Annotated in this window: 220 protein-coding genes (1 of these 220 running past the window's edge); 143 read left to right on the forward strand and 77 right to left on the reverse strand. The window is 56.6% G+C overall.

Annotated features, from left to right (window positions below):
* Nucleotides 1–13: 13 nt before the first annotated feature.
* From apaG to W822_RS33345, 4 genes are all read left to right on the forward strand, one after another.
* Nucleotides 14–385 (forward strand): Co2+/Mg2+ efflux protein ApaG, encoded by a 372-nt coding sequence (gene apaG, locus W822_RS33330; protein ID WP_024004963.1) that lies wholly within the window; start codon nt 14–16, stop codon nt 383–385.
* A 66-nt stretch (nt 386–451) separates the two neighbouring features.
* Nucleotides 452–1,738, forward strand: coding sequence for a murein transglycosylase A (mltA, locus tag W822_RS33335; RefSeq protein ID WP_024004964.1), 1,287 nt, complete (start codon nt 452–454; stop codon nt 1,736–1,738).
* A complete protein-coding gene (locus W822_RS33340) occupies nt 1,735–2,904 on the forward strand; it encodes an FAD-dependent monooxygenase (RefSeq protein ID WP_024004965.1) in 1,170 nt (389 codons plus the stop codon). Before mltA ends, W822_RS33340 begins: the two co-directional genes overlap by 4 nt.
* Nucleotides 2,905–2,999: 95 nt before the next feature.
* Nucleotides 3,000–3,794: a DsbC family protein gene (locus W822_RS33345; RefSeq protein ID WP_024004966.1), complete on the forward strand. Its 795-nt coding sequence runs from the start codon at nt 3,000–3,002 to the stop codon at nt 3,792–3,794.
* A 119-nt stretch (nt 3,795–3,913) separates the two neighbouring features.
* Here W822_RS33345 and W822_RS33350 read toward each other — a convergent pair whose 3' ends face one another.
* The 6 genes from W822_RS33350 to W822_RS0123500 form a co-directional block, all read right to left on the reverse strand.
* On the reverse strand, nt 3,914–4,642 hold the full coding sequence (locus tag W822_RS33350; protein ID WP_024004967.1) for a pyrimidine 5'-nucleotidase: 729 nt from the start codon (nt 4,640–4,642) through the stop codon (nt 3,914–3,916).
* Between the two features lie 46 nt (nt 4,643–4,688).
* On the reverse strand, nt 4,689–5,591 hold the full coding sequence (gene argB, locus W822_RS33355; RefSeq protein ID WP_024004968.1) for an acetylglutamate kinase: 903 nt from the start codon (nt 5,589–5,591) through the stop codon (nt 4,689–4,691).
* 19 nt (nt 5,592–5,610) lie between these two features.
* Nucleotides 5,611–6,102, reverse strand: a complete 492-nt coding sequence (locus W822_RS33360; protein WP_024004969.1) for a peroxiredoxin family protein — start codon at nt 6,100–6,102, stop codon at nt 5,611–5,613.
* A gap of 9 nt (nt 6,103–6,111) precedes the next feature.
* Nucleotides 6,112–6,816, reverse strand: a complete 705-nt coding sequence (locus tag W822_RS33365) for a BON domain-containing protein (protein ID WP_024004970.1) — start codon at nt 6,814–6,816, stop codon at nt 6,112–6,114.
* The gene (locus W822_RS33370; protein ID WP_024004971.1) at nt 6,813–7,406 is read right to left on the reverse strand and encodes a phosphoheptose isomerase; all 594 of its coding nucleotides are present in this window, start codon (nt 7,404–7,406) and stop codon (nt 6,813–6,815) included. The genes W822_RS33365 and W822_RS33370 overlap by 4 nt, the downstream gene beginning before the upstream one ends.
* 123 nt (nt 7,407–7,529) lie before the next feature.
* Nucleotides 7,530–8,135, reverse strand: a complete 606-nt coding sequence (locus tag W822_RS0123500) for a YraN family protein (RefSeq protein WP_024004972.1) — start codon at nt 8,133–8,135, stop codon at nt 7,530–7,532.
* A gap of 12 nt (nt 8,136–8,147) precedes the next feature.
* On the opposite strand from W822_RS0123500, the gene rsmI reads away from it, so the two are divergent.
* Nucleotides 8,148–9,089 (forward strand): 16S rRNA (cytidine(1402)-2'-O)-methyltransferase, encoded by a 942-nt coding sequence (gene rsmI, locus W822_RS33375; RefSeq protein ID WP_024004973.1) that lies wholly within the window; start codon nt 8,148–8,150, stop codon nt 9,087–9,089.
* 170 nt (nt 9,090–9,259) lie between these two features.
* On the opposite strand, the gene W822_RS46680 is transcribed toward rsmI, so the two are convergent.
* The 10 genes from W822_RS46680 to W822_RS33420 all read right to left on the reverse strand — a co-directional run bounded on the left by W822_RS46680 (nt 9,260) and on the right by W822_RS33420 (nt 17,330).
* Nucleotides 9,260–10,501, reverse strand: a complete 1,242-nt coding sequence (locus tag W822_RS46680; protein ID WP_051401656.1) for a septal ring lytic transglycosylase RlpA family protein — start codon at nt 10,499–10,501, stop codon at nt 9,260–9,262.
* Between the two features lies 1 nt (nt 10,502).
* Entirely contained in the window at nt 10,503–11,369 is an 867-nt protein-coding gene (rapZ, locus tag W822_RS33380; RefSeq protein ID WP_024004975.1) for an RNase adapter RapZ, read from the reverse strand.
* A gap of 200 nt (nt 11,370–11,569) precedes the next feature.
* Complete coding sequence (gene hprK, locus W822_RS33385) at nt 11,570–12,505, reverse strand: HPr(Ser) kinase/phosphatase (RefSeq protein ID WP_024004976.1); 936 nt, start codon at nt 12,503–12,505, stop codon at nt 11,570–11,572.
* A 14-nt stretch (nt 12,506–12,519) separates the two neighbouring features.
* Complete coding sequence (locus tag W822_RS33390; protein WP_024004977.1) at nt 12,520–12,978, reverse strand: PTS sugar transporter subunit IIA; 459 nt, start codon at nt 12,976–12,978, stop codon at nt 12,520–12,522.
* 103 nt (nt 12,979–13,081) lie between these two features.
* Nucleotides 13,082–13,402 (reverse strand): ribosome hibernation-promoting factor, HPF/YfiA family, encoded by a 321-nt coding sequence (hpf, locus tag W822_RS33395; protein ID WP_024004978.1) that lies wholly within the window; start codon nt 13,400–13,402, stop codon nt 13,082–13,084.
* A 226-nt stretch (nt 13,403–13,628) separates the two neighbouring features.
* Nucleotides 13,629–14,420, reverse strand: coding sequence for an LPS export ABC transporter ATP-binding protein (lptB, locus tag W822_RS33400; protein ID WP_024004979.1), 792 nt, complete (start codon nt 14,418–14,420; stop codon nt 13,629–13,631).
* A gap of 3 nt (nt 14,421–14,423) precedes the next feature.
* Entirely contained in the window at nt 14,424–15,107 is a 684-nt protein-coding gene (lptA, locus tag W822_RS33405; RefSeq protein WP_024004980.1) for a lipopolysaccharide transport periplasmic protein LptA, read from the reverse strand.
* Nucleotides 15,104–15,730 (reverse strand): LPS export ABC transporter periplasmic protein LptC, encoded by a 627-nt coding sequence (lptC, locus tag W822_RS33410; protein ID WP_024004981.1) that lies wholly within the window; start codon nt 15,728–15,730, stop codon nt 15,104–15,106. The genes lptA and lptC overlap by 4 nt, the downstream gene beginning before the upstream one ends.
* 10 nt (nt 15,731–15,740) lie before the next feature.
* Nucleotides 15,741–16,337 carry a KdsC family phosphatase gene (locus W822_RS33415; RefSeq protein ID WP_024004982.1) on the reverse strand — a complete coding sequence of 199 codons (597 nt, stop codon included), beginning with the start codon at nt 16,335–16,337 and terminating at the stop codon, nt 15,741–15,743.
* A gap of 3 nt (nt 16,338–16,340) precedes the next feature.
* Nucleotides 16,341–17,330: a KpsF/GutQ family sugar-phosphate isomerase gene (locus tag W822_RS33420; protein WP_024004983.1), complete on the reverse strand. Its 990-nt coding sequence runs from the start codon at nt 17,328–17,330 to the stop codon at nt 16,341–16,343.
* Between the two features lie 367 nt (nt 17,331–17,697).
* On the opposite strand from W822_RS33420, the gene purT reads away from it, so the two are divergent.
* Nucleotides 17,698–18,927, forward strand: coding sequence for a formate-dependent phosphoribosylglycinamide formyltransferase (gene purT, locus W822_RS33425; protein ID WP_031242594.1), 1,230 nt, complete (start codon nt 17,698–17,700; stop codon nt 18,925–18,927).
* 89 nt (nt 18,928–19,016) lie between these two features.
* Nucleotides 19,017–19,556 carry an adenine phosphoribosyltransferase gene (locus W822_RS33430; RefSeq protein ID WP_024004985.1) on the forward strand — a complete coding sequence of 180 codons (540 nt, stop codon included), beginning with the start codon at nt 19,017–19,019 and terminating at the stop codon, nt 19,554–19,556.
* Nucleotides 19,557–19,606: 50 nt separating this feature from the next.
* Here W822_RS33430 and ilvA read toward each other — a convergent pair whose 3' ends face one another.
* On the reverse strand, nt 19,607–21,115 hold the full coding sequence (gene ilvA / locus W822_RS33435; RefSeq protein ID WP_024004986.1) for a threonine ammonia-lyase, biosynthetic: 1,509 nt from the start codon (nt 21,113–21,115) through the stop codon (nt 19,607–19,609).
* Nucleotides 21,116–21,266: 151 nt separating this feature from the next.
* Here ilvA and W822_RS33440 point away from each other — a divergent pair, with 151 nt between their 5' ends.
* Nucleotides 21,267–21,824, forward strand: coding sequence for a YqaA family protein (locus W822_RS33440; protein WP_253272256.1), 558 nt, complete (start codon nt 21,267–21,269; stop codon nt 21,822–21,824).
* Between the two features lie 40 nt (nt 21,825–21,864).
* Here the strand turns inward: W822_RS33440 and W822_RS33445 are convergent, their stop codons facing one another.
* The 3 genes from W822_RS33445 to pxpB form a co-directional block, all read right to left on the reverse strand.
* Entirely contained in the window at nt 21,865–22,620 is a 756-nt protein-coding gene (locus tag W822_RS33445; RefSeq protein WP_172642777.1) for a LamB/YcsF family protein, read from the reverse strand.
* A gap of 98 nt (nt 22,621–22,718) precedes the next feature.
* A complete protein-coding gene (locus W822_RS33450; RefSeq protein WP_051401658.1) occupies nt 22,719–23,765 on the reverse strand; it encodes a 5-oxoprolinase subunit C family protein in 1,047 nt (348 codons plus the stop codon).
* 9 nt (nt 23,766–23,774) lie between these two features.
* Nucleotides 23,775–24,533 (reverse strand): 5-oxoprolinase subunit PxpB, encoded by a 759-nt coding sequence (pxpB, locus tag W822_RS33455; RefSeq protein WP_024004990.1) that lies wholly within the window; start codon nt 24,531–24,533, stop codon nt 23,775–23,777.
* A 309-nt stretch (nt 24,534–24,842) separates the two neighbouring features.
* Between pxpB and W822_RS33460 the strand changes: the two genes are divergently transcribed.
* Nucleotides 24,843–25,589, forward strand: coding sequence for a GntR family transcriptional regulator (locus W822_RS33460; RefSeq protein ID WP_024004991.1), 747 nt, complete (start codon nt 24,843–24,845; stop codon nt 25,587–25,589).
* Nucleotides 25,590–25,605: 16 nt separating this feature from the next.
* Here W822_RS33460 and W822_RS33465 read toward each other — a convergent pair whose 3' ends face one another.
* Entirely contained in the window at nt 25,606–26,967 is a 1,362-nt protein-coding gene (locus W822_RS33465; protein WP_024004992.1) for an acetyl-CoA carboxylase biotin carboxylase subunit, read from the reverse strand.
* A 125-nt stretch (nt 26,968–27,092) separates the two neighbouring features.
* Here W822_RS33465 and W822_RS33470 point away from each other — a divergent pair, with 125 nt between their 5' ends.
* From W822_RS33470 to W822_RS33490, 5 genes are all read left to right on the forward strand, one after another.
* Entirely contained in the window at nt 27,093–27,305 is a 213-nt protein-coding gene (locus tag W822_RS33470) for a biotin/lipoyl-binding carrier protein (protein ID WP_024004993.1), read from the forward strand.
* 36 nt (nt 27,306–27,341) lie between these two features.
* Nucleotides 27,342–28,616 (forward strand): CaiB/BaiF CoA transferase family protein, encoded by a 1,275-nt coding sequence (locus tag W822_RS33475; RefSeq protein WP_024004994.1) that lies wholly within the window; start codon nt 27,342–27,344, stop codon nt 28,614–28,616.
* 49 nt (nt 28,617–28,665) lie between these two features.
* Nucleotides 28,666–30,237 carry an acyl-CoA carboxylase subunit beta gene (locus W822_RS33480; RefSeq protein ID WP_024004995.1) on the forward strand — a complete coding sequence of 524 codons (1,572 nt, stop codon included), beginning with the start codon at nt 28,666–28,668 and terminating at the stop codon, nt 30,235–30,237.
* Between the two features lie 100 nt (nt 30,238–30,337).
* Nucleotides 30,338–31,354 carry a tripartite tricarboxylate transporter substrate binding protein gene (locus W822_RS33485; RefSeq protein ID WP_172642778.1) on the forward strand — a complete coding sequence of 339 codons (1,017 nt, stop codon included), beginning with the start codon at nt 30,338–30,340 and terminating at the stop codon, nt 31,352–31,354.
* A gap of 184 nt (nt 31,355–31,538) precedes the next feature.
* Nucleotides 31,539–32,543, forward strand: coding sequence for a Bug family tripartite tricarboxylate transporter substrate binding protein (locus tag W822_RS33490; protein WP_024004997.1), 1,005 nt, complete (start codon nt 31,539–31,541; stop codon nt 32,541–32,543).
* Nucleotides 32,544–32,644: 101 nt separating this feature from the next.
* On the opposite strand, the gene W822_RS33495 is transcribed toward W822_RS33490, so the two are convergent.
* From W822_RS33495 to phoB, 7 genes are all read right to left on the reverse strand, one after another.
* On the reverse strand, nt 32,645–33,418 hold the full coding sequence (locus W822_RS33495) for a citryl-CoA lyase (RefSeq protein WP_024004998.1): 774 nt from the start codon (nt 33,416–33,418) through the stop codon (nt 32,645–32,647).
* 12 nt (nt 33,419–33,430) lie between these two features.
* Complete coding sequence (locus tag W822_RS33500; RefSeq protein ID WP_051401659.1) at nt 33,431–33,778, reverse strand: MaoC/PaaZ C-terminal domain-containing protein; 348 nt, start codon at nt 33,776–33,778, stop codon at nt 33,431–33,433.
* A 47-nt stretch (nt 33,779–33,825) separates the two neighbouring features.
* Nucleotides 33,826–34,275 (reverse strand): MaoC family dehydratase N-terminal domain-containing protein, encoded by a 450-nt coding sequence (locus tag W822_RS33505; protein ID WP_024005000.1) that lies wholly within the window; start codon nt 34,273–34,275, stop codon nt 33,826–33,828.
* Nucleotides 34,259–35,473: a CaiB/BaiF CoA transferase family protein gene (locus W822_RS33510; RefSeq protein ID WP_031242605.1), complete on the reverse strand. Its 1,215-nt coding sequence runs from the start codon at nt 35,471–35,473 to the stop codon at nt 34,259–34,261. The genes W822_RS33505 and W822_RS33510 overlap by 17 nt, the downstream gene beginning before the upstream one ends.
* A gap of 208 nt (nt 35,474–35,681) precedes the next feature.
* Nucleotides 35,682–36,593 carry a LysR substrate-binding domain-containing protein gene (locus W822_RS33515; protein WP_024005002.1) on the reverse strand — a complete coding sequence of 304 codons (912 nt, stop codon included), beginning with the start codon at nt 36,591–36,593 and terminating at the stop codon, nt 35,682–35,684.
* A 98-nt stretch (nt 36,594–36,691) separates the two neighbouring features.
* On the reverse strand, nt 36,692–38,044 hold the full coding sequence (phoR, locus tag W822_RS33520; RefSeq protein ID WP_031242606.1) for a phosphate regulon sensor histidine kinase PhoR: 1,353 nt from the start codon (nt 38,042–38,044) through the stop codon (nt 36,692–36,694).
* 129 nt (nt 38,045–38,173) lie between these two features.
* Nucleotides 38,174–38,869 carry a phosphate regulon transcriptional regulator PhoB gene (gene phoB / locus W822_RS33525; protein WP_024005004.1) on the reverse strand — a complete coding sequence of 232 codons (696 nt, stop codon included), beginning with the start codon at nt 38,867–38,869 and terminating at the stop codon, nt 38,174–38,176.
* Between the two features lie 119 nt (nt 38,870–38,988).
* On the opposite strand from phoB, the gene ubiE reads away from it, so the two are divergent.
* The 9 genes from ubiE to W822_RS33570 all read left to right on the forward strand — a co-directional run bounded on the left by ubiE (nt 38,989) and on the right by W822_RS33570 (nt 47,563).
* The gene (gene ubiE / locus W822_RS33530; RefSeq protein WP_024005005.1) at nt 38,989–39,756 is read left to right on the forward strand and encodes a bifunctional demethylmenaquinone methyltransferase/2-methoxy-6-polyprenyl-1,4-benzoquinol methylase UbiE; all 768 of its coding nucleotides are present in this window, start codon (nt 38,989–38,991) and stop codon (nt 39,754–39,756) included.
* A gap of 185 nt (nt 39,757–39,941) precedes the next feature.
* On the forward strand, nt 39,942–40,934 hold the full coding sequence (locus tag W822_RS33535) for a Tim44 domain-containing protein (RefSeq protein WP_024005006.1): 993 nt from the start codon (nt 39,942–39,944) through the stop codon (nt 40,932–40,934).
* Nucleotides 40,935–41,232: 298 nt separating this feature from the next.
* Nucleotides 41,233–42,006 (forward strand): ABC transporter ATP-binding protein, encoded by a 774-nt coding sequence (locus tag W822_RS33540; protein ID WP_024005007.1) that lies wholly within the window; start codon nt 41,233–41,235, stop codon nt 42,004–42,006.
* Between the two features lie 38 nt (nt 42,007–42,044).
* A complete protein-coding gene (locus tag W822_RS33545) occupies nt 42,045–43,043 on the forward strand; it encodes an ABC transporter substrate-binding protein (protein ID WP_024005008.1) in 999 nt (332 codons plus the stop codon).
* Nucleotides 43,040–43,813 carry an ABC transporter permease gene (locus tag W822_RS33550; RefSeq protein ID WP_024005009.1) on the forward strand — a complete coding sequence of 258 codons (774 nt, stop codon included), beginning with the start codon at nt 43,040–43,042 and terminating at the stop codon, nt 43,811–43,813. Before W822_RS33545 ends, W822_RS33550 begins: the two co-directional genes overlap by 4 nt.
* 55 nt (nt 43,814–43,868) lie before the next feature.
* A complete protein-coding gene (locus W822_RS33555; RefSeq protein WP_024005010.1) occupies nt 43,869–44,717 on the forward strand; it encodes a type 2 periplasmic-binding domain-containing protein in 849 nt (282 codons plus the stop codon).
* 154 nt (nt 44,718–44,871) lie between these two features.
* Nucleotides 44,872–45,501 (forward strand): ubiquinone biosynthesis accessory factor UbiJ, encoded by a 630-nt coding sequence (locus tag W822_RS33560; RefSeq protein WP_024005011.1) that lies wholly within the window; start codon nt 44,872–44,874, stop codon nt 45,499–45,501.
* Nucleotides 45,498–47,069 carry a ubiquinone biosynthesis regulatory protein kinase UbiB gene (ubiB, locus tag W822_RS33565; RefSeq protein ID WP_031242607.1) on the forward strand — a complete coding sequence of 524 codons (1,572 nt, stop codon included), beginning with the start codon at nt 45,498–45,500 and terminating at the stop codon, nt 47,067–47,069. The genes W822_RS33560 and ubiB overlap by 4 nt, the downstream gene beginning before the upstream one ends.
* Nucleotides 47,069–47,563 (forward strand): adenylyltransferase/cytidyltransferase family protein, encoded by a 495-nt coding sequence (locus W822_RS33570; RefSeq protein WP_024005013.1) that lies wholly within the window; start codon nt 47,069–47,071, stop codon nt 47,561–47,563. The genes ubiB and W822_RS33570 overlap by 1 nt, the downstream gene beginning before the upstream one ends.
* Nucleotides 47,564–47,658: 95 nt before the next feature.
* Here W822_RS33570 and W822_RS33575 read toward each other — a convergent pair whose 3' ends face one another.
* Entirely contained in the window at nt 47,659–48,336 is a 678-nt protein-coding gene (locus W822_RS33575) for a protein-L-isoaspartate O-methyltransferase family protein (protein ID WP_024005014.1), read from the reverse strand.
* Nucleotides 48,337–48,412: 76 nt separating this feature from the next.
* A complete protein-coding gene (gene thiD, locus W822_RS33580; RefSeq protein WP_024005015.1) occupies nt 48,413–49,225 on the reverse strand; it encodes a bifunctional hydroxymethylpyrimidine kinase/phosphomethylpyrimidine kinase in 813 nt (270 codons plus the stop codon).
* Nucleotides 49,226–49,351: 126 nt separating this feature from the next.
* Between thiD and ppk2 the strand changes: the two genes are divergently transcribed.
* Nucleotides 49,352–50,644 (forward strand): polyphosphate kinase 2, encoded by a 1,293-nt coding sequence (gene ppk2 / locus W822_RS33585; protein WP_024005016.1) that lies wholly within the window; start codon nt 49,352–49,354, stop codon nt 50,642–50,644.
* A gap of 109 nt (nt 50,645–50,753) precedes the next feature.
* Here the strand turns inward: ppk2 and W822_RS0123510 are convergent, their stop codons facing one another.
* Nucleotides 50,754–51,197 (reverse strand): MarR family winged helix-turn-helix transcriptional regulator, encoded by a 444-nt coding sequence (locus W822_RS0123510; RefSeq protein ID WP_031242613.1) that lies wholly within the window; start codon nt 51,195–51,197, stop codon nt 50,754–50,756.
* A gap of 253 nt (nt 51,198–51,450) precedes the next feature.
* On the opposite strand from W822_RS0123510, the gene W822_RS33590 reads away from it, so the two are divergent.
* Nucleotides 51,451–52,005: a VOC family protein gene (locus tag W822_RS33590; RefSeq protein WP_024005018.1), complete on the forward strand. Its 555-nt coding sequence runs from the start codon at nt 51,451–51,453 to the stop codon at nt 52,003–52,005.
* 22 nt (nt 52,006–52,027) lie between these two features.
* On the opposite strand, the gene W822_RS33595 is transcribed toward W822_RS33590, so the two are convergent.
* Both W822_RS33595 and W822_RS33600 read right to left on the reverse strand, forming a co-directional pair.
* Nucleotides 52,028–52,528: a C40 family peptidase gene (locus W822_RS33595; protein WP_024005019.1), complete on the reverse strand. Its 501-nt coding sequence runs from the start codon at nt 52,526–52,528 to the stop codon at nt 52,028–52,030.
* A 129-nt stretch (nt 52,529–52,657) separates the two neighbouring features.
* The gene (locus W822_RS33600; protein WP_024005020.1) at nt 52,658–53,767 is read right to left on the reverse strand and encodes an NADH:flavin oxidoreductase/NADH oxidase; all 1,110 of its coding nucleotides are present in this window, start codon (nt 53,765–53,767) and stop codon (nt 52,658–52,660) included.
* Between the two features lie 348 nt (nt 53,768–54,115).
* Here W822_RS33600 and W822_RS33605 point away from each other — a divergent pair, with 348 nt between their 5' ends.
* The 8 genes from W822_RS33605 (at nt 54,116) to W822_RS33640 (ending at nt 63,528) form a co-directional block, all read left to right on the forward strand.
* A complete protein-coding gene (locus W822_RS33605; RefSeq protein ID WP_034279546.1) occupies nt 54,116–54,985 on the forward strand; it encodes a MurR/RpiR family transcriptional regulator in 870 nt (289 codons plus the stop codon).
* Nucleotides 54,982–55,953: an isoaspartyl peptidase/L-asparaginase family protein gene (locus W822_RS33610; protein ID WP_024005022.1), complete on the forward strand. Its 972-nt coding sequence runs from the start codon at nt 54,982–54,984 to the stop codon at nt 55,951–55,953. The genes W822_RS33605 and W822_RS33610 overlap by 4 nt, the downstream gene beginning before the upstream one ends.
* Before the next feature lie 102 nt (nt 55,954–56,055).
* Entirely contained in the window at nt 56,056–57,912 is a 1,857-nt protein-coding gene (locus W822_RS33615; RefSeq protein ID WP_031242616.1) for a dipeptide ABC transporter ATP-binding protein, read from the forward strand.
* A 56-nt stretch (nt 57,913–57,968) separates the two neighbouring features.
* Entirely contained in the window at nt 57,969–59,522 is a 1,554-nt protein-coding gene (gene gsiB / locus W822_RS33620; protein WP_437177145.1) for a glutathione ABC transporter substrate-binding protein GsiB, read from the forward strand.
* Between the two features lie 79 nt (nt 59,523–59,601).
* A complete protein-coding gene (gsiC, locus tag W822_RS33625) occupies nt 59,602–60,522 on the forward strand; it encodes a glutathione ABC transporter permease GsiC (RefSeq protein ID WP_024005025.1) in 921 nt (306 codons plus the stop codon).
* 10 nt (nt 60,523–60,532) lie between these two features.
* Complete coding sequence (gsiD, locus tag W822_RS33630; RefSeq protein WP_024005026.1) at nt 60,533–61,435, forward strand: glutathione ABC transporter permease GsiD; 903 nt, start codon at nt 60,533–60,535, stop codon at nt 61,433–61,435.
* Nucleotides 61,436–61,536: 101 nt separating this feature from the next.
* Nucleotides 61,537–62,607: a DmpA family aminopeptidase gene (locus tag W822_RS33635; protein ID WP_024005027.1), complete on the forward strand. Its 1,071-nt coding sequence runs from the start codon at nt 61,537–61,539 to the stop codon at nt 62,605–62,607.
* 96 nt (nt 62,608–62,703) lie between these two features.
* Nucleotides 62,704–63,528: a M55 family metallopeptidase gene (locus W822_RS33640; RefSeq protein WP_024005028.1), complete on the forward strand. Its 825-nt coding sequence runs from the start codon at nt 62,704–62,706 to the stop codon at nt 63,526–63,528.
* Nucleotides 63,529–63,588: 60 nt separating this feature from the next.
* On the opposite strand, the gene W822_RS33645 is transcribed toward W822_RS33640, so the two are convergent.
* Together W822_RS33645 and W822_RS33650 are read right to left on the reverse strand one after the other, a co-directional pair.
* Nucleotides 63,589–64,233: a VOC family protein gene (locus W822_RS33645; protein ID WP_024005029.1), complete on the reverse strand. Its 645-nt coding sequence runs from the start codon at nt 64,231–64,233 to the stop codon at nt 63,589–63,591.
* A gap of 27 nt (nt 64,234–64,260) precedes the next feature.
* The gene (locus W822_RS33650) at nt 64,261–65,046 is read right to left on the reverse strand and encodes a cysteate racemase (RefSeq protein ID WP_081724334.1); all 786 of its coding nucleotides are present in this window, start codon (nt 65,044–65,046) and stop codon (nt 64,261–64,263) included.
* Between the two features lie 145 nt (nt 65,047–65,191).
* Here W822_RS33650 and gor point away from each other — a divergent pair, with 145 nt between their 5' ends.
* Entirely contained in the window at nt 65,192–66,538 is a 1,347-nt protein-coding gene (gor, locus tag W822_RS0123515) for a glutathione-disulfide reductase (RefSeq protein WP_031242621.1), read from the forward strand.
* Nucleotides 66,539–66,601: 63 nt separating this feature from the next.
* Here the strand turns inward: gor and W822_RS33655 are convergent, their stop codons facing one another.
* From W822_RS33655 to W822_RS33670, 4 genes are all read right to left on the reverse strand, one after another.
* Complete coding sequence (locus tag W822_RS33655) at nt 66,602–67,957, reverse strand: c-type cytochrome (protein ID WP_031242622.1); 1,356 nt, start codon at nt 67,955–67,957, stop codon at nt 66,602–66,604.
* A 10-nt stretch (nt 67,958–67,967) separates the two neighbouring features.
* Nucleotides 67,968–69,746 (reverse strand): GMC family oxidoreductase, encoded by a 1,779-nt coding sequence (locus W822_RS33660; protein WP_024005032.1) that lies wholly within the window; start codon nt 69,744–69,746, stop codon nt 67,968–67,970.
* Between the two features lie 2 nt (nt 69,747–69,748).
* Nucleotides 69,749–70,492 carry a gluconate 2-dehydrogenase subunit 3 family protein gene (locus W822_RS33665; protein ID WP_024005033.1) on the reverse strand — a complete coding sequence of 248 codons (744 nt, stop codon included), beginning with the start codon at nt 70,490–70,492 and terminating at the stop codon, nt 69,749–69,751.
* Between the two features lie 162 nt (nt 70,493–70,654).
* Nucleotides 70,655–71,560: a LysR family transcriptional regulator gene (locus tag W822_RS33670; RefSeq protein ID WP_024005034.1), complete on the reverse strand. Its 906-nt coding sequence runs from the start codon at nt 71,558–71,560 to the stop codon at nt 70,655–70,657.
* A 113-nt stretch (nt 71,561–71,673) separates the two neighbouring features.
* Between W822_RS33670 and W822_RS33675 the strand changes: the two genes are divergently transcribed.
* From W822_RS33675 to W822_RS33685, 3 genes are read left to right on the forward strand one after another with little or no spacing between them, the layout of a single operon-like run.
* Nucleotides 71,674–72,471: an SDR family NAD(P)-dependent oxidoreductase gene (locus W822_RS33675; protein WP_031242624.1), complete on the forward strand. Its 798-nt coding sequence runs from the start codon at nt 71,674–71,676 to the stop codon at nt 72,469–72,471.
* Entirely contained in the window at nt 72,455–73,402 is a 948-nt protein-coding gene (locus W822_RS33680; RefSeq protein WP_024005036.1) for an SMP-30/gluconolactonase/LRE family protein, read from the forward strand. The genes W822_RS33675 and W822_RS33680 overlap by 17 nt, the downstream gene beginning before the upstream one ends.
* An 18-nt stretch (nt 73,403–73,420) precedes the next feature.
* Nucleotides 73,421–74,401 carry a Bug family tripartite tricarboxylate transporter substrate binding protein gene (locus W822_RS33685; protein ID WP_031242626.1) on the forward strand — a complete coding sequence of 327 codons (981 nt, stop codon included), beginning with the start codon at nt 73,421–73,423 and terminating at the stop codon, nt 74,399–74,401.
* Nucleotides 74,402–74,410: 9 nt separating this feature from the next.
* On the opposite strand, the gene W822_RS33690 is transcribed toward W822_RS33685, so the two are convergent.
* Nucleotides 74,411–76,411 carry an ATP-binding protein gene (locus tag W822_RS33690; RefSeq protein WP_024005038.1) on the reverse strand — a complete coding sequence of 667 codons (2,001 nt, stop codon included), beginning with the start codon at nt 76,409–76,411 and terminating at the stop codon, nt 74,411–74,413.
* A 122-nt stretch (nt 76,412–76,533) separates the two neighbouring features.
* Entirely contained in the window at nt 76,534–77,781 is a 1,248-nt protein-coding gene (locus W822_RS33695; RefSeq protein ID WP_024005039.1) for an NAD(P)/FAD-dependent oxidoreductase, read from the reverse strand.
* Nucleotides 77,782–77,909: 128 nt separating this feature from the next.
* Between W822_RS33695 and W822_RS33700 the strand changes: the two genes are divergently transcribed.
* From W822_RS33700 to W822_RS33805, 22 genes are all read left to right on the forward strand, one after another.
* Nucleotides 77,910–78,899 (forward strand): threo-3-hydroxy-L-aspartate ammonia-lyase, encoded by a 990-nt coding sequence (locus W822_RS33700; protein WP_024005040.1) that lies wholly within the window; start codon nt 77,910–77,912, stop codon nt 78,897–78,899.
* 18 nt (nt 78,900–78,917) lie between these two features.
* Entirely contained in the window at nt 78,918–80,207 is a 1,290-nt protein-coding gene (locus W822_RS33705) for a YbfB/YjiJ family MFS transporter (protein WP_024005041.1), read from the forward strand.
* Between the two features lie 427 nt (nt 80,208–80,634).
* Nucleotides 80,635–81,477: a phosphonate ABC transporter ATP-binding protein gene (phnC, locus tag W822_RS33710; protein WP_024005042.1), complete on the forward strand. Its 843-nt coding sequence runs from the start codon at nt 80,635–80,637 to the stop codon at nt 81,475–81,477.
* A 23-nt stretch (nt 81,478–81,500) separates the two neighbouring features.
* A complete protein-coding gene (gene phnD, locus W822_RS33715) occupies nt 81,501–82,496 on the forward strand; it encodes a phosphonate ABC transporter substrate-binding protein (RefSeq protein ID WP_024005043.1) in 996 nt (331 codons plus the stop codon).
* 62 nt (nt 82,497–82,558) lie between these two features.
* Nucleotides 82,559–83,371 (forward strand): phosphonate ABC transporter, permease protein PhnE, encoded by an 813-nt coding sequence (gene phnE / locus W822_RS33720; protein WP_024005044.1) that lies wholly within the window; start codon nt 82,559–82,561, stop codon nt 83,369–83,371.
* Nucleotides 83,372–83,410: 39 nt separating this feature from the next.
* A complete protein-coding gene (gene phnF / locus W822_RS33725) occupies nt 83,411–84,124 on the forward strand; it encodes a phosphonate metabolism transcriptional regulator PhnF (protein ID WP_253272257.1) in 714 nt (237 codons plus the stop codon).
* Nucleotides 84,121–84,570, forward strand: a complete 450-nt coding sequence (phnG, locus tag W822_RS33730; RefSeq protein WP_024005046.1) for a phosphonate C-P lyase system protein PhnG — start codon at nt 84,121–84,123, stop codon at nt 84,568–84,570. The genes phnF and phnG overlap by 4 nt, the downstream gene beginning before the upstream one ends.
* Entirely contained in the window at nt 84,567–85,151 is a 585-nt protein-coding gene (gene phnH / locus W822_RS33735) for a phosphonate C-P lyase system protein PhnH (protein WP_024005047.1), read from the forward strand. Before phnG ends, phnH begins: the two co-directional genes overlap by 4 nt.
* Before the next feature lie 9 nt (nt 85,152–85,160).
* Complete coding sequence (locus W822_RS33740) at nt 85,161–86,330, forward strand: carbon-phosphorus lyase complex subunit (protein ID WP_024005048.1); 1,170 nt, start codon at nt 85,161–85,163, stop codon at nt 86,328–86,330.
* Nucleotides 86,327–87,181 carry an alpha-D-ribose 1-methylphosphonate 5-phosphate C-P-lyase PhnJ gene (locus tag W822_RS33745; protein WP_024005049.1) on the forward strand — a complete coding sequence of 285 codons (855 nt, stop codon included), beginning with the start codon at nt 86,327–86,329 and terminating at the stop codon, nt 87,179–87,181. The genes W822_RS33740 and W822_RS33745 overlap by 4 nt, the downstream gene beginning before the upstream one ends.
* A 38-nt stretch (nt 87,182–87,219) precedes the next feature.
* Nucleotides 87,220–88,008, forward strand: a complete 789-nt coding sequence (phnK, locus tag W822_RS33750) for a phosphonate C-P lyase system protein PhnK (RefSeq protein WP_034280172.1) — start codon at nt 87,220–87,222, stop codon at nt 88,006–88,008.
* A 34-nt stretch (nt 88,009–88,042) separates the two neighbouring features.
* Nucleotides 88,043–88,747, forward strand: coding sequence for a phosphonate C-P lyase system protein PhnL (gene phnL / locus W822_RS33755; RefSeq protein WP_024005051.1), 705 nt, complete (start codon nt 88,043–88,045; stop codon nt 88,745–88,747).
* Nucleotides 88,737–89,882, forward strand: a complete 1,146-nt coding sequence (locus W822_RS33760) for an alpha-D-ribose 1-methylphosphonate 5-triphosphate diphosphatase (protein ID WP_024005052.1) — start codon at nt 88,737–88,739, stop codon at nt 89,880–89,882. The genes phnL and W822_RS33760 overlap by 11 nt, the downstream gene beginning before the upstream one ends.
* Nucleotides 89,882–90,463 carry a phosphonate metabolism protein/1,5-bisphosphokinase (PRPP-forming) PhnN gene (phnN, locus tag W822_RS33765; RefSeq protein WP_024005053.1) on the forward strand — a complete coding sequence of 194 codons (582 nt, stop codon included), beginning with the start codon at nt 89,882–89,884 and terminating at the stop codon, nt 90,461–90,463. Before W822_RS33760 ends, phnN begins: the two co-directional genes overlap by 1 nt.
* The gene (gene phnP, locus W822_RS33770) at nt 90,460–91,218 is read left to right on the forward strand and encodes a phosphonate metabolism protein PhnP (protein WP_024005054.1); all 759 of its coding nucleotides are present in this window, start codon (nt 90,460–90,462) and stop codon (nt 91,216–91,218) included. Before phnN ends, phnP begins: the two co-directional genes overlap by 4 nt.
* 172 nt (nt 91,219–91,390) lie before the next feature.
* Complete coding sequence (locus W822_RS33775; protein ID WP_031242633.1) at nt 91,391–91,930, forward strand: iron transporter; 540 nt, start codon at nt 91,391–91,393, stop codon at nt 91,928–91,930.
* A 2-nt stretch (nt 91,931–91,932) separates the two neighbouring features.
* A complete protein-coding gene (locus W822_RS33780) occupies nt 91,933–92,286 on the forward strand; it encodes a cupredoxin domain-containing protein (protein WP_024005056.1) in 354 nt (117 codons plus the stop codon).
* Between the two features lie 30 nt (nt 92,287–92,316).
* The gene (locus W822_RS33785; RefSeq protein WP_024005057.1) at nt 92,317–93,159 is read left to right on the forward strand and encodes an FTR1 family iron permease; all 843 of its coding nucleotides are present in this window, start codon (nt 92,317–92,319) and stop codon (nt 93,157–93,159) included.
* On the forward strand, nt 93,156–94,523 hold the full coding sequence (locus tag W822_RS33790) for a 4Fe-4S binding protein (RefSeq protein WP_024005058.1): 1,368 nt from the start codon (nt 93,156–93,158) through the stop codon (nt 94,521–94,523). Before W822_RS33785 ends, W822_RS33790 begins: the two co-directional genes overlap by 4 nt.
* 155 nt (nt 94,524–94,678) lie before the next feature.
* Complete coding sequence (locus W822_RS33795; protein WP_024005059.1) at nt 94,679–95,989, forward strand: mechanosensitive ion channel family protein; 1,311 nt, start codon at nt 94,679–94,681, stop codon at nt 95,987–95,989.
* The gene (locus W822_RS33800; protein WP_024005060.1) at nt 95,940–96,719 is read left to right on the forward strand and encodes a 2-keto-4-pentenoate hydratase; all 780 of its coding nucleotides are present in this window, start codon (nt 95,940–95,942) and stop codon (nt 96,717–96,719) included. The genes W822_RS33795 and W822_RS33800 overlap by 50 nt, the downstream gene beginning before the upstream one ends.
* Nucleotides 96,720–96,996: 277 nt before the next feature.
* Complete coding sequence (locus W822_RS33805; RefSeq protein ID WP_172642779.1) at nt 96,997–98,037, forward strand: helix-turn-helix transcriptional regulator; 1,041 nt, start codon at nt 96,997–96,999, stop codon at nt 98,035–98,037.
* A gap of 46 nt (nt 98,038–98,083) precedes the next feature.
* Here W822_RS33805 and W822_RS33810 read toward each other — a convergent pair whose 3' ends face one another.
* A complete protein-coding gene (locus tag W822_RS33810) occupies nt 98,084–98,866 on the reverse strand; it encodes a transporter substrate-binding domain-containing protein (protein WP_024005062.1) in 783 nt (260 codons plus the stop codon).
* Between the two features lie 128 nt (nt 98,867–98,994).
* Between W822_RS33810 and W822_RS33815 the strand changes: the two genes are divergently transcribed.
* From W822_RS33815 to W822_RS33845, 7 genes are all read left to right on the forward strand, one after another.
* Complete coding sequence (locus tag W822_RS33815) at nt 98,995–99,492, forward strand: DNA-deoxyinosine glycosylase (protein ID WP_031242636.1); 498 nt, start codon at nt 98,995–98,997, stop codon at nt 99,490–99,492.
* Between the two features lie 329 nt (nt 99,493–99,821).
* A complete protein-coding gene (locus W822_RS33820; protein ID WP_024005064.1) occupies nt 99,822–100,859 on the forward strand; it encodes an ABC transporter substrate-binding protein in 1,038 nt (345 codons plus the stop codon).
* 4 nt (nt 100,860–100,863) lie between these two features.
* Complete coding sequence (locus W822_RS33825) at nt 100,864–101,673, forward strand: ABC transporter ATP-binding protein (RefSeq protein ID WP_024005065.1); 810 nt, start codon at nt 100,864–100,866, stop codon at nt 101,671–101,673.
* 1 nt (nt 101,674) lies between these two features.
* The gene (locus W822_RS33830; protein WP_024005066.1) at nt 101,675–102,469 is read left to right on the forward strand and encodes an ABC transporter permease; all 795 of its coding nucleotides are present in this window, start codon (nt 101,675–101,677) and stop codon (nt 102,467–102,469) included.
* A gap of 94 nt (nt 102,470–102,563) precedes the next feature.
* The gene (locus W822_RS33835; RefSeq protein WP_024005067.1) at nt 102,564–103,655 is read left to right on the forward strand and encodes a tartrate dehydrogenase; all 1,092 of its coding nucleotides are present in this window, start codon (nt 102,564–102,566) and stop codon (nt 103,653–103,655) included.
* An 18-nt stretch (nt 103,656–103,673) separates the two neighbouring features.
* Complete coding sequence (locus W822_RS33840) at nt 103,674–104,666, forward strand: asparaginase (RefSeq protein ID WP_031242639.1); 993 nt, start codon at nt 103,674–103,676, stop codon at nt 104,664–104,666.
* Nucleotides 104,667–104,708: 42 nt separating this feature from the next.
* A complete protein-coding gene (locus W822_RS33845; RefSeq protein ID WP_024005069.1) occupies nt 104,709–105,734 on the forward strand; it encodes an aldo/keto reductase in 1,026 nt (341 codons plus the stop codon).
* A 93-nt stretch (nt 105,735–105,827) separates the two neighbouring features.
* On the opposite strand, the gene W822_RS33850 is transcribed toward W822_RS33845, so the two are convergent.
* Nucleotides 105,828–106,247, reverse strand: a complete 420-nt coding sequence (locus W822_RS33850; protein ID WP_024005070.1) for a universal stress protein — start codon at nt 106,245–106,247, stop codon at nt 105,828–105,830.
* The gene (locus W822_RS33855) at nt 106,247–107,272 is read right to left on the reverse strand and encodes a TerC family protein (protein ID WP_024005071.1); all 1,026 of its coding nucleotides are present in this window, start codon (nt 107,270–107,272) and stop codon (nt 106,247–106,249) included. Before W822_RS33855 ends, W822_RS33850 begins: the two co-directional genes overlap by 1 nt.
* 107 nt (nt 107,273–107,379) lie before the next feature.
* Here W822_RS33855 and nhaR point away from each other — a divergent pair, with 107 nt between their 5' ends.
* Nucleotides 107,380–108,291, forward strand: coding sequence for a transcriptional activator NhaR (gene nhaR, locus W822_RS33860; RefSeq protein WP_024005072.1), 912 nt, complete (start codon nt 107,380–107,382; stop codon nt 108,289–108,291).
* A gap of 212 nt (nt 108,292–108,503) precedes the next feature.
* On the opposite strand, the gene W822_RS33865 is transcribed toward nhaR, so the two are convergent.
* Nucleotides 108,504–109,862: a GntP family permease gene (locus W822_RS33865; RefSeq protein WP_024005073.1), complete on the reverse strand. Its 1,359-nt coding sequence runs from the start codon at nt 109,860–109,862 to the stop codon at nt 108,504–108,506.
* Between the two features lie 320 nt (nt 109,863–110,182).
* Between W822_RS33865 and W822_RS33870 the strand changes: the two genes are divergently transcribed.
* Nucleotides 110,183–111,115 (forward strand): DMT family transporter, encoded by a 933-nt coding sequence (locus tag W822_RS33870; RefSeq protein WP_024005074.1) that lies wholly within the window; start codon nt 110,183–110,185, stop codon nt 111,113–111,115.
* Between the two features lie 8 nt (nt 111,116–111,123).
* Here the strand turns inward: W822_RS33870 and W822_RS45830 are convergent, their stop codons facing one another.
* From W822_RS45830 to tssG, 3 genes are all read right to left on the reverse strand, one after another.
* Complete coding sequence (locus W822_RS45830) at nt 111,124–112,071, reverse strand: LysR family transcriptional regulator (RefSeq protein WP_024005075.1); 948 nt, start codon at nt 112,069–112,071, stop codon at nt 111,124–111,126.
* Nucleotides 112,072–112,370: 299 nt separating this feature from the next.
* Entirely contained in the window at nt 112,371–113,870 is a 1,500-nt protein-coding gene (putP, locus tag W822_RS33875) for a sodium/proline symporter PutP (protein WP_031242645.1), read from the reverse strand.
* A 275-nt stretch (nt 113,871–114,145) separates the two neighbouring features.
* Entirely contained in the window at nt 114,146–115,198 is a 1,053-nt protein-coding gene (tssG, locus tag W822_RS33880) for a type VI secretion system baseplate subunit TssG (protein WP_024005078.1), read from the reverse strand.
* A gap of 249 nt (nt 115,199–115,447) precedes the next feature.
* Here tssG and tssH point away from each other — a divergent pair, with 249 nt between their 5' ends.
* The gene (gene tssH / locus W822_RS33885) at nt 115,448–118,072 is read left to right on the forward strand and encodes a type VI secretion system ATPase TssH (protein ID WP_024005079.1); all 2,625 of its coding nucleotides are present in this window, start codon (nt 115,448–115,450) and stop codon (nt 118,070–118,072) included.
* Nucleotides 118,073–118,138: 66 nt separating this feature from the next.
* On the opposite strand, the gene W822_RS33890 is transcribed toward tssH, so the two are convergent.
* Together W822_RS33890 and W822_RS45835 are read right to left on the reverse strand one after the other, a co-directional pair.
* Nucleotides 118,139–119,224 carry an FHA domain-containing protein gene (locus W822_RS33890; RefSeq protein WP_024005080.1) on the reverse strand — a complete coding sequence of 362 codons (1,086 nt, stop codon included), beginning with the start codon at nt 119,222–119,224 and terminating at the stop codon, nt 118,139–118,141.
* 55 nt (nt 119,225–119,279) lie between these two features.
* A complete protein-coding gene (locus tag W822_RS45835) occupies nt 119,280–119,777 on the reverse strand; it encodes a TssQ family T6SS-associated lipoprotein (RefSeq protein ID WP_155848101.1) in 498 nt (165 codons plus the stop codon).
* A gap of 500 nt (nt 119,778–120,277) precedes the next feature.
* Between W822_RS45835 and tssJ the strand changes: the two genes are divergently transcribed.
* The 7 genes from tssJ to dctP all read left to right on the forward strand — a co-directional run bounded on the left by tssJ (nt 120,278) and on the right by dctP (nt 131,932).
* Nucleotides 120,278–120,805, forward strand: a complete 528-nt coding sequence (tssJ, locus tag W822_RS33895; protein ID WP_024005082.1) for a type VI secretion system lipoprotein TssJ — start codon at nt 120,278–120,280, stop codon at nt 120,803–120,805.
* 15 nt (nt 120,806–120,820) lie between these two features.
* Entirely contained in the window at nt 120,821–122,164 is a 1,344-nt protein-coding gene (gene tssK, locus W822_RS33900; protein WP_024005083.1) for a type VI secretion system baseplate subunit TssK, read from the forward strand.
* A gap of 2 nt (nt 122,165–122,166) precedes the next feature.
* Complete coding sequence (locus W822_RS33905; protein ID WP_024005084.1) at nt 122,167–123,480, forward strand: DotU family type VI secretion system protein; 1,314 nt, start codon at nt 122,167–122,169, stop codon at nt 123,478–123,480.
* Nucleotides 123,477–127,088: a type VI secretion system membrane subunit TssM gene (gene tssM, locus W822_RS33910; RefSeq protein WP_024005085.1), complete on the forward strand. Its 3,612-nt coding sequence runs from the start codon at nt 123,477–123,479 to the stop codon at nt 127,086–127,088. Before W822_RS33905 ends, tssM begins: the two co-directional genes overlap by 4 nt.
* A gap of 3 nt (nt 127,089–127,091) precedes the next feature.
* Nucleotides 127,092–127,835, forward strand: a complete 744-nt coding sequence (gene tagF, locus W822_RS33915) for a type VI secretion system-associated protein TagF (RefSeq protein ID WP_031242650.1) — start codon at nt 127,092–127,094, stop codon at nt 127,833–127,835.
* Nucleotides 127,836–127,897: 62 nt separating this feature from the next.
* Nucleotides 127,898–130,738, forward strand: a complete 2,841-nt coding sequence (locus W822_RS45840; RefSeq protein WP_024005087.1) for a protein kinase family protein — start codon at nt 127,898–127,900, stop codon at nt 130,736–130,738.
* Between the two features lie 42 nt (nt 130,739–130,780).
* Nucleotides 130,781–131,932, forward strand: coding sequence for a TRAP transporter substrate-binding protein DctP (dctP, locus tag W822_RS33920; protein ID WP_024005088.1), 1,152 nt, complete (start codon nt 130,781–130,783; stop codon nt 131,930–131,932).
* A gap of 72 nt (nt 131,933–132,004) precedes the next feature.
* On the opposite strand, the gene putA is transcribed toward dctP, so the two are convergent.
* Nucleotides 132,005–135,829 (reverse strand): trifunctional transcriptional regulator/proline dehydrogenase/L-glutamate gamma-semialdehyde dehydrogenase, encoded by a 3,825-nt coding sequence (putA, locus tag W822_RS33925; protein WP_024005089.1) that lies wholly within the window; start codon nt 135,827–135,829, stop codon nt 132,005–132,007.
* A 224-nt stretch (nt 135,830–136,053) separates the two neighbouring features.
* Nucleotides 136,054–136,968 carry a 4-hydroxybenzoate octaprenyltransferase gene (ubiA, locus tag W822_RS33930; RefSeq protein ID WP_024005090.1) on the reverse strand — a complete coding sequence of 305 codons (915 nt, stop codon included), beginning with the start codon at nt 136,966–136,968 and terminating at the stop codon, nt 136,054–136,056.
* Between the two features lie 194 nt (nt 136,969–137,162).
* On the opposite strand from ubiA, the gene W822_RS33935 reads away from it, so the two are divergent.
* The 6 genes from W822_RS33935 (at nt 137,163) to W822_RS33960 (ending at nt 143,603) form a co-directional block, all read left to right on the forward strand.
* A complete protein-coding gene (locus tag W822_RS33935) occupies nt 137,163–137,678 on the forward strand; it encodes a GAF domain-containing protein (RefSeq protein ID WP_024005091.1) in 516 nt (171 codons plus the stop codon).
* Nucleotides 137,679–137,766: 88 nt separating this feature from the next.
* Complete coding sequence (locus W822_RS33940; protein WP_024005092.1) at nt 137,767–139,068, forward strand: putative Na+/H+ antiporter; 1,302 nt, start codon at nt 137,767–137,769, stop codon at nt 139,066–139,068.
* An 86-nt stretch (nt 139,069–139,154) separates the two neighbouring features.
* The gene (locus W822_RS33945) at nt 139,155–139,487 is read left to right on the forward strand and encodes an FmdB family zinc ribbon protein (protein ID WP_024005093.1); all 333 of its coding nucleotides are present in this window, start codon (nt 139,155–139,157) and stop codon (nt 139,485–139,487) included.
* An 88-nt stretch (nt 139,488–139,575) separates the two neighbouring features.
* Nucleotides 139,576–141,369 (forward strand): aspartate--tRNA ligase, encoded by a 1,794-nt coding sequence (gene aspS / locus W822_RS33950; protein ID WP_024005094.1) that lies wholly within the window; start codon nt 139,576–139,578, stop codon nt 141,367–141,369.
* A gap of 258 nt (nt 141,370–141,627) precedes the next feature.
* Nucleotides 141,628–142,425 (forward strand): 3-hydroxybutyrate dehydrogenase, encoded by a 798-nt coding sequence (locus W822_RS33955; protein WP_024005095.1) that lies wholly within the window; start codon nt 141,628–141,630, stop codon nt 142,423–142,425.
* Between the two features lie 8 nt (nt 142,426–142,433).
* Nucleotides 142,434–143,603, forward strand: a complete 1,170-nt coding sequence (locus W822_RS33960) for a DUF3734 domain-containing protein (RefSeq protein WP_034279557.1) — start codon at nt 142,434–142,436, stop codon at nt 143,601–143,603.
* Between the two features lie 126 nt (nt 143,604–143,729).
* On the opposite strand, the gene ypfJ is transcribed toward W822_RS33960, so the two are convergent.
* Both ypfJ and W822_RS46740 read right to left on the reverse strand, forming a co-directional pair.
* Entirely contained in the window at nt 143,730–144,605 is an 876-nt protein-coding gene (ypfJ, locus tag W822_RS33965; RefSeq protein WP_024005097.1) for a KPN_02809 family neutral zinc metallopeptidase, read from the reverse strand.
* Between the two features lie 219 nt (nt 144,606–144,824).
* Entirely contained in the window at nt 144,825–144,956 is a 132-nt protein-coding gene (locus W822_RS46740) for a hypothetical protein (protein WP_301280273.1), read from the reverse strand.
* Between W822_RS46740 and W822_RS33970 the strand changes: the two genes are divergently transcribed.
* The 16 genes from W822_RS33970 to galE all read left to right on the forward strand — a co-directional run bounded on the left by W822_RS33970 (nt 144,955) and on the right by galE (nt 159,211).
* Complete coding sequence (locus W822_RS33970) at nt 144,955–145,596, forward strand: site-2 protease family protein (protein WP_024005098.1); 642 nt, start codon at nt 144,955–144,957, stop codon at nt 145,594–145,596. The two genes, W822_RS46740 and W822_RS33970, sit on opposite strands and share 2 nt — an antisense overlap.
* Nucleotides 145,597–145,606: 10 nt before the next feature.
* Nucleotides 145,607–146,416, forward strand: coding sequence for an endonuclease/exonuclease/phosphatase family protein (locus W822_RS33975; protein WP_024005099.1), 810 nt, complete (start codon nt 145,607–145,609; stop codon nt 146,414–146,416).
* A gap of 27 nt (nt 146,417–146,443) precedes the next feature.
* Entirely contained in the window at nt 146,444–147,397 is a 954-nt protein-coding gene (waaC, locus tag W822_RS33980; RefSeq protein ID WP_024005100.1) for a lipopolysaccharide heptosyltransferase I, read from the forward strand.
* 40 nt (nt 147,398–147,437) lie between these two features.
* The gene (locus tag W822_RS33985) at nt 147,438–148,835 is read left to right on the forward strand and encodes a 3-deoxy-D-manno-octulosonic acid transferase (protein ID WP_024005101.1); all 1,398 of its coding nucleotides are present in this window, start codon (nt 147,438–147,440) and stop codon (nt 148,833–148,835) included.
* Between the two features lie 3 nt (nt 148,836–148,838).
* Nucleotides 148,839–149,699, forward strand: coding sequence for a biotin--[acetyl-CoA-carboxylase] ligase (locus tag W822_RS33990; protein ID WP_024005102.1), 861 nt, complete (start codon nt 148,839–148,841; stop codon nt 149,697–149,699).
* Nucleotides 149,700–149,703: 4 nt separating this feature from the next.
* Nucleotides 149,704–150,543 carry a type III pantothenate kinase gene (locus tag W822_RS0123550; protein WP_031242655.1) on the forward strand — a complete coding sequence of 280 codons (840 nt, stop codon included), beginning with the start codon at nt 149,704–149,706 and terminating at the stop codon, nt 150,541–150,543.
* 1 nt (nt 150,544) lies between these two features.
* A complete protein-coding gene (locus W822_RS46505) occupies nt 150,545–150,706 on the forward strand; it encodes a hypothetical protein (protein WP_024005104.1) in 162 nt (53 codons plus the stop codon).
* On the forward strand, nt 150,706–151,377 hold the full coding sequence (locus W822_RS33995) for an alpha/beta hydrolase (RefSeq protein WP_024005105.1): 672 nt from the start codon (nt 150,706–150,708) through the stop codon (nt 151,375–151,377). Before W822_RS46505 ends, W822_RS33995 begins: the two co-directional genes overlap by 1 nt.
* Nucleotides 151,378–151,458: 81 nt before the next feature.
* Nucleotides 151,459–152,766, forward strand: a complete 1,308-nt coding sequence (locus tag W822_RS34000; protein ID WP_031242659.1) for a D-alanyl-D-alanine carboxypeptidase family protein — start codon at nt 151,459–151,461, stop codon at nt 152,764–152,766.
* Between the two features lie 18 nt (nt 152,767–152,784).
* Nucleotides 152,785–153,651, forward strand: a complete 867-nt coding sequence (locus W822_RS34005; protein WP_024005107.1) for a D-amino acid aminotransferase — start codon at nt 152,785–152,787, stop codon at nt 153,649–153,651.
* Complete coding sequence (locus W822_RS34010) at nt 153,651–153,926, forward strand: DUF493 family protein (protein ID WP_024005108.1); 276 nt, start codon at nt 153,651–153,653, stop codon at nt 153,924–153,926. The genes W822_RS34005 and W822_RS34010 overlap by 1 nt, the downstream gene beginning before the upstream one ends.
* Complete coding sequence (gene lipB, locus W822_RS34015) at nt 153,926–154,552, forward strand: lipoyl(octanoyl) transferase LipB (protein ID WP_031242661.1); 627 nt, start codon at nt 153,926–153,928, stop codon at nt 154,550–154,552. Before W822_RS34010 ends, lipB begins: the two co-directional genes overlap by 1 nt.
* A gap of 267 nt (nt 154,553–154,819) precedes the next feature.
* The gene (gene lipA, locus W822_RS34020) at nt 154,820–155,800 is read left to right on the forward strand and encodes a lipoyl synthase (protein ID WP_024005110.1); all 981 of its coding nucleotides are present in this window, start codon (nt 154,820–154,822) and stop codon (nt 155,798–155,800) included.
* A 177-nt stretch (nt 155,801–155,977) separates the two neighbouring features.
* Nucleotides 155,978–157,051 (forward strand): selenide, water dikinase SelD, encoded by a 1,074-nt coding sequence (gene selD, locus W822_RS34025; protein WP_024005111.1) that lies wholly within the window; start codon nt 155,978–155,980, stop codon nt 157,049–157,051.
* Between the two features lie 113 nt (nt 157,052–157,164).
* Nucleotides 157,165–157,950 (forward strand): AAA family ATPase, encoded by a 786-nt coding sequence (locus W822_RS34030; RefSeq protein ID WP_253272259.1) that lies wholly within the window; start codon nt 157,165–157,167, stop codon nt 157,948–157,950.
* 196 nt (nt 157,951–158,146) lie between these two features.
* The gene (gene galE, locus W822_RS34035) at nt 158,147–159,211 is read left to right on the forward strand and encodes a UDP-glucose 4-epimerase GalE (protein WP_024005113.1); all 1,065 of its coding nucleotides are present in this window, start codon (nt 158,147–158,149) and stop codon (nt 159,209–159,211) included.
* A 70-nt stretch (nt 159,212–159,281) separates the two neighbouring features.
* On the opposite strand, the gene W822_RS34040 is transcribed toward galE, so the two are convergent.
* A complete protein-coding gene (locus tag W822_RS34040; RefSeq protein ID WP_024005114.1) occupies nt 159,282–160,391 on the reverse strand; it encodes a glycosyltransferase in 1,110 nt (369 codons plus the stop codon).
* Nucleotides 160,388–161,872, reverse strand: a complete 1,485-nt coding sequence (pgi, locus tag W822_RS34045) for a glucose-6-phosphate isomerase (RefSeq protein ID WP_081724379.1) — start codon at nt 161,870–161,872, stop codon at nt 160,388–160,390. Before pgi ends, W822_RS34040 begins: the two co-directional genes overlap by 4 nt.
* Nucleotides 161,873–162,190: 318 nt before the next feature.
* Between pgi and W822_RS46685 the strand changes: the two genes are divergently transcribed.
* The 3 genes from W822_RS46685 to W822_RS34060 all read left to right on the forward strand — a co-directional run bounded on the left by W822_RS46685 (nt 162,191) and on the right by W822_RS34060 (nt 166,878).
* Complete coding sequence (locus W822_RS46685; protein ID WP_051401663.1) at nt 162,191–163,465, forward strand: sugar transferase; 1,275 nt, start codon at nt 162,191–162,193, stop codon at nt 163,463–163,465.
* Between the two features lie 106 nt (nt 163,466–163,571).
* Nucleotides 163,572–165,647: a glycosyltransferase gene (locus tag W822_RS34055; RefSeq protein ID WP_024005117.1), complete on the forward strand. Its 2,076-nt coding sequence runs from the start codon at nt 163,572–163,574 to the stop codon at nt 165,645–165,647.
* A gap of 1 nt (nt 165,648) precedes the next feature.
* Nucleotides 165,649–166,878: a polysaccharide pyruvyl transferase family protein gene (locus tag W822_RS34060; protein WP_024005118.1), complete on the forward strand. Its 1,230-nt coding sequence runs from the start codon at nt 165,649–165,651 to the stop codon at nt 166,876–166,878.
* Between the two features lies 1 nt (nt 166,879).
* Here the strand turns inward: W822_RS34060 and W822_RS34065 are convergent, their stop codons facing one another.
* Nucleotides 166,880–167,710, reverse strand: a complete 831-nt coding sequence (locus tag W822_RS34065; protein WP_024005119.1) for a glycosyltransferase — start codon at nt 167,708–167,710, stop codon at nt 166,880–166,882.
* Between the two features lie 219 nt (nt 167,711–167,929).
* Here W822_RS34065 and W822_RS34070 point away from each other — a divergent pair, with 219 nt between their 5' ends.
* The 7 genes from W822_RS34070 to W822_RS45845 all read left to right on the forward strand — a co-directional run bounded on the left by W822_RS34070 (nt 167,930) and on the right by W822_RS45845 (nt 177,065).
* Nucleotides 167,930–168,877, forward strand: a complete 948-nt coding sequence (locus W822_RS34070) for a glycosyltransferase family 2 protein (protein ID WP_024005120.1) — start codon at nt 167,930–167,932, stop codon at nt 168,875–168,877.
* Nucleotides 168,874–169,284 carry a GtrA family protein gene (locus W822_RS34075; RefSeq protein WP_024005121.1) on the forward strand — a complete coding sequence of 137 codons (411 nt, stop codon included), beginning with the start codon at nt 168,874–168,876 and terminating at the stop codon, nt 169,282–169,284. Before W822_RS34070 ends, W822_RS34075 begins: the two co-directional genes overlap by 4 nt.
* Nucleotides 169,262–170,566: a hypothetical protein gene (locus tag W822_RS34080; RefSeq protein WP_024005122.1), complete on the forward strand. Its 1,305-nt coding sequence runs from the start codon at nt 169,262–169,264 to the stop codon at nt 170,564–170,566. Before W822_RS34075 ends, W822_RS34080 begins: the two co-directional genes overlap by 23 nt.
* Before the next feature lie 308 nt (nt 170,567–170,874).
* On the forward strand, nt 170,875–171,669 hold the full coding sequence (locus W822_RS34085; protein ID WP_034280186.1) for an ABC transporter permease: 795 nt from the start codon (nt 170,875–170,877) through the stop codon (nt 171,667–171,669).
* Nucleotides 171,670–171,672: 3 nt separating this feature from the next.
* Entirely contained in the window at nt 171,673–172,419 is a 747-nt protein-coding gene (locus tag W822_RS34090) for an ABC transporter ATP-binding protein (RefSeq protein ID WP_024005124.1), read from the forward strand.
* Nucleotides 172,420–172,450: 31 nt separating this feature from the next.
* Nucleotides 172,451–174,796, forward strand: coding sequence for a glycosyltransferase (locus W822_RS34100; protein ID WP_024005125.1), 2,346 nt, complete (start codon nt 172,451–172,453; stop codon nt 174,794–174,796).
* A gap of 283 nt (nt 174,797–175,079) precedes the next feature.
* Entirely contained in the window at nt 175,080–177,065 is a 1,986-nt protein-coding gene (locus tag W822_RS45845; RefSeq protein WP_024005126.1) for an acyltransferase family protein, read from the forward strand.
* A gap of 39 nt (nt 177,066–177,104) precedes the next feature.
* On the opposite strand, the gene W822_RS34105 is transcribed toward W822_RS45845, so the two are convergent.
* The 3 genes from W822_RS34105 to W822_RS34115 form a co-directional block, all read right to left on the reverse strand.
* Nucleotides 177,105–177,401, reverse strand: coding sequence for a virulence factor (locus tag W822_RS34105; protein ID WP_024005127.1), 297 nt, complete (start codon nt 177,399–177,401; stop codon nt 177,105–177,107).
* Nucleotides 177,401–177,601: a DUF5397 family protein gene (locus W822_RS34110; RefSeq protein ID WP_024005128.1), complete on the reverse strand. Its 201-nt coding sequence runs from the start codon at nt 177,599–177,601 to the stop codon at nt 177,401–177,403. Before W822_RS34110 ends, W822_RS34105 begins: the two co-directional genes overlap by 1 nt.
* A 99-nt stretch (nt 177,602–177,700) precedes the next feature.
* Entirely contained in the window at nt 177,701–178,576 is an 876-nt protein-coding gene (locus W822_RS34115; protein WP_024005129.1) for an acyl-CoA thioesterase, read from the reverse strand.
* A 233-nt stretch (nt 178,577–178,809) separates the two neighbouring features.
* Between W822_RS34115 and W822_RS34120 the strand changes: the two genes are divergently transcribed.
* Genes W822_RS34120 through W822_RS34130 form a run of 3 tightly spaced genes read left to right on the forward strand, consistent with a single transcriptional unit; the run spans nt 178,810 to nt 181,771 of the window.
* Nucleotides 178,810–180,075 carry an O-antigen ligase family protein gene (locus tag W822_RS34120; protein ID WP_172642780.1) on the forward strand — a complete coding sequence of 422 codons (1,266 nt, stop codon included), beginning with the start codon at nt 178,810–178,812 and terminating at the stop codon, nt 180,073–180,075.
* Between the two features lie 37 nt (nt 180,076–180,112).
* Nucleotides 180,113–181,039, forward strand: coding sequence for a glycosyltransferase family 9 protein (locus tag W822_RS34125; RefSeq protein WP_034279568.1), 927 nt, complete (start codon nt 180,113–180,115; stop codon nt 181,037–181,039).
* Nucleotides 181,040–181,078: 39 nt separating this feature from the next.
* Nucleotides 181,079–181,771: a YggS family pyridoxal phosphate-dependent enzyme gene (locus W822_RS34130; RefSeq protein ID WP_024005132.1), complete on the forward strand. Its 693-nt coding sequence runs from the start codon at nt 181,079–181,081 to the stop codon at nt 181,769–181,771.
* A 14-nt stretch (nt 181,772–181,785) separates the two neighbouring features.
* Here W822_RS34130 and W822_RS34135 read toward each other — a convergent pair whose 3' ends face one another.
* Nucleotides 181,786–182,466 carry a Crp/Fnr family transcriptional regulator gene (locus tag W822_RS34135; RefSeq protein WP_024005133.1) on the reverse strand — a complete coding sequence of 227 codons (681 nt, stop codon included), beginning with the start codon at nt 182,464–182,466 and terminating at the stop codon, nt 181,786–181,788.
* 170 nt (nt 182,467–182,636) lie between these two features.
* Here W822_RS34135 and W822_RS34140 point away from each other — a divergent pair, with 170 nt between their 5' ends.
* The 7 genes from W822_RS34140 (at nt 182,637) to W822_RS34170 (ending at nt 191,093) form a co-directional block, all read left to right on the forward strand.
* The gene (locus tag W822_RS34140) at nt 182,637–184,607 is read left to right on the forward strand and encodes an AMP-dependent synthetase/ligase (RefSeq protein WP_024005134.1); all 1,971 of its coding nucleotides are present in this window, start codon (nt 182,637–182,639) and stop codon (nt 184,605–184,607) included.
* Between the two features lie 2 nt (nt 184,608–184,609).
* Entirely contained in the window at nt 184,610–185,404 is a 795-nt protein-coding gene (locus W822_RS34145; protein WP_024005135.1) for an ABC transporter ATP-binding protein, read from the forward strand.
* 5 nt (nt 185,405–185,409) lie between these two features.
* Nucleotides 185,410–186,339, forward strand: a complete 930-nt coding sequence (locus tag W822_RS34150) for a branched-chain amino acid ABC transporter permease (protein WP_024005136.1) — start codon at nt 185,410–185,412, stop codon at nt 186,337–186,339.
* 17 nt (nt 186,340–186,356) lie between these two features.
* Nucleotides 186,357–187,421 carry a branched-chain amino acid ABC transporter permease gene (locus W822_RS34155; protein WP_024005137.1) on the forward strand — a complete coding sequence of 355 codons (1,065 nt, stop codon included), beginning with the start codon at nt 186,357–186,359 and terminating at the stop codon, nt 187,419–187,421.
* Between the two features lie 75 nt (nt 187,422–187,496).
* Nucleotides 187,497–188,828, forward strand: coding sequence for an ABC transporter substrate-binding protein (locus W822_RS34160; RefSeq protein ID WP_024005138.1), 1,332 nt, complete (start codon nt 187,497–187,499; stop codon nt 188,826–188,828).
* An 84-nt stretch (nt 188,829–188,912) separates the two neighbouring features.
* A complete protein-coding gene (locus W822_RS34165; protein ID WP_024005139.1) occupies nt 188,913–189,764 on the forward strand; it encodes an ABC transporter ATP-binding protein in 852 nt (283 codons plus the stop codon).
* A gap of 9 nt (nt 189,765–189,773) precedes the next feature.
* Nucleotides 189,774–191,093: a phenylacetate--CoA ligase family protein gene (locus W822_RS34170; protein ID WP_024005140.1), complete on the forward strand. Its 1,320-nt coding sequence runs from the start codon at nt 189,774–189,776 to the stop codon at nt 191,091–191,093.
* Nucleotides 191,094–191,240: 147 nt separating this feature from the next.
* On the opposite strand, the gene W822_RS34175 is transcribed toward W822_RS34170, so the two are convergent.
* Both W822_RS34175 and def read right to left on the reverse strand, forming a co-directional pair.
* Nucleotides 191,241–191,954, reverse strand: a complete 714-nt coding sequence (locus W822_RS34175; protein WP_051401664.1) for a lipoate--protein ligase family protein — start codon at nt 191,952–191,954, stop codon at nt 191,241–191,243.
* Between the two features lie 84 nt (nt 191,955–192,038).
* On the reverse strand, nt 192,039–192,551 hold the full coding sequence (gene def / locus W822_RS34180; RefSeq protein ID WP_024005142.1) for a peptide deformylase: 513 nt from the start codon (nt 192,549–192,551) through the stop codon (nt 192,039–192,041).
* Nucleotides 192,552–192,721: 170 nt separating this feature from the next.
* Between def and dprA the strand changes: the two genes are divergently transcribed.
* From dprA to W822_RS34200, 4 genes are read left to right on the forward strand one after another with little or no spacing between them, the layout of a single operon-like run.
* On the forward strand, nt 192,722–193,927 hold the full coding sequence (gene dprA / locus W822_RS34185) for a DNA-processing protein DprA (RefSeq protein ID WP_024005143.1): 1,206 nt from the start codon (nt 192,722–192,724) through the stop codon (nt 193,925–193,927).
* A gap of 48 nt (nt 193,928–193,975) precedes the next feature.
* Nucleotides 193,976–194,563, forward strand: a complete 588-nt coding sequence (locus W822_RS34190; RefSeq protein WP_024005144.1) for an NADPH-dependent FMN reductase — start codon at nt 193,976–193,978, stop codon at nt 194,561–194,563.
* Nucleotides 194,564–194,591: 28 nt separating this feature from the next.
* On the forward strand, nt 194,592–195,503 hold the full coding sequence (locus W822_RS34195; protein ID WP_024005145.1) for a hydroxymethylglutaryl-CoA lyase: 912 nt from the start codon (nt 194,592–194,594) through the stop codon (nt 195,501–195,503).
* Between the two features lie 6 nt (nt 195,504–195,509).
* Nucleotides 195,510–195,989, forward strand: a complete 480-nt coding sequence (locus W822_RS34200; protein WP_024005146.1) for a membrane protein — start codon at nt 195,510–195,512, stop codon at nt 195,987–195,989.
* A gap of 61 nt (nt 195,990–196,050) precedes the next feature.
* Here the strand turns inward: W822_RS34200 and W822_RS34205 are convergent, their stop codons facing one another.
* On the reverse strand, nt 196,051–197,025 hold the full coding sequence (locus W822_RS34205) for a cation diffusion facilitator family transporter (RefSeq protein WP_031242680.1): 975 nt from the start codon (nt 197,023–197,025) through the stop codon (nt 196,051–196,053).
* Nucleotides 197,026–197,102: 77 nt separating this feature from the next.
* On the opposite strand from W822_RS34205, the gene fmt reads away from it, so the two are divergent.
* Entirely contained in the window at nt 197,103–198,065 is a 963-nt protein-coding gene (gene fmt / locus W822_RS34210; RefSeq protein WP_024005148.1) for a methionyl-tRNA formyltransferase, read from the forward strand.
* 120 nt (nt 198,066–198,185) lie between these two features.
* Here the strand turns inward: fmt and W822_RS34215 are convergent, their stop codons facing one another.
* Both W822_RS34215 and rimO read right to left on the reverse strand, forming a co-directional pair.
* A complete protein-coding gene (locus W822_RS34215; protein ID WP_024005149.1) occupies nt 198,186–198,815 on the reverse strand; it encodes an HAD-IA family hydrolase in 630 nt (209 codons plus the stop codon).
* A gap of 16 nt (nt 198,816–198,831) precedes the next feature.
* The gene (rimO, locus tag W822_RS34220) at nt 198,832–200,166 is read right to left on the reverse strand and encodes a 30S ribosomal protein S12 methylthiotransferase RimO (RefSeq protein WP_024005150.1); all 1,335 of its coding nucleotides are present in this window, start codon (nt 200,164–200,166) and stop codon (nt 198,832–198,834) included.
* Nucleotides 200,167–200,538: 372 nt separating this feature from the next.
* Here rimO and rsmB point away from each other — a divergent pair, with 372 nt between their 5' ends.
* From rsmB to W822_RS34255, 7 genes are all read left to right on the forward strand, one after another.
* A complete protein-coding gene (gene rsmB, locus W822_RS34225) occupies nt 200,539–201,909 on the forward strand; it encodes a 16S rRNA (cytosine(967)-C(5))-methyltransferase RsmB (RefSeq protein WP_031242681.1) in 1,371 nt (456 codons plus the stop codon).
* Nucleotides 201,910–201,983: 74 nt separating this feature from the next.
* Nucleotides 201,984–202,628, forward strand: a complete 645-nt coding sequence (locus tag W822_RS34230; protein ID WP_024005152.1) for a DUF4390 domain-containing protein — start codon at nt 201,984–201,986, stop codon at nt 202,626–202,628.
* Nucleotides 202,628–204,907 carry a sensor histidine kinase gene (locus W822_RS34235; RefSeq protein WP_024005153.1) on the forward strand — a complete coding sequence of 760 codons (2,280 nt, stop codon included), beginning with the start codon at nt 202,628–202,630 and terminating at the stop codon, nt 204,905–204,907. Before W822_RS34230 ends, W822_RS34235 begins: the two co-directional genes overlap by 1 nt.
* Before the next feature lie 78 nt (nt 204,908–204,985).
* Nucleotides 204,986–205,711 (forward strand): response regulator, encoded by a 726-nt coding sequence (locus W822_RS34240; RefSeq protein ID WP_024005154.1) that lies wholly within the window; start codon nt 204,986–204,988, stop codon nt 205,709–205,711.
* Nucleotides 205,708–207,084, forward strand: coding sequence for a Trk system potassium transporter TrkA (gene trkA, locus W822_RS34245; RefSeq protein WP_024005155.1), 1,377 nt, complete (start codon nt 205,708–205,710; stop codon nt 207,082–207,084). The genes W822_RS34240 and trkA overlap by 4 nt, the downstream gene beginning before the upstream one ends.
* A 9-nt stretch (nt 207,085–207,093) precedes the next feature.
* The gene (locus tag W822_RS34250) at nt 207,094–208,563 is read left to right on the forward strand and encodes a TrkH family potassium uptake protein (protein WP_024005156.1); all 1,470 of its coding nucleotides are present in this window, start codon (nt 207,094–207,096) and stop codon (nt 208,561–208,563) included.
* Between the two features lie 93 nt (nt 208,564–208,656).
* The gene (locus W822_RS34255; protein ID WP_024005157.1) at nt 208,657–209,121 is read left to right on the forward strand and encodes a tRNA (cytidine(34)-2'-O)-methyltransferase; all 465 of its coding nucleotides are present in this window, start codon (nt 208,657–208,659) and stop codon (nt 209,119–209,121) included.
* Between the two features lie 18 nt (nt 209,122–209,139).
* On the opposite strand, the gene hutG is transcribed toward W822_RS34255, so the two are convergent.
* The 6 genes from hutG to W822_RS34285 all read right to left on the reverse strand — a co-directional run bounded on the left by hutG (nt 209,140) and on the right by W822_RS34285 (nt 213,905).
* Nucleotides 209,140–210,111, reverse strand: coding sequence for a formimidoylglutamase (hutG, locus tag W822_RS34260; RefSeq protein WP_024005158.1), 972 nt, complete (start codon nt 210,109–210,111; stop codon nt 209,140–209,142).
* A complete protein-coding gene (locus W822_RS34265) occupies nt 210,104–210,859 on the reverse strand; it encodes an amino acid ABC transporter ATP-binding protein (protein WP_031242684.1) in 756 nt (251 codons plus the stop codon). Before W822_RS34265 ends, hutG begins: the two co-directional genes overlap by 8 nt.
* Entirely contained in the window at nt 210,856–211,524 is a 669-nt protein-coding gene (locus W822_RS34270; RefSeq protein ID WP_024005160.1) for an amino acid ABC transporter permease, read from the reverse strand. The genes W822_RS34265 and W822_RS34270 overlap by 4 nt, the downstream gene beginning before the upstream one ends.
* Nucleotides 211,521–212,255, reverse strand: coding sequence for a transporter substrate-binding domain-containing protein (locus W822_RS34275; protein WP_024005161.1), 735 nt, complete (start codon nt 212,253–212,255; stop codon nt 211,521–211,523). The genes W822_RS34270 and W822_RS34275 overlap by 4 nt, the downstream gene beginning before the upstream one ends.
* A gap of 18 nt (nt 212,256–212,273) precedes the next feature.
* Nucleotides 212,274–213,029, reverse strand: coding sequence for an IclR family transcriptional regulator (locus W822_RS34280; protein ID WP_024005162.1), 756 nt, complete (start codon nt 213,027–213,029; stop codon nt 212,274–212,276).
* A 96-nt stretch (nt 213,030–213,125) separates the two neighbouring features.
* Complete coding sequence (locus tag W822_RS34285; protein ID WP_081724339.1) at nt 213,126–213,905, reverse strand: ComF family protein; 780 nt, start codon at nt 213,903–213,905, stop codon at nt 213,126–213,128.
* 81 nt (nt 213,906–213,986) lie between these two features.
* Here W822_RS34285 and W822_RS34290 point away from each other — a divergent pair, with 81 nt between their 5' ends.
* Nucleotides 213,987–214,904 carry a methyltransferase domain-containing protein gene (locus tag W822_RS34290; RefSeq protein WP_031242686.1) on the forward strand — a complete coding sequence of 306 codons (918 nt, stop codon included), beginning with the start codon at nt 213,987–213,989 and terminating at the stop codon, nt 214,902–214,904.
* Nucleotides 214,905–214,934: 30 nt separating this feature from the next.
* Here the strand turns inward: W822_RS34290 and W822_RS34295 are convergent, their stop codons facing one another.
* The 4 genes from W822_RS34295 to W822_RS34310 all read right to left on the reverse strand — a co-directional run bounded on the left by W822_RS34295 (nt 214,935) and on the right by W822_RS34310 (nt 217,317).
* Entirely contained in the window at nt 214,935–215,975 is a 1,041-nt protein-coding gene (locus W822_RS34295; RefSeq protein WP_031242687.1) for an NAD(P)H-dependent glycerol-3-phosphate dehydrogenase, read from the reverse strand.
* Nucleotides 215,976–215,981: 6 nt separating this feature from the next.
* A complete protein-coding gene (gene secB / locus W822_RS34300) occupies nt 215,982–216,518 on the reverse strand; it encodes a protein-export chaperone SecB (RefSeq protein WP_024005167.1) in 537 nt (178 codons plus the stop codon).
* Nucleotides 216,519–216,556: 38 nt separating this feature from the next.
* Entirely contained in the window at nt 216,557–216,817 is a 261-nt protein-coding gene (gene grxC / locus W822_RS34305) for a glutaredoxin 3 (protein ID WP_024005168.1), read from the reverse strand.
* Between the two features lie 83 nt (nt 216,818–216,900).
* Complete coding sequence (locus W822_RS34310) at nt 216,901–217,317, reverse strand: rhodanese-like domain-containing protein (RefSeq protein WP_031242688.1); 417 nt, start codon at nt 217,315–217,317, stop codon at nt 216,901–216,903.
* 181 nt (nt 217,318–217,498) lie between these two features.
* Between W822_RS34310 and gpmA the strand changes: the two genes are divergently transcribed.
* The 4 genes from gpmA (at nt 217,499) to W822_RS34330 (ending at nt 222,382) form a co-directional block, all read left to right on the forward strand.
* Nucleotides 217,499–218,251, forward strand: a complete 753-nt coding sequence (gene gpmA / locus W822_RS34315; protein WP_024005170.1) for a 2,3-diphosphoglycerate-dependent phosphoglycerate mutase — start codon at nt 217,499–217,501, stop codon at nt 218,249–218,251.
* Nucleotides 218,252–218,313: 62 nt separating this feature from the next.
* Complete coding sequence (locus W822_RS34320; RefSeq protein ID WP_024005171.1) at nt 218,314–219,939, forward strand: murein hydrolase activator EnvC family protein; 1,626 nt, start codon at nt 218,314–218,316, stop codon at nt 219,937–219,939.
* 29 nt (nt 219,940–219,968) lie between these two features.
* Nucleotides 219,969–221,630 (forward strand): S41 family peptidase, encoded by a 1,662-nt coding sequence (locus W822_RS34325; RefSeq protein WP_301280274.1) that lies wholly within the window; start codon nt 219,969–219,971, stop codon nt 221,628–221,630.
* Between the two features lie 2 nt (nt 221,631–221,632).
* Nucleotides 221,633–222,382, forward strand: coding sequence for a HesA/MoeB/ThiF family protein (locus tag W822_RS34330; protein ID WP_024005173.1), 750 nt, complete (start codon nt 221,633–221,635; stop codon nt 222,380–222,382).
* A 67-nt stretch (nt 222,383–222,449) separates the two neighbouring features.
* Here W822_RS34330 and W822_RS34335 read toward each other — a convergent pair whose 3' ends face one another.
* On the reverse strand, nt 222,450–224,219 hold the full coding sequence (locus W822_RS34335; RefSeq protein WP_024005174.1) for a M61 family metallopeptidase: 1,770 nt from the start codon (nt 224,217–224,219) through the stop codon (nt 222,450–222,452).
* 136 nt (nt 224,220–224,355) lie between these two features.
* On the opposite strand from W822_RS34335, the gene W822_RS34340 reads away from it, so the two are divergent.
* The 8 genes from W822_RS34340 to atpG form a co-directional block, all read left to right on the forward strand.
* A complete protein-coding gene (locus W822_RS34340) occupies nt 224,356–225,135 on the forward strand; it encodes an enoyl-CoA hydratase (protein WP_024005175.1) in 780 nt (259 codons plus the stop codon).
* Nucleotides 225,136–225,254: 119 nt separating this feature from the next.
* Complete coding sequence (locus tag W822_RS34345) at nt 225,255–225,839, forward strand: ATP synthase subunit I (RefSeq protein ID WP_253272260.1); 585 nt, start codon at nt 225,255–225,257, stop codon at nt 225,837–225,839.
* 65 nt (nt 225,840–225,904) lie between these two features.
* Nucleotides 225,905–226,792: a F0F1 ATP synthase subunit A gene (gene atpB, locus W822_RS34350; protein WP_024005177.1), complete on the forward strand. Its 888-nt coding sequence runs from the start codon at nt 225,905–225,907 to the stop codon at nt 226,790–226,792.
* A 134-nt stretch (nt 226,793–226,926) separates the two neighbouring features.
* Nucleotides 226,927–227,169 (forward strand): F0F1 ATP synthase subunit C, encoded by a 243-nt coding sequence (gene atpE, locus W822_RS34355; RefSeq protein WP_014749574.1) that lies wholly within the window; start codon nt 226,927–226,929, stop codon nt 227,167–227,169.
* 147 nt (nt 227,170–227,316) lie between these two features.
* The gene (locus tag W822_RS34360; RefSeq protein ID WP_024005178.1) at nt 227,317–227,787 is read left to right on the forward strand and encodes a F0F1 ATP synthase subunit B; all 471 of its coding nucleotides are present in this window, start codon (nt 227,317–227,319) and stop codon (nt 227,785–227,787) included.
* 12 nt (nt 227,788–227,799) lie between these two features.
* On the forward strand, nt 227,800–228,342 hold the full coding sequence (locus W822_RS34365; protein WP_024005179.1) for a F0F1 ATP synthase subunit delta: 543 nt from the start codon (nt 227,800–227,802) through the stop codon (nt 228,340–228,342).
* Nucleotides 228,343–228,376: 34 nt separating this feature from the next.
* Nucleotides 228,377–229,918 (forward strand): F0F1 ATP synthase subunit alpha, encoded by a 1,542-nt coding sequence (atpA, locus tag W822_RS34370; protein WP_024005180.1) that lies wholly within the window; start codon nt 228,377–228,379, stop codon nt 229,916–229,918.
* A gap of 67 nt (nt 229,919–229,985) precedes the next feature.
* Nucleotides 229,986–230,018 carry the start of a F0F1 ATP synthase subunit gamma gene (gene atpG, locus W822_RS34375; protein ID WP_024005181.1) on the forward strand. The gene runs 879 nt beyond the window's last position, so only the first 33 of its 912 coding nucleotides appear in the window; the start codon lies at nt 229,986–229,988; the stop codon falls past the right edge of the window.

Here is a 230,018-nt window from a genome sequence, read left to right on the forward strand (position 1 = left end):
GGATACGCCACGAATGGTAAATACAATGACGGTGGAAGTGACGCCGCGCTATCTTGAAGAACAGTCCGACCCATCGCGCTCGCAGTATGTCTTCGCCTATACGGTGCGCATTCGCAACACCGGCTCTGCCGCCGCGCAGGTCATCAGTCGCCACTGGGTGATTACCGATGGCGATGAAAACGTGCAGGAGGTGCGCGGTCTGGGTATTGTCGGCGAACAGCCCCTGATCGCAGCAGGAGATGTTTACGAATACACCAGCGGCTGCCCGCTGAATACGCCGCTGGGCACCATGAAGGGCAGCTATCATTGCGTGGGCGAAAACGGCGTGCCGTTTGAAGTGGATATTCCCGAATTCGTTTTGACGCTCCCCAGGACACTGCACTGATGTGACAGGGCTGGCCCAGGGCTTGTGCCGGCCATGCTTTTTCTTCCATTTTTTGGATACGGAAATATGAGAAATCCAGGAACCCAGAACCGGTTGCTGCCTGCGGCTTTCGCGGCGCTTGTTGTATTGCTGGCCGGTTGCGCCACACAGGAGTCGGGCACGTCCTCGTCGACCCCGGCTTTTTCCATGACCGATCCGCTGCAAGTGCCCGACCGGTCCGCTTTTGCGCCCACGTCGCCACGACCGCTGGCGGGCCAATATCATCAGGTGAACTGGTCCTCGCTGCCGGGCTGGCAGCAGGACGATGCGCGTCATTTGTGGCTGACTTTCTATAACAATTGTCGCGGCCTGATGCGTCCGGTCAGTGGTTCCAAAGCCATGCCGGCACGCGCAGCGCCGGCTGTCTGGCAACCGGTCTGTCAGGCGGCCGCCCAATCGGGTATTGACCCGCGCAGCGATGATGCGGCTACGGTGAAGGCTTTTCTGGAACAGTATCTGCAACCGTGGGAAGTCACGGAAAACGGCAAAAACACCAATACCGTCACGGGCTATTATGAGCCGGTCGTGCACGGCTCCCGCTCGCAGGGCGGGGACTATCAGTGGCCCATGTATGCCACGCCCGATGATCTGCTGTCCATTGATCTGGGCCAGCAGTATCCGGAACTGGCGGGCAAGCGCATACGCGGCAGGCTGGTGGGCAAAAATATCGTCCCGTACGATACCCGCGCCCAGATTGGGCAGCGTGATACCAAGCCGCCTGTTATTGTCTGGCTGAATGATCCCGTCGAGGCGTTCTTCCTGCAGGTGCAAGGATCGGGTCGGGTGCAACTGGACGACGGCAGCACGATTCGCCTGGCGTATGACAACCACAACGGCCGCCCTTATAGTTCGATCGGCAAATGGCTGGCCGACAAAGGCGAGTTGCCGCTGGCACAGGCCAATATGCAAAATATCAAGGCATGGGCCAGGGCGCATCCTGATCGCGTCGAGGAAATGCTCAATGCCAACCAGGCCATGGTTTTTTTCCGGGAAGAAGCGCTGTCGGATGACGCTGCCGGCCCCAAAGGTGCCTACGGTATTCCCCTGGTGGCCGAACGTGCAGTCGCCGTGGACCCCAATTACGTACCGCTGGGCAGTCCGCTGTTTCTGGCAACGACGCGCCCCCATTCAACTCAGCCCCTGCAGCGGGTGGTGTTTGCTCAGGATACAGGCGCTGCCATCAAGGGTGTGGCGCGCACGGACTTTTTCTGGGGTTCAGGCGATGCGGCCGGTGAACTGGCTGGCCGTATGAAACAGACCGGCCGGGTGTGGATTTTGTGGCCACGCGATGCCGGGGTACCGGAGGCGCGATGAAGTACGATGTGATTGTCTGCGGAGCCGGCATTGTCGGCATGGCCACGGCGCTGGCGCTGACAAGAGCCAGAATCAATGTGGCGCTGGTCGCGCCCAAAAGAGCGCCGCTTGCCATGCCGGCGGAACAGTATCATGCCCGCGTCTATGCCATTTCGCAGGCCAGCCAGGCGTTTCTTGCTTCGCTGGGCATCTGGGATGCCATGCCGCAAGAGCGCATTACCGCCGTCGATGCAATGCAGGTCAATGGCGATCGGGACGGGCAGGTTGTGCTGGATGCCTGGCAGGCGGCTCAGCCGCATTTGGCATGGATTGTGGAGTCGGGGGAAATCGAACGCGCGCTGTTCCAGGCGCTGGCGATTTACGGCGTGCCCTGGATCGATGACACCATGCGATCCTGGCAGGATGGACAGATTACCACCGGTCGTGGTCAGGTGATGCAGGCGTCGCTGTTTATCGGCGCCGATGGTGCCCGATCACCGCTGCGCACCGCTGCGGGCATGACGCACCAGAAACGGGAGTACGGCGACAAAGGTCTGGTGACGCACCTGACTTGCGAGAAGCCCCATCAGAACACCGCGTATCAATGGTTTTCGGATCATCATGTGCTGGCATTTTTGCCCATGCCCGACACGAGTGAAGGGCATCAGGTATCCCTGGTATGGTCGGTTGATGACGCCACCGCAGATCGCTATTTGCAGATGGATGAAGCGGCGCTTGCCCGGGCACTGCCCGAGGCGCTGAATCGGGTGGCTGCGGGCTGCCTCGGTAAGCTAACCGTGCGCAGTCCGCTGCATGGGTTTCCGCTGACGCTGGAAAAAGCCCAGTCGGTCGCCTCCGGTGTGGCCCTGGTGGGAGATGCCGCGCATCGGGTGCATCCGCTGGCCGGTCAGGGGCTCAATCTCGGGCTGGTGGATGTCAAGGTGCTGGCGCAGGTACTGGCCGGGAAGGAAGCATTTCGCCCTTATGGCGATCTGCGCGTGCTCGAACGCTATGCCCGCACCCGCGCGGCCGACGTGATGGCGATGCGGCTGGCGACCGATGGCCTGTACCGGCTGTTCGCGCATGATCTGCCCGCTCTGCCTCTGTTGCGCAATGCGGGCATGAAACTGGTGCAGCAACTGCCCTGGGTAAAACGACGCCTGATTGCAGGGGCGTCGGGGTTTTGATCAATCCGGTGACGGATCACGTCTTGCGCGCGATGCGCAAGGTCTTGCTGGCAGAAACGCCAGGTCATGGTTTTATGAAGTGAGGATGTAGAAGAATGAAATTTAAGCTTACCAACGTATGGCGTGCGCGTCATTGCCGCCAGATTGCGATGGCGGGTTTACTGATGGCGACGGCATCTGTTTTCGCCGTTCCCGCCGTGCAGGCACAGCCAGCATCAGCCGCCCCGGCGTCGACGTCCCAGAAAGCGGACACCGCAAAACTGGAACGCATTCGTACCGCCGTCGGCAAAGCGTTCGACGTGGATGTTACCAAGGTGCAGGCGACTGATTACGCCAATCTGTATGAAGTGCAGCTGGGTAACAATATCGTCTACACCAACGAAAACGCCGAGTTTGTACTGGCCGGCAATCTGGTAGATGCCAAGACCCGGCGTGATATCACGACCGAGCGCGTCGAGGAAATCTCCAAGGTTGATTTTTCCACGCTGCCGCTGGAGCAGGCCGTCAAGCTGGTCAAGGGTAACGGCGCGCGCAAAATGGCGGTGTTCGAGGATCCCAATTGCGGTTATTGCAAGAAGCTGCATCAGGAGCTCAAAGCGCTGGACAACGTAACCGTGTACACGTTCCTGTTTCCGATTCTGGCTCCCGATTCAGTGACCAAGGCCACCAATGTGTGGTGTGCCAAGGATCAGGCCACCGTCTGGACGGACTGGATGAACAAGGGTACGGTGCCTGCAGAAGCGACGTGCGAGACACCGATTGAAAAAAATCTGGAATTGGGTCGTAAACTTGCGGTGCAGGGTACCCCTGCCATCTTTTTTGAAAGCGGCAACCGTGTCAACGGGTATGTGCCTGCGGCTCGGTTGAATCAGGAGCTTGATCGCAAGTAAAGTCAGAGATCGGGGCAGGTCATGCAGGCGGGTTTCCAACGCGCAGATCATGCATGCAGACCGCCATCGGGGTTGTTTCTGAAGACGAGTCTGTAGTCTGCTCGATTAAAGGACCGTAATCAGCTCCCAAGCGCGAACGGGTGGGTCAGCAATTGCTGCACAGAATTGACGCGCAGGTCCACATAGGCCGGTCGCATGCGCTGCATGGAGCTGAAGGGCGTGCCCCGGTGGAAAATATGCACGGTTTTCATGTGCAATTGCTTGGCGGATTTCAGATTTTTCAGCGTGTCTTCGACCAGAATGGTACGGGTCGGCTCGCACTGGAGCTGTACCAGTAATTGCCGCATCAGGGCCAGGGAGGGTTTGGGACGAAACCGCCCCTGCAGGCACATCTCATTGATGGAACAAATCCCGGCGAAGCAGTGACGCACCTTCAGTCGTTCCAGAACAATCCGGGCGTAATGCATGGGCGCGTTCGTGACCACGTATTTAATGCCGGGGACGGCGTTGAGCATCTCAGACAGATTCTTTTCTATCCGGGTGCTGCCGGCGATATCAAAATCATGACTTAAATGCAGAAAATCCCTGGGGTTGACATTATGGTGCCGCACCATGCCGATCAGTGTCGCACCATAGCGTGCCCAGTATTTCTTGCGCAATATCGTTGCTTCGTCTTCGTCAATATCCAGCGATTGCATGACGGCGCGCGTCATGCTCTGGTTGATATGACCAAAAATGGCATGCGAGGCATCGTGCAGGGTGTTGTCCAGGTCAAACAGCCACACCCGCGGGGTGCGGGCATGGTGAACGAGAGGTTGCAGGGGTTTGATGAGCGGCGTGCAGATCATGCCGCTGTCCTGATGCCTGCAACGCGATGCCGCGTCGCAGGTTGGATCATGAAGTGATCATGGTGCCGACGCCCTTGTCGGTCAGAATTTCCAGTAACAGGCAGTGCGGCACGCGGCCATCGACAACATGAACCGAATTGACGCCATTGCGGGCGGCATCCAGGGCGGAAGAGATTTTCGGCAGCATGCCGCCGGAAATGGTGCCATCCTCAAACAGTTCGTCTATGGTCTTGGCCGACAGTTTGCGCAGCAATTGGCCGGATTTGTCCAGCACACCGGGCGTGTTAGTCATCATCAGCAGTTTTTCGGCCTGCAGCACTTCGGCCATTTTGCCGGCGACGACATCGGCATTGATATTGTAGACATCGCCTTCTTCTGCATCGTAGCCAATGGGCGAGATCACAGGAATGAACTGGTCATCCTGCAGGGCTTTGACCACAGAAGGATCAATGCTGGAAATATCGCCGACAAAACCGATATCCAGTGGAGAATCGGGTTGCTCCTTGTTGGGCATCAGCTTTTTGCGCGCCTGGATCAGGCCGCCGTCCTTGCCGGTCAGGCCTACGGCCTTGCCACCGGCTTCGTTGATCATCATGACGATGTCCTGCTGCACCTGACCACCCAGCACCCACTCCACGACTTCCATGGTGTCGGCGTCGGTGACGCGCATGCCCTGGATGAAATTGCCTTCCTTGCCCAGGCGCTTGAGTGCGCTGTCGATTTGCGGGCCGCCCCCGTGAATGACCACGGGATTTAAGCCGATCAGCTTGAGCAGCACGACATCCCGGGCAAAACTGCGTTGCAGATTCTCTTCGATCATGGCGTTGCCGCCGTATTTGATCACGACGGTCTTGCCGTGAAATTTCCGGATATAGGGCAGCGACTCGGAAATAATGTCGGCCTTGACCGCGGGTGGGACTGCATTGATATCCAGGGGGGTGTCAGACATGCTCGCTCGCGTTTACAGATTAGTTTTGTGCCAGGGTATTTTCCAGCGTCTTGATGAAATCTTGCTTATCGTAATTGCCAATGTAGCGTTTGACAATATTGCCCTGGCGATCCAGCAGGAACGATACGGGTGTAAATTTGATATCGTCAAAGGCTTTGGCAGCGCTGCCATCGCGATCCAGAACGACGGTAAAGGGCAGTTTTTTGTCTGCCGTGTAGTTTTTCACGAAATCCGGCGGATCATACGACATGGCGACGGCAACGGTTTCATAACCTTTGTCGTGATAGGTGTCATAGTACTTGATGGTGTCGGGCATTTGCGCGATACAGGTAACGCAACTGGTTGCCCAGAACTTGACCAGAACGACCTTGCCCTTGAGGTCGGTCGTCTGGAAAGTCTTGCCGTCGAGTGCCGTGAATTTGACATCAGGTGCCGCGCTGGACGAGGTCATCATGAAGCCGCCGACCACGGCGGCAACAGCAACGACAGCAGGAAGAACGAATTTTTTCATGATATGGGTTTATTCCAGGGGGAAGGTTTGCACACCGCCTGAAGAAGGGTTGGTTTCGGTGCCGGGAACCGTTGTCGGGGTACCGGTGGCCCGGCCTGACGGCGTCACGCTGCTGCCGGAAACAATGTCGAATACCTTGATAACCCGGCTGACGCCGCTGACACCCGCCGCAGCCGATGCCGCGCGCTGCCCTTCAAGATCGGTGACCTGACCCATCAGATACACAACCCCACGGGTAGTGATTACGTTGATGGTGCCTGATGGGACCTCTTTGGTGGCTAAAAGTTCCGCTTTGACGCGAGAAGTCAGCCAGGTTTCGTTGCTGCGTGTGCTGAATGAGGCGCGGGGGCCAACCGTCAGCTGATTGTCAACGCGTTTGACATCTGTGGCATTGCGGGCCATGGTTTCGGCTGACTGTTTGGCCGCTTCGGTGGGTACTTCGCCTGTAAGCAGCACACGCTGGTTATAGGAAGACACGATCACGCGACCGGCTTCGCCGATGCTTTCGTTAATGGTGTTCTGGGTGCGTCGTTCAATATTCTTGTCAACCAGCTGAATGCCGGCCGAGCGACGGTCAACCGCCACGATGGCAGTTCCGCCGGCCGCCGCGCCGACCACCAGCGGCACGCAGCCAGCCAGCAGGGAGCATGACAGGGAAACGGCCACCAATGCAGCAGCCGGGCGGGACAGGGAAAAGGAGCGCGATACACTCATTCGGAATCTCCAAGTAACATGGCGTCAATGCCATCGCACAGAATGTGAAGTGCCAGCGAGTGCACTTCCTGAATACGCATAGTGCGGTCATGAGGCACGCACAGATGCACATCCTGATCGGTCAGCAGGCTGTTTACATTGCCGCCTTTTTTGCCGGTCAGGGCGATTACATGCATTTCACGTTCGTGTGCCGCGCGAATGGCCTTGATGACGTTGGCCGAGTTGCCGCTGGTTGTAAAGGCCACCAGCACGTCGCCGGGCTGCCCAAGCGCCTGGACCTGTCGCTCGAAGATATTGTCAAAACCGTAGTCGTTGCCGACCGCCGTGAGGATAGAGGTGTCGGTGTTGAGCGAAATACCGGCGAAAGGGATACGATCGCGTTCGAAGCGGCCGACCAGTTCAGCGATAAAATGCTGGGCATCGGCCGCCGAGCCGCCGTTGCCGCAGGCCAGCACCTTACCGTTATTGCTGATCGTGTTGACCAGCATCTCGATGGCGGCGGCCAGCGGCGCAGCCAGGGCCTGGTGGCTCTGCGACACGACACGGGCCGAATCGTCGAAATGAAATGAAATGCGGGAAGAAATGTCCATAACGGTATTATCGCACGTGTAAAAAAAAACCGCATGGGGCAAAGCCGCAAGACGGATAGCTGAGAGGGGGTAAAAAGCGGGTTCGCAGAGTCTGCAAAACCGATTGTAACGGGTTTTGCACTGCTAGAAGGCGGCCTGCAGCCAGTTGAGCGTGTCGCCTTCGATGCACACGGCGTCAAAGCGACAGCGTGGTGTTTTGCCGCCAAAGGCCAGTGCAGTCAGGCGCGGCAGATGCCAGGCCGCCGTCGTGCGTACACGCTGCTGCTTGGCTGGAGTGATGCTGGCGGCGGCACCACCGTGCCGCGCCTTGCGGCGATGCCGGATTTCCACAATCACCATGACATCCATATCGGCACGAAATACGGCGTCCAGTTCACCGTACGGGCAACGCAGGTTGGTGGCCAGCAGAGTCAGGCCGCGCGCCTGCAGCCATTCAATCGCCCGTGCCTCGGCCTGCAGGCCGCGCACTTGTGAGGGTGAGAGCCGACGCGCAGGAGGGGATGCCTGCCGCCTGTGCGCAGATACACCGGATCGGCGCCGTCGCCGCGTTTGCAGCTTGCGCTGGGCGGCATTTGCCAGGGTAAAGGCCGTGGGCTCGTCCGCACGGCTCTCTGTAATGGTTGAGGTATGCGACATCGTCATGGTATGGCGGGTTTTTTCGAGGGGGATACGCGGATACGCGGGGCGCGCGGCGCGATCAGGGATAATGGCGATAAGGTATTTTTTCATACAGAGACGCACATGACGACAGAAAGTGGACAATTCGATGAGGGGCGATGGCAGCGGGTGTTGCACGAATTGGGCAGTCAGGATTGGCCTGCCGGCTGTCTTTATGTCGTGGCCACCCCGATCGGCAATCTGGCCGATTTATCCCCCCGCGCGCTGTTTGCATTACGCAAGGCAGATGTGATTGCGGCAGAGGATACGCGCTCGTCGCGGGTCTTGCTCAATGCCTGGGGCATTGATACCCCCATGATGTCCGCTCACCGCCACAACGAGGCGCAGGCAGCGGCAACCGTCTTGCGTCATCTTCAGGACGGGCAGCGGGTGGCGCTGATTTCGGATGCAGGCGCCCCGGCGGTCAGCGACCCGGGCGGACGCATTGTCAGTGAAATTCGCAAGGCGGGCCTGCCGGTTCGTGTCATTCCGGGCCCGTCGGCCGTGATTGCTGCCTTGATGGGCAGCGGCGCGACCAGCGATGAAAACCCGTCTTTTGTCTTTGCTGGTTTCGCACCGCCCAAGGCCGTGGCCAGACAGGGGTGGCTGAAAACCTGGTGCGCCTTGCCGGCAGCCGTGATTCTGTTTGAATCACCGCATCGGGTGCGCAGCACGGCAGTCGATATTGCTGCGGTTGCCGGTCATGACCGGCTGGTCACGGTGGCCCGTGAATTGACCAAGCGTTTCGAGCAGATTGTCACAGTGCCGGCAGGGGAGCTTGCGGACTGGTTTGCCGGCGACCATCAGCGAACCATGGGCGAATTTGTGCTGATCATCCACGAATCGGCAGCAAAAGAAGCCGGCACATTGAATCCCGATGCAGACCGGATCATAGCGGCCATGCTCATTTCGCATTCGGTCAAGGACACCGCCCGAATGCTGGCAGCTTTCAGCGGGCTGCCCCGCGACGTGCTGTACGCCCGGGCATTGCAACTGAAAGACGGGGACGCAAGCGAGGCCGATTGAATCGGGCCGAACGGGTATGGCGTCTTTTGGACGCCATTGTGTCGACTTTTCCATACCCGATTGCATCCAGCTTTTCCACCCCCATTCATTTCCACTCCAATTCAGGTGCAAGAAACAAAAAGGCCGTTCCCGAACTGGAAACGGCCTTTGTTTTGAGGCTTGCCGTGTGTTTACAGCATTTTTTTGGCTTTGGTCTGGGTTTCGCTATTGCGCTCGCCCGCTGCCGCTTCTTTGGAAATCGGCTCGATTTTGACCTTGTCGCTGCCACGGCTGACAATGCCCAGGCGCTTGGCGGCACCGTAAGACAGATCGATTACCCGGTTGCCGACAAACGGACCCCGGTCATTGATGCGCACCACAATGCTTTTGCCGGTTGAGACGCGGGTCACGCGCACATAGGATGAAATGGGCAGGCGCTTGTGAGCCGCTGTCATGGCATTCTGGTTGTAGACCTCGCCATTGGCCGTTTTACGGCCATGAAATCCCGGACCATACCAGGAGGCAATGCCTTCCTGGGAAAAGTCTGTCGTTTCATCAATACTCATGGGTTTGTAGCGGATGCCCTTGACCGTGTAGGACTTGCTGGTGCCTGAAAGTGCCTTGCGAGCCTTGGTCGCAATGTCTTCGCTTGCAGGATCCTTTTCGGTTGCATCGCGTTCAGCCAGGCTGAAGTCTTCCTGGGGCAATTGAAGCTTGTATTCGCTTTCGGGAATAATGCCGTTTTCGGTGATGCGCATGGCCAGTCCGTCGGCCAGTTGTGGTTTGCCATCAATGGCGGGTGTAGCGGGTTCTGCTGTAACCGGTGCTGTTGCGGTCTCGGCGCTCTTGACTTGTGCAGTGGTTTTTTCTGCAGTCGGTTTACCGGCCTGTTTGATCGCAGCAGTGCGACGGCTTGTGTCTTTCTGCTCCGATTTGGGGACTGATTTGGACAGCGCTTTGGCGTTGCTTTGATTACGATCGCCAGGGGCGGTTGAGGCAAGTTGTTTTACCGGCACAATCGTGACGGGGGTCTCGGCAGGGGCAGCCTTGGCAGATTTACTGCTGCCACGGCGAGCATCTGCAGAGGCTGTCTTAGCCGATTCAGTTCCGGCTGCTGTCGCAGGAGCTGGCTGGCTCGTACTGGCAGCTGATTTTTTTTCTGCGGGCGCGGGGTTGGCAGCCACGGCAGAATCATCGGCCGATTCCGGCACGATTCCGTTGGCGGTAATGCGCATTTTTTGCGCAGGTGCGGGTGCGGCCTGTTTTTTGGCCTTGGCGCCCGGTGCGGCCGCTTCCGAGGCGGGCACCATATGCACGGAAAAATCCTGATTATCGCGGATTTCGATGCCGGTAGCGTGGGCAGCCGGCACCAAAAAAAGGCCGGAAATAAGGGTTGCTGCGGTACTTCGTATTAAAGTTGTTCGTTTCGTCATGTCATAGTGTCAACTGGGCACGATGCCTAACGCGTAAAGGGTGATAGGAACTGAAGCGCTTCGCCAGTTCCTCGGCTACGTAAACCGATCGGTGCTGACCACCGGTGCAACCTATGGCAACGGTGAGATAACTACGCGTATCCTGCATATATAATGGAAGCCATTTTTCAATATATGCGGCTATATCGTTGATTAAGGCGGGCACGCTGTCAAATTGAGCCAGCCAGGCCGCCACGGGTTCATCACGGCCCGTAAGTGGGCGTAAGTTACTGTCGTAATGAGGATTAGGCAAGCATCTTACATCAAAAACGAGGTCCGCGTCATTAGGAACGCCTTTTTTGTAGGCGAAGGATTCGAAGGTCAAAAGTACCTCTGGTTCTTCATGATCGACCACATCTTTGACCCAGGCACGCAGCTGGCCGGGCGTCAGACCTGAGGTATCGATCACATGTTCCTGCTCCCGCAAGGGGGCCAGAAGATTGCGTTCGTGTGTAATGCAATCCTCCAGAGACGGCGTAATTCCTGACGTTTCGCGCATCCGGTTGCTCAAGGGATGCTTGCGGCGCGACTCGGAATAACGATGAATCAGGGTCTCGTCATCCGAATCCAGAAAGATAACCTGCAAGGGCAGACCCATGCTGCGCAGTGCCGTAATCACCCCCGGCAGACTGGCCAATTCGCCCGCCGTTCTGACATCGATTGCAACAGCTACTGTTTTGAGGCTGTTTTCCCTGGCGTTGGCAACCAGATCGTGCAAGAGGCTGACGGGCAGATTATCAATACAGGAGTAACCGAGGTCTTCGAGCTGGCGTAGCGCAACGGATTTTCCTGATCCTGAGATTCCGGTGATAAGGACAACGTGAAGCATAATAAGTTATCTATCCTGAACAAAACGGTACATAGGTCGGAAAGCGGCCAAAGGTTCGTTTGCCGTTGTGATGGCCGGGCGATCAGTGTCTCATCGTTCTATTTAACCATAGACTCGTGACAAAATTTAACAGAATCGGCTTGCAGGCGTCGATTGGGTCCGGTAAGGCTTTGTTTTCTGTCCGGCAGGGGGGGCGTTCGTCAGAGGTTGCTGTTTTCCATGATCGCGGCGGCCTGGCGTTCCATGAATTCGCCCAGAGTGTCGATACCACGTAATTTCAGAATGGTATTGCGTACCGCTGCTTCGACAAGCACCGCCAGATTGCGGCCGGCCGCGACCTGCAGCATCACACGGCGAATGGGAATGCCCAGCATGTCCTGGGTCTGATCCTGGATCGGCAGCCGCTCGAATTTCTCGCTATTGGCACGCACCAAGTGGACAATGAGCTTAAGGCGCATTTTGCGCCGCACCGAGGTTTCGCCAAAGATCGTACGGATATCCAGCAGGCCCAGGCCACGCACCTCAAGCATATTGCGCAACAAATCGGGGCACTGGCCTTCGATCAGGGTGGGTGAGGTGCGGGAAAAGTCCACGGCATCGTCTGCAACCAGGCCATGCCCGCGGGAAATAAGTTCGAGCGCCAGTTCGCTTTTGCCCAGACCCGACTCACCCGTGATGAGCACGCCCAGACCCAGCACGTCCATGAAAACGCCATGGACTGTTGTTTTGGGGGCAAATCGCTTGTTCAGGTAGATGCGCAGCACATCGATCAGGTGCGCCGCATCGACCGGGGTGGACAGCAGGGGGATTTTGCTGCGCGCGCAGAAGCTGACCAGGTCCGGTGGGGAATCCAGCCCTTCGGCCAGAATCACGGCCGGCACGCCGCCTTCGGCCAGTTCAATCAGCACTTTCTCGCGTTGCACGGTAGAGAGGCGGTTGTAGAAGATGAGCTCTTCCTTCCCAAAAACCTGGATGCGCGAAGGGTGGATAACGTTCAAGTGGCCGATCAGGTCTGCGGCCGAGGTATTGTTGACGATCGTATCCTGGATATGGCGCGTACGGCCTTCCTTGCCGGCGATCCAGGTAAAGCGCAGGCTTTCTTCGTTATCGGCAGTCAGATCCTGAATACTGAGCATGATCGTGCCTTTGATCAATCGCCGGCAGGGTGTGCCAGCAAATCGTAAATGCCTTCTGAATTGGGACTGGCCAGCAATTGCTTGCGCGTTTCTCCGCTGGAGAGCAGTTGCGCCAGTTCCGCCAGAATTTCCAGGTGCTGCTGGGTTGCGCTTTCAGGCACCAGCAGGATCACCAGCAACTGGACATGCTGCCCATCGGGCGCATCGAAGGGGATGGCTGTGGAGAGGCGCATGACGGCTGCGACTGCCTGTTTCAGATTGGCGATGCGGCCGTGAGGCACGGCAACGCCATGTCCCAACGCCGTTGAGCCGAGGCGTTCACGCGAAAACAGACTATCGAAAACCGTTGAGCGGGCGATGCCCTGATTGTTCTCGAACAGAAGCGCGGCCTGTTCAAAGGCGCGTTTCTTGCTGGTGACATTAACATCCAGCAGGATATTTTCCTGCGGAAGGATACGGGATAGTTGATTCATACCGCGATTATAGGGTGTTCTTGCATTAAGAAATAGAAGGGTAAGCTAAAACCCGGCCGCCGGGCCGGGTTTGCGCAAAAAACGGGAAAAAAGTACAACGTATCTAGCCGATACTCATTCTTTTTGCCGATTCATTGGAGTGGTCTGACGCTTTCGTTTTGTATTTGATGACCTGTCTGTCGGTCTTATCCGAAAGCAGATCAATGGCCGCATACAGATTCTCGTCCGTCACTTCGCAATGGATATCCTTGCCCGGTACGCGTAGCGTGACCTCTGCGCTGTGCTTGAGGGGCTCCTTGGACAGGATAACCTGGGTGTCAATAACATGATCGAAGTGCCTGAGGACTTTGGCGAATTTGGTCACTACGTATTCTTTAATGGCAGGGGTGATTTCCACATGATGGCCACTGATATTAAGATTCATAGTGTGCTCCTTTTGAAAGTTGAATAGGCGGACGCCTCAACAAAAATCAGGGCGTCGATAAAAAAATGAGAGGGGAAGGGACTCCTTGATGACAGGTTGATGAAAGGATTTTTTCTGATCCGTCAGGGATAGTTTAAACCTTATTTGGACTTATACAAGCCCCCTGTCTGGGCGCTGAATCGGGAGCGAGCCCCTGCGTGAGGGGCGGGCGCTCGTTGAATGACTGTTACATTTTGAAATGTTCGCCGAGGTACACCTTGCGCACTTCGGGATTGGTGATGATCGAATCAGGTTCGCCGTCGGTCAGCACTTTACCGGTGCTGATAATATAGGCCCGGTCGCAAATGCCCAGCGTTTCGCGCACATTGTGATCGGTAATCAATACGCCGATATTACGGCTTTTCAGAAAGCGCACGATGCGCTGGATTTCGATGACCGCGATCGGATCGACCCCGGCAAAAGGCTCGTCAAGCAGAATGAAGCGCGGATTGGTCGCCAGTGCCCGGGCAATTTCCACCCGGCGGCGTTCGCCTCCGGACAGTGAAATGGCGGCATTCTTGCGAATGTGGGTGATTTGCAATTCGTCCAGCAACAGTTCCAGTTGCTCGCGAACCCGCTGACGTGTCAGGGTCTTGCTGGTATCGGGATCGGTCTGCAGTTCGAGCACGGCCTGAATATTTTGTTCTACGGACAGGCGCCGGAAGACCGATGCGTCCTGCGGCAGATAGGACAGGCCCAGATGAGCGCGCTTGTGAATGGGCAGCGACGTAATGTCACGGCCGTCAATTTCAATACGACCAAAATCGGCCGGAATCAGTCCCACGATCATGTAGAAGCTGGTGGTTTTACCCGCGCCATTGGGGCCGAGCAGCCCGACCACTTCACCGCTGGATACGGAAATAGACACATCCTGGACAACACTGCGGCCATTATAGATTTTTTGCAGGCCGATGGCCTTCAGTTGCCCCAGGCCATCAATGGCATTGGTCTGCAGGCTGGAGCTGGATAAAGTATTCATGCATTAATTCTGGGTTGCTTTGCCTGGCGTGCCAGGGGCGGCCGGCTTCGAAGCGATTGAGCTGGGCATTGGCTTGTTGTTGTACAGCTTGCGGCATTCGGCCACGGCCTGGTCAGTTTTTGCCCGCGGTTGTGCAATGGAGCGCACCCGTCCCGGCTGAGCGGCCGAGGTCGGACCGCCAGTCGCTGAATAGGTATTGTTCTGGTTGTTGAAGGTAACCACTTCGCCATTGATCGTGTCAAAAGGTTTGCCGCAAATGAAGCGGGTGACCGTAGCATGACCCACCATTTTCACCGTGTTGAGTTTGCCGTCGTATTCACCCCGGTCTCCGCGGGCTTCCACCACTTCGTAATTTTCGGGACGTTCCTGGCGGATGAATACGTAGCGGGATTTGTCTACTGTGGCTACGCCATACTGGAAGCCCTGAGCGTCTTCACGCAAATCCAGCCGGTCCGAGGTCAGTTTCATCAGGCCGCGCGTGAGAATGACATTCCCCGTGAATACGCTGGTTTTTTTTGCGTCGTCATAACTCAGGGTGTCGGACAGAACCTGGGTATCCGGCTCCTCGGTCTTGGGCGCGGTTGCCGATTTGGGCGGCGTCTGCGCGATGACAGTCTGCCCTGCGGCCAGCAGGAAGAGGCCAAGGCATAATGCGAGGGTTGAGGTTCTCAAAGTTGACGCATTCATTGCGGAGGGGTTCCTTGCTTGTTTGGGATGGTGGTTCGACGTCGGTTGCTGTCCTGCCCCGAAATGGAAACGTCGGAAGACGAGTAAACGTCCAGTTTTCTGGTTTTGTTGTTATACATCATACCGGTGCCATTCATGCGCGAATTGCCGTTGATGACGAGCGCCGGTTTGTCAGTCGTAATAATATCTTCATTGGGATAGATGATCAATTCTTCACTGCGTACGTCCAGTGCCTTGTCTTCGCCATAAGGGAAGCGATGCAGGTGTGCATTGCCCCGGATGACAATTTTATTTCCATCATCCAGCATGGTTGCGGTATCGCCGGTGCCAACCGTGCGGGGCGAATTGGGGCGCTGGCCGGTGGCCGTGGCATCGGTGATCAGATAGCTGTCGTTATACGGGAAGTGCTGCATGTGCGTGCCTTCCAGACGGTTGACCGGCACGCCGTTGGCGTCGGAGCTGAGCATGACGAATTTATCTGACCAGGAATCGGGCTCGCGCGTCTTGCGCGCAGGCGGGTCCACGTCGATGGCCCTTTGTGCGTAATCGGCTGCCCACCATGTCGAGATGACCAGTGCAATCAGCATGAACAGCGCGATAAGGGCGGGAATGCGTTCTTTCATGACGATCGGGCTACTGGATAACCGCGCCGGTCAGACGCCCTGGCGTAAAAAAGCCCGAAAGCGTACCCTGTGCGGCCATGATCAGGTCGGTGCATTCACGCACGGCGCCGCTGCCGCCGGGCAGGGAGGTAACCCAGTGGGCAGTCTGTTGTACATATAGGGGCGCGTTGGGCACGCTGATGGAGAATCCGCACTTTTGCATGGCCGGCAGATCAATAATGTCGTCGCCCATGAAGGCAATATTTTCAAGACCCAGTCCCATATCGGTGGCCAGCTGGCTCAGCACGCCAATTTTGTCGCGCACATTCTGGAACACATCGGCCAGTCCCAGATCGGCGGCGCGGCGCGACAGGATATCACCTTCGCGACCGGTAATCAGCACGACGCGCACCCCGGCCTGTTGCAGCATTTTCAGGCCATGGCCGTCGAGCGCGCAAAAGCGCTTCATGAGTTCACCATGTTCGCCATACCACAGGCTGCCATCGGTCAAAATGCCGTCGACATCAAAGGCGATGAGTTTGACCTGGGCTGCCAGGTCGCGTACAGACTGGCTGATTTTGGAGAGCACCAGCGCTTCGGCCGGATGAGGAGTGTTGATAGGTTTCATACGTCAGATGACTTTTGCGTCCATGAGATCGTGCATATGCAGCGCGCCGATCAGTGTTTGTTCCTGATTGACCACCAGCATGGTGGACAGTTTGTGCTGTTCCATGACGGCAGCGGCCTCGGCGGCCAGCGCCTCGGGGCCGATGCTGCGAGGGTAGGGAGTCATGGCCTGGGCTGCCGTGATGTCACGGATATCCCCTTTTTGCATGATCAGCCGGCGCAAATCGCCGTCAGTGAAAATGCCCAGTGGTTTGCGCGACTCATCGGCGATCACGGTCATGCCCATGCGTTTACCCGTCATTTCTTCAAGCACCGTTGGCATGCGGGTGTCGGGGCCGACAATAGGCAGTTCATCGCCCTGGCGCATGACGTCGCGCACGTGGGTGAGCAGACGCCGGCCCAGGGCGCCGCCCGGATGCGAGCGGGCGAAGTCGGAGGTGCCAAAGCCGCGGGCCTCCAGGCAGGCGATCGCCAGGGCATCGCCCAGGGCAAGCGTGACCGTTGTGCTGGAGGTGGGTGCCAGATTGAGCGGGCAGGCTTCGCGGGTGACGCTGACATCCAGAAAAACGTCAGACAGGCTGGCCAGCTCGGAGTAGCGGTTACCGCAGATGCCAATGATTTTTGAGCCCAGGCGTCTGGCGATCGGCAAAATGGTGGCCAGTTCCGGGGACGAGCCCGAGTAGGATACGGCGATGATGAGATCGTCGCCGGTAATCATGCCCAGGTCACCGTGCGCGGCCTCTGCTGCATGCACGAAATAGCTGGGTGAGCCGGTAGAGGCAAACGTGGCGGATATTTTCCGGGCAATGTGGCCCGATTTGCCGATCCCCGTGACGGCAACGCGCCCGGTACATCCCAGCAGTAGGGAGACGGCCTGTGCAAACCGTTCATCCAGACGCGTGTCCAGATGCTGCAACTCGGTGATTTCGATTTGCAGTGTCCGGTGTGCCGACGCCAGGGCATCGGCAGAAGTAAATTCAATTTCATTGACCATCAGGCGATTTTAATCGTAACCGCCAGGCAAGATGGAAATTTTCAGCCTTCTGCCGAAATGCGGGTCTTGCTGATTGTTTCATTGCATATCGCGGGGGGGCTCGCGCAGACACCGACGGCGATCTCGTGCAGGCATAGAATCCGGCGCGGGAACACAACGCAGGAATTGGGCGCAGGAGCAGTACGCAGGCAGGAATCGCGGGTACGGACCCCCAGGCGCCTGCCTCAGGCCGGGGGCCATCGCGCGGAAATCCGTAGTTGTGTGCTTGTTGCTGCTTTTGTCATGTCGGCGATTTATAATGTGATTTCTGTCTTCGGCTCGTTCTCCAACCGGCCTTGCCTTCTTCCAACTCATCAGCCCCCGCACCATGACCAATCACGCTTTTGCTTCCCCCATTTTGAGTACTCCTCTATCCTCAGCAGCGACACGCGTGATGCTGCTCGGTTCCGGCGAGCTGGGTAAAGAAGTGGTGATCGCCCTGCAGCGGCTGGGGGTAGAAGTCATTGCTGTCGACCGTTACGAGAACGCGCCGGCGCACCAGGTTGCGCACCGCTCTCATGTTGTCAACATGACAGACAAGGCGGCACTGCGGCGCATTATCGACGCCGAGCAGCCGCATGTCATCGTGCCGGAAATCGAGGCCATCGCCACCGATCTGCTGGTCGAACTCGAAGCCGAGGGCCGGGTGCGTGTCACCCCCACGGCGCAAGCGGCGCGGCTGACCATGGACCGCGAAGGCATACGCCGCCTGGCAGCCGAAACGCTGGGGGTGCCCACCTCGCCTTATCGTTTCGTCGATAGCCAGCAGCAGCTGCAGCAGGCCATTGATGAACAGATTGGTTACCCGTGTGTGGTCAAGCCGGTCATGTCGTCATCCGGAAAAGGGCAGTCGCTCATTCGCACCGCCGACGATGTGGCGCACGCTTGGCAATATTCCCAGGAAGGCGGCCGCGTGGGCAAGGGCAGAATTATTGTTGAAGGCTTTATCCGCTTCGATTATGAAATTACCCTGTTGACCGTACGCGCCCGTGATCCGAAAACCGGCGATATCGTGACGCATTTTTGCGAACCCATCGGACATCGCCAGGAAGCCGGTGATTACGTCGAAAGCTGGCAGCCCCAGGCCATGTCTGATACCGCGCTGCAGCGGGCCAAAGATATCAGTCTGGCGGTCACCAACGCATTGGGGGGCATGGGTGTGTTCGGCGTAGAGCTGTTTGTGGCGGGCGACCAGGTCTGGTTCTCAGAGGTCAGCCCCCGTCCTCATGATACTGGGATGGTCACCATGATTACCCAGGTTCAGAACGAATTCGAACTGCATGCCCGCGCGCTGCTCGGGCTGCCCGTCAATACCACGCTGCGCGCCACTGGGGCGAGCAGTGTCATTTACGGCGGTGTTGACGCCGAAGCGGTCAGCTTCAGCCATGTGGCCGAAGCCCTGGCAGAGCCCGATACCGACGTACGTCTTTTTGGTAAACCGGCTTCTTTCGTTCGTCGCCGCATGGGCGTGGCGCTTGCGGCGGCCGAGTCGCCCGATCTGGCGCGCGAGAAAGCGCAACGCGTATCGTCCGCCATCCACGTATCCGCCGTCGATTAAGCGTCGCTAGGGATAAACCCGTATGGGGGCCGGCGAATCGGCTATAGTGTCGTTGTTTGATTTTCACCGTCACAGGAGTTTCTGACATCATGACTATGATTGACCCGCATCAAATGGTGACCGACGCCATACGCAGCGTGCCTGACTGGCCGAAGCCGGGCATCACATTTCGTGATATCACACCTGTGTTACAGGACCCACGCATGTTTCGTGTGTTGCTCGACATCTTCGTCTACCGGTATATGCGCGAACGGCTGGACCTGATCGCCGGTATTGATGCCCGGGGCTTTATTGTCGGCAGCGTCCTGGCTTACGAACTCAAGCTCGGGTTCGTGCCGGTGCGCAAGAAAGGCAAGTTGCCGTTTCAGACCCTGGCTGAAGAATACTCTCTGGAATACGGTAACGCCAGTGTCGAAATGCATACAGATGCGGTCCGGCCTGGTCAGCGTGTCCTGCTGGTGGATGACCTGATTGCGACCGGTGGAACCATGCTGGCGGCGGCCAAATTGTTGCAGCGCCTGGGTGCCAATGTTGTGGAGGCGGCCGCCATTATCGACCTGCCTGAGCTGGGCGGTTCAAAACTCTTGCGCGAAAGTGGCGCATCGGTATTTACGGTCTGTGAGTTCTGAAGCGCGCGGTGCCTGACGGCGTGCGCGCCGCGAGAGCCGGCCCGGCCGGATTACAGAAAGAGCTTGTAGGCCGGATTTTTACTTTCGTTTTCGTACGGATAGCCGATTTGCGATAAAAATTCCTTGAATGCTTTTTTGTCTGCCGGTGGTACCTGGATGCCGACCAGCACCCGGCCATAATCCGAACCCTGATTGCGGTAATGGAACAGGCTGATATTCCATTCCGGATTCATGGTGTCCAGAAAACGCATCAGTGCACCGGGGCGTTCCGGGAATTCAAAGCGATACAGTTCTTCGTTTTGCGCCAGCGGTGAATGGCCGCCGACCATATATCGAAGATGTGATTTGGCCAGGTCGTCGTGGCTTAAATCAAGCGCTTCGAATTTTTTTCGCTGCAACATCGTGGTCAGTTTCTCGGCTTCGGCGTGAGAACTGATCTGGATGCCGACAAAAACGTGGGCCTTCTGCGCATCCGAAATCCGATAGTTGAATTCGGTCACGCTGCGGTTGCCCAGCAATTTGCACAACTGACGGAAACTGCCCCGTTCTTCGGGCATGGTGACGGCCAAAATCGCCTCTTTGGCTTCGCCCACATCGGCCCGTTCGGCCACAAAGCGCAGCCGGTCAAAGTTCATGTTGGCGCCCGAGGCAATGGCAATCACTGTTTTGTTTTTCCAGTCATGCTCGGCCACATAGCGCTTGGCGCCGGCCAGGCCGAGCGCACCTGCCGGTTCCACGACGCTGCGGGTATCCTGGAAGATATCCTTGATGGCGGCGCACAGCTCGTCGGTGTTGACGGTGATAATGTCATCGACATATTCGCGGATGACCCGGAATGTTTCGCTGCCCACCTGTTTGACGGCCGTGCCGTCGGAAAAAAGACCGACGTCGTTCAGGTGCACGCGGCGCCCGGCCCGGAAACTGCGGGCCATGGCGTCGGAGTCTTCGGTCTGGACGCCAATGACTGCGACGTCAGGACGCAACTGCTTGATATACGCAGCAATGCCGGCAAGCAGGCCGCCGCCGCCGATCGGAACAAAAACGGCATCAATCGGTCCTGGATGCTGGTGCAATATTTCCATGGCCACGGTACCCTGGCCGGCGATTACATCGGGATCATCAAACGGATGGACAAACGTGAGTTTTTCCTTTTTCTCAAGGGCGGCTGCAAACTCGTAGGCATCGCTGTATGACTCGCCATGCAGTACGGCTTCGCCACCCAGACGCTTGACTGCGTCGACCTTGACTGCGGGAGTGGAGATGGGCATGACAATCACGGCGCGGCAGCCCAGCCGTCGGGCCGACAAGGCAACACCCTGGGCATGGTTGCCGGCCGAGGCCGCAATCACACCGCGTTTGAGGGCCTCGGGCGGCAGATTGGCCATCTTGTTGTAGGCGCCACGGATTTTGAAGCTGAAAACAGGTTGCGTGTCTTCACGCTTGAGCAGCACTGTGTTTTGAATTCGCTGCGAAAGCAGCGTGGCCGGTTCCAGAGAGGTTTCGAGCGCGACATCGTACACGCGTGATGTCAAAATGCGTTTGAGGTAGTCCGTTGACATGTTATTTTGGAATGAAAAAAAGAATACAGGCAGGCGCTTAAGGTTAACATAGCGAATCTGATTTTAGGATTAAAGCCGGCAGCAGGGTTTTCAAAAAACCGGCCAAAATAGGGAATATATGGAACATGAAGTGATGCTGTGGGTAAGGGAAATGCTGAGCATATTATCCCTCCCGACTGTCGGTCTGCCCGGCGTTTTTGTCGTTGCCCTGGTATCGGCCACGTTGCTTCCCCTTGGCTCCGAACCGGTTGTCATCGCCTATCTCAAAATAGCACCCGACATGTTCTGGCCCACCATTATGGTTGCCACGATCGGCAATACCATTGGCGGCGTCATCACTTACTATATGGGGCGCGCGGCAAAGGTCGGCTACGAAAAAATCCAGCACAAAAAAGCACTGGCGGCAGGCGAGATTACCGATGAAACCGGACTGGCCATCGCCGCAGAAGAAAAATATCTGTCCGAAGGTGACGCTCCATCCGCTGCTCCGAAAAAGGAAGGGGGCAGATGGCATGACAAAATGACGTATTATTTCGAACGCTTCGGACCCGCCGCGTTGCTGTTTTCCTGGCTGCCCGTGGTGGGCGATCCCTTATGCGGTGTGGCCGGGTGGATGCGTTTGCCGCTGATCCCATCTATTATTTTCATGGCAATCGGCAAATTCCTGCGTTATCTGCTCATGACCTCTGCTGTCCTGTGGATCTGGTAGTCGATATCAGCCAGCAGTGAAACGATGATCATGTCTGGCGTCAATGCGCCATCAGCAGGCCTTCCTTCTGGAACGCGGCATGGATCTGGCGCGCAAAGGCCAGCGCATGAGCACCATCGCCGTGCAAGCAAAGGGTATCAGCCTGAATCGGAACTTTTTTGCCTGACTGCGCTATGACATAACCCTCCTGTACCATGGTCAAGGCCTGGGAGACCGAGGTTTCAACCTCTTCAATCAGCGCGCCCGGCTGGTTACGTGGGGTGAGGGTGCCGTCATCCTGATACGAGCGATCGGCAAACACTTCCTGCATGACGGTCAGACCCAGTCCACGGGCAATGTCTACCTGACGACTGCCGGCAAGTGCAAACAGAGTAAGCTGCGGATCGACATCGCGTACGGCCTGGGCGATGGCTGCGGCCAGTTCAGCATGGTTGGCGGACATGTTGTACAGCGCGCCGTGAGCCTTGACATGATAAAGCCGGCCCCCCTGGGCACGGGCGACGGCGGCGAGCGCGCCGATTTGCACGACCACCAGGTCATACACCTGGATGGGGGTGAGTGCGAAGGGGCGGCGACCAAAGCCACGAATGTCATCCAGACCCGGATGGGCACCAGGCCTGACGCCCTGCTGTAGTGCCAGTTGCATGGTGTGCCGCATGGTATGAGCATCGCCGGCATGAAAACCGCAGGCGATATTGGCAGACGTCACATAGGGCATGATGGCGGCATCGTCACCCATCTTCCAGGCGCCGAAGCTCTCGCCCATATCACAATTGAGATCAATTTTTTTCATCACATCGTTTCCTTGGAGCGGGCTGTGCAATAGCAGGATATGCCCATTCTATATCGCATTTGTCATGGCGCGGGCGCGGATGCCCCGGGGCCTTGTCAGATTCATGTTGATCGGACAAACGCATCTTCCATGGCTGTGCCCAGTGGTGCCAAAGCCTGATGTACCTGGGCGAACAGCGCTTCGCGCTGCAGGAATACAGTGCGCGCCTCGTTCAGGCTGATCAACGACAGTTGAATGGATTCTCCCGGCAGGCATCGGGCCAGTACCGGCAGATCGACACTGGCGACATTGGCAATTTTCGGATAACCGCCGGTTGTCTGACGGTCTGCCATCAGGATAATGGGCTGGCCATCGGGCGGGATCTGAATGGTGCCAAATGCCGTCGGTTCCGAAAGAATCTGCAGGCCCGCCTCGGTTTGCAGGGACGGTCCATCCAGACGATAGCCCATTCTGTCGGAACTGGGCGTGATGGTATAGCGGGCGTTCAGAAAAGCGGTTTGCTGATTGACGGTAAAGTGTGTCCAATGCGCGCCGCGCGTTACCCGGATATGATGCCGTGATCCCAGACCCAGCCCGGCAGGCAGATAGATGCGGAATTGATCCAGGAAGTGCGCCAGTGCGTCGACAGCCGTTGGGCCCAGCTTGCGGTTGAGCGTCAGCCGGTCTTCTTTCATCAGCGCCCGTCCATGAAAGCCGCCCATACGACTTTTCAGATCGGTACTGGCGCTTTCCATGGTGGTATTTAACTGAATACCTCCGGCGATGGCCAGGGTCGCCCGCGCCTGGCCTTGCGGGGTGTCGTTACTGACGGGCGCGGAGCCAATACTGAGTACCTGACCGGTGCGAATCAGATGGGGGCGATTCAGTGCGATCGGGCGGCCATCGCATTCAAGCGTAAAAGCGGCACCACACACCGCGATGCAGGCGTCCTGCATGAACTTGATCTGCGGGCCGGACAGCGTCATTTCCAGTACGGGCAAAAGTGTGCGATTGCCGACCAGCGCGTTGGCCAGCCGGAAGGCGACCTGATCCATGACGCCGCATACCGGAGCGCCATAGGCTTGATAGCCATGTCGGCCTGCATCCTGAAATACAGACAGCGGGCCGGGTTTGAGCACAAGCAGACCTGTTTCCTCTTCTGAACGCATTGCTTTTCCTTACCGTATTGTCTCTGTCCGGGCCTTGATTTGTTCGTACTCCTGGCGGCTGATGATATCAAATTGCACCTGATCGCCTGGCGCATAGCGCGCGTAGGGCGGGGTGTGCGGATCAAACAGGCGCAGCGGCGTGGCGCCGACAATATTCCAGCCGCCGGGAGAGTCGTTGGGGTAGATCACTGTCTGGCGGTTGGCAATGGCGACCGACCCCGCGGGCAGATGCTTGCGGGGCGTACTGCGCCGGCCAATGGCCAGGCGTTCATCGGACAGACCCATATAGCCCATGCCCGGGGCAAACCCCAGCATAAACACCCGAACCGGCGCGGCCGTATGCAGTTGGATGACCTCTTCAACCGTCAGCCCGCAGTGCCGGGCGATGTCATCCAGGTCGATCCCAAACGACGGGTCGTAGCAGACCGGGATCCGAATCAGGCGTGCCGCTTCGGTCACGGCGGCGGCGTTATCGCGAATGTTATCGCTGTGGGCAAGCGGCGCCAGAATCTCTGTCAGCGTGTTGATCAGTTCTTTATGCGCAGGCGGCTGCGGATAAAAGGGATGTAAACAGACGCCCAGCGTGGTGAACGTGGGCACCAGGTCACTGATGTAGGGCAGTTGGGCATTGTGAATCAGTTCCGCTGCCTGGCGGGCGCGCGCATTGATTGCCGGGTCGATCTGATCGCCGAAGCGGATGATGACGCAATGGTCGCCTTCGGAACTGAAGGTCCAGGGGGCAGTGGAAGAGGCCGGATGTGAATTCATGGGATGTGTAAATTGCGATCAAAAAAACGGAACCCATTACCAGACGAGATGAAAAAGAGTGTATCAGTAATTCGCGCAAATTCGGCGAATCATGGAGCTCAAGCCGCGGACGTTAGCGAGGCGAAAGTGGTCGCGTCTTTATAAGCAGGAGCGGGCTGAATTAATCCGCGAGGATGTGGCACAATCGTTTTGTTAACTATCTGAATTATTACATCAGGGCTATAATAGGGTGTGTTAAACGCGAGGACACGCGGTTAAATTTCTGGTGCCTGAGTGCACTTAATCAATAGGTCAATAGGCAGGATATATATGGTGAAATCGACGGGTCAGGAAGCGCTGGACAGTTTTGAAAGTACAGTGGAATTCCGCCTTTTTTCTGACCGTAGGCAATTGACACTTTCCCTGCCAGAGCAAATAGCGGCTCAACTGGGTGACCAAATCATCAGTGGGGCGATGGCCAATGGCGCGCATATACCTGAACAGGAACTTGCAGAACGTTATGAAGTGAGCCGGGGTCCGGTGCGAGAGGCGCTCAGAATTTTGGAACGTGAAGGTCTTGTTATCGTCAATGCGAGAAGAGGGGCTTCAGTCAGTGAATTGAACGTGACGGAACTGGCGGAGATCTTTGAAGTGCGCAGCGCTTTGTTGTCGCTGGCGGCTCGCAAAAATGCCACGACCCGGAGCCCGGAACTGTTGAATCTGCTGGAATATGGCATTGAAAAACTCGCGACTTACGTCGACACGCCGGAAGATGGCAGTCGTTACGCCGAAACGACTTACCGTCTTTCGTTGCTCTCGGCGCGCTACGCGTCTAATGCCCGACTCAGTCAGATCGTGACATCGCTGTCCTTGCAAACCCTGCGTTATTCAAAGCTTCAATTTCGTGTAAAAGCGCGCCGCGAACGGTCGCTGGAATTCTGGCGTCAAAGCTTGCGTGCCTGTCGCGAAGGCGATGTTGATGCGGCTGTCCGGATTTGCCAGGAACGGATACAACTATCGTGGGATGCCACGCTCGCCGTTCTTCAGAAAGGCGAACCCGGCACAGGTAAAGAATGACATTGACGTTTGATCATCAGGCGTGCACGGTTTGTCTTTTGACAATATCGTCGGCCAGTTGTGTGTGAATTTTTCCTTCCTGAAAATCGGCATCCTGCAAGGCGGCGACGAGAAATGGAATATTGGTTTTGATGCCTTCAACCACACTGTCCGAGAGCGCCTCAGATAGACGGGCAATCGCCTGTTGGCGGTTCGCTCCATAAGCAATAACCTTGGCAATCATCGGGTCATAATAGGGGGATATCCGGTTGCCCTCAGCGTATCCGGTTTCAATGCGGATGCCTGGCCCCACCGACAGGCGGAACACTTTCAATAGCCCGGGCGATGGAATCCAGCGCCATGGATCTTCTGCATAAATGCGAGCCTGTATGGCATGTCCCTTCGGGGGCTGGAGATCGGCCGATATAACATCGGACAAGCGCTGTCCGGCAGCCAGTGCGATCTGGCTTCTGACAATATCTACACCCGTTACTTCTTCGGTGACACCATGCTCCACCTGCAGACGCGTGTTCATCTCCAGAAAGCTGAATCCCCGGTCCGGGTCGTATAGTGTCTCAATGGTGCCGATGTTGTTGTATTGAATGGTCTTCATAATGTGCGCCGCCGTGTCCGCCATTGACAAAATCGTCGCACGCTCGATCGCCGGGGCACCCGCCTCTTCAATCACTTTCTGATGGCGGCGCTGGATAGAGCAATCACGCTCAAACAGATGGATGGCATTGCCGTAATTATCGGCAATGATCTGGAACTCGATATGGCGGGGCCGCTCAAACAGTTGTTCAGCGTACAACTCGCCATTGCCAAAGCTTCTTTGCGCCAGGCCCCGGGCCTTTTCCAGCGAGGCGGGCAATTGCTCGGGCGAGTGCACCGAAAGCATTCCGATACCGCCACCGCCGGCCGCGGGCTTGATCAACAGAGGGAAGCCAACTGCGGCTGCCTGCAGGGATTGCTGTGCCAAATCTCCGCGCAAAACTTGACTGCTCTGGCACATTGGCATGGCATGTTGCTTCATCAACTCACGGGCCTGTGTTTTATGTCCCATGGATTCAATCCAGTTTGCAGCCGGACCGATAAAGACCTTACCTGCCTGCATGACCTTGCGAGCAAATTCCGCATTTTCAGACAGAAATCCGTAGCCAGGATGGATGGCGTCGGCTCCGGTGACGCATGCCGCGTTCACAATCGCATCCATGTTCAGATAACTTTGCCGGGCCACCGCCTCTCCGATACAGACGCGTTCGTCAGCCTGGGCGATATAAGGCAAATCTGCATCGGCATGCGAGTAAACCGCGACACTTTGAATGCCCGAATCCTGCAGGGCACGAATGATTCTGGCAGCGACGGCCCCTCGATTGGCCACTAATACTTTTTTGAACACGCGCTTTCTCCTTTCCCATGGACGAATCAATTTTTGATGTGTGTGGACATGCACGCTCATTGTGCATTTTATGTTTGTGTATTATATTATTGTTAACAATATTTTTGTCAATAAGGAGTGGGAGCATGGAAATCCTGTCAGAGGTTACAGGCAATGTTTGGAAAGTGCTTGTTAAACAAGGGGATGCCGTGGAAGCGGGTCAAACACTGGTCATCGTGGAATCGATGAAAATGGAAATACCGGTGGATGCCGAAACGGCGGGCACGGTCAGTCTGTTCGTGAAAGAAGGGGATCCGATCGAAGAAGGCATGCGGGTTGCCGAAATCATCGCGTCTTAAGCCGCTGTGACATGTGTATATTCGACAGGAGAGCAAATGAGCCCTACTTTAAACACGCAGCCAGTGACCGCCGAAACCGGGTCTGCACCCCTGGCAGGCATTAAGGTCATCGAAATTTGCAGTACGATCGCAGGCCCTGCATGCGGACGGCTACTTGCCGATTTCGGTGCAGACGTGATCAAAATTGAGCCGCCTCAGGGTGATCCGGTACGCCAGATGGGTAGCCATGTTGGCGATATTTCGCTTTATGCAGCCTCGATATTGCGCAACAAGCGTTCTATCGTGATTGATCTGAAATCAGAGCAGGGGCGGGAGCTGGCGTTGGCGCTGATTGCCAGGGCCGATATTGTTCTGGAAAACAACCGGCCCGGCGTCCTTGAGAGACTGGGGCTGGGATATGAGCAGGTAGCCGTGAAGCATCCTGGCGTGATCTACGTGCGCATCAGCGGTTATGGGCAGGATGGCCCCTATTCGCAACGTCCCGGCTATGGCGCTATTTGCGAAGCGGTGGGGGGCGTCAGGCACATGACCGGGGATCCGGACCGTCCGCCTGCCCGGGTGGCGCTGGCGACGACTGATTACCTGACCTCAGTCTATGCAGCCTTCGGCGCACTGGGCGCGTTGCGCAGTCGCGACCGGACAGGCAAGGGGCAGGTGGTGGATGTTGCCCTGTACGAGACTGCGTTTACACAGCTTGAACCGCTGGTGCCCGCCTACCAGAAACTGAATAAAGTTCCGATGCGGGTGGGACCCAATCTGCCTTCCATGGCGCCCAACAGTCTGTATCCGACACGGGATGCGAATTACTTGTTGATTGCCGCCAATAGCAATGCCACTTTCGAGCGTTTGCTCAAACTGATGAATCGGCTTGAGCTGCTGCAGGATCCGCGTTTTTGTTCGATTCGTGCACGCGGAGAAAAACCCAATATGCTGGCACTGGATGCCATTATCAGCGATTGGACGCGGCAGTACGACGCCGTTGAGCTGGAGCAGATGATCATTGACGTGGAGGTACCCGTCTCACGTGTGTACACCGTCGCAGATATCTTCGATGACCCGCATTATCGGGCTCGCAGCATGATAGCCCACGTCGCCCATCCCCAACTGGAGTCAGTTGCACAAATCGGCGTGGTGCCAAGGTTGTCCGCCACACCTGGGATTATTCGTTTTACCGGCCCGGATCTGGGTGCAGACACGATCAGTGTATTGCGAGACGAGCTTGGTCTTCAGGATGAAGCTATCGACAATATGCTCAGTGCCGGCGTTGTTCGTGAGGGCGCATCCACGCGTCGTCGCGGGCACAAACAATAAATCGGGCTTGTCAGGCCGGCGTTACGTCCAACCCAAAGTAGAAGAGATTATGAATACATTTGAATATCACGGTGAACAGTGGAAAGAGGAATACGAGGAGCTGTACAAGCGCCGCCAGATGGCCCAGGCCATGGGTGGTCCGGAAGCATTGCGTAAACACCGCGAACGCGGTCGATTGAACGCACGCGAACGCATGGGCGCGCTTTTGGATACAGGCAGTTTTCGGGAAATGGGCAAGTTATCCGGCAAGGGTCGCTACGATGAAAACGGCCGGTTTCTAGATATGTCCCCCGTCAATGCCATCATCGGGACAGGCAAAATCGACAGGCGCACCGTCGTGGTTTCCGGCGACGATTACACCTTGCGTGCGGGGTCTTCCGAATCCACAATTTCAGATAAATGGATTTATGCGGAACGCATGGCAATGACGATTGGCACGCCGTTGATCAGAATGGTGGACAGTGCCGGCGGGAGCGTGAAACTGTTGGCCCAGATGCGGGGAACCAAGATCCCGGGATATCCGACCTGGCCGGCGATCAAGCTGCTGCAGCATGTGCCTGTGGTCGGGATTGCATTGGGGTCGTGTGCGGGCCTGGGAGCCATGAAAGTGTTACTTTCCCATTTTTCTGTCATGGTGCGCGATCAGGCGCAGGTTTTTGCTGCCGGTCCGCCGGTGGTCAAACAGGCCTATGGCATCGAGATCGACAAGAACGATCTTGGGGGATACAAAGTACACAGGCGCAGTGCGCTGGTGCATAACGAAGCGGTAGATGAAGCAGATGCTTTTGCTCAGGTTAGGCGGTTTCTGAGTTATCTGCCTAGAAACAGCGAACAGATGGCGTCGCGTACAGAATGCCAGGACTCCCCCGAACGCGTTGAAGACTGGCTGGCAGATGCAATTCCAAAAGACAGACGCAAAATATTCGATCCACGGAAAATTCTTGCGGCCATTTGTGACACTGATTCGATTTTTGAAATTGGTCGCTGGCAGGGTGGATCGGTGATCACTGCGCTGGCGCGTGTCGATGGTTATCCAGTGGGAATTTTATGTAGCGATCCCAAGATTGCCGGGGGTGCGATGACCGTCGCGGCGGCCTATAAGACAGAGAGGCATGTCAAATTATGCGACACATTCGGGCTGCCTATCATTAATTTTGTGGACCAGCCGGGTAATGCAACCGGTCCCGAAGCCGAGTTGCAGGGAACACTACTGGCTGCTGTTCGCGTACTGGAGACCATCGAAAAAGCGAATACGCCATGGTTTTCCGTGATTATGCGCCGCTGTTTCGGTATGGCCGGCGGCATGCACGCACCCAAACATTTCCCCGCCTTGAATCATCGCGTCGCCTGGCCTTCCGCGCGCTGGGGATCTATCCCCATTGAAGGCGGTGTCTATGCCGCGCACCGGCGCGAGATAGACCAGGCATCGAATCCGGATGCCAAACGTCAGGAGCTGGAGGGTCAATACCATCATTTGGGCTCACCTTTTCGCACCGCCGAAGCCTTCGGAATACTGGACATCATTGATCCGCGTGAAACGCGTTCTATTCTGTGCGATTGGGTCGCGGAAGCGTGGGAGGTGATGGGACAGCGCAAAAGTCGCAGCACAGATGCGCGCTGAGCGTGTTGTTTTCTTTACAAGAAGTAGAAAGATGTCGGCAAATTCGCCGATGCAAAGTGGAGACATGCAGTGTGTTCATTCACCATTCGAGGAGATCAGTATGAATATAAATCGTTGTATCAGGCCTTTGTGTAAAACGGCTATGGGCGTACTTCTGGCGTATGCCGCAGCGACTGCCGGCGCAGCACAGGCGCAATCGCAGGAAAGTGGTGCCTGGAAGCCCGGTAAAGGAGAGTTTATCGTGCCGGCAGGCCCCGGCGGGGCGCTGGATACGTCGGCGCGAATGATTGCGCATTTGCTGCAGGTCAAGAAGTTATATCCCAACCTTGTTGTCGTGAACAATCCGGGTGGCAATATGACGATTGCGCTTAATGCGCTGGACAGGCACAAGGGCGATGGGAATTATGTGGCGACATCAGTCAGTTCGCTGATGAATCAGGAGATTCTTGGCAAGTTGAATCATAAGTTTGCCGATTACACAGAAATTGCAACCTTATTCGACGAGTATGTGGCGGTTGTGGTCAGGGCAGATTCACCGTACAAAAATATCCACGAATTGATCGCCAAATTCAAAGCAGCACCTGACGCACTTAACGTTGGGGTTGCCACGTCTATTGGCAACCATATTCATGTCGGTATCGCGAGCCCGTTGAAGGAGGCGGGTGTCAATATCAGCAAGATGACCGTCGTGCCTTATAAGTCGTCTTCTGAATCCATGACTGCGCTGCAGGGAGGCCATCTCGATGTTGTGGCAGCCACGACACCGAATCTGGTCGGTCTGATGCAAAGCGGGGCTATCCGGGTGCTTGCTATCGGCGCACCCGAACGCTTGAGTGCGCCGTTCGACACGGTGCCGACCTGGGTGGAAGAAGGGATTAATGTCGTGCCAAGTTCCGCCCAGGGCGTACTTGGTCCCAAGAATATGCCCAAAGAACAGCTGGAAGTATGGGTCCAGATGCTCAAGACTATTACGGCGACAAAAGAGTGGAAGGATTTTCTGGCCAAAAATCATTGGCGTGAACATTTTCTGGAGCCTGAACAATCACGGGAATACCGTGCCCAGGAGTATAAAAATATTCACGCTGTCTTGACTGAATTAGGGTTGGTCAAGCAATAGCTGTCAGGGAGGCGGGCCTGCGCGCCCGCCCGTGTGCAAAAAACTGACACGCGCATGCATAAAATTCGTTTGCAGCGCACTCCAGTGCTTCATAACATAATGACTGATTGATCAATCCCGTCGTACAGGGAGAACAGCGTTGTTATTAGAAAAATGCAATCGTTCACTGGAGCACCGGAGACTCATGCGTAATCACAATCATAAATCCAGTCGGATCCCCCCAAGTTTACCCAAATTAGCTGTCGGCATTCTGTTGGCGATCAATACCGGCCTTGCTTTTGGACAGGACTATCCGACCAAGCCCATTCGACTGGTCTCCGCCCACGCCGCAGGCGGGGCGGCCGATACGCTTTCGCGCATCGTCGCCGAGCAGCTCGCTACCAAGCTGGGACAGCCGGTGGTGGTGGAAAATCGCCCGGGTGCCAGCACGGCGCTGGCAGCCGAGTCGGTGGCGCGGGCGCCGGCAGATGGATACACACTCCTGATGGTGACGGTCACTACCTTATCCATTAATCCGACCATCATGCCGTCACTGAAGTATGACGCGATCAAGGATTTTGCGCCGATTACGGTTGTGGCTTCCACGCCTTTCTTTCTTGGCGTCAACACAGGTTTGCCTGTCACTTCCGTTCAGGAACTTATAAAAATGGCCAAGGACAAGCCGGGCAAGCTCAATTACGGCTCTTCCGGGAATGGCACCTCCTCGCATCTGGCCGGCGCGCTGTTTGACGATATGGCCGGGATCAATATGCTTCAAATTCCTTACAAAGCCACGTCGGCGCGAAATACCGATTTATCTTCGGGCGTCATTCAGGTGGTTTTCGGTAATGATCTGCTGCCGTTTGCCGAGACAGGAAAGGTACGAATTCTGGGCGTGACATCAAAACAGCGCCTGTCGGGCCATCCGGACATTCCAACCGTTGCGGAAGCGGGCAAGCTGCCCGGCTACGAGGCATCGGTATGGTATGGGCTGGTCGCGCCGGCCGGGACGCCCCAGGCAATCGTAAACCGCCTGAGTTCGACGGTGCACGACATTGTGGCAGACCCGGATGTCAAGAAAAAAATCATGGCCTCCATTGGCGGCGAAGCTGTCGGCAGTTCACCTGAAGCATTCTCCGATCTGATCAAATCCGATATGGAAAAGTGGGGCGCCGTCATTAAACGTGCTGGCCTGGCGACCGCAAAATAAAAAGCAAGACCATAGAAATCAGGACCACGGGTCTGTCGGGTTTCGCCGCAGACTCGTGGCTTTGTCCTGCACAATACATTGCATTGGGTTAAGGTGCTGATTTATTCCCGGTAAGGAACGGTCTGCTTGGCCGCCGCCCAGATTGCTTTACCAGACGGGTTTTCAAGTTCTTCAAGATAATGCCCGACCAGTCCCGCAGCACGCGACACAACTGAAAATCCCCGTATGGCGGCCACCGGAACGTCACTCTCCAGTAAAAGCGCGGCGATGGCGCCAGTCGCGTTGATCGTGACGTGACGGCCGTATTGCCGGTCTACCTCGTCTCCGAGGCCTTGGACCAGTCGCACGTAGCGGTCGGCGCAACCCAGTTGGGAGGCGAGTTCGAACAACTTCAGCGCGCGCGGATCATCGGGCTTGTGTGTCCCATGTCCGAAACCGGGCAAGGCACGCTTGTCCCGTCTATAAGCAGACACGATCTCACACAGCACGGCATGCAGGTCTTCGCCATTTTCTATGCGCTGTTCGATGTCCAGCAACAGCGCTGCACATTGTTCGGTCGTGCCGGCATACACACTGCCGATTGCCAGCAAGCCTGACGAAATGGCGACCTGGGGCTCTTCGGGCACGCTCATGGCCATGAGCCGCGTAATGACAGCAGAGGGCGTCAGGCCATGTTCCATCAAGGTCACCAGACAGGCGTCCAGCAGGTCGCACTGAACCTGCGTGGGCATGCGATCGCAGGTCAGGAAATACAGCATTTGCGTAAAGCGGGTGGTGCCGATCAGTTCGTTGACGAGGTCCCGGCCCCGCACCTTGACCTCTTTGGTAAACGAGGCGCCGGTGCGGGTATAGGGCTGTTTGTTATTGGTGTCCATGATGGGGTCACATCAGGCCAGACCGACGGTGCCGACAAGCGTGGTATCAAATTGCGACTTGCAATGCACCTGATTATCTGAGGTGATTGTCGTCACCAGATCATCGCCCGGGCAGACGCCCCGCACGTACTTGACCGTCAACCGGCCTTTGTAGTGCCAGTCGCGGCCGAATTTTTTGGCACCAAGGTCGCACACATACGCGGTGTACATCAGGCCATGCCCAAGCGTGCCGCGAAATCCCCGCTGTTTGGCATAGGCGTCGTCATAATGCAAAATATCATTATCGCCATTAAGAACACCATAGTTATCAAACAGTGCCTGCGTCTGCTTGACGGTTTTTTGCAATTCTTGATCAGTCATTTTCAGTCTCCTTGTCGTGGTTGTCCAGAATGGATTGACCGTCACTTTTAATTCGGAAAAGCAGAGGTGTGATTGACCGCTACCAGCAGCGCGCCCTCCGGCGTCTTGAATTCAACGTCGTACTTGATGTACTTGAGCCCCTTGCGTTCGTATTTGTCGGTCAGGCGGCCGGTGCCCACCACGTCGGTGTCTTCATCGGCCCAGATAGGATGGTGAAATTCAATCGTATTGCCGATCATGATCCCCCCTTGTTGCGGCGGGTATTTTCGGTACATCACCGCCATCATGTACACCAGAACAACATTGGGTGGAGCAGCCTGCCTTCCGTCAATCACATAGTTTTCGGGCTCGGCATTCACGACAGACATATACTCCTGCACAATATCTTTCGTGACGGTGAAGGGCAGTGCATCAAACTCCTGTCCGATCACCCAGTCCTTATACAGCGCGCCGGGCAGCTCGCCTTCCCTTGGTTTCACATCACTGGGTCTTGTCATTCATGGCTCCTTGAAAAATAATATTGGCATCGATCAGTTGGTTAATCTGCTGGTCTTCGTATCCGCAAACGCGAGACAGGACTGTGCGCGTATGCTCGCCGAATGCAGGAGGGTAGGAAGCAGGCTCGGATCCGTCGTACTTGAAAGGGTTGCCCAGAAAGCGTAGCGTGGCCAGGGTTCTGGGGTGCACCAGTTCCTCGACCATCCGGCGCTCGTGCGCCAGGGGCTGAGAGGTTGCCTGCGCAATATTATTGACGAGCGCCGCCGGCACTCTGTGCTGGAATAAATGCGCCGCCCACTCAGACGCCGTCCTGGTCCGGAAAACCTGATTCAATTCCTGTGTGAGGCTTTCCACGTTTTCGATACGCCGCACCGGATGATCGAATCTGGGATCATCGGCAAGATCGGCGCGACCGATGGCTTCGCAGAAAGTTTCCCAGAACGTCTGGCCTGTCGGCGACAGGGCAATAAACTGCTCATCCGAACAGGGGTAGATGTCGCTGGGGGCAATCACAGGATGACGGGCGCCATTGGCTGTGGGAATCACATCCGAAATAAAATAATTTTGCGCCTGCCAGGTCAGCATGGCCAACTGGCAGTCCAGCAAAGACACCTGCAGCAGGTCGCCCTGACCCGATTTCAATGCCTTGAGCATCAGCGCCACGCACCCGAGAGCCAGATACAAACCACCGGTCAGGTCGGCCGCCTGATATCCAAGCCTTACGGGTTCGGCATCTTTGTTGCCGGTAATGCTCATGACGCCGCTCATGGCCTGCACCACCAGGTCGAAAGCGGGCGCTTTGGCATATGGACCTTTGTCGTGAAGACCGATCAATTGGCCGATGGCAAGCCTGGGATTGACGGCCAATAATGACGCCTTGTCCAGGCCCAGGCGTTTTGGCACATCAGGGGCGAAGCCGTAAATAATGGCATCGGACTCTCGTACAAGGTCGTAGAGCACTTCCCGGCCTTCTTTGGATTTCAAATCCAGGGCGATACTGGATTTGCCGCGATTGACCGACAGAAAAAATCCCGAATCGCCCTCAAACACCGTGGAATGGCTGGACACTCTGCGGGAAAGGTCGCCTTCCAGAGGTTCCACCTTGATCACTTCCGCTCCAAGCTGGGCAAGTAACTGGCTGGCGAACGGTCCACCCAGCACCCATGTCAGATCCAGTACTCGAAAATCACTCAGCATGTCTGCTCCGGGATGTTGATTTTTCATCACATCATTGGTGATGCATGCGCCTATGATGCACGCAACAATAGCCATCGTAAATCGACTAAAAATCGAACGATGTGCGTTAATCTCACAGTATGCCGGGAGGGGCGGTCAGGCCGGGCCGCAGGGCCGCAGCCACACACCGCAAGGATCGCTGTGCGAAGAGCGTGCTGAAGTCGGAGCGTTATATCACCGTGCGCGCAAACTGGTCGCACGCCTTGCCTTCTTCTGACAGCCAGGTGCAAAACTCATTAATCAATTGTCGGCGGCGGCCTCCGAGCGTCATGACATAGGCATAATCAACCGCACTGACATCCGGTCCGTCAAAAGCGATCACCAGATTGCCGGCGGCCAGATCGTCTGCGACGAGGGACAACGGTGCAAGTGCAATGCCCAGGCCCTCGAGCGCGGCCTGCACTGCAAAAAACATTTCGTCAAATCGCAAGAAATCGCCTGATGCCGGTTTCTCACAGCCAGCCTGTTCAAACCATTGCGTCCAGGCGGACACGTTGCTTTTCGCTTCAATAAGACGATGTTTGGTTATATCTTCGGCGCATAATACCGGGCAGCGCTCAACACGTTCGGGCGCACAGATGGCCACCAGTTTTCCCGACAGAAATGTTTGCGCATTCAGATCGGATGATGAAGGAGGCAGTCTTCGTATCACCACATCAAAATCGCTCAGTTTGAGCGAACTGATGCTGGTGGTGCTGGTGGTCAGGCGGATCTCAGCTTTATTGTGGCGGCGCTGAAAAACAGAGAGTCTGGGAATCAGCCATTTCATTGTGAAAGTCGGCGGCGCGTTGATCAGTAATGCGGCATGGTCGCCCGGGCACATCAAGCTGTCCACGGCAGTGGACAGGCGGTCGAAAGCAGGTGCCACCTCAGCCAGCAGCTCAATACCCTCGTCGGTCAGCTCAATCGGCTGACTGCGACGAAACAGCCGCAGGCCCAGCAATGACTCCAGCATGCTGATTTGACGACTGACCGCACCGTGCGTGACGCCCAGTTCGTTGGCGGCAAGACTGAAACTGCGATGTCGTCCTACCGACTCAAAGGCTCGCAAGGCGTTCAGCGGCAACGATCGTCGATTCATAGGGTATCCCCGGGCAGAGCAAAAATCTGACTATAACTGCGCCGGGGGCGCTCGGCAATAAACCTGAGCGTAAATACCTAGTGGAACGTGGCCTGCAACTACGTCGCCGCGTCTTCAACCAGGTGCGAATCATCACGTTTGTGATCGCCTTTCTTTTCCTGAACCACGATTTCTTCAGGAAAGACAATCCGGAACGTGCTGCCCTTGTTGATTTCGCTGTCGACCACGAGTTTTGCGTTATGCCGGATGACGATGTGTTTGGTGATGGCCAGGCCCAGGCCCGTGCCGCCCGAAGCACGCGAACGACTTTTATCGACACGGTAAAAACGTTCTGTAATGCGTGGGATATCTTTCTTTTCAATCCCCAGGCCGGTATCGGTCACGCTGAAGACAGCTTCGCCGTGCTCATTGGCCGACCAGCGGATGGTAATTTTGCCGCCTTCGGGTGTGTAGCGTACGGCGTTGGTCAGCAGATTGGTCACGGCAGAAGACAGCTCGTTCATTTGACCGACGACAGCCAGATCCGGGTCCACGTCAAACTCAAATTCATGGGACTCTCTGGAGATCGATTGCGCCTGGACCGCAGCCTTGTCGATAATGGGGGCCAACTGTACCTGGGTGCCTTCGACAATTTCCGTCGATTCCAGCGTGGACAGCGTCAGCAGATCCGCCACAATGGCCAGCATGCGTTGGGCCTGTTCGTGCATGAGCTCTTCATACTGCTTGCGCTGTTCCTTGGTCAGGGCTTCGTGCGGCAGGTCGCGCATGGTTTCCAGAAACCCGATCAGGACGGTCAGGGGCGTGCGGATTTCATGCGACACGTTTGCGACAAAATCGCGTTGCGTGGTTTGCAGTTTTTCCAGCTGCGTGATGTCCTGACATAGCAGCAGATATCCTTCATTGGCGTGCTGTGTGAGCTGGAACTGCAGCGAACACAGCTGGCCGCCGATTTCCCGGCGACTGCGCAAGGGACGGCTCCACTGGCGGCTTTGTGCGTAATCAAAAAACTCGGGCAGGCGGATGATATTGAATATGTTATAGCCCCGGTCTTTTTCGTAGACCAGATCCAGCAGGCGCTGGGACTGGGCATTGCACCATTCGATCTGAAAGGATTTGTCCAGCGTCACGGCGGCGGCGGGCAGGGCCTGTGCGGCTGACAGTACATTAGTGGTCAGTTCGCGCAGTGCGGTGTATTCATTCTGGCGGGTGCGCGCGTATTTGTAGACGGGTGTGACGATTTCGTCAAACATGCCCAAGTCGGGTGGCGGTGCCGAGGCTGGCTGGCAGGCCCATTTGAGCGTCGCGCTGTGATGGCGTCGGAGGCGGAACAGGTAAATCAGTCCGCAGATGGCCAGAAAAATCACACCGCTGATACCGCCCAGTAGCCATTGGATGCCCAGCGCCAGTGCGATGGCAACAACATAGGCGATCAGAAGCGTGGAGCGAAGCATGATTGAATTTCTTCCTGGGAGGTCTGGCGCGAGCCGGGCGCGGCTTGACCGAAGCACAGGGGTGCCCCGGCGCAGGCCCAGTCGTCAAACAGAACGTAAAAGAACCTGTGTGCAGGGACGATTGCGCAATCAGGCCGGCAGTTTAGATGTAAAACGATACCCGCTTCCGCGCACGGTTTCAACCAGATTATGATGGTTGCTCGGCTCCAGCGCCTTGCGCAGACGACGAATGTGGACATCGACCGTGCGCTCTTCCAGGAATACATGGTCGCCCCACACCTGATCCAGTAACTGGCCGCGAGTAAATACGCGCTCTGGATGGGTCATGAAAAAATGCAACAGACGAAATTCGGTCGGTCCCAGCGGCAGATTGGAGCCATTGCCGGTGATGCGGTGTGAGACCGGATCCAGTTTCAGACCCGAGATTTCGATTTCGTCATCGGTCAGCTGGGGCGCACGGCGGCGCAGCACGGCCTTGATGCGGGCCATGAGTTCCTTGGGGGAAAAGGGCTTGGTAATATAATCGTCCGCGCCGCTTTCCAGGCCTTCCACCTTGTCTGCTTCCGAGCTTTTGGCTGTGAGCATGATAATCGGTATGTCGCGCGTACGCTCACTGCTGCGCAGATTGCGCGCCAGGGCCAGCCCTGTGGAGCCGGGCAGCATCCAGTCCAGCAGAATCAGATCAGGCAATTCTGCATTGATCAAGACTTTAGCCTGTTCAGCATCCAGCGCGCGCAGCACTTTATGGCCGGCAAAGGACAAGTTGACGGAAATGAGCTCTTGAATTGCGGGTTCGTCTTCGACGACTAGAATTGTGCTTGCCATAATGAAGTAAAATCAAAAAGTCATGTGATTGACATTAACCGGAAATACTGGCCTCAATGGTATTGCCTGATTGTGTCATGTTTGTGACAATCCTGCCTACTCTTCATAAAGATTGCAATATGAATTCAGATCGTTCCACGTCGACCGGGCAATCCGGCACCACGCATTTTGGTTTTCGCACTGTTGATGAACAGGAAAAGGCCGGCAAGGTGGCGGAGGTATTTCATTCGGTGGCGCAACGGTACGACGTCATGAATGACCTCATGTCAGGGGGCATGCACCGGCTGTGGAAGCGTTTCACGATCGGGCGGGCGGGGGTCAGGGCGGGCATGCGCGTGCTGGACATCGCCGGCGGGACAGGCGATCTGGCGCTGGCGTTCGCCGGCAAAGTCGGTCCCGAGGGGCAGGTCTGGCATACCGACATCAATTCGTCCATGTTGCAGGTGGGCAGGGATCGCCTCATTGATAAAGGCGTTTTGCTGCCCACCGTGGTCTGTGACGCCGAGCATCTGCCTTTTTCGACCGACTATTTCGACGTGGTCACTGTGGCCTTTGGCCTGCGCAACATGACGCACAAGGATCTGGCGCTCAAGGAAATGCAGCGCGTGCTCAAGCCGGGTGGCAAACTGCTCGTGCTGGAGTTTTCGCGGGTCGCGGCGCCGCTGGCACCGGCTTACGACTGGTATTCTTTCAACGTGCTGCCTTGGCTCGGTCAGAAAGTGGCCAGTGATCAGGACAGCTATCGTTACCTGGCCGAGTCTATTCGCATGCACCCCGACCAGGAGACCCTGGCGCAAATGATGCGTGAAGCAGGTTTCCCCCGGGTCAACTATTTCAATCTGACCGCAGGCGTTGTCGCCCTGCACGAAGGCGTCAAGCTATTTTGATGCCCGTTTGACCCAGGCTTCAAAAGGCGGCGGCGTGACCGCGGCCCTCTTTCTTCCAGTGGTTTTGCCTGTCATTCATTTGATCAATGGTATCGATGTTGCTTGCATAATTGTTCAGGTTTTTGTAAGATAAATTCGTTTGCTAATTTATCCATTGTGGGTCAGTCCCACCGGAGCACGAATCAATGTTTAAAAAGTGGTCTAAATTTCTCACAGCTGCGCTGATCGTTGTCTCTTCCGCGACCATGCTGGCAGTTACTCATGACGCCGAAGCCCGCCGTATGGGCGGAGGTAGCAGCTTTGGCCGTCAATCCTCCAATATTACGACTAACCGCGCGCCTGCGGCGCAGGCGCCGACGGCCGTCAACCGTTCATCAGCAGCACCCGGGGCGGCTGCCAATGCCGGCGCGGCTGCGCAGCGCAGCGGATTTTCGCGTTTTCTGGGGCCGATCGCTGGTATAGCGGCGGGCTTGGGTATTGCCGCGCTATTGTCCAGCCTGGGGCTGGGGGGCGCCATGCTTGAGTTCCTCTCCAGTGCTCTGCTGATCGCCATTGTTATTTTTGGCGTCATGTTCATTGTGCGTCGTCTGAGAGGCGGCCAGTCACGCCCGGCGTTCCAGGGCGCCTCTCCCATGCAGCGTCAGGCTGGTCCTCAACCCGGTTCTCGCCATCAGGTACCACAAGCGCCCGGAAATGAGCACGCGCGCGGCGGATTCCAGCAAAATGGCAGCCTGTCGGCTACGGATTTCGCCGGTAATGCACAAGCGGCACCTGCGCCTGTCGACAAAAGCTGGTTTATTCCAGGCGATTTCGATACGCCGGCTTTTTTGCAGGTTGCCAAAAAGCAGTTTGTCACCATTCAGGGACTGTGGGATAAAGGTGATATCGAAGAGCTCAAAAATTATCTGACCGAAGATCTGGTGGGTGAGTTGTCGCCACAAATCACCAGCCGCGCCGGTCAAAGTTCGACTGAAGTGGTGTTGCTCAACGCCGAATTGCTGGGTATCGAACAGGTTCACGAAGGACATCTGGCATCGGTGCGTTTCTCGGGCATGTTGCGTGAAGACGCCCAGGAAGCCGCGTTCCGTTTCGAAGAAGTCTGGAACCTGTACAAGGAAAACAACTCGGGCTGGTTGCTGGCGGGTATTCAGCAAATTCCGGTGGAAAACGCATCCTGATTTTCCGACCTTGGCAGTCCGATCCTGACTTTCAGTTAGTGTCGTTCATAGCCGGTCTTGTCTGACCGGCAGCCCAATACAAGGCGCGATCATGAAAATGGTCGCGCTTTTGCATGGAACCGGGCTTTGCATGGTGTGAGGGCGGAATGCGGCGAGGGGCTTTGTACGGCCTGAAGCTGTTTTCCTTATGACTGCTGATTATTATTAATAACCATTGGTTATATTAAAATAAATACTAATTATTTTTTCTCTTAAGAAGATTTGGTTATAGTGTCAGATCGTATGGGGGCCTATTACCGTGAATCTTAGCTTCAGCAATGTTTACAAGCAGTTCGGTTCGCTGTCTGTTGTAGACAATTTCAGCGCCGGTTTTCATTCCGGCGAGATCGTGGCGCTGGTGGGGCCGTCGGGCTCAGGCAAGTCCACACTCCTGCATATGGCAGCGGGTCTGGAAAAGACCACTTCGGGCACAATTGAGACCGATGCACAGCCCGTTACCAAACCCGATCCAAGCCGTACCCTGGTGTTTCAGGAGCACGCTCTGTATCCGTGGCTGACCCTGAAGCAAAACGTGGCCATGGCGCTGGAGTTTCAACATGTCGCCCGCAAGCAGGCTTATGAACGCGCCGCCACGTGGCTTCAGCGCGTCGGGCTGGACGGGTTTGAAAACTACTATCCTCATCAGGTTTCCGGTGGTATGCGCCAGCGTGCAGCACTGGCGCGGGCGTTTATTGCCGAGCCTGAAGTGCTGCTGCTGGACGAACCTTTCGGGGCGCTGGATGCGCTGACGCGCCTGAGCTTGCAGGATGTGCTGCTGGACCTGGTCGAACAGGCCCGGCCAACCGTTCTGCTGGTAACGCATGATGTCGACGAGGCCTTGTTCCTGGCAGATCGGGTCATGGTGTTCAGTGCGCGCCCGGCGACGGTGCTGAAGGAGTTCAACCTGAGCCACCGTGAACGCAGCCACGATCTGTCCGATCTGGCCGCAGAGAAACGCGAGATCCTCAGCCTGCTTGGCATTGCCGTCAAGCACGAGAGCAAATCGGAGCAGTCCGACAAACTGGCTGCCTGATATAACGACAATTCAAAATTATTTAGAGAGAGTCAAACATGAATATCCGCAAATGGACTGCATTGCCGCTGGTGGCATCGCTGTTGTTTTCAGGCGCCGCCATGGCAGCCGACAAATTGAAGGTCGGTTATCTCAGGGTGATGGATGATGCGCAGGCCATCGTCGCGCAGGAAGGCGATTTTTATAAAAAACAGGGCCTGGACACCGAACTGATGGAGTTCAAGTCTGGCACCGATCTGATCAAGGCGATCGTCGGAGGCCAGGTGGATGTCGGCGTACTGGGCTTTACCAACGCCATCTCCTGGGCGTCCCGTGGGGCCGATCTGAAGGTCGTGGGCGGCGCGCAGCGCGGTTATCATTCCCTGCTGGTGCGTGATGACGCCGGTATCAATACGCTGGCTGATCTCAAGGGTAAAACGCTGGCTTCCCAAAGCCAGGGCAGCACGGCCGATACGGTGTTGCGCGGCGTGGTGCTGAAAGGCGCGGACCTGAAAGAGGGCGATGTCAATGTCATGGGCGTGAGTCCGGCGGTGGCTGTGCAGTCACTGGTCGGCAATCGGGTGAATGCTGCCTTTTTGTTCGAGCCCTATGATCGTATCGCGCAACTGGTCGCACCGGTCAAGCAGATTTATGAAGTAGGTGAAAGCTGGCCTTTCCCTTGCATGGTGGTCATCACCTCCGGCAAAGTGCTGGAAAGCCGCAAGGATGACATTTGGAAGGCGCTGGACGCCCAACAGCAGGCCATCGAGCTGCTGGAAAATAAACCCGCCGAAGCCTCGAAACTGATCGCTCAGTACTTTATTGCCGAGCCTACACTCAAAACGCGCAAGCAAGGAGACTTGCCGCGTGAAACGGTGATCGCCGATGCCATCAAGACGCAGGAATTCACCTCGAAAGTCACGGACAAAGATATTGAGCGCATGACAGAGCTGGCTCGTATCATGGAAGGTGAAGGCTCTCTGAAAACAAAAGACGGCAAACCTTTTGATGTCAACACGGTTCTTGATCTCGAATGGCAGAAGGCACGTAAACTGTGAGCAATGGCACCCGGATAGGCGGCTATAAAAAGCCGCTGGCGGTGGTGCTTGCCATCGCGTTTATTCTTTTGGTCTGGCAACTGGTCGCATTGACGCTGCCGGACTTTCTTATGCCAGGTATTCTGCCGGTGCTTGAGCGTTTGTCCGAAAGTGTTCGCAGCGGCGATTTCTATGCCGGACTGATGGGGTCACTGGCCCGCTTGGGCACAGGCTATGGGATTGCGCTGGCTTGTGGTGTGGCTTTCGGCTTACTGGCTGCCAGTCTGAATTTTTTCCGGGAAGTGCTGCGCAATGTGATTGTGATTCTGCAGTCGCTGCCCAGTATTGCCTGGGTGCCCCTGTTTCTGATCGTCTGGGGCTTTGGCAATAAACCCATGATCGTCGTAGTGGCGCTCGCCGCGTTTTTCCCCGCCGCGCTCAGTGTGATGAACGCGACCGAATCCGTGCACAAAGTGCATATTTCGGCTGCGCGCGTCATGGGCGCCAGTCCATGGGGGCTGGTGCGTCGCGTGTACCTGCCTGCGGTCATGCCGGAGCTGATTACCGGTGCGCAGCTGGCATTCGGCAACGCCTGGCGGGCCCTGATTTCGGTGGAAATGCTGGTGGACTTTGGCAAGGGGCTGGGGCGTTCGCTGAGTTTTTCTGGCGATACCGGCGACATGACCGGGGTGATGGCCAATATCCTGGTCATTGCCATTCTGGCGGCGCTGATCGATCAGCTCGTTCTGGAACGCATCAAGCACAGACTGTTGCGCTACCAATACGTCTGATTCTGAACAGATGGTTTGCAAAGTCCCGCGGTAACGCGGGGCAGGACGTGCATTCATGACTACCCACATCCTCCGATCCATTGTTGCCGGCCTTGTGCTGGTGCTGGCGTCCCCGGCGGCGCTGCCGCAGGCCGCGACAGCCGCACGTGGCGGGGAGGCAGATACCGTGTTTCCCGACGCCGCCGCAAGAGGGCAACTGCGGGTGGGCGTCATTCATGTGACCCCGCCTGCAGCCCCAGGCAGCAAAGTGCGGACTGAAGACAGGCTGGATACGCCGGCAGTCAGTGCCCTGGCCGACACCCTGGCGTTGCCGGCCAGGATGGTTCAAATGACCCCCGAGGAAGCGGCCGTCGCCCTGAATAATGGCAGTATCGATCTGGCCCTCTACAGCCTGCCGGCCGCCGCGCCTGTTTTGCCGGGCGTCACCGCGATCCCCACAACCTACCGCACCTGGCCCCAGGCCGTGATTCGCAGCGATACGCCGATTCACTCGGCCAAAGACTTGCAGGGGCGCCAGGTCTGTATTGCGAAAACAGCAGACCAAGCCGCCCAGGCAGCGACTGCCGCCGGCGCCACGCTGTTGTCCTTCGCAGTGCCATCGGATGCGCTGGTTGCAGTCCGCGAAGGCCGGTGTGATCTGGGGCTGATCGACCAGACGGTGTGGCAGGATCTGATGACGTTTCCCGAGTGGCGCAAATTCTCAGCCACCTTGCAATTGTCCGCACAGCCGCGCACGCTGACCTGGCTGGTGCCTGCCGCAAACACGCGTCAGACAGACTGGCTGCGCGCGCAGATGCAGCGCTGGGATCGCAAGGGTCAATGGGCAGCGTTCAGCAAAAAATGGGCGACCGATGTGGCTTTTGATGTGTATCTGGACCAGGAAGTCCCCGATTGCCACAGCTGACCGGCATGCGGTGCCGATCGCGTCATGGCACAAATCACGGCGCAGGACAATTGTGACACTGTTTTGTCAGTCTGCTGCCGGGTCTATGGGGCCGGATTCCGCATGAAAAGGGTACACTAACGGATTCAGAATCTTGCGTGGTCTACCGGATTTTATGTTGCTCTCTGCCTTACCCGATCCCAATTTTCCCATCGTACGCGCACTGAACCTGCTGCTGGACCGCGAGCTCTGGGCAAAAACACGAATCACCGCGCACGCGGGGAAAACAGTGCGCATCCGCATCGGCCTTCTTGATCTGCGCTTTACGCTTCTGCACGACGGCCGGCTCGAGCGCGCCGACCCGGCTGTGGTGGCCGACGTGACTCTTTCTGTTCCGGACAATCGGCTGGCCGATTTACCGGGTGCGTTGCGCAATCGGGACAATCCGGCGCAACTGGCGTCTTTGCTGCATCTGGAAGGTGAGGCAGGCCTGGCGCAACTGGTATCTGATCTGGCCCGCGATCTGCGCTGGGATTCCGAGCATGAGCTGGCACGTTTCACTGGCGGCATGCTCTCGCGGCAAATTCATCAACTGCTGCGCAGCACGGTGGCCACCGCGACCGGCGTGGCCAGCCGCCTGACCGAAAACCTGGGAGAGTATGCTGCCGAAGAGGCATCGCTGGTGACAGGACGTCCCGCGCTGCAGTCCTGGGAACAGGAGTTACGTGCAGCCACGGTACGACTGGATCAGCTTGATGGGCGCCTGCGCGCGCTGGAAGCGCGCCATCGCCGGGGTGCGCGATGATCATGTCCGCGCTGCGTCTGATGCGCATTCTTCTGGTCTGCCTGCGCTATGGGCTGGACGAATTGGTCCTGAGCGGGCTGAAACACCCGATTGCCAGCTCTCTTCTCAAAGTGGTGCGCCTGGGGCGCAGTTTCGAGCAGCCTCGTGGCCAGCGATTGCGGCTCGCGCTGGAGTCGCTCGGGCCGATTTTCATCAAGTTCGGCCAGGTCTTGTCTACCCGCCGTGATCTTATTCCACTGGATATTGCCGATGAATTATCGGCGTTGCAGGACCGCGTACCGCCGTTTCCTTCCGAGCAGGCCATGGAGAGCATCCAGAAGGCCTTTGGCAAGCACCCATCCGAACTGTTTGCCCTGTTTGAAGCCGAACCGGTCGCTTCTGCATCAGTAGCACAAGTGCACTTTGCCGTGCTTCACGATGGCCGTGAGGTCGCCGTCAAGGTGTTGCGCCCGGGCATGCTGGCCGTCATCGAGCGCGATCTGTCGCTGATGTCGCTGTTCGCCGGCTTTGTGCAGCGTCTTTTGCCGGACGGTCGCCGCTTGCGGCCCAGGGAAGTGGTCAGCGAATTCGACAAATACCTGCATGATGAACTGGATCTGCAGGTCGAAGCGGCCAACTGCAGCCAGTTGCGCCGCAACTTTGAATCCAACCCGAAACGTGCCGATTTGCTGATGGTGCCCGAAGTCATTTGGGAATACACCAGCAAGACGGTCATGACCATGGAGCGCATGCACGGGGTGCCGGTCAGTCAGACCGACCGCCTTGAGGCAGCGGGGGTCGATATCAAGAAACTGGCGCGCAATGGCGTGGAGATTTTTTTCACGCAGGTGTTCGAAGATGGCTTTTTCCATGCCGATATGCACCCGGGCAATATTTTTGTCTCGCTGCAGCCTGAGTCCCTGGGGCGTTATATCGCGCTGGATTTCGGTATTGTCGGTTCGCTGTCCGAGTTTGACAAAAATTATCTGTCGCAGAATTTCCTGGCCTTTTTCCGGCGCGATTATCGTCGGGTGGCTCAGTTGCATATCGAGTCCGGCTGGGTGCCGGCCGATACCCGTGAAGAGGAACTCGAAGCGGCCGTGCGCTCAGTATGTGAGCCGTATTTCGATCGCAAGCTGTCGGAAATTTCACTGGGCCAGGTACTGCTGCGGCTTTTTCAGACTTCGCGCCGGTTCAATGTTGAAATCCAGCCGCAACTGGTTTTGTTGCAAAAAACCCTGCTGAACGTCGAGGGGATGGGACGACAACTGGATCCCGATCTGGATTTGTGGCAGACGGCCAAGCCCTTTCTGGAAGGCTGGATGTGGGACCGGATCGGCCCGCGCGCCTTTGTGTCGCAGGTGCGCAAGGAAGCCTCGCAATGGTCGCATCTGTTGCCGGAAATTCCAAGACTGGTACACACCCAGCTCGCTCGCCAGGACAGCCTGCCTGCGATCCGCAAGGAACTGTCGCAACTGGGTAAAAGCCATCGTCGCAGCGAACGCATTTTTATCGTCATGACAATTATTCTGACTCTGCAGGCAGGGCTGATTTTGTGGCTGGTGGCTACGTTGCTGGGGTGGCAATAATGACGGTGCGTTTTGAATCCAAAATCCTTACCCGGGCGCAATGTATTGAAGCGGTGCGCAGTGGTGCGTTGCCCAGACCCCTGGTGTTTACCAATGGTGTTTTCGATATTTTGCATCGTGGGCATGTGAGTTATCTGGACGAAGCGGCGCAACTTGGCGCAAGTCTCGTGGTCGCGGTCAATACCGATGATTCGGTGCGTCGACTGGGCAAGGCGCCTGATCGGCCGCTGAACGGAGAACAGGACCGGCAGGCTATGCTTGCAGCGCTGGCCTGCGTGTCCGCCGCAACGGTATTTGAAGAAGATACGCCCTATGAGCTGATCGAGCAGTTACGACCCGACGTGATTGTCAAGGGGGGGGACTATGATATGGCCACGCTCAAGGAAACCGCATTGGTGCAAAGCTGGGGCGGTCGCGCTGTGGCCATTCCGTTCCGGTTCCAGCGCTCAACCACAGCGCTGGTCAATGCGATCCGGGGAACCTCAGGCGCGTGATCAATACAAAAAGATCGCTCAGATTGGCTGCAGTTGCAGTCGGCTGAACAGTCTTTTTCTTCAATCATTCGGACAGCGGCACGCTGCCCGGCATATCAGAATTTGAAATGCGATACGGTGGTGCCACGCAACGGCTTGGCATAAGTATCAAATAGCGATTCGGTTTCAAAGGCGGCGGCACTGACGCGGGTAATGCGCAACGCCGTCATGACCGGTGCCTGGCCGACAATGGCGACCAGGCGACCGCCAATAGTCAGCTGGTATTTGAGCGAATCGGGAATATTCGGAATGGAGCCGGTCAGCAGAATGGCGCTGTATTCGCCCGTGCCCCAGCCGGCACGGCCGTCGCCGATTTCGACTTTCACATTCGGAATGTTTTCACGTTCCAGATTGGCTTTGCCGAAAGCGGCAATGTGGCGATCAATTTCCACGCTGACCACCGTGCTGCACAAGCGGCTGAGAATCGCAGCCTGGTAGCCCGAACCGGTGCCGATTTCGAGTACGCCATCGGTGGGAGACAGCTGCAGTTCCTGTGCCAGACGCGCTTCGATCTTGGGCGCCAGCATGGTCTCACAGCTGTTGATACCTTCGACCTCCAGCGGAATCTCGATGTCGGAATACGCCATATTCTGATAGCGTACCGGTACAAACCGGTCGCGCGCGATGGCAGACAGGGCGTCCAGCACATCTTCGTCCAGGACATGCCAGGGACGGATCTGCTGTTCGATCATGTTGAAACGGCTTTGTTCGGCAAGAGAGGTCAGAGCATTCATAGGAGGGGTATCAAACGTGGTCCTGAAATTGGAGTTGCAAGGTCATTTTACCCGCAACGGCGGCGGGCTTTGTGTTTCACGACCACAAGGCATGAAAATGATGCACGGGGCCATGCCCATGCCCGACGTTGAGCTCGCCGGAACGGGCGATGGCGGTCTCGATGTAGGCTTTAGCCAGTCTGGCCGCCTGTGGAACATCTCCCGTACCGGGGATCAACGCGCACAGCGCAGCCGACAGCGTGCAGCCGGTGCCGTGGGTATTGGGGGTGTCGATCCGTTTGCCGGGCAATTCGATCATGCGGTCGCCATCGGTCAGCAGATCAACCGTATCGTTACCGGGCAAATGGCCGCCCTTGAGCAGAACCCAGACCGTGCGATGATGATCCATCAGCTTGCGCAGGCGTTCTGCTACCCGGTACATCTGCTTGAGTGAATCGGCTTCCTGTTCCCCCAGCAGCACGCCCGCTTCGGGCAGATTGGGCGTAATCACCGTGGCCAGCGGAATGAGCGCTTCGCGCAGGGTGGAAATGGCGGTCTTATCCAGAAGCACGTCTCCGCTTTTTGCGACCATGACCGGATCGATGACGATATGATCGGGCATCCAGTAGGCCAGGCGCTCGGCCACCATGCGGGTAACCGGTTCGTGACCCAGCATGCCGATCTTTACCGAATCGATATGCACATCCTCAAACAGTGTATCGATCTGCTGGCGCACAAAATCGGGTGTCACCGGTTGCACGCCGGTCACGGCTCTGGTGTTTTGTGCGGTCAGGGCAGCCACGACGGCGCAGGCATATGTGCCCAGTGCACTCATGGTTTTGACGTCGGCAAGGATGCCGGCGCCGCCGGAGGGGTCAACGCCGGCAATGGTCAGTGTGTTAAAAATCATACGGCCTTCTGAAACCACAAAATTGTTGTCATATGCATATGATAATGTCTTCGTCTGAATTAATGTTAAGGAATGGATTTGGACGTGATCTTACAATGCGTTTTTTATCCGTAGGAAGGACTTCACATGGCAAACCAGAATACGACAGAATCAACAGAAAACATGAGCACTCAGGCAGAAGATGCGCCCCGCGACATGACGGACGCTGAAATCCGGTCTGGTCTGGATTCGGTACAGCTACTCAGTCAACGGGACGACGGTGTGGCAGAGGAAGCAGATGAGCAACCCGGCCCTGCCGCCGAATTGCGTGAAACGGCACAGGGCGACACCCTGTATGGCCTGAACGAGGGGCAGACCCGGGACAATACGGCGACCGACAGCTTGCGGTCACGTGTGGACGCCGATGCTGCCGCCTTTGCGGCAGATGTCGTGGGAACCGACAAAGCCGGTCGCCGTGAGCGGGCGCGATTGTTGCTTGAAGGCATATCGGCCGATGATCGCGGCGAACTGCTCAAGCTGCTGCGCGATGAAAAGATTCGCGCAGACAATAACAGGGCGTCCGATACCGATCCCGACAACGAACTCAATGAGAGCTGGCAGGACGGCGGTTATCCGTACAAATACCTGATGTCGCGCCGCAATTACGAATTCCAGAAATACGATTTGCAGGTCGAACTGCTCAAACTGCAGTCCTGGGTTAAGGAAACCGGTCAGCGCGTGGTGATTGTCTTTGAAGGCCGCGATGCCGCCGGCAAGGGCGGAACCATCAAGCGCTTCATGGAGCACCTGAATCCACGTACCGCGCGCGTGGTCGCCTTGCAAAAACCCACGGAAACCGAATTGGGACAGTGGTATTTCCAGCGTTATGTCGAGCATCTGCCCACCAGCGGTGAAATGGTGCTGTTTGATCGTTCCTGGTACAACCGCGCCGGGGTAGAACGCGTGATGGGATTTTGCACCGATGCCGAGTATTGGGAATTCATGCGCCAGGCGCCCGAGTTCGAGCGCAATCTGGTGCGCAGTGGCATCACAGTCATCAAGTTCTGGTTTTCGGTCAGCCAGGGTGAGCAGAAGCGCCGTTTCAAAGAGCGCCAGCACCATCCGCTCAAGCAGTGGAAGCTGTCGCCTATTGATATGGCTTCTTTAGATAAATGGGACGATTACACGCGTGCCAAGGAAGCGATGTTCTTTCATACCGACACCAGCGATGCGCCGTGGATGGTGGTCAAGTCCAATTGTAAAAAACGGGCTCGCCTTAACGCCATGCGCTATGTTCTGCAGCAATTTAACTACACCAACAAAGACCCGGCCAATATCGGCAAGATTGATCCGCTGATTGTGGGGCGCTCCAATGTGGTCTACGAGCAGGGCGAACACGTCGTGCAGAGTAACAACCGGGGCAAGCGGGACGCCCGTTAATCCTGCGTGCCCTGACTCCCCCTGGGTGCGCCAGGAAGCCGGTGCGCCGCAGGGGGGCGATGTGACTGCACTCGTTGCGCCTGTCTGTCGTGCCCGCCTGTTTTGCCTGTTAGCCGCGGGCGACTAGTTCCTGGGCACGTTGCAGAATCTGGCCCAGGCTTTTTTGCAGCACCTGGTGCTGGGCCGGCGTCAGGTCCTGCAGCAGATAGTCGTTGCGGGCCACCATGAGCGGTGACACTTCTTTGTATGCCGCCTGGCCGGCAGCAGTCACAATCAGCACGTGCTGTCGTTTGTCCTGACTGTCTGCCGTGCGCGAAATAAACCCCTTGTTTTCAAGCCGGGCAATGGCCCGGCTCACCTGCATCTTATCGAGTGTCGTGTGCAGGACAATATCGGCTGCGCGCATATGGCGCTCCTGATTCACCGCCACCAATACGCGCCAGTCATCTCGCGTAATGCCCAGTCGCGTCTCGTAAACCGTTGCGACCGAATGGCTCACGACATCGGCCAGTTGGGAAAACTGATAGGGTAAAAAAGCATTCAGATCAATCATAATGGATTCGGTCAAAGCGTTATTAGTAACAAATGATATTTTTATAGTGGCATTTTTTTCAATATAAAAATAATCATAAAAATCCCTATATTCAATAAATTTAAGGAATATTGTATTGACGCGCAAAGAAAAATCTCATTTAATAGTAACTGTTGTTACTATTAAATCTTGTTGTGTGCCAGACGGCGGTGATCCACTTCATCTGGAACGCGAATCAGGTTAGCACGCGACCTTCAACACAAAGAGGAAAGACATGGAGATTCAAAAAATACATCACGTAGCGTATCGCTGCAAAGACGCAAAAGAAACCGTACTCTGGTACAAGGAAAACCTGGGCATGGATTTCGTTCTGGCCATTGCCGAAGACCGGGTGCCTTCCACCAAGGCGAACGATCCCTATATGCATGTGTTTATCGATGCCGGTCACGGCAATATTCTGGCATTTTTTGAATTGCCCAACTCACCCGAGATGGGGGTTGATCCCAACACGCCGGACTGGGTTCAGCATATTGCTTTTGAAGTGCCCAGCGTCGAGGTGCTGGAACGCACCAAGGCACAATTGCAGGCCAAAGGCATTGATGTGGTGGGGGTCACCAATCATGTCCTGTTCAAGTCCATTTATTTCCGGGATCCCAACGGTCATCGTGTGGAACTGGCCGCGCCCACGACCACGCCGGAAATGAACCGGAAACTGGATGAGGTCAAATGGGAGATGCTGGAGGAATGGAGCCAGACCAAGCGGGCACCCAAACACGCAGCGTGGCTGCATGAAGAAGAGTTCCAGGCCGGACAGGCGCTGCCGGCCTGATCCGAAAGGGCGGCGCGCGGTATTACTGGAACGCCGTGCGTGCGTCCTCGAAGCGTTCGGCAAAATACCGACTGTCCAGCGAGTCCACCCGAACCTTGCCATTGTTGCGGCTCGACGGCGCGTGGACGAACTCGTTGTTGCCGATATAGATTCCCATGTGCGAATAGGGTTTGAAGGTATTGAAGAACACGAAATCACCCGCTTTCAGATCGGATCTGGAAATGGGTTTGGACAGTTTGGCAATCATGGCCGTGTTGTGCGGAAAACGAAAGCCCGCCGATTCATTAAAGACGTAGCTGACAAACCCGCTGCAGTCCATGCCGTCCGGCGTTGAGCCGCCGTAGCGATAGGGGGTACCGGTCAGCGTCAGCGCCCGTTCCAGCACCGGGTCCCGGTAGGTTTCGGAGATGGACGGACTGGAGTAGGAGGCGGGCACCTTTGCCACGGGGCCACGGCTGGCGCAGCCCGCCAGCAGCAGGCTGGTGGCGCCAATAGCTGCCATATACTTAAGGGAACGATGCATGCCTTACCCCGGGGGAAAAATTGCGTTTGGTCTCCAGTATCGCAATTTCATGCCCTGGGGAAAAGGGCTGGCCTGTGTTTTGGTGAAATTTTCAGCTATATATTACATAAAAACAACAGGTTAAGATAATTAGCTCATGTTTTTTGTGAACAGTGTTTTCAGCCGGGAAGGCTGGCTGCGCCAAAACTGTGGCGAAGCATCAATGCTGGTGCCCAGCTCGGCGGCGGCATGCCAGGGCCAGCGCGCATCGTAAAGCATGCCGCGGGCAACGCCTACCAGGTCAGCCTGGCCCGACGCCACGACCGATTCGGCAAATTGCGGGTCGGTAATCAAACCGACCCCAATCACCGGGATGTCGACGGCGTTTTTGATCGCCTGGGCAAAAGGCAACTGATAACCCGGTTCATTGGTAATCTGCTGGGCCTGCGAAAGGCCGCCAGAAGACACGTGGATAAAGGCTGCGCCCAGGCTGGCCAGTTCCTGGGTGAATCGAATGCTCTGTTCGACATCCCAGCCGCCCTCAACCCAATCGCTGGCCGAAATCCGCATGCCCACCGGCACTTTGCCAGCCACTTCGGCCTGGACGGCCTTGAACACCGCCAGTGGGAAACGCATGCGGTTTTCCAGGGAGCCGCCGTACTCATCTGTACGCTGATTGGACAGCGGGGATAAAAACTCATGCAGGAGATAGCCATGAGCGCCATGCAGCTCGATAGCGTCTATACCCAAGTCGACACTGCGTCGGGCAGCCTGTACAAACGCCGCGATAATCCGCTCCAGCCCCTCGGCGTCCAGTGCCTGAGGCGGCCGGTCCTGAGGGGCAAACGGCACGGGCGAGGGGCCAAACGTGTCCCAGCCGCCCTGGTCCAGCGGCAGTTGCCCGCCGCCAAACCACGGCTGGGCGCAAGACGCCTTGCGGCCGGCATGGGCCAGCTGGATGGCGAACGGCGTATCGGAAAAACTGCGGATGTCGCGCAAGGTTCGGGCGATTGCGTCTTGAGTGGCATCGTCCCACAAGCCCACATCTGCCGGAGAGATCCGGCCTGCAGGCTCCACAGCAGTGGCTTCGATAAAGACCAGGGCCGAGCCCGAAACGGCCAGTGACCCCAGGTGCATCAAGTGCCAGGGCTGCATGTGCCCGTCAATGGCCGAGTACTGGCACATGGGCGGCACAATAATGCGATTCTTAAGTTGAAGCTGGCCCAGGGAAAAGGGCGTGAACAGGGCGGGTGAGGTCATTGTCGTATCACATTTGAAAAATTGACGGAGACGGGTAAAGCCGCACAGCAAGGCGCGGCAGGGATTGCCTTATTTTTAACACAACCGGTCCGTACAAACCGGCAAGTGCTGGGCAGGGGTGTGCAATCACGTGCATTTATCCATGATCAATATCATATGTTTATGAACGTCAGATATAAGGGGGGCAGTGAAAAACTGCTGGCAGAAAGGCCGGTTCTTCGCGCAACGAGTCCGAAAAGATGGTATAAAGCAAATAAATGTAATTTAATTTTCACAGAAAACAAAAATAGTAAGTTTATTTACATACTTCAGACGTTTTCTCTACCGTGAGCGCTCGCTCCTTTTACCATGATCGAAACGGACTTTACCCGCGCGCTGGCCAGTCGTTTGCCCGAGCTGACCAAACCTCAGCGTTTGTTGGCGACCTATGTGCTTGAGCACCCGTTCAAAGTCGCCATTATGTCGATTGACGAGTTTGCGCAGGCAGCGGGCGTCTCCAGCGCCAGCGCCAACCGCTTCGCACGGGCCCTGGGTTACCCGGGTTACGCGCAGTTTCGGCAAAATATCATCAAGGGATTTGAAGGCGTGCTGGAATCGGTCAATCGATTGAAGAAAGAACAGTCTTTTCCTGCGACCAATCAGGAAATCATGGCCAATGTGCTGATCGAAGGCCAGCGCAACCTGGAAAAAACACGCCTGAACCTGAACGCCGAAACCTGTGATACCGCAGTGAACATGATTCTGGCGGCAAGGCGGATTTTCGTGCTGGGCCTGGGTACCAGCGGTTACCTTGCCGGCCTGCTGGAACGACGCCTGATGGCGCATAACGATATGGTAATCAGCCTGGCCGGGCCGGGTGGCGTGACCAATGCCGCCCGCCGACTGGCGCGGGTCAATAAAGACGATCTGATCATTGCGCTCACCTTTCCCCGTTACCTGGCTGACACCGTCAAAATCGCGCAACGCGCGCACGAACTCGGCGCGCGCGTCCTCGGATTGACCGACAAGGCCACCGCGCCTATTGTGCCGGCGTGCGATTGCATTTTGTATGCATCAACCGATACCCAGTATTGCAGCAACAGCGACCCAGTGGCGCTGGCGCTGATTGACGCCCTGATGGCTGCACTGGATTACCGCTCACCTTTTTCGGTAGAGCTTGCCACAGAAGTGGCAGAAACCATTACCCCCTGGCTTATTCACGGAGAAACATCGGCATGACGACTGCCATTATCGCTATTCACGGCGGAGCGGGCGCACTGTCGCGCGAAACGATCACACCGCAGCAGGAAGCGGCCTACCAGGCAGCGCTGAACGACATTCTGGTCCAGGGTAGTGCGTTGTTGGCACAGGGTGGATCGGCACTGGATGCAGTGACCCTGGCAGTTCGCCTGCTTGAAGATTGCCCGCTGTTCAATGCGGGATATGGATCGGTCTTTACCAGTGCAGAAACACATGAAATGGATGCCGCCATTATGGATGGCGCGACGCTGGCTTGCGGCTCGGTCGCCTCGATTGCAACCGTTCGCAATCCGGTCCTGGCCGCGCGGGCAGTGATGGAAAAGAGCGAGCATGTCTTTTTCTGCGGCAAGCCGGCAGAAGCGCTGGCGGCCGCGGCCGGACTGGAGATGGTCGCTCCTGATTACTTCAGCACCCCGGAGCGTCGTGCACAGCTGGACCGGGTACGTGCCGATGGTGCCGCCAGTTTTGTACTGGACCATGATGCGGCCCGACACGCTTCGAAAGAGGACGCAGCACCGCTGGACGAAGATAAAAAACTGGGTACGGTGGGGGCGGTGGCGCTGGATCAGTCCGGCAATCTGGCTGCCGCAACATCTACCGGTGGCATGACCAATAAACAGCCAGGCCGTATCGGTGATTCGCCCATCATCGGTGCCGGGTGCTATGCCAGCAACCGCAGCTGCGCCGTTTCCTGCACGGGCACGGGCGAGATGTTTATCCGCAGCGTGGCTGCATATGACGTGGCAGCACAAATGCAATATGCCGGCGCCAGCCTGACGCAGGCGGCTGACCAGGTCGTTTTTGATACGCTGCCGGCTATCGGCGGGGTCGGCGGCTTGATCGCCATTGATGCGGCCGGCAATGTCGTTCTGCCGTTCAATTCGGAAGGAATGTACCGGGGTTACGCGCGGGTCGGGGAAGCGCCGGTGACGGGAATTTATCGCTGAGCCAGACCCTCAGGTTTTGGCTGCGATAGGGAGAATCAGTAAGTGAACACAAATGTCATGAATCAACATAACGGCGACGAACCGGTCGCGACTACCGCTCAGATGGCATCAGGCACCGTTCTGGATGTACGCAATCTGAGCGTCAGTTTTGTCGGCTCGGAAAGAACCGTCCAGGCCGTACAGGATCTGTCTTTTACGGTGGGTCAGGGCGAAACGCTGGCCATTGTCGGCGAGTCCGGTTCTGGAAAATCCGTCACGTCGCTCTCGCTGATGCGCCTGGTCGAACACGGTGGCGGGCGGATTACCGATGGTCAGATGCTGTTTCGCCGGCGCCAGGGACAGGTCGTGGATATGGCCCGTCTGGCCGGTCCCCAGTTGCGCGCCATTCGCGGCGCCGACATGGCCATGATTTTTCAGGAACCCATGACCTCGCTGAACCCGGTGTTCAGTGTAGGCGACCAGATCGCCGAATCCATTCGCCTGCATCAGGGCTTGAGTCAGCAGCAGGCCCGGGCCGAAGCCTTGCGCATGCTGGAACAGGTTCGTATCCCCGAAGCACGCGCCGTTCTGTCCCGGTTTCCGCATCAATTATCCGGCGGGATGCGTCAGCGTGTGATGATCGCCATGGCCCTGGCCTGTAAACCGGCGCTGCTGATTGCCGACGAGCCGACCACCGCGCTGGATGTGACGATCCAGGCGCAGATTCTGCAACTGATACGCGAGCTGCAGAAAGAAATGAAAATGGGCGTGATTTTTATCACACATGACATGGGTGTGGTTGCTGAAGTGGCTGATCGGGTTCTTGTCATGTTCAAGGGCAACAAGGTTGAACAGAACAACGCCGAAGCCATTTTTCATCAGCCACAGCATCCCTACACAAAAGCGTTGCTGTCGGCTGTGCCGCGTTTGGGCTCCATGAATGGGACGTCACTGCCGGCCCATTTCGATCTGCTGTCGCTGCAGCAGGCGCGCACCGACGAGTCCGTGGCATCGCATGAACCGGTGGCGCTGGTGCCTGACCGCGAGTCTGGCCCTATCTTGCAGGTGAAAGATCTGGTCACGCGGTTTGATGTGACCAGCGGTATCTTCAATCGCGTGGTCAAACGCGTTCATGCCGTCGAAAAAGTCAGCTTTGATCTGCATCCGGCAGAAACCCTGGCCCTGGTCGGAGAATCCGGTTGCGGCAAATCGACCACCGGCCGTTCGTTATTGCGTCTGATCGAAGCGCAGTCGGGACAGATTCTGTTCCAGGGACGCGATATCAGCCAGCTCAATACTCACGAGATGCAGGCCGTGCGACGCGATATCCAGTTTATTTTCCAGGATCCGTATGCCTCACTGGATCCGCGCCAGACTGTCGGCTATTCCATTATGGAACCATTGCTCATTCACCGCGTGGCCAGTGGCCGCCAGGCCCTGGAGCGGGTCGAGTGGCTGCTTGAAAAGGTCGGCTTGCCCGCGTCCATGGCACAACGGTATCCGCATGAGTTTTCCGGCGGACAGCGCCAGCGGATCTGCATCGCACGTGCACTGGCGCTGAATCCGAAAGTGGTGATCGCCGACGAATCGGTGTCGGCGCTGGATGTATCGATTCAGGCGCAGATCGTCAATCTGCTCATGGATCTGCAGAAAGAATTTGGCATTTCCTATCTGTTTATTTCACATGACATGGCCGTTGTCGAACGCATCAGCCACCGCGTGGCGGTCATGTATCTTGGGCAGATTGTTGAGCTGGGTTCACGTCGCGAGATTTTTGAAAACCCGCAACACCCTTACACCAAAAAGCTCATGGCCGCCGTTCCCATTGCCGATCCGCAGCGTCGTCATCAACTGTCGACACTGATGGCTGGTGATATACCCAGTCCGGTAAGGGCTGTGGGCGACGAGCCGACGGTGTTGCCGCTAGAACAGGTCGGAACCGACCATTTTGTCGCCCGCCATTCGGTAGGCGTTTATTGATTTTTCTGCCATGTCGGCAGAAAAGCATTTGCTCATTACCCATATCAGGGAGACTCTTGATGAAATCGTATCACCTACGCAAAACCATGCTGGCACCGGTCCTGATGGCTGGCCTGGCTTTCGGCCAGAGCGCACTGGCTGCCAAAGACGTGACCGTGGCGGTCCCTTACGGATTCGACTCGCTTGATCCATACAACACCAATTCCACGCAGTCTCAGGCAGTCGGCAAAGGCTGGTATGAAGGGCTGTTCGGTTTTGATATGGATTTCAAAATTCATCCGTTGCTGGCGACGGGTTATGAGGTCAGCGAAGACGGGTTGACCTATACCTTCAAACTGCGTGAAGGCGTCAAATTCCATGATGGCACCGACTTTAATGCCGACGCCGTCAAGGTCAATTTTGAACGGGTTCTTGATCGCAGCAACGCGCTGGGTCGCTATAACCAGTTCAAGAATATCGATAAAGTAGAAGTGATTGATCCATCTACCGTTAAAGTGACACTGAAGGCACCGTTTTCAGCCTTCATCAATAATCTGGCCCACCCGTCTGCCATGATCATTTCTCCTGCCGCCCTGAAAAAATATGGCAAGAATATCAATCTGCATCCGACCGGAACTGGTCAGTACACGTTTGTGGAATGGAATCCCGGCCAGAACGTGAAGATGAAAAAATTCGATGGCTATTGGGACAAGGATCATATCGCCAAAGTGGATACGATCAATTTTCGTGTAGTGACCGACAACAATACCCGTGCTGCTGTCATGCAGACTGGCGAAGCGCAGTTTACCTATCCGATCCCGTACGAGCAGGCAGCGATATTGAAGAAAAATGACAAGGTCGATGTCATTGCCAAACCGTCCATCATTGCGCGTTATATCGCCATGAATAATCTGGTCAAGCCTTTCGATAATCCGAAAGTGCGTGAAGCCATGAACTACGCGATCAACAAGGAAGCCCTCAATAAAGTGGTCTTCAATGGCTTTGCGCGCGTGGCCGAGGGCGTGGTGCCGGGCAAGGTCGAGTTTTCGCAGAAGATGAAACCGTGGCCCTATGATCCGAAAAAAGCCCGTGAATTGCTGGCCGAAGCCGGCTATCCACAGGGGTTTGAAACGACGCTGTGGAGTGCCTATAACGATGGAACCTCTGTCAAGGCAATCCAGTTCATCCAGCAGCAGCTGCGTCAGGTCGGCGTGAAAGTTTCGGTCGAGGCACTGGAGGCCGGTCAGCGCGTACAGCGGGTTGAAACTGTGCAAAACCCCAAAGATGCCAAGGTGCGCATGTACTATATCGGCTGGTCCGCTTCCACCGGTGAAGCGAACTGGGCGCTGAGTCCCTTGCTGGCGGGCGATGCCTGGCCTCCGACCTTCGGCAATTTTTCCTATTACAAAAATGATCAGGTCGACAAGGACCTGGCCGATGCCTTGAAGACAACCGACAAGACCGAGAAAAGCCGGCTGTATAAAGACGCCCAGGAACATATCTACAAAGACGCTCCCTGGGTGTTTCTGAATACCGCTGATACGGTCGCGGCCCGCAGCAAGAAACTGGATGGTTTCGAAGTCATGCCCGACGCGTCGTATTACTTCAAGGATGTCAGCCTGAAAGACTGATCCGCCACTGCATTCGCAGTGTCATTGCAATTGAAATCGCCGCGGCGCTTGTGGGTGCCGCGGACTAATGGACGCTAAGATGTTTTCCTATCTGGTCAAACGGATTATCGGAATGATCCCCACGCTGATTCTGGTGTGCGTGGTGGTCTTTCTGTTTGTACATATGCTGCCGGGCGACCCCGCCAGGCTGGCCGCCGGCCCCGAGGCCGATGCCGAAACCGTTCAGAATATCCGCAAGGAACTGGGCCTGGATTTGCCGCTGCCGCAGCAGTTCGGTCATTATTTGCTTAATCTGAGCCAGGGTGACCTGGGCACATCGCTGCGCACCAAGCGGCCGGTGCTGTCCGAAATCGGCGCGCGCTTCATGCCTACGCTGATTCTGACGCTCACCAGTATGGTCTGGTCTGTGATTTTTGGCCTGGTCATCGGCGTGGTCTCTGCTGTCTGGCGCAATCGCTGGCCCGACCGTCTGTTTATGACGCTGGCGGTGTCGGGCATTTCCTTTCCTCCCTTTGCGCTGGGTATGATTCTGATACAGATATTTGCCGTCAATCTGGGCTGGCTGCCATCGGTTGGCGCCACCAGCTGGCAGCACTATATTCTGCCTTCCATTACACTGGGTGCAGCGGTCGCGGCTATCATGGCGCGCTTTACCCGGGCCTCTTTTGTTGAGGTCATTCAGGAAGACTTTGTGCGGACGGCTCGCGCTAAAGGCCTGTCAGAAAAAGTCGTGATTATCAAACACACCTTGCGCAACGCCCTGATTCCTGTGGTTACCATGATGGGGCTGCAGTTTGGCTTTCTGCTGGGTGGTTCAATTGTGGTGGAAACCGTGTTCGGCTGGCCGGGAATGGGTACGCTGCTGGTTGATGCCGTGACTGCGCGCGATTACCCCGTCATTCAGGGACTGGTTTTGCTGTTCTCGTTTGAATTCATTTTGATCAATATGATTGTTGATGTGCTGTATGGCGTCATCAATCCGACTATCCGTTATCGCTAACGGGACCGACATGACGCAAGTTACTTCTTCTCCAATTGAATCCTTACCGCCAAAACGGGAGCGCATCCGCACCCCGATGACGGAATTTATCCGCAAGTTCCGCAAGCAGCATTTGGCTGTCGTGGCGGCGCTGTTTATTCTTGCACTTGTCATTATCGCGATCCTGGCACCGTGGATCGTGCCGTTTGATCCCGAAGAGTATTTCGACTATGACCGGATCAATCAGGCGCCGTCGACCCTGCACTGGCTGGGCGTCGATTCGCTGGGACGCGATATCTTCAGTCGCATTGTGATGGGTACGCGCATTTCCCTGGCCGCTGGTTTTATCTCTGTCGCGCTGGGTGCGATTGTCGGCACTGTGCTCGGTTTGCTCGCAGGCTATTACGAAGGCTGGTGGGAACGCATCGTGATGCGTATTTCAGATGTGTTGCTGGCCTTCCCCGGAATCCTGCTGGCCATCGGCGTGATCGCCGTGCTCGGCCCCAGTATGGTGAACGTGGTCATTGCCGTGGCTGTCTTCAGTATCCCGGCCTTCGCCAGGCTGGTCCGTGGCAATACCCTGTCCTTGAAGAACATGACCTATATCGAGGCGGTGCGCAGTATCGGCGCATCGGATTTCACGATTCTCTTCAAGCATATACTGCCCGGCACCATTTCACCCATTCTGGTGTATGGCACGATGCGTATCGGGACCTCGATTATCACGGCCGCTTCGCTGTCGTTTATCGGCCTGGGTGCCCAACCGCCTACGCCAGAGTGGGGCGCCATGCTGAACGAAGCCCGCTCCGATATGGTGCTGGCGCCGCACGTTGCAATCTTTCCGTCTCTGGCCATCTTTTTGACGGTACTGGCTTTCAATCTGCTGGGCGATGGCTTGCGTGATGCACTGGACCCCAAAATTGACAGGCAGTAAAGCCGAAGTAGAATCGCGCCGGCCCGTGCCGGCGTTGCAGGAAAAAAACAATGACTCAATCCGAAACGAAATCCCAGCCGTCGAACGTGGCCGGGGGCGAGATGCCACCTGCGCCGGTGGTCGGTATTTTGCCCGCCGGGCCGCATAACCGTATTACTGATGTAGCGGGTGTGCGGGTAGGTCACACCACCCGCGCGCAAGCCGGTGTGCAGACCGGTGTAACCGTGGTGTATCCGCATGCCGATGATCTGTTCTGCAACAAGGTACCGGCGGGCGCTGCGGTTATCAACGGGTTCGGCAAAAGCCTGGGCCTGTTGCAGTTGCAGGAACTGGGCACGATTGAAACGCCCATTGCCCTGACCAACACCTTTGCGGTGCCGATCGTTGCGCAGGCGCAGATACGCCAGGCCATTGCCGCCAATCCAAAGATCGGACGTGAATGGAGCACCGTGAATCCGTTGGTACTCGAATGCAATGATGGCTACCTGAATGACATTCAGGCCATGGCCGTGACCGAGACAGATTATGTCGATGCCTGCGCGCAAGCTGCCGTGACGTTTGAACAGGGCTCGGTCGGTGCGGGACGTGGTATGAGCTGCTTTGGCTTGAAAGGCGGCATCGGCAGCGCATCGCGTCTTGCCCGGCAAGAGGGGGGGCTGGCGGGTACTGCACCCGACTATATTGTGGGCGCACTGGTCTTGTCCAATTTCGGCAAGCTGCGCAATTTGCGTGTCAACGGCGAACTGCTGGGTCAGTCGATCAAGCAACGTATGGCGCGTGTTGCGGTTCCGGCATATGCAAATGAGACGGTCAATGAACCCGACAAGGGATCAATCATCATCCTGCTGGCAACCGACGCGCCGCTGGATGCGCGACAATTGCGGCGCCTGAGCATGCGTGCGGCCGCCGGACTGGGTCGCACGGGTTCCAGTTTCGGGCATGGCAGCGGTGATATTGCCATTGCGTTTTCAACGGGCATGCGTGTTGGGCAGGAACTGGGACACGAACAAACGCAAGTTTGGCCATTGCACGAACAGCAATTGGATCCGCTCTTTGATGCGGTAGCCGAAGCGACCGAGCAGGCTATTATCAACGCACTCTGGGCAGCCACGGCCGTGACAGGACGTGACGGGCATACCCGTCTGCCGGTGACGGACTGGCTGCAGGATTGAACCGCGTCTGCTGGACGAGCCGGTGCTGCTCGTCATCAGGCATTATTACAGTTGCAATGTTCCCGTTTTGTTCAGGGGGCGCAAGGAAACAGCAAAATGAAAGTGTTGATCTCAACCGATATTGAAGGCGTCGCCGGCGTCGTTGACGTGCAGCAGGTGCGGGCGGGGAATGTGGAATATGAACGGGCACGGCAATGGATGACTGCCGAGGCTAATGCGGCTGTCGTGGGGGCATTCGAGGGCGGCGCTACCGAGGTCTACGTCAATGATTCGCATGGCGGGTTTCGCAATATCATTGCAACAGGCATTGACGCGCGCGCCACGCTGATTACCGGCAAGCCGCGGGTATACAGCATGATGGCCGGCCTGGAGTTTGATGTTGATGCGGTTGCGCTGGTCGGGCATCATTCCCGTGCCCAGGGACGGGGCGTGCTGGCACATACGATCAACAGTTCTGCCTTTGCCCGCGTCCTGGTCAATGATCTGGAGCTGGGTGAGCCGGGCCTGTATGGCGCACTGGCAGGCGAAGCCGGCGTGCCGGTGATCTTCGGCAGTGGTGATCAGGTGTTTATTGAAGAGAATACCGGTTTTTTTGATGGCGCTGTCTGGGTGCAAACCAAGCGCGCCATGGGTCATAGCAGTGCTGCGACGCTGACGCCCGAGGCGGCTTGTGAAGGTATTCGTCAGGGCATGCATAAGGCCGTGCAAAACGCGATCGCGCGCAGCATGACGCCATTTGTCATTGAGGCGCCCTACGAATGTCGCCTGCAAACCAACTCGCCCGCCCAGGCCGATATGTTTTGCATTCTGCCGGGAACCGAGAGGGTAGATGGCGTCACATTGTCATTTCGGGCGGCCTCGATGGAAAATGTCATTCGTACGCTGAATGTGTTTTCAACCATGTCGGCGGCGCTGCGCTAAGGGGTTTTAACTGTCTCGCTGGGCGCTACGATCATAATGCACGTGCGTTCTATTCAGCCATTAGCCCAGTTCGCACAAGCCCTGTGGCGTTCTGATCAGTGCCCGCAGACCGGCGGGCCTGTCGGGTGTGCTGGGAAAGACAGACAGCGGTGCATGCAAATTCAGGCTGGCGGCCAGTGTTAACAGACGTTGTGGCTGGGGATGATAAATATGCAGTGCCTCCAGCGCCAGTCCGTGATCCGGCATGTTCAGCACAGGCCGTTCGGGCGTCTGCCATTCGATCAGCGCGGGCGCCAGACCGTCCAGCGGCGCAACGCCGCTTGCGGGAATCGTAATCAGCCAGTCCAGATGGCCGCGTTGCATCGGCGTGACTGGTCCCAGTGGTTCAGCGCTGGCTGCTGCCTGTGTATGGATATCTGTGCTGCGCACGACCCAGGCCGACAGGGATGGTGCACTGTCCGGTTCCCTTTGATCCAGTCCGAACCAGCGCGGTTGCGCAGGATGTACGGCTTGCGGGTTCACGGCAATCACTTCCAGATAACAATCGGGCCCGCAACGCAAGAGGCGGTTGTGTGTCCCCATGGCCGGATGCGCGCCGCCCGGGCCGGGCTCGATGCCCAGGCGCTCACGCACAAAAGCGACACCGGTATCAAGATCACTTGCGGTCACGACGATATGATCAATCACTGCGTGCGGCTCTGGCATGAACACTCCGTTTTTGTTGCGGCTCACTCAGCCTGCGGCCTGGCTTGCGGACGCGGGGCGCGAGAATGCATCCAGCACCGCGCGCGCCAATGCATCGATCGAATCGGATATGACAACTGAAAACTCGTTGCGGCGCACAGGCGGGATGGCCAGCGGCAGCTCGGTACAACCCAGAATGACAGCGCGCGCGCCCAGATCGGTCAGGCGGCCGACGGCCTCGGCGGCGGGGGCAAAGGCCAGTGCATCCTGATTGGATTTGACGGCGGCAATCGACTGCATGGATAAATCACGAATGACATTGTCCGGGTCGGTCAGCGGTTCGTAGCCGGCTGCACGCAATGCATCCTGATACAGTCCCAGTTGGATGGTGGCTGGCGTTCCCATGACGCCTACCGGACCATCATGAATGCCGTTACGCTGCAGATCCTGAATGACTGAGTCGACAATATGCAGCACCGGAACGCTGACGCTGTCTCGCAGTTGTGCAAACCACAGATGAGCTGTGTTGCACGGAATGACAACGCAGTCTGCCCCCCAGCGCTGCAAATCCTGCATGCCTTCAATCATGGCCGGCAAGGGGCTCGGGCCGTCTGACAGCCTGTTTGCACTGCGATCGGGAATACGGGGGTCATTACGCAATAGAACAGGGATATGGGCCTGATCGGCGGTGACCGGGGTCAATTGCACCAGCCGGGCCGCGAAAGTGGCACCGGCCAGCGGCCCCATACCGCCCAGGACGCCCAGAACGGGCCAGTTTGGAGGCGCCGGGGGGCTGAAAGCGGGGGCGGGCAGGGGTGTAATAGTCGCTGGCATAAATATCAATCTCCGTAATCCATGATTATACGACTGCGGCAGCTCGTAGACATGCTGAATCCAGGGTTTTGCTGCGCTTGCCCGGGCAGTGAGGGTACAATCAGTCCGGTCCAATCATATTGCGCATTTTGAAGGTGGAGTCAGCATGGAAAGTTTCGACTATGATTTTTTTGTAATCGGCGGCGGCAGTGGCGGTGTTCGTGCCTCGCGCATGGCCGCGCAGACCGGCGCACGGGTGGCGGTAGCCGAAGGCTCCGATCTGGGCGGCACGTGTGTCAATGTCGGATGCATCCCCAAAAAACTCTACAGCTACGCTGCGCACTATCATGAGGCGTTTGAAGAGGCACGCGGCTTCGGCTGGCAGGTGGGCGAGGCTGCGCTGGACTGGTCAATGCTGAAAACCAACCGTGCGAAGGAAATTTCCCGTCTCAATGGCATCTACCATTCGCTGATTACCAATGCAGGTGCGACGCTGCTGTCTGGCTGGGCATCGCTTGCCGGACCCAACACCGTGAAAATGGATGATGGCAAAACCTATACCGCCAGGCATATTTTGATTGCCACGGGTGGCTGGCCTGTCGTGCCCGAATTTCCGGGGCGCGAGCATGTGATTACTTCGAATGAAATATTTGATCTGCCGCAGTTCCCCAAGCGGCTGGTCGTTGTGGGCGCCGGCTATATTGCCTGTGAATTTGCCTCTATCTTCAACGGGCTGGGTGCACAAGTGCATATCGTGATTCGCCGCGATCGTATCCTGCGTGGTTTCGATGAAGAAATCTGCGCCTTTACCGCAGAAGAAATGAAAAAGGCCGGTGTGCATTTTCACTTTGAAACGCGGGTGGACTCCATTGCCAAAGAGAGCGGGCAGCTGTCAGTGCAATTGAGCGATGGTACAACGCTGCCGGCCGATCAGGTCTTATATGCAACCGGACGTGCGCCCAATGTGCAGCGTTTGAATCTGGAAGCAGCAGGTGTGCAGGTCAACCATAACGGCGCCATTCAGATTGACGAAAACTACCGCACGTCCGTGCCTTCCATCCACGCCCTGGGCGATGTGACCGATCGCATCCAGCTGACCCCCGTCGCGCTGGGCGAGGCCATGGTGCTGGTGGATCATCTGTTCGGCAAGGGTGAGCGTCGCATGAGTTATGAGAATATTCCGACAGCGATCTTTACACATCCCAATATCGGCACGGTGGGCTGCACCGAACATGAAGCGCGTGAGCGCTTTGGGGATGTCCGCATCTATCGTTCGGACTTCCGTCCGCTCAAACATACGCTCAGCGGCAGCAGCGCCAGAATGATGATGAAACTGATTGTGGACCAGAAAACCGATCGCGTGGTCGGTCTGCATATGGCCGGGGATGATGCCGGCGAGATCGTGCAGGGGTTTGCCGTTGCTGTGCGTATGGGCGCCACCAAAGCGGACTTTGACGCCACCATCGGGATTCATCCGACGGCAGCTGAAGAGTTCGTGACGATGCGCGGATAAGCACCTGGAATCAGAACGGGCCGGCGGCGCTTCAGTGTCAACTGAAGCCGGCCGGCCTTTATTTCACTTGTGGTCCTGTTCTGCGACCTGTTTTGTTATTGAAGCCGGCAGTGTCTTGCGCACGGCCGCCACTTGAGATGCATTGACTGCCGCGGCTTTGTTACCCCAGGCCGAGCGCACGAACGTGGCCAGTTCGGCTGTCTCGTCGTCGTTCATCCGGCCGGCAAAGTGCGGCATGCCCAGATCGGAAGGCGCGGCCTGGGTCGAAGGCAGCGTGGCTCCGGCCAGAATGACATGAATCAGCGAGGAAGGGTCGTCTGCCAGAACCAGTGGATTGCCGGCTAATGCGGGGAAGGCGCTCTTTTCGCCGGAGCCGCTGCTGCGATGGCAGGCGGCGCAATTGTCTACGTAAAGACGCGCGCCCAGCGTACGGGTGATGCCGTTGCGCAGATCATTTGCCGTCTGGTCAGAGGCCACAAATTTTGGAGCCGCATCTTTCGTCGCGCCCGAAGGCAGGGATTTGAGATAGGCAGCCATCGCCATGGCATCTTCCCGGCTGGCATATTGCGTGCTGTTGGCGATGACATCTGTCATCGGGCCGGTTACGCCCGAATGCACGCTGCGACCGGAGAGCAGCAGATCGGCAATATCCTGGGCACTCCAGGTGCCCACGCCCGGCCCGTCCTTGGCGCGCAGGGCAGGGGCAGTCCAGCCCTCTACGCTGGCACCCGTCAGAAAATCGGGATCCTTCCCGGTCAGCCCTTTTTCCTGCTGGCCAAAGCCGCGCGGCGTATGGCAGGCGCCGCAATGCGCGAGCCCTTCGGTCAGATAGGCGCCCCGTGCAATCTGTGCATTTTCGGACGCCTTGTCATCAAAGTCCGACGCATCATAGAACGCCAGATTCCATACCGACATCAGTTTGCGTATGCCAAACGGAAAACGCATCTCTGCCGGTTTGCTGGCCAGGTTGACGGGTCCGACTCCTTGCATGAAATACGCATAAAGCGCGCGAATATCATCGTCGCTGATTTTTGCGTACGAAGCATAGGGCATGGCCGGATACAGATGCGTACCATCCGGCAGTCGGCCTTCGCGTACCGCCCGGGCAAATGCCTGAAGGCTGTAGGCGCCGATGCCGGTCTGGCGATCGGGCGTGATGTTGGATGAGTAAATGGTACCCATGGGCGTGGCCATGGCCAGTCCGCCCGCAAAGGGTTTGCCGTCGGGTACACTGTGACAGGCGACGCAGTCGCCCATGCGCGCCAGATAGGCTCCTTTGGCAATCAGGTCTTTATTGCCTGCATCGGCAGGCGCGCTGTCGGCCAGCTCGGGCTTGGCAGGTGTCAGGTAATCGGCGCCGAATACAACGATAAAACCCAGCACGATGATGGCGACAAGAAAAACGAGTATTTTTTTCATCACATTTCCTTTATGCCTGTAGCAGTGCGCCGGGGTTTTTCAGATACTGCGTCGTAATATGATGCAGCGACCACAAGGTCAGCGCAGCCAGCGGGCCGGTCGGGTTATAGGCCCGGTTTTGGGGAAATGCACAGGCGCCCATGACAAAGACATTGGGGACGTCCCATGATTGCAAATATTTATTCACCACCGAATTATCCGGTCGCTCTCCCATGATGGCACCACCGGTGTTATGAGTGGACTGATAAGGCCGCAGATCGAATTTTGAGCCCAACGGTTTGGCCGCGCCCACAATCTGTTTCGCATTCATGGCCTGCGCCACCTTGCGGGTCTGTTTGACCGCATCCTGCGCCACTTTCAGGTCGTTGTCGTTCAGATTGAACGTCATGCGCAACAAGGGCAAACCATGGGCGTCCTTGTAGGTCGGATCCAGGTCAAGATAGCAGTTGCGATACGCCATGCTGGAGGTGCTGATGCCAAACGAGACCGATGTCAGGTAATTGTCCTTGATGGCTTTTTTCCAGCCCGACCCCCACTTGGGTGCGCCGGGCGGTAAATGCATTTGTCCGATCGGACGGCCACCGGTCAAATTCAGTCGTACCACCGAACCGCCAATGGCACCGAGCTTGCCCATATCAAGCTGATTGGTGTTCAGATCATCAAACGCCTGGCCAGCCGCGCCGGTCCCCATAAAAGGATTGATATGCGTGTTGCTGTCATAAAACAGCGTGTAGCCCGCGCCCACCTGGTAAGCATAGTTCTTGCCGACGGTGCCTTTGCCTGTGGCCGGATCATATTGCTCCCCAATACCCGAGAGCATGAGCAGGCGAACGTTATGCAACTGATACGCACACAGGACCACCAGGTCGGCAGGTTGCTCGACAGTGCGACCCTGTGCGTCGATGTAAGTGACGCCGGTTGCGTTCTTTTTTGTGTCGTCCAGATTGACTTTGGTCACATGGCTGTGCGTGCGCAGTTCGAAATTTTTGCGCAGTCGCAGGGCAGGCATCACACAGACATTGGGCGAGGCTTTTGAGTAGTTGTAGCAACCAAAGCGCTCGCAATAACCGCAATATGTACAGGGCCCCATCTGCATGCCGTACGGGTTGGTATACACTTCCGATGTGTGCGCGGCCGGTGCCGGGTATGGGTGGTATCCGACTTCGCTGGCGGCTTTGGCAAACAATTGCTGCGCGACATTATCTTTCAACGGGGGCAGCGGGTAGTCGCCCGATCGTGATCCTTCGAACGGATTGCCCTTGCCGGTGACTTTGCCATTGATGACGCCGGCCGCGCCGGACGTGCCGCAGATGGCTTCGAATTTATCGTAGAACGGTTCGAGTTCTTCATACGTGACGCCATAATCCTGAATGGTCATGTCGTCGGGAATGAGTGATGCCCCGAATTTTTCCGTGACGTAACTACGAAGATTCAGCTCTTCAGGCAATGACCGGTAAAGCATGCCGTTCCAGTGCGAGCCGGCGCCGCCCACGCCATCGCCCGGCAGGAACGCGCCATAGGCGCGATAGGGCAATGCCGTCTCGCTCGGACTGTGGCGCAGGGTACAGGTTTCCTTGGAAAAATCCTGGAACAGACGATAGCGCAACGCATATTCCAGTTCGTCCGCAATACGCGGGTAGCTGAAGTCGGGTTTGGTGTCGCGATCGCCGCCTCGCTCCAGCGCGACCACATTCAGGCCCGCGCCGGTCAGTTCCATGGCGGTCAGGGCGCCGGTCCAGCCGAGGCCGACGACAACGACATCGACTTTCTTTTTTTTGATGTCAGCCATGCTCAACCCCTCTCGCCGGAAATACTGACGGGGCCTAATGGATATTGCTCATTGCGTCCTACCCAGTCATAAAAGTCGGCGCGAGCGCCCGGAAAACCGATCAGTTTCCAGCCCACCATTCCTTTATTGCCGCCATGAATGGGGTCCGACAGAAAACCCTCACGGGTATGGTTCAGCAAAAATGAGAAAAAATCGCCAGCCTTGACCTGATCATAGGTGATTTTTCCGGCTTCCAATTGTTTGAGAATGTCGTCCTTTTGCAGGTCGTTCAGCTCAGCAAAGACTTTCCCATCGAAATGCTGTTTGCAATAGTCGTTGGTTGCCGCGATCCCTGCCCTGTACACTTCGCGGGGCTTCAGACGGGATTGATAACCAAACTCCGGCGGGGCGTCGGCAAACGGACCTTGCATATACCAGGTCGCAGCGTGTCCGTAGCCTGATTCCATTTGCCTGTCCAGATATTCGATCACACCGGCCTCGACAGCACCGGGTCCGTTTTCGTCTTTCGGGATCAGCCGCCCACAGGCCGCTTCCAGGAAGGCCACTTCGGCTTCCTGGAAGTAGGTGGGTGTATAGGGGCGGTTGTCTACGGGGGTGGAAAAATCGGGATTCGGTTCGGCCGCCTGGGCCGGATTCAGTGTGGCAAGTGGCAGAGCGGAGAGCGCGCCGCCTGCCGCCAGAGAGCGGGTCAGGAACATGCGCCTGCCGGTTGCTTGGTTTTTATTGGACTTGTCGTCATCGGTCATGTCTGTCTTCTCCCAGGGATGCAATGGATGATGTTTTCAGTTAAATGAGCGAGTCATGAGCCGGCGCAGGAGTCGGTTCACCTGAAACATTCTAGTAGTCCAAGCTATCAGCAAGCTGAAAAGTGGCATTTGCATGCCAGAGAGGCAACAACAATAACGCCGTCAGCGCATATGGGATGTCATATCAATGCCGCGAATGATCTGGGCAACGGCCAGCACCAGCCGGGACTCGGCGGCAGCCGTGGCGATGGCCAGTGTCAGATTATTGCGAATGACCGGCTCAACAATGGGCGCACAGCTTAAATTGGTCTGGCCGGGAATATCGCGGAGCGCCGAACGGGGAATGACGGTGAATACCTGTTCGTGCGAATAGCTCAGGGTTTCCACAATCGTCTGTACCACATCCACTTCGGCGACAACATTCAACTGCACGCCGTGTTCCCGGCAGGTCTCTTCGACCAGGGTTCGAATCGTATTGGGCGCACTGGGCAGCACGAGTGGATATTGGCCCAGATCGGCCACCGGGATTTGCTCTGGCAACCGCAGACCGCTGGCGTGTGCGTGGGCCAGGACCAGATCTTCGCGGTACAGCGACTCCACCTGCATTAAAGAAGAGGGTGCAGGTTCGTAAAGCAGGGCCAGATCGACCTTGTCTTTGAGCAGCCAGTCGCGCAGCTGGGCACTCAGGCCTTCGGCCATGGTGATAGAAGACGCGGGAAATTGCGCCCGGAACTGCTGCATGATATTGGGTGCGAGCCGTCGCGCGATGCGTGGCGGAATCCCCAGACGCACGCGGCCGGGTGCGGCAGACCGAAAATTCATTAAATCCTGTTTGGCCTGTGTAGCTAATTGGTGCAGGGTTCTGGCATGGCCGAGCAGGCGGGCGCCGGCTTCGGTCAGCTCCACGCCGCGACCGGTACGCACCAGCAGGTGCTGGCCCAGTTCAGTCTCAAGTAATTGAATCTGTCGGCTCAGGGATGGCTGGGAGAGGTCGAGCATGTCCGCCGCGCGCGAAAAGCTGCGTTGCTCGGCAATCACAATGAAATATTGCAGCTGTTTTAGATCCATTCCGCAATGATATACGTTTTTTCAATATCAGAAGTCGCAAAGGCGGTCTTGATGATTTGCGGCGTCTCGCGCATGATGACTGTGATTGAACCATAACAGGGATGAGAGACAGCATGAAACGCCTGGAAAACAAAGTCGTTATCGTGACCGGCGCCGGTAGCGTCGGTCCGGGATGGGGTAATGGACGCGCGATCGCCTGGCGCTTTGCGAGCGAAGGCGCGCGCGTCTTCGCCGTGGATATGAACGCCGACGCGCTGACAGAAACGGTGGCCCGGGTGAATGAGGTTAACGGGGTGATCCGTACTTGGACGGCCGATGTGACCTCGGCCGATGCGGTGTGCGACATGGTTCAGGCCTGCGAAGACGCCTATGGCAGGGTTGATATTCTGGTCAATAATGTGGGCGGTTCCAGAAAGGGCGGACCGGTCGAGCTGGACGAACAGGCGTGGGACAGCCAGATCGACTTCAATCTGAAAAGCGTTTATCTGGGCTGCAAATATGTGCTGCCCGCCATGCAAAAGCAGGGCGCAGGCGCCATTGTGAATATTTCGTCAACGTCGGGCATACGCTGGACCGGTTCGGCGCAAGTGGGCTACGCCAGCGCCAAAGCGGGGATTATCCAGTTGTCGCGGGTTGTTGCGGTCGAATATGCCAAAAGCAATATCCGTTGCAATACCGTGATTCCAGGTCAGATGCACACACCCATGGTCGAGACCCGTCTGGCCGGCCAGCGGGCAGGCGGTGACGTGGATGCGCTGCTGGCACAGCGTCAGTCCCGCATACCGCTGCCGTTCATGGGCAATGGCATTGATACGGCCAACGCCGCACTGTTTCTGGCGTCAGATGAAGCCCGGTTTATTACCGGTACGGAAATCATTGTGGATGGAGGCATGAGTGCGCGCTGCGACTGACGAGCCTGTCCGTTATCCGGATCCCGCCGTCATTGCGCTGGATGAGCGGTTTCATGCCTTGACCCTGCCGCTGGCAGCAGTTGAGCGCGTGGCCAGCGGCTGCCGCTGGGCCGAAGGACCGGTGTGGTTTGGCGATCATCATTGTTTGCTGTGGAGCGACGTACCCAATAATCGCATTATGCGCTGGGACCCCTTGACCGGCCAGAGCCACGCATTTCGTACACCATCGAATTACGCCAACGGCAATACCCGTGATCGGCAGGGGCGTCTGGTCAGTTGCGAGCATTTGGCGCGTTGCGTGACCCGTACCGAACATGACGGCAGGATCACGGTGCTGGCCGATCGCTTCGAAGGGAAACGATTGAATTCGCCCAATGATGTCGTTGTCAAATCCGACGGTTCCATCTGGTTCACAGACCCGCCTTTCGGTATCGTGGGCTATTACCAGGGGGAAAAGGCAGAGCAGGAACTGGCGGCCGGGGTGTATCGCATTGATCCTGATAGCGGGCAGGTGACGCTGGTAAGTGATACGGTGAACGGACCGAACGGCCTGGCGTTTTCTCCGGACGAATCACAACTGTATATTGTTGAATCGCGTGCGCGTCCGCGCAATCTGCTGGTCTTTGATGTCAGCGGCAACGGAAAATCACTGAGCGCACAACGAGTCTTGTTTGATGCCGGGGAAGGGACGCCGGATGGTTTTCGCGTCGATATCCACGGCAATTTATGGTGCGGCTGGGGAATGGGCTCGGCCGAACTGGATGGCGTGCGTGTATTCAGTCAGCAAGGAGATTTACTGGGACGCATTGCCCTGCCTGAGCGATGCGCCAATCTGTGCTTTGGTGGTCCGCATCGCAATCGGCTTTTCATGGCGTCGTGTACGTCGGTTTATTCACTATTTGTCAATACGCAAGGAATTGCAGGCGCCTGACGGCGCAAGGAGGAAGACATGTCCGTATTCGGAAAAAAATATATCAAGCTTGCAATACCCATGGTCGCTGCGGTATCTTTTGCCATCGTTCAGCCGGTTCTGGCTGCAGCGCCCGTGAGCGTGGTCGTTGCCTTTCCTGCCGGTGGGCCGGGCGATACGATTGCCAGGGTGACAGGCAAGGAACTGGAAAGTCATTTGAAAACGCCGGTCGTGGTCGAGAATAAACCGGGTGGCAATGGAGCTATCGCCGCCAGTACCGTGACGCGGGCCAAGCCCGATGGCAATACGCTTTTTCTGAGCTCCACAGGTGCGATTGCCGTCAACCCGTCACTGTATAAAAAGCTGATCTATGATCCAGCCAAAGACCTGCAACCTGTCGCCTTGCTTGTATCGACGCCGGAAGTGCTGGTGGTGTCCAAGAAAAGTGGTATCACAAGTGTGAAAGAGCTGCTTGAAAAGGCCAAGACCAATCCTGAGGGCATTTCCTTGTCGACGTCTGGTGTCGGCAGCATGCCGCATATGGCGATTGCCCAGTTTCGCATTGCCACAAAGGCCAACACATTGATCGTGCCTTTTGGTGGCGCGGCACCGGCCATTACGGCGACGATTGGTGGGCAAGTGGACGGTTTTTTCGGTGATGTGTCCGGCCTGGTTCAGCATATCAAGACGGGTGCGCTTGTGCCGATCGGGATCGCCTCGGAGAAACGCTCAGCGGCCTTGCCCGATGTGCCGACCTTTGATGAACTGGGTATTAAAAATGTGCATGCCATCAACTGGTACGGCGTTTTTGCTCCCACTGGCACACCCGAAGAAAAAATAAAGGAGCTCAATACGGCCTATCGCGCTGTCATGAAGACGCCGGCTGTGCAGAAATACGTGCAAACCTCTGGCCTCGATACGGGCGATCTGGAGCCAGCGCAATTTGGTACCCTGATTGAAGAAGACACCAAAAAATGGGGCGAACTCATTAAGGCGGAGAATATCCGGATGAATGAATAAGCCTGGATTTTAAAGGGCGGATTTGAGCGATGGCGTATCTGATGTTGCCCAAGTGGCCAGTTCGTCGGGAATGTACTTGGAATGGGCTTTGCGCAGATATTCAAGTTCGCTATTTGAATCCGCTTGATAATGCAGCTGTTGACTGAAAAAGCTCAGGCGTGCTCTGGCGTCGTTCAGGATTTCAGACCAGGATTTTGCCCATACGGTAATATTCAGGGCATCGTGGTCAAAGACGACGCCTTCCGGCCGGTTTTTCTGCCGGGCTTTTAACTGTGCATATTCATCCATTTCGTTAGCGACGACCCAGAATGTCCATTTCGTGCGTTGCTGATGAAAGCGTTCGTCTTTTGCGACAGCGATCGCATAACTCTCGATTTGTGTCAGTACTTCTGAGTTGATCTTCTGACTGGGACGTTTGAGTTCCACGACAAGATACTCATGTGTCCCCTGAGTCGGCTGGATTGCCCTGGCAAGCATCAGATCGATTCGTCCACTTCTGCCACCTTCGCGTATGACGGGATCCTCGTCGTCCTTGCGTTTGCCCAGTTTCTGAAGGTAAAGTGCGAGCGCGTCTTCCAGCGTTTTCTCTGACCCGGCAAGATTGAAGTCTTCCTTGAAAATCCATGACTCGCCTTCCAGCGCCTTATGAAGCTGATCTCGTTCCAACAATTTTTTTCTGGATTTGGTGTTGAAAAGCAGATCGCTTAACGCTTCGATGAAATTGAGACGATCAGCGACAGTCGTTGCCGAAGAGATAATTTTCGACAAGGTTGTGCGCCTAAGTAGTTTTGCCAAGTCGTCCTGTTCGTCTGCCTTGAGATTCAACACTTCGTCCATAATGAGACGAACCGATTCAGGGTTCTCGCGAATGGCTTGGGCAAGCAGTCGAAAAGTAAATTTTTTCGACGTGGCAGGCGCGTCTTCAAACAGCGGAAGATGGTCTTCCACGTTGACTGCCAGGATATCGAAAACCTGCCGTTCGATCTGTTCAGACGTACCAATCTCTGGTTTATCTTCGTAGGGATAGATATTTTCGCTCTTCCAGCGTTGAATGGTCTCGCTACGATGCTGGAGCACGCGAGAGCGGAAATGTGCTTTGACCTTGTCTTTAACGACACGAAGGATTTGCGCAACGTCATTATCTAATTCAGCCAGGACCAAACCATGGCGCTGGTCAAGGTCACGGAAATAGTCTGTTTTTATATAAACCGTAAAATGGTACCCTGGCGCTTTGATTTGCGGTCCAATTGCAATCTCATGCAGTGATACCCCCGACCCGTCGCACAGCTGAAATACTCTTTCGATGGGAACGGTCCACTCGATGATTGAAATTGAGACTGGCGTTCGCTTTCCGTCAGATAATTCGACATCACCAAGATGGGCGTCCTCTTTATGTTTTTGAACGGATTTTGGATCAACCCGTTCGCCATCATACGTCAGCGCCAGGCCCGGATATTCAGTCAGGTATGCTGCGAACAGTTTTGTCATTTCAAGCAACGTACTGTGATTGCGTAGCGATGGAAAACTGCTTTGAATGTCGGAGATAAGCACAGTGGTTCCGGTTTTTGGCCGACTGGCATCTTGTGGCATGGTTGCCTGGAAATCAGTCAGCCGGCTCGCGGTGCCAGTTATGCAATAGGATTTGCATTTACCATTATCCCGAAAGGTTGTTGCCCACTCTACTGTGTTTCCGAGAGAGAATGCTTTAAACCGACCCTTTCCGTTTTTGCCGTGCAGGGCTCGACCGCTGGGTCTGTGAGATTTGGCTTTCCAGGAATCTCCCAGGCTGCCAAACAAATCATCCAGGCGCACCCAATCTATACCGTGACCATCGTCGATGACATGGATCGTGTGAAGGCCACCAAGTTCATTCGGCTTCAAAACAACATTGACCTGGTGTGCCCCTGCATCGAATCCATTCCAGATGAGTTCCGCGATGGCGGCAATTGGATTGGACGTCGATAAAGATTTGAGAAAGTCGGGTTTTGCTTTGACTTTGATATCTAACATTGGATCTGGCGCTCATAAACATGAATGTTTCCGTCGTTTGCCAGTATCCGATATTTTTGCTCTTTATGTAACTAGTAGACTGCGTAGTTTTTTGATTTTCCGCGCGCTGTTTTGTCCACCTTTTACTGAAACCGATCCAGCGCAAACGGCGCCAGTTCTTCGGCCCCGGCTTGTCCATTCAGGGCGCGGGTCAGCAATCTGCCGGTATTGACCGAGCCGGTCAATCCCAGATGGCCGTGGCCGAAGCCGCACCACAGGCCGGGTTGATCGGTCACGGGGCCGATTACCGGTAACGAATCGGGCATGCAAGGTCGGTGTCCCATCCAGGTTGTGTAGCCGTCCAGATTCAGGCCGTCCAGGCCGGCCAGTGCGTGGTCTTTAAGCAGCATCGCCCGCTTGGTATTCATGGGCTGTTTCGCGCCACCGAACTCCACGGTACCGGCGATGCGCAACGCGCCCTGCATGGGGTTCATGAAAATCTTGCGGTCCGCCAGCACGACGATGCGTGACAGGCTCACGCCAGGGTGGGGCGCCTGTACATGGTAGCCGCGCTGGCTTTCCAGCGGGACTGGTTGCTTCAGCGTCGCCAGCAGTTCGCGCGAGCCCATGCCTGCACAGATCACCACCTGATCTGCCTGCCAGGATTGCTGACCGTTATGCAAAACCCATTGCTCATCACGACGGTGCAACGTGCTGACGGCTGTATTGATAAATTCAACGCCCGCTTGAGCGTTGGATTGGGCAAGAGCCTGGGCGTATTGGAACGGATCGGTGACCCAGCCTTCATCGGGCAGGAACCAGCCACTGCGGTAATTTTCGTGGACAGCCGGTTCAAGTTCTGCGATTGCGCCGCGATCCACGTCGTGCATTTCCAGGCCGAACGCTTTCTTGAGTTGCCAGGAGGCCTGATCCTGCTCGCGGCTTGCCGGGTCAGGATATAAATGCAATTGTCCGGTTGTTTTGATCAGATGCGCGCAACCGATTTCTTGCGCCAGTTCCTGATGATGTTGCACCGACCCGCTCAGCAGGCCATGAAGCGCCCCTGCTATTTGCTGGACGCGCTCGGGTCGCGAAGCGGCAATAAATCGCATAAACCACGGCAGGGACGGAAGCCAGTAGTTGAATGGTACATGCAGGGCACTGGTGTTATCGAGCAACATGGATGCGGCCTGCCGGATCACACCGGGCATGGCCAGCGGGGCTACGGAGCCTTCGGACAGGGCGCCGGCGTTGCCGAAGGAACATTGTGAACCGGGATCCTGCGCATCAAAGACGGTCACCTTCCAGCCTGTTTTCTGAAGGGAGTGCGCGGTACACAGGCCGACAATGCCTGCGCCGATAATGGCCACTGATTTTTGCTGACTGGACATGAATGGTTCTCTGTTAGCCGGAAGATGGCATTCATTGTAACGGTTCAATCCCGGGTAGAATATGAAGCTTGTCATAAACCGTCAAGGTCTTCGGCCCCACGGTGGAACGATTCTCAAACAGGAGCATTATGCAGACTTTGCCTACCTATGAAGACGTTGTGGCGGCGTCGGAACGAATCAAGGGCTATGCCCACCGCACACCGGTCTTGCGTTCACGCACCATCGATGCGCAGCTGGATGCCAGCCTGTATTTCAAATGTGAAAACTTTCAGCGGATCGGGGCATTCAAGTTCCGCGGTGCATTCAATGCCATTGCCTCACTCAGCGGAGCGCAACAGCGCGCAGGCGTGATCGCCTTTTCTTCGGGCAATCACGCTCAGGGCGTGGCGCTGGCCGCGTCCCTGCTCAAAGTCAAGGCAACGATTGTCATGCCGCAGGATGCGCCCGCCGCCAAACTGGCGGCCACGCGTGGTTATGGTGCTCAAGTGGTGCAATACGATCGCTATACGGAGGATCGCGCCGCGATTGCCGCCAGCCTGGCGCAAAAGCATGGTTATACGCTTATTCCGCCCTATGATCATCCCAATGTCATTGCAGGACAGGGGACTGCCACCAAAGAACTGATGGAAGAGACCGGACTACTGGATCTGCTGTTTGTCTGCCTGGGTGGAGGCGGGTTGCTTGCAGGATCTGCTCTGGCTGCAAGGGCGCTTGCGCCGGACTGCCAGATCTACGGCGTGGAACCTGAAGCGGGTAATGACGGACTGCAGTCGCTTCGTGCCGGCCACATTGTGCGCATCGACCTGCCCAAAACCATTGCCGATGGGGCGCAGACGCAATTTCTGGGCGATCATACCTTTCCCATTATTCAACGCGAGGTCGCCGATATTCTGACCGTGACCGATGCGCAACTCGTTCAGACTATGCGGTTTTATGCCGAGCGCATGAAAATGCTGGTTGAGCCCACGGGCTGCCTGTCACTGGCCGGCGCTTGCAATGTGAAGGACCTGGTACGCGGCAAACGGGTTGGCATCGTCATTAGCGGAGGCAATGTGGACCTGGCCAATTTCTGCGGGCTGCTGGCAACTGAAGGCGGGAACGCTGTACCAGATCAATAAATCGAAACGGAAACAAACATGCCTCAGCAGTCGACAGCAGGAACCCAGGCCATCGCCCGCGCCTTGCCGGAATGGCGGATGTTGATGGCGGGTCTGTGCGCCAGTCTGGTCGGGATTGGCCTGGCGCGCTTTGCCTATACGCCGCTGCTGCCGGCGATCATCAATGCGCAGTGGTTTTCAGCGTCAACCGCCGCGTATCTGGGCGCGGCCAATCTGACCGGTTATCTGGCCGGGGCACTGCTGGGGGCGGGCGTCGCCCGGCGAATCGGCACGATTGCCGCATTGCGCCTGATGATGGCGTTGGCAACCGCGGCCTTTTTTGCCTGCGCAATACCCGTATCGTTCGTCTGGTTTTTTACCTGGCGCTTCTTTTCCGGCATCTCCGGCGGCGCGCTGATGGTGCTGGCCGCCACGTCCATTCTTCCTTTTATTCGACCGTCGCGACGGGGTACGGCAAGCGGTGTGATTTTCATGGGGGTCGGGCTGGGTGTCATTGCCTCGGGCACGCTCGTGCCCGCCCTGTTGCACATCGGCCTGGTGCAAACCTGGACAGGGCTGGGTCTGTTGTCGCTCGTATTGACGATTGTGTCCTGGTCAAGCTGGCCGTCAGCAGGAAAGGGCATCTCCCGGGAGAGGGGAGCAAAACCCTCGGTTGAGCAGACTCCTGCCGAACCCCGGACCAGTGGCGCACCGGCGGGGGCGCCTGCTATTGACGCCAGTGCGCCCGCTCGTCAGGCATCGACCCGCAGCCTTAATTTGTTGTATCTAGTGTATGGGCTCAATGCCGTCGGGTTGGTTGCTCATATGGTCTTTTTGGTCGACTATGTTGCGCGCGGGTTAGGCTGGGGTGTGGCGGCGGGATCGGTTTTCTGGGTCATATACGGTATTGGCGCTGCGGTGGGGCCCCTTGTATGCGGATTCGTGGCCGATCGGATCGGCTACGCGCTGGCCTTGCGTGGGGCGCTGCTGCTGCAAGTGGTTGTGGTCGCCATTCCGATCTTGACAGTTTCGCCCGTTTTGCTGGGGGTCTCCAGCTTTTTCGTAGGCGCGTTCACGCCGGGCATTGTTCCCCTGACGCTCGGCCGCCTGCGCGAAATGTTGCCGCACCTGGCAGCCCGACAGCAGACGGCCTGGGGCAGGGCGACAACGTCGTTTGCCCTGATGCAGGCCGCCGCCGCGTACGCCATGTCGTTTGTTTTCGATTATTCCAATGGCCAGTATCGACTACTTTTTATATTGGCTGCACTGACCCTGCTCATTGCATTTGCAATACAAATGGTGGCTTCCCGAAAGGAAGCAAACGATTGATCTTCGCTGGCTCGGCTTCGGGAAGCTGTATGCCGGCAATGGATCGCGCGATTTGAGGCAAACGTAAATCCAGGGCTGACCACACTGACGTAGCTGTTACACTTTTTCCCGATATTTCACTTGTCTAATTATTTCAAAAAAAATGTCCGGCACGACATGGCAAATCATTGATTAAATATAAGAATACAGAGGGTGTATCGTCCCCAACTTGTCTATGAAAACGGCCGCCAATCGCCGGCATTGTCACGCCTTTGTAAGATGACATTAACCTGAGTGTCACACAGTATCCTTAATATGGCGGCAATCGATCAGCAGCGAGGTGGCCGCAAGGCAACCCTGGCCTGCTGAATTTCGCTGTATTCCGGGAAGTTGATCCTTGCTGCCGATCCTCCCGATGACAGCCGCAAATGTCTATAAGGATTAAATCATGACACACGCAATTCGCGTCCAGAGTCTGAACAAAACGTTCGGCGCCCGGCAGGTGCTGCATGGGCTGGAGCTGGATGTGCCTGTTGGCGCCATGGTCGCGCTGATCGGCGCATCAGGTTCAGGTAAATCGACCCTGCTGCGCCATCTGGCGGGTCTGGCAACGGGTGATCGCAACAGCGGTGGCGAGGTACAGATGCTGGGGCAGGACGTACAGAAGAACGGCGTGCTCAATCGGAATGTGCGTCGCCTGCGCTCTGATATCGGCTATATCTTTCAGCAGTTCAATCTGGTTGGGCGCCTGTCGGTGCTGAAGAACGTACTGCTGGGCAGCCTGGGGCGGATGTCTCGCGTGCGCGGCACGCTGGGCCTGTTCAACAAGCAGGAAGTGAACGATGCGCTGCGGGCGCTGGAGCGGGTCGGCCTGCTGGAGTATGCATACCGCCGTGCGTCGACCCTGTCCGGCGGCCAGCAGCAGCGCGTGGCGATTGCCCGCGCCCTGTGCCAGAAGGCCGAGATCATTCTGGCCGACGAACCCATTGCCTCACTGGATCCCGAGTCGGCGCGCAAAGTGATGGAAACGCTGGCCGATATCAATAAACGTGACGGAAAAACGGTCATCGTCACCCTGCATCAGGTGGATTATGCGGTGAAATATTGCCGCCATGCCGTGGCGCTCAAGGGTGGCAAAAAGTATTTCGATGGTCCCATTAACCGGCTGACCAACGATTTTCTGAGTGATCTGTATGGCTCGGAGATAGGAACTGCGCTTCTGTTCGGTGAACAGGAAGCAAAAACAATGCAAGACAGGGAGCAGACGCGTCTGATCCTGGCCGCTGCTTAAATTTTATTTCAATAGGAATATTCATGTTCAATTCGATCGTTCGCCGCCTTGGTGTTTGCACGTTTGCGCTCGGCATGGCTGCCGGTGTGGCACAGGCTCAAGAGCTCAAGGAGCTCAATTTCGGTATTATCTCCACAGAGTCTTCACAGAATCTGAAAACCGTATGGGAGCCGTTCCTGGCCGACCTGTCCAAGCAGACAGGTTACAAGGTCAAGGCCTTCTTTGCGCCTGACTATGCCGGCATCATTCAGGGCATGCGCTTTGACAAAGTGGATATTGCCTGGTACGGCAACAAATCAGCCATGGAAGCAGTGGACCGCGCCAACGGCGAAGTGATTTATCAAACCGTTGATAAAGACGGCAAGCCAGGCTACTGGAGCCTGCTGATCGCCCACAAGGACAGCAAAATCAATTCCGTGAAGGACATGCTGGACAACGCCAAAAACCTGAATTTCGGCAATGGCGATCCCAATTCCACCTCAGGTTTCCTGGTGCCTGGCTATTACGTATTTGCTGAAAATAACGTCGACGCCAACAAGATTTTCAAGCGTTCGGTCAACGGCAGCCACGAAGTCAATGCCCTGTCTGTGGCAAACAAACAGGTGGATGTTGCGACCTTCAATACGGAAGGCATGGATCGTCTGAAGAAAACCAATCCCGAGAAAGCTGCCTTGCTCAAAGTGATCTGGAAATCTCCGCTGATTCCCGCCGATCCGATTGTATGGCGCAAAAACCTGCCCGACGATGCCAAGGCAAAAATCAAATCTTTCTTTGACAACTACGGTGACAAGCCTGAAGAGCTCAAAGTGCTCAACGGTCTTGCCTGGGGTAAGTTCAAGCCATCAAGCAACGATCAGTTGCTGCCTATCCGTCAACTGGAGCTGTTCAAAAAGCGCTCGCAGATTGCAGGCGACAGCAAACTGGGTGACGAAGACCGGAAAAAACAAATCGCCGGTCTGGATGAAGAGCTCAGCAAGATCTCTGTTCGCATGAAAGAGATCGAAGGTAAAAACTCGTAATTCGGGTTGATCGTAATGGCGGCCTGCAGCATAAGTGCAGGTCGCTGAACACTGGAAAAAATATGTCAGTATTGACCACAAGTCCCAACCCCATGCCCGGCGCGCTGCCTGAGCAGCCACCGCGCATGACGTGGATGAAAATGCTGGGTTGGACCCTCTTCGCGCTGTTTCTGGCCTGGGCATGGAAAGGGGCAGAAATGAACCCGGTCCTGCTATGGACCGACTCAGGCAACATGGCGACGTTTGCGGCGGATTTTTTCCCGCCCGATTTTTCTGAATGGCGCATGTATCTGAAGGAAATGCTGATCACGATCCAGATTGCCGTATGGGGTACGGTTCTGGCGGTGATTTTTGCGATTCCATTTGGCATTTTGTCTTCCTCCAATCTGGTGCCCTGGTGGATTTGTCAGCCCGTGCGCAGATTGATGGACGCCTTGCGATCCATTAATGAAATGGTCTTTGCCATGCTATTTGTCGTGGCCGTCGGTCTTGGCCCTTTCGCCGGTACGCTGGCCCTGTTCCTGGGAACGACGGGTGTGCTGGCCAAGCTGTTTGCCGAGGCTGTTGAGGCCATCGACCCGGGCCCGGTAGAAGGTGTGCGGGCCACAGGTGCCAGCTCTCTGCAGGAAGTGATTTTCGGTGTTATTCCCCAGGTCATGCCGCTATGGGTCTCTTACGTTCTGTACCGTTTTGAATCGAATGTCCGCTCGGCCACCGTGGTCGGTATGGTTGGTGCCGGCGGGATTGGTGTGTTATTGTGGGAAGCGATCCGGGGCTTTGCCTTCGGACAGACAGCGGCCATTCTGCTCATCATTATCGTGTGTGTGAGCGTGATTGACGTGATCTCCCAACGACTTCGAAAATTCTTCGTATGACGGACAAAGGCAGGCAACTGCCTTTTTAAAATGATGAACTTGTCTAGACAAGATGAACCGCTCTACCAGACACTGGCTTCCACGATTCGGGCCGAGTTGTCTATGTATAAGCCGGGTGATTTGCTGCCGGGCGAGCTGCGGCTGGCACAGCGGTTCGATGTCAATCGCCATACGGTGCGACGGGCTCTCGATTTGCTGGTGCAAGAGGGCAATATCATCCGGATCAAGGGGAAGGGCACCAAAGTATTGACCCGTCCGCTTTTATATCCGGTGCAGGCCAAAAGCGCGTACACCGATCAGTTTGCGGCCATGGGCCATTCAGCCCGGGCCCAACTGCTCAAAATCTATCGACGTGAAGCGAACCACGATGAACTCACACAACTGGCCCTGGCGCCGGGCAGCACGGTTCTTGAATATCGCACCTTGCGGTTTATTGATGACGAACCCATCAGCGTGATGACGCATTTTTTCTCGTCCGGGTATGAGGCGCTGCTGCAGGATTACAAACGTGATTCCATGCGCCAGTATCTGAAAGAGCGCGGCTGTGAACTGCAGCGCGCGTCCAGTGTCATCGGGGCCCGGCTGCCGACGATCGATGAAGCAGCCCGTCTGCTGATTCCGCAATCGGCGCCGGTCCTGACAGTGACCACCCTATCCAAAAATCAGCACGGTCATCCCGTCGAACTGACGTTTTCTGTCAGTCGCGCCGACCGTTTTCAATATCAGGTCGTTTTGAACGGAGAACACACATGAAAGCGGACTTTGTCCCGAATGAGCGGCAACGCTGGATGCAGGTCCTTGCGCGCGCAGGCGATGCATTGACTGAATACGAATCCCGCCTTGCCGACAGACCCTACCAGTGCATACGCAAGCCCGAAACCGGCATGGCCATGGTGCGTGGTCGCACCGGCGGCACCGGCCAGGCATTCAATCTGGGCGAGATGACGGTCACGCGTTGCGTCGTGCAATTGCAGGACGGTCGTGCCGGCTACAGTTATATTGCCGGACGCAACAAGCGTCATGCTGAACTGGCTGCCCTGGCTGACGCCTTGCTGTTGGGCGAGGAGAAAACCGAGCTGATGCAGTCAATGATCGAACCGCTGGCCCGGGCTCAGTTAAAGGCCCGCCAGGACCGGGAGGCCGAGGTTGCCGCGTCCAAAGTGGATTTCTTTACCCTTCTGCGAGGAGAAAACGAATGAATGCCCCAGTCTTGGTTCCTGCCTTTGAAGACCCGGTACTGAATGCCCAGACGAGTTTTCGTGCCGCCCTCAAGGCCATGTCCGAACCGGGCATTGTGACGCAGCTGGATTTTGCCGACGCCCTTGAGCAGATGCATCCCGCAACGTTTTGCCTTGCGCTGACGCTGTTTGACGATGAAACGAAAGTGTGGCTGAGTCCGGCCATGGACACCCCCGCGATCCGGGCCAATCTGGCGTTCCATTGTGCCTGCCCCGTTGTTGACGAACCGCAGCAGGCCGACCTGGCCATTATTGCCGCAGGCGATGTTGACTGTTTGAATCAGTTCCGCACCGGAACCGACCGGGACCCGGAGTTGTCCTGCACGGTGATTATCCAGCTCGACTCGTTGCAAGGTGGCCGCTCCATCGTCCTGAAGGGACCCGGCATCGAATCGGAGCGCGAGATTGCACCACCGCTGAACGACGCCTTCTGGGCTGCGCGCGAGCAGGTAAACGAATTTCCCTGCGGACTGGATTTTTTCATGACCAGCAAGCGTCAGTTGATGGCCCTGCCGCGCAGTACCGCGGCTCGGATGAAATAGGAGAACACTATGTATGTTGCCGTAAAGGGCGGTGAAGCCGCCATCGAGAACGCGCATCGGCTGCTGGATCAGAAACGGCGGGGCGATACGCAGGTGCCGCCTTTGTCATTGCGCCAGATCGCCGAGCAAATGCCGCTGGCCGTGGCCCGTGTCATGAGCGAAGGGTCTTTGTATGACCGTGAACTGGCGGCACTGGCCATCAAGCAGTCCGCCGGCGATTTGCTGGAAGCAATTTTCCTGCTGCGCGCTTATCGCACCACGCTCAGTCGCTACTGCGTCAGTGTCCCCCTGCAGACCGAGCAGATGCAGGTCGAACGGCGCATTTCTGCGACATACAAGGATTTGCCGGGCGGGCAATTGCTGGGCCCCACCTTTGATTACACGCACCGTTTGCTGGACTTCACCCTGCAGGCCGAGGGTGAAGAGCCCCTGCCTTCGGGTGGCGAGTCGGTCACGGCCACGACGAGTGAAGCTGCTGTAGCAGACGAAGCGCCGCATTTCCCACGGGTTCTGGATATCCTGGCCCAGGAAGGGCTGATGCGTCAGGAGCGTGATAGCGCCGCAGCAGTGCCTGACATCACCCGTGAACCCCTGGATTTTCCGAGCAACCGGATGCAGCGCCTGCAGGCGCTGGCGCGCGGTGACGAAGGCTTTCTGCTGGCGCTGGGTTATTCCACACAGCGCGGGTATGGCCGTAATCACCCCTTTGCCGGCGAAATCCGGATCGGCTTTACAGAAGTCTGGCTGGAACCCGAAGAGCTGGATTTTGCCGTGCCGGTGGGCGACATTGAAGTGACCGAATGCGAAATGGTCAACCAGTTTGTCGGCTCAAAGGATGAGCCCGCGCAGTTTACGCGAGGCTATGGGCTGGCCTTTGGTTATAACGAACGCAAGGTTATGGGCATGGCGCTGGTGGATCGCGCCTTGTGTGCGAACGACTATGACGAAGAGATCACTTCGCCGGCACAACGCGAAGAGTTTGTGCTCATGCACTGCGATAACGTCGAGGCGGCCGGCTTTGTATCACATTTGAAATTGCCGCATTACGTTGATTTCCAGGCCGAACTGGAGCTGATCCGCAAAATGAGAAAGCGCGACGATCAGACCAGGCGCGGCGACGAGATCCAGTCTGATTCACCGGCCGTGATGGCCGGGCAGCAAGAGGAGAAACGGGCATGAATGCCAGTGCAGAACCCTATAATTTTGCCTACCTGGACGAGCAGACCAAACGCATGATTCGTCGCGCGCTGCTCAAGGCGGTAGCCATTCCGGGCTATCAGGTTCCTTTTGGTGGGCGCGAGATGCCGTTGCCTTATGGCTGGGGCACGGGCGGCATGCAATTGACCGCCGCAATTTTGGGACGTGATGACGTGCTCAAGGTCATTGACCAGGGCGCGGACGATACGACCAATGCCGTGTCGATCCGGCGCTTTTTCTCCCGTACGGCGGGAGTGCGCACGACCGTGGACACCACCGAAGCCACCGTGATCCAGACCCGTCACCGCATTCCGGAAACGGCACTGGCCAATGATCAGATCATGGTGTTCCAGGTGCCGATTCCAGAACCCTTGCGATTTATTGAACCGTCCGAGACCGAGACCAAAACGATGCATGCGCTGAACGATTACGGCGTGATGCATGTCAAACTGTATGAAGACATTGCCCGTTACGGACACATCGCAACGGCCTATGCCTATCCGGTATTGGTGGATGGCCGTTATGTCATGGACCCGTCGCCCATTCCGAAGTTCGACAATCCGAAATTGCATCGCAGTGCGGCGCTGATGCTGTTTGGCGCAGGCCGTGAAAAGCGTCTGTATGCAGTGCCACCCTACACGGAAGTCGCCAGTCTGGATTTTGAAGATCATCCCTTTGAAATACAGAAGTGGGATCACAGTTGTGCGATCTGCGGTTCCACGGAATCGTTTCTGGACGAAATTATTACCGATGACAAAGGCAGTCGTGAATTTGTCTGCTCGGATACTGATTATTGTGCCCAGCGCGTGGCGCAGGCAGAGGTGGAAAAATGAGTGCATTACAGGCTATCAATAACGAGGCGCAATGCAATATGCCCAACGGCGACGCCATTGAGCCGCTGTTTCAGGTAAGCGATATCACCCGTCTTTTCGGACCGGACAAAGGGTGCCAGGCGGTCAGCTTCGAGTTGTACCCAGGTGAAGTGCTGGGCATCGTGGGTGAATCGGGCTCGGGCAAGTCGACGCTGCTCAATGTACTGTCCGGGCGTTGTCAACCGGACGCAGGAACTATTCACTATCGCCAGAGCGATGGTGTGCTGACCGATCTGTATGCGTCGTCTGAGGCCCGGCGGCGCACCTTGCTGCGCACCGAGTGGGGCTTTGTCGAACAGAATCCGCGCGACGGCCTGCGCATGACAGTGTCGGCCGGCGCCAATATCGGTGAACGTCTGATGGCGCAGGGCGTGCGTAACTACGGTACGTTGCGTACCGAGTCCCTGCGCTGGCTGCATCAGGTGGAAATCGATGCGTCGCGTATCGATGATCTGCCGCGCACCTTTTCCGGTGGTATGCAACAGCGATTGCAGATCGCCCGCAATCTGGTTTCCCATCCGAGCCTGGTGTTCATGGATGAGCCCACGGGTGGACTGGATGTGTCGGTCCAGGCACGATTGCTGGATATGCTGCGTGCACTGGTGCGTGATCTGGGTCTGGCGGTGATTATTGTGACGCATGATCTGGCCGTGGCGCGCCTGCTGGCAGACCGGCTGATGGTCATGCGCCGCTCGCGTGTCGTCGAAAGCGGGTTGACCGATCAGATTCTGGATGATCCACAGCACCCTTATACCCAATTGCTGGTCTCGTCTGTATTGCAGCCGTGATATCACACATGCAATCAACGCATTCGGAGAAATAATGAATACCGTTCTGGAAGTAAACAATCTGTCCAAGACATTTACCCTGCATCAGCAGCAGGGCGTGCAACTGCATGTCCTGGATGCCATCAGCTTTTCGGTCAGCGCCGGAGAGTGCGTGGTGCTTCATGGTCAGTCGGGTGCCGGCAAATCAACGCTGCTGCGCACGCTCTATGGAAACTACCTGCCCGGCGCCGGTTCCATCCGGGTTCGTCACCGCGACGCGATGACGGAGCTGGTCGGTGCCGCACCGCGCCAGATCATGCAGGTTCGCCGCGAGACGATGGGCTACGTCAGCCAGTTTCTGCGTGTGATTCCGCGCGTCAACTGTCTGGATGTCGTCAGCGAGCCTGCCCTGCAGCGTGGGTGGGATGCGCAACAGGCACGGGATCGTGCAGCGGATCTGTTGTCGCGACTGAATATCCCGCAGCGCTTGTGGTCGCTGGCGCCCAATACCTTTTCGGGCGGTGAGCAGCAGCGCGTCAATATTGCACGCGGCTTCATGGTTAACTGGCCCCTGATGCTGCTGGACGAGCCCACGGCGTCGCTGGACGAGACAAATCGTGAGGTGGTGCTGGACATGATCGGTGAAGCCCGTGCAGCGGGTTCTGCACTGATCGGTATTTTTCATGACAAGGCTGCCCGCGAAGTCGTGGCCGACCGTAGTCTGGATATCGCAACCAGGGAGATGAAACATGTTGCGTGAACGTATTATCACAAATGCAAAAATCGTGACCGCTACGGATGTCATCAAAGGCACCGTGGCGTTGCGTGATGGCAAAATCCACGACATCAGCGAAGGCAATAGCGCGTTGCCGGCGGCAGAAAACTGGGATGGCGACTATGTCATTCCCGGCCTGATCGAGCTGCACACGGACAACCTTGAAAAGTATATGAATCCACGTCCCGGTGTGGACTGGCCTTCTGAAAACGCGGTGCTTGCGCACGACGCGCAGATTGTCGGAGCGGCGATCACAACGGTATTTGATGCGCTGTCTATTGGTGACGTCAATCCCAAGGGGCAACGCCTGTTGCAACTGCCCAAAATGGTCGATGCAATTTCGCATGCCGCCGGCGAAGGGCATATGCGTGCCGAACACCGGTTGCACTTGCGTTGCGAAGTGAGTCATGAAAAAACACTGGGGATTTTCGAAGACCTGGTAGGTAATGATCTGGTGCATCTGGTATCGGTCATGGATCATACGCCAGGGCAGCGGCAGTTCGTCAAGTACGAAAAATATCGTGAGTATTACCAAGGCAAGTATCACCTGAGCGATGCCGATATGGATGCGTTTATCGTGATGCAGAAGCAGAATGCAGAGCGCTACAGCGTAGGCTACCGGCGTCGTATTGTGGATATCTGTCACGAGCGGGGACTGTCTCTTGCCAGTCACGACGATGCGACGCGCGAGCATGTGGAAGAATCAGCCGGGTTCGGCATGACAATTGCAGAGTTTCCGACTACCCGCGAAGCGGCAGCACTCAGCCATCAGTTCGGTTTGAAAGTGCTGATGGGGGCGCCCAACGTTGTGCGTGGCGGTTCGCATTCCGGCAATATTGCTGCCGCCGACCTGGCGCGCGAAGGCGTACTGGATATTCTGTCCAGCGATTATTATCCGGCCAGCATGCTGCAATCGGTACGGATTCTGAGTCAATCGGATCTGGACATCAGCCTGCCCGACGCCGTGAATATGGTCAGCCTGGCGCCCGCAGTCTCGGCCAATTTGCCCGATCGCGGTCAGATCCGGATTGGACTTCGCGCGGATCTGGTGCAGGTCAGGGATACGGGTAAGCAGTTCGTTGTGCAGCAGGTGTTGCGCGAAGGCCAGCGGGTATTCTGATGCCGGGGCAACTGGTTTATATCATGGGCCCTTCGGGTTCCGGCAAGGACAGCCTGTTGCAACAGGTCGCGCAGCGTGCGGATACGCGGCTGCATTTGATGAAACGCTGCATTACGCGTTCGGCCGAATCCGAGGGCGAGGATGCATTTTCCCTGTCTCCCGCCGAGTTCGACGCCATGGAGGCGCGCGGCGAGTTTGCCATGAGCTGGCGTGCCAATGGTCTGGCCTATGGCATTCCGGCCACGCTCGATGCATTGCTCGGTCAGGGGCACACTGTTCTGGTCAACGGGTCGCGCGCCTATTGCGAACAGGCGGTGCAACGCTATCCGTCCTTGCTGGTTGTGCTGGTTCAGGTGCAGCCGCAATTGCTGATGCAGCGCCTGCTGTTGCGCGGCCGTGAGAGCCCGGAAGAAATCGCCCAGCGGCTGTCCCGCAACACCACGCTGGATACGGCCTTCACCCAGCGCCTGCGCGAACAGGGGACGCGTTTCGTGATCCTGGATAATTCGTCTGATCTGCAAAGCGCGGCGACCGCTTTATTGAATACAATTGAATCGGTCACCTCGCTGGAGCAGCCATGAAACTAACGTTCCTGGGAACCGGCAACTCCGCCCAGATGCCTGTTTACAATTGTCATTGCGATGCCTGCGCGCGGGCGCAGCAGGATGCCCGTTATGCGCGGCTGCCCTGCAGCGCCTTGTTGCAGGGTAATGACGGCCAGTGGCTGATTGACAGTGGCCTGATGGATCTGACAGAGCGGTTTGCGCCGGGGGCGCTGCAGGCGATCTTTCAGACCCACTATCATGCCGATCATGCCCAGGGGTTGCTGCATCTGCGCTGGGGCGTGAATATGCGACTGCCTGTCTATGGCCCGCCCGATGAACTCGGTTTTGCGGATCTGTACAAACATCCCGGGATCCTGGATTTTTCCGAACCGTTTCAGGCGTTCCAGGAACGGCGTTTTGACGGCTTCACTGTGACACCCTTGCCGCTGCAGCATTCCAAACTCACCTATGGCTACCTGATTCGTCCCGATCAGGGCGCCACTCTGGCGTACCTGACCGATACGCTGGGTCTGCCAGATGACGTGCGGGATTTTCTGCGTGAACAACACCTTGACCATTGCGTACTGGATTGCTCCTATCCACCGCGAACAGAACCCGGGCGCAATCATAATGATCTGAACCAGGCATTGGCCATTCATGCCGAGATCGGGGCACAGACCACCTGGCTGACGCATGCGGGGCATGAATTGGACCGTTATTTGATGGCCCATCCCGGGTTATTGCCGGCGGGGGTGCATCAGGCATTTGACGGAGCGCATATACAACTTTAATTTTCCGGAAATGACGGGCGCCATCAACCGTCACCGGTTTAAAAATCCGGCGTAAATAATCCAGCAAACTTTGATTTTTATTAAGGCAAGTGTCAGCCCGGATGAACTAATATAAACAAGATAAGTTCTCATTTACTGTCTTCTTTATTTTTCTTTTGATGGACATATCCGAATGATCAATAAATTTGCGTTGCTTGGCGCAGGTGTAGCGCTGTCCCTTTCTTTTTCTGTTCAGGCGGCCGAGTATCCCATTGGCAAACCGCATATGAAAAACGGCATGGAAATTGCCGCCGTCTACCTGCAGCCCATTACGATGGAACCGGCGGGCATGATGCGTGAAGCCAAGGATTCCGATATTCACCTGGAAGCGGATATCCATGCGACGGCAGACAACAAGAACGGGTTCGAGGAAGGCGCATGGATGCCATATCTGAATATCCAGTACAAACTCGAAAAAGAGGGCGGCAAGGTGCAGGAAGGTCCGCTCATGCCCATGGTTGCCAATGATGGCCCGCATTACGGTGATAACGTCAAGCTGCAGGGGCCTGGCAAATATAAGCTGACCTTCATCATTGGTTCGCCCGAATCCGGCAAAATGACCCATTTCGGTCATCACACCGATAAGGAAACCGGCGTCGAAGCGTTCTGGAAGCCGTTTGAAGTCAACTATGAATTTACCTACGCTGGTACGGGTAAAAAAGGCGGATACTGATCATGTTTAAGCGCGCTCTGGCTGCTGGCGGTCTGGCGCTTTCCGTGATTTTGGGCCAGGCGTTGCTGGCAGGCACGGCGTGGGCGGAAACGCCCACTTTTACACTCACCTTCAAAAAAGATGGCACGTTCGAGCCCCAGCGGCTTGAAGTGCCCGCCGGCCGTTTCAAGATCAATCTGGTTAACGAAAGCAGTGTCCCGGTCGAATTCGAAAGCCTTCCGCTGCGCAAGGAAAAAGTGCTGGGGCCAGGCCTGTCGTCCTTTCTTGTCTTCAAAATTTCCAAACCCGGCGAGTATCCGTTCTTTGATGATTTTCATCAATCGGTCAAGGGAACGCTGGTGGTCAAGCCTGAATAACCGGCTGCATTCACACATAAGGGAATCCAATTGGAACAAGTAGCATTTATCGTCTGGCGCGAAAGCGTTGAAGCGCTGTTGGTCGTCGGTATTCTCTACACCTGGCTGCGTGCCTCTCCTGAAGGGCGGCGCGGCATGCCCTGGCTTTGGGGCGGGGTGGCGGCCGGCCTGCTGCTGGCCTTTGCGCTGGCGCTGGTCTTCATGGGCGTGTCCACCTGGCTGTCGGACACCGGACAGGAATGGTTCCAGGCTATCATGGCGCTGGTTGCCTGCGCACTGGTTGTCCAAATGGTCCTGTGGATGAAAAAACATGGTCGCAAGCTCAAGAGCGAACTGGTCAGTGGCGTCTCTGCCAGTGTTGAACGCAACAGCTGGTGGGGGCTGCTCATCCTTGTGATGATTGCCGTGGCCCGGGAAGGCAGCGAAACCGTCGTTTTCCTGTGGGGCACCGTTCTGGCGGGCGCGCAGCAGAATCAGGCCTGGATGCTTGCGGCTGCCGGAGCAGGTGGCTTCCTGCTCGCGCTACTCACCTTCTATATTCTGCAACTGGGTGGCAAAATTATTACCTGGCGACGTTTCTTTCAGATTACCGAAATTTTGCTGCTGTTGCTGGCCGGATCGTTGCTGGTCAACGGTATTGACCATCTGGTCTCACTCGACGCGATTCCGACATGGGTCGATCCGGTATGGGACACGAGTGGCATACTGGATGACAGTAGTGGGATCGGCAAGATTCTGGCCGATTTTGCCGGCTACCGGGCCATGCCATCGCTGATGCATGTGGTTCTTTTTGCCTTGTACTGGCTGGCAATTGTCTTTCTGTATCAACGGCTGCGACCCCGGTCAATACGAACGGCCATGATGACACCATGAACACTCTGTTTCAGTCGCTGGCCCAGCGATTATCCACTTTCCTGCGAGACCACAAAAGGCTGCTGCGCCATATGCAGTGGGGGGTCGTCGCAGTTTATTTTCTATTGATTCTGGTGCCTGCGGCGCTGCCGCTGCCGGGCAATTCCGCCCATATTTTTTCCAATCTGACCGTTTTTGCACAGTTCGCTTTTTGGGGAATCTGGTGGCCGTTTGTGCTAGTGTCCATGCCGCTCATGGGGCGCGCCTGGTGCGGCTGGTTCTGTCCCGAAGGTATGCTCAGCGAATGGGCCAGTGAGCATGGGCGTGGCCGGGCCATTCCGAAATGGATGCGCTGGGGCGGCTGGCCTTTCGTGGCGTTTGCTCTCACAACAATCTACGGGCAATTGGTCAGTGTCTATCAATATCCCTGGGCTGTGCTGGCCGTGCTTGGCGGCTCGACTGCCGCGGCCATGGTGGTCGGGTATTTTTATGGGCGCAACAAGCGGGTGTGGTGTAAGTATCTGTGTCCCGTCAATGGGGTCTTTCAATTGCTTGCCAAGCTGGCTCCCTTGCATTACAAGGTTGATGAAGAGGCGTGGCGCCACCCCGTGCGGCGTACCGAAACGGTCAATTGCGCGCCGCTGGTGCCGTTGCGACATATGAAGGGTGCGGCTGACTGTCACATGTGCGGACGCTGCGCGGATTATCGGGGTGCGATTGCCCTCACGCCCCGTTCGCCCGAAGAAGAAATCGTCGATGTGGCGCAAAGCAGCCGTTGGCAAACCGCGCTGATCGTATTTGGACTGATGGGTATTGCCGTGGGTGCATTTTTATGGAGCGCCAGCCCCTGGTTTGTCACGCTTAAACAGGGCATGGCCGAATGGCTGGTGAACCATGATATTTTCTGGCCATTGGAACAGAATGCGCCCTGGTTCATTCTGACCCATTATCCTGAGGTGAACGATGCGTTCAGCTGGCTCGACGGACTGACTATTCTACTGTTTATCTTCGGCACCACAGTCGTCACGGGCGGAGCCTTGTGGGCAAGTCTTCTGTGCATACAAAAAGTGGCGGGTCACCGCTTGCATCTGGCGCTCGATACGGTCGCGCAGGCGCTGATTCCTGCTGCCGGCATCGGCGTGTTTCTGGGCTTGTCCGCCACCACGGTAACGTTGCTGAAACACGATGGGATTTCCACCGGCTGGGTGCAGCCGCTGCGTCTGACCCTGTTGACGCTGGCGCTGCTCTGGTCATTGCGCCTGGCCTGGAGAATCATGCAACGACACGGCCTGTCGATGGGTCGATGCCTGTCCTGTATGCTGCTGCTGATCGCCGGGCTGGCTCCCTTTACCTATGCCTGGATGTTGTTTTTCATTCTCTGGTAAGAAGAGCTGCGTGCGGGCCTGCCGGGGGGCGGACTGACTGACAGCGGGTCTCGGCCGGGCTCTCTTAAGGAATGATGATATTGCTGTTTGCACGGATGACGAGGCCGCGTTGCTTTGTTAATATAGCGACGCTTGTCCGTTTTTGATTGTTGCATATGTTGTACTCTCCTTCCGATTGGCTGGCATACGCCAGCTTGCATTTCTCCCCGGTCGTCATACTTTTGATCACGCTGGCATGCATGCTGGCTTTGCTTGGTGTGCTGCATGTCGTTTTACATTACGGCATCGTTCGCATCTTGCGTGATCGCATGCACACCGATCGTTTTATTTTTCCCAGACTCATTTCCCAATCACCGTTGTTTCGTTATGCCGCCATGCTGGTGCAGGGCGTGGCGCTCGGTCTGCTCACCCGCCTTTGGATTGCACCGGGTACAACACAGGACATCCTGCTGGCGTTCTCGCGTATCTGGATGCTGCTGTTTGCCCTGCTGGCTGTTTTTGCATTCCTGGATATTGTGCTCAGCTGGTGTTCTCATAAAAAGATGGCCGTACAACTTCCGCTTAAAGGCATTGTTCAAAGCCTGAAAATTATCGCCGCCATTGTCACCACCATCTTCATTGTCTCGGTCCTGATCGGGCAATCCCCGGTCATTCTGATCAGCGGTCTGGGCGCCATGACCGCGGTGCTCATGCTTATTTTCAAAGACCCGATATTGGGACTGGTTGCGGGTGTCCAACTGTCTGCCAACAATATGCTGAGTCTTGGCGACTGGCTGGAAATGCCAAAATTCAACGCCGATGGCGAGGTCATAGAAATCGCCCTGACGACAGTCAAGGTGCGCAATTGGGACAACACCGTGACCACCATTCCGACCTATGCACTGATCTCGGACTCATTCAAGAACTGGCGGGCCATGTCCGAATCGGGCGGGCGCCGCATCAAACGGGCGATTCATATCGATCTTAACAGTGTGCGGTTTATCAGCGAAACCCACATGCAGCGCCTGACCAAAAGCCGCCTGCTGTCGCAATACATCCTGGAAAAATCGCGGGAGGTCGAGGCCTATAATGCTGCGCGCAGCGAAGATCTGTCGTCGGCGCTGAACGGCCGTCGTCTGACCAACATCGGCACTTTTCGTGCCTACCTTGAGGTCTATCTGCGCAACCACCCGCATATTCATCGTAATATGACGTTGCTGGTTCGCCAGCTCGCACCGACCGCAACGGGTGTGCCTATCGAGATTTATGCCTTTACCAACACCGTTGCCTGGGCCGAGTACGAACGCATTCAGTCCGATTTGTTCGACCATATCTTTGCCGTGGTTGGCGAGTTTGAATTGCGCGTATTCCAGGAGCCCAGCGGATACGATATGGCGGGTCTTGCGCCCGTACTTGCCGATCTTAAAAGGAAATCCAATGAGCTCAACCCCCCAGGAACTGGCCCGTCAGTTGCAACAGCAATTTGATCAGCGCGAGCTTTTTTCACCCCTGCTGGTGCAGGGCCAGCCACTGAGTCTGGCCCAGGCATATGGAGTGCAGGACCAATTGGTGCAGTTGCGAATGGCGCGTTATGATACAGGCTTGGCCGGCTTGAAAATCGCCCTGAACGCACCCGCCGCCTGGCAAAAGGCAGGTTTGACAGAACCGGTGTATGGTCAGTTGCTGGATTCGGCCTTGCTGCCTTCCGGTACCGTCCTGTCCATGGGCGACTATACCCATATGAAATTCGAGTTCGAAGTTGCGGTGCGAATCGGCGGAGAACTGTCCGGCGCGGCACTCGATTCGGTCGAGTCGGTCGCAGACTGGATTGACGCGGTTGCGCCGGCAGTCGAAGTGCTTGATGATCGCTGCCCTGACAAGTCCGCACCCGATGCGCCTACGCTGGTGGCCTGCAATGTGAACAATACCTCGGTTATTCTGGGCGACTGGCAAGCGCCGGTGCCCGACTTCAATCGCCATATTACTATTCGCTCTCATGGCTCGGTGATCGAAGAGGGGAATGTGGGCAAGATTGTCAATCCTCTGGAATCGGTTTACTGGCTGGCCAAGGCCATGGCTCGGCAACAGCGCACCATTGCTGCCGGCGCCGTTATCATTACGGGCAACCTTATGACGGTGCGCTTCCCCGGCGCGGGCGACCAGTTTACCTTCGAACTCGAGGGTCTGGGATCCGTCGATTTTTCCTGCGTATCGTAACTGCTGTGCGAGGCGGCAATGAGCGGCTTTCCGCGCCAGGCTGCCTCGATTGACTCAATCCCGAATCCAGGTCTGGTTCTGATTCCGATCCTGCTTCTGAACAGGCCCGCTATCTCAAGCGCTCAATCCGGGGCGTGAGCGGCGCATGCCGGTTACCTTCCCCGTGGGTTTTTTTCGTTATGTGCGCAAATATTATGTACTTGTAGCGCTTATAGACTACTCGGTTCTGGCAATTTGTTTCAGAATGATCGCATTTGTTGTGTTGCCAGTCCTTCCGATGTTTTACAAAGATAGTATCAATGGGCTGCCCGGACCGTTCAGACTCCATTCTGTCATGGCGGGTAAGGACGTCACGCTGTCGCATTTCAACGAAATGCTGCCTTATTTTGTAGATAACGGGCAATTGCGACATGTTGATGCCGCTATGCCGTTTGGCGCGACGCTGACCGCGTTTCCACTCACCCCGCGCGCTGCGCTGATCCTGTTGCAGGCCGATGCGTGCGATCTTCACTTCGCACCCAGTGCGACACCGTCGCGCGTTCCGCACCCACAATGGTATGTTATTTGCGTGCTCGAGTACGCCCTGTTTACATCGGGTTCGGGTCAGTTTGCCGTGCAGCCTGGCGATGTGCTTCTTGTTCATAGCCAAAGCATTGCGCGCTTGCGTCCTCAGTGCCGGCTACGCTGCATCATCGTTGCCATGCAGCAGCCTTGCGTAGAGCAGCGGCAAGCGCTGTTTCGTGCCGTGAGCGGCCACTGTTTTGCCGCGCACGGCGGTTGGGCGCGTGTGCTTTCGGTGTATCTGCGCGAACTGAATGAAACGATCATGGACCGGGTGTCGGCCGTGCCATCCGACCAGGCCATTTGTCTTGACACGCTGTTGTCCATGGCTGCCATGATGTTTGAGCACCGCATACATGACGAAGAAGCCGGGCTGGTTGTCGGCAAACGCAGGCAGGCGCGCAGCAAATTATATTTTGAAATCACACTATGGCTGTCTGCCAATTTTGCAGAAGCGGAGCTGACCGGCGCGAAGGTGGCGAGCGAATTTGGCATTTCGGTGCGTACGCTGCATAAGCTCTTTCGCGAATTCAATGATTCGGCGTCGTTTGCTGTTTTTCTGAACAACATCCGCATGCAGAATGCGCGCAAATTGCTCTGGGACTCCAGTATGCGCGAGTTGACCATGGCGGATATCGGCTGGCGTTGCGGTTTTTCCGACCCGGCGCATTTTGGCAAAGTGTTCAAGAAATACCATTCGCTGACACCCAAGCAAATGCGCGACACTGCGCCACGCGCCGATCATTTCAAGCCATAAGGCCCGCGTAACAGCAGCGGGTGCCCGTTAACTGTCTTGCAACAGCTTATTTTTCCGGATCGGCCGGAATCCATTTGTCTGCCAGCTGAGCGTATTGACCGCTAGCCTGCAGCAAATGCATCCATTGATCCACATACAGCTTGAAGCGCATATCGTTTTGTGGAAGCAAATACCCCATCTCTGCATATTGCAACGGCTTGTCCGGGTTCACGGCGCACAGTTTCGGGTTCAGCTTGCTTTGCACGCGCGCTTCTGCCGCTTCGGTAACAAAGGCATCGGCTTTGCCCTGGGCGACCTCATCAAAGATGGTCAAATTATCTTTGTGCATGGTGAGCGTGGCCTGGGGCAGCATCGTACGGGCGAACTTCTCATTGCTGCCGCCAGGGTTGGCAACGATCCGCACCTGCGGCTGATTCAGTGCTTCTATGGTCTGGTATTTGTCCTTGTCTTCACAGCGAACAATGGGTGTTTTGCCATTAATCATATAGGGGACGCTGAAGAAAGCCTGTTTCTGGCGTTCTACAGAAACAGAAATGCCGCCGACGCCAATATCGCATTTGCCCGATGTGAAATCGGCCATCAGGTTCGCCCAGGAGGTCTTGACGATATTCACTCTGGCATCCACGGTTTTGGCCAGCGCCTGCATCAGATCAATATCGAGCCCTTCAAAATGACCATCCTTGTCGAAACTGAAAGGCTTGTAATCGCCGGGTGTGCAAACCCGTAACGACTTGCTCTCGGTAACCTGTTTCAGTGTGTCGGGGGTGGTTTGGGCCGACACCGCAAGCGGAAGCATGCAAAGCAGAGTGGGTAGCAAGCGTTTTATCATGACAATTCTCCAATGGCAAACAAGGAATAAAGCGCACAGTCTGGCGTAATATCTACGCCAAAGCAATCAGGCAAATCCCAATATGCGGGTAAACTGTAGGGCGTGTCGCAACTTTTACAATCGAAATAATGGATTCCTTACCCTGGCTTACCGGGTTCGCGCCGATTCATTCGGCGCAGATTACGCATCTGATCCTGGGCAGTTTCCCCTCGGAAACGTCCCTGGCGCGTCAGCAATACTACGGTCACGCGCAAAACCAGTTCTGGCGGCTGATGGGCGCCATCCTGGATGAGCCCCTGAGTGCTATGGACTACCCGGCACGCACCGAGACGCTGCTGGCCCATCGGGTCGGCGTGTGGGATGTCTATTCCGGGTGCGAGCGTAGCGGCAGCCTCGACAGCGCCATCAGGCAGGGTCAGCTTAATCCGCTTTCCATGCTGTTCGAACGATCGCCGCACTTGCGTTACGTGGCCTTCAATGGCAAGGCCGCGGCCAAAGCCGGTCAGGGGCATATTGCCGTAAATATTGAGACCCGGACTCTGCCGTCCAGCAGCCCGGCCTATACCTTGTCTTTCGATAAAAAACTGCAGCAGTGGCAGGCATTTTTCGATTTGCAACACGGCTAGGCACGAGTGGCTTTAACGGGCTTGCCGGGTACGCTGCACGCGGCGAGTCAGGACGCGAGGACCAGTTCTGTGCGACTGCAATACGGTGGATATCCCGGTAAACCCTTGCCCATAATCACAATTGCATTGCCCCTGTAGGCTTCTGATACAATAGCCCGATTCGCCACTGTCTGTGCCCGAGCGACACGTGTGGCGGGCTGGCATGGGTCATCGCCCGTTTCGATCTGCGCACCGGTGTGCCGTCAACGATACGGTAGCCGTGATCCGGCACGTCAGTTCAGCTGTACTTATCCAACTATCTTGAAAAAGAAAAATCAAAGGAGCGTCACATGAGTCTTTCGCGTCGTCATTTATTACAGGCTGCGGGCTTGTCGGGCCTGGCTGCGGTCTGGCCTGGTATCGGCCTGGCCCAGAGCGCACCCAAGCTGGAAAAAACCGATGTATCGATCGCCGTTGGCGGCAAAGGGCTGGTGTACTACCTGCCGCTGACCATTGCCGAGCAAAAGGGGTTCTTTAAAGAAGAGGGGCTCAATGCGACGGTTGCCGATTTTGCCGGCGGATCCAAGGCCTTGCAGGCCGTGGTCGGCGGCAGTGCCGATATCTGCTCCGGCGCGTTCGAGCACACCATCAACCTGCAGGCCAAGAAGCAGTTTTTCCGCGCCTTCGTATTGCAGGGCCGGGCCCCCATGATCGTATTGGCTGGCAACAAGAAAACGCTGGCTAACTACAAGTCGCCCGCTGACTTGAAGGGCAAGAAAATCGGTGTGACCGCGCCCGGTTCTTCCACGAACATGCTGGTCAGTTTTTTCCTGGCGCAACATGGCCTGAAAGACTCTGACGTATCCATTATCGGTGTCGGCGGCGGCGCCGGCGCAGTCAGCGCCTTGCGTGCCGGACAGATCGACGCGCTCAGCAATCTGGATCCGGTCATCAGTCTGCTTGATGGCACCGGCGATATCTTCACCATTGCCGACACACGCACCCTGAAAGACACCGAAGCCATTTTCGGCGGACCTATGCCTGCCGGTTGTCTGTACACTTCGCAGAAATATATCGACGAAAATCCCGGCACCGTCCAGGCGCTGACCAATGCCATGGTCAAGGCCGACAAATGGATCCAGACAGCCGGACCAGACGAGATTATGAAAACCGTGCCCAAAAATTATCTGCTGGGCAACCCCGACGTTTACAAACTTGCGCTGACCAAGAGCTTTGAAGGCTTGTCGCCTGATGGTCACATTGATCCGAAGGGCGCTGAAACATCGTTGAAGGCGCTGGCGGCTTATATTGCCGGCTTCAAGGCAGATGCGATTGACCTCGATAAATGCTGGACTAATGAATTTACTGACAAATCCGCAAAAGCCTGACTCCATGACTGATGCCGCTTTAAGCCTGGACAATATCACCTGCACCTTCGTGTCCCGCGATAACCGTGACCAGAAATACACGGCCGTGCGGGATGCGACGCTGCATATTGCACCAGGCGAATTCGTTTCCGTGGTCGGACCTACCGGCTGCGGCAAATCCACTTTGCTCAACGTGGGGGCGGGCCTGCTGTCTCCCTCATCAGGCCAGGTTCGCGTGTTTGGGCAACCGCTGTCCGGCATTAACGAGCGCGCCGGCTATATGTTCCAGGGAGAAGCGTTGCTGCCGTGGCGCAATGCCCTGGATAACGTCATGGCAGGCCTGCAGTTCGGCGGCATGGAAAAAAAGCAGGCCCGTACACTGGGGCTGGACTGGTTAAGACGCGTCGGCCTGTCCGAGGCCGAATACAAGTACCCGCACCAGATGTCGGGCGGCATGCGCAAGCGCGTCATGCTGGCGCAGACATTGATCCGAGATCCCGATATCATCCTCATGGATGAACCGTTTTCTGCCCTGGACATCCAGACGCGGCAACTGATGGAAAATGAAGTACTCGATATCTGGATGAAGCAGCGCAAGGCCGTGCTGTTTATCACGCACGATCTGGACGAGGCCATTGCCATGAGCGACCGGGTGGTCGTGCTGTCAGCCGGTCCCGGAACCCATATTATGGGCGAGTTTCACATTGACCTGCCACGTCCGCGCGATGTGTCCGAGGTTCGCGCTCACCCGCGCTTTGTTGAACTACACCAGGCAATCTGGAGCGTACTGCGCGATGAAGTTCTCAAAGGCTACGATCAACAGAAACGGAAGTAACATGTGGAATTCCATTAAACCATCCTCCAGAAATTATCGCGTCTGGCAGATTCTGATTGTCGTTGTGCTGCTTGCGGCCTGGTACCTGATTTCCCTGAACGATACCGCGGCCTTCTTTTTCGGACAGCCCCTGGGCGTGGCCGAAGTCATCTGGAACTGGTTCATTGTCAATGCCGACATTTATCGGCACTTGTGGGTGACGCTGATCGAAACCCTTCTGGCGTTTTTTATCGGCACCATTTGCGGCATGGGCTTTGGCCTGTGGCTGGGGCTGTCACGCACGGCGAGCCTGGTGCTGGACCCTTTTCTGACCGCCCTTAATTCCATGCCGCGCGTGATTCTGGCGCCGATCTTCGCTCTGTGGTTCGGGCTGGGTATCTGGTCCAAGGTGGCCCTGGCCTTTACGCTGGTCTTTTTTATCGTCTTTTTCAACGTTTTCCAGGGCATACGGGAAGTGAGCCCGACGCTGCTGGACAACGCCCGTATGCTGGGTGCCAATCGGCGCCAGTTGCTGCGTCATGTGTATATTCCGTCTGCGACCAGTTGGGTCTTTTCCAGCCTGCATGCCTCGGTCGGCCTGGCGTTTGTTGGCGCGGTGGTGGGGGAGTACCTGGGGTCCGCCAGCGGTGTCGGCTATCTGATCCTGCAGGCCGAAGGGACATTTGATATCAATACCGTGGTCGCGGGCATTATCGTGCTGACGGTCTTTGCCCTGATTCTGGACGGTCTGGTGAGTATTACCGAGAAGTACGCGCTGACCTGGCGTCCGGCTGCCGGCGAAACCGAAAAACTGTAGCCCAGTCTGCTCTTGCACCCGGCCCGGTTTTTCCGGGCTGATGGTTCGCTTTCCCTCAACACGTACGGCGTTGCACCGCCAGGAATGTGAAGTTATGAAAAAACAAATCAAAATCGCCGCGATACCCGGAGACGGTATTGGCAAGGAAGTCATGCCCGAAGGATTGCGGGTTCTGCAGGCGGCCAGCCACAAATTCGACCTGAATCTGGCCGTGACGGAGTTCGAATGGGCCAGTTGCGATTATTACGAAAAACATGGGCAGATGATGCCCGATGACTGGTTCGAGACACTCAAGTCGTTTGACGCCATTTATTTCGGCGCCGTCGGCTGGCCCGACAAAGTGCCGGATCATATTTCGCTGTGGGGTTCGCTTCTGAAATTTCGCCGTGAGTTCGACCAGTATGTGAATCTGCGCCCCGTGCGGCTGATGCCCGGCGTGCCATGTCCGCTGGCCAATCGCAAGCCGGGCGATATCGATTTTCTGGTGGTGCGGGAAAACACAGAGGGCGAGTATTCGTCAGTGGGTGGCAAAATTTTTGAAGGAACAGATCGCGAAGTTGTACTGCAGGAGTCAGTTTTTACCCGCAAGGGCGTTGATCGTATCCTGAAGTATGGCTTTGAGCTCGCCAGCAAACGGGAACGCAAAACGCTGACCGCTGCTACCAAATCCAATGGCATTTCCATCAGCATGCCGTATTGGGATGAACGTGTTGCTGAAATGGCCAAGCAGTATCCCGATGTCAAATGGGATAAACAACATATTGATATTCTGAGTGCGCGTTTCGTGTTGCAACCGGATCGTTTCGATGTGGTCGTCGCCTCTAATTTGTTTGGCGATATTCTGTCTGACCTGGGGCCGGCTTGTACCGGCACGATTGGTATCGCGCCGTCAGCCAACCTGAATCCCGAGCGTGATTTCCCATCGCTGTTCGAGCCTGTGCATGGATCCGCACCGGATATTTATGGCAAAAATATTGCCAACCCGGTTGCCATGATCTGGTCAGGGGCCATGATGCTTGAATTCTTTGCTGCCGATAATCCGGACGCGCAGAAAGCGGCAGACTGCATCATGGGTGCAGTAGAAGCAACGCTGATCAACGGCCCCAAGACGCCTGATCTGGGCGGGCAGGCTCAAACGGGCGAAATGGGTCAGGCGATCGCGCAATTGGTTGCGCAGGGCGCTTAGTGTGAATCAGCATACGCCATGAACAGTAAACCCGTTATTTCCATTGGCGCCCTGGGTGGCACGATCAGTATGACCGGTGCACCCGACGGGCAGGGCGTAACCTCCAGTCTGGGCGCAGCAGAGCTGGCAAAATCAGTCCCGGGACTGGATCAGTGCGCCACACTTTATTTGCATACGCTGGCCCGAATCGGCAGCGGTTCCATCCGTTTTCAACACGTGTTTGACACCCTGGCGTGGGCGCGCCAGCAGATCGATCAGGGCGCGCAGGGTGTGGTGATTACCCAGGGCACGGATACGCTGGAAGAAACCGCGTTTCTGCTGGATCTGTTCTGGAGCGCGCGTGAACCATTGGTCCTGATGGGGGCCATGCGCAATCCGCAACTGCCCGGAGCCGATGGCAGCGCCAATCTGTTGGCGGCCGTGCAGGTTGCCACCGATGCTGCGAGTTGCAATCGCGGTGCACTGGTCGTGATGAATGACGATATTCACGAGGCGCGACGCGTACAAAAAATGCACACGACGCATGTCAATGCATTTGTTTCTCCTGTTCGGGGGCCTGTCGGCGTTATACAGGAAGGACGGGTGACGTATCTTCGTGATACGCCCGCGCGACCACGACTGCCCGTGCCCTCCGCATATAGCAGCAAAGTGCTTCTGCTGGAACACAGCCTTGATGACGATCCTGACATCGTGTCGTTTGCACTGGATGCCGGATATGCAGGCATCGTTGTCGCGGGATTCGGGTCGGGACACGCGTCTGAACGCTTGCGCGATGTATTGGTGACAGCAGCAACACGCATTCCCGTTATTATGTGCTCACGCACCGGCGCCGGCAGTACCACGCGCGCCGTGTACGGCTATAAGGGAGCGGAAATTGATTTGCAGCAGCACGGGGTCCTGATGGGCGGCTGGTTGTGCCCGCGCAAGGCCAGATTGCTGCTGAGTGCTGCGGTATGGAATGGAATCGGCGGCGACGAGCTGGCCGGTTTGCTGAACGCCTGGTCGCAGTAAAATACAGTTTATTTCAAATGTAATTGCCAATAAGGACACGTCATGTCGTATCGATATTTGGGTAAAAGCGGGCTGCGCATCTCTCCTCTGACATTGGGGACCATGATGTTTGGCAATCAGACAGAGGAGGCGCAGGCGCATCGGATTATTCACGATGCGCGCGAGCAGGGCATCAATTCGATCGATACGGCCGACGTCTACAATGGGGGCGAATCCGAACGCGTGGTCGGGCGTGCGCTTGCCGACAGTCGTGATTCCTGGGTGCTAGCCACCAAGCTGGCAAATCCTGCCGGTGACGGCCCCAATGAACGGGGAATATCCCGAAAATGGATTATGCAGTCGGTCGAGGCCAGCCTCAAGCGCCTGGGTACGGACTATATCGATATTCTTTACATACACCGCGAAATCCCGGATGAACCTCTGGGAGAAGCGGTACGCGCGATTGCCGATCTGATCCGCCAGGGCAAGCTGCGTTATTTTGGTGTCTCCAATTTTCGGGGCTGGAAAATTGCCGATACGGTCAGGCTGGCGGACCAGTTGGGTATCGACAGGCCGGTGGCCAGTCAACCGTTGTACAACCTGGTGACGCGCACGGCGGAAGTCGAGCAGTTGCCCGCTGCGGCCAATTACGGCATCGGTGTCATCTCCTACAGTCCGCTGGCGCGCGGGGTGCTGACAGGCAAGTATGCGATCGATGCGCCGGCACCAGCAGACTCACGCGCAGGCCGTGGTGACAAACGTATCCAACAGACCGAGTTTCGAGCCGAATCCCTGCTTGTTGCGCAGAAAATCAAGGCGCATGCCGAGGCCCGAGGCGTGTCGGCGGCCGATTTCGCATTGGCATGGGTGCTGAACAATCAATACGTGACGTCCGCCATTGTGGGGCCGCGCACGTTTGAGCAATGGCAGGACTATCTGAAGGCGCTGGATTATTCGCTGACCGAAGAAGATGAGGCCCTGGTCAATGAACTCGTTACGCCAGGCCATGCCTCCACGCCCGGATATAATGATCCGGGTCATCCGGTACGGGGCCGCGTGTCTTTTCCGTCCCCCTCTGGGGAAGGGTGACTTCGGTTCCGCCTGCCAGAGGCGGGACTGGATAGACTGCTGCCTTACGCCGTTTCCTGAAAAACGGTTCTCGGGCTGGCCTGAGTCGTCACGTCAAATCAATAACACCGGACAACGTGCCTGGGCCAGCACGCGACCGGACACCGAGCCGATGATGGCGTTCAGAAACGGCGCGCGGTGATGACTGCCCATCACAATGGCTACTGCCTGAACTGTGTCGGCGTACTCAACAATGCGTTCCGGTGCGGATCCGACGAATTCATGACATTCAACAGCGAGATTGCCCGCGCGCAGAATCTCGGTGACTGACTGCATCGCCTTTTCACTTTGCTCATGATGCCAGGCGGCAATTTCATCATGGCTAATGAAGGACTCAACGTCCCCGGTCACGCCAGGTTCGCAATGCACCACATGCACAGTGAGATCATGTTGCAGCAAAAGATTGTTGGTCAGATATCGCGCAGCTGCATCGCTATACGCAGACCCGTCGGTCGCAAGTACGATATTGTTCATCATGGTCTCCTTGTTGATTCTGTATCCTCTGGACTTGCCGCGCGTGCAGTGTCGCCTGCATCGCGCGCTGCTGTCCGTCGGAACAGGCTGAGACTGACGCCGATAGACGCCAGCAAAATAATGGCAACCATTCCCAGCGACCACAGCACCGGTATATGGACCCACGGAGCTGCCAGCATTTTCCCACCTATGAGGACAAGTATGATGGCCAGCCCGTATTTGAGATAGTGGAAGCGTTCCGCCATGCTGGCCAGCAAGAAGTACATCGCTCGCAAACCCATAATGGCGAAAATATTGGAAGTGAAAACAACAAACGGATCAGTCGTTATGGCGAAGATCGCCGGGATACTGTCCACGGCAAAGACGAGGTCGGTGACTTCGACCAGTACCAGTACACCGAACATCGGTGTGGCATACAAGAGACCGTTGCTGCGAACAAAGAATGCCTCACCGCGATAGTCTTGCGTCATACGCATGGTCTTGCGCATGATTCGAACCACAGGGTTCTTGGCGAGATCCGGTGACCGTTCGGCGGACACAAGCATTTTGATGCCGGTGATCACCAGGAACAGACCGAATACATAAAACAGCCAGATAAACTTCGACAACAACCACACGCCGACAAGAATCATTGCTATGCGCATCACAATGGCGCCCAGTACACCGAACAGCAATACGCGGCGCTGCAATTCAGGAGGTACAGCGAAGTAGCCAAAGATCATCGAAAATACGAACATGTTGTCGACCGACAGCGAGAGCTCGATCAGATAACCTGTAAAAAATTCCAGCGTCTTGCGGTTCGCCTCCAGGCGGCCGATGCTGCCGTCAAGAAACCACCATTGAAGAATACCGAAAAGCGTCGCCAGTATGATCCACGAAACGACCCAGGCAAGGGCTTCGCGTGGCGACACCCTGTGTGCATGTTTGCCGCCAAGGACAAACAGGTCCAGCGCCAAAATGGCCAATACGAAACCAATGAATCCAATCCACATTGGAAGGGTAGCGAAGGTATCGATTCCGGTCATGATAATGTCCCGACAAAGATGCGCTTATGGGTAGTCTAGAGCCACTTGATATCTTCAACAATTCGTATATCATGAACTATGTGTCAGGTTTTTTCGAAGGGTGGGTCATGGCCAGACTGAATTACAAGCACCTACGATATTTCTGGATGGTGGCAAAAACCGGCAGCCTCGCGTGCGCTGCAGAGCACCTGCACCGCACGCCGCAATCCATCAGCGGTCAATTGCAAGAACTGGAAGCGAATCTCGACGCAGAACTTTTCCGACGACGTATGGGACACAAACTCGAGTTAACGGATGTTGGCCGCTATGTGCTGGCTTATGCCGACCGGATATTTGCGCTGGGCGACGAACTGCTCGATGAACTGGGCGAGCAGCCTGCCAAACGATTGCCCGCATTCAGGGTGGGCGTCGCTGAAGGTGTCCCCAAGTCAATGGCCTACCACATGATAGAGCCGGCACTGCGCATGGAGGAAGCCGTGCGCGTCGTTTGCCGGGAAGGGCCTCTGGCATCCCTGCTAGCCGATTTGGCCGTGCACCGGCTGGATATGGTTATTGCCGACCGCCCCATGCCCCATCATCTTAATGTGCGCGGATTCAACCATTTTCTTGGCGAGAGCAGCCTGACTTTCCTCGGCGCCCCGCAACTGCTGACTACCTTGACCAAAAAATTTCCCGCACTGCTCAATCAGGCGCCTTTTTTGCTGCCCGGTGAGGATGTGGCCATCCGAACCCGATTGTTGCAATGGTTTGACGAGCATAAGATCCGTCCTCGGATCGTTGGCGAGTTCGACGATAGTGCATTGCTCAATTCCTTCGGGCAAACGGGTACCGGCCTTTTCGTTGCGCCGACGGCAACGGCAGCCTATTTGTGCGAGCAATATCACGTGCGAGTGATCGGCAGCACGAACGAAGTGAAAGAACAACTCTACGCCATCACCACCGAACGCCAGCTTCAGCACACAGCCGTTCTCGCCGTCTGCAAGGCTGCCAAAGAGAAAGTCTTCGGCTCGCCAACATAGCGGGTTATGGCAAGGCGCTGCTGAATCAACTGGTCACGCCGGGGTATGCGTCAACGCCTGACTATAGCAACCCGGGGCATCCGGTATGGGGCCGCGTGGTCGCGAAAGCGCCCGAGATGGCGGCCCGTGGCTGCAACGGGTCCGACAGCCGTCCGGCTGCGGACCGTTTGAATTTGGGTGAAAGTGCACTGGCGTGCAGTCAGCTTTTTTGTTTAAAGCAGAATAAGACTCAGCAACCACACCGTTGCCATGCCCACCACGCCCTGAATCAGCGTGGCGACAGTCTGGGCGTAATATGCCGTTGACACGCGCATGCGACTGAACTGGGTGACCACCCAGAAGAAGCTGTCGTTGGCGTGAGAGACGGTCATGCCGCCTGCGCCAATGGCCATTACGGTCAATACGCGTCCCATCTCACTGTCCAGGCCAAGCTGACCCAACATCGGTGCCACCAGGGCGGATGTGGTCACCAGCGCGACGGTTGTCGAGCCCTGGGCGGTTTTCAGTGCTGCGGATACGATAAACGGCATGAAGAGGCCAATGCCCATGGCTGACAGCGTCGTACCAATATAGTCGCCCAGCGGAGTGACTTTCAGAATGGCGCCAAATGCGCCGCCTGCACCGGTAATCAGCAAAATGGGCGCGGCGCTGGTCAGGCCTTCGGCGACATAATCATGAAACTGCTGGCGCTTGCCATCGCCTTTGAGCAGAAACATGGCAGAGATCATGCCGGCGAGCAGGGCAACGACAGGGTGCCCCAGAAAGAGCAGAACGTTGGCAAAGGTGCCTTCGCCAAACGGCTTGCTGGGAAACGCAACCACCGAACCGATACAGATCAGGATGATGGGCAGAAAAATCGGGGTGAACGCCTGCGTGGCGCTGGGCAGTACACCGTATTCTTCCCGGGTTTTCATCAGGCCCTGGTTTGGGCCGCTGGCGACCACGGGCGCTTCCAGTTCAATGTCCTTTTTCAGGAAAATATTGGCCCATAGCAAACCTGCCAAGGCCGTCACCGCGGAGACAACCAGACCCACCAGAATGACCAGCCCCAGATTGTCGCCCAGTCCGAGGTTGCCGGCGGCCGCGATGGGGCCGGGCGTGGGCGGCACAAAAGTGTGAGTAGCGTACAGACCTGTTGCCAGCGCGACGCTCATGGCAATCAGCGAGACATTCATGCGTTTGGCAATGGCTTCTTTCAGTGAATTCAGAATGACATAGCCCGAATCACAAAACACAGGGATGGAGACCAGATACCCGATCACCGACATGGTCAGTGTGGGAAAGCGGTTGCCCAACAGCTTGATAATGCTGTCGGCCATGGTAATGGCTGCGCCGGTTTTCTCCAGAATGACGCCGATAATTGTGCCCAGTACAATCACGATACCGATACTGCCCATGATGCCACCGAAGCCGGTGGTGATGTGCTTGACGATATCCAGCAGCGGCACCTGATACATAAAGCCGCCGATAAAGGCCGCGGCCAGCAGCGCCAGAAACGGATGGAGTTTGAGCTTGGTAGTGGCCAGTACGATCAGCGCGATCAGTACGGCAAGAATGACGACCAGATACATTTGATATGTCCTAATTCAATCGTTTCGTGAAAAGAAAGGGAAAGAGACTTCTGTGGGGCGATTGTATCTTAAAAATAACTGAATATTGCAACTGCCATTGCCATCAAAGTCTTGCCAGTGCGCGCATCCGGCCACTTGTCGGTATGATCGTGGGTTGTTGTGGGCTGGCGGTTGGCACAGAAAATATAAACACCCTTAAGAAAAAGTCGCTTGTCAGCACTGTGCGGGTTCTTCACAATGAGCGCAGTTCTGCGGTGATGCTCTTTTTTGATGACGCAGACGAGTCCGGCCGCGAGTAACAGACCTTCGGGAAGATTGAGATGACAGACAGTACAAAAAATGAGAATACGGCGCAGTTACAACTGATCGTGGGGATGGCGATGTCGGGCACCATCGGCTTATTTGTTGTCTGGTCAGGCCAGAATCCGTTCAATGTGGGATTCTGGCGTTGCCTTGTTGGTGGGGTCTGCCTGTTGCTGTTCTGTTTTGCCAGGGGTTATCTGAAACTCTCGCATATATCACGACTGCAATGGCTGTTGCTGGCTGCCAGCGGTGTGGTGCTGGTGCTGAACTGGGCGGCACTGTTCGCCTCTTATGCGCATGCCGGCATTGGTGTCGGAACGGTGATCTACAATACACAACCTTTTTTTCTGCTGCTGGCCGGGCCCTTGATGTTTGGAGAACGAATCACCGCCAGACAAGTATTACTGACTACCCTGGCATTTGGCGGCGTCGTGCTGATTGTGATGCCCGCGCTTACCGGCATTCATGTGGATATGCTCTTTCTGCAGGGTGCCGGTTTTGCCCTGCTGGCCGCGCTTCTATATTCGGGGCTGACCGTGACCACCAAAAAACTCACGGGCATCAAGCCCCATGTGGTCGCGATGTGTCAGTTGGGTACCGGCCTGGTATTTCTGGCGCCCATCATGGCATTTGACCAGCTGCCGCAAACCTCGGTGGAATGGGTATGCGTGCTGGTCATGGGCGTTTTTCATACGTTCCTGATGTATATCCTGATCTACTCTGCGTATCAGTCTTTGCCGGTAGGACGGATTGCGATCCTGTCGTATGTCTACCCAGTGGTCGCTGTGATAGCGGACTATTTTGCGTTCGGTCATGAGCTGGGCGGCTGGCAGTGGCTGGGGATACTGATGATTCTGGGTGCGGGCGTGGCCAATACACGCAATGGCAAGCCCGACGCAACGCGGCCCCAGACATTGAAGTCACCCGCAGCGGCACGCAGCGACCCTTGAGCGCGCCTCTATCGCTCTGAAAAACCGGGCGCTTGCGTGTGATGCTGAATGTGATAGCTCGCGGCTTCCTGCAACAGCCACTGGCGAAATTTCTGAGCCCCTTCAGACAGACCGGCCAGCGAAGGCCCCAGTAAATAGTAGCCCAGTTCGGAACGCAGGGTGAGCGGGTCCAGGGGTACGAGTTTCTGTTCCTTCAGTAGCGTATCGAGCAGCACGTGCCTGCCCAGCAGCATGCCCTGATGGGCCAGTGCGGCATCGACCGCCAGTCCGGAATCGGTGTAGGTGATGCGGTAGTCAGGCACCATTGCTTCCGGTGTCTTGGCATGGATCCATTCGCGCCAGGTCACATCCTGGTCGTCTCCGCCCAGCATGCCCCGGTCTCCGATCAACGGCAGGCGTGAAAAGTCGCCCGATTCGACCAGCGGCGCCCATGCCGGCAGTTGGCGCGGTGTGCACACGGCCTGATGTGCTTCTTTCATCAGGTTGTCGCACAGCGGGGTTTCATATTGCCCTTTGCCATATCGAATCGCCAGATCCAGGTCGTCGAAGGTAAAGTCGATGAGAGAGGGCGAACTGTTGATGTCCAGTCTGATGGTGGGGTGCTGGCGAAAGAATCCGCGTAAGCGGGGATTGAGCCAGAAGCGCGCAAAAGAGGGCAGTACGCTGATGCGCACCAGGAACGGATCGCGAGGATGATGAAAAGAGCCCGCCAGTAAATCGAAGGCCTGTGATAATTTGGGCAGCGCATCGCGCCCGTAGGCGGTGAGTACAATGCCGCTGCGCGACTGGGTAATCACACGCTGCCCCAAATGATGCTCCAGTTGCTTGATCTGCTGGCTTACCGCAGACGGCGTGACATGCAGCTCTTTGGCAGCCAGCGCCATGGATTTGAGACGCGCCGTGGCTTCGAAGGCTTTCAGGCTGTTCAGGGGAGGAAGCGGCTGGCGGACTTTCAAAGCGTACCCTTGAGAAAAGATTCAAATATGTAACATGTATATCCGATTGTAGGGGTTGAGACGCTGTCTGCCGACAGGATTCGTCGCCAGAGTCCGGCCATGTTGCATAAAGTGCACGTTGGGGGCCGGGATTGGGGTGGTCGCGGCCTTTTTGGGGTTCAAGGGATTGCATTTGTCATGCGGCGGGCACATTGGCTGTGGCTGAAATAAAAAACGCTCCGGTCCCTGATCGGGCCGAAGCGTTGGTGTTTTCCTGGAAAATCCGCCCGCGGGACGGATATGCCATCAAACAATGTCGATTACACGGCGTTCTTGAAGTCGCGATCGGCGCGTTCGAAGTTCTCGACGACGGCCTGTGAAGGGGCTTTTGTCATAAGAGAGACCACGACAATGACGATCAGGCCGACAATAAAGCCAGGAACGATTTCATAGAGTGCGCTGCCACTGTATTGCTTCCACAAGACAACAACCAGCGCGCCAGCCACCATGCCGGCCAGTGCACCGGCGGCATTCATGCGACGCCAGAAGACAGACAGGATAATGACCGGTCCGAAGGCGGCGCCAAAGCCGGCCCAAGCATAGGCAACCAGACCCAGTACACGGCTTTCCGGATCGGAGGCAATCCACATGGCCAGCAGCGCAATCAGCAGCACCATGAGGCGGCCGATCCACACCAGCTCTTTTTGAGCGGCGTGCGGACGGATAAAGCCTTTATAGAAATCCTCTGTAATGGCGCTGGAGCAGACCAGCAACTGGCAACTCAAGGTACTCATGACGGCAGCCAGAATGGCAGACAGAATCACACCGGCCACCCAGGGGTTGAATAGAATTTGCGCCAGCTCGATGAAGATGCGCTCGCTGTTTTTGGTCACTTCGCCGGCCTGACCGGGGTTCATCTGGAACCATGCAATGCCGAAATAGCCCACGGCGACTGCTCCAGCCAGACACAGAATCATCCATGTCATGCCGATACGCCGCGCCTTTTTCAGGCTTTTGACCGAATCGGCGGCCATGAAACGGGCCAGGATATGAGGCTGACCGAAGTAACCCAGTCCCCATGCTGCCGCACTCACAATGGCAATGAAGCTGGTGCCTGAGATCAGGCTGGAATAGTTCTTGCCAATGGTTTCTGCGGCCTGGTCAATGGTTGCTGTCACTGCCGACAGATCGCCCAGTCCAAGCAGGACCATGATCGGCGTCAGAATCAGGGCGAAGAACATGAGGGAGGCCTGGATCGTGTCGGTCCAGCTGACGGCCAGGAAGCCGCCGATAAATGTATAGATAATGGTGGCACCCGCGCCCAGCCACATGGCGGTCACGTAATCGACCTGGAACAGGCTTTCGAACAGGCGGGCACCCGCTACGATGCCTGATGCGCAGTATATGGTGAAGAAAAACAGAATAATGGCGGCGGCAGCGATTTTGATAATCACATTGCCCGCACCAAAGCGATGGTGAAAATATTCGGGCAGCGTCAGGGCATTATTGTTGTACTCGGTGTGCATGCGCAAACGACCCGAGACCAGCAGCCAGTTGAAGTATGCGCCAACGGTCAGGCCGATGGCAATCCAGGCTTCGGACAGGCCAGCCAGGTAAATGGCGCCGGGCAGGCCCATCAGCAGCCAGCCTGACATATCGGAAGCACCGGCAGACAGCGCCGTCACAAAACTGCCCAGGCTGCGTCCGCCCAGGATGTAGTCGTCAAAGTTGCGCGTTGAAAAATAGGCGATAAACCCGACTGCCAGAACGACAATCAGATATATGGCGAACGTAATAATCATTGGATTGATGCCGCTCATCCTCGTCCCTTGTGTTGGTTGAAAGTGTTGGATTTTACGGCAAAAGCCAAAGCCGTGAACATAAGGGTTAACTCTTATATTTTGCGGTTAACTTTATGATTCTACGTATATATTATTTTCAATAAACTTGATTTTGATTAAGGGTTAACCTGTTGTCAGGCCTTTGCGTTGCTGCTTTCTGCGACCAAATGCTGCTTTTTTGCTGTCAACGTGCGCGGATTCGTCCGAACTGCGCCGATGTCGGTCAGATGCCCGGCATGGTGGCGCATGGGTGGCTATAAGCGTTCCCGCAGTTCGTAATCAATAATGAGGTCGTGCGCATCGCCGGCCGCTTCGGGCCGGTTGCCCATCCACGAACCCAGGCCCAGCGGCGCTTTCTGTCCGAGACGAATGCCTTTGACATCGTCTTTCTTCAGAACAAGGATGGCATCCCAGTTCAATTCGATGCCTACATAATGTCGCAGCCAATGCGTCAGTTGCTTTGCCTTGCGCGTGCCGGGCATGAACTCATCGAATTGCTGGCGGGTCAGGGGACCCAGTGACAGGCGGAACTTATGCTGCGCATCGCGCACCGAACTGCCCAGGATCGTATCCTGTCCCAGTCCCATGCTGCCGTTCAGGCCCAGTTGCTGCGAAGGATGCAGGGCGATCCATTGCGGCACAAATTCTTTCAGGCTGACCTGAATGTTGAAGAAGGTCTTCAGGATTTGAATAATGCCTTCCGGATTGCGCGTCTGGCGCACCAGATGGCCGGCAAAGAAATATTTGGCGTGATCCATGATGGAGTCGCGCTCTTTCAGGGATTCATGCCCCTGGTTGATGAGGCTGGCGATATGGCGACTGAAATTTTCTTCAGGACGATCCAGGCTGACCGTACTTTGCGCATCGGCCCAGGCCCGGTAGAACAGGGCAATCAGGCGATGATGAAAAATGTCGGCGAAGGCCGAGAGCGTATGGTCGCGGTGGTGCACGATCCGCTCGCGTACATATTCGGTCAGGTGCAGTGGCAACGGGCCATTGGGGCCGAACAGGCCGTAGCTCAGGATCGAAACGACAGGTGGCCCGTCCTGATCACGATCGACCTCGCAAATGGTGGAGGGTGCAAACGCCATGGAGGGTTCCTGGCGCAGGCGCACGGGCTCCCGCGAAGGCAGCGAATCACGACCCAGCGGCCGTCGGGTGTTGCTGCGCGCATCGAGCCAGCGCAGCACATGATACAGGCCATAACGATAGGGGTCTGCTTCAAGTTGCTGCCAGAAGTCGGGCGGCAGCTTGCGAAGCGACGCTGAGGTATCGGCAGGGCTGGCGGTATCCGAAGGGTTGTCCATGCGATAGTGGTGTTAATCCAGGGAGTCGTAATATATCTTAAAGAAATGACCGCAAGCTTGCAATCAGTTCAGTGTACCTGAAAGCGTGCAGGGACGGGCTATTGCCGGCTGTTTTACATTTGGCAAAACTTTATGATTCGAAATCCGTGAAGGATACACGTAACATACAGTTCATTCTTTCACGGGCGGGTCACATTTTTGAGTTACGCTTTTCTATTTACTGAATGACAGCAAGCACAATAAACAACTATGTCTGAAATTAATCGCAGCGATCTATTTGGCAAACTCGACACGCTGTTGTACCGCGCACTGGAAGGCGCAACGGCATTTTGTAAACTTCGCGGCAACCCGCATGTGGAACTGGTCCACTGGCTGCATCAGATCATGCATGAGCATGACAGTGATCTGCAAAAAATTATCCGCTATTTCGAAGTGAATACTGATCAGCTTGAGCGCGGTATTGTGGCTTCGCTGGACGAATTGCCGCGCGGCGCCAGTTCCGTGTCTGATCTGTCCGAACATCTGGATAACGCGACGGAAAGAGCCTGGGTGTATGGTTCGCTCAAGTATGGCGAGGCGCGCATCCGCAGCGGTCATCTGATTCTGGGGATCCTGAAGACGCATTCCCTGCGCAATGTGCTTTATGGTATTTCAACTGAATTTAAAAAAATCACGCCGGATGTTCTGGCGGACAATCTGTCGGCCATTGTCAAAGACTCGGTCGAGCAGCAGGACAGTGCGGCCTTGTCCGAAGGGGGCGTAGCGCCCGTTGCCGCTGCGGGTGGCAAATCGGCGCTGGCCCAGTACGCCGTGGATATGACAGCGCGTGCGCGCAATAATGAAATTGACCCGGTGTCCGGCCGCGACGAGGAAATACGCCAGATTGTCGATATCCTGATGCGTCGTCGCCAGAATAATCCTTTGCTCACCGGCGAGGCCGGCGTAGGCAAAACGGCGGTTGTCGAAGGGCTGGCCATTCGGCTGGCCAGCGGTGATGTACCACCTTCACTGCGCGACGTGTCGCTTTATCTGCTGGATATCGGGTTGTTATCTGCCGGCGCCAGCATGAAAGGCGAGTTTGAATCGCGTCTGCGCCAGGTCATTGATGAGGTGCAGGCCAGCGAAAAGCCGATCGTGCTGTTTATCGATGAAATTCATACGCTGATCGGCGCAGGCGGCGCGGCGGGAACCGGCGATGCCGCCAATCTGCTCAAGCCTGCGCTGGCGCGGGGGCAGTTGCGCACGATCGGTGCCACGACCTGGGCCGAGTATAAAAAATATATTGAAAAGGATCCGGCCCTGACTCGCCGCTTTCAGGTAGTGCAGGTGCATGAACCTGCTGAGGCCAAGGCGCTGATCATGTTGCGTGGTCTTGCCGGCCGGCTGGAATCCCACCATCAGGTCCTGCTGCTGGATGAGGCGATCGATGCCGCCGTACGATTATCGCATCGCTATATCCCGGCACGCCAATTGCCCGACAAGGCGGTCGCGTTGCTGGATACGGCCTGCGCGCGCGTTGCGGTCAGCCAGCATGCGCAGCCGCCGGCCGTTGAAGATACACGACGTCGTATTGAACATTTGCAGATCGAGCGCGATATTGCCCGGCGCGAGTGGCAGGTGGGCGTGGGCAGTGAAGAACGTATTGCCGGTATCGACCGCGATCTTGAATTGGCGCGAACGCAGCTTGAAGGCCTGGAGCAGAGCTGGCAAACCGAGCAGACGCTGGCAAAAAAACTGTTCGAATTGCGCCAGATTTTGCGGGAAGAAGACACAAGCGACGAACTGCGCAGCCAGACGCTGGCGGAACTCAGGGACGTGCAGCAGCAACTGGAAACCCAGCAGGGCGAGGCTCCGCTGATTTTTCCGTCAGTCGATGCCAATGCCGTGGCTGCCGTGGTGGCAGACTGGACCGGCATTCCGGTCGGACGCATGGTTAAGGATGAGGCCAGTTCCGTCCTGCAATTGTCCGATTCGCTGGAGAAACGCGTGATTGGTCAGCGCGATGGTCTGGATACGATCACCCGCCGCATCCAGACGTCCCGTGCACGCCTGACCGATCCCAATAAGCCGGTAGGGGTCTTTTTGCTTTGCGGACCCAGTGGCGTGGGCAAGACCGAGACCGCACTGGCGCTGGCCGAGATGCTTTATGGCGGCGAACAGAATCTGATCTCCATTAACATGAGTGAGTTTCAGGAAGCGCATACCGTATCGACCCTGAAGGGTGCACCGCCCGGCTATGTCGGTTACGGAGAGGGCGGGGTGCTGACCGAGGCGGTCAGGCGTCGTCCTTATAGCGTGGTGCTGCTGGATGAAGTGGAAAAGGCGCATTCTGACGTGCACGAGATTTTCTTTCAGGTTTTCGATAAAGGCTGGATGGAAGACGGCGAAGGGCGCTATATCGACTTCAAAAATACGGTCATCATTCTCACGTCCAATGTCGGCACCGATCGCATCGTAGACCTGTGCAAGGATCCCGATCTGATGCCGGATGCGGACGGGCTGGCGGGGGCGTTGCGTGAACCCTTGCTCGGCGTATTCCCCGCAGCGCTGCTGGGCCGGCTGGTTGTCGTGCCCTACTTGCCGCTTTCCGACGAAATGCTGGGCACAATTGTGCGCCTGCAGTTGGAGCGGATCAGGACACGTCTGAAGCAGAATCACAATATTGATCTGGACGTGACCGACGGCGCCATTGCGCAGATCGTGGCCCGTTGCACTGAAGTGGAGTCGGGAGGGCGAATGGTAGATGCGATTCTGACCAACACCGTGCTGCCGAACGTCAGCCAGGAAATTCTCAAAAGCACCATTGAAGGTCGGCCGCTGAGCCGTTTATCGCTGGACGCGCAGGACGGCGAATTTGTTTATGAGTACGCCTGATTATTTCAGTTGAAATGGATCTGTGTCCTGCACATATGCCCGCTCCTGTAGCGGGCATATGTTTTTCTACTTGTTCTTATCCTTATACCCCGCGTGTACGGCACGATGCAGGGTGTCAAGAATATTGTCTTCCTTATGGCTGTCCAGCGCCGTATCGCTGCGCAGGGTTGTCGGACTATCGTCTGTAAAAATGGTCTGGCGGTCTTTTTCCGCGCCATCGGTGGGCAGTGCCTGCAGCGGATCGCCGTCAATCGAAGGATGATGCAAGCCTTCGGGCCGCAGCAGTTCCACCGGATTATGATGATTGCGATTGGTGGCCGACTCCATATCAAACGGATGCCGGTCATCGGCGGTGGTGCCGCCGACAGGTAGTACGCCCGGGCCGCTGAGCAGGTCCTTGAAAATGTCGTCCGGATCTTCTGCGGGAGCGGGGGGCTCGGGGGGAGCCGCGGGCGCTGCTTCCTGGGGTTGAGACGCCGGCGCACTGTTTTGTTCAATGGGTCTGGCGGCCTCTGTGCCCGGCATGGGTGCAACCGTTGTGCTGACGGCCGGTGCGGCGGGGGGCATCCGATTGATCGGCGTGCCTAAAGGATGCTCTTGCGGATAAGGATCGGCTTGTTCGGTCGTTGCCAAAGAAGAGGGCCCTGCAGGCTGGTAGGCCGGATGCCAGGAAGGCAGTTGCGAGGGGTCCGCTGTCGCGCCGGCCGACGGCTCGCGCGTCACGCTCGCGGGCGCAGCTGAGCTGCCTAAGATGGCAGCCCCTGCCGCCGTTGCGGTAAACGCAGCAGTGTCGTAAGGCGTGGCGCTCAGGGCTGTGCTGTCAAGCGTGTCGGTCGTCGCCGCTTGCGGTTTGTCTACGACAATCAGGTAGTCGCAGACTTCGATGCGATCGCCTTCGTTAACGGGTGTTTCCTGTGACAGGCCCAGTGGCGTGTTATTGACAGCCACGCGTCCCATGCTGCTCATATTCAGCAGCGTGGCGCTCTTGCGGTTTTCATCGATGCGGATAATGGCTTGCAGACTGCTCAGTTCTCCCGAGTCATCGGGAAGATTCAGATCATTCTGTTCGCCACGGCCGATTGTGCCGCCGGGCGCCTGCAACTGACAGGTGAAGCTCGCGGGGGTGTGCTGATGTTGAACGATCAGTTTCATAATGGGTTCTGCTCCTTGACAGGCGCTGGTTTCGCGCCTGTCGTATTGCGCAGGCCTATTGGGTCAGGGGGCGTATCGGTGTGATACTGCCGCTTGGATTCGTGCCGGCTCCGCTGGCTTTTCCGCCTGCGCTGGCGGGTTGATGCTCTGCCTGAACGCGCTCAAATACCGGCCCCCATGACGGATGTGATTTTTCTGCAGGCACCAGGGTGAAGCTGGGGTTGAGCGTCAGAATATGCTCAAAGGTACTCGCGCAACTGCGCTTGGCTTCGGTCAGGCATTCGCTGAAGGCCTTGTACTTGAGCGCTGTGGTATGTAATCCGACTGAACCGCTGGTCAGGGCCGGCGTATTGTTGACCTGGGTGATCACGGCCTGATACTGACCTGCCATAAAGCTTTCCCGGACAGGCCGGATCTGGGCCTCGTCGGCCGATGACAGGGTAGTGGAACCGGAATCGCTCCACAGGGAGCAGGCGGACAGCAGCACGCCTGCGGCGAGCATTCCGCTCAGAGATAGCAGACGGGTAGCGCGGTTTTTTTCGGATTGAGACATGTTTGTGTAATAGAAGTATTTAATAATGCTGTTTTTAATATTGTCCGATACGCGCAAGACATATGCTGTTTTCAGAGATGAATAACGCGTCCAGACAGTTCACCATATTGCGGTTGTACGAAAAACCGCATTCCTCTGATTTTTGCACAACACATTTGTGTTCACAATGTTAATACGTCCAAATGACAATAACATGTTAATTCAAATGTGATTTGCTTGGAAAATGTAAATTATGTAATAAACAGGTAACTTTAGAAAAATACTGTTTATTTTAACTACAGCGTAGTCAATTTCAGTAAGAGTATAGGCTTTTGCGTCTGGTGTTTTGGTCTGTCATATTAAGTGCCCAAATGAGGTTATCGCCGGACCATGAAATCAATGCAGGTCTGCCGATTGCAAGGAGCGGGAGCGTGCCTGCAGAAACCTTCCTGGCGCAAGCGATGCCGGGTGTTTATTCCGGTGGCCATGCGTTTTCAGGGTATTGAATGAGGACATGAAAAATGACATTAATTTATAACAAGATCATGAAACTGAGCGCCACGGGCCTGATCGCCGCAGGCGTACTGGCCGGATGCGCATCGACCGAATCGAAAATGGCGGTACCCTATGTGGTCGAGCTCAAGGCCGACAACCAGGTAAACCCTAATGCCTCTGGCAAAGCCTCGCCTGTGAAGGTAACGGTCTACGAGCTCAAAACCACCAACGCGTTTGATACGGCCGATTACTTTGCGCTGATGAAAGATCCGCGCGCGGTACTCGGTGATCAGATGCTTGAAGTCAATTCGCGCATTATCAAGCCGGGCGAGACTGAAGAAATCAAGGCCTCGGGTAGCACGCAAGCCAAGTCCCTGGGCATTGTGGCCTCGTACCGTGATTTGAATAACAGTCAGTGGCGTCTGGTGGTAGATTTGCCGGAAGCCGAAACCACCAATTTCTATAAATTCTGGCAGTTCTCGCCCGACGAAAAGCGTATTCGCATCGATGTGCAACGGGCTGCTGTCAGTGTCAATAAAACAGAACCACAATAAACCGCAGATTGTTTTATGAGCATAAAAGATAAAGTAGTCTGGTCCGAGGGCATGTTTCTGCGTCCTCATCATTTTCAGCAGTTTGAACGGTTCCTGGAACACAATCTGCGTGTACGCATTGAAAGTATTTCAAGTGTGTTCTGGGGGTTTCATGACCTGGATATTGATATCGATGCCCTGGGCTTGGGCAAGATCGCTCTGAAAAAGGCGACAGGCCTGTTTCCTGACGGTACGCCATTCAGTTTTGACGGAGAATCGGCTCCCTACGCGCTGGAAGTGCCTGCCGGTACGCTCGATAAACGGGTGTACCTGGCCGTCCCGCGCGTTCGCGAGGGTGCGGAAGATGTGGTCTTTGAAGACACGGCCGACTCGCTGGCCCGATACTCGGTGACTGAAGAAGAGGTGGTCGACACCTGTGAAGTCTCGCTGGGCACGGCGGTCGTGCAGGTGGGCAAACTGCGTTTTCGCCTGATGCTCGAATCGGATTTCGGCGACGAATGGATCGGCATGCCGCTGGCCTGGATTACCGAGCGCAGTGCAGACAACAAGGTCGTGCTTGACTTCAATTACATTGCACCGGTGTTGTCCAGCCATGTGAGCTTCGCTCTCACCGGTTTTGTCAGAGAACTGTTCGGTCTGCTGAATGCCCGCAGCGAACTGCTGGCGACCCGTCTGAATCAGCCCGGCCGTGGCGGTGTGTCCGAGGTGTCCGAGTTCCTGATACTGGAAACCATCAATCGCTATCGCGGTGCCGTGTGGCATATGATGACCATGGGCAATCTGCATCCGGAACGTATTTTTCATGACTTTCTGATGCTGGCCAGTGATCTGGCCACCTTTACGGGCACCGGCAAGCGCATGGAATCGTTCCCGGATTATGTTCACGATAATCTGCGTCTGAGCTTTGAACCGCTGATGCAGGTGTTGCGACGCGCCCTGACCACGATTCTGGAAGAACAGGCCATTCGCATCCCGCTGCATGACAAGGGCCAGGGACTGCAGGTGGGGCAGATTACCGACAGACATTTGCTGCAATCCGCCGACTTTATTCTGGCGGTTCATGCCGATATGCCGGCAGAGCTCACGCGTACCCGTTTTCCGGCACAGGTCAAGCTGGGGCCGGTAGAGCGTATTCGTGACCTGGTGCATTTGCAGTTGCCCGGCGTGTCCCTCAAGCCGGTCACCAACGTGCCGCGCCAGTTGCCGTACAGTGCGGGGCATATTTATTTTTCTCTGGAAAAAACCGGCGATATGTGGACGCAACTGGAGCGAACCGGCGCGCTCGCGCTTCACCTGGCCGGCGACTTTCCGGGGCTGACCCTGGAATTCTGGGCAGTCAGAGAGGATCGGGATAAGTAAAAATGGCAGAAAATTATGCGGGGACACCGGTAGGTCCCTGGGCAGCAGCCAGTGCTGCACCGGAAACCGGCAAATTGCGTCCCGACGATTACGTCATCAGCGGATCCAACAACCTGGTCGCCGCCGCCAATCCGTTGCTGGTGCTGATTCCGCAAATCCGCAATACCCGTTCGCACCCATCGCCCACCCAGCTGCGTGAGCATCTGGTCGATGAGATCCGCCAGTTTGAATTGCGCGCGCAGCATGCGGGCATCCGCAACGAGACGATCCTGGGCGCGCGCTATTGTCTGTGCACGGCATTGGACGAGGCGGCTGCACTCACGCCCTGGGGCGGAGGCGGCATGTGGTCGGCCAACAGCCTGCTGGTGACCTTTCACAACGAAACCTGGGGGGGTGAGAAATTCTTCCAGTTGCTGGCCAAACTGTCGCAGAACCCGGCCCAGCATATTGATTTGCTGGAACTGCTTTACTACTGCCTGGTGCTCGGTTTCGAAGGCCGCTATCGCGTGGTGGACAACGGCCGTTCGCAGCTGGAAACCCTGCGCCAACGCTTGCTGCTGATTCTGCGCAACGCGCGTGGCCAATACGCAGCAGCGCTTTCTCCGCACTGGCAGGATGCACCTATCCTGAACAAAGTCCGACGCCTGCCGATTCCCTTGTGGGTCTTCGCCGTCCTGGCCGCTGCGCTGGGCTTTCTGTCTTTTCTGGGTCTGCAATGGAGCCTGGGTGACCGCTCGGACAAGTTGTTTGCCGATGTCATCAAGGTCAAGCCGCCCACGGTGCAAATCAGCGCACCGCAGACCCGGCGGGAGCCGGTCAAAACAGACCGGATTGCGCCGTTTCTGGCGCCCGAAATTCGTGAGAATCTGCTTACCGTGCGTGATGAGTCCGATCGCAGCGTGATCGTGCTGCGCGGCGACGGGCTGTTCGAGTCGGGCGCCGACGGTATTCGTTCGCAGTACCTGCCCGTGCTGTCGAGGGTGGCCGATGCCTTGAACGCCGTCAAGGGTAATATTCTGGTGACCGGATACAGCGACAATGTGCCGATTAAAACGATCAAATATCCGTCCAACTGGGAGCTGTCCCAGGCGCGCGCCGATGCGGTCAAAAAGCTGCTGGATGCCCGCCTGACCGATAAGTTCCGGGTGCGTGCGGAAGGGCGCGGCGAAGCCGACCCGGTCGCGCCAAACGATACCGCTGAAAACAGAGCGCGCAATCGACGCGTGGAGATCACCTTGCTTGTTTCACCTGTGGTGCCGGGCGCGTCTGCGCCGCCTGATCCGTCTGCCATGCCCGAGCGGGGGGCGAACCCATGATCAGTCGCTTCTTCAGCTTTCTTTTCAGTCGTGGCCTGTGGGTGTTTCTTGGCCTGCTCGTTATTTCATTTTTGATCTGGACCGTTGGCCCCAGTCTGTCGATCAATAATTTGTATTTGCTCGATTCCCAGGAAGTGCGCTTGTGGGTCATCGGCACGATCTGGGCCATCTGGCTGTTGCGGATTATCTGGCGCAAGTGGCGCGAAGGACGGCTCAACGCCCAGTTGCTGGGGCAGTTGCGCAAGCCCCGGCCTGAAGCGGAACTCAAGGAGTTGCCCGAGGCGGAACGTGCCGAACTGAAGGTCTTGTCCGAACGTTTTGATGAAGCCATCACGCTGCTGCGCAACTCGCGCTTTGAGGCCAGCGAAACAAAATCGCCACTGGCGCGCTTTTCCAAACAGTATCTGTATCAGCTGCCCTGGTATGTTTTTATTGGTGCGCCTGGTTCGGGCAAAACCACGGCGCTGGTCAATTCAGGATTGAACTTCCCGCTGGCGGACCGCTTCGGCAAGGTGGCGCTCAAAGGGATCGGCGGTACCCGCAACTGTGACTGGTGGTTCACCGACGAAGCCGTGCTGCTGGATACGGCAGGGCGTTATACCACGCATGAAAGCGATCCGACCGGCGATGAGCAGGAGTGGAAGGGCTTTCTGAATCTGCTGACCAAATACCGCGGACGTCAGCCGATCAACGGGGTCATGCTGACAATCAGTGTGGCGGACCTGCTGAGCGCGAGCGATACCGAAAGGGTGGCCCACGCCGCGGTGTTGCGTCGACGGTTGCAGGAGTTGCGCGAAGAGCTGGGTATTCAGTTTCCGGTATATGTGCTGGTGACCAAGACCGATTTGCTGTCGGGTTTCGAAGAGTATTTTGCCAGCTTCACCCGCCAGGATCTGGATCAGGTTTGGGGGTTTACGATCCCGTACGAACAGGCGCAGCAGCCCGATTTCAAACTGATGAACGCCTACGACACCGAGTACGAACTGCTGCAGACACGGCTATATGAAGCGTTGCCGGACGTGCTGGCGGCCGAGCCGGATGATAATCGGCGGGCGCTGGCCTATTTGTTGCCGCAGCAGTTTGCCGGCTTGCGCCAGGTGCTGGGTCATTTCCTGAGCGATGTGTTCTCCAGTTCCAAGTTTGAGTCGGTTGTGATTCCGCGTGGCATCTATTTCACCAGCGGCACGCAGGGCGGCCAGCCTTTTGACAAGGTCACGGGGCAGCTCAAGAAATATCTGAAAATCGAAGGCATCCGGGATCAGGGGTCCATGGTGCCGCTGGAATCAGGCAAAAGCTTTTTTCTGCACAATTTGCTCAAGGATGTGGTGTTCCCGGAAGCGGCGCTGGCCGGGCTCAATCTGAAATGGGAGCGGCGCTATCGCACCATTCAGTGGAGCGGCTATGTGTTGCTGACGGCGATCCTGGCCGTATGCCTTCTGGTGTGGCTCAACAGTTACCGGAACAATCGCAATTACCTGAGCTACGTGGGTGACAAGCTGCCGGACTATAATCAGTTGAGCCGGGATATCAAGATCACGGAATCGGGCGATGTATTGGGATTGGTGCCGTTTATGAACGCCACGACCGCCTTGCCTGATGGGGAAGACTTCCCGGTCGGGGACCCGCCGGTCTGGAATACATTTGGCCTGTATCAGGGCAGCAAAATAGCGGCTGCGGCCAACAGTATTTACGATGAGACGCTCAAGCAGGTGCTGCTGCCGCAGGTGTCGCGCCGTATCGAGAATGCACTGGAAAATGCCCCGCCCGATGATCTTGAGTATTCCTACGAGGCACTGCGAGCCTATCTGATGATGTACGACGCAGGCCATTATGATCCGTCGTTCCTGCAATCGTGGGTGCTGTCGGATATGCAGAAAATTCTGCCTGCCGGCTACACCACACAGGATTATGACCAGCTCAAGATGCATATCAATCGGCTGTTCAATAATGGCGTGGTGTCTTCTCCTTTCCCCAAAAACGATAACCTGATCGAGCGGGTGCGCGGCCAGCTGGATCGTCACGCGCTTGCGGAACGGGTCTACAGTCGCATGTTGCGTTTGCTGTCGGGGCAGAATCTGACGCAAAGCACGTTCATTACACTGGGCGGGGCTGAAGCGTCCACGGTTTTTTTTCGCAAAAGCGGCAAGCCGCTCAATGAAGGCATTCCTGGGTTATACACCTACAATGGCTACTGGAATGTGTTCAGCAAGAACGTGGAAAACGTAGCGACCCAGTTGCGTGAAGATGATACCTGGGTACTGGAAGTGAAGGCCGGCAGTTTTGCGGACGGCAGCAACCGCAAGTTGCTGGAAGACGTAAAAAAAAGATACTTTGACGACTACGTCCAGTATTGGGACAACTATCTGGCAGATGTGTCTGTACGCAAGCCGCAGACGCTCCTGCAAAGCATAGAAATCGCGCGCAGCCTGTCCTCATCGAATTCACCACTGGTGAAGTTTGTAAAAGGGGTGGCGCTGGAAACCACATTGCTGCGCGAGGATGAGCAGAACCAGCGTTCACTGATCGATCGCGCGCGGGAACGGGTGACCGGTTCTGCCCAGTCGCTCGAATCCATGTTCGGCGCAACAGGTATCGATAATCCGATTCGCAGGGATGCGACCGAAGAGAAGCTGGAAAAAATCGTCGATAATCATTTTGTATCCTATCGCGAACTGGCCCGCAGCGCGGGGCAGGGCGTGCCGCCGCCCATCGAAGGCACCACAGGCCTGCTCAATGAACTGTATACCTATCTGACGGCTGCCGATACGGCCCTGCGCAGCCAGAGCCCGCTGCCGCCGGCCGATGTCCTGACCAAGTTGCAGGCCGAGTCCGGCCGCGTGCCTCCGGCCGTCGGCGGGGTGCTGACGGACCTGTCTGTCACCGCCTCGCGGCAGGTCGCTGGCGTGCGTCAGGAAAAAGTGGGCGAAGACGTCAATGCAGTGCTGGGTAATTTTTGCCGGCGTTCGATTGCCGGTCGCTACCCGTTCGGCAATTCGTCCAGGGACGTGGCGCCCAACGATTTTGCACGCTTTTTCGGCCCCCAGCAAATGATGGATCAGTTTTTCCGTGAGAACCTGGCCAGCCTGGTGGATATGAGTGGCGGCCAATGGCGCTTCAAACCGGGCATTGATGGCAACAAGGGCGGGGTCGCGCAATTTCTGGATTCCTTCGAGAAGGCTGCTGTGATTCGTGATGTGTATTTTGCCGCAGGCAAGATGGAGCCGTCTTTCAAAGTGGCCGTGCGTCCGATTGATATGGATCCCGAAATCACCCAGATGACCATGGAGGTCGATGGACAGACACTGACCTATGCTCATGGCCCGCAAGTGGGTGTGACCATGGAATGGCCCGGCAAACAGGGCAGCAATCAAGTCAGTATCAACCTGCAGCCGCAGATTGGAACATCGGGTATTTCGGCGTCCGGTCCGTGGGCATTGAACCGGCTGCTTGATCGCGCCAGCCAGCGCCAGGGCCGCTCGCCCGAGGTTACTGTGGCCACATTCAATATCGGCGGGCGTCGCGTTACGCTGGAGTTTGCCGCCTATTCGGCCAAGAGCCCGTTCCGGCTGTCCGATATGCGCAGCTTCAGATGTCCGGGGAGGGGCTAGGACATGGGCGAAATCAGTATTGATCAACTTTCCGAATCGCTGGGCTGGTATGGAAAAATGCCTGCCAGCGGCGATTTTGTCCACCGCCGTCTCAATCAGGATTTGATCGGCTGGTGGCATCGCTGGATCAGTTCGGGGCTGGTGGCTTTGCACGAGTCGGTGCTGCTGTCGGCCGAGCAGGAATACCTGAGTGCACCGATCTGGAATTTTCTGATTCCGGCATCACTGGGGTCCGGCCAGGTGCAGATGGGGTGCCTGGCGCCCAGCCGCGACAGGGTCGGGCGTGTTTACCCTCTGCTATCGGTATTGTCGGTCTCGCCAGCGCAGTACGAAGCACAACTGGTGGCCGGTTCCGGCCGGTTCTATGAACACCTGGGTCGCAGCCTGCTTGCGGCGGTGGGCCATGGGTGCTCGGCGGCGCAGTTCGAGCAGAATATCCAGGGCGCCCGCGGCACGCTGACACAGATGCTGACCCGTGCCTCGACGCAAATGGCGGACGACGATGGCAGCAGCGATATTCTGGATATCCTGAACGGCGGGCATGACACGCCGCCGCTGGAAAAACTGGACCAGAACGATTCGCGCTGGCCGGAGCTTGCACTGTGTTTTAACAGTGATGCGCATAATAGTTATTGGTGGACCAACCAGGCCAACGGCGCAGCGCAGAAATCACTGGTGCATGGCGGTGCGCTCAATATCACGCTGTTCAATTCGCTGTTCGTAACGCATACCAACTTCAGTCTCTAGCTTCTTAACGATGAATGCATGTGATTCATGCATTTGACAAGCCCGGCATAGGAAACAACATCATGGCGACTTCGATTCAGGATCTTACCCGCAACGCCGATCCCTCCTGGCAATCCCTGGACCAATCCGGCCTGTTCAAAGGGGCCGTGACGCAGGGCCAACTGGAAGACCTGGTGCTGGACCTGCTGCCCCAATTGAAGGCGTTGCACGCACAGCAACGTATTTACGCGGTCTGGTCCGCGCAAACGGTTTTTCTTGATCCGGTCGGTCGCGCCCAATTGCTGCCGGGTATTGCACAGCCCTTTGTCAAACAGAATGCGCCAATTGTATCGGGCACCGAGCCGTTTGCTGCCATTGAGTTGCAAACGGACGATGCCGCCTGGCGAGTGGGGCCCTGGACGGATGTCTACGGCCTGGGTACGTTGTTGCGTACACTGATTACCGGACAGACGCCACAAAGTCCCGTACGCCGGTTCGTGAAAGATACTCAGGAGCCGCTGGCGGCGACAGCACCGGCTGGCTATTCGCGCCAGTTCCTGCGTGCCGTGGATTTGAGTTGCGTATTGCAATCGGCGTTGCGTCTGCAGACAGTGGACGAAATGGCTGCGATGATGGGGCTGTCGGCCGCCAGCGCAGGTCCTGCTGGTGCAGGTACAGCAACGCATGCCCCAGCTGTGGGCGCGGGTGCGGCGTTTGCTGCTGCCACGCAGCTGCCGCAAGGGGGGCAACAGGCTGCGGCCGAACAGGCGCGCAGGGATGATGAAGAAGCGCGTCGACAGGAAGAGGTACGCCGCCAGGAAGCCGCGGCAAAAGAGGAAGCGGCGCGGGCAGAACAAGCCCGCCAGGAACAGGCTCGAACCGACGCGGCCAAAGAGGAAGCAGCCAGGGCAGAGGCGGATAGGGCGGAAGCCGCCAGAGCAGAGGCAGTCAGAGCAGAGGCAGCCAAAGCAGAAGCAGCCAAAGCAGAAGCAGCCAAAGCAGAAGCAGCCAAAGCAGAAGCAGCCAAAGCAGAAGCAGCTAGGGCCGAAACCGCCAGAGCAGAGGCCGCCAGAGCAGAACAACAGGCCAGGGTCGAAGCGGAACGGCAAGCACAGTTGCGGGCAGAACAGCAAAAAGCGGACGCCGCCAGGGCCGCGCAGTCTCAGCAGACGAGCGAACAGCGGCAGGATGAACATGAACGGGCCCGACTGGCTGCCGCCGGCGCCGCAGCGGCGGCTGGTGTTGCCGCAGGCGCGCATCAAGGGGCAGGGCAAGTCAACCCGGCTCAGGCAGCGCCCGTGCCAGCAGGCGGCAAAAACACTGCCGCTGCGTCTGATGCCCAGTCTCAACCGGCTACCTCGGCCGACTCGGCACAAAGCAGCCCTCCGGTTCCTGTCGACCAGAGCACAGGCGGATCACCGCCGCCGTCTTCTGATGGTCAGGCGGGAGTCCCTGCCACGCCACCGGAAGACAAAAAACGTGCGCCCGTCTTGCTGATTGCCGTGGTGCTGGCAGCCGTGGCCGCTGGAGCGTATTTCGGCTTTGGCGGATCAAATACCGAACAGAACACGGCACCTGTGTCGGCTGACAGCACTCAGCCTGCAGCACCGGCAGGTGCAGGCACGGCGGCCGACAAACCGGCGGATGCCGGGGACCAGGGCAGCGACACAGCTGCGAACACCAGCGCTACGCCGTCTTCGGATGCGACAACCAATGCCACAGGCTCAGCGCAAAGCGCACCATCGTCAAATAGTGCCGGCGATGCTGCACCGTCGACCACGGGCGCGGGTACGGAATCGTCTTCTCCCACAACAAGTCAGAACGAGGCCTCATCAGTTGCGGCCCCCGCGATGGATAACCCTGACGCGAGTGCCAACGGTGCTCAGGCTGAGTCAGGATCCGGTACCCAGGCCGATGCAGGCACACCCGGCGCTGTAACACCTGGTGCTGAAACAAGTGCAGCTTCTTCGGCGACAGGTGCCAGCCCGATGCCGGGTATGGAAAGCGCCCCTGCGACCTCAGGGCAGGAGAACCGGCCTGCAGAGGGTACAGGTTCAGGCGTGACTGCGGATCCGGCCAATCCTGCTGCCAATGCACAGGCAGCGGCCGAGCAGGCACGTCGCGAAGCGGAAGCGCAACGCATCGAAGCGGCGACCAAAGCAGAAGAAGCCCGTCTGGCGGCCCAAAGCCAGCAGCAGGCCCCTTCAACTGCACCATCAAACACAACTACAACTACAACCGCAACCACGCCTGACGCTACCGGCACTTCTGCACCAGCACAAACGCCGGCACCGTCCGCCGAATCAGGACGCACCACCACGTTCGCGGAACAGGCCAACGCTGACGCTGCCGACAGCAGTGCGCCTGCCGGTCAGGCCCCGAATTCAGCTATTTCGGGTGAAGCGGCAGTGCCGACCAATCAGGCCGCCACGGGCGCGGCCGCATCGGCGACAGGATCCATGGCCGCTGCCGCTGCCGGAGCCGACAGCAACGCACCCGCAGGTAATGCGCCTGCCGCGCCCAGCGCGGCCCAATCCACTGAGTTGAATGCCGCTGATGCGGCCCGTGAAGAAGATGCCACCCAACAGGCGCGGGAGCAGGCCGCTCTGGAAAAGGCCCGGCAGGAAGACGCGCGTCTGAAAAAAGAGCGTGAGCGTCGGCGCGCTGCGGAGGCACGGGCAGAACGAAGTGCCGGCGCCAGCACCCGCAGTTCGACAAGGGGAACAGTCTCGTTTGTGATTCGCCCCTGGGGCAATGTATTCATCAACGGTCGTTCGCGCGGCGCCAGTCCGCCGTTTCGCAGTCTGCAACTGGCCCCGGGTACCTATAATGTGATGATTACAAACGGAGATTTACCGCGTTATGTCCGGGTGATTACCGTCAAGGCAGGTGAAAATATCACTGTCGTGCACCAATTCCAGTAACATGTAAGGTACGATCAATCACTCATAACGGATATTCACGGAATGAAAACGGCGGTACTGTGCAGGATATTTCTTCCCGGGGCCTGTGCGGCAGCGGCTTTGCTGCTGCATGCTCCTGTTGCCAAGGCACAAAGCGCGGGAGGATACAAGGCAGAGTATTCGCTATCTTTTGTGTCCGATGAACGCATCGCCATCGGGCGGGCCGCCAAGCGCTGGCGCGAACTGGTCATGGAAAAAACCGAAGGCCGGGTGAATATCCGCATGTACCCGAACGCGTCCCTGGTCAAGGGCGAACAGACTCGTGAGGCAACTGCCGTACGTCAGGGCGTAGCCGATATGGCGGTGGCCTCGGCAAGCAACTGGTCCAGCCAGTTCCGTGCCTTATCTATTTTCTCCTTGCCGTTTTTTGTCCCCGATATGAATGGCACGGCCGCGCTTATCCGCGGCGATGTCGGTAAAGTGATCCGTGAGAATATGGACAAAGCCGGTATCGTGCCGCTGGCGTGGGGGTCTTCGGGCTACCGCCAGTTGAGCAACGCGCTGCGCCCGGTGCAGGCGCCGGCCGATCTCAAGGGCATGCGGATCCGGGTGATCGGCCTGCCGCAGTTCATGGATTTTTTCAAGGCGCTGGGAGCGGAGCCGGTGCAGATGAACCTGACCGGGCTGCCCGATGCGTTGCAGAAAAAAGCCATTGACGGGCAGGACAACCCGCTTTCTGTTTACACCGGTTTCAAATTCAATGAAATGGGCCAGAAATTCCTGACGATCTGGGATTATCCAGCTGACCCCATTTTTATTGCGGTCAACAAGAACGTGTGGAACAACTGGTCTCGCGCGGATCAGCAGCAGGTGCGCGAAGCGGCCGAACAGGCCATCAGCGAAACAGCGCCGATTCCCACTGCCCAGGCGGCCGGCCAGGCGGTCGATAGCATGGTGGGTGAACTGAGCAAAGCTGGTGTCCAGGTCACGCGTTTGACCAATGAACAGAAGGCTGCATTCAAAAATGCGAGCGCCGGTGTTGTCCAGGCCTGGTCGGACAGAATCGGGCAGGATCTGATCGACATGGCCAACGCAGACATCAAGCGTGGACCTAACTTGCCACCCACCAGCGACCCGGCGGCCGCTCCCGCCTCGGCCGTACCTGCCTCACCCAATCCGAACCCGCCTGCCGACGCAAACGCCGCGCCGCAATAGCGTCCCCTGAAGGCAATATCCAAAAAAAAGGGATATCAGCTTCCTGATATCCCTCGCATCATTTATGACGCTTTACGCGATCGTCATCAGGCTGGCGTTGCCGCCGGCAGCGGCGGTGTTGGTACTGATACTCTGTTCATGCACCAGGCCGCTGATGGCGTAACGCTGCCCCTGGACAATTTCATCGGTCTGCAGGCCCTGGGCGATCACAATCGGTCCCTTTTTACCTGCCAGTTGCAGATTCAATTGACGCAGAGTGTCGCCATCACCTTCAAACAGCGCAGCGTCAAACGCCGCCTCGGCAATCCGCTCTTCCGCAAGGTATTCAACCCGTTGCCGCTGGTCGACCGTCAGGGCAGATCCGGTCCAGTCACGAACCGAAGGCGCATCCACAAACAGCGCACGGTTGCCGGTTTCGAGAATCTGCTCCAGTTGCAGGCGCGCCCCTTCGGCCGATGCAGGCCAGGCCAGCACGGTGCCGCGTGGCACGAGACGATACACATTGGTTTCACCGGTCGGACCGGGCAACACGGTGCCGGCAGGATTCAGACCAGGCAGATCAATGCCGCGCGGCATATCGTCGTTGCCCTGAGACAGCAGGCGATACAGATAGAGCGGGCCGCCTGCCTTGGGACCGGTGCCCGACAGGCCCTGTCCGCCAAAGGGCTGCACGCCGACCACAGCGCCCACGATATTGCGATTGACATAAATATTGCCGGCGTGGATACGATCGCTCACATAGGCAATCGTTTCATCGATTCGCGAATGAATCCCGAAGGTCAGCCCGTAGCCCGTTGCGTTGATTTTATCGATCAGCGCATCCAGCTCCTGCCGCTTGTAGCGCACGACGTGCAGGACCGGGCCAAAGACCTCGCGTTCCAGTTCGCTGATGTCATTGAGTTCGATCAGGGCAGGGGATACGAAGGTACCGTTTTCCGTGGTCCGGTCCAGGGCTAGTTGTTCTACCGCATGGCCTGACTGGCGCATTTTGAGAATGTGACGCTCGATGATCTGGCGCGCCGATGCATCAATGACGGGGCCGACGTCCGTAGACAGCAGATCGGGACAGCCAACGGACAACTCCTTCATGGCGCCCTTGATCATATTCAGAACGTGATCGGCCGCATCTTCCTGGATGCACAGGATACGCAAGGCGGAACAGCGCTGCCCGGCCGAGTCGAAAGCGGAATTGAGCACATCGTAGACCACCTGTTCGGCCAGTGCAGATGAATCCACGATCAGGGCATTCTGGCCACCGGTTTCGGCGATCAGGGGAATCGGGTGACCATGATTGTCCAGGCGACCTGCCAGCTTGCCGGCAATGATGCGGGCCACTTCGGTCGAGCCTGTGAACATCACGCCGCGGATATCAGGGTGAGACACCAACTGGTCGCCGACGGTCTCGCCATCGCCCGGAACCAGTTGGACCGCTTCTTTGGGAATACCGGCTTCGTGCAGAATGGCCACGGCCTGCGCCGCAATCAGCGGCGTCTGCTCGGCCGGCTTGGCCAGTACGGTATTGCCCGCAGCCAACGCCGCGCTGACCTGTCCGGTGAAAATGGCCAGGGGGAAGTTCCAGGGGCTGATACACAGTATCGGTCCCAGCGGACGGTGGCGATCTTCATTGAAGTTGTCTTCGATCTGGTCTGCGTAGTACCGCAGAAAATCGACCGCTTCGCGCACTTCGGCAATGGCATTGGGCAGGGATTTGCCGGCTTCGCGCACAATCAAACCCAGCAGCGGCTGCATGCGCGCTTCCAGAAGCTGGGCGGCGCGACGCAGGGCACGCGCACGATCTTCGATGGGGGTGGCCTGCCAGATGGGTGCCATGGTGGTGGCTGCGGCCACGGCTTGCGCCACGTCCTCGTCGCTGGCTTCGATGACTTCGCCAACCACGTCCCGATGGTCGGCCGGATTAAGCATGGGTTTACGGCGGCTCGCGTTGCTTTGGTCTTTGTCAGCCTCGTACAGGGTCGGGGCGGCATGCCAGGGTTCGCTGGCGCCATTGAGCAGTGCGGCGGCAAGCGAACCCAGGCGGTGTTCGTTGCTCAGGTCAATGCCGCTGGAATTGCGTCTGCCGGGCTCACCGTTCACGCTGTACAAATCGCGTGGAAGCGGAATTTTTTCGTGAGGAGCGCCCAGTGGTGTAATGGCGCTGGCTACCTCAATGGGATTGGCAACCAGGGTGTTGATATCAATATTTTCGTCGCCAATCTGGTTCACAAAAGACGTGTTGGCGCCGTTTTCCAGCAAACGCCGCACCAGATAGGCCAGCAGCGTTTCATGGGTACCCACGGGCGCATAGATCCGGCAGGGGCGGTTCAGTTTTTTGCTGCCAACCACTTCGGAATAGAGGGGTTCGCCCATGCCGTGCAGGCACTGGAATTCGTACTGCCCTGGATAGTAATTGTTGCCGGCCAGATGATAAATGGCAGCCAGAGTTTGCGCGTTGTGGGTGGCAAATTGTGGATAGACGGCATCAGGCGCAGCCAGCAGCTTGCGTGCGCAGGCCAGGTAGGATACGTCGGTATAGACCTTGCGGGTATAGACGGGATACCCTTCAAGCCCGTCCAGCTGGGCCCGTTTGATTTCCGTATCCCAGTAGGCCCCCTTGACCAGTCGGACCATCAGGCGGTGGCGCGTGCGGCGACCCAGGTCGATCACATAGTCAATGACGAAGGGGGCGCGTTTCTGGTAAGCCTGGATAACAAAACCAATGCCGTTCCAGCCTTCAAATTCGCGCGTGGCGCACAAGGCTTCGAGCAAATCCAGCGAGAGTTCCAGGCGGTCGGCCTCTTCAGCGTCAATATTGATGCCGACATCGTAAGAGCGGGCCAGCCGGGTCAGTGCGACCAGGCGCGGCAGCAACTCGCCAATGACGCGATCGCGCTGGGCGCGCGCGTAGCGGGGGTGCAAGGCGGACAGTTTGATGGAGATGCCCGGCCCCTCGTAAATGCCGCGTCCGCCCGAGGCCTTGCCGATGGCGTGAATAGCCTGTTCGTAGGATTCATAGTAGCGTTGCGCATCGGCGGCCGTCGTTGCGGCTTCGCCCAGCATATCGTAGCTGTAGCGGAAGCCTTCGGCTTCGAATTTGCGGCTGTTGGCCAGGGCCGAAGAGATGGATTGGCCGGACACAAACTGCTCGCCCATCATACGCATGGCCATATTGACGCCCTGGCGGATCAGGGGCTCGCCGCCTTTTGCAATCATGCGGGTCAGGGCTTTTGACAGGTTTTGTTCGCTGTTGACTGCGACCAGCTTGCCGGTGAGCATCAGCCCCCAGGTGGCGGCGTTGACGAACAGGGAAGGCGAACTGCCCATATGGGATTTCCAGTCGCCGTGGCTGATTTTGTCACGGATAAGGGCATCGCGGGTGGCCCGGTCGGGAATGCGCAGCAATGCTTCGGCCAAACACATAAGTGCCACGCCTTCCTGGCTGGACAGGGCAAATTCCTGGATCAGGCTTTCCACGCCGCCGCCGGGGCTTTTGTCTTTCAGGGACTTGACCAGCTTCAGGGCGAGTTCGCGCGTCTGTTCAGGCTTGGCCAGCGTTGCTTGCTCCAGCAGCAACGGCACGCATTCCTGTTCGGGGCGGCGATAAGCTGAGGTAATTGCTGCGCGCAGCACCGACTGCGGCTGGACGTCCTGTCCGAATTCGTAGAAGGGCGGCTTGAGATTGTCCGCCGGATAAGTCACTGCTCCCTCGCTGTCGGTGGTGCCGGGTGTCAGGTGACGCAGCTCGTCGGGCGTCAGGCCGCGCTCGATCTGCTCCAGATAGGTGATCAGCGCCTGCTTGTGCAGCCAGTGCGGCGTACAGTTCAGTTTGTCGGCGTGAAATTGAAGGCGGTTTTTCAGGTCGGTATCGACCTTGATTCCAAGCGTGGTAGTGGTAGCCATATGCAACTCAAGTCAGTTCGGATGAATGACGCTGAGCGTACCGAAATCACGGGAAAAATAATATTAGGGTTAACCCTTTAAAAATTAGTTAACCATCAGATTATTTAGATTATTTTTGCGTTTTTTCAAATAAGAATGCAGGGTTAACCCAAATATCCCAATGTGCGTTCTCGGGCGTGGAGTGCATATTGGCTTGTTGTACTTCCGGGTTAGTCCGGTGCTGATTACAGTAGTGTTCCGCCAAGCGAGCCGGCGACCAGCAGCAGGCCGGTCCAGATGTTGGCGCGAAACAGCGCAAAGCTGTGTCCCGGTTTCTGAATGTCAAATGTGGCAAGCTGCCAGTAGAAATGGGCGGCAATCGCTGCCATGAACAGATAGTATAGCCAGTTGAATCCCAGCATGATGCCGGGGACGGTCCAGAGTACGATGGTCGCAACATAGAACCCGATAAGCCAGGTCAGCCCCTGGTCCCGAAAGCGCAGGGCGGTGGAGCGCAAGCCCAGTTGTTCATCGTCTTTCATATCGGTGTAGGCGTAAATGGTGTCGTAACCGATTTGCCAAGTGACCGCCCCCATCCACATGAGTACCGCCGCCAGCGGCACGGTATTGGTGGTGTCGGACCAGGCCATCAGCATACCCCAATTGAACGCGATGCCCAATACCAGTTGCGGCCAGTAGGTGAAGCGCTTGCACAGAGGGTAGATAAACACCAGCGGCACCAGTGCCACGGCGAGCCAGCGGCTGTAGCTGTTGATGAAAAACAGCAGCAGGGCCGCAACAAATAATTGCGCAAAGAGGAAGATGAACGCCTGTTTCAGTGTTATCTGGCCGCTGGTCAGGGGCCTGAAGCGGGTACGCTCGACATGTTTATCGAAATTGCGGTCACATATGTCATTGATGGTGCAGCCCACGCTGCGCATCAGGAGGGCTCCCAGGCAGAACACGACAAACCGCAAAAGCGCAGGCACGCCATGTTGCGCCTGAATAAGCGCGGCAATGCACGGCAGCAGCGTGAGCCAGGTGCCGACGGGCCGGTCCAGGCGGCACAGCCGTGCATAAGGTCGCCAGGATGCGGGTAAATGGTGTTCTACCCAGTCATTATGGCGAATGTCATTAAGATCGGTGTTCGGGCTCGACATGGTCTGTGCTGATCGGCGCGCGAGGGCGCTTCGGGTGAATGTGAAAAAGGGATTTTAAAGGTTTTGCTGCGCTTTTGTCGCCACAAGGGCCGCGGCGGCGCCGAACCGGACCATTTCCGCCGCGGTGGTGATGGTTTTTCCTGCACTGGCGCTGGTTTTGGCTACAATCGCTTCTCAACTCTTTCAGATTATCTATGTTCAATTTCGAACCTACACGCACTTTTGAGTCGCCTGCAGCCATGTATGAGACCCTGGTTTCCCAGGCCCGTTCGCTCTTTGACGGGGAGCCGGACCGGATCGCTAATGCGGCCAATCTGGCCGCGCTGGTCTATCATCAGGTGCCTGATCTGAACTGGGCCGGGTTTTATTTTCATGATGGTCACGAGCTGGTGCTGGGGCCTTTTCAGGGGCAGATTGCCTGCGTTCGCATTGCGATGGGCAAGGGCGTATGCGGAACTGCTGCGGCGACCAGAGAAGTTCAGCTTGTGCCCGATGTGTTCGCGTTTCCAGGTCATATTGCCTGCGATGCGGCATCTCGTTCCGAAATTGTGGTCCCGCTGGTGAAGAATGACCGGCTGATCGGGGTGTGGGATGTGGATAGTCCCAATCCGGATCGTTTCACACAGGCAGACAAGGTCGGGATGCAGGCGCTTTGCCAGGCATGGCTGGATGCCTGCGGCAATGTCGCTGCGCCAGGGTCGCACAGATAAACCCTTACATGCCGGTGTTTCGATTGAAATCGGCCACGGGTTGTCCTTAAAATCCCTCATTTCCGTTCGTTACAAATAAAGGACAATAATGCCGGATCAGATTGAATTGATCGCAACGGTACTGTTTGCGATTGCCATTGTGCACACCTTTTCGGTGCCGTTTTTTGCCAAACGTGCGCATCAGGGCGGCCCGCATTCAGGCTTGTGGCATGCATTTTCCGAAGTGGAGGCCGTGTTCGGCCTGTGGGCGGCGATTCTGATCATATTCATGGGCGTGACGGGCGGGCTCGATAGTGCGGTCAAGTACATGGACAGCCGCAACTTCACGGAGCCGCTGTTTGTCTTTGCCATCATGGTGGTGGCTGCCAGCCGGCCCATTCTGGTGCTGGTGGGCACGGTGGTGCGGTTTCTGGCGCGCGTGGTGCCGCTGCCGACGTCGATTGCGACCTTTTTGCTGACACTGACGCTGGTGCCTCTGGCGGGTTCCTTTATTACCGAGCCGGCAGCAATGACGCTGGCCGCGCTGTTGCTCAAGCGGGCGTTTTTTGATCACAGCAGTCATACCCGCTTCAAATATATGGCCGTGGGCGTGCTGTTCGTCAATATTTCCATTGGTGGCGTGCTGACTTCGTATGCCGCGCCTCCGGTGCTGATGGTCGCTCATTCCTTCGGCTGGGATACCGTCTATATGGCCACGCATTTTGGCTGGAAAGCGGCGCTGGCGGTGGTGATCAATGCGGGCGTGCTGACCTTTCTGATGCGCCATGAGCTGTTGCTTGCCAGCCAGCATGCGCGTGAGCAAGAGCAAAATCAGGATCAGGCACGCGCGCCCGTACCCTGGATTGTAATCCTCATCCACTTGGTGTTTCTTGGCAGCATCGTCGTGTTTGCACATCATCCGGCCATTTTCATCGGACTGATGATGCTGTTTGTGGGCTATTGCACCGCCTACGAACAGTATCAGGACAAGCTGATGATCAAGGAAGCGCTGATGGTGGCGTTCTTTCTGGCCGGGCTGATCGTGCTGGGCGGCATGCAGCAGTGGTGGTTGCAGGACCTGCTGGCGGGTCTGTCGCCTACGTTGCTGTATTGGGGCGCCACGGCTTTGACGGCGATTACCGATAACGCGGCACTGACCTATCTGGGGTCACTGGTCGAAGGCACCAACGAGGTCTGGCGCTATATGCTGGTGGCCGGGGCGGTGACCGGCGGCGGCTTGACGGTGATTGCCAATGCGCCCAATCCGGCCGGATTTTCCATTCTCAAAGGGTGTTTCCCGGACGAGGCCATCTCGCCCAAATATCTGTTTCTGGCAGCACTGATCCCTACGCTGGTCGCCGCAGCCATGTTTTTGCTCCCGGTGCAACTTCTGGGAAATACAGGGGTTTAAATTGCGATAAAATAAGGGGTTAATTTGGGGATACGTGCCGGTTTAGGGAACACGTTCCTTTTCACCCTGTTTTTTGCGAGTTCGTTGTGCCTATTTATGCATATAAATGCAGCGCCTGCGGCCATGCCAAGGATGTGCTGCAAAAAATGTCGGATGCACCGCTTTCCACCTGTCCCGAATGCGGACAGGATACGTTTTCCAAGCAAGTGACTGCGGCTGGTTTTCAGCTCAAGGGGTCGGGCTGGTATGTGACCGATTTCCGTGGCGGCAATAATGGTGCTTCCAGCGGGGCGAGCAAAACCGGCAGCGGTGATGCAGCCGGATCGGGCAATTCAGCTTCCACATCAGATACCACGGCCAAGCCGGCAGCGCCTGCGGCAACATCGTCGGGCGCCGCTTCAGAAGGCAGCGCGGCCTGAGTCCATGTGCCGCCAAGGCAGTGCGGCCCGGGTCGGGCTGTGCTGTTCAGCATTTACACACACGTCAAAAGAATTTCGGAGCATTTTCATGCGTACCTGCTATACCGGTCAAGTCAGCCTTGACCAGCTGGATCAAACTGTCACCCTTTTTGGTTGGGTGCACCGTCGCCGCGACCACGGTGGCGTCATCTTCATTGATCTGCGCGATCGCGAAGGCATTGCTCAGATCGTTTTCGATCCCGATAACGAGCAGGCCTTTGCCACGGCAGAGGAAATCCGCAATGAATACTGCATCCGCGTAACCGGCCTGGTGCGCCGTCGTCCCGAAGGAACGTCCAACAAGGAACTGGTGTCGGGCGAGATCGAAGTGCTGTGTCGCGAGGTCGAAGTCCTGAACGCCTCGGTCACGCCGCCGTTCCAGCTGGATGACGAAAATCTGTCGGAAACGACCCGTTTGACGCACCGCGTCCTGGATCTGCGCCGTCCGCAAATGCAACGCAACCTGATGCTGCGCTATCGGGTGTCTATTGAAGTACGCAAATATCTGGATGGCCTGGGTTTCATTGACATTGAAACCCCCATGCTGACCAAAAGTACGCCTGAAGGCGCTCGTGATTACCTGGTTCCTTCGCGCGTGCATGACGGCCAGTTTTTTGCCTTGCCGCAGTCTCCGCAACTGTTTAAGCAAATGCTGATGGTGGCCGGTTTTGATCGTTACTACCAGATCGTCAAATGTTTCCGCGACGAAGATCTGCGCGCTGATCGTCAGCCTGAATTTACCCAGATCGATTGCGAAACCTCATTCCTGAACGAAGAGCAGATCCGTGAAATCTTTGAAGGCATGGTGCGCCATGTCTTCAAAGCGGTGCAGAATGTTGAGCTGGATGCGCGTTTTGCGATCATGAGTTGGGATGAAGCCATGCTGCGCTTTGGCTCCGACAAGCCTGACCTGCGTGTCAAGCTGGAGTTCACCGAGCTGACCGACGTCATGAAAGACGTAGACTTCAAGGTGTTTGCTTCCGCTGCAGCTCAACCGGGCGGGCGCGTTGTCGCCTTGCGCGTACCGGGCGGCGCCGAGCTATCACGCAAAGAAATCGATGATTACACCCAGTTCGTCAGCATCTACGGTGCCAAGGGACTGGCCTGGATCAAGGTCAATGACCCAGCCAAGGGACGCGAAGGCTTGCAGTCGCCTATCGTGAAAAACCTGCACGACGCAGCCATTGCCGAAATTTTGCGGCGTACGGACGCGGCCGCCGGCGATATTATTTTCTTTGGCGCCGACAAGGCCAAAATTGTCAACGACGCGATTGGCGCCCTGCGTGTCAAGCTGGGTCACAGTGATTTTGCCAAATCCAAAGGATTGTTCGAAGACAGCTGGAAACCGCTGTGGGTGGTGGATTTCCCCATGTTCGAATACGATGAACAGGAAGGCCGTTATTTCGCCGCGCATCATCCGTTTACCAGCCCGAAAGACGGGCACGAGGATTTCCTCACGTCCGATCCGTCCAAAGCCTATGCCAAGGCTTACGATCTGGTGCTCAATGGCTGGGAAATCGGGGGCGGCTCCGTTCGTATCCACCGCGAAGAAGTGCAAAGCAAGGTCTTCCGCGCGCTGAACATCAGCGACGAAGAAGCCCGCGCCAAATTCGGCTTCCTGCTGGACGCGCTGCAATATGGCGCGCCACCGCATGGCGGATTGGCCCTGGGCCTGGATCGTCTGGTTACCATGATGGCCGGTGCCGAATCCATCCGTGATGTGATTGCTTTCCCGAAAACACAACGGGCACAGTGTCTGCTGACACAGGCGCCATCGCCTGTCGACGAAAAGCAATTGCGTGAATTGCATATCCGGTTGCGTAACAAAACAGTCGTCGAATAAGCCGGTAAAGAAACCGGTACCGCCACAATGAACTGCACCTCCAAAGGTTGGGCTATGAGTCCGGCTCTTGGAGGTGCAGTTTTTTTATGGCCGATTTCCACTCGTTCCGACAACCGTCACGGTGTAGTCAGGTAAGCGAGACTATAATTTTGCTATTGCGCTGTACAGATCCTATTTCTTCTATACCAAAGCATGTGGCCCCAAAACACGTGCCTTTGGGAATAATCCTCTGTTCATTGACATTTCAGGAGAGACGTTATGACAACCGAAGTACAAACATCGCTGGCCGGCAAAGTTGCGCTGGTGACCGGCGCGGCCAGCGGGCTGGGCAAAGAAATCGCCGAAACATATGCGAAAGCCGGTGCCGCTGTAGGTATTGCTGACCTGAACCTGGATGGCGCCAACAAGGTTGCTGAACAAATCAATGCGGCAGGGGGCAAGGCTTTTGGCATTGCCATGGATGTGACCGACGAAGCGCAGGTCAACAAGGGTGTGGATGATCTGGTTGCCAAATTCGGTGCACTGGATATTCTGGTGTCTAATGCCGGGATTCAAACCATCGAGTCCATCGATAAATTTGAATTTGCCAAGTGGAAGCAGATGCTGGCGATTCATCTGGACGGCGCTTTCCTGACCACCAAAGCGGCATTACAGCACATGTATAAAGCGAAAAAAGGGGTGGTGATCTATATGGGATCGGTCCATTCACATGAAGCGTCCAAGCTCAAGGCGCCCTATGTTACGGCAAAACATGGCCTGCTTGGTCTGGCGCGCGTGCTGGCCAAGGAGGGGGCGGCTCACAATGTGCGCTCACATGTCATCTGCCCGGGTTTTGTACGTACGCCGATCGTGGAAAAACAGATTCCCGAACAGGCTAAGGAGCTGGGCATCAGCGAAGAAGAGGTCGTCAAGAAAGTGATGCTGGCCGGCACGGTAGATGGTGAATTCACGACGCCGCAGGATATCGCCCAGACGGCACTCTTTCTGGCTGCGTTTCCCAACAACGCGCTTACTGGTCAATCGGTCGTGGTCAGCCACGGCTGGTTCATGCAGTAAGATCGACCATGGTTCAGTTGCCCGATTACGAGCGAATCGCACTGGTGTTGCAGGGCGGTGGCGCCCTGGGCGCCTACCAGGCCGGTGTCTTCGAAGGATTGCAGGAAGCCGGGATCGAACCCAACTGGATTTCCGGCATTTCCATCGGCGCCCTCAATACCGCCATTATTGCCGGTAATCCGCCGGCGCGGCGGGCCGAGAGGCTGCATGAGTTCTGGAATACGATTTGCCAGTCAAACAACGGGTTTGGCCTGTTTCCGTGGGTAGAGCAAAGCCTGTTCCGCTTCAATGATCTGACTCGCAGCAGTCTGTCGGCCCTGTATGGCATGTCGGCGATCATGGATGGACAGAACGGTTTCTTTACGCCGCGTTTCCCGCCCCCGTCGCTTTACATGAAAAGCAATGTTGAACAGGTCGGGTTTTATGATATGTCACCCTTGCGCGAGACGCTTGAGCGGCTCTGCGATTTTGATCTGATCAACAGCGGGCATCTGAATGTCTCAGTGGGAGCGGTCAACGTTCGCAACGGCAACTTTACCTATTTCTGCAACGAAAGACATCATCTGACGCCGGCGCATTTTATGGCCTCAGGCGCGCTGCCGCCGGCTTTTGCACCCGTGCAGATTGATGGCGAGTATTACTGGGATGGCGGCATTATGTCTAATACGCCGCTGGGCTATGTGCTGGATGCGGAAGTAAATGCCGATACGCTGGTTTTCCAGGTCGATCTGTGGAGCGCTCGCGGGCATTTGCCCGACAATATGCTGCAGGTGTATGACCGGGTCAAAGAAATCCAGTATTCAAGCCGCACAAGGCTGGTGACCAACCAGTGGGCGCGCATGCAGCGCATGCGCAATGTCATGGCCAAAGTGCTTGAGCAACTGCCCGACGAAAATGAACTGGACGCGGACACGCTGGAAATGGCCCGCGCCATCGCCGATAGCAAGCATTGCAATGTCATTCAGCTGATTTACCGCGATCGTGAATATGAATCCTACAACAAGGATTACCAGTTCGGCATGAGCGCCATGCGCGATCACTGGAAATCGGGACTCAAGGACATCCGCAATACGCTGTCACATCCCGACTATCTGGCCATGCCCGACAACGATATTTCATTTATGACGCACGATATCCATCGCGCGCAAAGCGAAGCCCGTCGTAAAAGGAAATTCTGAATCCGAGGGTGTGAGCGGGGTCGGCCGGGCGGGGCGTGCGCAACGACAGGATGCACACATCTGGAAAGTTTCCTCGTCCAAAGCTTCAGATAAACGCTTGAGCGCGTGTCGGCCGGCCCTGCGCAATTATTGCTGAGCAAACGTATTGCACTGTTTCATATCACCCGAAGCCAGGCCGCGCTTGAACCAGCTTGTGCGCTGCTGCGAGGAGCCATGCGTGAAGGAGTCGGGCACCACATAGCCCTGGGCCTGTTTCTGGATATGGTCGTCACCCACGGCCGCCGCCGCATTCATGGCTTCTTCGATATCGCCATCTTCAATAATCGTACCTTCTTTTTGCAGCTCATGCGCCCAGATGCCGGCAAAGCAGTCGGCCTGCAATTCAACGCGCACGGAAAGATCATTCGCCTGGCGCTCGTTCATGGAACTGCGCGCCTTGGCCATTTTGTCCATTACACCCAGCAGATTCTGCACGTGGTGGCCCACTTCATGCGCCAGCACATAACCCTGGGCAAAATCGCCCTGCACACCCATCTGAGCGCCCATCTGGTGGAAAAAGCTCATATCCAGATAAACCTTGCGATCTTCGGGACAATAGAACGGACCCATTGCCGCCTGGCCAACGCCACAGCCTGAGCGGGTCGCGCCTGAATAGAGGACCAGGGACGGATTCTGGTACGTGGCTCCGTTCTGCTGGAAAATGCCTGACCAGACGGTCTCGGTGGTTTTCAGAACCTTGGAAATAAAGACCTTGTCTTCATCATTAGCGACTGGCTGCCCCGATTGTTGCGACTGTCCTGCAGGCTCCTGCTGCATGATGTCGCCGCCGCCTAAAATGGCCATGGGGTTGATGCCCAGGAAGTACCACGCTGCCAGCGCAACGACGATTGTTCCGATGCCGATCTTGCCGCCCCCCAGCCGCATGCCGCCTCCGCGGCCAAACCCACCGGCGCCGCGGCGGTCTTCGACATTACTGCTTTGTTCCTGATCGTCTAATCGCATGTTGTTCCCTCTGTCGCAATCCTGCCCGACAAAACAGACAGGTTTTTGTTGAAATTATATGGCTGCGACCCGATTTTATACGGGATTGCAAAACAAAAAACCGCAAATCACGTAACCGAATGCAAGATGTCATCGCAGTTGAAATGACAAGGGGCGCGTGATTGTCATTCATTTACGGTTTTTCACGATTAAAATAGGATCATGAAAAATATGCTGAACTCAGTCGTTCCAGTCGCGCCGGTGGCCTCCGGCGCCCATTGTATAAACAGGCAGTACAGGTGTGTTCCCGGACATGGGGTCGCCGCCGTACCCCACCCGCTCGCTCAACACCAGGGGAGCGCCCGTTATCATGGATGAAATTATCCGTGCCATCACCATTTACGCCATTCCCCTGGTGCTGGCCATTACACTGCCCGAAGCGGCGCGCGGCTTTGCGGCCCACAAAATGGGCGATCGCACTGCGCTTATGCTGGGCCGACTGACTCTGAACCCCGCTAAACACATCGACCCCATTGGTACCATTCTGGTGCCGTTGCTGTTGATCGCGCTTAACACCGGGTTTGTGATCGGCTGGCCCAAGCCCATTCCGGTAAATGAATCCCAGTTTTCACAACCACGGCGGGACAGCATGCTGCTGGCCCTGGCCAGGCCCGTGTCCAATCTGTTGATGGGCATTTTGTGGGTCATCGCGGCACGCCTGTTGCTGGGCGCCGGTGAACTCGACAGCTACTGGTGGAAAGTGGCCATTGCCGGTTTTACGCTGAACATTGTCCTGATGATTTTCAATCTGCTGCCCATTCCACCCATGGACGGCAGTCGGATCGTTGCCGGGTTTTTGCCGCCCCGCATGGCCATGCAGTATCAGCGGCTGGAGCCGTACGGATTTTTCATTTTGCTTGGCCTGATCGCATTTGGCCTGCTGCAGACGATTCTGCTGCCGCTCATCAGTTTTGTTCTGGATCTGCTGGGCCGTCTGTTTCTGTTCGTATAACAAAAATATCATGACCACACTTAAAGTCGTCAGCTACAACATACACAAAGGCAAATCGGCGTTCGGCAAGCGGGAGTCGCTTGCCGATCTGCAGAGCGGGCTGACGGGTCTGGGCGCCGATCTGGTGTTTCTGCAGGAAGTCCAGGGCCGCAATACCCGGGTCGAATCATTGCATGCCCAGCAGGACATGCTGGCAAACCATTTGTCCATGGATGTCTGTTATGGCTGCAATGCCGTCAGAACCGATACCGATCACGGCAATGCGCTGCTGTCGCGTTTTCGTATTGTGAATCACGAAAACGAGGATATCTCGGATCACCGTCTGGAGCAGCGCGGCGTGTTGCACGCCCAGGTTGAAATTGCCGGCCGCAACGTGCACTGTTTCGTGGCTCATCTGGGGCTGTTTGCCGCCAGTCGCGGACGGCAGGTGGGGGCCATTATCGAACGCATCCGGCGTCTGGTACCTGATGATGAACCGCTGATCTTGGCGGGTGACTTCAATGACTGGAATGAAAAACTGGCACCTTATTTTGATCAGGAGCTGGGTTTGCATGAAGTATTTGCCAACAGCCCGCTGCGGGTCGATAATGAATTGCCGCGCCTGAAGACTTCTTTGCGCAGTATGATGGATGGTCGCGGACTCATGTCGGTAGACCAGCTGGCGCCGCCCCGTACGTTTCCCGCGATGTTCCCCTGGCTGCGGCTGGACCGCATGTACCAGCGTGGGTTTACCATCCTCTCGGCACAGGTCCTCAAAGGGCGTCCGTGGGCCCGGATTTCGGACCATGCGCCAATACTGGCTGAACTGGAATTGTCCTGACCTGAACTCATCAACGACACCGCTACGATGACAAAAAAAATACTGATTGTTCGCTCGTCTTCGCTGGGAGATCTGGTGCATATGCTACCGGCTATCTCCGACATTCATCGTTACGTGCCGGACGCGCTGATTGACTGGGTCGTTGAAGAAAACTTTGCCGAGATTCCTGCCTGGCATCCGGCGGTACACGAAGTGATTGTGTTATCCCATCGTCGCTGGCGCAAAAACTGGCTCTCACGTTCCTCCTTCGCTGAGCGACGGGCATTCGCCCGGAATCTGCGCAAGCGTGACTATGATATCGTGCTGGACATGCAGGGACTGATGAAGTCGGCCTGGGTGGTGCGGCAGGCAAAAGGACGCCGCCATGGCCTGGACTGGGCTTCCGCCCGCGAATCGCTGGCTTCGCTGTTTTATCACGAGCGGCATACAGTGAAGTTCTGGCAGCCGGCCGTGCTGCGTCAGCGGCTGCTTGCATCGGCCTCCCTGGGGTACACGTTCTCCGGTGAGCCCGACTTCGGTCTGCAGCGGTTCACCGACAGTACGCCCATTCAGGATTACGCGGTTATCATGCCGTCGGCCAGCCGCGACGATAAGCTCTGGCCCGAACAGGACTGGCTGGCGGTCTTTGAAATTTTGAAGCAGGCCGGACTGGGTCTGAAGCTGCTGGCAGGCAACGAAAAGGAAAGCGCCAGGGCGCAGGCACTTATACGGGATTTCGATAATGCCGAAGTTTTACCCAGAATGGGTCTGACTGAAATTGCTAAACTGTTGGCAGCCTGCAAAATCATGGTTGGTCTCGATAGTGGTCTGACGCATCTGGCGGCAGCGCTGGGTCGCCCGACTATCGGCATTTACAGTGCTTCGACGCCGGTGCGCACGCCGCTGGAAGGGGCCGGTTTTACCGCCAGCCTGGGTGACCGGGGAGTGCCACCCACGCGCGATATGGTGGTGTCGAAACTGAAACAGGCGTTGCTGGCCTGATTGCCCGTTTTGTCGCCCAACCGGTACTCACAACCACAATATGAATCGTTTTTTTTATACCGCAACCCTGAAACTGGCTTCCCCCATCCTGTTATGGTGGCTTGAGCGCCGCGCACGCAAGGCGGGCGGGGTCTGGGATATACGCGGGTCCGAGCGCTATGGTCAGTACAGCGAGAGGGTGCAGACGGGGCCTCATGATGAAGAGGACGGCTACGCCGAAACCGTTTTCGGCTTTGCCCGGCCGGTATGGGTGCATGCGGTCAGTCTGGGAGAAACGCGGGCGGCGCAGCCGCTGATACAGGCATTGCTCGATCAGGGCCTGCCGGTGTTGCTGACCCATTTCACCGAGACCGGGCGGTCCAATGGCGCGAAACTGTTCTCTCCGGCCATCAAGACCGGCAGGTTGTGCCAGGCCTGGGTGCCTTATGACTTTCCCGATGCAGTCGACGGTTTTCTGAATTACTGGAAACCGCGCTGCTGCATCCTGATTGAACGCGAAATCTGGCCCAATATGGTGGCCGAAAGTAAAAAACAGAACATCCCGGTGATTGTCGCAAGTGCGCGTTTTTCCGCCTCGTCATTACGGCGAGGACAATTGCTGGGCAGTGTTCTGCGCAAGGCGCTCACCAGTATTGACCTGATTCTGACCCAGACCCATCTGGATGCCGCGCGCCTGTCCGATATCGGGGTAAAACGTACCCGCGTGGTGGGCAATCTGAAGTTTGATCTGCGGATTTCGCCGGAACAGTCGCATATGGGGCAGGTTGCCAGACGTCATATCGGGCGGCAGGTGATCGCGATTGCCAGCACACGCGAAGGCGAGGACGAGCTGTTTATCCGTGCCATTGCGGATGTCAGAAAAAAATATCCGGACGCCAGGCGCGACCGGCCCGGCGACAACGATGTCACTGCCTCATCCGCAGAGCAGGCCGAAGCCCGCAATGCCATGCCGCTCTTCGTCATGATTCCCCGTCATCCGCAACGCTTTGGTGAAGTGGCCGAGTCTCTGGACGATAACGGCCTGAGTTTTTGCCGGCGCAGCGATTTTCCGACCGATAGCCAGTTGCGTACGGTCGACGTGTTGCTGGGCGACACGGTAGGCGAAATGTTTTTCTATTATGGCCTGTCCGATGTGGCCATTGTCGCGGGCAGTTTTGCCGAACTGGGCGGGCAGAATCACATTGAGGCCAGTGCGCTCGGACTGCCCGTGATCGTAGGGCCGCATACACGCAATTTTCAACAGTCGGTTGAGGATGCGCTGGCCGAAGGCGCAGCCCGCCGCGCCCAGACGCCCGCTGAGGCAGTTGCCCTGAGTCTGCGCATTCTGGACAATCCCGAGCTGCGCCTGGGCATGAGCCGGGCCGCCAAAGAATGGCTATCGCTGCATGAGGGCGCGACCGATAGAATCATGTCTGCCCTGCAACCTTATTTGAAATAAATCATGTCCCTGTTACCCAGCGTTTCTGTTCTGCAGAAAACCCTTTATTCGGCCCTGCCGGATTTCGCCAGTATCGCCTGGGTCGAGCAGGTCGGCTCGACCAATATGAACCTGATGCAGGACGTGCGCAATACGCAGTCGCATATGGGACGTCCGGCGTTGCTTGGGGCGCATACCCAGACCAGCGGGCGTGGCAGGGCAGGGCGGCGCTGGCAGGATACACCCGGTTCCACCCTGATGTTCTCCTGTGCCTATGACGTATATGTGCCGCCGGCCCGTTTGCCTATGCTGGCCCCCGTCGCCGGGATCGTGGCGTGTGAACAGTTGCGCAAAATCACGGGTCCCGCTGTCCAGGATCGTTTGATGATGAAGTGGCCCAACGACATTCTGTACGATCAGGCGAAGTTGTCGGGCTTGCTGGTTGAGTCGACCCGTCCGGCGAAGCGTGAATCAAAGGATCATCACGTCGTGATCGTCGGCATGGGCATGAATTTGTCCAGCGCTGTCGAACTGACCCGTCACCTGGGCCGCAAGGTGGCCGACTGGACGTCGGTGCTGGGTGATTTGAATCAGGATCCGGGGCCATCCGAGGATATCGCGCTCCTGGTGGCGCGCATTGCGCGGGCGTGGCGCGACGCATTCGCCCAATACGAACAGCAGGGCTTCGAGGCCTTTCTGGCGCGACACGAGCAGATTGACGCATTGCGCGAGCAGCAGGTGAACGTCATTGTCGATGACCGGATCGTGCTGTCGGGTGCGGCTTGCGGCGTCAATCAGGACGCCTGCCTGCTGGTCGAAAGCGAAGGGAAGCGGCACGCGATCACCATCGGGGATATTTCCATTCGCCCCCGCGATCAGGACTGACGATATGCTTACGGTTCTGCTTGATGCCGGCAATTCCCGTATCAAAGTCTCCTTTGAATATCGTGACACAAGTGAGCATCGCAACGCTTGTGAACCCAACGATTCGAGCGCGATCGACCCCGGTCGCGTATACGCCTTTGCCAGTGACGGTCTCAATGCCCTGGCCGACCTGATCGGAAACTTGCCCGAACCGCCGTCCCGGGCTCTTGGTGTCAGTGTCACTTCAGATGCAATCCGGCAGGAACTCGATACTATTCTGAGCCCCCGTGTGATTGAATGGCAGACGCCTGGCCCGCGCCTGTTACGCCTGAAAAACTGCTATCTGAACCCGGCCGAGCTGGGGCCCGATCGGTGGCTCGGCATGCTGGGCGTGCTGACCCGGCAGCCGATTGACCGACCGCTGATGCTGGTCAGCTTCGGCACTGCGACCACGGTCGATACGATTGATGATCACGAAACGTTTCTGGGTGGCCTCATTTTTCCCGGGGTCAGTATGATGCAAACGTCTCTGGGGGCAGGTACTGCCCGTTTGCCGATCGCGCCCATGCCGGGGCAGATGTGGCCGCCTTTCCCACAAGGTACCCAGGCGGCGATCGCAACCGGCATCGTGGCCGCGCAGACCGGCGCGATCATGCGTCAATGGCAGCAGGTGGCCGAGCATCTTGGTCAGGCCCCCCTGGTGTTTGTCACCGGGGGCGCCCGTGCCGCCATCCTGCCCGAACTGCAGGCGAGAATTGACGCGTTCAGCGTTGATATGGGATTTGGTACAATACCGATCATCGAGTGCGAGTCGCCGGTTCTGGACGGACTGCGCGCCGTCGCCCAGCATTCACCGGACGCCTGATATGCGCACCCTTTTTTTCGTTATTGTCCTGGCCAACCTCCTGACTTACGGTCTGGGTGCGGGCTGGTTTGGACTCAAGCCCGGCGAATCGCGGCTGGGTGCCGTGGTCAGAACGCCGACTGAATTTCGTCCCGGCGCGATTGAAGTAGGACCGCTCAAATAATGGCTATTCGAACCGAACCCTTTGTCGCCACGGGCGCAGCAGGGCGCATAGACTGTCTCGTCGACTGGCCCGACCAGGCTGATTCCCCGCTGGGTTGGGCCCTGGTGTTGCACCCTCATCCCCTGCATGGCGGCACGCGTAACAACAAGGTCGTGACGACGTTGTCCCGTGCCTACGCACAGGCCGGCTATGCCGTGTTGCGCCCTGATTTCAGGGGCGTTGGAAAATCGGAAGGCAGTTTCGATCAGGCGCGCGGTGAAACCGAAGATATGCATGCGCTGATTGACGCATTCATCTCGGCTCACCCGGAACTGGCAGACAAGCCATGGCTGCTGGCCGGTTTTTCTTTCGGCTCCTCGGTTGCCGCGCAGTTGTATTCCGTGCTGGATCAGGAACGCACGCAACCGTTGCCGCAACAACTCATATTGGTCGGTACCGCCGTCAAACGGTTCGCCTGGCGTGAGGTCGTGCTGCCCGAAAACACACTTGTGATCCACGGTGAACGCGACGAGGTCGTCCCGCTGCAGGAAGTCTTTGACTGGATCGCGCCTTACCGTGTGCCGGTCACCGTCATACCTGCCGCTTCCCATTTCTTTCATGGCTATCTGATCGAACTGAAAAAACTGACGCTCGGCGGTCTGCAAGAGATCAGCGGCGAACCGCCGGCGTAACGCATTTTGTGCTGCAAGCGCTTATAATTCCTAACTTGCAGGCTATTTCTCCCCATTCATTTCAAATCCGGACCCGTCCCCATGTTCCTACGTCGTATCGTACTTATCCTGATCATTGTCCTGGTCGCAGGCGGTGCTTTTGTCTTCTTCAATAAAAATAATAATACTGCGCCGTCCGGCACGGTACAGACAGAGACGCAGTCAGGTACGACGCAAACAGGCACGTTACAGCAGTCTGCCCCGACCACGGCACCTGCGCCGCAATCGCGTTCCAGCATACCTATTACCAATGTCGATACGCCGGTGCTCAGCGAAGTGGCAGGCATGACGCCGCCCCAAACCAATGTCAAGGCATGGTTTCTGATCGATGCGTCCTCGGGCCAGATTATCGGCAACCAGGAGCCGGACCTGAAGGTATCACCGGCGTCCCTGACCAAACTCATGACCGCCAGCCTGGTGTTTTCTGCGCTGGATGAAAATCGCATCCGTCCCGAACAGGAAGTGACCGTCTCTGAAAAAGCCTGGCGCACCGGCGGTTCGCGCATGTTCATCAAAGTCAATACACAGGTCACCGTCGATGATCTGATCAAGGGCATGATTGTCCAGTCCGGTAACGACGCCACGATTCAACTGGCCGAGACGGTCGCCGGCAGCGAGGACGTATTCGTCAACCAGATGAACAAGGAAGCCCAGCAGTTTGGCATGACCAACACGCATTTCACCGACCCGACCGGCCTGCCTGCGCCGGATCATTTCACTACGGTGCGTGATTTGTCGCTTCTGGCCCAGCATGTCATCAAGGACCATCCCAAGTATTACCATTATTTCAGCCAGCCTGAATTTACTTACAACAAGATTCGCCAGCACAACCGCAATGGCCTGCTGTCCCGCAACATCGGTGTTGATGGTCTGAAAACAGGTCATACTGAAGATGCCGGCTATTGCCTGATTGCAGCCGCCAATCGCGATGATCGTCGTCTTATTTCAGTTGTGGTCGGCGCGGCAACCGTGCGCGAACGCGAACAAGTCAGCCAGAATCTGCTGAACTGGGGCTATCAGAACTTCGCTGCCAAACAATTGGCCGCAGCAGGTGCGCCCCTGGTCAGTCCCCGCGTATGGGAAGGCACGGTCAAGGAAGTCAAGCTGGGTGCTGCAGACGGCGTCAACGTGACAGTGCCACGTGGCATGGAAGACAAGGTTCAAACCATTACCCAGATCAATGGCAAACTGGTTGCTCCGCTGGCCAAGGGCCAGACTGTGGGCAATGTTCAATTCGTGCTCAATGGCAAAGTGCTTAAACAGGAGTCGCTCAACGTACTCGAAGATGTACCTCAAGCCGGTTTCTTCGGTCGTATGTGGGACAAGGTTCTCAGCAGTTTCAACAGTTAATTTTTCAGGCAGAACGTGGTGATTCAGGGTGTAGACAGTGATAGCATCGTTTATCTGAACGGTGAATATGTACGTGCCGACGAGGCAAAAATCTCGGTATTTGACCGGGGGTTCATTTTTGGCGATGGCGTATATGAAGTGGTGCCCGCCTACAATCGCAAGGCGTTTCGTCTGGACGAACATGTGCGGCGCCTGGAGCGCAGCCTGAACGCGATTCAACTGGTCACGGGCAAGGACGCGTCCTTCTGGGCGGGCCTGATGCAGGATATGATTGCCCGCGCCAGGACCGATGACTCCTTCATCTATCTGCAGGTCACGCGTGGCGTGGCCAAGCGGGAACACATTTTCCCGTCGCCACCCGTTGCGCCGACCATTTTCTGCTCCAGCGGCCCGTTTATCCGGCCGACGGCAGAACAGCGTGAGCGTGGCATTCGCGTGATTTCCGGTGCCGACGAGCGCTGGCTGCACTGCGATATCAAATCCGTATCCCTGCTGGGCAACGTTTTGGCGCGCCAGGCTGCGGCCGAGCGCGGCGTCGATGAAGTCATTCAGTTTCGCGATGATGTGCTGACCGAAGGCTCCCTGAGCAATATGTGGGTGGTCAAGGATGGAACGCTTCTGGCTCCCATCAAGAATCATTTCATTCTGGAAGGCATCCGCTATGGCCTGCTGGCGACCCTGGCGCAACGGGCGGGCGTGCCCTTTGAAGCGCGCAATATTACCCGTGCCGAAGTGTTTGCGGCAGATGAAATTCTTGTCACATCGGCTACCAAGGAAGTGCTGCCGGTTCTGGAACTGGATGGTGCACCGGTTGGAAACGGGCAACCCGGCCCCATATATAGAAAGTTAAGGGCCGAATATGACGAGGAAATTTCCCGATTATGATGAAAGACATCCCGCCAGAGCAATCGCTGATCGAATATCCCAGTGACTTTCCCATCAAGGTCATGGGCGTTCAGCATGCCGAACTGGCACAAATTCTGACCGATCTGGTGCTGCAGCACGATCCGCACTTTGATCCGGCCACGGTGGAAATGCGCTCCAGCAGCAAGGGCAATTACATTGGCCTGACCTTCACGATTCGCGCTACTTCTCGCGAGCAGCTCGATGCCCTGTATCGGGCCCTGCACAGCCACGAGCTGGTCAAGATCGTCTTGTGATGCCGGTCCAGGTGCGTCGCCTGGACGGACCGGCCCCCTATGAGCCGGTTTGGCAGGCCATGAAATCCTTCACTGAAAGTCGTGACGCCGACACGCCCGACGAAATCTGGCTGGTCGAGCACCAGCCTGTGTACACGCTGGGGCAGGCCGGCAAACCGGAGCATCTGCTCAATACCGGCGCGATTGAGGTTGTTCGCTCCAATCGTGGTGGACAGGTCACCTACCATGGGCCGGGGCAGGTGGTGGTTTATCCGCTGGTCGATTTGCGTCGCAAGGGGATATACGTCAAGGAATATGTGGCGCTCATTGAGGATGTGGTCCTGGGTACCCTGGTCAGCTATGGCCTGGAGCAGGCCTGTCGCAAGCCGGGCGCGCCCGGGGTTTATGTTCCGCTGCCGGATGGCAGCCTGGCCAAAATTGCCGCCCTGGGCGTAAAGATTACCCAGGGACGGGCTTATCACGGGCTGGCCTTGAATGTAGATATGGACCTGCATCCGTTTGACGGGATCAACCCCTGTGGCTATGCGGGCATGTCGACCGTGGATCTGAAAACCATGGGCGTGGCCACCACGGTGCAGGATGCGGGTGACAGGCTGCTGAAGCGGTTGCTGGCCCATTTCCCGTAAATCGCGGCGTCGTTCGGCCTGATCTGCCCCATGTTCACTCTCTGGCTGTCTGTACCCAGGTTAGGCGCATCGCCTGGCTGACCACGAATCCCTGTCTCGCAAGGCTGACTGATACTCAAACTGGAGGTCATCTCAGGGTTTTTGCTAATAAACCGCCATTAAGCGGTAAAATGATTGCAATATTCACACGGTTGTCCCGGTTCCTGCCTGCAAAGCAGGGGGCGAGAACACCGCAACGTCCATTCCCAAAAGGGCCGTGACACGACTATGACTACACAGACCGCAGCAACGCCAACCGTCAAAGACGAGCAGTACGACGCCACCAAAAAACAGAAATCTTTCGATAAAACCTCGCGGATTCCGATCAAGATCATTCCCGTCGAGCGCCTGAAAAAGCCCGAATGGATTCGCGTCAAGGCGGCGGCACCCAATTCGCGCTTCAACGACATCAAGAAAATCCTGCGCGAGCACAATCTGTTTACCGTCTGTGAGGAGGCCTCCTGCCCGAACATCGGCGAATGTTTCGGCAAGGGCACGGCCACTTTCATGATCATGGGCGACAAATGCACGCGTCGCTGTCCGTTCTGTGATGTGGGCCATGGTCGCCCCGATCCACTTGACACTGATGAACCGGCCAACCTGGCCAAGTCCATTGCGGCCATGCGTTTGAACTATGTTGTGATCACTTCGGTTGACCGGGATGATCTGCGCGATGGTGGGGCAGCCCACTTTGTGGAATGCATCAACGAAACCCGTACCCGATCTCCCAAAACCCAGATCGAAGTGCTGGTGCCCGATTTTCGCGGTCGCCTGGACAAGGCGCTGGACATTTTCGGCAATGGCCTGCCCGATGTCATGAACCACAACCTGGAAACCGTGCCTCGCCTGTATAAGCAGTCACGTCCTGGCGCCGATTACATGCACTCGCTCAAACTGCTGCGTGATTGCAAACAGCGCTATCCCAATGTTCCGACCAAATCCGGCCTGATGGTCGGTCTGGGTGAAACCGACGAGGAAATCCTGCAGGTCATGCGCGACATGCGCGATCACGACATTGATATGCTGACCATCGGCCAGTATCTGCAGCCCTCCGAACACCACCTGCCGGTGATGCGCTATGTGCATCCCGACACGTTCAAAATGTTCGAGGAAGAAGCCTATAAAATGGGCTTTACGCACGCCGCCGTCGGCGCGATGGTGCGCTCTTCCTATCATGCAGATGAACAGGCTCACGCAGCCGGGTTTTGATGTGAAGTGCTTGCGCTGAGCTGATCCTGAGGCAATGTCCATGATTCAGCTGTACAGTGCGCAGCTGTCGTGCTCTGGTTATAATAGCGGGCATACCGTTACCCTGGTTACCGCGCTACAGTTGGTTGTGACATCGGCTGGCTGTAGCAGCGTGGTAGCACGCCCACTGGAAAGAGCATGTCCCATACCGATCCCAACCCACCCCTCACACCACGCCTGACTTCGCTGTCTCATGGCGGCGGTTGCGGCTGCAAAATCGCCCCCGATATCCTGTCCCAGCTGCTGGTGAATATGCCGGTGTTCAAGGACCACCCCAACTTGCTGGTGGGTACGGAAACATCGGACGATGCGGCTGTGTATCGTCTGAACGACGAGCAGGCATTGGTGGCCACTACCGATTTTTTCATGCCGATTGTGGACGATCCGTTCGACTTCGGGCGCATTGCCGCAACCAATGCATTGTCGGATATTTACGCGATGGGTGGCACCCCCATCATGGCGCTCGCGCTGGTCGGAATGCCGATTAATGTCCTGCCCAAATCAGATATTGCCCTGATCCTGCAGGGCGGCGCAAGCGTTTGCGCTGAGGCGGGTATTCCGGTGGCCGGCGGGCATTCCATCGATTCAGTCGAACCGATATACGGGCTGGCCGCCATGGGGCTGGTGCATCCGGATCGCATCAAGCGCAATGCCGCTGCCCGCGACGGCGACCTGCTGATTCTGGGCAAGGCGCTGGGCGTAGGCATTCTGTCAGCAGCGCTGAAAAAAAACCTGTTGGGCGAAGACGGTTATCGCGCCATGGTGCACTCCACCACGCAACTGAATCGGCCCGGTACGCGTCTGTCCACGCTGGACGGCGTTCATGCCATGACCGATGTGACCGGCTTTGGGCTGCTTGGACATACCGTGGAAATGGCGCAGGGCGCCGGGCTGACGGCAACCATCCACGCCGATGCCCTGCCGTGGTTGCAGGGGGTGCAGGACCTGGCCCGGCAGGGCATCGCGACAGGTGCATCTGACCGCAACTGGCACGCCTGCGAGGCATCGGTACAGTTGTCGGCGGACATCGATATACCGACACGAATACTATTGACCGATCCGCAAACCTCGGGTGGGTTGCTGGTGGCTTGCGCACCGGAAGCGCGTGATGAGGTGCTGGAACTTTTTCGCGCAGAAGGGTTTGACCAGGCTGCTGTCATCGGACGCATGAGTGCGGGAGAACCGCAAGTGCACGTCGTGCCAGCTGCATGACTGTTGAATAAACCCCGGGGGCTGAGTCAGCGCTTAATACTCGTGCGACTGGTCATCAGAATGCCTATCCGGCATATCAGACACGTGTTTACCGGTTTGGTCCTGGGGGATGAATGATTTTCCTGGCTCAATTGCATTCTCAGCATATGGCATTGAACAATCAATTTTTAAAGCATGTCGATTTCCTTCGCGACAAAGTGAATTCCCATGATTGCTACCCGTATAATCTGCCCGCCGTAAGAGCGCTTCAACGTCTTGATTTTCATCCGAAAATCACCTATTTCGTCGGGGAAAACGGATCGGGAAAATCAACATTGCTGGAAGCGATAGCAGTGGCCTTCGGCTTCAATCCGGAAGGGGGCACAAGAAATTTCACCTTCAATACAAGAACATCACACAGTTCGCTGGCCGATCACATTCGTCTTGCAAAAGGATTCAGACCCAGAACAGGCTTTTTCCTGAGGGCGGAAAGCTTTTTTAATCTCGCGACGGAGATAGAAAATCTGGACGAGGACGAAGACGGGGGACCACCGGTGATCGACTTTTATGGCGGTGTTTCCTTACACGAACAATCCCACGGCGAATCGTTCATGGCACTCCTGACGCACAAATTCGGCGGAAAGGGCCTATATATTCTTGATGAGCCCGAGTCCGCGCTGTCGCCGCAGCGTCAGCTGGCGGCACTTTTTCGCATTCACGATTTGGTTGAAGCCGGGTCACAATTTTTGATTGCCACGCATTCACCGATTTTACTTGCCTACCCTGAATCCACAATTTATCAGTTTTCAGATACGGGAATCGAAACACCTGCCTATGAAAATACGGAAACGTATCAGGTGATGAAAGCGTTTATAAACGACCCACAAAAGATGCTCCGGTTTATGCAGGGTAATAATTGAAAACGATAATTACATCCAGAATCTCACGGCATTCGCGTTTTGAGTGTCTCGTGGAATAATAAATACAACTTTCCTGCTCAAGACAGTAGCAGGATAAAAATGCCTCTTTCAGCCGGTTGCCGTGTCATGGTTTGTACCCGGCATTGAACTATAATTTCAAAAAATTCATTGCGATTTGCAAAGGGGCCATACGGGCATGAAACTCTTGATTACCGGCGGGGCGGGCTATATTGGTTCGCATACCGTTGTTGAATTACTGAACGCGGGGCATGAGGTCGTTGTGCTGGACAATTTGTCCAACAGCGCCGAAGCGTCCCTGGACCGCGTCGAAACCATTACCGGAAAATCCGTGGTTTTTTTCGAAGGCGACGTCAGGGATCGGGCGCTGCTGGATTCGGTTTTTGCCACACATGCTATTGATGCGGTGGTGCATTTTGCCGGCCTGAAGGCCGTAGGCGAAAGTGTCACGCAGCCGCTGCGCTATTACGACAATAATGTCGCAGGCACCATTACACTGACAGAAGCGATGGCGGACGCCGGTGTGCGGCGCATTGTGTTCAGCTCCTCGGCCACGGTATATGGCGAGCCTGACACCATGCCGATAGCAGAATCCTGTCCGGAGGGGATTCCCACCAATCCTTATGGCAGTTCCAAGCTCATGGTCGAACGCATTCTGCAGGACATGGTCAAATCCGATCCGAGCTGGTCGGTGGCGATTTTGCGTTATTTCAACCCGGTCGGCGCCCATGAATCCGGGCAGATCGGGGAAGACCCCAACGGCATTCCCAATAATCTGCTGCCGTATATCACGCAGGTGGCAGTGGGCAAGCTGGAGAAACTCGCCGTGTTCGGCAGCGATTACCCGACGCCCGACGGCACGGGGGTGCGCGATTATATTCATGTCGTGGATCTGGCGCTGGGGCATCTGGCGGCACTGGACTATATTCAGGACAAAACCGGCACGCATATCTGGAATCTGGGCACCGGCAAAGGGTATTCCGTACTGGATATTGTCAAAGCCTTCGAAGATGCCACGGCAGTGTCTATCCCCTATACGCTGTCGCCCCGGCGCGCCGGTGATATTGCCGAATGCTGGGCCGATCCCGAAAAGGCCCGTCGCGAGTTGGGCTGGACGGCAAGACGTGGTCTGTCACAGATGATGTCCGACAGTTGGCGGTGGCAGAAAAACAATCCGCAGGGCTATCGCAGCGATAGCCAAAATGGCGGCGATGATGTGGCAGAAGAAGCCTCACAGGACTGAACTGGCGAACGCTGCCGGTCGGGGCGGACGGAGGGGCATGACTGCGCTTTTGCCCAATCCGGCCCCGCTGCTAGCGTACGCTTTTATAGACCTGCAGCGTCCTGTCAGCAAACACCGACAGATTGAATTGTGTTTCGGCCCGCTGGCGACTGTGCTGGGCAATCGCGCTACGCAGGGCCGCGTCAGGCAGAATCTCTTCAAGCAGAGTCCGCAGCGCGGGCACATCCTTTACGGGTGTAATCCAGCCTGATACGCCATGCTCCAGATTTTCGGGCAATCCGCCGGCATCGCTCACAATGGTGGGCAGGCCACAGGCCATGCTTTCGCGCGCCGCGAACGACAGCGCTTCGTTATGCGACAGGACAAAACCTATATCGCTGGCCGCCAGAACAGGTCGTATGTCGTCAAGCAGCCCGGGGAAAATCACCTGTGACTGCATCTGCAGACTGGCGATGGTCTGAGTAATGTCCTCGGCAGGCGGATCACCCGCCACAATGACGCGGCAGCGTGTCTTCAGTGCGTCGGGCAGACCGGCAATGGCGTAGATCAGCTCCAGCCAGCCTTTTTCGTAATCGGTACCGCCGGTACTGCCAAACACAATGAGTTCCGGGTCATCGACGCCCAGCAGAGCCTTGCGTGCTTCGCCTCGTTGGGTTGCCGAAGGGGGCGCAAAATAGTGTACGTCAATGCCGTGATGGATGACATGAACGGGGAATGCCTCATAGGCGCTGCCGACAAACAGCTGGGCCACATAGCGACTGACTGCAATGACCGCATCGGTTCCCAGCCAGGCACGCAGGCGGTGTCCGATGGTATGGACGGAATGATCGTTATGCTTGGTAAATACAATGCGCGGTCGCTGCTGCCGGGGGAGCCCCAGACAGGCCAGCATCACATGGCGGTGGTCGGCGGAGGCATTGACATGAATAACATCAAATTGCTCTTGCCGAATCAATCGACGCAACTGACGCACTTCGGGCACCATTCGTCCGATGCGACTGTTAAACCCCTGATCCCTGACCGTGACGCCCGCCAGTGCGCCGGCGTAGCGAAACAGCCGGCTGGTGCCCGGTGTCGCAACCCAGCAGTCGTGGTCGCCAAACTGGCCCAGCAGGTGCAGGATATAACTCACATGCCCGCCGCCATTACGTTTGTGAAAATTGGTAAAGAGAATCTTCATTCCATTTGTGAGCGAATGTGTTCAATCCAGTAACGGGTGGACGCATCGTGCGTCGCCCGCGGCGCGGCGCCTTTCAGTTCAGCCGTAATATCGGTGGCCAGCACCTTCCCATACTCTACACCCCACTGATCGAACGGATTCAGTCCCCATACCAGCCCCTGGACAAATACTTTGTGTTCATAGAGCGCCAGGAGCGCACCCAGCGCGAACGGGGTCAGGCTGGGCAGCATGATCAGATTGGACGGACGGCCACCCGGGTGGACCCGGTGCCGGGCCAGCTCTTTGGCAGCGTCGGCCGACAGACCCGCTGCCCGGCATTCCTGGACTGCCTGCTCGTAGCTTTTGCCGTGCATAAGCGCTTCGCGTTGCGCCAGACAGTGGGCGAGCAATTGGATATGATGTTCGCGCCAGGCGTGATCTTCGTGCTGGCAGGCAATGAAATCGACGGGCGCGCCATCGCTGCCCTGGTGCAGCCACTGAAAAAAGGTATGTTGGGCATCGGTGCCCGGCATGCCCCAGACGGCAGGGCCGGTGGGCACGGTAATGGGTTCGCCGTTCACATCGACGGATTTGCCCAGCGATTCCATTTCCAGTTGCTGGATATAGGGAATCAGGTTGGCGAGCCGCGCATCATAGGCTGAAATATTCAGTGATCCATAGCCCAATATGCTGCGGTTGGCAATGCCGGCCATGGCCAGTTGCACGGGTGCATTCTGTTCAACAGGCGCACTCAGAAAATGATCGTCCATGGCCTTGGCGCCGCTTTGCAATCCGGCGACCACATCGGATCCCACCGCCAGGCCGGCCGCGACCCCGACAGCGGACCAGATGGAAAAGCGTCCGCCCACCCAGTCCCAGAACTGGAAAATCTGGCTTTGTTGGAGGCCCCAGGCCTGCGCGGCCTCGGGGTTGGCGGTGATGGCGATCACCTGGTTCAGCGGTTCGGCGATCCCTGCAGCGTGCATCCATTCAATGGCCCGCTTGGCATTTTCCATGGTTTCTGCGGTCTTGAATGACTTGCTGGCCACTACAATAAGCGTTTCGCGCGGATCCAGGCCGGCCAGGCCGCCTTCGACCGCATGGCCGTCGATATTGGCTATGAAACGGATATTGCGCCACATACCGGCATAACCGAAGGCGCCGACGACAAGGCGCACGCCCCAGTCGCTGCCGCCAATACCGATATGCACAATGTTGCGCCAGCGGCGTTCGCTGTCGCTGCGGCGCACGAATTCCAGTGCACGTTTGCGTTGTTCAACGACTTCTTCGATCGGGCGTGGCGCCCGCAGCTGGGTGTGCCAGGCGGCGCGGTTCTCGGTCGTGTTGACGGGTTCGCCATTGAACAGGGCCTCTCTGGTACTGTCAAAGTGGCGAACTTGCAACAAGGCGCTGACCGCGTCGACGACCTGCTGGCTATAGGTTTGTGCAGTCAGATCGATTTGCATGCCGCCAGCTTCAATGATTCTGGGCGCGGGCGCCATGCGCGGCGAGGACTGAACCGCCTGAACATAGTCCCGCCACTGTGGCAATTTGGTCAACGGAAGAGGGGAATCTGAGTTGGTATTCAAATTAATCCTGCTTAAAATAGGTCAGCTAAGTATACCGTAACGGATAGATGAGAATGCGTCTTCTTTATTGGCAAAACGATGCCCCAGAACGGCTTGCGGCGCAGAGGCATCCTTTTCAGACTTTCATTTTTCAAATGTAAAAGTATGTCGCTAAGGCGGTAAACTAGCTATTTGTTTTTACTGATTCGTTGTTTAATACACGTCAACCATTGCAAGGCCATACCCTGAAACGTGACTGAACTCATTCCTGCCCGTCGGTTTGACCGCTTTTTTGAACAGCTTTTGTTTTCACGGGTATTTTCAATCGTGATCGGCTGGTTCCTGTGTGTGGCGCTGCCCTATGTCCTGATGTGGGGGCCGGCGGCCGTCAGATTTCCCGATGATGGGCAAATTACGGCTGCGGTGGTAACTTCGATTGCGCTCGTTTTGTCCAATATTGCCGTGTTTCGCCTGCTGACCCGCTATCCTGGGGGGCGCAATGCCGCCCTGGTCGCGCCACAGGTGCTGGCCATTTACCTGACGCTCTCGCTGATCGTGTTGCTGTTCCGCCTGGACGTCTCCCGGTATCTGTTGTTTGCCAGCGGGCTTGTTGCCCTTTTCTGGCTGCACATCGAGTTCATGGCGCTGCAGCACCTCAAGAAAATCAAGCTGGCCGTGATCAACATGGGGCGTGCGGCAGAGCTCGCCAATATCGGTTTCATCAATACGCGCATCCTGAAGGCGCCCGACTTGGAAGAAATCCGCTACGACGGCGTCGTGGCCGATTTCGACGCGATTGATGGTACGTGGGAGCGCTTTCTGACGCGCTGCGTACTCAAAGGCATTGCTGTATATAACGCCAAGCATTTGCTGGAATCTCTGACAGGGCGGGTGTCCATCCGAAAAATGTCGGAGAACGATATCGGTTCGCTGCTACCCAGTCGCAATTACGAGCGCCTGAAATTCCTGTTCGATATGATCATTGTGGTGCTGACATTGCCCATTGTGCTGATTATCTGCGCGATTACGGCGCTATGCATTCGGCTGGAGGGTCCGGGCCCCATTCTGTATTCGCAGACACGTATTGGGCGCGGCAACCGGCCTTTTACCCTGTACAAATTTCGCAGCATGGCCTGTTCGAAAGATGACGCCGAAGCTTTCGCCCGGCAGGATGACAGTCGCATTACGCGGGTCGGGCGCGTGATCCGGATGCTCAGGATTGACGAGCTGCCGCAGTACATTAATGTGATCCGCGGCGAAATGAGTCTGATTGGCCCGCGTCCCGAACAGCCCAGCTTTGTAGAAGAGTTTGATGAACTCATTCCTTTTTACAGTTACCGGCATGTGCTGAAACCGGGCATTACCGGCTGGGCACAAGTGCGTTCCGGTTATGCTTCAGACTTGGATGAAACGCAAATCAAGATAGAACATGATTTCTATTACATCAAGAACGCTTCTTTCGCCCTGGACATTTATATCATTTTCCTGACCGTCAAGACGGTGTTCACAGGCTATGGAGCGCGCTGATAGCGCCTGGTTGGGATTCTGGCATCAACCGGATTCGGCTTGCCTTGTACAATACCGATTCTATGTTGCCGGCCCTGTTTTTATATAGAGTTGTTATGGGAAGTTCATGACTATTGATTATTCAATTGTGCTGAATCTGCACAACGAAGCGCCTTATTTGAAAAGGACGATGCGCTCACTTGCCCAGGCAGCCAGCTTTGCCAGGCATAAAGGGCTGACGAGCGAGCTGGTACTGGTGCTGGACAGCCCCGACGAGGCTACGCGCGAGTGGGTTGCAAAGGCGGATTACCCCGAGTTCGATTCGCATAAAACGTTGCACGTGAAGAACCGTTCCCTTGGTCTGTCCCGAAACGACGGGATTGCAGCAGCCAGCGGGCAATACATTACGACCGCCGATGCCGATGATCTGGTGTCATACAACTTCTTTGTCCAGATGCATGCCGCACTGCTTGAGCACGGCCCTAACACGATCATCTGTCCGGAACATGTGTGTTCCTTCGGCGATCGCACCTATTGGGGACAGTATACGTCCAGTGAAGATGTGACCAATATCATGTTGTTCGGGGCAAACTCCTATGTGTCCCGGATTGGCTGCCATCGCTCGGTATTTGATCGACTGCAGTTCATCGATGCACGCGGCGGCATGAAGGCATTCGAGGACTGGCATTTCAATTGTGAAGCGGTGGCTGCGGGTTTCCGTTTCGACATAGCCAGGGATACGGTTCTGTTTTACCGGCAGCGCCGCAATAGCATCATGACTACGTCTCATGGGCGCATCATTCCGTTTTCCAGGCTGTTCATGCCGACGGTGTTTGCGCAGCGCTGCGCCGAGGATTACAGGATAATCGATGGCCGAAAATGGTTTGACGGCTTCAATAGCGAACTGATGCGCCAGCGGCTTCTGGATTCGCAAGTGATGCTCGAGGCCATTGCTGCGGCAAATTATATCGAGCCGAAAATTGATATTGAACTGGTGAAACACCTCAATGTCGGCTCCTCGAAAGGCGGTCCGCTCTCACCAGGTTGCGCTTATTACGAAGCGGTCAGGCAACTGGACGACAGCCAGTTTACCGATGTCGTTCTGTTTCCGTTTGTCTCCAGAGGGGGCGGGGAGAAGTACATTCTTGATGTGGTGAAAGCGCTGCTCAAGCTGGATCCGAACAAGCGCATTCTGATCCTGACAGGAGAAAAATACGAGACGCATGCACTGCATTTGCTGCCGGAACAGTGTACCTTCATTGATTTGTACGAGATTTGTTCACGCTGGCAATTGAGTGATATACACATTATCACCCTTAGAATTATCCAGGCCGTGGCTGGCTCGAGCATGCTTCACATCAAGTCATGTCCATATGCCTTTGCGTTTTACGAGCGGTTTTCGGCTGAGCTGACTAATCCGGCCGTGTTCTATTATTTTAGTAACGCTGTTTATCAGGATCGGGGGGTGAGCCTGGCCGATGGCAGCGGGCTCTACTTTATTTCCGAATTTGCGCCCAGCTTGACGCATATCATTTCAGATCAACCGGCCTCTATCCAGTATGCGAAACAGCGCCTCGAACTGGATGGCCTGACGTGCGCAACCTTGTATGCGAAATGCGTCAGTCAATTGCAACCGGACAGTCTTGCACCATTCAAACCGGTCCGGCGGCTGTTGTGGGCTTCCAGGCTTGACTATGAAAAACGCCCGGAACTGATTCCGCTGATCGCTGCCCGCTTGTTTGAATACGATCCGCAAATCGTACTGGATGTGTATGGACACAGTGTTTTCGTTGAAAACAGCAGCCCTTTCGGTACGATTCCCAATGTGACATACAAAGGGGGGTTTACCCGGTTTGCGGACCTGAATCCGGCAGGGTATGACGCCCTGGTCTATACGAGCCGCTTTGACGGCCTGCCCAATATCGTGCTCGAATCCATGGCGGAGGGATTGCTGGTGATTGCACCGGACGTCGGAGGAATTGGCGAGGTTGTCTACCGCGACCGGACCGGCCTGTTGATCGACAATGATAGCGAAGACCTGGTGATGGCGGACCGTTATATGGATGCGATCAGCAAGCTCTACGAAAATGTGCTCGATGTCGATCAGCTCAGGAAGGGAGCGCTGTCTCTAATTCTTGAACGCCATAGCGAACAGGCATATATGGCAAGTGTAAAGGAAATATTTCATTTGGCGGATCAATAGTATGAATAACCAGTTAAGCAAGACAGAACAGAGCGATATCATCGGCAAACGGACGGCGCTTCAGGCCGAGGTCATGGAATGCGAACCGCTGATCCGTCATTTGAAGCAGTTCGCGGAAAAGGGCGCAGTCTATTTGCCTAGCGCGGGCAATTTCGGGGATGGCCTGATCGGATTGGGTACGGTTTGTCTGTTCGAAAAAATTGGAATCAATCCCGACATCCACGATATCCTGGATGACCCCGGCGTGCCACGGGCAAAATATGTGATTGTCGGTGGCGGTGGTGGCTGGCTGGACGGACTCTGGAATCACTATGCCAAAATACTGGAAGGCTTTCTTGAGCAGGGTGGCCAGGCGCTGATCCTGCCCAGCACGGTCAAGGGCTTTGAGACATTCTTTCAAAAATACGCCAAGCAAATTACCATTTTCGCTCGCGAGCGGGTGTCCTATGATCATCTGCTGTCTATCACCGGGATGCAGGACAGGGTTTTTCTTTGTCACGATCTGGCTTTTGCCACGGATTTTTCGCTGTTCCAGATTCACGGAGCCGAACATCGGCAGGGTAGACTGAATTTGTTTCGCGAAGACGAAGAGGCAGAAAATACCGACCACTATACGCGTAACTATGATTTATCGCTGCTGTGGAACAATCTGTCCTGGTTCGACAAGCAGACCTGCGTGCGGCGTCTGGCGCCGCTGATCGCGCTGATGTCGCAATTTGAACAGATTCATACCGACCGGTTGCATATGTCCATTCTGGGCACCCTCATGGGATGCCAGGTGACCATGCATCCGAGTGGATACTTCAAGAACAGCGCCGTATACGAGTACTCTCTGTCAGGATTTCCGAACGTGACGTTCACCAGTCGCAAACCGGACGATAGTGACGACCCAGTAGCGGTATCCCGCATCCGGGATGGACAGGATATCGAAGCGCTGGCAGACCTGTCGGAGCGAAATCGCATGCTTGATGAAGAGCTGCAGGCCACCCGTGATCGCAATCTCAATTATGCTTATCGTCTTGATGATCTTGCCAGGCAGCTGGAGGAGAGTGCCCGTGCCCACGCCGAGAGCATGCCCAGCGCGGCACAGCAGGCCTATCTGGCGTCAAGAGGATACCGATTCTGGGTGCGTTACAATGAATTCTACGAGGACGAGCGCATGGGCCCGGCCCTGCGAAAATTGCGTTCGGTAGCCGGAAATGTGTTGCGCAAGGCCGGTCTCCTGAAATAAGTTATTGACCGGGGCGGCGCAGCAGATAGCGATAAATAAACGCCCTTACTGCGTTCGGAACCAGCCGTACCGGCACCCGGCTGGCGATATTGATAGCCAGCTGCGGCAAGGACAGGAACCCCTTCCGATAGAAGCCATACTGGAAGCGGACTTCGTTCCAGGCATAGCGCCATCCGCCGCGCCGGCGGAACATACCCTCGCCGGCACGCGCATAGACCAGGACGTGCGCAAGATTGGCCACACGGGCCGACTGCATCAGCATGCGGATCCATAACGCATAATCTTCATAGAGCGCGTCGCTCTGGTAATTGCCGGCGGCAAGCACGGCCGATTTCCGGAACATGACGGTCATGTGATTGAAGGGGTTGCGGGTTTTGGCGAATCTGCCGATTGCAGAGGGGTCGGTCGGGACCACACGGGACGCATAGGATTGGTCCGGCCGGGTTTCGAACTCCTTGATTTGCCCGCCAAGCAGGCTGACCTCGGGGTGCGTAGCGATATAGTCCAGCTGGTTTTCGAAACGCGTTGGCGTGCAGACATCGTCGCTGTCAAAGCGGGCAATCCATTCTTCATTGCAGGCGAGAACGCCTGCATGCAACGCCGGCCCCAGGCCCCGGTTGACTGGCAAAGCCACAACCTGCAGCGGCAGCCGGGCAGCAAAATCCCGGAGTACTGCTGTCAGCGCCGGTGTGACGGGTCCGTCCTGGACTATCACCACCTGAGTCGGCTGGCAGGTATTGGCGATGACACTTTCCAGCGCGGCTGCCAGAAAATCGGGGTTGTCATTTTTATAGACTGCCATCAGCAGCGAGAAAGAGACGTGGTTTTTCATCGGATAGGACGGTAAATAGAGTACGACCGAAGTCCACGGCAATTCTGGGATAGAATAACAACTCGTTACGCATTCGGTCCGATTACGATACAGCCTTGCGTAGCCAGCCGCGCCCGGTTGTGGTCATGGCCCCGGAATGTTCGTGGCATGCTGCATTGTGCCGGGCATGCGATCTGCCGTTTACACATTCTGTTTTAACTCAAAAGTGTCGTGAAGAATATGGATAATTCAACGTTGCCCAGCATTGCGGTGATTGTACCGTGTTATAACGAAGCGGCGGCCGTCGGGGCGGTTGTGAGAGAGTTCTCCAGCGCGCTTCCCGAGGCGGAGATCTACGTCTTCGATAATAATTCCAGAGATAACACGGCCGAAATTGCCCGCGCGGCGGGCGCACATGTATTTCATGTCAGCAAAAAGGGCAAGGGCAATGTCGTTCGCCGCATGTTCGCAGATGTGGAAGCCGATATCTATATCATGGTCGACGGCGATGCGACCTATCATGCGCCGTCGGCCCCCGCCATGGTCGAGAAACTGCTGCGGGACAATCTGGATATGCTGGTGGGATGCCGGGTCGACGAGGGCACCCGGGAGAACTACCGCAGGGGTCATCGTTTCGGCAATCGTATGCTGACGGGTTCGGTCATGCAGATATTCGGTGGCGGATTTACGGACATGCTCTCGGGCTACCGTGTCTTTTCCCGGCGCTTTGCCAAATCATTTCCCAGTCTGTCCTCGGGTTTCGAAATCGAAACCGAACTGACGGTCCATGCGCTGGAAAACGCCATGCCTTACGGCGAGATGGCCACGCCTTATGGTGCACGGCCCGAAGGGTCGGAAAGCAAGCTGTCGACATACAAGGATGGGATCCGTATTGCCCGTACAATCGGGCGGCTGTATATGTTTGAGCGCCCCCTTGCCTGTCTGTCGATTCTGGCCGCTATGTTCGCGCTGGCGGCGATTGGGCTGACTATTCCGCTGTTTCTGACCTGGCTTGAAACCGGATTGGTGCCACGCCTGCCCACGGCAGTGGCGGCGACGGGGCTGTCCGTTTTCGCCATGCAACTGTTCGTAGCGGGCATTATTCTTGACTCTATCGGCAAAAGCCGCCGGGAAATGCGGCGTTTCGCCTATCTGGCCATACCGATTGTTTCCCGGCTGCCGGGATGAAGCGGCTTTTCAGCGAGCTGCTGCTTTTCGGCCTGGTGGGCACGGCAGGGTTCATTGCCGATACGGCGGTCCTGTATCTGCTGCGCGATGCCTTGGGTAACTACTGGGCACGTGCGGTTTCCTTTCTTTGTGCTGTATTCGTTACCTGGGTGCTCAATCGCAACCTGACCTTCCGCCGCAAGACCTCAAACAAAACGGCCAGGCAGGAGTTTTTGCATTATTTTGCCATGATGCTGGCAGGCGGCACGGTGAATTACCTGGCATACGCCGCGCTGGTGACATGGTCGCCCATAGTGCAGCGATGGCCTGTTCTGGGTGTCGCGGCCGGCAGTCTGGCGGGCATGGTCGTCAACTATCTGCAATTGCGTCTGGTGATGTATAAACATGATAAACATACTGGCGGCTGACAAACGTTTCCGATGGCGGGACCTGGCGCCTGTCCTGGGCTTTGTCCTGTGCGCATTTGCCTTTTATCCCGGTCTCATGACCTCCGACACGCTGGATCAGCTAAATCAGGCCAATACCCAGCGGTTCAATGACTGGCATCCACCGTTGATGGCGTGGCTGTGGTCCCGACTGAATATGCTATTTCCGGCGGCGTCCGGCTTCCTCTTTCTGGATCTCTTTCTGCTGTGGTTCGGCTTGTTCATGATTGAACGCAGCATCCGCAGCCGCTGGTCAACGTGGATTTACCTGCTGGGTTTCATGCCATTCGTGATCAATCTTTCAGGTGTGATATGGAAGGATGTCGCCACCGCGTACGCGTTAATGTGGGCTGCGTTTTGCTTGCTCAGACCCAGGTCGCGGGCCGGGCTGCTCCTGTTTTCCCTTTCCATCTTCGTGGCCATCGGTCTGCGCTATAACGCGTTGTTTTCCTGCCTGCCGCTGATCATCGGTTATTTCTGGCTCTGGTTCCGGTCACATCCGGGCCGCTGCAAAACGATCCGTGTGCTGGTGGTATCAGCCTTTTTTTTCATGATGCAATTGATCTGCCTGCACCTGTTCAATTATCAGTTTTTGAATGCTACTCGCACGGCACCGCAAATTGTCATTATGGTGGACGACCTGGCCTATATGTCCACGCGGCTGGAGCGGTCCCTGGTGCCGGGTGTCGCTCTGGATGAGGTCACCCGCAATGTGCGCGAATCGGTTAATGATAATATTTTTCGCTATTCCCATGTGCCCGATTATGCTGCTGTCAAAGCCAGCTGGATGTCTTCCGTACGTGCCTATCCGCAACTGTATCTGACCTTTCGCAGCAAAGTGTTCCTGCGCTTTCTGGGACTATCCCTTGCCCCACCCTTTGCGCTGGATGAGCCGAGCTTCTCGTTCTGGCTCGACAGTTCCTACCAGCGTACTGACACCAATAGGCTGCGTCGGTTTGTCGGTCAATATGTCCAGGGCGTTGCCAGGGCATTGCCGTTCTTTTTCACGGGCCTGTTCTGGCTGCTTGTGGCAGCAGTCGTGTTTTGTGTGAGCGTGGCGACCCGATTGCCCTACAGACTAGTGACAACCGTCCTCGCGCTCTCGGCGGGTATCAACATCATGTCGTACCTGCTTGTTGCCAACGCGCCGATTTTCCGCTACTACTATTGGAGTATTCTGGCCGGTTCGCTTGCCGCTATGTTGTTGGTGTTCGGCTATCTGGAACAACGCTGCCAGGCGCAGGCAAAGCTTTTTTTCAGGTAATGGTAAGCATTTCGGAGACCGATGTGTTTCACCCAGGGTCTCGCGAGTAGGGGTGAAACGTGCTGTAATGGCTGTAACTCCGATATTTGTCGCTGGCGCTGCCGCCTTTCCGATTTGCCGGGGACATATTGTAAAATCCCTCGCAGTCGGGGCTGGGTGGGATATTCGCAAGGTGCCGCGCCGGCGTCGTCCGGCTGGGCGCAATCAGAAGAATTATTCCGCTGGCGGCCACGTCTGTCCAGCGCACATCAATAGGCTGTTCCGGCGGTGGGGCGCGAACCGGCTTTTTTTGGATGGGTTTACATTACATGTTTTTATTCAATATCAATCGGGGTCTGAGCGACATTGTCGCGGGCTTCCAGCACCGGCATATCTGGATGCTGCTGGCCTGGCTGGAAATCAAACAGCGTTATAACCGCTCCAAGATCGGGCCGTTCTGGCTGACGATCAGTATGGGGGTCATGGTTGCTGCACTGGGTGTGATTTATGGCGCTCTGTTCAAGATGAATTTGCGGGATTACCTGCCCATGCTGGCGATCGGGCTGGTGATCTGGTCCTTTATCTCGCTGACGATCACCGACGGCTGTAATACTTACATCGCGTCGACCAACTATTTGAAACAGATCGCGGTGCCCAAGTCCATTTTTATTCTGCAGACGATCTGGCGCAATCTGATCGTCCTCGCACATAACTTTGCAATTGTGATATTGGTGCTGCTGGGATTCCAGATCTCGTTCTGGCATACCCTGCATTTGTTTGTACTGGGCATGATTCTGCTGCTCTGGAATTTGTGGTGGATCTGTACGGTGTCTTCCCTGATCTGCGCGCGCTTTCGCGATGTTCCGCAAATTGTCATCAGCATCCTGCAGGTTATTTTTTACGTAACGCCCATTTTGTTCAAGAAGGATATGCTGAGTAAATATCCCTGGATTATTGACTTCAATCCGTTTGCCCACCTGATCGAAATCATTCGTTCACCTTTGCTGGGCGAGTATCCCAGCATCGAAAACTGGCTGGTTTGCCTGGTCATGGCAGTACTTGGGACTGTTCTGGCGATTTTCATGCACGGCCGTTATCGTGCCCGCGTTCCTTTCTGGGTGTAAATCATGACAGCATACATAAAAGCAGAAAATCTGAATATCGAGATGCCGGTATACGATCTGAGTGGCCGCTCCATGAAGCTTCGCGTTCTGGGTTCGTTCAAGAACGAACGACTTAGTTCCAATCACGGCATCACTGTGGTCAAGGCGTTGCAGAATTTGCATTTCGAATTCGGCAATGGCGACCGGGTTGGCCTGGTGGGGCGCAATGGTGCAGGAAAATCCACGCTGTTACGCGTTCTGGCAGGCATCTATGAACCCACCTATGGCACGCTGATTACCAAAGGCCGCGCCGTCGCGCTGCTGGATATGGGCCTGGGCATGGATGAAACACTCAGCGGCTATGACAATATCCGCCTGCGTGGTACGCTGTTGGGCATGTCCAGTGCTGAAATCAAGGACAAGACCGAAGAAATTGCCGATTTTACCGATTTGAACGATTATTTATATCTGCCTATCCGGACCTATTCGTCGGGCATGCGAATCCGCCTGGCTTTTGCGATTTCGACGGCGCTGGACCCTGAAATCCTGCTGCTGGATGAAGTGATCGGCGTGGGCGATGCCGCGTTTCTGGACAAAGCGAATAAGCGCCTGAAGGAATTCCAGCAGCGCGCCAAAATTGTCTTTGTTGCATCTCATTCAAACCAGGTTATTCGTGATATGTGCAACAAGGCCATCTGGCTGGATTCTGGCAAGCAGATGATGGTGGGGCCGGTGGAAGAAGTCATTTCGGCTTACGAACAGTCATTTTGATTGGTACGACCCCGGCCAAGACAGGATCTTTATGAAAACAAAGCTGGCATTGATTGTTGATGTACGCGGCTGGGCATTTGACATCATTGCCAGCCATGTCCGGGAGCGATTGTCGGACGTCTACGAGATCAATCTTTATTATTGGGCGGACTATCCGATCGCTTCCCAGTTGCTGCAGAAACTGGCCGATGACGAGATCCGGCACGCCCATTTTTTCTTTCGTGAACATCTCAAGGTAATTTTTGAAACGGTCGGCGCGAACACGCGCGGGGCATCGTATTTCAACCGTCTTGTTGTCACGACTCATATTCCGGATTATCTTTATCACACACCCAACGAACTGATCGAGCGCAAATCACTGTTTGATTTCGTCAACGGTTACTTCGTGACCAATGCCGATCTCCGGCAGATATACGACAGTCAGGATTTTTTTGCCAAGCCCGATGGTGTCATCATGGACTGGCCGATCAGCCAGCCAGGTGTGACCGCTGCTGACGTGGCGCCGGTTAAGACTGGCGCACCCGTCAAAATCATGTGGACGGGAAACTCCAAATGGGGCGAGTACGCGGGGTATCGTGATTACAAGGGGCTGGAGACGATTATTCGTCCGGCAATCGAGCGGCTGCAGCAGGACGGATTTGCCGTTGAGCTGACGGTGATTGATTCGGCGGAGAAAAAGCACTCCCGCGAACAGGTGCTGGCAACGCTGGCCACTCAGGATATTCTTCTGGTGGCATCGCTTGCCGAAGGCACGCCACTGACGTTGATCGAGGCCATGAGTCTTGGTGTTGCAGTCGTCTCGACGCCGGTCGGGATCGCACCAGAAGTGTTGCCTGCAGCGCATTTGGACGAGGCGGTGATTGAACGCAGCGCCGATCGGTTTTATGCGGCACTCAAGTCGCTTCTGCAGTCGTCCGACAAAATCCTGTCCATGAAGCAGGATAATTTGCAGGCGTTCGCGTGCCAGTTTTCGAGCGACGGACCGCTGCGGGACCAGTGGCTGCAGTTTCTGCAGCAGGCGGCAGACAGAACGGTACCTGCGCAGACACGCCTGCAAAGTTATGCCGTCAATCGCAGCCGCATCAGGCAGTATGCGATCAACAGCGCCCGCACGTTCGTCTTTTTCCTCAAGCGCGCGGGTCTGGTCCGATTTGTTGAACGCTACGTCCCCAAAGCGGCCATCTGGTATAACCGGCTTTTGCACGGAAACAGCGGTTCGATTTTCGGAGCGGGTTCTGCTCATCACGCGGCACAGTACGAAACCGTGCACAAGGCTTACCAGGCATTGTTGCGCGATCATGATCCGGCTCGTCCGCTGGTCGTGTACGCGCCCATGTGGAAAGGTGTGGCTGCCTCCACTGAAAGCCTGTTCGCCGAGGGCAGCTTTCGGTTTCCGTATTTCGACGATGAGTATCCGGAAGTGGTGTCTCACCCCGAACTGGACAAGGTCGTGGCTACGCTGCTTGAACATCCACCCCGGCAGATTATCTATAGCGGCGGCTCAGCCATCCATCTGTCGATGGCGCGTGAAGTGCGGGCGCAGGCGCCACACGTGCGGCAGTATTTTCTATGGCACGGCTCCCCGGCCCAGTGGGTAGAACCAAGCCAGCTGGAGCATTTCAATCTGTGGCACAAGCTGTATAACACACAGATCATTGACGGCATAATATCGCTCAAGCCGGACCTGGACCGGATTCTGAATGTGATCGGTGTTAAAAGTTTCGGGCTGATCAATCCGATCCCGGATATTGCACGTCCCGATCGGTCGGCGACCCGCGTCCGGGGAGAGGCAGACAGGGTCCATATCGGCGTATTTTCCGCCGTCAGCTCCTGGTACAAAAACCCGTTTGTACAATTGCTGGCGACTCTGGGCGAGGAAAACTGGACCCTGCATACCAATGTGCCGCGCATGACGTTCAGGGAGCTGGATTTCCGGCAACTGGGGCAAATGGAATGCTATGAGCCGATGCCCAGACCGCAATTTCTGGCGCTGCTGGCGTCACTGGACCTGAATCTGTATGTGACCAATACCGAGTGTTCACCGATGGTTGTGCTGGAGAGCTGTTCTCTGGGCGTGCCGTGTATTGTCGGGCCTGCAGGCGATATTTTTTCGGGTATTTCCGATGAGCTGGCGCATTATCTGGTCGAACCGTGTGTGGATAACCCGTACGCGATCTATACCCGGATAAAGCGCGTGCTGGACAATCGCGATCATGTGCGCTCGCTGCTGGCCGACTTCGTGCCGAAGTACAACGAGCACTGGCAAAGTATGCTGCATCGCTTCTACGAGGCTTTGGAACAGGACGGAAAAAGTCGCGCTGCAACCGTTTCTCGCATTTCCACGCCCGACGACCGGCAGTTATCAGCAGGCGAGTAGTGGCCAAACATGGACTGTCTGGTGCCGTCGGGATGATTCATTGCGGGTAGGACAGGTGCGCTGCGGACAACAGAAGATATGTTTATTTACATTTTGAACGTGATTGTGTAATAACCTTTGTCCGCAGAGGCACAGTCGACTGAATATGCTACTAGCGGCGCACGGATAGAACAATTGATAATCATTCCACACAATATTTACAGTGGCCCGGGCGGGAGGGCAAAGGTCACATTGCCGTTTTGTATTACCATAGTGATGGTTTATTCAGAATAAAAAGGTCCTGATGTCTCTGTTTTCTACGACCACCAAAACGCAGTCCGCCTCCTATGAACCGGGTGTTGATGGACTTCGCGCCTTCGCGGTCATTGCCGTTCTGTTTTTTCACGCCGGGTTTTCGGCGTTCAGTGGCGGTTATATTGGTGTTGACGTTTTTTTTGTCATTTCGGGTTATCTGATTACGGGTATCCTCCTGAACAGTTGTATCGAGGGCAAGTTCTCGTTTCTGAGGTTTATGGCGCGGCGTATCGCCCGTCTTTACCCGGCGCTGCTGCTCACGCTGTTTCTATGTCTGGTCGCCGGTTTTCTTATCTTTTCTCCTGACGATTACAATGCGCTGGCCGATTCCAGCGTGTTTGCCCTGTTTTCGGTTTCCAATTTCCGTTTCTGGCTGGTTTCGGGGTATTTTGACACTTCCTCCGAAACCAATCCGCTGTTGCATACCTGGTCGCTGGGCGTAGAACAGCAGTTTTATCTGATCTGGCCCTTTGTGATCTATGCGGTTTATCGCGTAAATCGTGCCTTGCTGCCGTGGGCACTGCTGATCCTGGGGGTGGCCTCGCTGGCGCTGTCGCAATGGTACCTGTCGGTCGATACCTCGGCCAATTATTATCTGACGCCTTTTCGCGTGTTTGAATTTGCCATTGGCGGGCTGATGGTGTTTGCCGTCGAGCATCGCAAGCAGCGTGCTCCGGGACTCATGACATACGAAATCATCATGGCTGCGGGCATTGCGCTGTTGCTCTATAGCGTTTTTGTCTACGACAAAACCACCACGTTCCCCGGCCTGCATGCACTGGTTCCGGCCATTGGCGCGGCACTGTGTATTTATGCCAGCCCGGCGAAGTATCTGGGCAATATCTTCCGGAACCGGGCCATGGTCACGGTGGGCCTGATCTCTTACTCAATGTATCTGATCCATTGGCCGTTGATTGTTTTCTACAAGTATTACATTTACCGGCCGCTCTTTCTGTCCGAAAAGTGGGCGTTGGTAGTAGCACCGTTCATTCTGGGCTATCTGATGTATGTGTTGGTGGAAAACCGGTATCGGCGTGTCGATCTGTACAGCTGGTATTTCAAGCAGACGATCGTGCGTGTACTTGCCCTGGCCGTGATTCTTGTACCGGCGCTCATGATCATGACCACCAATGGCATGTCGTTTCGCATGAACGACTATTTTGCGGAACATATGGCCAACTCACCCCGTTTTCATGAAGAACAATACGGCGGCGAAGGGTTTGCCATGGGCAGTCAGGTGCTGGGGGATGCCGACGGGCGGCGCAAGTCAGCCGTGATCCTGGGCGACAGCTACGCCCGGCAGTATGCCTTCGGCCTGAATCAGGCACTGGCGGCAAATAAGAAATGGGTTGATACCTCTTTTGAAGATGGGTGCTTTTTTGGTCCCGGTTATACCCGCCTGCTTGATGGCGTGCCGCGCACCGACTGTGTGCAGCGACTGGATTATGCCCTGGAAGAAGCAAAACTGTCCCGGGTACCGCTGTTGTATGCCGTGAGTTACCAGAACTACCAGAAGACCATGGGCACGCCCGACGGCAAGCGTGTGGATTTCCCCAATACCGCGTCGTATATGACGTTTCTGGAAAAGAATTTCGATGCGATTCACGAGCGGATCGGCCTTGATAACAAACTGGTGATTATCGGTGCGCCGCCCGGCGCGGGTTCCCAGGTTGGCCTGGCCTCTTGCGTGGACCGCCCGGGTTACTTGCCGCTGGTCTGCGCCAAATATCTGGAGCTGGACGAGGAAAAGGGTAACGCATACGGCTTGAATAACAGCCTGGCCAAATACGCAGAAAGTCACAAGAATGTTGTGTTCATAAATCCGTATTCGGTGCTGTGCAAGGACGGTCGCTGTGTGACGATGATCGATCGCAAGCAGTTCCTGTATTCCGACGGCACGCACCTGTCCAAGCAAGGCTCGGCGTATGTCATCAAGGGGCTATGGCCGAAGCTGCAGGCGATTTTCAAGTCGTGATAAACGTTTGTGGCCTTGTCGAGTCAGATTGTTACTTTTTTACGGACTCACTCCTGCTGTATCTTTGACAATGGGTGTGAAGTCTGACCAATGCTCTATTCGAAAGGCGCGGATATCACGCACAGACTTCCGGAACCATGGGCGATCTTGTAAAGAGCGTATGGCACAAAACAAGTTGGTCAAATTCTCATCATCGCAGATATAAAGACTGCCTTGTACGCGACGAAATACATGATTTTGGAGTGCCATGCCTATCTCTATGTAGGCTTGCGTTACTCCTTTGGGATGATGCTTTTCTGTTTCGGCAACAATCAGATCAAAAGCAACAGCGAACATTACTCAGCCTCGGGATCTGAGTTCATACGAGTGTAGCGATATTCTGTCTTTTCGCCGGATTCAACCAGCGTGATCTCGACGAGCCAGTCTCCGTCATCCAATGGTCGAAGTAGAGGGCCGATTTGATATTTGGGGCCGAAGGCGCCGAAGCATTTGATTTTTCCGGTGGGCAGATTTGGTGGTGTACTGACAGATTGCATGGCATTCTCCAACTTGATTCATTTAGTTGCATTTTACAATGCAAGAAAACAATTGCCACTCCTCGCGTTAATAGTGCGCGCTGCAAAAATGTCACTCCCTCAATTTTCCTGCACCTTCCTGATGAGCCCTTCCTGGGTCGTTGAGGCGATTAGATCCCCCTTGCTGTTGAATACATGCGCACGACAGAACCCGCGGGCATTGCTGGCGCTGGGTGATTCCAGTGAATACAGCAGCCATTCGTCCATGCGGAAAGCCCGATGAAACCAGATGGCATGGTCAATAGTGGCCATTTGCATGCTTTTTGAGAACGGGGTCTGGTTGTGCGGTAGCAGGGAGGTAAAAAGCAGATAGAAATCAGAGGTATAGGCCAGCATGGCGCGGTGCAGCAGCGGGTTGTCGGGCAATTTGTCGGCGGCCCGGAACCAGATGTGCGCCTGCGGGTCGTAATTGCCCGGCTTGAACATATGCGTGGGCTCAACCGGGCGCATTTCAATGGCAAAATCGCGACCAACCAGGCTGGCCAGGCGTTTGGGCAGCTTGTCCTCAATGTCTGAAATCAGCTGTTTTTCGTTTTTCAGCGATTCCGGCGGCGGCACTTGCGGGGCAGGGGCCTGGTGGTTGAAACCCGGCTCTTCCCCCTGGAAACTGCTGCTCATGATGAAAATAGGCTGATCCAGTTGCGTGGCCGTCACACGCCGGGCCGAGAAGCTGCCGCCATCACGCGTACGTTCGACTTCGAAACGGATCGGCTTGCTGGTATCTCCCGGCCGCAGAAAGTACGAATGCAGGGAATGGACCGGCCGGCCCGGACTGACTGTGAGTGAGGCAGCCATCAGAGATTGACCCAGTACCTGTCCGCCGAAAATGCGTCCTGTACCAAAAATGTCTGTACTGATACCATTGAAAACGTCTCGACCTACGGGTTCGACCTGCAGTTGTTCGATCAGGTCGGGCAGTACGTTCTGATTATCCATAAATGTTCACGAGGACAGGTGACTTGAAAATCTGATTCTAGCAGAACTGGCTGACCACTGGCTTTCTTGGGTCCGATAATGTGTCGGGCGGGCCACGCGATGATAGTTTTTGCAGCGCAATACAAACGAAGCACTCGCTGTAATAACCCGTTTTATAATGCCGGGGCTGCTAATTACCCATTCAGTTATATGCCTTTATTGAAATGCAAAAGGAACGATTAATGCGACAGTTCATGGATAATAAAACGGCGACCCCGGTTTTTTGGCTATTCATTCTGACGCTGATGGCCATGCCGCTAGCCATCATGAGCACCCAACGCGTCCCAAGCCCGCTTTTTTATGTGTTGCTTGCATTGTCGCTGTACGTTGTGGTTGCGTTGCGACCGGCGCAGCAGACATTCAGGCTAAAGTCGTTTTCCACGCTGTTTGTGCTCTGTGCGGTTTTTGTTCTGGCCGTTTTTGTATCGGAGCTTGTCAATGGGCGTAGCGGCGGAGCCGACTTTGAAAAGGCCTTTCGTTTTTCTGCTGGCTTGCCCCTGCTCGTTGCGGCTTGTTGCTACACCCCCCGGCGCTGGCTGGCCTATACCGTGTTCGGTGTGTATGTGGCGCTTTTTTTTGCCATCGGGTTCATTGTCGATTTATCGCTGCCCGATTTTATCCGACCCGAAACCAGCGCAGTCTACAATGCCGTCGGTTACGGTGATCTGACGTTTCTGCTGAGTGTGATCACGCTTTATTCCTGCAATGTGACATTTACGTCATTTGCGAAATCGGAAAAAATCATTAAAATCCTGCTTGGCATGGCGGGAATCGCTGCGTTTGTGTTAACTCAGACGCGTAGCGGCTGGGTAGCTGTGCCTTTTTTCCTCCTGTTCGGCATCATGATCCATCTGCGTGAAAACAACCGCGTGAAGCTGGCGGGTGTCTTTGTGCTGGGCCTGATTCTGGCCGCAACAGTGACGCTGACCGTGCCAGGCATCAAGGACCGGGTGCAACTGGGAGAAAAAGAGCTGACCGAGTGCATCAGTACCAACAGTACCGAACTGTCTTCTGTTTGTATCCGGCTGCAGCTATGGCGTTCAACCATTGCAATCTGGGAGGCAAATCCGCTTTTCGGATCAGGCTCAAATAGTTATTTTTCAGAATTCATGAAGACCGAAGGCGTACAACGCGGGCTGGTGTCCGAAGTGGTCGCCAACCAGTGGGGGGAGCCACATAACGACTGGCTGCAGGCGCTGAGCAGTTACGGGCTGTTCGGGGTGCTGGGACTGTTTCTGATTTACTTTGCACCGGCGGCTGTGTTCGTCAAGCGCATGTTGCGCACCACCGATTATGAACTGCGGACCTATGCTGCCATGGGCGCGGCGGTCTGTATTGGCTTCGCGATTTTCGGGCTCACGGAAACCATGTTCCGCGGCCTGCGCACGATGGGCTTTTATACTGTCATGGTCGCGGTGTTTCTGGCGCTGTCCACCCGTATTCGAGGGGTGGAGCATTAAGCAAAGACTTCTGTAAAGCGGGGTACGAATAAAGAAAATGCAAGAAAAAGAAAAAGAAAAGGTGGCTGTTCTGATGGCGCCGCGCCTTGGCGATTCGTTGCTCATGATGGTCATCGCCCACAATTTCCGTAAAAATGGTCACGAGGTGACGGTTTTCGGAGACTATATCTGGCAGTTGCGCGACTGGTTTCCCGATTTTATCGTTCATCGCTCGCTGCACGAGGCGCAAGCCCGTGAGACGCTGTCCGGCTTTGACCGGACTATCCAAATGCACCCCGGCTGGCCGTTTGACCTGTCCGCTGTACACCCGAATGCGCTGACCTACGACGAACATGTTGTCGTGACCGGCAAGGGGTTTGTCAAAGCCTTTCAAATGCGCGATTTCTGCCGCGATTATTTCAAACTCGACGCTTGTACCCATGGTAATGGCATGGTCATACCGCCAGGACTGCACAAGCACCGGCATCCGCAGCGCGTAACTATTCACCCGACGTCAACAGGTGCATTGCGCTGCTGGGCGCCGACGCGTTTTCGTACGCTGGCGATCGCGTTGCTCAGGAGCGGTTTTGAGCCTGCTTTTATTGTGTCACCGTCAGAACGCCCCGACTGGGAATGGGTGACAGAGCTGGGTGCATTGCTGCCTGATAACGGTGGGCTGGATGGGGTGGCGCGCTATATCCACGAGTCCGGGTGGTTTATCGGCAATGAATCGGGTATCGGACATTTGGCTTCCTCGGTGGGTATTTCGGTACTGACGCTGACGGGGCGCCTGAAACGCACCCGGGCGTGGCGTCCGGCGTGGAGCGAGTCGCGTATTGTTGCACCATGGTATATTCCCGGGGGGCGTCTACGCGACCGTTACTGGCGCGTTTTGCTTACCCCGCGGCATGTGCTCAGGGAATTTGGCAAGCTGCGCGCAGAAAGTGCGGCGGCAAACACAAACGTAATAAACGGGCAGACGTAGCCGGCGTCTTGCACGGCAGCAGACATCCGGGAGGTCATCATGAGTCTGGCACAGCGGTTTGCCGCGATCAACGAACAGGTGCGTCTGGCATGCGAGCGTGCGGGACGTGATCCCGGGCAGGTGGGGGTGTTGCCTGTAACCAAGACGTTCGGACATGAGGTGGTGCGGCAGGCCATGGCGCTGGGCCGGCAACGCTTTGCAGAAAATCGCGTGCAGGAAATGAAGGAAAAGGCGCTGGCGTTGAATGATTCATCCATCGAATGGGTCATTATCGGCTACCTGCAAACCAACAAAGTCAAGGACGTGGCGCGCTATGCCAGCGAAGTGCAGTCGCTGGATCGGCTGGATCTGGCGCAGGCGCTGGACAAGCGGCTGCAGCAGGCGGGGCGGCGTCTGGACGTGCTGGTGCAGGTCAAATCCAGCCAGGAGGAAAGCAAAACCGGCCTGTTGCCCGAGGACGTGCCGGCCTTTCTGCAGGACATCGCGCAATATGACACCTTGAACCTCAAAGGCTTTATGACGGTCGCGGAAAACACCGACGACCGGAAGCGGATACGTGACTGCTTCAGACGGGTGCGCCAGCTGCGCGATCAGAGTGAGGATCAGCTGGGATGGGCTTTGCCTGTGCTATCCATGGGCATGAGCGCAGATTATGAGCTGGCTATTGCCGAGGGCGCGACCGAATTGCGTATCGGATCGGCGCTGTTCGGTCAGCGGCCGCCGCCGCAGTAAAAACACCGGACCGTTCAGCCTGTTGCGTCGGCACCGTAGCGGCGCAGGCCTTCCAGGTCCAGAATGCATACAGCGCCGTATTCCACTCGCAATAATTTTTCGACTTCGAGTTTCTTGAGTGCCTGATTGGCGCGCTGGCGGGACACCCGCGCCAGATAGCCCATCTCTTCCTGCGTAATGGCCAGTCGCCGCTTCAGTCCGGGATACAGCAGCGGGTTGAACAATTCCGCCAGGCAACGCGCCACCCGGGCATCGGCATTCAGCAATCGATCGTGCTCGGCACGTCCGATAAATTGGCCCACCCGTTCGTTCAACATGTCCAGAAGATAGCGATTGAACGGAATGCTGTGGTCCAGCAGCCATTCAAAGGTCCGGGATGGCAATTTGGCGACATACGAGTCACGCAGTGCCACCACGTCATATTTGCGGCATTCTTTTTTCAGAATACTACCTTCGCCCAGCCACCCGCCAACCGGAATACCTGTGAGCGAGGCGACCTTGCCATCGGCGTTGCCAACTGAAATACGAATCAGGCCATCCATGACGCCGATCCAGTGATCGGCGGTTTCACCCTTGCGCGCGATCAGCGCGCCGTTGCCATAATGGGTGACGGTGACATCCTGCAGAACCCGCTGCTGATGCTCGGGTGCGAGCAGGCCAAACCACTGTGCGGCTTCAGGGGAAAAAGAGGACATAGGACTTACCCTAGAAAACTATAGAATGTCGTGATGACGACAGTTAGCTTACAATCAAACCGGTAACTTAGCAACACATCAGGTTTCGGGTTCCTCTGTCAAGGCACCCGTTCAGGGAACCGGCGGGAAAAATAAAAATCATCGCCCGTCAATACAGTCAAGGAGACAAGATGGCGCACCAGTCAGGCAATGCGAGCGCCGCCGACCCGCAAACATTTCCTGCGTTGTTGCTGCATCATGCAACAGTCAGGGGAGACCGGCCGGCGCTCAGGGAAAAGGATCTTGGTATCTGGCAGACCTACACCTGGGCGCAGGTGGCTGCCGAGGTGCGGCGTGTCGCCAACGGCTTTTTACAGTTCGGTGTGCAACCCGGCGAACATATTGCCGTTGTCGGCGAAAACCGGCCCCGTCTGTATATGGCCATGATGGCTGCGCAAGCGCTCGGGGCCATTCCCGTACCCATGTATCAGGACGCGGTCGCTCAGGAAATGGTTTATGTGCTGCAGGATGCCGCCGTGCGCGTTGTGGTGGCGGAAAATCAGGAGCAGGTTGACAAGATGCTTGAGATTCGCGAGCAGGCGCCGGCCCTGGCACATGTCATTTACGATGACCCACGCGGCTTGCGGCATTATAGTGATCCCTTGCTCATGTCCTGGAGCGCGTTGTTGCAGCAGGGAGACGATTATGCTGCCGGTGCGCCAGAGGCGTTCTCAGCCGCAGTCGACCGGGTCAAAGCCGATGATACGGCTGCCATGTTCTACACCTCGGGCACGACGGGCAAACCAAAGGGCGTCGTGCTGACACACGCCGCACTGATCGATCGTGCACGGGTCATTGAGAAACTGGAAAATCTGACCGACAAAGAAGAAGTGCTGGCTTACCTGCCACCGGCCTGGATCGGCCAGAACATGTTTTCGTACACGCAATTGCTGGCTACTGGTTTTACGGTCAATCATCCGGAATCGCCCGCGACGGTAGCGATTGATATGCATGACATCGGTCCGACGTATTATTTCTCGCCGCCGCGCATTCTGGAGGATCTGCTCACGCATGTGACCATTCGCATGGAGGACGCCGGCCGGTTCAAGAAATGGCTGTTTGATCGCTGCATGAAACTGGCTCATCGTGTAGGTGGGCGGATACTGGATGGAGAGCCGGTCGGTACAGCCGATCGTATTAAATATTCGATCGGTAATGTTCTGATCTACGGTCCCTTGCGCAACGCGCTGGGCATGAACCGAGTGCGTGTGGCCTATACGGCCGGCGAGGCCATCGGACCCGACCTGTTTCGTTTTTACCGTTCCATCGGCATCAACTTGAAGCAGTTGTATGGATCAACTGAAACATCGGTTTTTGTGTGCGTGCAAAGCGACGGCCAGGTGGCCGCCGACACGGTCGGCCCGCCGGTTGACGGCGTTGAGCTGCGCATTGCCGACAGTGGCGAAGTGCAGGTGAAAAGTCCCGGCCTGTTCCGTGAGTATTATCGCAATCCGGAATCGACCAAAGAATCCTTCACCGAAGACGGCTGGTATCACACCGGCGATGCAGGCATTCTGGATGCACAGGGGCAACTGAAGATTATCGATCGGGCCAAGGATGTAGGACGCCTGAGTGATGGTCGCATGTTCGCGCCCAAATATGTCGAGAACAAATTGAAGTTTTTCCCATTCATTAAGGAAGCCGTGGCCTTTGGCGCAAACCGCGACTTTGTCACGGCATTTGTCAATATCGATCTGGAGGCCGTTGCCAACTGGGCAGAGCGGCGCAGTCTGGCCTATGCCGGTTATACCGACCTGGCGTCACGGCCGCAGGTATACGAACTCATCGGTGACTGCATCAATAAAGTCAATGCCGACGTCGCGCAGGACGAAGCGCTTTCGGGCCTGCAGATTCATCGTTTTCTGATTCTGCACAAGGAACTGGATCCCGACGACGGGGAGCTGACGAGAACACGCAAAGTTCGACGGGCTTTTATTGCCGAGAGATACGGTGTGCTGATCGATGCCCTGTTTTCCGGGAAAGACAGCCAGTACATTGAAACCGAAGTCAAGTACGAAGACGGACGCACAGGCAGGATCGCTGCCGACCTGAAAATCCAGCCGGCAATTGTCGTTGCCGATACTTTGAAGAAGGCTGCCTGAACATGAGTCACGAACGCGAAGCCCGAATCGGCAATGTGATTCTCGATATGCAGAATATTTCACTGCGCTTTGGCGGTGTCAAGGCGCTGACGGACATTTCATTCAATGTCAGGGAACATGAAATCCGTGCGATTATCGGTCCCAATGGAGCAGGCAAAAGTTCGATGCTCAACGTGATCAATGGCGTGTATGTGCCGCAGGATGGCAGCATTCACTTTGATGGTCAGCATTTTGGACGTATGACGCCGCGGCGCGCCGCTGAAATGGGCGTGGCACGCACTTTTCAGAATCTGGCCCTGTTCAAGGGCATGAGCGTACTGGATAACATCATGACCGGCCGCAATCTGCGCATGAAAAGCAGCCTGCTGTCGCAGGCATTCCGGATCTTTGGTGCCGAGAAAGAAGAAATTGCCCATCGCGAATTTGTCGAGAACATTATTGATTTTCTTGAGATTCAGGCCTATCGGAAAACGCCGGTGGGCCGTCTTCCCTATGGTCTGCAAAAGCGGGTCGATCTGGGACGGGCGCTGGCGATGGAGCCGCGCATGCTGTTGCTGGACGAACCGATGGCGGGCATGAATATAGAAGAAAAGCAGGATATGAGCCGTTTTATCCTGGATGTCAACGACGAATTTGGAACAACCATTGTGTTGATTGAACACGATATGGGAGTGGTGATGGATATTTCCGACCGCGTGGTAGTGCTCGATTACGGCAAGAAAATAGGCGACGGTACGCCGGCAGAAGTGCGCTCGAACGAAGACGTCATTCGCGCTTACCTGGGTGTGGAGCACTGATCATCATGGCCTATTTTCTTGAAACCCTTTTTGGCGGTCTGATGAGCGGCATGCTGTATGCGCTGGTCGGGCTTGGTTTTGTGCTTATTTTCAAGGCATCGGGCGTCTTTAACTTTGCCCAGGGCGCGATGGTGCTGGTCGCTGCGCTGTCCATGGCACGTTTTTCAGTATGGATCCCGCAATGGCTGGGGTTCGACAACATGTTGCTGGCCAATATCCTGGCGTTCATCGTGAGTGCCGGCGTCATGGTGCTGGTTGCCTTTCTGGTTGAGCGTTTTGTCCTGCGTCATCTGGTCAATCAGGAGGCGACGACCTTGTTGATGGCGACCTTGGGCATCAGTTACTTCCTCGATGGTCTGGGTCAAATCGTATTTGGCAGTTCGGTCTATTCCATCGATGTCGGTATGCCCAAGGATCCGGCCTTTATCCTGGACTCAGTGTTCGAAGGCGGCATTCTGATCAGCCTTGAAGATCTGACCGCGGCTGTCATTTCCGCAGTACTGGTGGCGCTACTGGCCATTTTCTTCCAGTACACGTCAACCGGACGGGCATTGCGCGCCGTGGCAGACGATCATCAGGCGGCGCAGTCCATCGGTATTCCGCTAAACCGGATCTGGGTCATTGTCTGGGTGGTGGCCGGTATTGTGGCCTTGGTGGCGGGCGTGATCTGGGGGTCGAAATTCGGCGTGCAGTTTACGCTGTCCACTGCTGCGTTGCGCGCGTTGCCGGTGGTGATTCTGGGCGGATTGACGTCGGTGCCGGGCGCGATTATCGGCGGGCTGATTATCGGTGTCGGAGAAAAACTGTCCGAGGCCTATATCGGCCCCTTCGTTGGCGGCGGCATTGAAATCTGGTTCGCCTATGTCCTGGCGCTGGTGTTCCTGCTGTTTCGTCCGCAGGGTCTGTTTGGCGAAAAAATCATTGACCGTGTATAAGGGACAGGGGAATACATATGTTATATCGTGAAAACGGTCAGTTCAAAGTCAGTTACCGGCAGGACCAGCAGATTTTTCCGATTCGGCAGGATCGCGTCTTTATGGGGCTGTTGCTGATTATTGCAATTGTGATTATCCCTCTGCTGTCGAGCAATTATTTTCTGGGCGGGATCATGATCCCGTTCCTGATTCTGGCCATGGCGGCCATCGGGCTGAATATTCTGGTGGGCTATTGCGGGCAGATCTCCATGGGCAGCGGCGCCTTCATGGCCGTGGGCGCCTACGCCGCGTGGAATTTCGGCGTGCGCTTTCCGGAATTGCCGCTTATTTTCCAGCTGTTGCTGGGCGGCGTGTTCGCTACGCTGGTGGGCATTCTTTTCGGTATTCCCAGCATGCGGATTCGCGGCCTGTATCTGGCTGTGGCCACGCTGGCCGCGCAATTTTTTGTGGACTGGACGTTTTTACGGATCCCGTTTTTCACCAATAACTCATCATCGGGCAGTGTCTCGGTGCCGCCGCTGGATTTTTTCGGACTCCCATTGCAAACACCGCTGCAGAAATATCTGTTCGTGCTTGGCCTTGTGATTGTCATCGCCATCCTGGCCAAGAACCTGGTGCGCGGCGCGATCGGGCGTGAGTGGATGGCGATCAGGGACATGGACGTGGCCGCAGCCGTGATCGGCATCCGGCCTATGTACGCCAAGCTGAGCGCTTTTGCCGTCAGCTCTTTCATCGTGGGGGTGGCCGGTGCCTTGTGGGGGTACATCCACCTTGGCTCGTGGGAGCCGTCCGCCTTTGATTTGAATCGCTCATTTCAGTTGTTATTCATGGTCATTATCGGCGGTCTTGGATCGATTGTCGGCAGTTTTTTCGGTGCGGCATTTATTGTGCTGGTGCCGATTCTGCTGAACCGGATTCCGGACATGCTGGGCCTGCCACTGGGCGTGGATACCGCTGCTCATATCGAGCATATGGTGTTCGGCGCGCTGATTGTGTTTTTTCTGATCGTCGAGCCCCATGGTCTGGCCCGGCTGTGGAGTATTGCGAAAGAAAAATTGCGGATCTGGCCGTTCCCGCACTAGTTGTATCTGTTTGCTGTGCTGCGTGTGTGTTCAATAAATAAATACCTATCTGGATGAGAATCCGAGGAGAGAGACATGAAATTGAAAGTGAAACAATGGGTTGCTGCGCTGGGTGTGGCGGGCGTACTCGGTACCATTCCGCTTCAGGTACAGGCGGCCGACGAGCAGTTCATTCCCTTGCTGACGTATCGCACGGGCTCGTTCGCGCCGCTGGGCATCCCATGGGCCGATGGCAAGATCGATTACCTGAAACTGGTTAACGAACGCGACGGCGGCATCAATGGCGTCAAAATTTCCTACGAAGAATGTGAAACTGCGTATGCGACCGATCGCGGCGTTGAGTGCTATGAACGCCTTAAAGGCGCCAACGGCGGCGCCTCTGGTTTCGATTCGCAATCTACCGGTATTACTTTTGCCGTGTCTGACAAGGCGCCGGGAGACAAAGTGTCTATTGAGACCGTGGGTTATGGTTTGTCGCAGTCCGCAGACGGTTCTGTTTTCGAATGGAATTTTCCGCTGCTGGGAACCTATTGGACGGCCGCCGATGTCATGATTCAGGATATCACCAAAAAACTGGGTGGCGAAGACAAGCTCAAGGGCAAGAAAATCGCTTTGGTGTATCACGACTCTCCGTATGGCAAGGAGCCGATTCCTTTGCTGAAGGCACGTGCCGAGGCTCAGGGATTCGAGTTGCAGCTCTATCCGGTGACGGCACCCGGTGTGGAGCAGAAATCCACCTGGCTGCAAATCCGCCAGAAGCGGCCTGACTATGTACTGCTGTGGAGCGCCGGCATCATGACGCCGACCGCCATTCGCGAGGCACAGTCTACAGGCTATGCACGCGACAAAATCTATGCCATCTGGTGGGCCGGCTCGGAAGGCGATGTGAAAGACCTGGGTCAGGTTGCCAAAGGTTATAACGCCATTACGATTCACAATACCGGTGAAGCCAAAGGCAAGGTCTACGATGACCTTAAGCAATATGTATTCGACAAGGGTAACGGCTCCAGCAAGAACACGCTGGGTACCATCGCCTACACACGCGGGCTGGTCATTTCCATGCTGCAGGTCGAAGCGATTCGCACGGCTCAGGAGAAATTCGGCAAAGGCAAGCATATGACGTCCGAACAGGTGCGCTGGGGCTTTGAGAATCTGGATCTGACGGATGCACGGCTCAAGGAAATCGGCTTTGATCAAATCATCAAGCCGATCAAAACGTCTTGCGCCAATCACGTGGGCGCGGACTGGGCGCGTATTGTTCAATGGGACGGCAGCAAGTTTGTACCGACCTCCGATCTGTATCAGGCAGACCAGAAGTATGTGGGGCCGCTGGTCAAGTCCGAAGCCGAGAAGTATGCACAGGCCAAGAAAGTCACACCACGTGACTGCAGCAAGGCTTCTTCCTGAGGCATGAGGCATGCCCGCCCCTGACGCGGTACGGCGTTGGGGGCAGGGCAAACCACCAGACTGCACAAAAAGCGGGATAGAACTATGCAAACCACGCACACCACACCAGACGCAGCAGCCACACCGGTTACGGAACGGCTCCTGCTGAACGTCAATGGTATCGAAGTGATCTACAACCACGTCATTCTTGTACTGCGCGGCGTCTCGCTGGTGGTGCCGGAAGGCAAAATCGTCGCGCTGCTGGGCGCCAACGGTGCCGGCAAGACGACCACATTACGTGCCGTATCGAACCTGCTCAAAAGCGAACGCGGCGACGTGACCAAGGGCACGATCCATTATCAGGACGAGCGAGTCGACAGCATGACGCCTGCCGATCTGGTCAAACGCGGCGTGATTCAGGTCATGGAAGGGCGACACTGTTTCGGCCATCTGACGATTGAGGAAAATCTGTTGACAGGGGCTTACACCCGCAAGGTCGGCAAGGGTGATATCGAGGCCTCGCTCGACCGTGTCTATCAGTATTTTCCAAGGCTCAAGCAGCGGCGCAGCAGTCAGGCGGGGTACACCTCGGGTGGCGAGCAACAAATGGCGGCGATCGGCCGGGCGCTGATGGCAGACCCGAAAATGATTCTGCTCGATGAACCATCCATGGGGTTGGCGCCGCAAATTGTCGAGGAAATTTTCGAGATTGTGCGCGACCTGAACACGCGCGAGCGGGTCAGCTTTTTGCTGGCCGAGCAAAACACCAACATCGCGTTGCGCTATGCCGACTACGGCTACATTCTTGAAAGCGGCCGGGTCATGATGGATGGCACGGCGCAGGAACTTGCCAGCAACGACGATGTAAAAGAATTTTATCTGGGCATTGAAAGCGGTGATCGCAAAAGCTTCCGTGACACCAAATTTTACCGCCGCCGCAAGCGCTGGCTGGCATAGGAGCAGAGCATGACAGAGTTTTTCGATGCGCTGGAAGTGCGCGACCAGGGCACGCGCGAAGCCGATTTGTTTGACCAGTTGCCATCTGCGCTGGCATCCGCACGTGCACGTGCGCCAGCTATTGCCGCCCAGTTGCAGGGAATCGACGTTGAGCAGATCACCAGCCGTCAGGCGCTGGCCGGCATTCCTGTGCTGCGCAAATCCGAATTGCTCCGCCGGCAGCTGGCGCAGCGCGAGCGCCAGAACGGCACGGCTGCACATCATGCCGATTCTGCCAGTCGCGAAACCACGTCGTCAGATCCGGTTGTGGAGCGGGTTTTCGGCGGCTTTTCGTCGATCGGCTGGGGCAAAGCCGCCCGCGTGTTCGCCTCGCCCGGTCCCATCTATGAGCCGGAAAGCAAGCGCGCCGATTACTGGCGGTTCGGCCGGGCACTGTACGCAGCCGGTTTTCGCCCCAATACGCTTTTGTACAACTGCTTTTCCTATCACTTCACACCCGCTGGTTCCATGTTTGAAACCGCCGGGCTGGCCATCGGCTGCACGGTCTTTCCAGGTGGCGTCGGCCAGACGGAAATGCAGGTGACCACTATCCGCGACCTGCAGCCCGAAGGCTATGCGGGTACGCCGAGTTTTCTGAAACTCATCCTGGAAAAGGCCGACGAAATGCAGATTGCCCTGCCGTCACTGCAGCGCGCGCTGTTTTCCGGCGAAGCCTTTCCGCCGTCATTGCAAACGTGGTTTTCACAAAGAGGCATTCATGGCTATCAGGCTTATGGCACTGCCGATCTGGGGCTGATTGCCTATGAGTCCGAAGCACGGGACGGCCTGATTATCGGCGAGGATATCGTTCTGGAAATCGTGCGACCCGGCACCAACGAACCGGTGCCCGACGGCGAAGTGGGAGAAATCGTGGTGACCACGCTTAACCCCGATTATCCGCTGCTGCGTTTTGGCACCGGCGATCTGTCGGCGATTATGCCGGGTCATTCTGCCTGCGGTCGCACCAATAAGCGTATTCGCGGCTGGATGGGGCGGGCCGACCAGACCACCAAGGTGCGGGGCATGTTTGTTCATCCCGAGCAGATTGCCAGCATTGTCGACCGTTTCGAGCAGGTGAAAAAAGCCCGGCTGGTTGTATCGGGTGAAACCGGGCGCGACGATATGACATTGCTGGTCGAGATCGACGGGGAGCCCGCGGCTGATCTGCAGGAAAAACTGGGTCTGGCCGTGCGGGAGGTGACCAAGCTGCGTGCCGATATCACACTCGTCCGGGTCGGGGAACTGGCCAATGACGGCAAGGTGATTGAAGACAGCCGATCGTATGCCTAGCCGGATTTTGGCAGGCAGGTTCTGGCGCGTAGATAGATTCTTACGTGTCGACAAATACTTGCCAGTAGATAACCGTTTAGGCGTAGGCAGTCTTTTGTGCTTGGGCGTAGAACGGCCTGTTGCGTTCAGCGACGGCAAGCGGCCCGTTCAGATTGGCGGGTTCTGTAATTGCTGCAGCAGCCTTTGCTCAAAGTCTGCCACGGGTGCACCCAGCAGTTCCATCACAGATGTGGTTTTCTCTGGCGCATAGCGCACTGTGCTGTGCAGGGCAGCTTCAAACTTGTTGGCCATGGCGGTCAGGGCTGCGCTGTCGCTATTGACCAGAATCACTGCATGGGACAGCAGTGAAAAGCTGGGCGTCGTTGCCGTCCGGTTGCGACGCCAGTACTGGGCGGTACCGGCGATTTTTTTTCCGTCAACAGCCAGATTGAAGCGGCCATCGCAAAAGGAGCCCTGCACGGGCTGATAGGTGGCGTGAATGCCGTAGTCGGCCAGGGCGCGGGCGATGAGCTCGCACAGCCCGATATACTGGCTTTCTGCATGTTCCAGGGGATAGTTTGCGGCAATGGGATAGGCTAGATGCAGATTGATGACGCCGGGCGCCTGGGGCACAACACCGCCGCCGGACAGACGGACATCGACCGGCAGGCCCGCTTCGGCCAGTTCCTGACAGGCTGCGTCAAAACGTATATTGCGCTGATAACTTCGGGGTACGCTAATGCCTATGGCCGCTTGGTGAATAATGGCAAAGCGTTGCTGTTGCTGATCGACCCGATCAAGCAGCCCTGTTTCACTGTCCCGCCGGCTGCGTTCGACACTGAACGCAGCATCAGCCTGCAGCAGAGAGAAGGGCTCGTTCATGGATGTCCTGTCGCATTGATCAAAGCGGCGCAGGTCGTGGCGCTTGCGTGAAACGATTCACTGTCATGATGACAGACGCATCGCTCAGGCTTCGGCTTTTTCCTTTGCCTGTTTCTTCAGTCGGGTCTTGATGCGGGATTGTTTGAGATTGGACAGATACTCCACAAACACCTTGCCCAGCAAGTGATCCAGTTCGTGCTGGACACACACCGCCAGCAGGCCGTCTGCGTCAAACTCATAGGTTTCGCCCTGTTCGTTGAGCGCCTTGACATGGATGCTGGCCGAGCGTTCTACCTTGTCGTAGACGCCGGGCACCGACAGGCAGCCTTCTTCATAGACCTGTTTTTCGTCGCTTTTCCAGGTAATTTCCGGATTGATGAGCACCAGCAGGTCATCACCTTCTTCGGACACATCAATAACCACCACACGTTCATGGACATTGACCTGGGTGGCGGCCAGCCCGACGCCAGGCGCGGCATACATGGTTTCAGCCATATCGCGAACGAGCTGGCGGATGCGGTCATCGACCTGGGCTACCGGTTTTGCAACCGTGTGCAGCCGCGGGTCGGGAAATTGAAGAATAGGTAAGAGTGCCATGGCAAATATTATAGTTGAAATCAGATCAACCTGGGGAGGCGCATGAATGCCACCGGCTCAAAGCAGCCTGCCAGCAGATTTGCGCAGGATGACGCAGAAAAATCATCATCGCGTCCCGGGTATCTTTCTATAATAGGGTGTTTTTCCTCAATTTCAAGCAGATCAACTCTATGGCCATGTCAGATGAAGAGCGGTACGCGTGGGTGCGCCTGACGCTGGAGCCCGGAATAGGGCCGGTGACCGCCCGTCATCTGCTGGTCGCTTTTGGGCTGCCGCAGGATATCTTCAGCGCTTCGGCGTCTTCGCTGATGAAAGTGGTGACCCAGAAACAGGCGCTGCAACTGGCGGGGCCCGTCGATCCTGCCATGCATGCCCTCATCGAACGCACTTTCGAATGGCTGGCACGTCCGGGCCATCATCTGGTGACGCTGGCTGATGATCACTACCCGGCGCTGCTGCTGGATACGGCCGATCCGCCCTCGCTGCTGTATGTGGACGGTGATCCGGGCATTCTGGCGCAGCCCAACATCGCCATGGTAGGGGCCCGCTCAGCGACCCCCGGCGGAACCGATAATGCCTTTGCCTTTGCCCGCCATCTGGCCGATGCCGGTTGGGGCATTGTGAGCGGGCTGGCGCAAGGCATTGATGCAGCCGCCCATGAAGGCGCGCTGGCCAGTTCGGCCGCCTTGCCCACGATCGCCGTCATGGGGACGGGAATCAATCGGGTTTATCCGGCGGCCAATAAGGCCCTGGCCATGCGGATCCGGGAGCGCGGGGCGCTGATCAGCGAATTGCCGCTGGATACGGCCGCAGTCGTGCACCAGTTTCCACGCCGCAACCGTATAGTTGCCGGGCTTTCGCGCGGCGTGCTGGTAGTTGAAGCCGCGCAACGCAGTGGTTCGCTGATTACCGCGCGTCTGGCTGGCGAGAATGGCCGCGAGGTGTTCGCCATTCCGGGGTCTATTCATTCCCCGTTGTCGCGCGGCTGTCATGCTCTGATCCGCCAGGGTGCCAAATTGGTGGAAACCGCAGACGATATTCTGGAAGAACTGTCCCGCAGCGGTTCGGCGCCTGTCGCGCCGACGCCGGTCGGCCGCAAGCGCGACACGTCACGCAATGTCGCCGCCGGTGATCCTCCCGCCCAGGCGCGCGTGGCGCGACCTCCCGTTGCCGCTGGCAATCTGATCGCCGATCCCGGGCAGCAGCGTCTGCTGGACACCATGGGGCATGATCCGGTATCCATGGAGTTACTGCTGGTCCGCCTGGGCATTTCCGTGGGTGAACTGGCGGGCCAGCTGACCGAACTGGAAATGCTCGGTAAAATCGTTCGCCTGCCCGACGGGCGTTATTTGCAACGGGTGAATCACTTACAATGACAGCGGCATACAAAGCCTTCCCACGTCCGAGTTCAATCAGGAGCAGCAATGAGCACGAAGTTCAACGTTTTGATTATTACCGGCAGTTTGCGTGAAAAATCCTACAATGCCGCCATTGGCCGTCAACTGGCCGAGCTGGCTCCCGATAACCTTGTATTCAGCCACGCCCCTTCTGTGGGAACGCTGCCTCACTACAACCAGGACGTGCAGGACGCAGGCTTTCCCAAGGAAGTCATGGCTTTTGCCGACGCCATCAGCGCGGCCGACGGCCTGATTTTCGTGACGCCTGAATATAACTACTCGGTGCCCGGTGTGCTTAAAAATGCGATCGACTGGGTCTCCCGGCTGCGTCCCGTGCCATTCGACAACAAAGTCGGGTCGATTATCTCGGCTTCGGGCGGCGCGATTGGCGGTGCCCGCATGCAATATCATTTGCGCCAGATTCTGGTGGCCATGAACATCCATCTGGTCAACCGGCCCGAGATCATGGTCGGAACCGTGCAGAACAAAACGGACGGCGAAGGCGGCAAAATTACCGATGAAACCACACTGACATTCATTGGCAATCATTTGAAGGAGCTGGCACGCCTGCTCCAATTGCATCACGATGACCAGAGTCAGAAAGCAGCATCATAAACAGAATCAGAATTGACCGGAGACAAGGATGGCCATTGCCAATAGCGTCAAAGTAGTAGAAGTCGGGCCGCGTGACGGTTTGCAGAACGAGAAGCAGTTTGTGCCGACCGATATCAAGATCGAACTGGTCAACCGGCTGTCTGCTGCCGGCTTTCAGAATGTGGAAGCGGCCTCTTTTGTCTCACCCAAATGGGTGCCGCAAATGGCCGATGGCGCCCAGGTCATGGCGGGCATCACGCGTCGCCCGGGCACAATCTATTCGGTGCTTACGCCCAATCTGAAAGGGTTCGAGGGCGCACTTGCAGCAGGGGCCGACGAAGTGGTCATCTTTGGCGCTGCCAGCGAATCGTTTTCACAAAAAAATATCAATTGCTCCATCGCCGAATCCATAGAGCGGTTCGAACCAGTGGCGGCCGCCGCAAAGCAGGCGGGGGTGCGCCTGCGCGGCAGTATCAGCTGTTCGCTTGGCTGTCCCTACGAGGGCGAGGTCGCGCCGGCAGCCGTGGCCGATGTGGTCCGGCGCATGCTGGCGCTGGGGTGCGACGAGATTGATATTGCCGACACTATCGGCGTGGGCACACCGCGCAAAGTCACCGCGGTCATGAAAGCGGTGGCGGACGTTGCCGATCCGGCCATGCTGTCTGCGCATTTTCACGATACCTATGGCATGGCCGTGGCCAATATCCTGGCCGCGCTCGAAGCAGGTATTGCCATTGTGCATTCCTCCACGGCGGGCCTGGGCGGCTGTCCGTACGCCAAGGGCGCGACAGGCAATGTCGCGACCGAAGACGTGCTGTACATGCTGCACGGTATGGATATCGACACCGGCATCGATCTTGATCAGGTTATCAGCACCGGACAATGGATCTCCGATTATCTGCAGCGCGCCAATTCCAGCCGGGCCGGCAAGGCGATCCTGACTAAACGAACGGCTGCCTGAGTATTTATGGCCATGAATTTCCTGCCCCTGTCCGACGCTGAACGCGAGCAGTTGCTCGCCGATATTCAGCCCTTGCCGATCACCGGCTTCGCCTGGCCTGCATGGGTCAAAGCCGTGGCATGGATCGTGCTGGCACTGATCGTGCTGCAGGCCTTCGTGGCGTTCAACCGGGCTGGCGTGCAGGTGCTTTATTCTGTCACGGGCCTGCTCCTGGTGATCGTTTTCGTGGCGCTGGCCATTACCACCCGCTATATGCAGACGTCGATCACAACCATCGATACGCTCGGCCTGCGGCAAAGCTGGATGACCCGGCGCGAAGTGGCCTGGGAAGACGTCACCTTTGCCAAATTCGTACCCATGCTCGCCTCCAAGCGACTGGTGGTTTTTACGAAAAGAGGCAAACCCGTCGTGTTCCAGGGCGGAACACGGGAGCTGCAAGTGGCGTTTGCGAAAATTTCGCTGGCGTTCAGGAATCGCAAGATCTAAGTAGCAGCGGGACCTGTCGAATGGTCCGCTTCTGCTTTTACACCGCGCCGGCGGACGGCCATCAGTCGCGATTGTGCCCCGAGACGTCCGAATCCGCCGACACCGGATCAAAGTGCGTCGTCACCTGCAAGATATCGTCAATTTTCATAATACGCGTGCAGGCCTTTTCTGAAATATCGTGGGCGGCCAGGATGGTCATGTCTGCAGGAAATTCCAGATGCACTTCGACTAGAATCATGTCGCCGCTCTTGCGGGTTTTCAGGTCGTGAAACCCTGAAAGCCCGGGGGTATCCTGCAACGCCTGGCGGATCTGCTGCACAATCTCCTCATCGACCGCATGATCGGCCAGGTCGCTAAGCGCTTTCAGGCTGAATGTGCCGCCCATGCGGGCAATCATGGCGCCGACCAGCAGTGCGGCCAGCGGGTCGGCCAGGGGAAAGCCGGCAATGTTGGCCAGAATGCCGATACTGACCACCAGCGACGAAGCCGCATCGGAACGGGCGTGCCAGGCATTGGCCACCAGCAGGGAAGAGCGCACTCGCTGCGCTTCGCGCAGCATATAGCGAAACAGTCCTTCCTTGGAAATCAGTACGGCGATGGCGACGACCAGCGCAACAACATGCACAGTGGGAATAGTGGCGGGCTGGGTGAGCCGCTCGCCTGCTGTCCAGATCATGGCCAGCCCTACGACCAGCATGATGACCCCGATTGCGAGCGAGGCAATCGTTTCAAAGCGGCGGTGACCGAAAGGATGCCCGGCATCCGCAGCCTTGGCGGCATGGCGGTTCGCGACCAGCACCACAAAATCGGACAAAATGTCGGACAGGGAATGAATGGCATCTGCAATTAATGCCTGGGAATGCGCGATCACGCCGACAATGATCTGGAAAATGACAAGTGTAATGTTGACGATGACGCTGATCCAGGTACTGCGTCTTGCCACCTGGGAGCGTTCGGCCTCGGCAACCGGCGCCATCGCCTGTCTGGAGGCAAGCGGGGGTGGAGTGGGCACACTGCGAGGATGTTGATGAGCCATGTCGGGTGGGCTGAAATTGGAAGGCGGTTAAGGTATGCTACTCAATTGTCCATCACTTTCCAAGTATCCAGATTATGCTGAATGTTGTTTTTGCGGGAACACCGGAATTTGCGCGCCAGGCGCTGGCTGCGATTTTGCAGGCCGGGTTTTCGGTTCCGCTGGTTATGACGCAGCCCGATCGGCCTGCCGGCCGGGGCATGAAGCTGACCCCCAGTCCGGTCAAGCAACATGCACTTGAGCATGATATTGCAGTGATCCAGCCACTCAGTCTGCGGCTGGATGGCAAATATCCGGAAGAGGCTGCCCGTGCCCGGGACACCTTGCAGGCGTTGCAGCCGGATGTCATGGTGGTGGCTGCGTATGGCCTGATCCTGCCGCAATGGGTGCTGGATCTGCCGCGTTATGGCTGTCTGAATATTCATGCCAGCCTGCTGCCACGCTGGCGGGGCGCCGCCCCGATTCAGCGCGCCATTGAGGCGGGAGATAAAGAAACAGGTATTGCCATCATGCAGATGGATGCGGGCCTGGATACCGGTCATGTGATCGCGAGCGAGTCGGTGTCCATTGGAGAGCAGAATGCGGCGCAACTGCACGATACGCTGGCTGACGTCGGCGCGCAGCAAATCGTTGCTGTGCTCCAGACGTTGGACAGGGAAGGCAAATTGGCTTCAACTGTGCAGCCAGAAGACGGCGTCACCTACGCGGCCAAGCTGGACAAGCGCGAAGCTGCGCTGGATCTGTCCCTGGAGGCCGTGACGCTGGCGCGCCGGATCCGCGCGTTCAATCCCGTGCCGGGTTCGACGCTCTCATTGCCGGGATTGAATGATCCGGTCAAGGTGTGGGATGCATGTGCGCTGGAGGGTGCCTACCCAGGCGATGCTGCTGCGGCAAAGCCAGGACAGGTGCTGGCAGCCACACCGCAAGGCGTTGATATTGCGACCGGAAAAGGCGTGCTCAGGTTGCTGCAGTTGCAGAAAGCGGGCGGCAAGCGTCAGCCGGTCGATATCTTCGTGACGGGCTGGAAACCGCCTCAGGGCTAGCTTGCAGTCCTGATCTCCGCATGCCAGGCACAATATCCGGAACACCTCCGGTGCGAACGTGTCGGATGATAGTGCGTGGGGGCGTATTCATCGGCTGAACATGCATCCGACCAGAACTCATCAGATCGGCAGCAGCTGTGCCCGAATATCGTCCGGTGTACGGAAAAGATAGTCGGGTTCCTTGACGGATAAGGCATCCGGGTGGTTGTAACCCCAGGCGACGCTGGCCGCATGGCAGCCCGATTCACGGGCCGCTTCGATATCACGGATTTCATCGCCGATCAGCAGACAGGCGTCAGGCGTGCAGCCTGTCTGGCGATACAGGGTTTTGAGCCGGGACGCCTTGCCGAACAGATCGCTGCCACACCGATATTGGTCAATCATAACGGCAGCCTGGCCCAGCGTGCGCCGCACATTGCTTTCGCTGTTGGAGCTGAGCACGGCAATCTGATAGCCCGCTTCTTTCAGGGCGGCCAGAACCTGTTCCATGCCGTCGAACAGCGGCACGTCGGGCGTGGCGTCCTGCATGCGCTGGCGAAATTCCATCAAAATGGCCGGCGCTTTCCAGAACGGGATATCCAGCGTACTCAGGATCTGCCGTACATCGCGATGCCGCAACAGATCCTTTTCGTCTTCGGCCGGATTGCGAAAGCCATATTTTTTGGCGACGCTGGCCAGCACGGTATCAAACCAGGGCAGGGTATTGGCCAGCGTGCCGTCAAAATCAAAAGCCAGCCATTGGTAGGGCAATCGGGTCATCGGAATATTACACTTGTGAAGCAGGCAGATGATCGGCCCACAGGTCGTATTCATTGCTGTCGGTCACAACGCAGCGTACGATCTGGCCCGGTTTCAGTTTTTCCTGGCTGCTGATAAAAACACAGCCGTCAATTTCCGGTGCATCGGCGTGCGAGCGGCCCACCGCGTCGCCGTCTTCATCGATTTCGTCGATCAGCACATCAATTTCCCTGCCCACTTTAAGCGCGAGCCTTTGGGTTGAAATCGCCTGCTGATGGGCCATAAAGCGCTCCCAACGCTCCTGTTTGACGTCGTCTGGCACATGTTCGCCCAGCGCGTTGGCAGGGGCGCCCTCTACCGGAGAGTACTGAAAACAGCCTACGCGGTCCAGCTGGGCCTCGGTCATCCAGTCCAGCAGATACTGGAAATCTTCTTCGGTCTCGCCGGGAAAGCCCACGATGAACGTTGATCGGATAGTCAGGTCCGGACAGGTTTCGCGCCATTTATGGATGCGCGCCAGCGTACGATCTTCAAAGGCAGGGCGCTTCATGGCCTTGAGCACTTTGGGGCTGGCATGCTGAAACGGAATATCCAGGTAAGGCAGGATCTTGCCTTCGGCCATCAGCGGGATGACTTCATCGACGCTGGGGTACGGATAGACATAGTGCAGGCGCACCCAGATACCCAGATCGGACAAGGCCTGGCACAGTTCGGTCATGCGCGTGCGCACGGGGCGACCATTCCAGAAGCCGCTGCGGTACTTGATATCTACACCGTAGGCACTGGTATCCTGGGAGATCACCAGCAGTTCCCTGACGCCGGCATTGGCCAGGCGTTGCGCTTCGTCCAGCACGTCGCCCACAGGACGGCTGACCAGGTCCCCTCGCATGGAGGGGATGATACAGAAGCTGCAGCGATGGTTGCAGCCTTCGGATATTTTCAGATAGGCGTAATGGCGGGGCGTCAGTTTGATGCCCTGCGGCGGTACCAGGTCTACATAGGGATTATGGTCGCGAGAGGGCGGTACGACGCCATGCACTGCCCGCACCACTTCTTCGTATTGCTGGGGACCCGTCACAGAGAGCACGCGTGGATGAACTTCGCGAATGACTTTTTCTTCTACGCCCATACAGCCGGTGACAATGACTTTGCCGTTGGCGGAAATGGCTTCGCCAATCGCGTCCAGCGATTCGGCCTTGGCGCTGTCAATAAAGCCACATGTGTTGACCACGACGACATCAGCTCCTTCGTAAGAGGGAGAAATGTCGTACCCTTCGGTACGCAATTGGGTCAGGATGCGTTCAGAGTCAACGAGTGCCTTCGGGCAGCCCAGACTGACAAAGCCAACGCGGGGAGCGGACATAGAAAAACCTTTAATGTTGTGACAGAGAATAAATACGAAAACGAGGCGATACAATGTGCCGAAGACGGTACGAGCGGATAAAATGGCCTGAAGAAATAAGGCCGCTTAAAGCACACGGTCACGCCGTTGTATATGCGATGCCTTCATTTGCACAGCCTGACCACAGGCGCCGACTGCGACCGTGCCGCTTTTTGTGCATCGGCTGCGTTGCTGCATTGTCGGGCTCGCGCCGGGGCAAATCTTTTGTTCGAGGTTCGGTCGCCTGCTTCCGGTTGTTCGCTATCATAATGAATAATCGGGAGATTTTACCATTTTCGTTGATTTAACGGTGTATATGCACATTCTATTATTTATCCTCCCGGGGGATGGCCAGTGAGCGATTCCCGCGCGGTTCCCGCCCCATCGTCAGCCGAGCGTGCTGCGCCCCCCTTGAATGTCCTTTTGCTGGCAACAGCACATGCCGTGCAGGCTGTGGCAGAGGGGTACTCTCTGACCGAGGTGCTCAATGCCGAACCGCTGCCAAGACGGGCGGCGGTGCAGTCTCTGTCGTTCTATGTGATGCGACGCCTGGCCCGCGGCCGGGCGCTGGCCGATCTGCTGCTTGAGCGTGGCGCCCCCAATCCCCTGATGGGCAGCCTGTTGCTCACCGTGTTGTGCCTGCTGTCGGTGGAGCCAGCCGAATCGGCTGATGGCCAGCGCCCGCCGCGTTATGAAGCACATACACTGGTCAGTCAGGCCGTGACGGCGGCGGGGCAGGATAAACAAACCGCAGCGTTCAAGGGACTGATTAATGCCTGCCTGCGGCGTTACCTGCGCGAGCGCGAGGCGTTGATGGCCCAGGCCTATCTGCGCAGCGACGTGCGCTGGGGATTTCCGAAGTGGTGGATTCGCCGGATACGCGAAGCCTACCCCTCGCAGTGGGAGTCGATACTGGCGAGTGCTGCCGCGCCCGGGCCGCTCACGCTCAGGATCAATACACGCAAGACTGACAGGGATACGGTCATGCAGGCGCTTCAGGCGCAGCACATCGGCGCCACCCCTATTGGTCAGCACGGTATTGTGCTCGACCAGGCCCAGCCTGTCGGGAAAATCCCGGGCTTTGAGCAAGGATGGTGGCTGGTGCAGGATGCCGGTGCGCAATGCGCTGCCGATCTGCTGCCGCTGACCGATGGCATGAGGGTGCTGGATGCCTGTGCCGCACCAGGTGGTAAAACGGCCGGGCTGCTGATGCAGGCAAAAGTACATCTGACGGCGCTGGATATTGATGAGGTCCGATTGTCTCGCGTGACCGAAAACCTGCTGCGCCTGGGTCTTGATCATGATGGCGTGATTCTGAAAACGGGTAATGCCGCCAGGTTGCCCTCGTGGTGGGATGGTCAGCCTTTTGATGCCATCCTGGCCGATGTTCCGTGCACGGCCTCGGGTATCGTGCGCCGTCATCCTGACATTAAATGGTTGCGGGAAGAACAGGATATTGCCGATACCGCCGCCTTGCAGCGCCGCATTGTGGCAGCGCTTTGGGAAACGCTTAAGCCGGGTGGTCTGTTCCTGTATGTGACGTGTTCCGTTTTTCCGCAAGAAGGCATCGAGCAGGAAGCGTGGATGCGCACAACTCTGCCGGGGGCGGTGTCGTTGCCGGCACCGGGGCAACTGTTGCCGGGGCAGGGCAGTGAGCACGATGGTTTTTTCTATGCGCTATTGCGTAAACAGGATGAGAAACAGACCCCGGATACGTCTGCCTGATGAGCTTGCCATTGGCTTAGGGTATCATAGGGGCACCTGCTCGCGATCATGCCAATTTCACTTACGTTTCCCGGATGAAAACCCAGCCCGTTTCCCCGCCGCTTGCATTTCTGTTCAGGCTTGCACTGATCGTGCTGCTGGGGCTGATCGCCCTGGGCGCCACCGGCTCAAGGGCACAGACCGAGGAGGCCGATCCGGTTCCGTCTGATGTGGCGCCGCAAGCGGTGATCAATCACGTTGAAATCGAACAGCAGGGCGACAGTTATGTCCTGAACGCCGACGTTGATCTGCCGCTGTCACATGAACTGCGGGTGGCTGCGCAGCATGGCGTGCCGCTTTACTTTACCGTTGAATTCAGACTGGTGCAGCCGCGCTGGTGGTGGTTTGACGAACCCGTGTATGACCAGGAGCAGACCTGGCGCGTGGCCTATAACGCGCTGGTGCGCCAGTGGCGCGTGACCTCGGGTGATTATTCCGTGCCGGAAATGTCGCTGGCCGACGCCTTGCAGAATATTACCCGCATCAGTAACTGGTCCGTCGGCCCCTTTACCGGCGTGGATCCGAATAAACACTATGAAGCGCAGTTTCGCATGAAACTGGACACCTCTCTTTTACCGCGCCCCTTTCGAATGGATGCCCTGGGCGGTCGTGCCTGGGCCTTATCGACACCATGGAAAAATTTCGCATTTCAACTCTCGGCAGCCGAGCCCAAACCCTGATCCGCTGGGTGGTTCGGCTGGTGTTCGCCGCGGCCGTTCTGGCCGCGCTGGTGCTGATGGGGCTGCTGGTGCGCTCCACCGGCAATTCGTCACGCATGGCGCAGCAGTTCGATTTACTGCTGCTGCTCAACGGTGTGCTGGCCCTCGCGCTGTTCCTCTGGGTCTCGATGCTGACCATCCGCCTGATCCGGCAATTGCGCTCCCGGCAATTCGGTGCGCGCCTGACCTCGCGCTTTGCGCTGGCCTTCGCCGTCATGGCCATTATTCCGGGGGTGGTGATCTATCTGCTGTCGGTTCAGTTCATGTCGCGCTCGGTCGAATCATGGTTCAACGTGCGGGTGGACAGCGCGCTGCAGTCGGGCCTGACGCTGGGCCAGGCCTCGCTGGACAGCCAGGTGGCTGATCTGCTCTCACGCGCCAAGCTCATGGCCGACGATTTGTCTGTGATTCCGGATCAGGAGCTCTCGCTTGCCCTGACCCGCCTGCGTGAAAACACCACGGTAGGCGATGCGCTGGTCTTTACCGTGTCAGGCAGCCGGGCGGTGGCGTTTTCCAGCTCGACCTTTGGCAGCCTGTTGCCGCAAATGCCGCCGGCCTCGGTGCTCAATCAGTTGCGACTGTCCCGCTCCTACGCCAGGACCGAAGCCGTAGAGGGATCGGATTTCGAGAACCCCCAATTGCGCATCCGGGTGATCGTGCCTGTGTTTTCCAGCTCCATCAAACTGGATGCGCCGCTCGGTACTTCGCCCGAACCGTATCTGCTGCAATTGACCCGTCTGGTGCCGGAAAATATCGGCAGCAATCTGAACGAAGTGCAGAAGGGATTTCGTGACTACCAGGAACTGGCGCTGTCGCGCCAGGGCATTCAAAAACTCTATGGCATCACGCTGACGCTGGCGCTGCTGGTGACGCTGTTTGCATCCATTGCCGTGGCCCTGGCCATTGCACGACGCCTGGTCAAACCGCTGTTGAGCCTGGCTTCGGGTACGCAGGCTGTCGCGGTGGGCGACTATCGCCCGTTGCCCGAGCCGTCGTCCATGGATGAGGTGGGGTTGCTGACCCGCTCGTTCAACGCCATGACGCGACAACTGGACGAAGCGCGCCGGCAGGTGGAAAGCAATCGTATTCAGCTGGAGCGCTCCAATGCTTATCTTGAAAGCGTGATGGCCGGCTTGTCCTCCGGGGTGATTGTGTTCGACGAACGCTTCAATGTGACGACGGTCAACAAGGGTGCCCAGTCCATTCTGGGGGTGGATCTGCGTTCCGTACCGGGACGGCCGCTGGAGGTTGTCGATGCATTGATTGAATTTACCCGCCAGATCCGCAAGGCCTTTTCGGATCACGCCGCCGTCGGATCGGAACGCCATTACTGGCAGGAACAGATCACTCTGTCGACCAGCAGCGAAAGCGCAGAGACCGATGATGTGACACTGCTCATGCGCGGCACCCGCTTGCGGATTGATGGCAGGCCTACCGGTTATGTGGTGGTGTTCGACGATATTTCCGAAGTGATTTCGGCGAACCGGGCGCGCGCCTGGGGCGAAGTGGCCCGGCGGCTGGCACACGAAATAAAAAATCCGCTCACACCCATTCAGCTGTCGGCTGAACGGCTGGCCATGAAGCTCGAAGGTCAGCTGGATGAGCGTAATGCCGGTATTCTGACCCGCCTGACCAACACGATCATCAACCAGGTGTCGTCGCTGAAAAAAATGGTGGATGATTTCCGTGAGTATGCAAGAACGCCGCCGGCGCAAATGCAGCACGTGGACATCAACGCGCTGATTTCCGACCTGGCGACGCTGTACGGCTGGGATCCCGAGGGCAATACCCATCAGGATGAGCCTCTGTATCGCCATATCCGGCTTGATCTGACTCCGGGTCTGCCCCTGGCCGAAGCCGATCCGACACAATTGCGGCAGGTGCTGAACAATCTGATGTCCAATTCGCGTGATGCGATGGCGGACATGATATTGGAGGGCGATGAGCCCGGCATTACGATCCGGACGACGCTTACGCGTCCTGAAAAGGATCAAAGTACAGATGGACAGGCAATTCGTATTACACTTGAGGACAGGGGTTGCGGATTTTCTGCCAAAGTATTGCAAACGGCATTTGAACCTTACGTCACGACAAAGGCGCATGGGACAGGGCTGGGTTTGCCGATTGTGCGTAAAATCATTGAAGAGCATGGGGGCCGGATTGATATTGCCAATCGCAAGGACGGCGGGGCGCGTGTATCAATATTACTCACGCGACTGACTCCGAAAACAGGCAATTAAGACAATCCCGTGGTTATAATTGAACCCGGAACTTTGAACAGTACCAAAATACAGTCAGAAAGTAATAGGTGACAAGATATGGCCAGAATTCTGGTGGTTGACGATGAAATAGGTATACGTGAACTTCTGTCGGAAATTTTATACGACGAAGGCCATACCGTAGAGCTTGCAGAAAATGCTTCGCAGGCACGCGCTGCTCGTCTGCGCTACCGGCCCGACCTGGTTCTTCTTGATATCTGGATGCCCGATACCGATGGCGTCAGCCTGCTCAAGGAATGGGGTTCCCAGGGATTGCTGGATATGCCGGTCATCATGATGAGCGGCCATGCAACGGTCGACACTGCCGTTGAGGCCACGCGCATCGGCGCCATGGATTTTCTTGAAAAGCCCATCACACTGCAAAAATTGCTCAAGACCGTACAAACCGGCTTGATGCGACCGCACGCCAAGCAGGTGCTGGCTTCGGCCCAGGCAACGGCTACCAATGGCGCCGCGCGTGCGCCAGCCGCCGCAACACCTGCCCGTCCCGGTGCGCCTGCACCCGCTGCGACTGCGGTGGCTGCCGCGCCCATCCCGGCCGTGCAGGAAGCGCAGAATCAGGGTTCGCATCTGGGCAGCATCTCGCTGGATCAACCCTTGCGTGATGCGCGAGACGAATTTGAGCGGGTGTATTTCGAATATCATCTGGGCCGCGAAAATCACAGCATGACCCGGGTGTCTGAAAAAACCGGTCTGGAGCGCACGCACCTGTATCGCAAGCTGCGCCAACTGGGTATTGATTCCTCACGCAAACGCAATTCATGAAAATCCTGATCCTTGGCGCGGGACGTGTTGGCGCGAGCGTTGCCGAGAATCTGGTTTCTGAAAAAAACGATATCACCATTGTCGATACCGACGGCGAACGACTGCGCTATTTGCAGGAGCGCTTCGATCTGCGCGGTGTACAGGGTGACGCCTCCATGCCCGACATACTGCGATCCGCAGGCGCCGACGACACCGATCTGCTGGTGGCCTGTGCGGCGACCGACCCGGTCAACCTGGTCGCTTGCCGGATCGCCAAGGATGTTTTCAACATTCCGCGCCGTATTACCCGTGTGCGCAGCCATGCCTATTCCAGCAATGTCGAATTGATCAAGGAAAGCTTTGGCGTGGACTCAGTGATCAGCCCGGAAGACAGCGTCACTACGTACCTGCACAGTTTGATCGAGTTTCCCGAAGCCCTGCAGGTCGTCGAGTTCGGGCAAGGGCGCTTGAGTATACTGATTATTCGCATCGGCCGGGTCAGCCCGCTGATCAATCTGCGCGTCAATCAGACCGGCCAGAATTTACCCAATCTGAATGCACGCGTGCTTGAAATCTTTCGCCACGGTGCGGCGATTGCACTGGATCACCAGTCGGCCATTCAACAGGGCGACGAACTGGTCGTGGCGGTCGATACGCAGGACGGCAAGGACGCTGTTGCCAAACTTCAGTACACCTCGCGCAAAGTGCGTACGGTCATGATTGCCGGTGGCGGCAATATCGGCTACCGGCTTGCCCGCAAGTTGTCCGAAGGCAGCTATAACGTGCGGATCCTGGAAACCAGCCGGGAGCGTTGCGAGAAGCTGGCCTCTCTGCTGCCCAGCAAGGTGCTGGTGTTGCAGGGCGACGCCACAGACGAATCCCTGCTGGACAATGAAAACATCGAAGAGATGGACACCTTTCTGGCCGTGACCAATGATGACGAAGACAATATCATGTCATCGTTGCTGGCCAAGCGACTGGGCGCGCGTAAGGTGATCGCTCTGATTAATCGCAAGGCTTATGGCGACCTGATGGAAGGCAGCCTGATCGATATTGCTGTTTCGCCTTCGCAGGCCACGATCGGCGCGTTGCTGCGCGACGTGCGCCAGGGAGCCGTCGTGGCAGGGCACCGGCTACGGGGTGGTAATGCCGAGGCGATCGAGTTTGAAGTCAACGGCGATCGGAAAAGTTCGCAAGTCGTCGGCAAATCGATCCAGGATCTGAAATTGCCCAAAACCGCGATCGTGGCCGCTATTCTGCGCGAAGACGAAGTGATCCTGCCCGAACCAGGCACCACAATTCAGATGGGGGATCACGTTGTCGTGTTTGCCGGCAACCGTCACGACATGCGACGGGTTGAGAAGCTCTTCCAGGTCTCCTTGTTTTTTTTCTAGGCTGCCTACATGCGCAATATTCTGAATGTCCTGCATGCGCTCAGCCTGACAATGCTTGGTTTCTCTTCTATTTTGCTGTTTCCGCTCGGCGTCTCGCTTTATTTCGGCGATGGTGCGCACAACGCTTTTCTGATCAGCCTGGGCATTTCTATCCTGGGTTCAGCGGCCTTGTGGAAGGTCACAAGCAGTTCCAAGGATGAAATCAATCCGCGCAACGGTCTGCTGCTGGTGTCGCTGGTCTGGCTGGTGTTTCCGCTGATTGCCTCCCTGCCTTTTGTGATCGATGCCTATATAGAAGGGCATCCGCTGACCTTTACCCACGCCTATTATGAGGCGATGTCCGGGTTGACCACGACCGGCGCATCTGTTCTGAATAATATTTCCGAGTTGCCGCCGTCCATCAATATCTGGCGCGTCACGCTCATATGGGTCGGGGGCATGGGTATTCTGGTCATGGCCGTGGCGATTATGCCGCTGCTGGGTGTCGGCGGACACCAGATTATGCGTGGCGAAATACCCGGCCCGATGAAAGAAGAAAAACTCACGCCGCGTATTGCGGGTACGGCCAAAGCGCTGTACGCTATTTATATCTCCGTCTCCACGCTTTGCGTTATTTGCTACCACCTGGCCGGACTGTCCTGGTATGACGCCTGGTGTCATGCGGCTTCGACCATGGCGCTGGGCGGGTTCTCCATTTATGACGAAGGGTTCCAGCATTACGATTCAGGGCTGGTCGATACCGTTGCCTGCGTGTTCATGGTGTTTGCCGGGATCAACTTTGCTACGCACTATAACGTGCTGAGATTTCGCAGTCTGCGCTATTATGCGACCTGTCCCGAAACCAAAATATTCCTCGCCATTCTGCTGCTGGGCGGGTTGACGGTCAGCGCCTGGCTTTATTTCGACGGCGTGTATCCGACACTCACGCAGTCTTTTCGCTTCGGTATGTTCAATACCATTTCGCTGGCCACGACCACGGGGTTTGCCAACACCGATTACCTGCACTGGCCGGTATTGCTGCCGGTCATGATGTTGCTGCTGGGCAGTTTTTCTTCGTCCGCGGGTTCGACTGGCGGCGGCATCAAGCTGATCCGGGTCATTATCATTCTCAAGCAGATCCGTGCAGAAATGCGCAAGCTGTTGCATCCGCATGCGATTTGCCCGGTCAAACTGCATCGGCGAATTGTGCCGCCTGCGATTATTTCATCGATCATGACGTTCGTTCTGGTTTTCGTCATCCTGAACGTCGTGCTGACCGGCATCATGGTCATTTCGGGGATGGACTTTACCACGGCATCATCGGCCGTCTTTGCCAGCCTGTCCAATATCGGTCCCGGGCTTGGCGAGGTGGGCCCGATGAGCAACTATTCCGGCCTGAGCAATTTTCAGATGTGGGTGTGTACTTTTGCCATGCTGATTGGCCGGCTGGAGCTTTTTACCGTTCTGGTTCTGTTCACGCCCGGCTTCTGGAAAAAATAGGGCGCAGCGCGTTTATTTACGCGTGCCGTCTTTTCATCAGTTGTTTCTTTTCTTCACTAGTTTCATCAGCCCTGTCCACCGTCTATTTTTATCATGCTGCATATCGCCTTGTTCGAACCCAAAATCGCGCCCAATACCGGCAACATTATCCGTTTGATTGCCAATAATGGTTGCCGACTGCATCTGATCGAGCCTATGGGTTTTCGGATTGATGATGCGAAAATGCGCCGCGCAGGACTGGACTATCACGATCTGGCCAAGGTCACCATCCACCCGGATTACGATGCTTTTCTTGCCGATGTGGCGGGCCAGCGGATTTTTGCGATCACGACCAAGGGCAGTCGCGCCTATACTGACGAGACCTATCAGGATGGAGATGTGCTGCTGTTCGGCGCAGAAACCACCGGGCTGGCGCCTGAAATCATGGCGACGTTCGACGCACAGCACCGGCTGCGTATTCCCATGTTGCCGAATAACCGAAGCATGAATCTGTCCAATGCGGTTGCCATTGTCAGTTATGAGGCCTGGCGCCAGTTGGGGTTTATTGGCGGGCAATAGCGCACGCCATCCAGTGCGCTACGCTGGTTGCAGATATCGCCAGAGCAAACGGGCAGCGGTTTTGGCGGTCAAGTTGTCCCGGTCGTACGTGGGATTGATTTCAGCCACATCGAGCAGCCGCAGTTTGCCGCTGGCCCGGGCCATATCCACAAGTGCTTCGATAACCGGCAGGCTGACGCCATAGGCGGCCGGTGCCGACACGCCCGGTGCCTGCCAGCCCGGCAGCACATCCATGTCAATCGTCAGATACACGTGCGAGACATCCTGCAGCTGGGTGGCCAGAAACTGTTTTACCTGGGATAACTGGCTTTCCTGCATATGCCGGTCTTCCAGATAGGCGACATCCAGTTCGCGCGCGCGTTCAAACAGGGCAGGAGTATTGGACAGTGTCGAGACACCCAGGCAGCAATAGCGTACAGGCCTGCTTTGCTGCGCCGCATGTTCGAAAATCTGGTCGAACGGCGTGCCCGAGCTGCCGGGTCTGCTGGTGCGCAAGTCAAAATGCGCATCCAGATTCAGAACCAGAACCGTGCCCGTCTGCCCGGTTTCCTGTAAATGCCGGTCAAGCCCCAGATAACTTCCATACGCAATTTCGTGGCCTCCGCCGATGACTGCCAGTCGGGCGGATGCATTCAGCAGTTCACTGATCCGGTTGGCCAGTTGCATTTGAGCCTGCTCCAGATGCTCGCCGGAACATGAAATGTCGCCCGCATCGAACAACTGCTGCAATTGATGGGCGGGCAATCCGGCCATCGCCCGGCGGACATGATCCGGCGCCTGGCGTGCGCCGACGCGCCCGTGGTTGCGGCGTACGCCCTCATCGCAGCAGAATCCCATCAGCACGGCGCTGCCGGCCAGGGTCTCGGGCGTTTCCGTTGTGAGCGATCTGGCAATCTGATGAATACGGCGTGTATCTCCGCGCTCGGCGGAATCAATTCGTCCCTGCCAGGAGAATATTTCATTTGGCATATGTGTAGTTTGTTCAGGCATTCAGAACGGCCTGCAAAAATGAACGGGTGCGTTCATGCGTGGGCCGGGTAAAGATGACGGAAGGAATATCTTCTTCAAGTATCACGCCGTGATCCATGACGACGACTTTGTCCGCTACATCGCGTGCAAAGCCCATCTCGTGGGTGACCACCAGCATGGTCATGCCTTCGCTGGCCAGCATCTTCATGACCTGCAGAACTTCGCCTACAAGCTCCGGGTCCAGTGCCGAGGTGGGTTCATCAAACAGCATGACCTCCGGTTCCATTGCCAGCGCACGGGCAATGGCCACCCGCTGCTTTTGCCCGCCTGACAGGCTGGCAGGCATCGCAGCCGCCTTGTCCTTAAGTCCGACTTTTTCCAGCAGGGACAGGGCGAGGACGCGAGCATCGGCATCCGGGGTGTTTTTCAATGTTTTGGGCGCGATCGTGATATTGTCCAGCACTGACAGATGCGGGAACAGATTGAATGACTGGAACACCATGCCGACATTGGTGCGCAAAGCATTGAGCGACTTCTCGGCGATCAGTTTCCCGTCGCGCAGCAGCGGCTGTCCGTTAATGGTGATATTGCCTTGCTGGGCGGTTTCCAGGCCGTTGCAGCAGCGCAGCAGCGTGCTTTTGCCTGAACCGCTGGGCCCAATCAGCACCACCACCGATGAGCGCGGCACGTCCAGGCTGACGCCTTTGAGGACTTGATGGTCGCCGTAGGATTTTTCCACGCGATCCAGATGAATCATGGCTGTACTCATTGCACCATTCCCCCGGCTTTAAGTGAGTTTTCTATTTTGCGCAGTATTAACATCGCAGTGACCGTGAGCACCAGATAAATCAGGGCAATGACCAGATAGGTTTCCAGCGAGCGATAGGACACGCTGATGATTTTCTGGCCTTCGTGCATCACGTCGTGAATCGTCAACAGCGACACCAGGGCCGAGTTCTTAATGAGGGCAATGAATTCATTGCCCAGGGGCGGAATCATGCGTACCAGCGCCTGCGGCAAAATGATTTTGCGCATGGCTTGACGGGACGACATGCCCAGGGAGCGGGCGGCTTCGCCCTGACCCCGGTCCACTGACTGAATGGACCCGCGCACCACTTCCGACACATAGGATGCGGAATACATGCCCAGGCCCAACACACCGCACAGATACGCGGGCAACAAAATGCCAAATTGCGGCAGGCCGAAGAACCAGATGAATAATTGCACCAGCAACGGCGTGCCACGGAAAATGGTCAGGTAGGAACTGCACAAAAAGTACACAAATTTGCGTTGCGGATTCAGGCGGCCAATGCCAATGAGCAGGCCCACCAGGCATGAGAGCAGCAGCGCGCCGGCGGTCACTTCAATCGTGACCAGTGTGCCGCGCAACAGCGGCTCCCAGCCTGCCAGCACAGGAGAAAAATCCAGGTTCATGATTTTGCCTCAAACCATTTGGTCACGATTTTCTGATACGTGCCGTTGTCACGGATTTTCTTCAACGCGGCATTGAGTGCATCGCGCAATTGCGGTTGTGATTTGCTGACTGCCACGCCGTATTCTTCGGTGGTGATCTGTTCGTCCAGCACAGTGAAGTCCGGGTTGTGCTGGGCGTAGAGCTTGGCGGCGGGACGGCCGGTCACAGCAGCATCGGCGCGGCCGATCTTGACCAGATTGAACATTTCTTCGTTCTTTTCAACTTCAACACGATTGACATTGGGGAAGTGCTCGGTCAGGTAGTTGACCGATTTGGTACCGACCTGCACCGACACTTTTTTACCATCCAGGTCTTTGAGCGAGTGTATTTTGTTGTCTTTTTTGGTCAGTACCACCAGCCCGCCCGCGTAATAGGAATCGGTGAAATCCACTACATTCTTGCGCTCAGGCGTAATATAAATACCCGAAATCGCGGCATCGGCCCGGCCTGACACGATGGCGGGTATGAGTCCCTTGAAATCAATGTTGGTCAGTTCGATCGGACGGTTCATTTCCTTTCCCAGGGCCTGGATCAGCTCAATGTCAAAACCGGTGGGCTTGCCGTCCTGGAAAAACTCCATTGGGGGAAACGTGGCATCGGTGACGACACGTAATGGTGCATCGGCGGCGACGGAAAGGGTCGGAGCAGTCAGGCCAAGAGCCAGCAGACTGGTGAGAAAAAACGTTTTCATGATTGTTCCTTGTGTGAGTTAATCCAGCAGTGCTGCGAGCGTGGATGAAATGGAGGAGGCAGCCCGGACGGTGGCATGAATGAGTTGCTGCGCGCGCGGGCTGGCCCTTGCGGTGGGCGCCATGAGGGTGATGACGCCTAATGCACTGTTTTTATGCTGAAATAGCGGTGCGCTGACACCCCATACGCCATCGTCGACTTCGCCCTCGGAAACGGCATATCCGTGTTGCTGTACTGTGATGACGTCTGCCTTCAATTGCTCCGCCTGCGCAGTATTCAATAGTCCCTGGGCAATGGCCTGCTGTACCACGGCCTGCTGTTTGGCCGGGGGCAAAAAAGCCAGCAGCGATTTGGCCGACGCACCCCGAATGAGGGGAAGAGAGCGGCCCTTGACGAACGAGCAGCGCAGCGAGCTGGTGCTTTCAACCATATCAAGACAGACCGCCACGTCCTCAACCGCGACCAGAATACCGACCGATTCCCCGGTCTGTGTTGATAAGGCAAGCATGTCCTTGCGGGCGTGCTGCAACAGAAAAGACGAGTGATTAAAACCCCAGGCCAGCGGCAGACAACGAGGCCCAGGCATATATTCGCCCTGGACTTCAAATACAAATCCCCATTTCTTCAACAACGTGAGCTGGCGGTAGAGGGTGCTCTGGGGCAGTGCTGTCAGGGTGATCAGTTCGGCCACCGTCACGGGTCGCTCGATCTTGGCGAAAACCGACAGGATATACAGAACGCGGTCGGCGCCGCCTTTGTCAGATTGAGAAAGCATGAGGATGTGTCGGGAAAAAAAACTCAGAATACGGTTAATTTCTCAAAAATTAAATATCAGCTTCCTGAAATATGAGAAATTAATGGAAAACCCCGATTAGACCAGGTGGCGGTCTGGCCGTTCTTCCATGGGGGTTCGGGCAATGACCACTGCATATACGCGCTGCACGCCTGCCGCACGCAGGGCGTTGGCGGCTGCATGCAGCGTGCTGCCGGTCGTCAGGACATCGTCCACCAATATGGCGCAGGGCTCAGGCATATTGCGGGCGCAATAATAAAGATGGGCGGTATTGGCCTGGCGCTGCTGACGATTGAGTGTGCTTTGCTTGAGACTGTCCGGCTCGCGATAAAGCGTTGTGTGTAGCACAGGACTGTGCAGCCGGCGGCCCAGTTGTGCCGCGAATTCGCTGGCCGGATTAAAGCCACGGCGACGCAGGGAGGCGCGACTGCCTGGGATGGGAATAAGCGGTGTGCCCGGCGGCCATGGCGGCAGGGGCCAGTCAGGGCTCTGATCTTGTATCGCTGAGAGCGCCAGTGCCGCAAAGCAGGTCGCAAGATAAAACTGGCGCGCATTCTTGTATCGCAGAATCAGGCTGTCTGCGGGCGACACGTAGTCAAAGGCAGCGACCACCTTCTCCAGAGAGGCTGGCCTGCCTGCGCAATCGGGACAGGCAGCGTTGGCAGGCAGGGCCAGCGCACATCGAGGGCAGCGCCAGCGATGATGACGCATGGAATGGCGCACATCCTGCGTGCACCCTGCGCATAATTGCCCCCAGGGTGCCGCGCCGCCGCAGAGCGGGCAGGCGGTTAGAAGTGTACCGACAATACGGTCGCGTATTACAGAAAATCGGGTTGAAAAATAGGGGTTCTCGCGCATGGCAGACCGCCCTTCATTACAATGGCAGATTAGGTAATCTGCCAGCGCCCGGCGCCGGCATCAATCGGGTTTGTGATACCAATGTCCCAGTTAATTCATTCGGCCTCGCGGCTGCCCATCAATATGACGCATGTGCGCCAGCAGTTTGCGCGGCGCGACTCGCTGGAGCAGGCCCGTTTTTTTTATGACGAAATCGCGGCGCGCATGATTGATCGCCTGGGTTATATCAAAATCAGTCCGGAACGGATCATTGACGCCGGATGCGGCCCTGGCCATTCGATTCATCTGCTGGCGGCGCGTTACCCGCAGGCGGCCGTCACCGGCGTCGATCATTGCGAACCCTTTATCGCGCAATGTCGAAGCCGGTTGGTGCCGACCGGGCTCAAGTCTCTGGTGTCCAAATTAAAGCGTCAGCAACGCTTTGATTTTGAACTGGCCGATCTGGCCAGCATGCCCCTGCCACCAGAGTCAGTCGATATGATCTGGTCCAACCTGGCCCTGCACTGGCATCAGCAACCGCATGACGTCATCCGCGAATGGCGCCGCGTTCTGAGCAACAGCGGCCTGGCCATGTTCTCCTGTCTGGGTCCTGGCACTTTTCGCGAGTTGCGCAGTGCGGTTGATACGGCGGGCATCCGAACCCAGGTCATGCAGTTCGTTGATATGCACGACTTTGGCGATATTCTGCTGGAAAATGGCTTTATGGACCCGGTCATGGATCAGGAAGTGATCACACTGACCTATCGCACGGTGGACGCTCTGCTCAAGGATGTACGCGGCCTGGGTGGCAATCCCAGCGAGGCGCGATCCGATGGACTGAAAGGCCGGCAGTGGTATCAGCGTCTGCGGGACGCATTGGAAGCGGGCAGAGGCGACGATGGTTTGCTGCGGTTATCGCTGGAAGTGGCCTACGGTCATGCCTGGTGCAAGCCGGTGCGGCAGAATGCAGCGGGCGATACGCTCGTTCCGGTCAGCGCGATCCGGCGCGCGACGCGTTAACCAATAGCGATATCAATGGTGGAGCGGCATTTATTCGCTGCGAGACTCGCGTGACAGCAGGCGGGATACCGCGTCAAGTGGCGGCACGCCGTCAAACAGCACTGCGCAGACGGCTTCTGTAATCGGCATGTCGATTTTAAGACCGCGGGCGCGGGTGAGAGCGGCCTGGGCGCAACGCACTCCTTCTGCCGTCATGCCTGACGATAAAATGCTGGCCAGATCCTGGCCCTGGCCTAATGCGACGCCCACCTGCCGGTTGCGTGACAGATCGCCGGTCGCAGTCAGTACAAGATCGCCCAGGCCGGTCAGGCCGCTGAACGTCGTCGGCTCTCCACCCAGCGCCAAACCAAAACGGCTCATTTCGGCCAGGCCGCGGGTAATCAGGGCTGCACGGGCATTCATGCCCAGGGCCAGACCATCGGCAATGCCGCAAGCAATCGCAATGACGTTTTTCATGGCGCCGCCCACTTCGACGCCCACCACATCGCGGCTTCGATAGATACGGGTATTGCCTGCGTGCAGCGCCGCCGTGGCGCGCGAGGTCACGCATTCGTGGCTGCTGGCCACGGTCAGGGCAACAGGCAACCCCTGGGCCACTTCGCGGGCAAAGGAAGGCCCGGACAAGACGCCCGTGTAAGGGATGATTTTTGCAAGCCTGTCCTGAACCACTTCATGCGGCAGGCGAGCGCTTTCTTGTTCAAAACCCTTGCAGGTCCACAGGATGGGCGTGGTTTGCAGATTCGCCGGCGGCAAATAACGCAGCAGCAGGTCGCAAGCCTGCCCGATGGCGGCAACGGGCGTACCCAGGATAATCAGGGATGAGGCAGCATCCTGTAAAAAGGCGAAAGCCTGCTCAGGTTGATCGGTGGCTGCCAGCGTAGCGGGCAGGGGAATGTCTTGCAGATAGCGCGGATTGCGATGCTGCTCGTTGATGTGTTGGGCTGTCTGGGGATCGCGCGCCCACACCATGACACTGGCGTTGGTACAGGCGGCGTGCGCCAGCGCCGTGCCCCAGCTGCCGGCGCCAAGTACCAGCACACGCAACGGGGACGGCGTTGACAAGAACGTCATGTGAACTTACTGACGCGTTGTACCTGGCGGTACGTAGATGCCGGAACCGTTTTCCTGGGCAGGATTGCCGCCAGCCTGGTTTTGGGCTTCCTGGGCGCGCTGCTCGTACAGTGCCTGGAAGTTGACCTCGGCCAGGTGCAGTGGGGGCAGTGAAGTGCGGTTGATCGCATCGGCCACATTGGCGCGCAGATAAGGGAACAGCATGGTCGGGCAGACGATGCCGATGAGCGGTTCGAACTGTTCTTCGGGCACATTGGCAATTTCGAAGATGCCGGCTTGTGTGCCTTCAACCAGATACAGCGTCTTGTCGCCGATTTTGGTGGTGATCGTGACCGTGACGGTTGCTTCGAACACGGTTTCGGCCAGGCGCTCGCCACCCACATTCAGAGACACTTCAACGTTCGGTGTTTCCTGTTCCAGGAAAATTTGCGGTGCGTTGGGCATTTCCAGGGACAAGTCTTTCAGGTATACGCGTTGCATCGCAAATACCGGATCTGTTCCTGTCGCTTCGTTGTTCGCAGCAGCGTTGTTTTCGTCAGCCATATCACTTCCTATTGATGTAAATTTCAAAAATATGCGGGTTACGCACCCAGCATGATAGCCAGTTTGCCTTCACGGTCAAGTGCCATGAGATCATCACATCCACCGATGTGGTCGTCCCCGATGAAAATCTGGGGCACCGTGGTGCGTCCGCCGGATCGCTCGATCATAGCAGCCCGCTGTTCACGGTTTGTGTCAACGCTGATTTTTTCCATATCGGTCACACCGCGTTCACGCAGCAGTTTGTCTGCGCGCACACAGTACGGGCAGGTTTGCTTGTAATACATGGTCACTTTTTTCATTATGAGCCTTACTTGAAGTAGAGATAAGAGTGTAGCGCCGCCCGCTCATGCGCCGTTCATGCGTCGGACAGGGGGGGCGGGCATCAGGCGTGCTGCTTGACGGGCATGCCGTCTGCTTTCCAGGCGCCCATGCCGCCAGCCAGCGTGTACACGTTCTCTGTATTTTTGCCGCGCAGTACGCCGGCCATTTTGGCCGAGTCGCGGCCGGTGTCGCACACCAGAATGAGGGGTTTGTTACGGGGCAGGGTGCCGGCTTTCTGTTCAAACTCGTCAGCCGGCAGATTGCGTGCGGACGGAATGGAGCCGCCGCGATAACTTTGCGCCGGACGCAGATCAACAAATACCGCGTTTTCACGGTTGACCAGATTGACCGCCTCTTTGACACTCAGGCCGGTATTGCCCTTGCCCTGCTGGCGCAGCAGGGGGAAAAGCAGCAAGCCGCCGGACACCAGCAGAAAAATGAGGAAGTAAATCGAGTTCTGGTAAAAAAGAAAATCCACAATGAATCCTGAAAATGCGTATTTCAAACGCTGAATTTACTGATTATAAAATAGCTCGCCTATTCGAGATAAGACTTCTGTAAAATAGAGGAAAATTAATGGTTGGCCCGGCCCGCAAGCAATATGCGGGCCCATTTTCAACCAGGTTACCGTATTTCAGTTTGCCTTGCAGGGATCAACAATGTACAAGCTAGTGTTAATGCGACATGGCGAAAGCCAATGGAATCTTGAAAACCGTTTCACCGGATGGAAAGATGTAGACCTGACCGAAACCGGTAAACAGCAGGCCTGGGATGCCGGTGAGCTGCTCAAAAAAGAAGGGTTTGCATTCGATCTGGCCTTCACCTCAGTATTGAAACGGGCCATTCGTACCTTGTGGATTGCGCTGGACGCCATGGACGCCATGTACACGCCGGTGCATGCCAGCTGGCGCCTGAACGAACGCCACTACGGTGCGTTGCAGGGCCTGAACAAGGCGGAGACCGCCCAGAAGTTCGGCGACGAGCAGGTGCTTATCTGGCGTCGCGCCTACGCCATCGCACCCGAGCCGCTCGATAACGATGACGAACGTCATCCCCGTTTCGATGCCCGCTACGAACGCATCGCCCCGGCCGATCTGCCGGCCACAGAGTGCCTGAAGGACACCGTGGCACGCGTGCTGCCTTTATGGAACGAATCCATTGCGCCTGCGATCAAGGCCGGCCGTAATGTGCTGATTTCCGCCCATGGCAACAGCCTGCGCGCCCTCATCAAGCATCTGGATCAGGTGTCGGAAGACGAAATCGTCAACCTGAATATTCCCACCGGCCAGCCGCTGGTGTATGAACTCGATGAAAACCTCAAACCTATCAAACACTATTACTTGGGTGACCAGGAAGCCATTGCTGCCGCTATGGCTGCCGTGGCTGCCCAGGGCAAGGCCAAAAAGGATTAATACCATGTGGGTCTTGTGCATGCGCCGCCTGAGTCACGCATGCCTGCCATAAGGAAGGCACAATGAACGGGCGCTGTTCACGGCGTTCGGTCCGTGCCTGCGGATCCGTCGCGCTCGCCTGTCTGCTGTTGCTGACGGGCGGGAGTGCCGGTGCGCAGTCCATTTCCTCGCTGACCAAACAGCAAAAAAACGCCGAGCAACTGCGCCAGGATCTTCAGCAGAAAATTGCAGAAGTCAGCAAGCGGATCAATGAGTCCGAGAGTGACCGCAAGGACGTGACCGAAGCGCTGCGCCAGTCCGAGACAGAAATTTCCCGGCTCAACGCCCGGCTCGACGATCTGGACCGCCAGCGGGACGAAACGGAAAAGGAACTGGACAAACTGCGCAGTGAACAGGCCAGCCAGCAGGGGCTTATGGAGCAGCGCCGCGAAGAACTGGCGCTGCAGCTCAAATCCCAATATACCAATGGCGTCTCGCCATGGGCGGCGCTGCTGTCCGGCGATGACGGGCAGAAAATCGGACGGGACCTGACTTATCTGAGTTACGTCGCCAAGGCGCGTACCCAGGCCGTCCAGGCGCTTAACGTGGAAATTGCCCGGCTGGATGCGGTTAAAAAGAAAGTGGCGGATCGCCAGAAAACGCTGCTTGCACTGGCAAGTGAAGCCGAAAAAAACAAGGGCGATCTTGAGCAGGAAAAGCAGAAACATTCAGCCGTACTGGCCCGGGTCGAGGCTGACCTGAAGGCGCGGCGCTCGCAGGCAGGCAATCTGGCGCGCGACGACAAGCGTCTGAATGCGCTGATTGACGACATCCAGAGCAGTATTGTGAAGCAGCGTGAGGCGATCCGCCAGGCGGCCATCGAGCGCGCGGCGCGGGAAGCGGCCAGACGCAAGGCGCTGCAGGAAGCGCGTGAACGCGCGGCGCAAGAGGCAGCCCGGCAGGCTGCGCTGGCCGCCAAGCGGGCCGAACAGACCGCACGGCAGGCGCAGGCCGCCCGCGAAGCCGAGCAGCGCGCCTATATGACGGCAGAAGAGCAGACTGAGGCGTTACGCCGGGCCCGTGAAAACGCGCCGTCGACGGGCGTCACGATACAGCCGGCCCCTGACCTGGAGGCCGCCAGCCGGGCGTCGGCGGCGGCGCAGCAACAATTGGCCCAGGCCAGAATGCAGCGCGAGAATTTGGAAATTGATCGCGAAAAGGCGCGCCTGGCCCGGTTACGGGCTGAGGAAGAGGTGCGGCTGGCGCAAAAAGCACGTGAAGACGAACGCAAGGCGGCGGCCGAAGCCTCCTCGGGTGCCGACGGACTGCAGCGCGGCGCCCCCTGGCCCGTGCGCGGCAGTGTTTCGGGCCGATTCGGCACCCCGCGTCCCGATACCGGTGACGTCTGGCGCGGCATCCTGATTCGTGCCGGCAGCGGTACGCCGGTCAAGGCAATTGGCAGCGGCAGCGTTGTTTACGCATCGTGGGTCCAGGGATTTGGTAATCTCATTATTGTCGATCACCAGAACGGATATCTGAGCGTGTATGGTTACAATCAGAGCCTGAGCAAAAGCGTCGGTGATCGCGTGCGTATCGGCCAAACCATTGCCCGAGTGGGGGCGACAGGGGGGCAGGTCGATCCCGGCCTCTATTTTGAAATCAGAAAAGGGTCTACTCCGGTAGATCCCATGAGCTGGCTGGCCCGGTAACGGTGCCCCGTATTCTTCCGGAAGACTCTATGAAAATATTTGCAGTTCGCCAGTTGACTTATGCGATCGCCATCGGGCTGATGCAGGCGTCGTTTGTGTATGCGCCTTCGGCGTTTGCGCAGCAGAAGCCTGCCAATCCCGCCCGCCAGTTGCCCGCACCCGAGCTGCATGCCCCATTGCCGGCCGAAGAGTCCCTGCCTTTTACCGAGTTGCAGCGGTTTGCGCGTGTGTATGCGGCCATCAAGAACAATTATGTGGAATCGGTCTCCGACCAGAAGCTGATTGAATCGGCCATCAAGGGCATGGTGCAGGACCTGGATCCGCACTCGGCTTACCTGGATGCCCTTGAATACGAAGAAATGCGCGTCTCGACCGATGGCGAATTCGGCGGGCTCGGCATCGAAATCGGGCCGGAAAAGGGATTTGTGAAAATTATCTCGCCTATCGAAGATACACCGGCGGCCAAGGCAGGTATTATGCCTGGCGATATTATTACGAAAATCAACGGCGAGAGCATGGAAGGCAAGCCGCTGAGCGACGTGGTGAAAAACCTGCGTGGCGACGTGGGCAGCGCCATCAAGCTGACCGTCAGCCGACCCTCCACCGGCAAGCAACTGGATTTCGAACTGGTGCGCGCCGTGATCAAGGTACAAAGCGTGCGCAGCAAAATGTTGCCGGATGACATTGCCTATCTGCGTGTATCGCAGTTTCAGGAGCGCACCGGCCCTGATCTGGCCAAACACCTGAAGGAGCTTGATGCCAAAGGCAAGCCCAAGGGCCTGGTGCTGGACTTGCGAAATGATCCGGGGGGGCTGCTGACCGGCGCCATTGGCGTATCGGCTGCGTTTCTGAAGCCGGGCGTCAATGTGGTCTCGACCAAGTCGCGTATCGACCAGGAGTCGCGCGTCTTCAAGGCGGTGCCGGGCGATTATGTTCACAACGCAAAAGATTATCTGAGCGATCTTCCCGGCTGGACCCGAACCGTGCCCATGGTGGTGCTGATCAACGTCGGGTCGGCCTCGGCATCTGAAATTGTGGCGGGCGCGCTGCAGGATCACAAGCGCGCCACCATATTGGGCAATCGCAGTTTCGGCAAGGGATCGGTACAGGTTGTGATGCCGCTGGACGACAATACTGCGCTGAAGCTGACGACCGCGCGTTATTTCACGCCATCCGGCCGCTCGATCCAGGCAACGGGAATCGTGCCTGATGTGGTGGTGACTGATACCGAAAAAGGCGATCTGTTCAGTTTCCCACGCGAGGCCGATCTGGCTGAACACCTGAGCAACGATCAGGCGGGTGAAAACGGCGAAGTCAAGGGCACCACCTCGCTGAAGCCGGACGAAACGGCCGAAGAAAAAGAGGTATTTGAATTTGGCTCCGATGCGGACTTCCAATTGGCGCAGGCGGTCAATAAACTGCTGGGCAAGCCCGTCAAGGGAGGCGCGCCTGTGGCAGAAAAGACGCTGACGCCACAGGAAAAGGCGGCAGAGAAAAAGGCCGTTGACGCTGGTGCCGGCCAGACACAAAAATCCAGAGAAGACCTGAAGTCAAAACCTGCCGGCGCCGAGCCGGCTGATACCGGTGAGCCCGACAAGGCCGATCCGGCGCCTTCGAGTCCGGCTGAGCGCAAGGCACCTGCCGATTCCACGACACCTGCACAGCCTGACGGAAAAACAAAGGGGCAATAAAGATGGATGACAGCCAGCTGCTGCGCTACGCGCGTCACCTGATGCTGGATGCCATTGGCATCGAAGGCCAGGAAAAGCTGCTTGCCAGTTCCGTGCTGATTCTGGGGCTGGGCGGGCTGGGGTCGCCGGCCGCAGCTTATCTGGCCTCCGCCGGTATCGGACGACTGGTGCTGGTGGATGACGATCTGGTTGAGTTATCCAATCTGCAGCGGCAGATCATCCATACGACAGATCGCATCGGGCAAAGCAAGGCAGAGTCGGCGCGTACTGCCATCGCACAGATGAACCCTGACTGTCAGGTAGAAACCGTCGTAGAGCGGGTGGATACTGCGCGACTGGCGGCGCTGCTGGCGCAGGTTGATCTCATCGTTGACTGCACCGATAATTTCAGGACGCGCCAGGCCATCAATGAAGTTTGTGTCGCGCAGTCCAAACCTTTTGTTTCGGCAGCGGCGATTCGTTTTTCCGGTCAGGTTACGGTGTTTGATACGCGCCATGCCGACTCGCCATGTTATGCCTGCGCCTTTCCCCCCTCGGATGATCTGCGCGTGGATGATTGCGCGACCATGGGCGTGTTTGCGCCGCTGGTGGGTATGATCGGCAGTACCGAGGCGGCCGAGGCCATCAAAACACTGCTGGGCATCGGTGACAATCTGCAGGGCCGCCTGATGATGCTGGATGCCTTATCCATGCAATGGCATACCCTGCAGCTGGAGCGCAATCCGGACTGCCCGGTGTGCTCTGCGCGATAATTCAGTCGTGACGAACCCGGCGATCAGCGATGGCTGGGCGGGCGATCACGAAATCCGGGATGCCGCCTTAGCCCGCTGATGACCGATTCAGGCTGCATTGGTCGTTGGCAGGCGCCTGCAGCGTCAGTGTGGTGGAGCGCAATTCATCACGTCTGAAATAGTGCAGGGTCACCTGCTGGCCGGCCTGACAGCGGCTCAGCAGTTTTTCCCAATTCCCCACTTCTATGCGCAGACCGTCCATCGCCAGCAGGATATCGCCGGCCGACAGGCCTGCTGCGTGCGCAGCGCCGCCTTCCAGCACCTGGGCGAGTCCGGGCTCGCCACTGGCGGTGGCGCGCATGACTGCGCCGATGCCGGGAGCGCGCCGTTCGGCCTGCCAGGAAAGTGCAACACCCTGTTTCGCCAGTAATGCGGCCAGAGGCAGATCGTCGGTGGATTCGGTCGCCTTTTCAATGAATGTCTGCAAATCGACGCCGGTTGCCTGTCTGAGCAGCGTCGCAAATTCATCCTCTTGCACGCCGCGCTGGCGTGCCGTATAAAAACGGCGACCATAGCGATCCCACATCAGACGCATCACATTATCCAGCGACTTGCGGTTGCCCGTGGCATTGCGGATGCTCAGGTCAAGCGCCAGTGCCACCAGTGAACCCTTGGTGTAGTAGCTCACGATATTGTTGACAGAACTTTCATCCTGTCGGTAATAGCGGTTCCAGGCGTCAAAGGAACTGTCGGCCACGGTCTGGCGGTGGCGGCCCGGACCACGGTGCACGCTCGTGATGGTTTTGGCAAGCAGCCGCAAATATTCGGGCTCATCCACCACACCGGCGCGCAGCAGCATCAGGTCATCGTAATACGAAGTGAAGCCTTCGAAAATCCATAACAGGCTGGTCAGATTCGGGCGGCTCAGATCATACGGTACAAACGCCTGCGGCTTGATGCGCTTGACGTTCCAGGTATGAAAATACTCATGGCTGACCAGGCCCAGAAAACCGGTATAGCCTTCGCTGCGCTCGTCGTTGCCGACAACAGGCAGGTCCTGGCGCGACGCGACCAGCGCGGTGGAGGCGCGATGTTCGAGACCGCCGTAATCCTTGCCGGTTACATACGTCATGAACACGTATTGATCTGCGCTATCCAGGAAAGGTGCGCGGTGTGTTTGCGGTTCAAAAAAACGAATCTGGGTTTCGCAGATTTTTGCCGTATCGCGGGCAATGCGCTTGAAGTCTACATTGGGCAATACGCCTGTAAAAACCATTTCATGTTTTGCGCCGCACACGGTGAAGGTTTCGACATGAGGCGTGCCCATTTCGACCGGGTGATCGACCAGCGCGTCGTAATTGGGCGCTTCATAAAGGCCAAAACGATGCGGCGCGGTCGTTTGCCCCCCGCGGCGCGCACGTTTCAGGCTGGTGTAGACGCGCCAGTTGCGGGTGGTTGCGCCCGGCTCAATTGACACCAGACAGGGCTGTGTTTCCCGGCCATGCACTTTCAGAAAAACACTGGTCCCGTTGAAAAAACCATGCGTCTGGTCAAGGTGCGCGCAACGTACCGACAGATCCCAGGCATAGACCCGGTAGCTTAATGTCAGCCTGCGTGAGCAGGGCGCGATCTGCCAGGTGTGGTTGTCGATTTTTTTGATGGCCAGCTCGGTGCGTCCGGTTCTGGCGGTCAATTGGTGAATATGCCGTGAAAAATCCCGGATCAGATAGCTGCCCGGAATCCATGCCGGCAGGGAAACAACCTGTCCGCGCCGGTCCGGATGATCAATCGTAATGCTCACATCAAAATAATGGGCGGCGGGGTCGACGGGCGTGATCTGGTAGGAGACAAAGGGCATACAGACTCAATAAAATTGGCAACGAATGAGTAACTATAGCAAAAACCGAGGATTTGTCATTTTCAGACCATTCAGTGGCTACAATATTTGACATCATTTCATTGATAGCGGATTACCTATAAAGGAGACTAAAAGCATGTCAGAAGAGTTTGTCGTATCGCGCATCGAAGGCGCAGTGGGCGTCATTACCATTAATCGCCCCAAAGTGCTCAATGCCCTGAGCAATGAAGTCATGCAGTCGCTCAGCCAGGCTTTGCTGGCGTTGCAGGGCGACGACAGCATCAATGTGATCGTGCTGACTGGTTCCGAAAAGGCGTTTGCAGCCGGCGCCGATATCTCTGCCATGAAAGGCTGGGATTATATGGATGTCTATAAAAGCAACTATATCGGCGGCGACTGGGAAACCATGAAAAACGTCATCCGCAAGCCGGTCATTGCGGCCGTGTCGGGTTATGCACTGGGTGGTGGCTGCGAACTGGCCATGATGTGCGATACCATCTATGCGGCCGAGAATGCGCGTTTCGGACAGCCTGAAATCAAGTTGGGTACGATTCCCGGGCTGGGTGGTACGCAACGGCTGACCCGTGCGGTGGGCAAGGCTAAAGCCATGGATCTGGTGCTCACGGGGCGCATGATGGATGCCAAGGAGGCGGAAGGTGCCGGGCTGGTGGCGCGGGTGCTGCCGGTAGAAAATTTCCTGGAAGCAGTCATCGGAATCGCGCAGGAGATGGCAACCATGTCGCAAACCGCACTCATGATGGCCAAGGAATGTGTGAATGTGGCGCAGGAGACCACGCTTGAGCAGGGGCTGCTGTTCGAGCGCCGTGTGTTTCACGCAACATTTGCCACGCAGGACCAGAAAGAGGGCATGGATGCCTTTGTCAACAAGCGAAAACCGAGCTTCAAGAATATGTAAGAAAACTCCCGCACATCTTGCCTGTGACTTGAAATATACGATATACTCCTATGGCTTAACTGAATGCTAAAAACCGTTATGAACGGCGCGGGGGCTTTAACTTTGAATCATCCAACGGCATGAGTCATCAACCAGAAGTCAACCGGGCTGAACGTGCGGAGCATTTGCCGGAAGGGGCGGAGCAACAGGGCGGGATATCAAAAGATACGCCTGTTGTCGCAAAACCACAAGTCGCAGAGGGAAAGGCTGCGTCGGCAATGTCAGAAAAGTCACATGCAACGCCACAGGACACGCGTCCACTGAGCCTGACTCCACAAGAGCGGGCCAGAATGAATGCGAGAGCAGCAAAAGGGCTGGTCAATCTTGTGCTGGCGCAGTCGGCGATGTTGCTGATTGCGGCATTGGCAAGCTGGCTTGTAGCGGGGGGCTATGCAGCGTTATCAGCGCTGGCCGGGGGGTTGATCTATCTGATTCCATCCTCGTTTGCGGCCCTTCATATGCTTGTAAAGATATACAGTCAGGCTAACGCCGGTGCGCTTACGTTCTTCTGGACGCAAGCGCTTAAGATTGGGGGCACGCTTGCACTGCTTGCGCTTGTCGTCAGGTTCGCGGGGACCTATCTGGTCTGGCCTGCCTTGCTGGTCGGGCTTGTTGTTGTGTTGAAGGGGTATGTCCTGTTGCTTGTGTTGAATAAACTCAGGTAACCGGCATAAATGGGATAAATCAGAATGCGGCCTGAAGCAGGCTGCGAATTTGGAGTACGTACTAAATGGCTGCACCTGCCGAAGTATCGCCTCAGTCAGCTTATGTCCAGCATCACCTGGCGCACCTGAATAACACAGGGCACCCTCAAAGCAGCATCCTGGACATGAGTGTTATCAACTATGACTCCGTGTTCTGGTCTCTTGCCATGGGTCTGGTTGTCGTATTCCTGCTGTGGCTGGCCGCGCGTCGCGCCACCGCTGGCGTTCCCGGCCGTTTCCAGGCTGGCGTGGAAATGGTCGTCGATATGGTCAACGACCAGGCCAAAAGCATCGTTCATAATGAAGTATCACGCAAGTTCATTGCACCACTGGCCCTCACGGTATTTCTGTGGGTCACGCTCATGAATGCGCTCGACCTTATTCCGGTTGACCTGCCTGGCGCCATTTTTGGCTGGCTTGGCCTGACGGGCGATCACCACGAACACGGTCCCCTGTACTACCATCGTATTCTTCCTACTGCCGACCTGAACGTTCCAATGGGAATGTCCCTGGCCGTGCTGCTGCTTTCTTTCTACTACGGTATCAAAATCAAGAGTGCCGGCGGTTTCGTGAAAGAACTGTTCACCGCGCCGTTTCATGCGCACGGCTTTGCTGCCGTTCTGCTGTCGCCGTTCAATCTGTTGCTCAATATCATCGAATACGCAGCCAAAACCGTGTCTCTCGGTATGCGGCTGTTCGGCAATATGTTCGCCGGCGAATTGCTGTTCATGCTGATTGCCCTGCTGGGTGGCGCATGGACCGGTTTTTCCGCCATGAATATCGGGCTTGGCATCGGCCAGGTCCTGGCAGGGTCAATCTGGGCTATTTTCCATATCCTGATTATCCTGCTGCAGGCCTTTATTTTCATGATGCTGACGCTGGTGTATCTTGGCCAGGCGCATGAAGGCCACTAAGGTTTCGTCATAGCAGAGTCTGTTATGCCGTAGTGGGCAGACCGGGAAAATATCCAGTACCGGTTTGCCAAATTTTAAGCAGTAACATTTTCCATCTTTAAATTGTTTTAGGTTCATAACCACAAGGAGTAGTCATGACCACAGCAGCTTTCGTTGCTCTTGCTTGCGCTTTCATCATCGGCCTGGGCGCTATCGGTGCGTGTATCGGTATCGGTATCATGGGCGGTAAATATCTTGAAGCATCCGCTCGTCAGCCAGAACTGATGAACGTTCTGCAAACCAAAATGTTCTTGTTGGCTGGTCTGATCGACGCTGCGTTCCTGATCGGTGTTGGTATCGCCATGCTGTTCGCGTTTGCAAGCCCGTTTGGTGCCTGATAGCAAGACGTAAGGCCATCTTCGGATGGTGGTGAACAAGATGGAATAGCGGACCTCGATTAACCCGGGGTTCGCCAATGACAAAAGTTCAAGTAAATTTCAGGATTTCGCCAAGGCGAAACCGCCCATTATTGAAGGGAAACGACCGTGAATTTAAACGCGACGCTCTTTTTCCAGACGCTCGTTTTTTTTGTGCTGGCGTGGTTCACGATGAAGTTCGTGTGGCCTCCGCTCATCAAGGCCATTGAAGAACGTCGTCAGAAGATTGCCGATGGTCTGGCTGCGGCCGACAAAGGCAAAGCGGATCTCGCTCAGTCCCAGGCCCGTATCAGTCTGATCGAAGCCGATGCCAAGCAGCAGACACATGCACGCTTGCAGGACGCCGAAAAACATGCTGCATCCATTGTTGATGCCGCTCGTGGAGAGGCCGAGACAGAACGTTCACGCATCATCGCTCAGGCCCAACAGGATGCCGAACGTGAAGTGCAGCGTGTCCGGGACAGTCTGCGTGACGAAGTGGCTGCCCTGGCCGTCAAAGGTGCAGAGCAGATTCTCAAACGCGAAGTCAATCCTCAGACGCATGCCGAGTTGCTGAACCAACTCAAGGCACAGCTTTAATTCGGAAATACCATGGCAGAACTATCAACCGTTGCCCGTCCGTACGCTGAGGCGCTTTTCGCCGTAGCGAAAAATGATCCGGCAGGTCTTGCTGCATGGTCGGAAGCCGTCAATGAGCTTGCGCAGCTTTCAAATCTGAATGATGTGCGTGAAGCGATGTCAGATCCACACCTGGAACGAAAGACACGAGAAGACGTTTTTCTGGGCCTGCTCAAAACACCGTTGTCGCAGCCAATGCACAACTTCGTTGATCTGCTCATCGAAAACGACCGTCTTTTGCTCCTGCCACAAATCGCCGAGCAGTTCGAGGCGCTGAAAAACCGCAATGACGGAACGGCACAGGCAGATATTACCAGTGCTTTCGAGATGTCCGATGCCCAGGTGCAGGAGCTGATTACCGGGCTGGAGAAAAAATTCGGCGTTAAACTGAAGCCCGTTGTTACTGTCGATCCGTCTCTCATCGGCGGTGTGCGTGTAACAGTCGGCGATCAGGTATTAGATACTTCCGTGCAGGCTCAGTTGAGCCGCCTGCGCGATACACTGGCGGCTCACTAAGCGCCATACATAACAGGATTTCAGGAGTCTGAACATGCAACTCAATCCGTCAGAAATCAGCGAACTGCTCAAAAGCCGCATTGAAGGCCTGGGCGCTTCTGCCGATGTTCGTACGCAAGGTACGGTTGTTTCCGTAACCGACGGTATTACCCGTATCCACGGTCTTTCCGATGTGATGCAAGGCGAAATGCTGGAGTTTCCCAATAACGTCTACGGTCTTGCTCTGAACCTCGAGCGTGACTCCGTGGGTGCCGTTATTCTGGGTGACTACACCGGCGTTTCTGAAGGTGATTCGGTCAAAACAACCGGTCGCATTCTCGAAGTGCCCGTCGGCCCCGAGCTGCGTGGCCGTGTCGTGAACGCACTGGGTCAGCCCATCGACGGTAAAGGTCCGATCAACGCGAAAGCGACCGACATTATCGAAAAAGTGGCCCCGGGTGTGATTGAACGCCAATCTGTTTCACAGCCGCTGCAAACCGGTATTAAATCAATCGACTCCATGGTGCCAATCGGCCGTGGTCAGCGCGAACTGATTATTGGTGACCGCCAGACAGGTAAAACTGCTGTTGCGATTGACGCCATCATCAGCCAGAAAGGCAAGAACGTAACCTGCGTTTACGTTGCTATCGGTCAGAAAGCTTCTACCGTCAACAACGTGGTCCGCAAGCTCGAAGAGCTCGGCGCGCTGGAATACACGATCGTTGTCGCCGCAACGGCTTCTGACTCTGCAGCCATGCAGTATCTGTCAGCCTATGCCGGTTGCACCATGGGTGAATACTTCCGCGATCGTGGTGAAGACGCCCTGATCGTTTATGATGATCTGACCAAACAAGCCTGGGCCTACCGTCAGGTTTCCCTGTTGCTGCGTCGCCCACCAGGCCGTGAAGCCTATCCTGGTGACGTGTTCTACCTGCACTCTCGTTTGCTGGAACGCGCAGCCCGCGTTAACGCCAACTACGTAGAGAAATTCACCAATGGTGAAATCAAAGGTAAAACCGGTTCTCTGACAGCGCTGCCGATCATTGAAACCCAGGCGGGTGACGTTTCCGCTTTCGTTCCGACCAACGTGATTTCGATTACCGACGGCCAGATCTTCCTTGAGACCGATCTGTTCAACGCCGGTGTGCGTCCTGCGATCAACGCCGGTATTTCCGTATCTCGCGTGGGTGGTGCCGCTCAGACCAAAGTCATTAAAAAGCTGTCCGGCGGTATCCGTACCGACCTGGCGCAGTATCGTGAACTGGCTGCGTTTGCCCAGTTCGCTTCTGATCTTGACGATGCAACCCGTCGTCAGCTGGAGCGTGGTAAACGCGTGGTGGAACTGCTCAAGCAGCCTCAGTACCAGCCTTTGCAGGTTTGGGAACTGGCCGTCTCTCTGTATGCTGTGAACAATGGCTACCTGGATGACGTCGAAGTCGAGAAGGTACTGGCCTTCGAAAAAGGTCTGAAAGACGAGCTTAAAAACAAGCACGCCGATCTGATTGGCCGTATCGAAGATACCAAAGAGCTGTCCAAAGAAGACGAAGCCGCACTGAAAGATATTGTTGCCGGCTTCAAAACTGGCGGTTCATATTAAGTAAGTCCGTGAGGTGCGTGGCCTGGTGTCATGCACCTTCCTGAAATTGGTTTAACAGGAAAGCGAAATGCCTGGAATCAAGGAAATTCGTACGAAGATC

Source organism: Advenella kashmirensis W13003 (assembly GCF_000506985.1).
In the GTDB taxonomy this organism is placed as follows: Bacteria; Pseudomonadota; Gammaproteobacteria; order Burkholderiales; family Burkholderiaceae_B; genus Advenella; species Advenella kashmirensis_A.

Coding starts and splice junctions, on each gene's coding strand:
- apaG (WP_024004963.1), top strand. CDS start 14: ATGGTAAATACAATGACGGTGGAAGTGACGCCGCGCTATCTTGAAGAA.
- mltA (WP_024004964.1), top strand. CDS start 452: ATGAGAAATCCAGGAACCCAGAACCGGTTGCTGCCTGCGGCTTTCGCG.
- W822_RS33340 (WP_024004965.1), top strand. CDS start 1,735: ATGAAGTACGATGTGATTGTCTGCGGAGCCGGCATTGTCGGCATGGCC.
- W822_RS33345 (WP_024004966.1), top strand. CDS start 3,000: ATGAAATTTAAGCTTACCAACGTATGGCGTGCGCGTCATTGCCGCCAG.
- W822_RS33350 (WP_024004967.1), bottom strand. CDS start 4,642: ATGATCTGCACGCCGCTCATCAAACCCCTGCAACCTCTCGTTCACCAT.
- argB (WP_024004968.1), bottom strand. CDS start 5,591: ATGTCTGACACCCCCCTGGATATCAATGCAGTCCCACCCGCGGTCAAG.
- W822_RS33360 (WP_024004969.1), bottom strand. CDS start 6,102: ATGAAAAAATTCGTTCTTCCTGCTGTCGTTGCTGTTGCCGCCGTGGTC.
- W822_RS33365 (WP_024004970.1), bottom strand. CDS start 6,816: ATGAGTGTATCGCGCTCCTTTTCCCTGTCCCGCCCGGCTGCTGCATTG.
- W822_RS33370 (WP_024004971.1), bottom strand. CDS start 7,406: ATGGACATTTCTTCCCGCATTTCATTTCATTTCGACGATTCGGCCCGT.
- W822_RS0123500 (WP_024004972.1), bottom strand. CDS start 8,135: ATGAAAAAATACCTTATCGCCATTATCCCTGATCGCGCCGCGCGCCCC.
- rsmI (WP_024004973.1), top strand. CDS start 8,148: ATGACGACAGAAAGTGGACAATTCGATGAGGGGCGATGGCAGCGGGTG.
- W822_RS46680 (WP_051401656.1), bottom strand. CDS start 10,501: ATGACGAAACGAACAACTTTAATACGAAGTACCGCAGCAACCCTTATT.
- rapZ (WP_024004975.1), bottom strand. CDS start 11,369: ATGCTTCACGTTGTCCTTATCACCGGAATCTCAGGATCAGGAAAATCC.
- hprK (WP_024004976.1), bottom strand. CDS start 12,505: ATGCTCAGTATTCAGGATCTGACTGCCGATAACGAAGAAAGCCTGCGC.
- W822_RS33390 (WP_024004977.1), bottom strand. CDS start 12,978: ATGAATCAACTATCCCGTATCCTTCCGCAGGAAAATATCCTGCTGGAT.
- hpf (WP_024004978.1), bottom strand. CDS start 13,402: ATGAATCTTAATATCAGTGGCCATCATGTGGAAATCACCCCTGCCATT.
- lptB (WP_024004979.1), bottom strand. CDS start 14,420: ATGAATACTTTATCCAGCTCCAGCCTGCAGACCAATGCCATTGATGGC.
- lptA (WP_024004980.1), bottom strand. CDS start 15,107: ATGAATGCGTCAACTTTGAGAACCTCAACCCTCGCATTATGCCTTGGC.
- lptC (WP_024004981.1), bottom strand. CDS start 15,730: ATGAAAGAACGCATTCCCGCCCTTATCGCGCTGTTCATGCTGATTGCA.
- W822_RS33415 (WP_024004982.1), bottom strand. CDS start 16,337: ATGAAACCTATCAACACTCCTCATCCGGCCGAAGCGCTGGTGCTCTCC.
- W822_RS33420 (WP_024004983.1), bottom strand. CDS start 17,330: ATGGTCAATGAAATTGAATTTACTTCTGCCGATGCCCTGGCGTCGGCA.
- purT (WP_031242594.1), top strand. CDS start 17,698: ATGACCAATCACGCTTTTGCTTCCCCCATTTTGAGTACTCCTCTATCC.
- W822_RS33430 (WP_024004985.1), top strand. CDS start 19,017: ATGACTATGATTGACCCGCATCAAATGGTGACCGACGCCATACGCAGC.
- ilvA (WP_024004986.1), bottom strand. CDS start 21,115: ATGTCAACGGACTACCTCAAACGCATTTTGACATCACGCGTGTACGAT.
- W822_RS33440 (WP_253272256.1), top strand. CDS start 21,267: ATGCTGAGCATATTATCCCTCCCGACTGTCGGTCTGCCCGGCGTTTTT.
- W822_RS33450 (WP_051401658.1), bottom strand. CDS start 23,765: ATGCGTTCAGAAGAGGAAACAGGTCTGCTTGTGCTCAAACCCGGCCCG.
- pxpB (WP_024004990.1), bottom strand. CDS start 24,533: ATGAATTCACATCCGGCCTCTTCCACTGCCCCCTGGACCTTCAGTTCC.
- W822_RS33460 (WP_024004991.1), top strand. CDS start 24,843: ATGGTGAAATCGACGGGTCAGGAAGCGCTGGACAGTTTTGAAAGTACA.
- W822_RS33470 (WP_024004993.1), top strand. CDS start 27,093: ATGGAAATCCTGTCAGAGGTTACAGGCAATGTTTGGAAAGTGCTTGTT.
- W822_RS33475 (WP_024004994.1), top strand. CDS start 27,342: ATGAGCCCTACTTTAAACACGCAGCCAGTGACCGCCGAAACCGGGTCT.
- W822_RS33480 (WP_024004995.1), top strand. CDS start 28,666: ATGAATACATTTGAATATCACGGTGAACAGTGGAAAGAGGAATACGAG.
- W822_RS33485 (WP_172642778.1), top strand. CDS start 30,338: ATGAATATAAATCGTTGTATCAGGCCTTTGTGTAAAACGGCTATGGGC.
- W822_RS33490 (WP_024004997.1), top strand. CDS start 31,539: ATGCGTAATCACAATCATAAATCCAGTCGGATCCCCCCAAGTTTACCC.
- W822_RS33495 (WP_024004998.1), bottom strand. CDS start 33,418: ATGGACACCAATAACAAACAGCCCTATACCCGCACCGGCGCCTCGTTT.
- W822_RS33500 (WP_051401659.1), bottom strand. CDS start 33,778: ATGACTGATCAAGAATTGCAAAAAACCGTCAAGCAGACGCAGGCACTG.
- W822_RS33505 (WP_024005000.1), bottom strand. CDS start 34,275: ATGACAAGACCCAGTGATGTGAAACCAAGGGAAGGCGAGCTGCCCGGC.
- W822_RS33510 (WP_031242605.1), bottom strand. CDS start 35,473: ATGCTGAGTGATTTTCGAGTACTGGATCTGACATGGGTGCTGGGTGGA.
- W822_RS33515 (WP_024005002.1), bottom strand. CDS start 36,593: ATGAATCGACGATCGTTGCCGCTGAACGCCTTGCGAGCCTTTGAGTCG.
- phoR (WP_031242606.1), bottom strand. CDS start 38,044: ATGCTTCGCTCCACGCTTCTGATCGCCTATGTTGTTGCCATCGCACTG.
- phoB (WP_024005004.1), bottom strand. CDS start 38,869: ATGGCAAGCACAATTCTAGTCGTCGAAGACGAACCCGCAATTCAAGAG.
- ubiE (WP_024005005.1), top strand. CDS start 38,989: ATGAATTCAGATCGTTCCACGTCGACCGGGCAATCCGGCACCACGCAT.
- W822_RS33535 (WP_024005006.1), top strand. CDS start 39,942: ATGTTTAAAAAGTGGTCTAAATTTCTCACAGCTGCGCTGATCGTTGTC.
- W822_RS33545 (WP_024005008.1), top strand. CDS start 42,045: ATGAATATCCGCAAATGGACTGCATTGCCGCTGGTGGCATCGCTGTTG.
- W822_RS33555 (WP_024005010.1), top strand. CDS start 43,869: ATGACTACCCACATCCTCCGATCCATTGTTGCCGGCCTTGTGCTGGTG.
- W822_RS33560 (WP_024005011.1), top strand. CDS start 44,872: ATGTTGCTCTCTGCCTTACCCGATCCCAATTTTCCCATCGTACGCGCA.
- ubiB (WP_031242607.1), top strand. CDS start 45,498: ATGATCATGTCCGCGCTGCGTCTGATGCGCATTCTTCTGGTCTGCCTG.
- W822_RS33570 (WP_024005013.1), top strand. CDS start 47,069: ATGACGGTGCGTTTTGAATCCAAAATCCTTACCCGGGCGCAATGTATT.
- W822_RS33575 (WP_024005014.1), bottom strand. CDS start 48,336: ATGAATGCTCTGACCTCTCTTGCCGAACAAAGCCGTTTCAACATGATC.
- thiD (WP_024005015.1), bottom strand. CDS start 49,225: ATGATTTTTAACACACTGACCATTGCCGGCGTTGACCCCTCCGGCGGC.
- ppk2 (WP_024005016.1), top strand. CDS start 49,352: ATGGCAAACCAGAATACGACAGAATCAACAGAAAACATGAGCACTCAG.
- W822_RS0123510 (WP_031242613.1), bottom strand. CDS start 51,197: ATGATTGATCTGAATGCTTTTTTACCCTATCAGTTTTCCCAACTGGCC.
- W822_RS33590 (WP_024005018.1), top strand. CDS start 51,451: ATGGAGATTCAAAAAATACATCACGTAGCGTATCGCTGCAAAGACGCA.
- W822_RS33595 (WP_024005019.1), bottom strand. CDS start 52,528: ATGCATCGTTCCCTTAAGTATATGGCAGCTATTGGCGCCACCAGCCTG.
- W822_RS33600 (WP_024005020.1), bottom strand. CDS start 53,767: ATGACCTCACCCGCCCTGTTCACGCCCTTTTCCCTGGGCCAGCTTCAA.
- W822_RS33605 (WP_034279546.1), top strand. CDS start 54,116: ATGATCGAAACGGACTTTACCCGCGCGCTGGCCAGTCGTTTGCCCGAG.
- W822_RS33610 (WP_024005022.1), top strand. CDS start 54,982: ATGACGACTGCCATTATCGCTATTCACGGCGGAGCGGGCGCACTGTCG.
- W822_RS33615 (WP_031242616.1), top strand. CDS start 56,056: ATGGCATCAGGCACCGTTCTGGATGTACGCAATCTGAGCGTCAGTTTT.
- gsiC (WP_024005025.1), top strand. CDS start 59,602: ATGTTTTCCTATCTGGTCAAACGGATTATCGGAATGATCCCCACGCTG.
- gsiD (WP_024005026.1), top strand. CDS start 60,533: ATGACGCAAGTTACTTCTTCTCCAATTGAATCCTTACCGCCAAAACGG.
- W822_RS33635 (WP_024005027.1), top strand. CDS start 61,537: ATGCCACCTGCGCCGGTGGTCGGTATTTTGCCCGCCGGGCCGCATAAC.
- W822_RS33640 (WP_024005028.1), top strand. CDS start 62,704: ATGAAAGTGTTGATCTCAACCGATATTGAAGGCGTCGCCGGCGTCGTT.
- W822_RS33645 (WP_024005029.1), bottom strand. CDS start 64,233: ATGCCAGAGCCGCACGCAGTGATTGATCATATCGTCGTGACCGCAAGT.
- W822_RS33650 (WP_081724334.1), bottom strand. CDS start 65,046: ATGCCAGCGACTATTACACCCCTGCCCGCCCCCGCTTTCAGCCCCCCG.
- gor (WP_031242621.1), top strand. CDS start 65,192: ATGGAAAGTTTCGACTATGATTTTTTTGTAATCGGCGGCGGCAGTGGC.
- W822_RS33655 (WP_031242622.1), bottom strand. CDS start 67,957: ATGAAAAAAATACTCGTTTTTCTTGTCGCCATCATCGTGCTGGGTTTT.
- W822_RS33660 (WP_024005032.1), bottom strand. CDS start 69,746: ATGGCTGACATCAAAAAAAAGAAAGTCGATGTCGTTGTCGTCGGCCTC.
- W822_RS33665 (WP_024005033.1), bottom strand. CDS start 70,492: ATGACCGATGACGACAAGTCCAATAAAAACCAAGCAACCGGCAGGCGC.
- W822_RS33670 (WP_024005034.1), bottom strand. CDS start 71,560: ATGGATCTAAAACAGCTGCAATATTTCATTGTGATTGCCGAGCAACGC.
- W822_RS33675 (WP_031242624.1), top strand. CDS start 71,674: ATGAAACGCCTGGAAAACAAAGTCGTTATCGTGACCGGCGCCGGTAGC.
- W822_RS33685 (WP_031242626.1), top strand. CDS start 73,421: ATGTCCGTATTCGGAAAAAAATATATCAAGCTTGCAATACCCATGGTC.
- W822_RS33690 (WP_024005038.1), bottom strand. CDS start 76,411: ATGTTAGATATCAAAGTCAAAGCAAAACCCGACTTTCTCAAATCTTTA.
- W822_RS33695 (WP_024005039.1), bottom strand. CDS start 77,781: ATGTCCAGTCAGCAAAAATCAGTGGCCATTATCGGCGCAGGCATTGTC.
- W822_RS33700 (WP_024005040.1), top strand. CDS start 77,910: ATGCAGACTTTGCCTACCTATGAAGACGTTGTGGCGGCGTCGGAACGA.
- W822_RS33705 (WP_024005041.1), top strand. CDS start 78,918: ATGCCTCAGCAGTCGACAGCAGGAACCCAGGCCATCGCCCGCGCCTTG.
- phnC (WP_024005042.1), top strand. CDS start 80,635: ATGACACACGCAATTCGCGTCCAGAGTCTGAACAAAACGTTCGGCGCC.
- phnD (WP_024005043.1), top strand. CDS start 81,501: ATGTTCAATTCGATCGTTCGCCGCCTTGGTGTTTGCACGTTTGCGCTC.
- phnE (WP_024005044.1), top strand. CDS start 82,559: ATGTCAGTATTGACCACAAGTCCCAACCCCATGCCCGGCGCGCTGCCT.
- phnG (WP_024005046.1), top strand. CDS start 84,121: ATGAAAGCGGACTTTGTCCCGAATGAGCGGCAACGCTGGATGCAGGTC.
- phnH (WP_024005047.1), top strand. CDS start 84,567: ATGAATGCCCCAGTCTTGGTTCCTGCCTTTGAAGACCCGGTACTGAAT.
- W822_RS33740 (WP_024005048.1), top strand. CDS start 85,161: ATGTATGTTGCCGTAAAGGGCGGTGAAGCCGCCATCGAGAACGCGCAT.
- W822_RS33745 (WP_024005049.1), top strand. CDS start 86,327: ATGAATGCCAGTGCAGAACCCTATAATTTTGCCTACCTGGACGAGCAG.
- phnK (WP_034280172.1), top strand. CDS start 87,220: ATGCCCAACGGCGACGCCATTGAGCCGCTGTTTCAGGTAAGCGATATC.
- phnL (WP_024005051.1), top strand. CDS start 88,043: ATGAATACCGTTCTGGAAGTAAACAATCTGTCCAAGACATTTACCCTG.
- W822_RS33760 (WP_024005052.1), top strand. CDS start 88,737: ATGTTGCGTGAACGTATTATCACAAATGCAAAAATCGTGACCGCTACG.
- phnN (WP_024005053.1), top strand. CDS start 89,882: ATGCCGGGGCAACTGGTTTATATCATGGGCCCTTCGGGTTCCGGCAAG.
- phnP (WP_024005054.1), top strand. CDS start 90,460: ATGAAACTAACGTTCCTGGGAACCGGCAACTCCGCCCAGATGCCTGTT.
- W822_RS33775 (WP_031242633.1), top strand. CDS start 91,391: ATGATCAATAAATTTGCGTTGCTTGGCGCAGGTGTAGCGCTGTCCCTT.
- W822_RS33780 (WP_024005056.1), top strand. CDS start 91,933: ATGTTTAAGCGCGCTCTGGCTGCTGGCGGTCTGGCGCTTTCCGTGATT.
- W822_RS33790 (WP_024005058.1), top strand. CDS start 93,156: ATGAACACTCTGTTTCAGTCGCTGGCCCAGCGATTATCCACTTTCCTG.
- W822_RS33795 (WP_024005059.1), top strand. CDS start 94,679: ATGTTGTACTCTCCTTCCGATTGGCTGGCATACGCCAGCTTGCATTTC.
- W822_RS33800 (WP_024005060.1), top strand. CDS start 95,940: ATGAGCTCAACCCCCCAGGAACTGGCCCGTCAGTTGCAACAGCAATTT.
- W822_RS33805 (WP_172642779.1), top strand. CDS start 96,997: ATGTTTTACAAAGATAGTATCAATGGGCTGCCCGGACCGTTCAGACTC.
- W822_RS33810 (WP_024005062.1), bottom strand. CDS start 98,866: ATGATAAAACGCTTGCTACCCACTCTGCTTTGCATGCTTCCGCTTGCG.
- W822_RS33815 (WP_031242636.1), top strand. CDS start 98,995: ATGGATTCCTTACCCTGGCTTACCGGGTTCGCGCCGATTCATTCGGCG.
- W822_RS33820 (WP_024005064.1), top strand. CDS start 99,822: ATGAGTCTTTCGCGTCGTCATTTATTACAGGCTGCGGGCTTGTCGGGC.
- W822_RS33825 (WP_024005065.1), top strand. CDS start 100,864: ATGACTGATGCCGCTTTAAGCCTGGACAATATCACCTGCACCTTCGTG.
- W822_RS33830 (WP_024005066.1), top strand. CDS start 101,675: ATGTGGAATTCCATTAAACCATCCTCCAGAAATTATCGCGTCTGGCAG.
- W822_RS33835 (WP_024005067.1), top strand. CDS start 102,564: ATGAAAAAACAAATCAAAATCGCCGCGATACCCGGAGACGGTATTGGC.
- W822_RS33840 (WP_031242639.1), top strand. CDS start 103,674: ATGAACAGTAAACCCGTTATTTCCATTGGCGCCCTGGGTGGCACGATC.
- W822_RS33845 (WP_024005069.1), top strand. CDS start 104,709: ATGTCGTATCGATATTTGGGTAAAAGCGGGCTGCGCATCTCTCCTCTG.
- W822_RS33850 (WP_024005070.1), bottom strand. CDS start 106,247: ATGAACAATATCGTACTTGCGACCGACGGGTCTGCGTATAGCGATGCA.
- W822_RS33855 (WP_024005071.1), bottom strand. CDS start 107,272: ATGACCGGAATCGATACCTTCGCTACCCTTCCAATGTGGATTGGATTC.
- nhaR (WP_024005072.1), top strand. CDS start 107,380: ATGGCCAGACTGAATTACAAGCACCTACGATATTTCTGGATGGTGGCA.
- W822_RS33865 (WP_024005073.1), bottom strand. CDS start 109,862: ATGTATCTGGTCGTCATTCTTGCCGTACTGATCGCGCTGATCGTACTG.
- W822_RS33870 (WP_024005074.1), top strand. CDS start 110,183: ATGACAGACAGTACAAAAAATGAGAATACGGCGCAGTTACAACTGATC.
- putP (WP_031242645.1), bottom strand. CDS start 113,870: ATGAGCGGCATCAATCCAATGATTATTACGTTCGCCATATATCTGATT.
- tssG (WP_024005078.1), bottom strand. CDS start 115,198: ATGGACAACCCTTCGGATACCGCCAGCCCTGCCGATACCTCAGCGTCG.
- tssH (WP_024005079.1), top strand. CDS start 115,448: ATGTCTGAAATTAATCGCAGCGATCTATTTGGCAAACTCGACACGCTG.
- W822_RS33890 (WP_024005080.1), bottom strand. CDS start 119,224: ATGAAACTGATCGTTCAACATCAGCACACCCCCGCGAGCTTCACCTGT.
- W822_RS45835 (WP_155848101.1), bottom strand. CDS start 119,777: ATGTCTCAATCCGAAAAAAACCGCGCTACCCGTCTGCTATCTCTGAGC.
- tssJ (WP_024005082.1), top strand. CDS start 120,278: ATGACATTAATTTATAACAAGATCATGAAACTGAGCGCCACGGGCCTG.
- tssK (WP_024005083.1), top strand. CDS start 120,821: ATGAGCATAAAAGATAAAGTAGTCTGGTCCGAGGGCATGTTTCTGCGT.
- W822_RS33905 (WP_024005084.1), top strand. CDS start 122,167: ATGGCAGAAAATTATGCGGGGACACCGGTAGGTCCCTGGGCAGCAGCC.
- tssM (WP_024005085.1), top strand. CDS start 123,477: ATGATCAGTCGCTTCTTCAGCTTTCTTTTCAGTCGTGGCCTGTGGGTG.
- tagF (WP_031242650.1), top strand. CDS start 127,092: ATGGGCGAAATCAGTATTGATCAACTTTCCGAATCGCTGGGCTGGTAT.
- W822_RS45840 (WP_024005087.1), top strand. CDS start 127,898: ATGGCGACTTCGATTCAGGATCTTACCCGCAACGCCGATCCCTCCTGG.
- dctP (WP_024005088.1), top strand. CDS start 130,781: ATGAAAACGGCGGTACTGTGCAGGATATTTCTTCCCGGGGCCTGTGCG.
- putA (WP_024005089.1), bottom strand. CDS start 135,829: ATGGCTACCACTACCACGCTTGGAATCAAGGTCGATACCGACCTGAAA.
- ubiA (WP_024005090.1), bottom strand. CDS start 136,968: ATGTCGAGCCCGAACACCGATCTTAATGACATTCGCCATAATGACTGG.
- W822_RS33935 (WP_024005091.1), top strand. CDS start 137,163: ATGTTCAATTTCGAACCTACACGCACTTTTGAGTCGCCTGCAGCCATG.
- W822_RS33940 (WP_024005092.1), top strand. CDS start 137,767: ATGCCGGATCAGATTGAATTGATCGCAACGGTACTGTTTGCGATTGCC.
- aspS (WP_024005094.1), top strand. CDS start 139,576: ATGCGTACCTGCTATACCGGTCAAGTCAGCCTTGACCAGCTGGATCAA.
- W822_RS33955 (WP_024005095.1), top strand. CDS start 141,628: ATGACAACCGAAGTACAAACATCGCTGGCCGGCAAAGTTGCGCTGGTG.
- W822_RS33960 (WP_034279557.1), top strand. CDS start 142,434: ATGGTTCAGTTGCCCGATTACGAGCGAATCGCACTGGTGTTGCAGGGC.
- ypfJ (WP_024005097.1), bottom strand. CDS start 144,605: ATGCGATTAGACGATCAGGAACAAAGCAGTAATGTCGAAGACCGCCGC.
- W822_RS33970 (WP_024005098.1), top strand. CDS start 144,955: ATGGATGAAATTATCCGTGCCATCACCATTTACGCCATTCCCCTGGTG.
- W822_RS46740 (WP_301280273.1), bottom strand. CDS start 144,956: ATGATAACGGGCGCTCCCCTGGTGTTGAGCGAGCGGGTGGGGTACGGC.
- W822_RS33975 (WP_024005099.1), top strand. CDS start 145,607: ATGACCACACTTAAAGTCGTCAGCTACAACATACACAAAGGCAAATCG.
- waaC (WP_024005100.1), top strand. CDS start 146,444: ATGACAAAAAAAATACTGATTGTTCGCTCGTCTTCGCTGGGAGATCTG.
- W822_RS33985 (WP_024005101.1), top strand. CDS start 147,438: ATGAATCGTTTTTTTTATACCGCAACCCTGAAACTGGCTTCCCCCATC.
- W822_RS33990 (WP_024005102.1), top strand. CDS start 148,839: ATGTCCCTGTTACCCAGCGTTTCTGTTCTGCAGAAAACCCTTTATTCG.
- W822_RS0123550 (WP_031242655.1), top strand. CDS start 149,704: ATGCTTACGGTTCTGCTTGATGCCGGCAATTCCCGTATCAAAGTCTCC.
- W822_RS46505 (WP_024005104.1), top strand. CDS start 150,545: ATGCGCACCCTTTTTTTCGTTATTGTCCTGGCCAACCTCCTGACTTAC.
- W822_RS33995 (WP_024005105.1), top strand. CDS start 150,706: ATGGCTATTCGAACCGAACCCTTTGTCGCCACGGGCGCAGCAGGGCGC.
- W822_RS34000 (WP_031242659.1), top strand. CDS start 151,459: ATGTTCCTACGTCGTATCGTACTTATCCTGATCATTGTCCTGGTCGCA.
- W822_RS34010 (WP_024005108.1), top strand. CDS start 153,651: ATGAAAGACATCCCGCCAGAGCAATCGCTGATCGAATATCCCAGTGAC.
- lipB (WP_031242661.1), top strand. CDS start 153,926: ATGCCGGTCCAGGTGCGTCGCCTGGACGGACCGGCCCCCTATGAGCCG.
- lipA (WP_024005110.1), top strand. CDS start 154,820: ATGACTACACAGACCGCAGCAACGCCAACCGTCAAAGACGAGCAGTAC.
- selD (WP_024005111.1), top strand. CDS start 155,978: ATGTCCCATACCGATCCCAACCCACCCCTCACACCACGCCTGACTTCG.
- W822_RS34030 (WP_253272259.1), top strand. CDS start 157,165: ATGATTTTCCTGGCTCAATTGCATTCTCAGCATATGGCATTGAACAAT.
- galE (WP_024005113.1), top strand. CDS start 158,147: ATGAAACTCTTGATTACCGGCGGGGCGGGCTATATTGGTTCGCATACC.
- W822_RS34040 (WP_024005114.1), bottom strand. CDS start 160,391: ATGAAGATTCTCTTTACCAATTTTCACAAACGTAATGGCGGCGGGCAT.
- pgi (WP_081724379.1), bottom strand. CDS start 161,872: ATGGCGCCCGCGCCCAGAATCATTGAAGCTGGCGGCATGCAAATCGAT.
- W822_RS34055 (WP_024005117.1), top strand. CDS start 163,572: ATGACTATTGATTATTCAATTGTGCTGAATCTGCACAACGAAGCGCCT.
- W822_RS34060 (WP_024005118.1), top strand. CDS start 165,649: ATGAATAACCAGTTAAGCAAGACAGAACAGAGCGATATCATCGGCAAA.
- W822_RS34065 (WP_024005119.1), bottom strand. CDS start 167,710: ATGAAAAACCACGTCTCTTTCTCGCTGCTGATGGCAGTCTATAAAAAT.
- W822_RS34070 (WP_024005120.1), top strand. CDS start 167,930: ATGGATAATTCAACGTTGCCCAGCATTGCGGTGATTGTACCGTGTTAT.
- W822_RS34075 (WP_024005121.1), top strand. CDS start 168,874: ATGAAGCGGCTTTTCAGCGAGCTGCTGCTTTTCGGCCTGGTGGGCACG.
- W822_RS34080 (WP_024005122.1), top strand. CDS start 169,262: ATGATAAACATACTGGCGGCTGACAAACGTTTCCGATGGCGGGACCTG.
- W822_RS34085 (WP_034280186.1), top strand. CDS start 170,875: ATGTTTTTATTCAATATCAATCGGGGTCTGAGCGACATTGTCGCGGGC.
- W822_RS34090 (WP_024005124.1), top strand. CDS start 171,673: ATGACAGCATACATAAAAGCAGAAAATCTGAATATCGAGATGCCGGTA.
- W822_RS34100 (WP_024005125.1), top strand. CDS start 172,451: ATGAAAACAAAGCTGGCATTGATTGTTGATGTACGCGGCTGGGCATTT.
- W822_RS45845 (WP_024005126.1), top strand. CDS start 175,080: ATGTCTCTGTTTTCTACGACCACCAAAACGCAGTCCGCCTCCTATGAA.
- W822_RS34105 (WP_024005127.1), bottom strand. CDS start 177,401: ATGTTCGCTGTTGCTTTTGATCTGATTGTTGCCGAAACAGAAAAGCAT.
- W822_RS34110 (WP_024005128.1), bottom strand. CDS start 177,601: ATGCAATCTGTCAGTACACCACCAAATCTGCCCACCGGAAAAATCAAA.
- W822_RS34115 (WP_024005129.1), bottom strand. CDS start 178,576: ATGGATAATCAGAACGTACTGCCCGACCTGATCGAACAACTGCAGGTC.
- W822_RS34120 (WP_172642780.1), top strand. CDS start 178,810: ATGGATAATAAAACGGCGACCCCGGTTTTTTGGCTATTCATTCTGACG.
- W822_RS34125 (WP_034279568.1), top strand. CDS start 180,113: ATGCAAGAAAAAGAAAAAGAAAAGGTGGCTGTTCTGATGGCGCCGCGC.
- W822_RS34130 (WP_024005132.1), top strand. CDS start 181,079: ATGAGTCTGGCACAGCGGTTTGCCGCGATCAACGAACAGGTGCGTCTG.
- W822_RS34135 (WP_024005133.1), bottom strand. CDS start 182,466: ATGTCCTCTTTTTCCCCTGAAGCCGCACAGTGGTTTGGCCTGCTCGCA.
- W822_RS34140 (WP_024005134.1), top strand. CDS start 182,637: ATGGCGCACCAGTCAGGCAATGCGAGCGCCGCCGACCCGCAAACATTT.
- W822_RS34145 (WP_024005135.1), top strand. CDS start 184,610: ATGAGTCACGAACGCGAAGCCCGAATCGGCAATGTGATTCTCGATATG.
- W822_RS34150 (WP_024005136.1), top strand. CDS start 185,410: ATGGCCTATTTTCTTGAAACCCTTTTTGGCGGTCTGATGAGCGGCATG.
- W822_RS34155 (WP_024005137.1), top strand. CDS start 186,357: ATGTTATATCGTGAAAACGGTCAGTTCAAAGTCAGTTACCGGCAGGAC.
- W822_RS34160 (WP_024005138.1), top strand. CDS start 187,497: ATGAAATTGAAAGTGAAACAATGGGTTGCTGCGCTGGGTGTGGCGGGC.
- W822_RS34165 (WP_024005139.1), top strand. CDS start 188,913: ATGCAAACCACGCACACCACACCAGACGCAGCAGCCACACCGGTTACG.
- W822_RS34170 (WP_024005140.1), top strand. CDS start 189,774: ATGACAGAGTTTTTCGATGCGCTGGAAGTGCGCGACCAGGGCACGCGC.
- W822_RS34175 (WP_051401664.1), bottom strand. CDS start 191,954: ATGAACGAGCCCTTCTCTCTGCTGCAGGCTGATGCTGCGTTCAGTGTC.
- def (WP_024005142.1), bottom strand. CDS start 192,551: ATGGCACTCTTACCTATTCTTCAATTTCCCGACCCGCGGCTGCACACG.
- dprA (WP_024005143.1), top strand. CDS start 192,722: ATGGCCATGTCAGATGAAGAGCGGTACGCGTGGGTGCGCCTGACGCTG.
- W822_RS34190 (WP_024005144.1), top strand. CDS start 193,976: ATGAGCACGAAGTTCAACGTTTTGATTATTACCGGCAGTTTGCGTGAA.
- W822_RS34195 (WP_024005145.1), top strand. CDS start 194,592: ATGGCCATTGCCAATAGCGTCAAAGTAGTAGAAGTCGGGCCGCGTGAC.
- W822_RS34200 (WP_024005146.1), top strand. CDS start 195,510: ATGGCCATGAATTTCCTGCCCCTGTCCGACGCTGAACGCGAGCAGTTG.
- W822_RS34205 (WP_031242680.1), bottom strand. CDS start 197,025: ATGGCTCATCAACATCCTCGCAGTGTGCCCACTCCACCCCCGCTTGCC.
- rimO (WP_024005150.1), bottom strand. CDS start 200,166: ATGTCCGCTCCCCGCGTTGGCTTTGTCAGTCTGGGCTGCCCGAAGGCA.
- W822_RS34230 (WP_024005152.1), top strand. CDS start 201,984: ATGAAAACCCAGCCCGTTTCCCCGCCGCTTGCATTTCTGTTCAGGCTT.
- W822_RS34240 (WP_024005154.1), top strand. CDS start 204,986: ATGGCCAGAATTCTGGTGGTTGACGATGAAATAGGTATACGTGAACTT.
- trkA (WP_024005155.1), top strand. CDS start 205,708: ATGAAAATCCTGATCCTTGGCGCGGGACGTGTTGGCGCGAGCGTTGCC.
- W822_RS34250 (WP_024005156.1), top strand. CDS start 207,094: ATGCGCAATATTCTGAATGTCCTGCATGCGCTCAGCCTGACAATGCTT.
- W822_RS34255 (WP_024005157.1), top strand. CDS start 208,657: ATGCTGCATATCGCCTTGTTCGAACCCAAAATCGCGCCCAATACCGGC.
- hutG (WP_024005158.1), bottom strand. CDS start 210,111: ATGCCTGAACAAACTACACATATGCCAAATGAAATATTCTCCTGGCAG.
- W822_RS34265 (WP_031242684.1), bottom strand. CDS start 210,859: ATGAGTACAGCCATGATTCATCTGGATCGCGTGGAAAAATCCTACGGC.
- W822_RS34270 (WP_024005160.1), bottom strand. CDS start 211,524: ATGAACCTGGATTTTTCTCCTGTGCTGGCAGGCTGGGAGCCGCTGTTG.
- W822_RS34275 (WP_024005161.1), bottom strand. CDS start 212,255: ATGAAAACGTTTTTTCTCACCAGTCTGCTGGCTCTTGGCCTGACTGCT.
- W822_RS34280 (WP_024005162.1), bottom strand. CDS start 213,029: ATGCTTTCTCAATCTGACAAAGGCGGCGCCGACCGCGTTCTGTATATC.
- W822_RS34285 (WP_081724339.1), bottom strand. CDS start 213,905: ATGCGCGAGAACCCCTATTTTTCAACCCGATTTTCTGTAATACGCGAC.
- W822_RS34290 (WP_031242686.1), top strand. CDS start 213,987: ATGTCCCAGTTAATTCATTCGGCCTCGCGGCTGCCCATCAATATGACG.
- W822_RS34295 (WP_031242687.1), bottom strand. CDS start 215,975: ATGACGTTCTTGTCAACGCCGTCCCCGTTGCGTGTGCTGGTACTTGGC.
- secB (WP_024005167.1), bottom strand. CDS start 216,518: ATGGCTGACGAAAACAACGCTGCTGCGAACAACGAAGCGACAGGAACA.
- grxC (WP_024005168.1), bottom strand. CDS start 216,817: ATGAAAAAAGTGACCATGTATTACAAGCAAACCTGCCCGTACTGTGTG.
- gpmA (WP_024005170.1), top strand. CDS start 217,499: ATGTACAAGCTAGTGTTAATGCGACATGGCGAAAGCCAATGGAATCTT.
- W822_RS34320 (WP_024005171.1), top strand. CDS start 218,314: ATGAACGGGCGCTGTTCACGGCGTTCGGTCCGTGCCTGCGGATCCGTC.
- W822_RS34325 (WP_301280274.1), top strand. CDS start 219,969: ATGAAAATATTTGCAGTTCGCCAGTTGACTTATGCGATCGCCATCGGG.
- W822_RS34330 (WP_024005173.1), top strand. CDS start 221,633: ATGGATGACAGCCAGCTGCTGCGCTACGCGCGTCACCTGATGCTGGAT.
- W822_RS34335 (WP_024005174.1), bottom strand. CDS start 224,219: ATGCCCTTTGTCTCCTACCAGATCACGCCCGTCGACCCCGCCGCCCAT.
- W822_RS34340 (WP_024005175.1), top strand. CDS start 224,356: ATGTCAGAAGAGTTTGTCGTATCGCGCATCGAAGGCGCAGTGGGCGTC.
- W822_RS34345 (WP_253272260.1), top strand. CDS start 225,255: ATGAGTCATCAACCAGAAGTCAACCGGGCTGAACGTGCGGAGCATTTG.
- atpB (WP_024005177.1), top strand. CDS start 225,905: ATGGCTGCACCTGCCGAAGTATCGCCTCAGTCAGCTTATGTCCAGCAT.
- atpE (WP_014749574.1), top strand. CDS start 226,927: ATGACCACAGCAGCTTTCGTTGCTCTTGCTTGCGCTTTCATCATCGGC.
- W822_RS34365 (WP_024005179.1), top strand. CDS start 227,800: ATGGCAGAACTATCAACCGTTGCCCGTCCGTACGCTGAGGCGCTTTTC.
- atpA (WP_024005180.1), top strand. CDS start 228,377: ATGCAACTCAATCCGTCAGAAATCAGCGAACTGCTCAAAAGCCGCATT.